Annotated in this window: 215 protein-coding genes and 2 pseudogenes (2 of these 217 only partly in view); 115 read left to right on the top strand and 102 right to left on the bottom strand. The window is 60.6% G+C overall.

The features are described from left to right. The 4 genes from ACSQ26_RS05560 to ACSQ26_RS05545 form a co-directional block, all read left to right on the top strand. A protein-coding gene (locus tag ACSQ26_RS05560; protein WP_436007079.1) for a DUF3419 family protein crosses the window boundary here: on the top strand, positions 1 to 278 show its 3' end. Its footprint begins 970 nt before the window's first position; only the last 278 of its 1,248 coding nucleotides appear in the window; the start codon falls outside the window, past its left edge; its stop codon occupies positions 276 to 278. Then, entirely contained in the window at positions 275 to 934 is a 660-nt protein-coding gene (locus ACSQ26_RS05555; RefSeq protein ID WP_436007076.1) for a class I SAM-dependent methyltransferase, read from the top strand. Before ACSQ26_RS05560 ends, ACSQ26_RS05555 begins: the two co-directional genes overlap by 4 nt. A 174-nt stretch (positions 935 to 1,108) precedes the next feature. Further along, positions 1,109 to 1,894, top strand: a complete 786-nt coding sequence (locus ACSQ26_RS05550) for a glycoside hydrolase family 25 protein (protein ID WP_436007074.1) — start codon at positions 1,109 to 1,111, stop codon at positions 1,892 to 1,894. A gap of 115 nt (positions 1,895 to 2,009) precedes the next feature. Then, the gene (locus tag ACSQ26_RS05545) at positions 2,010 to 3,218 is read left to right on the top strand and encodes a lytic murein transglycosylase (protein ID WP_436007072.1); all 1,209 of its coding nucleotides are present in this window, start codon (positions 2,010 to 2,012) and stop codon (positions 3,216 to 3,218) included. Between the two features lie 496 nt (positions 3,219 to 3,714). On the opposite strand, the gene metF is transcribed toward ACSQ26_RS05545, so the two are convergent. Next, complete coding sequence (gene metF, locus ACSQ26_RS05540; protein WP_436007071.1) at positions 3,715 to 4,614, bottom strand: methylenetetrahydrofolate reductase [NAD(P)H]; 900 nt, start codon at positions 4,612 to 4,614, stop codon at positions 3,715 to 3,717. 1 nt (position 4,615) lies between these two features. After that, the gene (locus ACSQ26_RS05535; RefSeq protein WP_436007069.1) at positions 4,616 to 5,629 is read right to left on the bottom strand and encodes an ArsR/SmtB family transcription factor; all 1,014 of its coding nucleotides are present in this window, start codon (positions 5,627 to 5,629) and stop codon (positions 4,616 to 4,618) included. A gap of 244 nt (positions 5,630 to 5,873) precedes the next feature. On the opposite strand from ACSQ26_RS05535, the gene ACSQ26_RS05530 reads away from it, so the two are divergent. Next, a complete protein-coding gene (locus ACSQ26_RS05530) occupies positions 5,874 to 6,110 on the top strand; it encodes a hypothetical protein (RefSeq protein ID WP_436007067.1) in 237 nt (78 codons plus the stop codon). 241 nt (positions 6,111 to 6,351) lie between these two features. Here ACSQ26_RS05530 and ettA read toward each other — a convergent pair whose 3' ends face one another. Further along, positions 6,352 to 8,004, bottom strand: a complete 1,653-nt coding sequence (gene ettA / locus ACSQ26_RS05525) for an energy-dependent translational throttle protein EttA (protein ID WP_436007065.1) — start codon at positions 8,002 to 8,004, stop codon at positions 6,352 to 6,354. A gap of 110 nt (positions 8,005 to 8,114) precedes the next feature. After that, the gene (locus ACSQ26_RS05520) at positions 8,115 to 8,801 is read right to left on the bottom strand and encodes a ribonuclease T2 family protein (RefSeq protein ID WP_436007063.1); all 687 of its coding nucleotides are present in this window, start codon (positions 8,799 to 8,801) and stop codon (positions 8,115 to 8,117) included. Positions 8,802 to 9,104: 303 nt separating this feature from the next. Here ACSQ26_RS05520 and ACSQ26_RS05515 point away from each other — a divergent pair, with 303 nt between their 5' ends. From ACSQ26_RS05515 to ACSQ26_RS05500, 4 genes are all read left to right on the top strand, one after another. Continuing rightward, on the top strand, positions 9,105 to 10,037 hold the full coding sequence (locus ACSQ26_RS05515; protein WP_436007061.1) for an alpha/beta fold hydrolase: 933 nt from the start codon (positions 9,105 to 9,107) through the stop codon (positions 10,035 to 10,037). A 17-nt stretch (positions 10,038 to 10,054) separates the two neighbouring features. Further along, positions 10,055 to 10,987, top strand: a complete 933-nt coding sequence (locus ACSQ26_RS05510) for a DMT family transporter (protein ID WP_436007059.1) — start codon at positions 10,055 to 10,057, stop codon at positions 10,985 to 10,987. Positions 10,988 to 11,105: 118 nt separating this feature from the next. After that, positions 11,106 to 11,891, top strand: a complete 786-nt coding sequence (locus ACSQ26_RS05505; protein ID WP_436007057.1) for a TerC family protein — start codon at positions 11,106 to 11,108, stop codon at positions 11,889 to 11,891. 57 nt (positions 11,892 to 11,948) lie between these two features. Continuing rightward, a complete protein-coding gene (locus tag ACSQ26_RS05500) occupies positions 11,949 to 13,619 on the top strand; it encodes a thiamine pyrophosphate-binding protein (RefSeq protein ID WP_436007055.1) in 1,671 nt (556 codons plus the stop codon). A 57-nt stretch (positions 13,620 to 13,676) separates the two neighbouring features. Here the strand turns inward: ACSQ26_RS05500 and ACSQ26_RS05495 are convergent, their stop codons facing one another. From ACSQ26_RS05495 to ACSQ26_RS05480, 4 genes and pseudogenes are all read right to left on the bottom strand, one after another. Next, positions 13,677 to 14,573 carry a calcium-binding protein gene (locus ACSQ26_RS05495; protein ID WP_436007053.1) on the bottom strand — a complete coding sequence of 299 codons (897 nt, stop codon included), beginning with the start codon at positions 14,571 to 14,573 and terminating at the stop codon, positions 13,677 to 13,679. 232 nt (positions 14,574 to 14,805) lie between these two features. Further along, positions 14,806 to 16,662 (bottom strand): annotated as a pseudogene (locus tag ACSQ26_RS05490) (methyl-accepting chemotaxis protein); the annotation flags it as partial. Between the two features lie 170 nt (positions 16,663 to 16,832). After that, on the bottom strand, positions 16,833 to 17,165 hold the full coding sequence (locus tag ACSQ26_RS05485) for a TIGR01244 family sulfur transferase (protein ID WP_436007051.1): 333 nt from the start codon (positions 17,163 to 17,165) through the stop codon (positions 16,833 to 16,835). 59 nt (positions 17,166 to 17,224) lie between these two features. Next, complete coding sequence (locus ACSQ26_RS05480) at positions 17,225 to 18,061, bottom strand: DUF4432 family protein (RefSeq protein WP_436007049.1); 837 nt, start codon at positions 18,059 to 18,061, stop codon at positions 17,225 to 17,227. A gap of 195 nt (positions 18,062 to 18,256) precedes the next feature. Here ACSQ26_RS05480 and ACSQ26_RS05475 point away from each other — a divergent pair, with 195 nt between their 5' ends. The 5 genes from ACSQ26_RS05475 to ACSQ26_RS05455 all read left to right on the top strand — a co-directional run bounded on the left by ACSQ26_RS05475 (position 18,257) and on the right by ACSQ26_RS05455 (position 25,381). Continuing rightward, positions 18,257 to 19,708, top strand: a complete 1,452-nt coding sequence (locus ACSQ26_RS05475) for a L,D-transpeptidase (RefSeq protein WP_436007047.1) — start codon at positions 18,257 to 18,259, stop codon at positions 19,706 to 19,708. Between the two features lie 308 nt (positions 19,709 to 20,016). Further along, the gene (locus ACSQ26_RS05470; protein ID WP_436007045.1) at positions 20,017 to 21,396 is read left to right on the top strand and encodes an aminotransferase class I/II-fold pyridoxal phosphate-dependent enzyme; all 1,380 of its coding nucleotides are present in this window, start codon (positions 20,017 to 20,019) and stop codon (positions 21,394 to 21,396) included. 109 nt (positions 21,397 to 21,505) lie between these two features. Next, complete coding sequence (locus tag ACSQ26_RS05465) at positions 21,506 to 22,798, top strand: NAD(P)/FAD-dependent oxidoreductase (protein WP_436007043.1); 1,293 nt, start codon at positions 21,506 to 21,508, stop codon at positions 22,796 to 22,798. Positions 22,799 to 23,220: 422 nt separating this feature from the next. Beyond that, on the top strand, positions 23,221 to 23,640 hold the full coding sequence (locus tag ACSQ26_RS05460) for a TadE/TadG family type IV pilus assembly protein (protein WP_436007041.1): 420 nt from the start codon (positions 23,221 to 23,223) through the stop codon (positions 23,638 to 23,640). 1 nt (position 23,641) lies between these two features. Then, positions 23,642 to 25,381: a pilus assembly protein TadG-related protein gene (locus tag ACSQ26_RS05455; protein ID WP_436007039.1), complete on the top strand. Its 1,740-nt coding sequence runs from the start codon at positions 23,642 to 23,644 to the stop codon at positions 25,379 to 25,381. Positions 25,382 to 25,448: 67 nt separating this feature from the next. Here ACSQ26_RS05455 and ACSQ26_RS05450 read toward each other — a convergent pair whose 3' ends face one another. From ACSQ26_RS05450 to ACSQ26_RS05420, 7 genes are all read right to left on the bottom strand, one after another. Further along, a complete protein-coding gene (locus tag ACSQ26_RS05450; RefSeq protein ID WP_436007037.1) occupies positions 25,449 to 26,594 on the bottom strand; it encodes an iron-containing alcohol dehydrogenase in 1,146 nt (381 codons plus the stop codon). Next, complete coding sequence (locus ACSQ26_RS05445) at positions 26,594 to 27,976, bottom strand: aldehyde dehydrogenase family protein (RefSeq protein ID WP_436007035.1); 1,383 nt, start codon at positions 27,974 to 27,976, stop codon at positions 26,594 to 26,596. The genes ACSQ26_RS05450 and ACSQ26_RS05445 overlap by 1 nt, the downstream gene beginning before the upstream one ends. Positions 27,977 to 27,994: 18 nt before the next feature. Then, a complete protein-coding gene (locus ACSQ26_RS05440) occupies positions 27,995 to 28,411 on the bottom strand; it encodes a type II toxin-antitoxin system VapC family toxin (protein ID WP_436007033.1) in 417 nt (138 codons plus the stop codon). Beyond that, the gene (locus ACSQ26_RS05435) at positions 28,404 to 28,808 is read right to left on the bottom strand and encodes a DUF7662 domain-containing protein (protein WP_436007031.1); all 405 of its coding nucleotides are present in this window, start codon (positions 28,806 to 28,808) and stop codon (positions 28,404 to 28,406) included. Before ACSQ26_RS05435 ends, ACSQ26_RS05440 begins: the two co-directional genes overlap by 8 nt. A 90-nt stretch (positions 28,809 to 28,898) precedes the next feature. Beyond that, positions 28,899 to 30,266, bottom strand: a complete 1,368-nt coding sequence (locus ACSQ26_RS05430) for a glutamine synthetase family protein (RefSeq protein ID WP_436007029.1) — start codon at positions 30,264 to 30,266, stop codon at positions 28,899 to 28,901. 105 nt (positions 30,267 to 30,371) lie between these two features. After that, positions 30,372 to 31,925: an amino acid permease gene (locus tag ACSQ26_RS05425; protein WP_436007027.1), complete on the bottom strand. Its 1,554-nt coding sequence runs from the start codon at positions 31,923 to 31,925 to the stop codon at positions 30,372 to 30,374. 93 nt (positions 31,926 to 32,018) lie between these two features. Next, positions 32,019 to 32,792, bottom strand: coding sequence for an N-formylglutamate amidohydrolase (locus ACSQ26_RS05420; protein ID WP_436007025.1), 774 nt, complete (start codon positions 32,790 to 32,792; stop codon positions 32,019 to 32,021). A 173-nt stretch (positions 32,793 to 32,965) separates the two neighbouring features. On the opposite strand from ACSQ26_RS05420, the gene ACSQ26_RS05415 reads away from it, so the two are divergent. The 5 genes from ACSQ26_RS05415 to ACSQ26_RS05395 all read left to right on the top strand — a co-directional run bounded on the left by ACSQ26_RS05415 (position 32,966) and on the right by ACSQ26_RS05395 (position 37,891). Beyond that, the gene (locus ACSQ26_RS05415; protein ID WP_436007023.1) at positions 32,966 to 33,841 is read left to right on the top strand and encodes a MurR/RpiR family transcriptional regulator; all 876 of its coding nucleotides are present in this window, start codon (positions 32,966 to 32,968) and stop codon (positions 33,839 to 33,841) included. Positions 33,842 to 34,030: 189 nt separating this feature from the next. Then, entirely contained in the window at positions 34,031 to 35,086 is a 1,056-nt protein-coding gene (locus ACSQ26_RS05410) for an ABC transporter substrate-binding protein (RefSeq protein ID WP_436015109.1), read from the top strand. A 75-nt stretch (positions 35,087 to 35,161) separates the two neighbouring features. After that, positions 35,162 to 36,034, top strand: coding sequence for an ABC transporter permease (locus ACSQ26_RS05405; RefSeq protein ID WP_436007021.1), 873 nt, complete (start codon positions 35,162 to 35,164; stop codon positions 36,032 to 36,034). Then, positions 36,031 to 36,819 carry an ABC transporter permease gene (locus tag ACSQ26_RS05400; protein WP_436007019.1) on the top strand — a complete coding sequence of 263 codons (789 nt, stop codon included), beginning with the start codon at positions 36,031 to 36,033 and terminating at the stop codon, positions 36,817 to 36,819. The genes ACSQ26_RS05405 and ACSQ26_RS05400 overlap by 4 nt, the downstream gene beginning before the upstream one ends. Positions 36,820 to 36,826: 7 nt before the next feature. Continuing rightward, positions 36,827 to 37,891 (top strand): ABC transporter ATP-binding protein, encoded by a 1,065-nt coding sequence (locus ACSQ26_RS05395; protein WP_436007017.1) that lies wholly within the window; start codon positions 36,827 to 36,829, stop codon positions 37,889 to 37,891. 11 nt (positions 37,892 to 37,902) lie between these two features. On the opposite strand, the gene ACSQ26_RS05390 is transcribed toward ACSQ26_RS05395, so the two are convergent. The 3 genes from ACSQ26_RS05390 to epmA form a co-directional block, all read right to left on the bottom strand. Further along, positions 37,903 to 38,082, bottom strand: coding sequence for a hypothetical protein (locus ACSQ26_RS05390; protein WP_436007015.1), 180 nt, complete (start codon positions 38,080 to 38,082; stop codon positions 37,903 to 37,905). A gap of 187 nt (positions 38,083 to 38,269) precedes the next feature. After that, on the bottom strand, positions 38,270 to 39,310 hold the full coding sequence (locus ACSQ26_RS05385; RefSeq protein ID WP_436007013.1) for a lysine-2,3-aminomutase-like protein: 1,041 nt from the start codon (positions 39,308 to 39,310) through the stop codon (positions 38,270 to 38,272). Continuing rightward, positions 39,307 to 40,386: an EF-P lysine aminoacylase EpmA gene (gene epmA / locus ACSQ26_RS05380; RefSeq protein ID WP_436007011.1), complete on the bottom strand. Its 1,080-nt coding sequence runs from the start codon at positions 40,384 to 40,386 to the stop codon at positions 39,307 to 39,309. Before epmA ends, ACSQ26_RS05385 begins: the two co-directional genes overlap by 4 nt. Positions 40,387 to 40,512: 126 nt before the next feature. On the opposite strand from epmA, the gene efp reads away from it, so the two are divergent. The 4 genes from efp to ACSQ26_RS05360 all read left to right on the top strand — a co-directional run bounded on the left by efp (position 40,513) and on the right by ACSQ26_RS05360 (position 44,055). Then, complete coding sequence (gene efp, locus ACSQ26_RS05375) at positions 40,513 to 41,082, top strand: elongation factor P (protein WP_436007009.1); 570 nt, start codon at positions 40,513 to 40,515, stop codon at positions 41,080 to 41,082. Between the two features lie 209 nt (positions 41,083 to 41,291). Further along, positions 41,292 to 42,302, top strand: a complete 1,011-nt coding sequence (gene tauA / locus ACSQ26_RS05370; protein WP_436007007.1) for a taurine ABC transporter substrate-binding protein — start codon at positions 41,292 to 41,294, stop codon at positions 42,300 to 42,302. 122 nt (positions 42,303 to 42,424) lie between these two features. Beyond that, a complete protein-coding gene (locus tag ACSQ26_RS05365; RefSeq protein WP_436007005.1) occupies positions 42,425 to 43,222 on the top strand; it encodes a taurine ABC transporter ATP-binding protein in 798 nt (265 codons plus the stop codon). Next, positions 43,219 to 44,055, top strand: a complete 837-nt coding sequence (locus ACSQ26_RS05360; RefSeq protein ID WP_436007003.1) for an ABC transporter permease subunit — start codon at positions 43,219 to 43,221, stop codon at positions 44,053 to 44,055. The genes ACSQ26_RS05365 and ACSQ26_RS05360 overlap by 4 nt, the downstream gene beginning before the upstream one ends. Positions 44,056 to 44,061: 6 nt before the next feature. Here the strand turns inward: ACSQ26_RS05360 and ACSQ26_RS05355 are convergent, their stop codons facing one another. From ACSQ26_RS05355 to ACSQ26_RS05330, 6 genes are all read right to left on the bottom strand, one after another. Next, positions 44,062 to 44,898 carry a branched-chain amino acid aminotransferase gene (locus ACSQ26_RS05355; protein WP_436015107.1) on the bottom strand — a complete coding sequence of 279 codons (837 nt, stop codon included), beginning with the start codon at positions 44,896 to 44,898 and terminating at the stop codon, positions 44,062 to 44,064. Between the two features lie 64 nt (positions 44,899 to 44,962). Continuing rightward, positions 44,963 to 45,943, bottom strand: coding sequence for a zinc-dependent alcohol dehydrogenase (locus ACSQ26_RS05350; protein ID WP_436007001.1), 981 nt, complete (start codon positions 45,941 to 45,943; stop codon positions 44,963 to 44,965). Then, on the bottom strand, positions 45,940 to 47,265 hold the full coding sequence (hisD, locus tag ACSQ26_RS05345) for a histidinol dehydrogenase (RefSeq protein WP_436006999.1): 1,326 nt from the start codon (positions 47,263 to 47,265) through the stop codon (positions 45,940 to 45,942). Before hisD ends, ACSQ26_RS05350 begins: the two co-directional genes overlap by 4 nt. A gap of 16 nt (positions 47,266 to 47,281) precedes the next feature. Next, entirely contained in the window at positions 47,282 to 48,049 is a 768-nt protein-coding gene (locus tag ACSQ26_RS05340) for an SDR family NAD(P)-dependent oxidoreductase (protein ID WP_436006997.1), read from the bottom strand. Positions 48,050 to 48,163: 114 nt separating this feature from the next. Beyond that, complete coding sequence (gene hutC / locus ACSQ26_RS05335; protein WP_436006995.1) at positions 48,164 to 48,907, bottom strand: histidine utilization repressor; 744 nt, start codon at positions 48,905 to 48,907, stop codon at positions 48,164 to 48,166. 56 nt (positions 48,908 to 48,963) lie between these two features. Next, positions 48,964 to 50,313 (bottom strand): formimidoylglutamate deiminase, encoded by a 1,350-nt coding sequence (locus tag ACSQ26_RS05330; protein WP_436006993.1) that lies wholly within the window; start codon positions 50,311 to 50,313, stop codon positions 48,964 to 48,966. Positions 50,314 to 50,386: 73 nt separating this feature from the next. Between ACSQ26_RS05330 and hutI the strand changes: the two genes are divergently transcribed. From hutI to ACSQ26_RS05305, 5 genes are all read left to right on the top strand, one after another. Continuing rightward, positions 50,387 to 51,607, top strand: coding sequence for an imidazolonepropionase (gene hutI / locus ACSQ26_RS05325; protein ID WP_436006991.1), 1,221 nt, complete (start codon positions 50,387 to 50,389; stop codon positions 51,605 to 51,607). A gap of 21 nt (positions 51,608 to 51,628) precedes the next feature. Next, a complete protein-coding gene (hutH, locus tag ACSQ26_RS05320; RefSeq protein ID WP_436006989.1) occupies positions 51,629 to 53,164 on the top strand; it encodes a histidine ammonia-lyase in 1,536 nt (511 codons plus the stop codon). A gap of 29 nt (positions 53,165 to 53,193) precedes the next feature. Then, on the top strand, positions 53,194 to 54,867 hold the full coding sequence (gene hutU / locus ACSQ26_RS05315) for a urocanate hydratase (RefSeq protein WP_436006987.1): 1,674 nt from the start codon (positions 53,194 to 53,196) through the stop codon (positions 54,865 to 54,867). 2 nt (positions 54,868 to 54,869) lie between these two features. Next, complete coding sequence (locus tag ACSQ26_RS05310; RefSeq protein WP_436006985.1) at positions 54,870 to 55,436, top strand: HutD/Ves family protein; 567 nt, start codon at positions 54,870 to 54,872, stop codon at positions 55,434 to 55,436. A gap of 132 nt (positions 55,437 to 55,568) precedes the next feature. After that, positions 55,569 to 56,285 carry an AAA family ATPase gene (locus ACSQ26_RS05305; RefSeq protein WP_436006983.1) on the top strand — a complete coding sequence of 239 codons (717 nt, stop codon included), beginning with the start codon at positions 55,569 to 55,571 and terminating at the stop codon, positions 56,283 to 56,285. Positions 56,286 to 56,288: 3 nt separating this feature from the next. Here the strand turns inward: ACSQ26_RS05305 and ACSQ26_RS05300 are convergent, their stop codons facing one another. Further along, entirely contained in the window at positions 56,289 to 58,028 is a 1,740-nt protein-coding gene (locus tag ACSQ26_RS05300) for a chemotaxis protein (RefSeq protein ID WP_436006981.1), read from the bottom strand. A 356-nt stretch (positions 58,029 to 58,384) separates the two neighbouring features. Between ACSQ26_RS05300 and ACSQ26_RS05295 the strand changes: the two genes are divergently transcribed. From ACSQ26_RS05295 to ACSQ26_RS05255, 9 genes are all read left to right on the top strand, one after another. Beyond that, entirely contained in the window at positions 58,385 to 58,684 is a 300-nt protein-coding gene (locus ACSQ26_RS05295) for an STAS domain-containing protein (RefSeq protein WP_436006979.1), read from the top strand. A gap of 2 nt (positions 58,685 to 58,686) precedes the next feature. Then, entirely contained in the window at positions 58,687 to 59,055 is a 369-nt protein-coding gene (locus ACSQ26_RS05290) for a response regulator (protein ID WP_436006977.1), read from the top strand. Continuing rightward, complete coding sequence (locus ACSQ26_RS05285) at positions 59,052 to 61,049, top strand: chemotaxis protein CheA (protein WP_436006975.1); 1,998 nt, start codon at positions 59,052 to 59,054, stop codon at positions 61,047 to 61,049. The genes ACSQ26_RS05290 and ACSQ26_RS05285 overlap by 4 nt, the downstream gene beginning before the upstream one ends. Beyond that, entirely contained in the window at positions 61,046 to 61,561 is a 516-nt protein-coding gene (locus tag ACSQ26_RS05280) for a chemotaxis protein CheW (protein ID WP_436006973.1), read from the top strand. The genes ACSQ26_RS05285 and ACSQ26_RS05280 overlap by 4 nt, the downstream gene beginning before the upstream one ends. 14 nt (positions 61,562 to 61,575) lie before the next feature. Next, a complete protein-coding gene (locus ACSQ26_RS05275; protein ID WP_436006971.1) occupies positions 61,576 to 63,267 on the top strand; it encodes a methyl-accepting chemotaxis protein in 1,692 nt (563 codons plus the stop codon). Between the two features lie 233 nt (positions 63,268 to 63,500). Further along, positions 63,501 to 65,309: a methyl-accepting chemotaxis protein gene (locus ACSQ26_RS05270; RefSeq protein WP_436006969.1), complete on the top strand. Its 1,809-nt coding sequence runs from the start codon at positions 63,501 to 63,503 to the stop codon at positions 65,307 to 65,309. After that, the gene (locus ACSQ26_RS05265) at positions 65,309 to 65,785 is read left to right on the top strand and encodes a chemotaxis protein CheW (protein WP_436006967.1); all 477 of its coding nucleotides are present in this window, start codon (positions 65,309 to 65,311) and stop codon (positions 65,783 to 65,785) included. The genes ACSQ26_RS05270 and ACSQ26_RS05265 overlap by 1 nt, the downstream gene beginning before the upstream one ends. 21 nt (positions 65,786 to 65,806) lie before the next feature. Continuing rightward, a complete protein-coding gene (locus ACSQ26_RS05260; protein ID WP_436006965.1) occupies positions 65,807 to 66,664 on the top strand; it encodes a CheR family methyltransferase in 858 nt (285 codons plus the stop codon). 8 nt (positions 66,665 to 66,672) lie between these two features. Continuing rightward, complete coding sequence (locus ACSQ26_RS05255) at positions 66,673 to 67,773, top strand: protein-glutamate methylesterase/protein-glutamine glutaminase (protein ID WP_436006963.1); 1,101 nt, start codon at positions 66,673 to 66,675, stop codon at positions 67,771 to 67,773. Between the two features lie 359 nt (positions 67,774 to 68,132). Here ACSQ26_RS05255 and msrA read toward each other — a convergent pair whose 3' ends face one another. Both msrA and msrB read right to left on the bottom strand, forming a co-directional pair. Further along, entirely contained in the window at positions 68,133 to 68,837 is a 705-nt protein-coding gene (gene msrA, locus ACSQ26_RS05250) for a peptide-methionine (S)-S-oxide reductase MsrA (RefSeq protein ID WP_436015105.1), read from the bottom strand. A gap of 32 nt (positions 68,838 to 68,869) precedes the next feature. Then, on the bottom strand, positions 68,870 to 69,370 hold the full coding sequence (gene msrB, locus ACSQ26_RS05245; protein ID WP_436006961.1) for a peptide-methionine (R)-S-oxide reductase MsrB: 501 nt from the start codon (positions 69,368 to 69,370) through the stop codon (positions 68,870 to 68,872). Positions 69,371 to 69,538: 168 nt separating this feature from the next. On the opposite strand from msrB, the gene ACSQ26_RS05240 reads away from it, so the two are divergent. After that, positions 69,539 to 70,201 carry a sulfite oxidase-like oxidoreductase gene (locus tag ACSQ26_RS05240; protein WP_436006959.1) on the top strand — a complete coding sequence of 221 codons (663 nt, stop codon included), beginning with the start codon at positions 69,539 to 69,541 and terminating at the stop codon, positions 70,199 to 70,201. A gap of 1 nt (position 70,202) precedes the next feature. Further along, positions 70,203 to 70,772 carry a histidine phosphatase family protein gene (locus ACSQ26_RS05235; RefSeq protein ID WP_436006957.1) on the top strand — a complete coding sequence of 190 codons (570 nt, stop codon included), beginning with the start codon at positions 70,203 to 70,205 and terminating at the stop codon, positions 70,770 to 70,772. Here ACSQ26_RS05235 and ACSQ26_RS05230 read toward each other — a convergent pair. From ACSQ26_RS05230 to ACSQ26_RS05175, 12 genes are all read right to left on the bottom strand, one after another. Then, positions 70,746 to 71,312 carry a gluconokinase gene (locus ACSQ26_RS05230; protein ID WP_436006955.1) on the bottom strand — a complete coding sequence of 189 codons (567 nt, stop codon included), beginning with the start codon at positions 71,310 to 71,312 and terminating at the stop codon, positions 70,746 to 70,748. The two genes, ACSQ26_RS05235 and ACSQ26_RS05230, sit on opposite strands and share 27 nt — an antisense overlap. Positions 71,313 to 71,317: 5 nt before the next feature. Then, on the bottom strand, positions 71,318 to 72,310 hold the full coding sequence (locus ACSQ26_RS05225) for an ABC transporter permease (protein WP_436006953.1): 993 nt from the start codon (positions 72,308 to 72,310) through the stop codon (positions 71,318 to 71,320). Beyond that, positions 72,307 to 73,287 (bottom strand): ABC transporter permease, encoded by a 981-nt coding sequence (locus tag ACSQ26_RS05220; protein ID WP_436006951.1) that lies wholly within the window; start codon positions 73,285 to 73,287, stop codon positions 72,307 to 72,309. Before ACSQ26_RS05220 ends, ACSQ26_RS05225 begins: the two co-directional genes overlap by 4 nt. Next, positions 73,284 to 74,837, bottom strand: coding sequence for a sugar ABC transporter ATP-binding protein (locus tag ACSQ26_RS05215; protein ID WP_436006949.1), 1,554 nt, complete (start codon positions 74,835 to 74,837; stop codon positions 73,284 to 73,286). Before ACSQ26_RS05215 ends, ACSQ26_RS05220 begins: the two co-directional genes overlap by 4 nt. Positions 74,838 to 74,915: 78 nt before the next feature. Beyond that, complete coding sequence (locus ACSQ26_RS05210) at positions 74,916 to 76,040, bottom strand: sugar ABC transporter substrate-binding protein (RefSeq protein ID WP_436006947.1); 1,125 nt, start codon at positions 76,038 to 76,040, stop codon at positions 74,916 to 74,918. A 226-nt stretch (positions 76,041 to 76,266) separates the two neighbouring features. After that, positions 76,267 to 77,328, bottom strand: coding sequence for a LacI family DNA-binding transcriptional regulator (locus ACSQ26_RS05205; protein ID WP_436006945.1), 1,062 nt, complete (start codon positions 77,326 to 77,328; stop codon positions 76,267 to 76,269). Positions 77,329 to 77,456: 128 nt separating this feature from the next. Further along, a complete protein-coding gene (locus ACSQ26_RS05200; protein WP_436006943.1) occupies positions 77,457 to 78,032 on the bottom strand; it encodes a DUF1349 domain-containing protein in 576 nt (191 codons plus the stop codon). Between the two features lie 27 nt (positions 78,033 to 78,059). Then, a complete protein-coding gene (locus tag ACSQ26_RS05195; protein ID WP_436006941.1) occupies positions 78,060 to 78,830 on the bottom strand; it encodes an enoyl-CoA hydratase in 771 nt (256 codons plus the stop codon). Further along, positions 78,827 to 79,705 carry a 3-hydroxyisobutyrate dehydrogenase gene (gene mmsB, locus ACSQ26_RS05190; RefSeq protein WP_436006939.1) on the bottom strand — a complete coding sequence of 293 codons (879 nt, stop codon included), beginning with the start codon at positions 79,703 to 79,705 and terminating at the stop codon, positions 78,827 to 78,829. Before mmsB ends, ACSQ26_RS05195 begins: the two co-directional genes overlap by 4 nt. Positions 79,706 to 79,717: 12 nt before the next feature. Beyond that, the gene (locus ACSQ26_RS05185; RefSeq protein ID WP_436006937.1) at positions 79,718 to 80,755 is read right to left on the bottom strand and encodes an enoyl-CoA hydratase/isomerase family protein; all 1,038 of its coding nucleotides are present in this window, start codon (positions 80,753 to 80,755) and stop codon (positions 79,718 to 79,720) included. 7 nt (positions 80,756 to 80,762) lie between these two features. Beyond that, on the bottom strand, positions 80,763 to 81,902 hold the full coding sequence (locus tag ACSQ26_RS05180) for an acyl-CoA dehydrogenase family protein (protein ID WP_436006935.1): 1,140 nt from the start codon (positions 81,900 to 81,902) through the stop codon (positions 80,763 to 80,765). 60 nt (positions 81,903 to 81,962) lie between these two features. Next, entirely contained in the window at positions 81,963 to 83,594 is a 1,632-nt protein-coding gene (locus tag ACSQ26_RS05175; RefSeq protein WP_436015103.1) for a GMC family oxidoreductase, read from the bottom strand. A gap of 103 nt (positions 83,595 to 83,697) precedes the next feature. Between ACSQ26_RS05175 and ACSQ26_RS05170 the strand changes: the two genes are divergently transcribed. Beyond that, positions 83,698 to 84,600 carry a LysR family transcriptional regulator gene (locus ACSQ26_RS05170; RefSeq protein WP_436006933.1) on the top strand — a complete coding sequence of 301 codons (903 nt, stop codon included), beginning with the start codon at positions 83,698 to 83,700 and terminating at the stop codon, positions 84,598 to 84,600. Positions 84,601 to 84,606: 6 nt separating this feature from the next. Here ACSQ26_RS05170 and ACSQ26_RS05165 read toward each other — a convergent pair whose 3' ends face one another. From ACSQ26_RS05165 to ACSQ26_RS05155, 3 genes are all read right to left on the bottom strand, one after another. Next, positions 84,607 to 85,125, bottom strand: a complete 519-nt coding sequence (locus ACSQ26_RS05165; RefSeq protein WP_436006931.1) for a GNAT family N-acetyltransferase — start codon at positions 85,123 to 85,125, stop codon at positions 84,607 to 84,609. Between the two features lie 84 nt (positions 85,126 to 85,209). Beyond that, entirely contained in the window at positions 85,210 to 86,799 is a 1,590-nt protein-coding gene (locus ACSQ26_RS05160; RefSeq protein ID WP_436006929.1) for an ABC transporter substrate-binding protein, read from the bottom strand. Then, complete coding sequence (locus ACSQ26_RS05155) at positions 86,796 to 87,455, bottom strand: helix-turn-helix domain-containing protein (RefSeq protein ID WP_436006927.1); 660 nt, start codon at positions 87,453 to 87,455, stop codon at positions 86,796 to 86,798. The genes ACSQ26_RS05160 and ACSQ26_RS05155 overlap by 4 nt, the downstream gene beginning before the upstream one ends. Before the next feature lie 172 nt (positions 87,456 to 87,627). Between ACSQ26_RS05155 and ACSQ26_RS05150 the strand changes: the two genes are divergently transcribed. The 5 genes from ACSQ26_RS05150 to ACSQ26_RS05130 are packed head-to-tail and all read left to right on the top strand — an operon-like array spanning position 87,628 to position 91,704. Continuing rightward, on the top strand, positions 87,628 to 88,689 hold the full coding sequence (locus tag ACSQ26_RS05150) for an ABC transporter permease (protein ID WP_436015101.1): 1,062 nt from the start codon (positions 87,628 to 87,630) through the stop codon (positions 88,687 to 88,689). A gap of 9 nt (positions 88,690 to 88,698) precedes the next feature. Continuing rightward, complete coding sequence (locus tag ACSQ26_RS05145; protein WP_436006925.1) at positions 88,699 to 89,610, top strand: ABC transporter permease; 912 nt, start codon at positions 88,699 to 88,701, stop codon at positions 89,608 to 89,610. Further along, positions 89,607 to 90,443 (top strand): ABC transporter ATP-binding protein, encoded by an 837-nt coding sequence (locus ACSQ26_RS05140; RefSeq protein ID WP_436006923.1) that lies wholly within the window; start codon positions 89,607 to 89,609, stop codon positions 90,441 to 90,443. Before ACSQ26_RS05145 ends, ACSQ26_RS05140 begins: the two co-directional genes overlap by 4 nt. Next, entirely contained in the window at positions 90,440 to 91,174 is a 735-nt protein-coding gene (locus ACSQ26_RS05135) for an ABC transporter ATP-binding protein (protein ID WP_436006921.1), read from the top strand. The genes ACSQ26_RS05140 and ACSQ26_RS05135 overlap by 4 nt, the downstream gene beginning before the upstream one ends. A gap of 29 nt (positions 91,175 to 91,203) precedes the next feature. Continuing rightward, positions 91,204 to 91,704 carry a GAF domain-containing protein gene (locus ACSQ26_RS05130; RefSeq protein WP_436006919.1) on the top strand — a complete coding sequence of 167 codons (501 nt, stop codon included), beginning with the start codon at positions 91,204 to 91,206 and terminating at the stop codon, positions 91,702 to 91,704. A 4-nt stretch (positions 91,705 to 91,708) separates the two neighbouring features. On the opposite strand, the gene ACSQ26_RS05125 is transcribed toward ACSQ26_RS05130, so the two are convergent. Beyond that, entirely contained in the window at positions 91,709 to 93,361 is a 1,653-nt protein-coding gene (locus ACSQ26_RS05125; protein ID WP_436006917.1) for an adenylate/guanylate cyclase domain-containing protein, read from the bottom strand. Between the two features lie 378 nt (positions 93,362 to 93,739). Between ACSQ26_RS05125 and ACSQ26_RS05120 the strand changes: the two genes are divergently transcribed. After that, positions 93,740 to 94,600 carry an FkbM family methyltransferase gene (locus tag ACSQ26_RS05120; protein WP_436006915.1) on the top strand — a complete coding sequence of 287 codons (861 nt, stop codon included), beginning with the start codon at positions 93,740 to 93,742 and terminating at the stop codon, positions 94,598 to 94,600. Positions 94,601 to 94,668: 68 nt separating this feature from the next. Next, entirely contained in the window at positions 94,669 to 95,850 is a 1,182-nt protein-coding gene (locus tag ACSQ26_RS05115) for a DUF3095 domain-containing protein (RefSeq protein WP_436006913.1), read from the top strand. Here the strand turns inward: ACSQ26_RS05115 and ACSQ26_RS05110 are convergent. Beyond that, the gene (locus tag ACSQ26_RS05110) at positions 95,840 to 97,189 is read right to left on the bottom strand and encodes a nucleotide sugar dehydrogenase (RefSeq protein ID WP_436006911.1); all 1,350 of its coding nucleotides are present in this window, start codon (positions 97,187 to 97,189) and stop codon (positions 95,840 to 95,842) included. The genes ACSQ26_RS05115 and ACSQ26_RS05110 overlap by 11 nt on opposite strands. A gap of 243 nt (positions 97,190 to 97,432) precedes the next feature. Here ACSQ26_RS05110 and ACSQ26_RS05105 point away from each other — a divergent pair, with 243 nt between their 5' ends. From ACSQ26_RS05105 to ACSQ26_RS05065, 9 genes are all read left to right on the top strand, one after another. Continuing rightward, entirely contained in the window at positions 97,433 to 98,779 is a 1,347-nt protein-coding gene (locus ACSQ26_RS05105; RefSeq protein ID WP_436006909.1) for an adenylate/guanylate cyclase domain-containing protein, read from the top strand. Beyond that, positions 98,776 to 99,741, top strand: coding sequence for a polysaccharide lyase (locus tag ACSQ26_RS05100; protein ID WP_436006907.1), 966 nt, complete (start codon positions 98,776 to 98,778; stop codon positions 99,739 to 99,741). The genes ACSQ26_RS05105 and ACSQ26_RS05100 overlap by 4 nt, the downstream gene beginning before the upstream one ends. Before the next feature lie 162 nt (positions 99,742 to 99,903). Further along, positions 99,904 to 101,796, top strand: coding sequence for an ABC transporter ATP-binding protein (locus tag ACSQ26_RS05095; RefSeq protein ID WP_436006905.1), 1,893 nt, complete (start codon positions 99,904 to 99,906; stop codon positions 101,794 to 101,796). Continuing rightward, positions 101,793 to 103,706 carry an ABC transporter substrate-binding protein gene (locus ACSQ26_RS05090; protein WP_436006903.1) on the top strand — a complete coding sequence of 638 codons (1,914 nt, stop codon included), beginning with the start codon at positions 101,793 to 101,795 and terminating at the stop codon, positions 103,704 to 103,706. Before ACSQ26_RS05095 ends, ACSQ26_RS05090 begins: the two co-directional genes overlap by 4 nt. Positions 103,707 to 103,708: 2 nt before the next feature. Beyond that, on the top strand, positions 103,709 to 104,707 hold the full coding sequence (locus tag ACSQ26_RS05085; protein ID WP_436006901.1) for an ABC transporter permease: 999 nt from the start codon (positions 103,709 to 103,711) through the stop codon (positions 104,705 to 104,707). Further along, a complete protein-coding gene (locus ACSQ26_RS05080; protein ID WP_436006899.1) occupies positions 104,704 to 105,885 on the top strand; it encodes an ABC transporter permease in 1,182 nt (393 codons plus the stop codon). The genes ACSQ26_RS05085 and ACSQ26_RS05080 overlap by 4 nt, the downstream gene beginning before the upstream one ends. Before the next feature lie 58 nt (positions 105,886 to 105,943). After that, entirely contained in the window at positions 105,944 to 107,155 is a 1,212-nt protein-coding gene (locus ACSQ26_RS05075) for a glycosyltransferase family protein (RefSeq protein ID WP_436006897.1), read from the top strand. 6 nt (positions 107,156 to 107,161) lie between these two features. Continuing rightward, complete coding sequence (locus ACSQ26_RS05070) at positions 107,162 to 108,409, top strand: glycosyltransferase family 4 protein (RefSeq protein WP_436006895.1); 1,248 nt, start codon at positions 107,162 to 107,164, stop codon at positions 108,407 to 108,409. Beyond that, the gene (locus ACSQ26_RS05065) at positions 108,406 to 109,554 is read left to right on the top strand and encodes a glycosyltransferase family protein (RefSeq protein ID WP_436006893.1); all 1,149 of its coding nucleotides are present in this window, start codon (positions 108,406 to 108,408) and stop codon (positions 109,552 to 109,554) included. Before ACSQ26_RS05070 ends, ACSQ26_RS05065 begins: the two co-directional genes overlap by 4 nt. Here the strand turns inward: ACSQ26_RS05065 and ACSQ26_RS05060 are convergent. Further along, positions 109,551 to 110,204, bottom strand: coding sequence for a class I SAM-dependent methyltransferase (locus ACSQ26_RS05060; protein WP_436006891.1), 654 nt, complete (start codon positions 110,202 to 110,204; stop codon positions 109,551 to 109,553). The genes ACSQ26_RS05065 and ACSQ26_RS05060 overlap by 4 nt on opposite strands. A 62-nt stretch (positions 110,205 to 110,266) precedes the next feature. On the opposite strand from ACSQ26_RS05060, the gene ACSQ26_RS05055 reads away from it, so the two are divergent. The 3 genes from ACSQ26_RS05055 to ACSQ26_RS05045 are packed head-to-tail and all read left to right on the top strand — an operon-like array spanning position 110,267 to position 114,095. After that, complete coding sequence (locus tag ACSQ26_RS05055; RefSeq protein ID WP_436006889.1) at positions 110,267 to 110,854, top strand: hypothetical protein; 588 nt, start codon at positions 110,267 to 110,269, stop codon at positions 110,852 to 110,854. Positions 110,855 to 110,863: 9 nt separating this feature from the next. Continuing rightward, entirely contained in the window at positions 110,864 to 113,578 is a 2,715-nt protein-coding gene (locus ACSQ26_RS05050) for an ABC transporter transmembrane domain-containing protein (protein WP_436006887.1), read from the top strand. Positions 113,579 to 113,633: 55 nt separating this feature from the next. After that, positions 113,634 to 114,095: a cyclic nucleotide-binding domain-containing protein gene (locus ACSQ26_RS05045; protein ID WP_436006885.1), complete on the top strand. Its 462-nt coding sequence runs from the start codon at positions 113,634 to 113,636 to the stop codon at positions 114,093 to 114,095. Between the two features lie 7 nt (positions 114,096 to 114,102). Here the strand turns inward: ACSQ26_RS05045 and ACSQ26_RS05040 are convergent, their stop codons facing one another. Beyond that, positions 114,103 to 115,770 (bottom strand): metallophosphoesterase family protein, encoded by a 1,668-nt coding sequence (locus ACSQ26_RS05040; RefSeq protein ID WP_436006883.1) that lies wholly within the window; start codon positions 115,768 to 115,770, stop codon positions 114,103 to 114,105. Between the two features lie 238 nt (positions 115,771 to 116,008). Here ACSQ26_RS05040 and ACSQ26_RS05035 point away from each other — a divergent pair, with 238 nt between their 5' ends. Next, positions 116,009 to 116,824, top strand: coding sequence for an MBL fold metallo-hydrolase (locus ACSQ26_RS05035; protein ID WP_436006881.1), 816 nt, complete (start codon positions 116,009 to 116,011; stop codon positions 116,822 to 116,824). Here ACSQ26_RS05035 and ACSQ26_RS05030 read toward each other — a convergent pair. From ACSQ26_RS05030 to ACSQ26_RS05020, 3 genes are read right to left on the bottom strand one after another with little or no spacing between them, the layout of a single operon-like run. Then, positions 116,821 to 117,567 carry a polysaccharide deacetylase family protein gene (locus tag ACSQ26_RS05030; protein ID WP_436006879.1) on the bottom strand — a complete coding sequence of 249 codons (747 nt, stop codon included), beginning with the start codon at positions 117,565 to 117,567 and terminating at the stop codon, positions 116,821 to 116,823. The genes ACSQ26_RS05035 and ACSQ26_RS05030 overlap by 4 nt on opposite strands. Next, on the bottom strand, positions 117,564 to 118,658 hold the full coding sequence (locus ACSQ26_RS05025) for a glycosyltransferase family 4 protein (protein WP_436006877.1): 1,095 nt from the start codon (positions 118,656 to 118,658) through the stop codon (positions 117,564 to 117,566). The genes ACSQ26_RS05030 and ACSQ26_RS05025 overlap by 4 nt, the downstream gene beginning before the upstream one ends. Beyond that, on the bottom strand, positions 118,655 to 120,727 hold the full coding sequence (locus tag ACSQ26_RS05020; RefSeq protein WP_436006875.1) for an ATP-binding protein: 2,073 nt from the start codon (positions 120,725 to 120,727) through the stop codon (positions 118,655 to 118,657). Before ACSQ26_RS05020 ends, ACSQ26_RS05025 begins: the two co-directional genes overlap by 4 nt. A 237-nt stretch (positions 120,728 to 120,964) precedes the next feature. On the opposite strand from ACSQ26_RS05020, the gene ACSQ26_RS05015 reads away from it, so the two are divergent. From ACSQ26_RS05015 to ACSQ26_RS04975, 9 genes are all read left to right on the top strand, one after another. Further along, a complete protein-coding gene (locus ACSQ26_RS05015; RefSeq protein ID WP_436006873.1) occupies positions 120,965 to 121,183 on the top strand; it encodes a hypothetical protein in 219 nt (72 codons plus the stop codon). Between the two features lie 71 nt (positions 121,184 to 121,254). Next, a complete protein-coding gene (locus ACSQ26_RS05010; protein WP_436006871.1) occupies positions 121,255 to 122,799 on the top strand; it encodes a glycosyltransferase family 39 protein in 1,545 nt (514 codons plus the stop codon). Positions 122,800 to 122,841: 42 nt separating this feature from the next. After that, on the top strand, positions 122,842 to 124,065 hold the full coding sequence (locus tag ACSQ26_RS05005) for a glycosyltransferase (protein WP_436006869.1): 1,224 nt from the start codon (positions 122,842 to 122,844) through the stop codon (positions 124,063 to 124,065). Positions 124,066 to 124,348: 283 nt separating this feature from the next. Continuing rightward, positions 124,349 to 125,296 carry a hypothetical protein gene (locus ACSQ26_RS05000; protein ID WP_436006867.1) on the top strand — a complete coding sequence of 316 codons (948 nt, stop codon included), beginning with the start codon at positions 124,349 to 124,351 and terminating at the stop codon, positions 125,294 to 125,296. Next, complete coding sequence (locus ACSQ26_RS04995; protein WP_436006865.1) at positions 125,293 to 126,354, top strand: hypothetical protein; 1,062 nt, start codon at positions 125,293 to 125,295, stop codon at positions 126,352 to 126,354. The genes ACSQ26_RS05000 and ACSQ26_RS04995 overlap by 4 nt, the downstream gene beginning before the upstream one ends. A 1-nt stretch (position 126,355) precedes the next feature. Further along, positions 126,356 to 128,227, top strand: coding sequence for an HAD-IA family hydrolase (locus ACSQ26_RS04990; protein ID WP_436006863.1), 1,872 nt, complete (start codon positions 126,356 to 126,358; stop codon positions 128,225 to 128,227). A gap of 70 nt (positions 128,228 to 128,297) precedes the next feature. Then, on the top strand, positions 128,298 to 129,167 hold the full coding sequence (locus ACSQ26_RS04985; protein ID WP_436006861.1) for a class I SAM-dependent methyltransferase: 870 nt from the start codon (positions 128,298 to 128,300) through the stop codon (positions 129,165 to 129,167). Between the two features lie 530 nt (positions 129,168 to 129,697). Then, the gene (locus tag ACSQ26_RS04980) at positions 129,698 to 131,017 is read left to right on the top strand and encodes a tyrosine-type recombinase/integrase (protein ID WP_436006859.1); all 1,320 of its coding nucleotides are present in this window, start codon (positions 129,698 to 129,700) and stop codon (positions 131,015 to 131,017) included. A gap of 387 nt (positions 131,018 to 131,404) precedes the next feature. Continuing rightward, entirely contained in the window at positions 131,405 to 131,989 is a 585-nt protein-coding gene (locus tag ACSQ26_RS04975; protein WP_436006857.1) for a hypothetical protein, read from the top strand. A 69-nt stretch (positions 131,990 to 132,058) separates the two neighbouring features. Here the strand turns inward: ACSQ26_RS04975 and ACSQ26_RS04970 are convergent, their stop codons facing one another. Then, positions 132,059 to 132,283 carry a helix-turn-helix transcriptional regulator gene (locus ACSQ26_RS04970; RefSeq protein WP_436006855.1) on the bottom strand — a complete coding sequence of 75 codons (225 nt, stop codon included), beginning with the start codon at positions 132,281 to 132,283 and terminating at the stop codon, positions 132,059 to 132,061. Positions 132,284 to 132,572: 289 nt separating this feature from the next. Further along, the gene (locus ACSQ26_RS04965; RefSeq protein WP_436006853.1) at positions 132,573 to 132,863 is read right to left on the bottom strand and encodes a helix-turn-helix domain-containing protein; all 291 of its coding nucleotides are present in this window, start codon (positions 132,861 to 132,863) and stop codon (positions 132,573 to 132,575) included. 242 nt (positions 132,864 to 133,105) lie between these two features. Here ACSQ26_RS04965 and ACSQ26_RS04960 point away from each other — a divergent pair, with 242 nt between their 5' ends. The 5 genes from ACSQ26_RS04960 to ACSQ26_RS04940 all read left to right on the top strand — a co-directional run bounded on the left by ACSQ26_RS04960 (position 133,106) and on the right by ACSQ26_RS04940 (position 138,595). Then, the gene (locus ACSQ26_RS04960) at positions 133,106 to 133,684 is read left to right on the top strand and encodes a DUF6634 family protein (RefSeq protein ID WP_436006851.1); all 579 of its coding nucleotides are present in this window, start codon (positions 133,106 to 133,108) and stop codon (positions 133,682 to 133,684) included. A 103-nt stretch (positions 133,685 to 133,787) separates the two neighbouring features. Next, entirely contained in the window at positions 133,788 to 135,617 is a 1,830-nt protein-coding gene (locus ACSQ26_RS04955) for an AAA family ATPase (RefSeq protein WP_436006849.1), read from the top strand. Beyond that, positions 135,614 to 136,384 (top strand): metallophosphoesterase, encoded by a 771-nt coding sequence (locus ACSQ26_RS04950; protein WP_436006847.1) that lies wholly within the window; start codon positions 135,614 to 135,616, stop codon positions 136,382 to 136,384. The genes ACSQ26_RS04955 and ACSQ26_RS04950 overlap by 4 nt, the downstream gene beginning before the upstream one ends. Then, the gene (locus ACSQ26_RS04945; protein WP_436006845.1) at positions 136,381 to 137,442 is read left to right on the top strand and encodes a GSU2403 family nucleotidyltransferase fold protein; all 1,062 of its coding nucleotides are present in this window, start codon (positions 136,381 to 136,383) and stop codon (positions 137,440 to 137,442) included. The genes ACSQ26_RS04950 and ACSQ26_RS04945 overlap by 4 nt, the downstream gene beginning before the upstream one ends. A 169-nt stretch (positions 137,443 to 137,611) precedes the next feature. After that, the gene (locus ACSQ26_RS04940) at positions 137,612 to 138,595 is read left to right on the top strand and encodes a phosphotransferase enzyme family protein (RefSeq protein WP_436006843.1); all 984 of its coding nucleotides are present in this window, start codon (positions 137,612 to 137,614) and stop codon (positions 138,593 to 138,595) included. Between the two features lie 171 nt (positions 138,596 to 138,766). On the opposite strand, the gene ACSQ26_RS04935 is transcribed toward ACSQ26_RS04940, so the two are convergent. The 13 genes from ACSQ26_RS04935 to ACSQ26_RS04875 form a co-directional block, all read right to left on the bottom strand. After that, positions 138,767 to 139,888, bottom strand: a complete 1,122-nt coding sequence (locus ACSQ26_RS04935) for a metallophosphoesterase (protein ID WP_436006841.1) — start codon at positions 139,886 to 139,888, stop codon at positions 138,767 to 138,769. 100 nt (positions 139,889 to 139,988) lie between these two features. Then, positions 139,989 to 140,846, bottom strand: a complete 858-nt coding sequence (locus ACSQ26_RS04930; protein WP_436006839.1) for an SDR family NAD(P)-dependent oxidoreductase — start codon at positions 140,844 to 140,846, stop codon at positions 139,989 to 139,991. Positions 140,847 to 140,920: 74 nt separating this feature from the next. After that, the gene (locus ACSQ26_RS04925) at positions 140,921 to 141,346 is read right to left on the bottom strand and encodes an Rrf2 family transcriptional regulator (protein WP_436006836.1); all 426 of its coding nucleotides are present in this window, start codon (positions 141,344 to 141,346) and stop codon (positions 140,921 to 140,923) included. 306 nt (positions 141,347 to 141,652) lie between these two features. Next, entirely contained in the window at positions 141,653 to 142,855 is a 1,203-nt protein-coding gene (gene pcaF, locus ACSQ26_RS04920) for a 3-oxoadipyl-CoA thiolase (RefSeq protein WP_436006834.1), read from the bottom strand. Beyond that, positions 142,848 to 143,657, bottom strand: a complete 810-nt coding sequence (locus ACSQ26_RS04915) for a CoA-transferase subunit beta (RefSeq protein WP_436006832.1) — start codon at positions 143,655 to 143,657, stop codon at positions 142,848 to 142,850. The genes pcaF and ACSQ26_RS04915 overlap by 8 nt, the downstream gene beginning before the upstream one ends. After that, positions 143,654 to 144,511, bottom strand: a complete 858-nt coding sequence (locus tag ACSQ26_RS04910) for a CoA transferase subunit A (protein WP_436006830.1) — start codon at positions 144,509 to 144,511, stop codon at positions 143,654 to 143,656. The genes ACSQ26_RS04915 and ACSQ26_RS04910 overlap by 4 nt, the downstream gene beginning before the upstream one ends. Positions 144,512 to 144,571: 60 nt before the next feature. Continuing rightward, a complete protein-coding gene (locus ACSQ26_RS04905) occupies positions 144,572 to 145,621 on the bottom strand; it encodes an ABC transporter ATP-binding protein (RefSeq protein ID WP_436006828.1) in 1,050 nt (349 codons plus the stop codon). Between the two features lie 5 nt (positions 145,622 to 145,626). Then, positions 145,627 to 146,652, bottom strand: a complete 1,026-nt coding sequence (locus tag ACSQ26_RS04900) for a carbohydrate ABC transporter permease (protein ID WP_436006826.1) — start codon at positions 146,650 to 146,652, stop codon at positions 145,627 to 145,629. Continuing rightward, on the bottom strand, positions 146,649 to 147,683 hold the full coding sequence (locus ACSQ26_RS04895) for a carbohydrate ABC transporter permease (protein WP_436006824.1): 1,035 nt from the start codon (positions 147,681 to 147,683) through the stop codon (positions 146,649 to 146,651). The genes ACSQ26_RS04900 and ACSQ26_RS04895 overlap by 4 nt, the downstream gene beginning before the upstream one ends. 135 nt (positions 147,684 to 147,818) lie before the next feature. Beyond that, positions 147,819 to 149,291, bottom strand: a complete 1,473-nt coding sequence (locus tag ACSQ26_RS04890) for an ABC transporter substrate-binding protein (protein WP_436006823.1) — start codon at positions 149,289 to 149,291, stop codon at positions 147,819 to 147,821. A 134-nt stretch (positions 149,292 to 149,425) separates the two neighbouring features. Continuing rightward, entirely contained in the window at positions 149,426 to 150,499 is a 1,074-nt protein-coding gene (locus ACSQ26_RS04885; RefSeq protein ID WP_436006822.1) for a 2,3-butanediol dehydrogenase, read from the bottom strand. Between the two features lie 231 nt (positions 150,500 to 150,730). Continuing rightward, positions 150,731 to 150,934 (bottom strand): hypothetical protein, encoded by a 204-nt coding sequence (locus ACSQ26_RS04880; RefSeq protein ID WP_436006821.1) that lies wholly within the window; start codon positions 150,932 to 150,934, stop codon positions 150,731 to 150,733. Between the two features lie 114 nt (positions 150,935 to 151,048). Then, a complete protein-coding gene (locus ACSQ26_RS04875; protein ID WP_436006820.1) occupies positions 151,049 to 151,957 on the bottom strand; it encodes a LysR family transcriptional regulator in 909 nt (302 codons plus the stop codon). 137 nt (positions 151,958 to 152,094) lie between these two features. Here ACSQ26_RS04875 and ACSQ26_RS04870 point away from each other — a divergent pair, with 137 nt between their 5' ends. The 15 genes from ACSQ26_RS04870 (at position 152,095) to ACSQ26_RS04800 (ending at position 165,445) form a co-directional block, all read left to right on the top strand. Further along, entirely contained in the window at positions 152,095 to 153,009 is a 915-nt protein-coding gene (locus tag ACSQ26_RS04870; protein ID WP_436006819.1) for a LysR substrate-binding domain-containing protein, read from the top strand. Between the two features lie 591 nt (positions 153,010 to 153,600). After that, positions 153,601 to 153,933 (top strand): Dabb family protein, encoded by a 333-nt coding sequence (locus ACSQ26_RS04865; RefSeq protein ID WP_436006818.1) that lies wholly within the window; start codon positions 153,601 to 153,603, stop codon positions 153,931 to 153,933. A gap of 21 nt (positions 153,934 to 153,954) precedes the next feature. Further along, the gene (locus ACSQ26_RS04860; RefSeq protein ID WP_436006817.1) at positions 153,955 to 155,505 is read left to right on the top strand and encodes a sugar ABC transporter ATP-binding protein; all 1,551 of its coding nucleotides are present in this window, start codon (positions 153,955 to 153,957) and stop codon (positions 155,503 to 155,505) included. Continuing rightward, positions 155,502 to 156,512, top strand: coding sequence for an ABC transporter permease (locus ACSQ26_RS04855; RefSeq protein ID WP_436006816.1), 1,011 nt, complete (start codon positions 155,502 to 155,504; stop codon positions 156,510 to 156,512). The genes ACSQ26_RS04860 and ACSQ26_RS04855 overlap by 4 nt, the downstream gene beginning before the upstream one ends. Further along, positions 156,509 to 157,534 carry an ABC transporter permease gene (locus tag ACSQ26_RS04850; protein WP_436006815.1) on the top strand — a complete coding sequence of 342 codons (1,026 nt, stop codon included), beginning with the start codon at positions 156,509 to 156,511 and terminating at the stop codon, positions 157,532 to 157,534. Before ACSQ26_RS04855 ends, ACSQ26_RS04850 begins: the two co-directional genes overlap by 4 nt. Positions 157,535 to 157,606: 72 nt before the next feature. Beyond that, the gene (locus ACSQ26_RS04845; protein WP_436006814.1) at positions 157,607 to 158,590 is read left to right on the top strand and encodes a sugar ABC transporter substrate-binding protein; all 984 of its coding nucleotides are present in this window, start codon (positions 157,607 to 157,609) and stop codon (positions 158,588 to 158,590) included. 78 nt (positions 158,591 to 158,668) lie between these two features. Beyond that, positions 158,669 to 158,953: a YciI family protein gene (locus ACSQ26_RS04840; RefSeq protein WP_436006813.1), complete on the top strand. Its 285-nt coding sequence runs from the start codon at positions 158,669 to 158,671 to the stop codon at positions 158,951 to 158,953. A gap of 49 nt (positions 158,954 to 159,002) precedes the next feature. After that, the gene (locus ACSQ26_RS04835; protein WP_436006812.1) at positions 159,003 to 160,064 is read left to right on the top strand and encodes a maleylacetate reductase; all 1,062 of its coding nucleotides are present in this window, start codon (positions 159,003 to 159,005) and stop codon (positions 160,062 to 160,064) included. A gap of 32 nt (positions 160,065 to 160,096) precedes the next feature. Continuing rightward, positions 160,097 to 161,020, top strand: coding sequence for an intradiol ring-cleavage dioxygenase (locus ACSQ26_RS04830; RefSeq protein WP_436006811.1), 924 nt, complete (start codon positions 160,097 to 160,099; stop codon positions 161,018 to 161,020). Between the two features lie 2 nt (positions 161,021 to 161,022). Further along, a complete protein-coding gene (locus ACSQ26_RS04825) occupies positions 161,023 to 161,814 on the top strand; it encodes an SDR family NAD(P)-dependent oxidoreductase (protein WP_436006810.1) in 792 nt (263 codons plus the stop codon). A 39-nt stretch (positions 161,815 to 161,853) separates the two neighbouring features. Next, complete coding sequence (locus tag ACSQ26_RS04820) at positions 161,854 to 162,651, top strand: SDR family NAD(P)-dependent oxidoreductase (protein WP_436006809.1); 798 nt, start codon at positions 161,854 to 161,856, stop codon at positions 162,649 to 162,651. Between the two features lie 128 nt (positions 162,652 to 162,779). Continuing rightward, positions 162,780 to 163,664, top strand: a complete 885-nt coding sequence (locus ACSQ26_RS04815) for a sugar phosphate isomerase/epimerase family protein (protein ID WP_436006807.1) — start codon at positions 162,780 to 162,782, stop codon at positions 163,662 to 163,664. Between the two features lie 17 nt (positions 163,665 to 163,681). Next, entirely contained in the window at positions 163,682 to 164,545 is an 864-nt protein-coding gene (locus ACSQ26_RS04810) for a sugar phosphate isomerase/epimerase family protein (RefSeq protein ID WP_436006805.1), read from the top strand. Between the two features lie 10 nt (positions 164,546 to 164,555). Next, positions 164,556 to 164,711: a hypothetical protein gene (locus tag ACSQ26_RS04805; protein ID WP_436006803.1), complete on the top strand. Its 156-nt coding sequence runs from the start codon at positions 164,556 to 164,558 to the stop codon at positions 164,709 to 164,711. Positions 164,712 to 164,722: 11 nt separating this feature from the next. Further along, complete coding sequence (locus tag ACSQ26_RS04800) at positions 164,723 to 165,445, top strand: SDR family NAD(P)-dependent oxidoreductase (protein WP_436006801.1); 723 nt, start codon at positions 164,723 to 164,725, stop codon at positions 165,443 to 165,445. Between the two features lie 582 nt (positions 165,446 to 166,027). Here the strand turns inward: ACSQ26_RS04800 and ACSQ26_RS04795 are convergent. Genes ACSQ26_RS04795 through ACSQ26_RS04770 form a run of 6 tightly spaced genes read right to left on the bottom strand, consistent with a single transcriptional unit; the run spans position 166,028 to position 171,568 of the window. After that, complete coding sequence (locus ACSQ26_RS04795) at positions 166,028 to 166,762, bottom strand: SDR family NAD(P)-dependent oxidoreductase (RefSeq protein ID WP_436006799.1); 735 nt, start codon at positions 166,760 to 166,762, stop codon at positions 166,028 to 166,030. Next, positions 166,759 to 167,493 (bottom strand): SDR family NAD(P)-dependent oxidoreductase, encoded by a 735-nt coding sequence (locus ACSQ26_RS04790; RefSeq protein ID WP_436006797.1) that lies wholly within the window; start codon positions 167,491 to 167,493, stop codon positions 166,759 to 166,761. The genes ACSQ26_RS04795 and ACSQ26_RS04790 overlap by 4 nt, the downstream gene beginning before the upstream one ends. Before the next feature lie 17 nt (positions 167,494 to 167,510). Continuing rightward, entirely contained in the window at positions 167,511 to 168,461 is a 951-nt protein-coding gene (locus ACSQ26_RS04785; protein WP_436006795.1) for a GlxA family transcriptional regulator, read from the bottom strand. A 52-nt stretch (positions 168,462 to 168,513) separates the two neighbouring features. Beyond that, positions 168,514 to 169,500, bottom strand: a complete 987-nt coding sequence (gene proX, locus ACSQ26_RS04780) for a glycine betaine/L-proline ABC transporter substrate-binding protein ProX (protein ID WP_436006793.1) — start codon at positions 169,498 to 169,500, stop codon at positions 168,514 to 168,516. Between the two features lie 38 nt (positions 169,501 to 169,538). Next, positions 169,539 to 170,480: an ABC transporter permease gene (locus ACSQ26_RS04775; RefSeq protein WP_436006791.1), complete on the bottom strand. Its 942-nt coding sequence runs from the start codon at positions 170,478 to 170,480 to the stop codon at positions 169,539 to 169,541. Then, entirely contained in the window at positions 170,480 to 171,568 is a 1,089-nt protein-coding gene (locus ACSQ26_RS04770; RefSeq protein WP_436006789.1) for a quaternary amine ABC transporter ATP-binding protein, read from the bottom strand. The genes ACSQ26_RS04775 and ACSQ26_RS04770 overlap by 1 nt, the downstream gene beginning before the upstream one ends. 132 nt (positions 171,569 to 171,700) lie before the next feature. On the opposite strand from ACSQ26_RS04770, the gene ACSQ26_RS04765 reads away from it, so the two are divergent. The 8 genes from ACSQ26_RS04765 (at position 171,701) to ACSQ26_RS04730 (ending at position 180,851) form a co-directional block, all read left to right on the top strand. Next, positions 171,701 to 172,408, top strand: coding sequence for a GntR family transcriptional regulator (locus tag ACSQ26_RS04765; RefSeq protein WP_436006787.1), 708 nt, complete (start codon positions 171,701 to 171,703; stop codon positions 172,406 to 172,408). 10 nt (positions 172,409 to 172,418) lie between these two features. Further along, complete coding sequence (locus tag ACSQ26_RS04760) at positions 172,419 to 173,324, top strand: dihydrodipicolinate synthase family protein (protein ID WP_436006785.1); 906 nt, start codon at positions 172,419 to 172,421, stop codon at positions 173,322 to 173,324. A 2-nt stretch (positions 173,325 to 173,326) separates the two neighbouring features. Beyond that, entirely contained in the window at positions 173,327 to 174,826 is a 1,500-nt protein-coding gene (locus tag ACSQ26_RS04755) for an aldehyde dehydrogenase (protein ID WP_436006783.1), read from the top strand. Beyond that, positions 174,823 to 176,169: an NAD(P)/FAD-dependent oxidoreductase gene (locus ACSQ26_RS04750; RefSeq protein WP_436006781.1), complete on the top strand. Its 1,347-nt coding sequence runs from the start codon at positions 174,823 to 174,825 to the stop codon at positions 176,167 to 176,169. Before ACSQ26_RS04755 ends, ACSQ26_RS04750 begins: the two co-directional genes overlap by 4 nt. Positions 176,170 to 176,285: 116 nt before the next feature. Then, positions 176,286 to 177,836, top strand: a complete 1,551-nt coding sequence (locus ACSQ26_RS04745) for a trimethylamine methyltransferase family protein (RefSeq protein ID WP_436006779.1) — start codon at positions 176,286 to 176,288, stop codon at positions 177,834 to 177,836. A 62-nt stretch (positions 177,837 to 177,898) separates the two neighbouring features. Continuing rightward, on the top strand, positions 177,899 to 179,008 hold the full coding sequence (locus ACSQ26_RS04740) for a mandelate racemase/muconate lactonizing enzyme family protein (protein ID WP_436006777.1): 1,110 nt from the start codon (positions 177,899 to 177,901) through the stop codon (positions 179,006 to 179,008). 145 nt (positions 179,009 to 179,153) lie between these two features. Beyond that, on the top strand, positions 179,154 to 179,774 hold the full coding sequence (locus ACSQ26_RS04735) for a tyrosine-type recombinase/integrase (protein WP_436006775.1): 621 nt from the start codon (positions 179,154 to 179,156) through the stop codon (positions 179,772 to 179,774). A gap of 324 nt (positions 179,775 to 180,098) precedes the next feature. Beyond that, positions 180,099 to 180,851 carry a hypothetical protein gene (locus ACSQ26_RS04730; protein ID WP_436006773.1) on the top strand — a complete coding sequence of 251 codons (753 nt, stop codon included), beginning with the start codon at positions 180,099 to 180,101 and terminating at the stop codon, positions 180,849 to 180,851. A gap of 451 nt (positions 180,852 to 181,302) precedes the next feature. On the opposite strand, the gene ACSQ26_RS04725 is transcribed toward ACSQ26_RS04730, so the two are convergent. Further along, positions 181,303 to 182,337: an IS110 family transposase gene (locus ACSQ26_RS04725; protein ID WP_436006771.1), complete on the bottom strand. Its 1,035-nt coding sequence runs from the start codon at positions 182,335 to 182,337 to the stop codon at positions 181,303 to 181,305. Between the two features lie 271 nt (positions 182,338 to 182,608). Here ACSQ26_RS04725 and ACSQ26_RS04720 point away from each other — a divergent pair, with 271 nt between their 5' ends. The 7 genes from ACSQ26_RS04720 to ACSQ26_RS04690 all read left to right on the top strand — a co-directional run bounded on the left by ACSQ26_RS04720 (position 182,609) and on the right by ACSQ26_RS04690 (position 190,442). Beyond that, positions 182,609 to 182,983, top strand: coding sequence for a hypothetical protein (locus tag ACSQ26_RS04720; protein ID WP_436006769.1), 375 nt, complete (start codon positions 182,609 to 182,611; stop codon positions 182,981 to 182,983). Positions 182,984 to 183,085: 102 nt separating this feature from the next. After that, the gene (locus tag ACSQ26_RS04715; RefSeq protein WP_436006767.1) at positions 183,086 to 183,487 is read left to right on the top strand and encodes a FixH family protein; all 402 of its coding nucleotides are present in this window, start codon (positions 183,086 to 183,088) and stop codon (positions 183,485 to 183,487) included. Positions 183,488 to 183,491: 4 nt separating this feature from the next. Beyond that, entirely contained in the window at positions 183,492 to 184,901 is a 1,410-nt protein-coding gene (locus ACSQ26_RS04710) for an efflux RND transporter periplasmic adaptor subunit (RefSeq protein ID WP_436006765.1), read from the top strand. After that, on the top strand, positions 184,898 to 188,071 hold the full coding sequence (locus tag ACSQ26_RS04705) for an efflux RND transporter permease subunit (protein WP_436006763.1): 3,174 nt from the start codon (positions 184,898 to 184,900) through the stop codon (positions 188,069 to 188,071). Before ACSQ26_RS04710 ends, ACSQ26_RS04705 begins: the two co-directional genes overlap by 4 nt. Before the next feature lie 2 nt (positions 188,072 to 188,073). Further along, positions 188,074 to 188,535, top strand: a complete 462-nt coding sequence (locus ACSQ26_RS04700; RefSeq protein ID WP_436006761.1) for a DUF411 domain-containing protein — start codon at positions 188,074 to 188,076, stop codon at positions 188,533 to 188,535. Positions 188,536 to 188,651: 116 nt separating this feature from the next. Beyond that, positions 188,652 to 189,443: a formyl transferase gene (locus tag ACSQ26_RS04695; protein WP_436006759.1), complete on the top strand. Its 792-nt coding sequence runs from the start codon at positions 188,652 to 188,654 to the stop codon at positions 189,441 to 189,443. A 633-nt stretch (positions 189,444 to 190,076) separates the two neighbouring features. Then, positions 190,077 to 190,442: a hypothetical protein gene (locus ACSQ26_RS04690; RefSeq protein WP_436006758.1), complete on the top strand. Its 366-nt coding sequence runs from the start codon at positions 190,077 to 190,079 to the stop codon at positions 190,440 to 190,442. A gap of 27 nt (positions 190,443 to 190,469) precedes the next feature. Here ACSQ26_RS04690 and ACSQ26_RS04685 read toward each other — a convergent pair whose 3' ends face one another. The 14 genes from ACSQ26_RS04685 to ACSQ26_RS04620 form a co-directional block, all read right to left on the bottom strand. After that, positions 190,470 to 191,741 carry an adenylate/guanylate cyclase domain-containing protein gene (locus tag ACSQ26_RS04685; RefSeq protein ID WP_436006756.1) on the bottom strand — a complete coding sequence of 424 codons (1,272 nt, stop codon included), beginning with the start codon at positions 191,739 to 191,741 and terminating at the stop codon, positions 190,470 to 190,472. A gap of 13 nt (positions 191,742 to 191,754) precedes the next feature. Continuing rightward, positions 191,755 to 192,072, bottom strand: coding sequence for a hypothetical protein (locus ACSQ26_RS04680; protein WP_436006754.1), 318 nt, complete (start codon positions 192,070 to 192,072; stop codon positions 191,755 to 191,757). Between the two features lie 205 nt (positions 192,073 to 192,277). Beyond that, positions 192,278 to 192,562: a copper-binding protein gene (locus tag ACSQ26_RS04675; protein WP_436006752.1), complete on the bottom strand. Its 285-nt coding sequence runs from the start codon at positions 192,560 to 192,562 to the stop codon at positions 192,278 to 192,280. Between the two features lie 22 nt (positions 192,563 to 192,584). Beyond that, the gene (locus ACSQ26_RS04670; RefSeq protein WP_436006750.1) at positions 192,585 to 193,067 is read right to left on the bottom strand and encodes a cupredoxin domain-containing protein; all 483 of its coding nucleotides are present in this window, start codon (positions 193,065 to 193,067) and stop codon (positions 192,585 to 192,587) included. An 11-nt stretch (positions 193,068 to 193,078) separates the two neighbouring features. Beyond that, positions 193,079 to 194,446 (bottom strand): multicopper oxidase family protein, encoded by a 1,368-nt coding sequence (locus ACSQ26_RS04665; RefSeq protein WP_436006748.1) that lies wholly within the window; start codon positions 194,444 to 194,446, stop codon positions 193,079 to 193,081. Positions 194,447 to 194,461: 15 nt separating this feature from the next. Beyond that, complete coding sequence (locus ACSQ26_RS04660) at positions 194,462 to 195,913, bottom strand: TolC family protein (RefSeq protein ID WP_436006746.1); 1,452 nt, start codon at positions 195,911 to 195,913, stop codon at positions 194,462 to 194,464. Then, positions 195,910 to 196,140: a hypothetical protein gene (locus tag ACSQ26_RS04655; RefSeq protein ID WP_436006744.1), complete on the bottom strand. Its 231-nt coding sequence runs from the start codon at positions 196,138 to 196,140 to the stop codon at positions 195,910 to 195,912. Before ACSQ26_RS04655 ends, ACSQ26_RS04660 begins: the two co-directional genes overlap by 4 nt. 79 nt (positions 196,141 to 196,219) lie before the next feature. Continuing rightward, complete coding sequence (locus tag ACSQ26_RS04650) at positions 196,220 to 196,597, bottom strand: hypothetical protein (protein ID WP_436006742.1); 378 nt, start codon at positions 196,595 to 196,597, stop codon at positions 196,220 to 196,222. A 132-nt stretch (positions 196,598 to 196,729) separates the two neighbouring features. Further along, positions 196,730 to 198,637: a multicopper oxidase domain-containing protein gene (locus ACSQ26_RS04645; protein WP_436006740.1), complete on the bottom strand. Its 1,908-nt coding sequence runs from the start codon at positions 198,635 to 198,637 to the stop codon at positions 196,730 to 196,732. A gap of 119 nt (positions 198,638 to 198,756) precedes the next feature. Beyond that, a complete protein-coding gene (locus tag ACSQ26_RS04640) occupies positions 198,757 to 199,263 on the bottom strand; it encodes a cytochrome b (RefSeq protein WP_436006738.1) in 507 nt (168 codons plus the stop codon). Between the two features lie 118 nt (positions 199,264 to 199,381). After that, positions 199,382 to 200,545 (bottom strand): adenylate/guanylate cyclase domain-containing protein, encoded by a 1,164-nt coding sequence (locus ACSQ26_RS04635; RefSeq protein WP_436006736.1) that lies wholly within the window; start codon positions 200,543 to 200,545, stop codon positions 199,382 to 199,384. A 130-nt stretch (positions 200,546 to 200,675) separates the two neighbouring features. Continuing rightward, positions 200,676 to 201,125: a Cu(I)-responsive transcriptional regulator gene (gene cueR, locus ACSQ26_RS04630; RefSeq protein WP_436006734.1), complete on the bottom strand. Its 450-nt coding sequence runs from the start codon at positions 201,123 to 201,125 to the stop codon at positions 200,676 to 200,678. A 56-nt stretch (positions 201,126 to 201,181) separates the two neighbouring features. Continuing rightward, positions 201,182 to 203,659: a heavy metal translocating P-type ATPase gene (locus tag ACSQ26_RS04625; protein WP_436006732.1), complete on the bottom strand. Its 2,478-nt coding sequence runs from the start codon at positions 203,657 to 203,659 to the stop codon at positions 201,182 to 201,184. A 78-nt stretch (positions 203,660 to 203,737) separates the two neighbouring features. After that, positions 203,738 to 204,289: a Crp/Fnr family transcriptional regulator gene (locus ACSQ26_RS04620; RefSeq protein WP_436006730.1), complete on the bottom strand. Its 552-nt coding sequence runs from the start codon at positions 204,287 to 204,289 to the stop codon at positions 203,738 to 203,740. A 62-nt stretch (positions 204,290 to 204,351) separates the two neighbouring features. Between ACSQ26_RS04620 and ACSQ26_RS04615 the strand changes: the two genes are divergently transcribed. Further along, positions 204,352 to 204,879, top strand: coding sequence for a Spy/CpxP family protein refolding chaperone (locus ACSQ26_RS04615; RefSeq protein ID WP_436006728.1), 528 nt, complete (start codon positions 204,352 to 204,354; stop codon positions 204,877 to 204,879). 33 nt (positions 204,880 to 204,912) lie between these two features. On the opposite strand, the gene ACSQ26_RS04610 is transcribed toward ACSQ26_RS04615, so the two are convergent. The 3 genes from ACSQ26_RS04610 to ACSQ26_RS04600 form a co-directional block, all read right to left on the bottom strand. Further along, the gene (locus tag ACSQ26_RS04610; RefSeq protein WP_436006726.1) at positions 204,913 to 205,116 is read right to left on the bottom strand and encodes a heavy-metal-associated domain-containing protein; all 204 of its coding nucleotides are present in this window, start codon (positions 205,114 to 205,116) and stop codon (positions 204,913 to 204,915) included. A gap of 809 nt (positions 205,117 to 205,925) precedes the next feature. Then, complete coding sequence (locus ACSQ26_RS04605) at positions 205,926 to 206,387, bottom strand: nuclear transport factor 2 family protein (protein WP_436006724.1); 462 nt, start codon at positions 206,385 to 206,387, stop codon at positions 205,926 to 205,928. A gap of 386 nt (positions 206,388 to 206,773) precedes the next feature. After that, positions 206,774 to 206,947, bottom strand: a complete 174-nt coding sequence (locus tag ACSQ26_RS04600) for a hypothetical protein (RefSeq protein ID WP_436006722.1) — start codon at positions 206,945 to 206,947, stop codon at positions 206,774 to 206,776. Positions 206,948 to 207,268: 321 nt separating this feature from the next. Between ACSQ26_RS04600 and ACSQ26_RS04595 the strand changes: the two are divergent. Continuing rightward, a pseudogene (locus ACSQ26_RS04595) lies at positions 207,269 to 207,697 on the top strand (IS6 family transposase); the annotation flags it as partial. Between the two features lie 2 nt (positions 207,698 to 207,699). Here ACSQ26_RS04595 and ACSQ26_RS04590 read toward each other — a convergent pair. Together ACSQ26_RS04590 and ACSQ26_RS04585 are read right to left on the bottom strand one after the other, a co-directional pair. Continuing rightward, complete coding sequence (locus ACSQ26_RS04590; protein WP_436006720.1) at positions 207,700 to 208,560, bottom strand: NmrA family NAD(P)-binding protein; 861 nt, start codon at positions 208,558 to 208,560, stop codon at positions 207,700 to 207,702. A gap of 201 nt (positions 208,561 to 208,761) precedes the next feature. Then, the gene (locus ACSQ26_RS04585; protein WP_436015099.1) at positions 208,762 to 208,956 is read right to left on the bottom strand and encodes a winged helix-turn-helix transcriptional regulator; all 195 of its coding nucleotides are present in this window, start codon (positions 208,954 to 208,956) and stop codon (positions 208,762 to 208,764) included. Between the two features lie 269 nt (positions 208,957 to 209,225). Here ACSQ26_RS04585 and ACSQ26_RS04580 point away from each other — a divergent pair, with 269 nt between their 5' ends. Then, the gene (locus tag ACSQ26_RS04580; RefSeq protein WP_436006718.1) at positions 209,226 to 209,531 is read left to right on the top strand and encodes a putative quinol monooxygenase; all 306 of its coding nucleotides are present in this window, start codon (positions 209,226 to 209,228) and stop codon (positions 209,529 to 209,531) included. Between the two features lie 313 nt (positions 209,532 to 209,844). On the opposite strand, the gene ACSQ26_RS04575 is transcribed toward ACSQ26_RS04580, so the two are convergent. Beyond that, the gene (locus ACSQ26_RS04575; protein WP_436006717.1) at positions 209,845 to 210,741 is read right to left on the bottom strand and encodes a LysR family transcriptional regulator; all 897 of its coding nucleotides are present in this window, start codon (positions 210,739 to 210,741) and stop codon (positions 209,845 to 209,847) included. Positions 210,742 to 210,847: 106 nt separating this feature from the next. On the opposite strand from ACSQ26_RS04575, the gene ACSQ26_RS04570 reads away from it, so the two are divergent. The 4 genes from ACSQ26_RS04570 (at position 210,848) to ACSQ26_RS04555 (ending at position 214,031) form a co-directional block, all read left to right on the top strand. Beyond that, positions 210,848 to 211,534 (top strand): DsbA family protein, encoded by a 687-nt coding sequence (locus tag ACSQ26_RS04570; RefSeq protein ID WP_436006715.1) that lies wholly within the window; start codon positions 210,848 to 210,850, stop codon positions 211,532 to 211,534. 33 nt (positions 211,535 to 211,567) lie between these two features. Then, entirely contained in the window at positions 211,568 to 212,464 is an 897-nt protein-coding gene (locus tag ACSQ26_RS04565) for an MBL fold metallo-hydrolase (RefSeq protein WP_436006713.1), read from the top strand. A 5-nt stretch (positions 212,465 to 212,469) separates the two neighbouring features. After that, positions 212,470 to 212,865 (top strand): nuclear transport factor 2 family protein, encoded by a 396-nt coding sequence (locus tag ACSQ26_RS04560; RefSeq protein ID WP_436006711.1) that lies wholly within the window; start codon positions 212,470 to 212,472, stop codon positions 212,863 to 212,865. 446 nt (positions 212,866 to 213,311) lie between these two features. Then, positions 213,312 to 214,031, top strand: coding sequence for a GntR family transcriptional regulator (locus ACSQ26_RS04555; RefSeq protein ID WP_436006709.1), 720 nt, complete (start codon positions 213,312 to 213,314; stop codon positions 214,029 to 214,031). Positions 214,032 to 214,088: 57 nt separating this feature from the next. On the opposite strand, the gene ACSQ26_RS04550 is transcribed toward ACSQ26_RS04555, so the two are convergent. Genes ACSQ26_RS04550 through ACSQ26_RS04540 form a run of 3 tightly spaced genes read right to left on the bottom strand, consistent with a single transcriptional unit; the run spans position 214,089 to position 216,787 of the window. Then, complete coding sequence (locus ACSQ26_RS04550; RefSeq protein WP_436006707.1) at positions 214,089 to 215,252, bottom strand: NAD(P)/FAD-dependent oxidoreductase; 1,164 nt, start codon at positions 215,250 to 215,252, stop codon at positions 214,089 to 214,091. Continuing rightward, the gene (locus tag ACSQ26_RS04545) at positions 215,249 to 215,575 is read right to left on the bottom strand and encodes a 2Fe-2S iron-sulfur cluster-binding protein (protein WP_436006705.1); all 327 of its coding nucleotides are present in this window, start codon (positions 215,573 to 215,575) and stop codon (positions 215,249 to 215,251) included. Before ACSQ26_RS04545 ends, ACSQ26_RS04550 begins: the two co-directional genes overlap by 4 nt. Positions 215,576 to 215,578: 3 nt before the next feature. Further along, the gene (locus ACSQ26_RS04540; protein ID WP_436006703.1) at positions 215,579 to 216,787 is read right to left on the bottom strand and encodes a cytochrome P450; all 1,209 of its coding nucleotides are present in this window, start codon (positions 216,785 to 216,787) and stop codon (positions 215,579 to 215,581) included. 109 nt (positions 216,788 to 216,896) lie between these two features. On the opposite strand from ACSQ26_RS04540, the gene ACSQ26_RS04535 reads away from it, so the two are divergent. Next, a complete protein-coding gene (locus ACSQ26_RS04535; protein ID WP_436006701.1) occupies positions 216,897 to 217,862 on the top strand; it encodes a LysR family transcriptional regulator in 966 nt (321 codons plus the stop codon). Here ACSQ26_RS04535 and ACSQ26_RS04530 read toward each other — a convergent pair. From ACSQ26_RS04530 to ACSQ26_RS04495, 8 genes are all read right to left on the bottom strand, one after another. After that, complete coding sequence (locus ACSQ26_RS04530) at positions 217,832 to 219,436, bottom strand: bifunctional 3-(3-hydroxy-phenyl)propionate/3-hydroxycinnamic acid hydroxylase (protein ID WP_436006699.1); 1,605 nt, start codon at positions 219,434 to 219,436, stop codon at positions 217,832 to 217,834. The genes ACSQ26_RS04535 and ACSQ26_RS04530 overlap by 31 nt on opposite strands. A gap of 62 nt (positions 219,437 to 219,498) precedes the next feature. Beyond that, a complete protein-coding gene (locus ACSQ26_RS04525) occupies positions 219,499 to 220,206 on the bottom strand; it encodes an ABC transporter ATP-binding protein (RefSeq protein WP_436006697.1) in 708 nt (235 codons plus the stop codon). Beyond that, positions 220,199 to 220,930 (bottom strand): ABC transporter ATP-binding protein, encoded by a 732-nt coding sequence (locus ACSQ26_RS04520; RefSeq protein ID WP_436006695.1) that lies wholly within the window; start codon positions 220,928 to 220,930, stop codon positions 220,199 to 220,201. Before ACSQ26_RS04520 ends, ACSQ26_RS04525 begins: the two co-directional genes overlap by 8 nt. Then, positions 220,914 to 221,879: a branched-chain amino acid ABC transporter permease gene (locus ACSQ26_RS04515; RefSeq protein WP_436006693.1), complete on the bottom strand. Its 966-nt coding sequence runs from the start codon at positions 221,877 to 221,879 to the stop codon at positions 220,914 to 220,916. The genes ACSQ26_RS04520 and ACSQ26_RS04515 overlap by 17 nt, the downstream gene beginning before the upstream one ends. 8 nt (positions 221,880 to 221,887) lie before the next feature. Further along, positions 221,888 to 222,745: a branched-chain amino acid ABC transporter permease gene (locus ACSQ26_RS04510; RefSeq protein WP_436006691.1), complete on the bottom strand. Its 858-nt coding sequence runs from the start codon at positions 222,743 to 222,745 to the stop codon at positions 221,888 to 221,890. Positions 222,746 to 222,760: 15 nt separating this feature from the next. Further along, on the bottom strand, positions 222,761 to 223,969 hold the full coding sequence (locus ACSQ26_RS04505; protein WP_436006689.1) for an amino acid ABC transporter substrate-binding protein: 1,209 nt from the start codon (positions 223,967 to 223,969) through the stop codon (positions 222,761 to 222,763). Positions 223,970 to 224,072: 103 nt separating this feature from the next. Next, positions 224,073 to 224,606, bottom strand: a complete 534-nt coding sequence (locus ACSQ26_RS04500) for a cupin domain-containing protein (RefSeq protein WP_436006687.1) — start codon at positions 224,604 to 224,606, stop codon at positions 224,073 to 224,075. 61 nt (positions 224,607 to 224,667) lie between these two features. After that, positions 224,668 to 225,783 carry an alcohol dehydrogenase catalytic domain-containing protein gene (locus ACSQ26_RS04495; protein WP_436006685.1) on the bottom strand — a complete coding sequence of 372 codons (1,116 nt, stop codon included), beginning with the start codon at positions 225,781 to 225,783 and terminating at the stop codon, positions 224,668 to 224,670. 386 nt (positions 225,784 to 226,169) lie between these two features. Here ACSQ26_RS04495 and ACSQ26_RS04490 point away from each other — a divergent pair, with 386 nt between their 5' ends. The 3 genes from ACSQ26_RS04490 to ACSQ26_RS04480 form a co-directional block, all read left to right on the top strand. Then, positions 226,170 to 227,006, top strand: coding sequence for a fumarylacetoacetate hydrolase family protein (locus ACSQ26_RS04490; protein WP_436006683.1), 837 nt, complete (start codon positions 226,170 to 226,172; stop codon positions 227,004 to 227,006). A gap of 100 nt (positions 227,007 to 227,106) precedes the next feature. Continuing rightward, the gene (locus ACSQ26_RS04485) at positions 227,107 to 228,012 is read left to right on the top strand and encodes a VOC family protein (protein ID WP_436006681.1); all 906 of its coding nucleotides are present in this window, start codon (positions 227,107 to 227,109) and stop codon (positions 228,010 to 228,012) included. Between the two features lie 20 nt (positions 228,013 to 228,032). Beyond that, on the top strand, positions 228,033 to 228,177 hold the start of the coding sequence (locus ACSQ26_RS04480) for an alpha/beta hydrolase (protein WP_436006679.1). The gene runs 743 nt beyond the window's last position; 145 of the gene's 888 nt are visible here — the first part of the coding sequence; the start codon lies at positions 228,033 to 228,035; its stop codon lies beyond the right edge, outside the window.

The following is a 228,177-nucleotide window of genomic DNA, read 5'->3' as shown; positions in this document are numbered from 1 at the left end:
AGGCGGACCAGTCGATGGACCGTTACGTGCTGCTCGACGCCCAGGATTGGATGACCGACGACCAACTGAACAATCTCTGGCGCGAGATCACCCGGACGGCGCGCACAGGCGCACGCGTGATCTTCCGCACCGCCGCCGAAAAAAGCATCATCGCGGGCCGGCTCGCACCCGACATCGAGGGGCGCTGGACCTATCTGCGCGATCGCTCGGTCGAACTCAACCGGATGGACCGCTCGGCGATCTATGGCGGCTTCCACATCTATGAGCTCGCGCCATGAATGACGCCTCGCTTCTGGACGGCAACGGGCATTCACGGCTGATGGACCGGGTCTACCGTCGTCAGCGGCATTTCTACGATGTCACCCGAAAATACTATCTTCTCGGCCGCGACCGGCTGATCCTCGGGCTCGACCTCTCGAACGGCCAGAGCCTGCTCGAAGTCGGCTGCGGCACGGGCCGCAATCTGGCGGTCGCCGCAAATCATTATCCCGACGCGCGGCTTTTCGGTCTCGACATATCCGCCGAAATGCTCGCAACGGCGCGCAAGAATCTCTCCGGCCAACCGACCGAACCGGTATTGAAACGTCTCGATGCCACGAACTTCTCACCCGCCGATCTGGGCGTGCAGGGCTTCGACTGCATCATGATTTCCTATGCGCTGTCGATGATCCCGGAATGGGAAAAAACGGTGGCCGCATCGCTCACGGCACTCAACCCCGGCGGCTCGCTCCACATCGCCGATTTCGGCCAGCAGGAGCGCCTGCCGCGATGGTTCGGCGGGTTGCTGCGTGGCTGGCTGAAGCAATTCCACGTCACGCCGCGCGCCGATTTCGAATCGGTATTGCGCGCGGCAATCGAGGGTGGTCCCTACTCGCTCACCTTCATCCAGCACGCTCGCGGCTATGCCTGGTTGGCGATAATCCGGCGCAATTGATCGAAAATTGCCATCCGGGAGCGTCACGCAAGGCTTCTGTGCCAAATTCCGCTTGAAACTAACCCATTTTTTACGATGATATGGAACAACGGAGGTTCAGGCTTCCGAAAACAGGCATTGCGACAGGTGCGCGGGCTCAGGAGGCAATGTTTGTTGCGTATCCCAGGGGGAACAATGCGGTTCATCGCACTGGCTGTCCTGCCTCTGCTTTTGGCGTTGGCATCATGCTCGACCACGGAATATGACCTGGTCGAGACCTCATCCATTTCCCCCAAATTCAAAGACGGCGATCCCCAAGATTTCGGCAAGGTCACACCGCAGCATCATCCGATCCATGGCGTCGACGTTTCGAAATGGAATGGCGACATCGACTGGGTGGCAGCGCGCGATTCCGGCGTTTCCTTCGTCTTCATCAAGGCGACCGAGGGCAAGGACCGCGTCGACAACAAGTTCGGCGACAACTGGCGCGGCGCCAAGGCGGCCAGAATGCCCTATGCACCCTATCACTTCTATTATTTCTGCTCGACGGCCGACCAACAGGCCGACTGGTTCATCCAGAACGTGCCGAAGAGCGCGGTCTATCTGCCTCCCGTCCTGGACGTCGAGTGGAACGGCACGTCCAAGACCTGCAAATATCGTCCGTCGAAGGTCACGGCCGTCTACGAACTCAAGAAGTTCATGGACCGCCTCGAGGCGTATTACGGCAAGCGGCCGATCATCTATACATCGGTGGATTTCCACCGCGATATCCTGGTCGGCGAGTTCAACGATTACCATTTCTGGCTCCGCGCGGTGGCGGAGCATCCCTCGAAAGTCTATGATCGTGACCGCTGGGCCTTCTGGCAATACACATCGACCGGCAACATTCCCGGGATCAAGGGCGACACGGATATCAACGTCTTTGCCGGCTCGCGCAAGAATTGGCAGAACTGGTTGAAGTCCTCATCTGCGGGTAGCTGAGCGCGCATGAATATGTGCGCCCAAACCCTGACATAAGGCGCAACGAAGACTTGCATCTGCCGCAATCTTCTGGAAAAGCTTGCTCGCCCGTAAAGCCAATTCCGGAAGGTCTTCCATGCTGCGATCGACAGCCGCTACCGCCCTGTTCGCCCTTGCTCTTCTTGCCTCCCCCGCAGCTCATGCCCGGACCCAGCCCCCGGCTGAAAAACCCGCCTGCGGAGGCGATCTCGGTGCGTTTCTGGAAGGCGTCAAGGCCGAGGCCATGGCGCTAGGCGTTCCGGCATCCGCCGCCGACGAGGCGCTTGCCGGCGCCCGGATCGACAAGAAGGTTCTCAGCCGCGATCGCGGCCAGGGCGTGTTCCGCCAGACCTTCCTCGAATTCTCCAAGCGCACCGTCAGTCAGGCGCGGCTCGACATCGGCCGGCAGAAAATCAAGGAATATGCGGATACCTTCGCCAGGGCGGAAGCCGAATATGGCGTGCCCGCACCCGTGATCACCGCCTTCTGGGCCATGGAAACCGATTTCGGCGCCGTGCAGGGCGATTTCAGCACCCGCGACGCACTTGTTTCGCTGGCGCATGATTGTCGCCGGCCGGAATTGTTCCGCCCGCAGCTGATCGCACTCATCGAAATGGTGCAGCATGGCGACCTCAATCCCCAGGCCAGCGTGGGCGCTTGGGCCGGCGAGATCGGTCAGGTGCAGATGCAGCCGAAGGACATCATCAAGTTCGGCACCGATGGCAATGGCGACGGGCACGTGAACCTGAAGGACAGCGAAGAGGACGTGATCCTCACCGCCGCCCGCTTCATCCAGAACCTCGGCTTCAATCGCGGCGAACCATGGATCCAGGAAGTGACGATACCCGACGGCTTGCCCTACGAGAAAACCGGCTTGGGCGGCCCCCTCACCGCAGCGGAATGGTTTGCCCTCGGCGTGGCCCCACGCGACGGCAATACCAGCTTCGGCCATCTCAAGGCATCGCTCACACTGCCGCAGGGCCGCAAGGGTCCGGCCTTCCTCACATATCCGAATTTCGGCATCTACCTCGAATGGAACCAGTCGTTCATCTACACGACATCGGCTGCCTATTTCGCTACCCGGCTCGCCGGCGCTGCGCCCTACGACAAGGGCAATCCCGAGGCTGGGCTTTCCCCCGATGAAATGAAGGTGCTGCAGGAAAAGCTGCAGGCGCTGGGTCATGATGTCGGCAAGATCGACGGCATCCTGGGTGGCGGGACACGCGTCGCGATCCAGAAGGAACAGCAGCGGCTCGGCCTGCCGGCCGACGGCTGGGCGACGCAAGCGCTACTCGGCGCGCTCTGAGTCGTGAATTTGGATTTCGCATGCGGCCGCGACTAACTGACGGCAGGCGCGTCGCCAGAATCAAGAAATTGCGCCCGGGTTCAAAAACTTGATCTATGTCAGGTCGACTGCCGTTAAGTGAGGCGGCAAAACATTAACCACGGAGCCCTCGTGGTAAAAAAACATCTATCGGGCAAAAGCGCAAAAAATTCATGCCATTGGGCTGTCGCCTGTCATCATTTTTCCACAATCGCGCTGCGGCGCAGCATAGAAACCGCTTTTCATTGGTTAAGAAATGTCCCTAATATCCCTCGTCAACACTGAACGAGGAGGCCATCATGGGGCTTACAAATTCCTTCAATGCCGTGTTGGTGGGCGCAGCCTTCGCCTTTGTGGCGCTGATGTTATTCATCTGATGGCTGCATGATCCGGAGCGTTCAGCGTCCGGAAACGAATTCAAGAAAAGGGCGTCGGCCACTCCCGGCGCCCTTTTTGTTTGTCTCCACTAATATTCTCTTCAAGCCGCCTGGCTAGCTACCCGTGCCGAATTGCGGGAAAAGCCAGAAAGCTCCAACACGGACGAGACCAGCGGCGAGCGGTTCATCGTGTAGAAGTGGAACTCATTGATCCCCATGGCCTTAAGGCCCTCGACCTGGCGGGCGGCGAGCTCGGCGGCGCGCTTTGCCCTTTCCTCGGGCTGCTCTTCGAACGCCGCAAGGGCGTCGTCGACGAAGCCCGGCACAGTCGCACCACAAAGCCTTGCGAAGCGCTTGACCTGCGCCAGATTCTGGATCGGCAGGATGCCCGGCACGACAGGAATGGTGATGCCGGCGGCGCCCACACGATCGAGATAGCGCGCAAAATCGTCATTATCGAAGAAGAACTGCGTCAGCGCCCTCGTTGCGCCGTTATCGGCCTTCTGCTTGAGCATGTCGATATCGGCAGCATTATCCCGGCTTTCGGGATGTTTTTCAGGATAGGCCGAAACCGAAATCTCCAGACCGCCCAGCGCGCTGAGACCAGCGGTCAACTCGGCGCCATTGGCATAGCCGCCGGGAAACGGCGTATAGGCCGTGCCGATGCCGCCATGCGGATCGCCGCGTAGCGCCACGAAATGGCGGACACCGGCGGCACGGAACTCCGCCACCGTCGCATGCACCTCTTCCCGCGTCGCCCCGACGCAGGTCAGGTGCGACGCCGCGGCCAGCCCCGCCTCGTTGATCATCCGCGACACGGCGTCGAGCGTGGTATCACGGGTGCTGCCCCCTGCCCCATAGGTCACCGACACGAAATCCGGATTCCAGATCTTCAATTCCTCCACGGCCTTCCAAAGTTGGACTTCCATCTCGTCGCTCTTGGGCGGGAAGAACTCGAACGAGAGCCGGGGACGGTTTGCCTTGGTGTCTTGTCCCTGCATCTCAGACTCTCCTGCTGGCAATTTTCGGCGCCGGCTGCTCGTCGGCCATCTCGATACGGCGATCACGCGCCAGCCAGATTGTCACTGTCAGTGCCTCCGCTCCGCTTTCCGGTTCGAGGTCCCGCGTCTTGACGACCTCGAGCCCGGCCTGTTCGAGCCAGTCGGCCATCATCTGATGTGAAAACCCAAGGCGCGCATGCAAGTGCTCACCGCGCAGTGAATCGATGCCGTGTGGGGCGAAATCGACAATCACCAGCCTGCCGCCCGGCCGGACCATGCGGGCTGCTTCCGATATGGCGAGGTGCGGATCCTCGAGGTAATGCAGCACCTGGTGGATGGTGACGAGGTCATAGCCGCCGTTTTCCAGCGGCAGGTTGAAAATGTCACCCTGCCGGATCGAAGCCTTGGAAATGCCGGATTTCTCCAGATTGGCGCGCGCCACGGCCAGCATTTCACGGCTGGCATCGATACCCATGCCGTGGCGGTAGATGCCCTCGAAAAGCTGCAGCAGGCGCCCGGTGCCGGTGCCGAGATCGAGGAGCGAATCCACCGGTTGGTCGCCGACCATGTCGCGCAGCGCCGTCTCGACCTTTTCCTCGCTGATATGCAGCTTGCGGATATTGTCCCAGCCCACCGCGTTGCGGCTGAAATAGGCCATCGCCTTTTCGGCGCGCGCAGCGCGAACCTGGGCGAGGCGGCCCTGATCGCGGGTGATGACCGCGTCGGCATGCGACGCTTCCTCGACGAGCTTACGCGCAAGACCGGCAGCTTCGCCCTCGCGCCTCAGGCGGAACCAGGCCCAGGCACCCTCCTGATAGCGCTCGATGAGACCGGCTTCCGAGAGAAGCTTGAGATGGCGGGAAATGCGCGGCTGCGACTGGCTCAGAATTTCCGTGAGGTCGCTGACGGTCAGGTCGCCGGAGGAGAGAAGCACGAGGAGCCGCATCCGGGTCGGCTCGGCCGATGCCTTGAGGATATCGACCAGTTTGTTCAACGAGAAACCCGGCTTTACCATTACGTCTCATCCAATCAAGATATAAAGATATCTTTATATGACGAAGGGTGAAGACGCAAGCGGAAAATAGATTGCCGCTTTCAGTACAGGAGTAAAGGGCGCGGAAGTCCTGTTCCCGTGGAAACAGCGGCGTCGGCGGGGATGTGGGAAAACATCATCAACGGATGAGAGACATCATCCACAAAGAAACGAAGAAGACTGCACCCAGCACTTCAACCCAACAGAACCCACAAGGACAACCATCATGAAAAAGTTCATCATCGGCGGCCTCGCCGCCCTCGTCGCCACCGTCTCGCTCGCTGCCACCGCTGAAGCCGGCTGGCGTCATCGTCATCACGGCTGGCACAACCGCCATCATTGGGGCGTGGTCGTCGTATCCCCGCGCTACCACGACTATGACGACTACTGCTTCGTCAAGAAGATCAAGCGCTACGACGATTGGGGCAATGTCTACATCAAGAAGGTCCGCATCTGCGATTGATCTGATGACCTGATCCGATGACATCAGGTGCCTGAGGTTCTCCTCCCGCCCAGGCACCGAACACGGGCCGCCCGACCCCTGCAACACGGCGCTCCAAAGTCAGACGATCAAAGACAACTGATCCCCTCCCTGCGCCAAGCCCGGTGTCCTCCAGCACCGGGTTTGTCGTTCTTGGTGCAAAAAAAGCGCCCGCCGGTCCAGACCAGCGGGCGCCTGCATGCAAAGGGTGCGAGCGATGTCGTCAGCGCGTCAGGCGCCTGTGCGCCACACGCTTCTGGCTGTTGAGCGATCCGTTTTCCTCGCGGCGCGCCTTGTCATTCTCATAGTCCTCGAAATTGCCCTCGAACCATTCGACATGGCCATCGCCCTCGAAGGCGAGCATATGGGTGGCGAGACGGTCGAGGAACATGCGATCGTGGCTGATGATGACGGCGCAACCGGCGTAGTTCTCGAGTGCATCCTCCAGCGCCCCCAGCGTCTCGGTATCGAGGTCGTTGGTCGGTTCGTCGAGCAGCAGGACATTGCCGCCCGACTTCAGCATCTTGGCGAGATGGACGCGGTTGCGCTGACCGCCCGACAGCGTTCCCACCTTCTGCTGCTGGTCCGCGCCCTTGAAATTGAAGGCGCCACAATAGGCGCGCGAGTTCATTTCGAACTTGCCGAGCTTGACGATGTCGGTGCCGCCGGAAATCTCTTCCCAGACATTCTTGTCGGCGGCCAGCGCATCGCGGCTCTGATCGACATAGGAGAGCTTCACCGTGTCGCCGATGCGGATGCTGCCCGAATCGGGAGTTTCCTGGCCGGTAATCATGCGAAACAGCGTCGATTTGCCGGCGCCGTTCGGTCCGATGACGCCGACAATGCCGCCAGGCGGCAGCTTGAAGCTCAGGTCATCGATCAAGGTCGTACCATCATATCCCTTGCTGATGCCCTCGATTTCGATAACCACGCCGCCGAGCCGTTCCGCGATCGGAATGACGATCTGCGCGTCACTAGGACGACGACCGGCCGCTGCCTCCACCAACTCGTCATACGCCTTGATACGCGCCTTGGACTTCGTCTGGCGGGCCTTGGGGCTGGACTTGATCCAGTCCTTTTCGCGTGAAACCGCCTTCTCGCGCGAGGCCTCTTCGCGGCCTTCCTGTGCCAGGCGTTTGGCCTTCTTCTCAAGATAGGCCGTGTAGTTGCCCTCATAGGGAATGCCGCGGCCACGGTCGAGTTCAAGGATCCAGCCGGTAACATTGTCAAGGAAGTAGCGATCGTGGGTGATCATCACGACCGAACCCTGATAGTCGCGCAGATGCTTTTCCAGCCAGACGATGGTCTCGGCGTCGAGATGGTTGGTCGGTTCGTCGAGCAGCAACAGGTCGGGCTTGGACAGCAGCAGCTTGCAGAGTGCGACGCGGCGCTTTTCACCACCCGATAGGCTGGTCACCTCGCTATCGGCAGGCGGGCATCCGAGTGCCGCCATGGCCATCTCGACCTGTGAATCCAGATCCCAGAGATTCTGGCTGTCGATGACATCTTGGAGTTTGGCGCCCTCGTCGGCGGTCTCGTCGGAATAGTTCATCATCAATTCGTTGTAGCGCTCGAGGATGGCGGTCTTGTCGGCCACGCCTTCCATGACGTTTTCGCGAACAGTCTTGGTTCCATCGAGCTGCGGCTCCTGCGGCAGATAGCCGAGCGTCGCGCCTTCCGACAGCCAGGCCTCACCCTGCCACTCCTTGTCGAGACCGGCCATGATCTTGAGCACGGTCGACTTACCGGCGCCGTTCGGGCCGAGGATACCGATCTTGGCATCCGGGTAGAAGGAGAGGTTGACATTCTCCAGAATTTTCTTGGCGCCGTAAGCTTTGGTGAGCTCCGACATGTGATAGATATATTGGCGAGCCATATGCTTGGATTCCTCGAAAGACGGATCTGATGGAGATTTTGTCCGTCTTTATGCGATTAATCCCCGGGGAGCAATCACGTTGAAGGCCCGCGAACGGGCCTTCGCGTAATTTACTGCAGTCCCGCTTCGTCTACCACGCCCTCGGCACAGCCGAACTTGGTCTTGCCGGCAGCAGTGATCAAAGATGCGAGATCATCCGTTCCGTCGCCCAGTTCGCCGAGACCGATGGTCAACCCCGTGATGATCCGGCGATCGCCATCCTTGCGGCACCGCATCTTCACCTTGTCGCCGGCACCCGCGCCGAACGCAGCCTCGAAGGCCGCCTTCACCTTGACTTCATCAAGCGCAGCCCCAAGGTTGTCCTCGAACAACGACTGAACTTCCGACCTATTGAGCGCCGCGAGCAGCTTGAGTGCCTTGCCGTAATATTCGTCCGCCACGTAGCCCGAGCAGGTGCCATGTTTGATCCACTGGTGGCGGTCGAAACCAGAGGCAACGCCTGGCATCGCCTTCGCGAGTTCAAGCTGGACGCCTTCATCAAGGGAAAGCTCCGGCATGTCGAGCCAGTTCTTCTTCTTGTCCTGTTCCTTGACCGCACCATCGACACCACAATAGGTCTTGCGCGATTTCCAAAGGCCGTTGAGCGAAAAAAGCCGCGCGTCCACGCGGTCGGCGGTCTGGCCGGTACACTCAGGGGTTTTGGGGCTCGTTTCGCAGAAGCCCGGCTGCCATGAGACACCGAGGATCAGCTTGGTTTTCGCCCTCTCGGGGTCGCTCGATTTCCGCTCTTTGCTCACTGGCGACACCATTTCCGCCGATTTCGCCGCAAAAGGCAAGGAAAGTATACATAAAATCGTCAAAAACATGCCAAATCTAGTCAAGAATGCGCCATTCCCTGCCCTTGTAAACATCGCAATCTCCTAATGCGAACGTGAACATAACGCGTACATTCTAAATACATATAGGGGATAAATTCAAGCCGGATTCTGCTTGCAACCGAATCTTTCTGCAACCGAAGTGCAACCTATTGACGAAGCTTGCTTTTTTCGATGCCTGCATTCAGATAGCGAGCCAGTATATTCGAAAGGCGTATTCGACGCATGACTTATCAACATGCATTCACGCTGGATAGCCCGACCGGGGCGAAGATCGGTGCGCGCCACGAGCCGGCGCACGGCGCCGCCAGGGCGATCTTCCTGCTCAGCCACGGCCTCGCAGAGCATTCCCTCCGCTATATCGAGTTGGCCGAATTCCTAGCCGCGCGCGGCTACCATGTCTACGGCTTCGACCATCGCGGCCACGGCCTGACCAACGCGCCGGACGCCGAACTGGGGCGGTTTGCCAAACGCGACGGTGAGGCAAAAGTACTCGCCGATCTGAAGACCGTGAGAGAACATGCCGAGGCCCGGCATTCCGATTTGCCGGTCATTCTCTTCGGCCATTCGATGGGTGGCGTGATTGCAGCGCGGGCCGCCGAGGTTGAGCCGCAGGCGTATCGGGGCCTCTGTGTCTGGAATTCCCAGCTCAATCCGGGGCTTGCCGGGCAAGCGGGCCTGCTGCTCGTCAAAGCCGAGCAGTTCTTCAAGGGGTCGGATGTGCCGAGCTTCTTCGGCCAGCGGCTGGTGCTCGATCCATGGGCGAAGGCGATCGCTGGCGCACAGACTGAGTTCGATTGGCTGAGCCATGACGAACGGGAAGTGGACAAATATATCGCCGATCCACTCTGCGGCTTTGCCTGTTCGGTCTCACTTTGGATCGATCTTCTCGATATGTCGATCAGCGCCGGCCGGGATCGGAATCTCGCGCGGCTGCCGAAAACGCTCGCGATAAATCTGGTCGGAGGCGGCGAGGATCCGGCCACTGAAAACGGTCGTGCGATGGAATGGCTGTCGGCGCGGTTGAAGCGCTCTGGCATCACAAATGTTCATTTGACCATCTATCCCGGCATGCGGCACGAGACGCTGAACGAACATGGCCGCGACGATGCGATGAAGGCGCTCGCGGACTGGGCGGATGGTGTGGTGGCGGCATAGAGTGTGATGGAATGACCATGGATACGGCGCCCCGCGCCTGGCACGACTGGCTGACGGGATCGGGCATCGCGCTGATGGTCGCCTCCGTTCTCATCGCGCCGATGATCGACATCTTTTCCAAGCTGGCGACCGCGACGGCACCGGTGGCGGAGATCACCGCGGGCCGTTTCGTCGTCCAGGCGGCACTGATGCTGCCCTTTGCACTCGCGCGTGGCCGGTTGTTCAGCCGGTCACTGAAGCATGCGATGTTTCATGTCCTGCGCGGCGTGATCCTCACCATCGGCATGATCGCTTTCGTGCTGGCGCTCAAGAGCATGCCGGTGGCAGATGCGATCGCGATCTTCTTTGTCGAGCCAGCCATCCTCACCCTGATGAGCGGCATTTTCTTGGCGGAGCACATCGGCTGGCAGAAGGTCGCCGCCTGCGCGGCAGGCTTTGCCGGATCGCTGCTGGTCATCCAGCCGAGCTTTGCCGAATTCGGCCTCATCTCGCTGCTCCCCGTCATCACCGCCATCACGGTTGCCACGTTCATCCTCCTCACGCGCATGCTGTCGCAAGTGGAAGATCCATGGTCGATGCAGTTCCAGTCGAGTTTCTGGGCGCTCTGCACCTGCATCGTCATTCTTGTGCTGGGCGAAGGCAGCGGGTCCGACATCTTCGATCCTGTCGTGCCGAATCTCACGACGACGATCTATATCGCCGGCGTCGGCGTGGCAGCCACGGTTTCCGGCATTCTCGGCGCCTATGCCTATCGCGCCGCGCCGGCCTCGGTCCTGGCGCCGCTGCAATATCTGGAAATCGTCTCCGCCGCGACCGCCGCCTATCTGGTTTTCGGAGATTTCCCGGATGCGCTGAAGTGGCTCGGCATCTTCATCATCATCGGTTCGGGCGTGTTCATCATCTTCAGGGGTGTGGACAAGACGCCGCCTGGCCCGGAAACAGCGATCTGAGCCGGAATTCCGACATGGCCGCTTGCGCGCCGACGGGCTGAAACGCTATCAGCGAGAAGACAAGTCGGGCGAGCGAGCGCTCAGCCCTTAGAATCCGCCAGAACCAGACGGAGACACCATGTTCGAAAGTCTTTTCACAGTCGATGCGCTCGTTACCTTCCTCATATTGACCGCGCTCGAAACCGTGCTCGGTTTCGACAATCTGCTCTATATCTCGATCGAAGCGAAAAAGGTCGATCCGGCGCGGGAAGCCTGGGTCCGCCGCACCGGCATCGTGCTGGCGATCGGGTTGCGTGTCGTGCTGCTCTTCGTCGTGCTGCAACTGATCTCGCTGTTCCAGGCGCCTTTCCTCGCATTCCATCATGACTGGTTCAACATTTCGATGAGCGGCCACGCGCTGATCGTGCTGCTCGGCGGCGTGTTCCTGATCTATACGGCGATCAAGGAAATCTTCCACATGATCGGCAGCCATGATCTCGAACATGGCGCGAATGCCGCGCCCCGGCGCACCGTCGCGACCGCGATCATCTGGATCCTGATCATGAACATCGTCTTCTCTTTCGATACGGTGCTGTCAGCCGTCGCGCTGACCAAGAACTTCATCGTCATGACGGCAGCGATCCTGGTGTCGGGCGTGCTGATGGTGGTGATGGCCGATACGGTCGCCAACTTCCTCAAGAAGAACCGCATGTATGAGGTTCTCGGCCTCTTCGTGCTGCTGCTGGTCGGCTATATGCTGATGTCGGAAGGCGGCCATCTCGCCCACCTCACCTTCTTCGGCTTCCCAGTCGAGCCGATGGCCAAGTCCACTTTCTACTTCGTGCTGTTCACGCTGGTGATCGTCGAAGTCATCCAGAGCCGCTATCAGAAGAAGATTCTTCAGGAAAACGACAAGCAGCTTTGACGCTGCGACAACGAAAGGGTGCGCGGGTAAGCGCGCCTCAAGAAAAGAAGACGGGATATGACAGACACGAATCTAAGAACCGGCGGTCAGTTGATCGTCGAGGCGCTTGCTGCAAACGGCGTCAAACGCGTTTCCTGTGTGCCGGGCGAGAGCTTCCTCGCCGTGCTCGACGCGCTGCATGACAGCGATATCGAAGTGATGGTCTGCCGCCAGGAAGGCGGCGCGGCGATGATGGCGGATTGCTGGGGCAGGCTCACCGGCGAGCCCGGCATCTGTTTCGTCACCCGAGGTCCTGGCGCGACAAATGCCAGCGCCGGTCTTCACATCGCCCGACAGGATTCGGTGCCGATGATCCTGTTCATCGGCCAGGTGCAGCGCGATGCGCGGGAGCGCGAAGCGTTCCAGGAGGTCGAATATCGCCGTGCCTTCACCGAATTCGCCAAATGGGTCGTGGATGTCGACGACGCGGCCCGCCTCCCCGAGATCATGAGCCGCGCTTTCGCCGTCGCCACATCCGGCCGGCCGGGTCCGGTCGTCATCGCGCTGCCGGAGGACATGCTGCGAGACCAAGTTCCGGCACCCGCCGCCCGGCCCTACATGCCGGTCGCGACCCATCCGGGTCCGTCGCAGATCGCCGAGCTCGGCGCTCTGCTGGAAAAGGCGAAAAAGCCGCTGGTCATTCTCGGCGGCACCCGCTGGACGGAACAATCCGTGGCGGATTTCACCGCCTTCGCCGAGCGCTGGAAGCTGCCCGTCACCTGCTCCTTCCGTCGCCAGATGCTGTTCGACCACCTGCACCCGAATTATGCTGGCGATGTCGGCATCGGCATCAACCCGGCGCTGGCGAAGGAAGTGACGGACGCCGACCTTCTGATCCTTCTCGGTGCCCGCCTCGGCGAAATGCCGTCTTCGGGCTACACGCTGCTCGACATTCCCTATCCCAGCCAGACGCTGGTGCATGTCCATGCCGATGCCTCCGAACTCGGCCGCGTCTACCGTCCGGACCTGGCGATCAATGCGGATTCGACGAGCCTGGTGGCCGCACTCGCGGACCTCAGCCCCAAAGCAGAACCCGCCTGGGCCGGTCGCGCCGAAGCCTTGCACAAGGCCTATATCGACTGGTCGACCCCGCCGTCGTCGGGACCCGGCAATGTCCATATGGGCCCAATCATGGAATGGCTCGAGGCCAACCTGCCCGACACCGCGATCATGACCAACGGCGCCGGCAACTACGCCACCTGGCTGCACCGCTTCCACCGCTTCCGCAAGTTCGCGACCCAGGCGGCACCGACATCGGGTTCGATGGGCTACGGCCTGCCGGCGGCCGTGGCGGCCAAAGCGCTGCACCCCGATCGCGAGGTCGTCTGCTTTGCCGGCGACGGCTGCTTCATGATGCACGGCCAGGAATTCGCCACCGCCGTGCGTTATAACCTGCCGATCATCACGCTGGTGATCAACAACGGCATCTACGGCACGATCCGCATGCACCAGGAGCGCGACTATCCCGGCCGGGTCAGCGGCACAGGACTCACAAATCCTGATTTCGCCGAATATGCCCGTGCCTTCGGTGGCCATGGCGAGACGGTCGAAAAGACAGAGGATTTCGCCGAAGCCTATCTGCGCGCCCGCGCCAGCGGCAAACCATCGATCATCGAGATCACGCTTGACCCTGAAGCGATCACGCCGACACGGACACTGACCCAGATCCGGGAAGCCGCGCAAAAGTAACGGCAAAGGCGATGGATGCTGTTTGAGCATCCATCGCCGCTGTCGTTAGCGGGTTGTTCAGAGCTGGAAATCACTTTCCTGCAAGCTGGTCATCGTCTCGTCGTTGAACCTGACCATGATGTCGAGGTCAGCAGCCCCGCCATCGGTGTTCATGAACACGCGTTGAAAGCCGTTGTTGACCGAGCCGAGCCAGAGCGTTCCGGCCTGCTGGCTCGGACCATCGACGAAATCGAAGTTCTGGTTGCCGCTCTGGGTTGACTTGGCATCAACCGGCGTCAGCACGATCAGGTCGCCCTCCGTCCGGCTGAAATCGGCGATCAGGTCGGCGTGGCCGAAGACGAAATCGTTGACGTGGTCGAAGACGAAGGTGTCGGCGCCGCTGTTGCCATACATCTTGTCGGACCGGCCGCCGCCATGGATTTCGTCATTGCCGGAGCCGCCATAGAGGTAGTCGCCACCCTGTTGGCTGGTGGGGCTGCCATCATGATCGCCAAACAGTTTGTCGTTGCCGACACCACCGAAGATGATGTCGAGGCCAGCGCTGCCGAATAGATCGTCGTTGCCGCTGCCGCCCGAGATCTCGTCGGTACCGAAGCCACCCTCGATCGTATCGTTGCCCGAACCGCCCGAAAGCTTGTCGTTGCCGTCGAAGCCGATCAGATTGTCGCTGCCGGACCCACCGGTGACAGTATCATCGCCGCGGCCAGCGAAAACGAAGTCGTCGCCCGAACCGGTGAATATCCTGTCATTTCCAGTGCCGAACAGTTGAATCGTGTCGTCACCACCCTGCGCATTGATGCGAAGCGAAGTACTGGTGTTCTGGGCGAGGTTGTTGGATGAAGATCCAAGATTAGAGTAGCCTGTTCGCGCCACGTCCTGAAGCAACTCCGATTGAAACTCGCGAAAAAGCTCGAGATTTGGCGCCTGTATGATTTCCAAGTTGATGCTGCGCATTGCCGTATCCTCTGGTTTGATTGGACTCTAGGCGTTATGCCTAAGATGAATTCACCAGAAATAGGACGGGACGGCTGTTCCCGTGGATACAGGCCGCAAAAAACTTGCGAATAAATCGCGCGGCTCATCCGTTCTCGCCGCTTCAAATGAAACGCCCGCGGTTTCCCGCGGGCGCTTGCCTGAAAATCCTGCCGGATCACGCGGCGCGGCGAACCGCCGTGCCGTTGTGAACCTCGCCCAGTTCGAAGCGGGCGATGAGGTCGACCAATCGGTCGGCTTCGGTTGCGAGCTTCAACGTCGCGGCCGAGGTCTCCTCGACCATCGCCGCGTTCTGCTGCGTGACCTGGTCGATCTGGTTGACCGCCTGGTTGATCTCGTTGAGGCTGATTGCCTGTTCCTTCGCGGAATCCGCGATCGAATGGATGTGGCTGTTGATGGTGAAGACGCGGGTTTCGATATCCGAAAGCGCCGAGCCCGTCGCCTGAACCAGTTTCACGCCGGCCTGCACCTCAACGCCTGATTTGGTGATCAACGCCTTGATGTCCTTCGCGGCATTGGCCGAGCGCTGCGCGAGTTCGCGGACTTCCTGGGCGACAACCGCAAAGCCCTTCCCCGCGTCGCCTGCGCGGGCCGCTTCGACGCCGGCGTTGAGCGCCAGGAGATTGGTCTGGAAGGCGATCTCGTCGATGACGTTGATGATCTGGCTGATTTCCTGCGAAGCCTGTTCGATCCGTCCCATCGCGGAGATCGCATCGCCCACCACCTTGCCGGCCTGGCTGGCATTGTCCTTGGCATCCGTCACCATCTTGGCGGCTTCCTGCGCCTTCTGCGTGGCATTGCGCACCACGCCGGTGATTTCCTGCAGTGCGGCCGAAGTCTCTTCGAGTGCCGCTGCCTGCTGTTCAGTGCGGCGCGACAGGTCGTTGGTCGAGTTGCCGAGTTCGTTGATATTGCCGTTGATCGAGTCCGAGGTGTTGAGCACTTCCTTGATCGTGAGCTTCAGGCTGTCCATCGTACCGTTCACATTGACCTGAAGTTCGGCAAAGGCACCCTGATAGTTGCCTTCCATCGAACGTGTCAGCTTGCTCTCGGCGAGGTGCGCCATGACGGCACGCATCTCGTTGATGCCGGCATCGACGCTGGCGAGCAGCTGGTCGACATTGTTGGCGAAGCGATTGAGATTGGCATCGCCGAAATCCCTCGATATGCGCTTGGAGAAATCTCCGCCCGCTGCCGCCCCGACGACAACGGCCATGCGTGCCTGAAGATCGTCGCTGCGCGCGCGGCCCTCGGCTTCCTTTTCGTTCAACTGCTGCACGGCGAGACCGTTTTCCTTGAACACGCCGACCGCCTCGGCCATCTGGCCGATCTCATCCTTGCGTCCCATGAAGGGCACGTCGATATCGAACCTGCCCTCGGCGACATTGCGGATCGTCTCGGTGATACGCAGGATCGGCCGAGACAGATGCGACCGCGCGATATAGACGCCAAACCCGGCGCCGGCAGCCAGACCGAAGGCTGTCATCGCGGTGACGAGCAGGAAGATCGACTGCTTGAAGGCGGCGAGATCAGTCTCGACTGCGGTCAGCTGCGCCTGGTCCTCCGCGACCACTGCGTCGATCTCCTTCTGGAAAGCCTTGCGGTTGGCGCGGTTCGCATCGTTATTGCCCTGTTCGCTGGCGGCGGCGGGGTTCACTTCGGTGCCAAGACGCGCCGTCTCGGTGCGGAACGTCTTGAATTCGGCGGAACGGGCGAGAAGGTTGTCGAAGCTCGCCTTCTGTTCGCTTGCCACGAGCGGCGTCCAGGCCGCGAGCACCTTGTCCATTTCGCCCAGATTCTCAACCAGGCCGCCTGCGAATTTCTTCGCGCCTTCAACGTTCTTCGCGCCGTAGATGCCACGCGATTCCATCACGACAGCGGTGACATAGCGGTTCAGGCGCTCGCCGAGATAGGCGCGGTCGGCGGCCAGTTTGTATTCGGTGAGGCGCGCGCTGTACTCGCTGACCGCGTAGAGCGCGGTCGCCCCGATAAAGAGCGCCGAGAGGCACATAATGCCGACCAGGCTGTAGATTTTACCGCTAATTTTCAAGGGGATGCACTCCGGTGGGGTCAGATGCCGGAACAGGCATCAGCTTCCCCCAAGGATAGGCAACCAGGGTTAACGAAAACCTGCTTAGAAACCCCTAATATTTATAAATTTTGCGGGAAAATCGGTTGATTTACGGAGATTTCGCTCTTCAAACGAGCAATTCTGAAAAATCAGCGGAGATGCAGCGTCTGCTGATAGATAATCGTCGAACGATTGCCGGACCGGCAATAACCCAGCATCGGCTTGGGCATTTCGTCCAGCGCATCGACCATGGCATGCACGGCGTCGGGCGTGGGCGGCCCGCTGACGGGAATATGGCGGGTCTCCAGCCCGAGAGATGTGGCCTTTGCAGCGATCTCCGCGAAATCAGGCTGGCCGGGATCTTCGTCATCGGGCCGATGGCAGACAACCGACTTGAAGCCCATCTCCTTGATCCTGTCGAGATCCTCGAGCGCAATCTGCGCGGTGACGGCGTATTCGTCGTTGATAGGCCGGATGTCCATGGCAAAATCCATATTGTCGAGAAGAATAATCTACTAAATACGCACGCGCCCGCCGTCAATCACTGGAACGCGAAACTGAGCCGGTATGTCATGAACTCACCGGGCGCCAGCGTCGGCATGAGGCCTTCGCTTTCCAGTTCGGCCCGCGTCTTCCACGGATGCGAGACCGGCTCGATGCCGAGAACATGAGCAGGCGAGGCCTGGTTGCGCCACATCTGGAGATAGGGGATCGTGTCGGTAGCGAAACGCACATTGAGATATTTGCCGCCGATGGCCTCGATCGGCCCCAGCACGAGGCGGGCGAACTCGTCCCCGGCCTCCGCTTCCGCGGGAACGCAAAACACGTGCATGTCCTCGTCGCCGAACATCCAGCCGATCTCGCCATTCTCGAACATGCTGCCCTTGAGCTTGGTGTCGTCGTCGAAAAGATGGGCGCCGATATTCATGTGATACATCAGCATGGGCGGAAACGGCTGGCTGCCGATATTGGTGAGCCGGTCGACCAGCATGACCTCACCCGTCGCGCCATCCATCCGCCATGTGCGCAGGATTTCGGCTTCGCCCCCTTGCGCCATGCGAACCGTCACCCGCGCGATGATCTCCTCGCTCTTTTCGACGATATTGTGTGCGATGACCTCGGCCTTGGTCGCCGCCATCGAGCCATGCAGGGGATATTTCCGGCCGCCCGAGCCTGCGATCGGTTCGGGATGGCGGATATGGTCGGGTCCGCAGGTAAACAGGAAGCCGCCGACGGCATGCAGGATGCGGGGATCCCCGTCATCGGGCACGGCCCTGCCCGGCGACAGCTCGATTCCATCGATCCGGCAGGAGCCGATGTCCAATGCCGATCCCAGATCGAGCTGCAATTCGGGGCCGGCGCCCACGTGAAATCTCATTTTTGCCCCCGTTTACGGATTCGGAATGGGAACATAACGCAGAAGAATCTGTTCGTCTCTCGACTGCGTGGCAAAATTCTTGGCCTGACCGATTTTTTACCGGTTGTTCACCATGGGTTTAGAAATTCCACAATAGAGTCAAAATTGACGTGCTTGGCTCACCCCAAGAAACCAACCCTGTTCCGATTGCGTCCGATGATGAAAAAGAAACTGCTGATCACCTCCCTGCTTGCGGCCACGCTGATGGCCACGGCAGCCTATGGCCAGGATTATTCGGGTGACGACCCCAACAACACCGTGCTGGTGACGCCGGAAGGCGACCTGCTGGAATATGTGCCCGATGCCGCCGACGTCATCGTCAAACGCAACGGCAAGGGCCAGAAGGTCCTCATCGACCACTATGGGAACATCGTCGCCACGGAAATCCCGGCCGGCCGCTACATCAATCGCCTGGAGCGCCGCGCTGACAATTTCGGCAGCGGAGACGCGCCGCGCTACAACGACACGCTTCCCGGGTTCGAAGACTACGGCACCAATGATGCACGTTCGACGCAGGAATCGATGAACGATCCGGACTTCTTCCCGCAGCGTCCGGGGGATGATGACGGCGCTGGCAACATCACGGGCGCGGTTCCCGAGGACGAACTCCAGAAGCAGCAACCGTTCGACGACCAGGCGCTTCCGAGCGACGGCATCCAGAACGACAATATGAACCAGCAGGATCTCGCGGCGATCGATCCCAACCAAGACATCATCGAGGAAAAGCCTCAGATCGAGCCGGACATCACACTGACCGGCAAAAAGTCCAAGTTCGAGATCACGGCGCTGCAGGTGTTCCTCGATCGCGAAGGCGCCTCACCGGGCGTCATCGACGGCAAGATGGGATCGAATGTCTCCAAGGCGATCCGTTCATATGAGAAGATCACCGGCGAGACGCTCGACCCGAACGACAGCGAAGACATCCTGACCCGGCTCGGCTTCAACGGCGGGCTGCCGGTCATGACCTACGAGATCACCTCGGCCGATGCCGCCGGCCCCTATGTCGCGTCGATCCCCGAGGATTATGCGAACAAGGCCGCCCTGCCCTCCATGGCCTTTACCTCGGTCACCGAAGCGCTGGCCGAGAAGTTCCACATGGACGAGGCCTATCTCAAGGAACTCAATCCCGGCGTCGATTTCACCATGCCGGGCACGCAGATCAAGGTCATCAACCCGGGCACCAACCGGAGTGGCGCCGTCGCCCGCATCGTGGCCGACAAGGCGCGCAAACAGCTCTTCGCCTATGACGAAGCGGGACAGTTGATTGCCTCCTACCCCGCCTCGATCGGCTCGAACGACACGCCTTCGCCGTCGGGAATCCACACCGTGGCCCGGGTCGCCTTCGACCCGAACTATACTTACAATCCCAAGATCAATTTCCAGCAGGGCAACAATACAAAAGTCCTGACAATTCCGCCCGGACCGAACGGTCCGGTGGGCACTGTTTGGATCGCGCTGGACAAACCAACCTATGGTATACATGGGACACCCGATCCATCGCGCATCGGTCGTTCACAGAGTCATGGTTGCGTACGCCTGACCAATTGGGACGCAAGAGAACTCGCCAAGATGGTGAAGTCGGGTGTGACCGTCGAATTTATCGACTAAACCCTACCGTTAATTGTCTCACTGAGCAAAATATATCGCAACCAATGCAACTTGCGGGAATCATTGAAAAGTTTCCGCAAAGCGCGTTTCCGTGCGTGCATCGTCGTTAACCAGTTGTTAAGGTTAATTCTAAGCTAACGCGTGTTTCACCGCGACACATTGATTCAATTGGTTGACTAAAATTTATCCTTTGTTAATCTTTTTAAACGCTTAGGGCCGTTTGTTCAGAAACGAAGAAAATAGGGGATCTTCGGAATTCGCAAATAGGCTTCAAGCGGATCATGCAATTCATGCGGCGGATAAAATTCATGGCAATGTTTGAAGACATACCCGACCAGTTAAGGACTAGTCTTCCTGCGGTTGAAAAACATACCTATCCTGTCAATCTACTTGAACGCTGGGAGCAGGCGGGTGTTTGGTGGCAGGAACGCGTGCAACATAAGATCGATCCCTACCAGAAATACTCAACAACACGCGTCGGAAATTTTATCGAGGGCGCCCACCGGGACGGAACACCCTTTCAGGGTCACAACTTCGCAAGCCAGGATTATCTCTCGCTTGCATCCCATCCTGATCTCATTAAGGCCGCGATCAAGGCGATCGAGACCTACGGCCTTCACAGTGCAGGTTCGGCGGCCCTGATGGGCAACACTGCCCTCTCGGTGGAGCTCGAACAGCGGCTCCAGAAGTTCCTCGGCTATGACGACGTCGTGGTCTTCCCGATCGGCTGGGCGGCCGGCTACGGCGCCGTCAAGACGCTGGTGAAGCCGCAGGATCATGTCGTCATCGACATTCTGGCACATGCCTGCCTGCAGGAAGCGGCGCGCGACGCGACTGAGAACGTGCATGTCCATTCACATATGAATGTGAAGGCAGTCGAGAGCCGTCTGGCTCGCATCCGGCGCGAGGATGAGACCTGCGGCATCCTCGTCGTCACAGAGACGCTCTTCTCGATGGATAGCGACGTCCCCGATCTCGCTGCCCTGCAGGCGATCTGCACCCAATACAATGCCACGCTCCTCGTCGACTGCGCCCATGACCTCGGCTCATCAGGCCCGACAGGCCGCGGCAAGCTCGAAGACTTCGATCTCGTCGGCAAGGTCGACGTCCTTGTCGGTGCCTTCTCGAAGAGCTTCGCCTCGATGGGCGGCTTCGTCGCCACCAACAACAAGGGCTTCCGCTTCGGCCTGCGTGGTCAGTGCGGCCCCTCCACCTTCACCAATGCTATGTCGCCGATCCAGGCTGCGACGATCCTGGCCGCGCTCGATATCGTCGAGGGTGAGGAAGGCAAACAGCGTCGCGACAAGCTCATGGCGAATTCACTGCGCCTTCGGGCAGGCCTTGAAGAGGCCGGCTTCGAAGTTCTCGGCAAGCCGAGTGCCGTGGTGCCCATGCTGATCGGCGATGTTCTGCTGGCACGGCTGATGACGCGCTATGCGGTGGATTTCGGTGGCATCGTCAACCTCGTCGAACATCCGGCGGTGGCGCGCAACGCCTGCCGTTGGCGCCTGCAGGTCATGGCGGACCATACCGAAGAACAGATCGACGCCATGGTGGTCATCGCCGAAAAGGCACGTGAAATGGCCGAAATGCATGTCGAATGGCTTTCCGCCAACGACAATCTGGGCGTCGACCGTACGGCCGTTCCCGATGTGGCCACCGGCAAGCTCGCCGCAGCAGCGGAATAGGGTCTGAGAATATCTGCTGACTTTGGCCGGAAACAGGTGCCACCCTGTTTCCGGCCTTATTTCTGCATGCTACACGAGCCAATCGAAGCATCCAAGACTGTGCAGGCCCATGTGGAACGACGACACGAACAAGAATCTCTGGAACCATTCCGCCGCGCCTGCCCCTGAAACATCCGCACTTTCGAGCGACATAAGCTGCGACACGGCGATCATCGGAGGCGGCTTCACCGGCCTATCCGCGGCACTGCATCTCGCCGAGGCCGGCGTCGATGCCGTCGTGCTCGAAGCCAAGGCGATCGGCTTCGGCGGTTCGGGCCGCAATGTCGGCCTCGTCAATGCCGGCATGTGGATGCGGCCGGACGATATCATCGCGGCAGTCGGCGAGACCACGGGCGAAAGGCTGGTCAAGGACCTTGGCGATGGCCCGGCCTATGTTTTCGAACTCATCGGCAAGCACGGCATCGATTGCGAAGCGATCCACACTGGCACCCTGCACCTTGCGGTCGGCAGGGAAGGGGTGAAGGAAATCGAAACGCGCGCCGCCCAGTGGCAGCGCCGGGGTGCTCCCGTTGAAGCGCTGTCCGCAGACATCGCCGGAAAGCTGACGGGAGCGAGCGGCTTTGCCGGAGCACTTCTCGACCGTCGCGCCGGCACGGTGCAGCCGCTCGGCTATGCCCGGGGACTGGCGAGGGCCGCAATGAGCGCCGGCGCTAAACTATTCACCGACACGCCTGTCGTCAGCGCCACCCGTGACGGCGGGACGATCGTGCTCAAGACCGCGCGCGGCCAGGTGCGCGCGAAGAAGCTCATCATTGCCAGCAACGCCTATTCCGGCGTCGTACCCTCGATGAACTGGAGCGATCACGGCCAGGAACTGGTGCCGATGTATTATTTCCAGTTCGCCACCAACCCCCTGCCCCCAGAGATCATCGGCCGTATAATGCCTGAGGGCCACGGCTGCTGGGACACCGGCCTCGTCATGACCTCGTTCCGCACCGACAAATCTGGACGGCTGATCTTCGGCTCGATCGGATCGTTGGACGCGTTCGGCAAGGCCACGCATCGCGCGTTCGCACGGCGTGCGGTGAACGCGCTTTACCCCTTCATCGGCGATTTTGAGTTCGAATACTGGTGGGACGGCCAGATCGGCATGACGCGCAACAACCTGCCCTCTTTCCACCAGCCCGAGAAGAACGTTTGGTCGATCGCGGGTTACAACGGCCGCGGCATATCCCCCGGCACGGTTTTCGGACGCGCTCTTGCCGCCGTGTCGATGGGCAATGAAAGCGCCATGATGCTGCCGGTCACACCGGTAGTGGGCGATGCTCTGCGCGGCGCCAAGTCGGCGTTCTACAATATTGGATCAGTGGCGAAGCATTTCATTGACCACAGGCTGAATTAGATATTTTCCCCGGTAGTAGAGCGGCGTTACCGGGGACGGTCCCTTGCACGCCAGATACTCCGCACCCGATTCCATCTCCGGGATCATCGACTCCAGGGATTGATGATCGGCGATCGTCCGGCTGATCGCTGCCGGCTTCGGCATCATCCTCGCGTGACGCGACCACTCCACTCACCATCGCAGGCAGGCAAAACGCCTGCGGACAACCAATCCGGCTGTGGCCCGCCTATATTTTCCACTATGGATCATACAACCATATAACGAGGCTCGATTACTAACAGAACGACTGATTATTTCTTCGCACGACCATTTTCATACATGCCGCATACCATACGTGCGTGTATATAAATACTACACGCAACCTTTTATTAAGTGTTCATATTCTAAAATGCCAACAGCTAATGTTTAGACAGGAGCAGAAAGTGGCCTTCAGGAAACTATTTCGTGAAAAAGGAGGCGCTTCCGCAATCGAGTTTGCAATCGTAGCGCCTGTTTTTATTCTCATTGTTCTCACTCTGGTTGCTTTCGGCATTTATCTGTCTGTCGCCAGTTCCATCCAGCAGATCGCGGCGGATGCCGCGCGCACCGCCATTGCCGGGTTGAATGCCTCCGAACGCAACGTGTTGGCACGCAACTTCATCGCGCAATCTACGCTGACATACTACCTTATCGATCCAACCAAACTCGTGGTTTCCGTAACCGACGATCAGCTCAACGAACAGCAATTCACGGTCAGGCTGGAATATGATGCCAGCGACTTGCCGATCTGGAGTCTCTACTCGTTCGCGCTGCCGGACAAGACGATCAAGCGCTTCACAACCATCCGTATCGGAGGGATTTGACATGTTTCGCAGACTTCGATCAATCACGGCTCTTGGACCGGACCGCGCGGGCAACATCGGCATCATGGCCGCCGCATCCACGGCCATCGTCATCGGCGCAATGGCGCTGGGCGTTGATTATGGACATTTGACCCTCGAACGCAGGTCGCTGCAGGACACATCGGATCTCGCGGCCATCGTGGCCGCGTCCAATATCGATCAGGCGGAACCCGCCGTGTTGTCGTTCTTCAAGCTCAACGGCAAGCGGCTAGCCATCAAGCGCGACGGAAAGCTGATTACATCGGACGGTGAGTTTCCCGCGACCGCCCTTGCCGGCATGGAAGACATCGACGGCTATTCGGTACTCACCAAGGGGCGCTATACCGCCGACCTGTCGGTCGCGGTGGAAAACCGCTTTGTTGCCGGCGCCATGCCCTACGACGCGGTATCGGTGACCACGACATCCGCCGGCGAGCTCTTCTTCGCCAAGGCAATCTCAACGGAACCCCAGATCGCTGTGAAGAGTTTGGCCTCACAACAGCGTACCGCTGCCTTTTCGGTGGGTTCCCGGCTCGCGAGCTTGAACGGCGGCATCCTCAATCAGGTGCTCGGTGCGCTGCTCGGGACGAACGTCACGCTGAGCGTCATGGATTACAACGCGTTGCTCGACGCCGATGTGGAACTCTTTTCCTTCACGCAAGCGCTGGCAACGGAATTGAAGCTTACCGGCGTGACATATGAGGAACTCCTGCAATCCGACATAAGCCTCGGGAGCTACCTCTCGGCACTGGCAAGCGCCGGTGGCGGCTCGCCGTCAGCTTCCGCGATCCTTTCCGGCCTTTCGCGCACGCTAGGCACGACGCAAGCCAATATTCCGCTGGAGAAGATCCTGAGCCTCGAGCCCTATAACGCATTGACCGTCGGCAAGGCGACGGGCCTGACAGCGAAGGCCTCTGCCTTCGATCTCCTCAATGCGGCTGCCGCGGTCGCCAACGGCGGCAAACAGATATCGCTCGACCTCGGGGCAACCGTACCGGGCCTCGCCTCGGTCAAGCTCGATCTGGCAATTGGCGAACCACCGGTCGGCACGCCTTTCCTTGCGGTAGGCGAGAAGGGCACGATCGTCCGGACCGCGCAGACACGGGTCAAGATCACGGCATCGGTATCGGGTCTGTCGGCGCTTGCCGGCACCAAGATTTCCGTGCCGATCTACATCGAAGTCGCCAATGCCGAGGCCGCCCTTTCGGACATTATATGCCAGGGTGGCGATCCATCGAACGCCACCGTCAAGGTCAAGGCGGTGCCCGGAGTAGCGGAAATCGCGATCGGCGATGTCGATATGGCGGCGTTCAATCATTTCGCCAGCCCTCCCCGCGTGACCAAGGCCACGATCGTCGATACCGCGCTCCTCAAGGTCGCCGCCCTGGGTCACACCTATGCCAGCAACATCAGCCCGGACACGCTCGCTTTCAGCCCTCAGGACATCCGCGATGGCAAGATACAATCGGTCTCGACGCGCGACACGCTGACGACGTTGACGACCACCCTTCTCGGCAATCTCGAAGTCGAAATCAAGGTCTTGATACTCACCCTCGGCACACCGAAGGCGGTGCAGATGGCGCTCGCCGACACGCTCGCCACACTCACGACGCCGCTTGATGCAGTGCTCTACAACACCTTGCTGACACTCGGCATCCGCATCGGGGAAGCCGACGTCAGGGTGACCGGCGTGACCTGCCGACGTCCTGTCCTGGTGCAGTGACGTTCATCGAGGAAAGATCGTGGTGAGGAGCCGGTACGAATCCCGGCTCCCTCTTTTCAATGCTTGATCAGATGCATTCGTGGTAAAGTTTCTTCGCCGCCTCCAGCGTCAATTCCACCGGGTTGGAACCCGCCGTGGGATCGATGATCGCCATCTCCGACATCTCGTCGATACGATCGGTTCCGACGCCGAGACCAGACAGCTTATCAGGCACGCCGAGCTCCTCGCGAAGCTTCTGAACGTAATCATAGAAGCCATTGAAACCGCCTGATATGCCGAGATAGGCGGCGATAAGCGCGATCTTGTCCTCAATAGCAGGGCGATTGAAGCGCAGAACAGGCGGCATCACCACCGCATTGGTCATGCCGTGATGGGTATGGTAGATCGCGCCGACGGGGTGGCTGAGCGAATGGATCGCCCCGAGCCCCTTCTGGAACGCGACCGCGCCCATGGCGGCGGCCGACATCATGTGCGTGCGGGCTTCGATATCCGCGCCATCCTTGTAGGCGCGCGGCAGATATTCCTTCACCAGCCGCATGCCTTCGAGCGCGATGCCCTGGCTCATCGGATGATAGAAGGGCGCGCAATACGCTTCCAGGCAATGCGCGAACGCGTCCATGCCGGTGCCGGCGGTGATCACCTTCGGCATGCCGACGGTCAATTCCGGATCGCAGATCGTCACACCGGGCAGAAATTTTGGATGGAAGATGATCTTCTTGGTATGCGTCGCGGAATTGGTGATGACCGAGGCGCGGCCCACTTCCGAACCCGTGCCGGCCGTCGTCGGCACCGCAACGATCGGGGCGATGCCCTCGACCGAGGCGCGCGTCCACCAGTCGCCGATATCCTCGAAATCCCAGACCGGACGGGTCTGGCCGACCATGAAGGCGACGCACTTGCCGAGATCCAGCCCCGAGCCGCCGCCGAAAGCCACGACACCGTCATGTCCGCCATCCCTGAACGCCTTTACGCCGGCCTCGAGATTCGTGTCGTTCGGGTTCGGATCGACATCGGCGAATATCGCGCGGCCAAGACCACCGGCTTCGAGGATATCTAGCGCGTTCTGCGTGATCGGCATCGGCGCCAGGCCGCGATCGGTGATCAGCAGCGGCTTCTTCATGCCGAGCGACTTGCAATGGTCGGCCAGTTCCTTAATCCGCCCTGCCCCCATCTTGATGAGGGTCGGATAGCTCCAGTTTGCGGTGATCGACATCAGAATTGCTTTCTCAGGTGATAGGATTTCGGGCGGGTCAGGTTGTGGAAGCCGAGGACCGACAGCGAGCCACCGCGGCCGGTTTCCTTGACCCCGGTCCAGCACAGTGCCGGATCGAGATAATCGGCACGGTTCATGAAGATCGTGCCGCTCTCGAGATCATCGCCGATGCGGGCAGCGCGCTCAGCGTCCTGGGTCCAGAGCGAGGCAGTAAGGCCGTATTTGCAATCGTTCATCAGTTCGAGTGCTTCCGCGTCGTTCCTGACTTTCATGATGCCGACCGCCGGGCCGAAGGTCTCCTCGTTCATGATGGACATAGAATGATCGACATCGACCAGGATCTGCGGCGCGATATAGGCACCGCCATCGTCCTGCGGAAAGAGCTTTGGATCGACCAGTGCCTTCGCGCCACGCGACACCGCCTCATCGACTTGGGCACGCACCGTCGCGGCAAAACGCTTGTTGGCCATCGGCCCGAGCGAGGTCTCCGGATCGAGCGGATTGCCCAGCTTGTAGTTGGAGACCCAGGCGACTGACTTCTCGACGAAGGCATCGTAGAGGTTCTCGTTGACATAGATGCGTTCGATGCCGCAGCAGCACTGGCCGGAATTGTAGGTGGCTCCATCCATCAGCGTATCGACGGCGGCATCGAGATCGGCATCCTGCATCACATAACCCGGATCCTTGCCGCCGAGTTCGAGGCCGACGCCGGTGAAGGTGCCGGCCGCGGCACGCTCGATGGAGCGGCCACCTTCGACCGAACCCGTGAAGTTAATGAAATTGAACTGGCCATCGGCGATCAGCTGCGAGGTCGTGCCGTGATCGAGGAAGATGTTCATGAACACATCTTCCGGCACACCAGCCTCGTTGAAGGCACGGACCATGCGCTCGCCGACCAGGATCGTCTGGCTCGCATGCTTGAGGACCACCGTGTTGCCCGCCATCAGTGCCGGCGCCACCGTGTTGATCGCCGTCATATAGGGGTAGTTCCAAGGCGCGATGACGAAGACGACGCCATGCGGCTCGCGGGAAATGTAGCGCTCGAACTTGTCGCTCTTTTCGACCACCATTGGCGCAAGTGCGTCATGCGCGATCGAGGCAACGTAATTGGAGCGCTCGTTGAAACCCTTGAATTCGCCGCCATATTTCACCGGCCGGCCCATCTGCCAGGCGAGTTCCTTGACGATATCCTCGGCCATTTCGTTGACGCGCGCCACACCCTTCAGCACAAGCGATACCCGCTCTTCGAGCGGCCTTCTGGCCCAGGCCTTCTGCGCCTTGCGCACGCGTGCGATCGCCGCCTTGGCATCGTCGAAGCTCATGGCCGGACGTTCGGCGTAAACCGAGCCGTCGACCGGGGATATGCATTGGATCATTGTCATTTTCTCTTCGGTCTCCCTTCAACAGGCCAGGGTTCTCACATGGCCCACCGCGCCATAGGCAAGGATCGCCCGGTCGCGGGTTATGATTGTCAGATCGTGTTCACGTGCAGTGGCGATGATGATGCGATCGGTTGGGTCATTGTGGATCGGTGATGGCAAATAAGAGGATGCGATCAATATCTCTGGAGTCGCAGCCTCTACCGAAACGCGTCCAATCGTGACGAAGTCCTCGAACCAAGTCGGGGCCGTCTTGGTCGTTGGCAGTCTTCCCCGTGCGACAAGCATTCCTATCTCCCATGCCGACATTGCGGAAACAGCGATAATGCCGCCGGACTTCCGAACCCTAACCAGTTCCCTTCTTGCCTCGACTGCGATCGGTTCATCATGAGCCATCCAGATCATGGCGCATGTGTCAAGAAGCAGCCGATCAGTCATTCTCGTAAACCTTACCCCATTCAGGATCGGCAGGCGCAGTAAGGTCCAGATCGGCCGGGATAGTCATCGTTCCTTTCATGCATCCGAAAATGGGATCACGAAGTTCATTATCTCCATCTCCTTCGCTTCCCTGTAAATCCGTCGCCGCTGGTGCACGCTCAACACGACGAAACACCAGCTTCTCGGCTGCAATATCCACAGACTCGGTCTCGTATCCGGCATCCAGCCATTGCTGTGTCATCACGTTATTTGTTGGATTGTTGCTCCACCATGCACGATGCTCCTTTGACGGAGGCAGAGGACGACCAACTATCCGCTCAATCTCTCGAAAGCTCATCGGCAGATAAGCACGACTCTGCTGACTCAGAAACTTTCCCAATGGTTCATACTTGCTCATTGACAGTCCTCCTGTTTCATCGATAGTCACAATGAAACACAAAAAACCACTTTCGTCAAACGAGCATATAGTGTGTGTTTGTAAGTGTAATTACGCCCTCTCGAACCCCCGCGCAACCTCCCAATCCGTAACGCGGCGATCGTATTCCTCCTGCTCCCAGCGGGCGGCGCGAACGTAGTGATCCACCACGTCATCCCCAAATGCGGCGCGCAGCAGCTTGGACTTGTCGAGTTCGGCGGTCGCATCACGCAAGGTTTTCGGGATTTCGCGCACTTTCTTGGCGCCGTAGGCGTCACCCTCGAACGGCTCTTCGAGCTTCATTTTCTTCTCGATGCCGTCGATGCCGGCCGCAAGCAGCGCCGCAAACGCAAGGTAAGGATTGAGGTCGGAGCCGCCTACGCGGCATTCGATGCGGATGCCTTTGGTCTCCTCGCCGCAGAGGCGATAGCCGGCGGTGCGGTTGTCCTTCGACCAGATCGCCTTGGTCGGGGCAAAGGTGCCAGCTACGAAGCGCTTGTAGGAATTGATGTAGGGCGCCAGAAAATAGGTGATCTCGCCGGCATGGGCGAGCAGGCCCGCCACATAATGCTCCATCAGTTCCGACATACCGTAGCGGCCCTTTTTGTCGAAGAACAGCGGCTTGCCGTCGAGCGACCACAGCGACTGGTGGATATGCGACGAGGAACCCGCGGCGGTGTAGCTCCACTTGGCGAGGAATGTGATGGCCTTGCCCTTGGACCAGGCGATCTCCTTGCAGCCGTTCTTGATGATCGAATGCCGGTCAGCCATGGTCACGGCCTCGGCATAGCGGACATTGATTTCTTCCTGGCCGGCCGAAGCCTCGCCCTTGGAATTCTCGACCGGAATGCCGGCACCCTGCAGGCCGTTGCGGATCGCCCGCATCACATCCTCTTCCTTGGTGGTCTGGAAGATGTGGTAATCCTCGTTGTAGCCCGAGACCAGTTGCAGGTCGCGATAGCCGCTCAGTCGCGCGTCGTCATAGGTCTGGTCGAACAGGAAGAATTCAAGCTCCGAGGCCATGAAGGCCTTCATGCCCATCGCTTCGAGCCGCTTGACCTGCTTCTTGAGAATGGCGCGCGGCGAATGCGGCACCTCTTCGTGCGTGTGATGGTCAAGCACATCGCAGAGCACCAGCGCTGTGCCTTCGAGCCAGGGAATGCGTCGAAGCGTCGCCATGTCGGGCTTCATCGTATAGTCGCCATAGCCCTTTTCCCAGCTCGTCGACTTGTAGCCGGAAACGGTTTCCATCTCCATGTCGGTCGCGAGCAGATAGTTACAGCTATGGGTTTCCTCATGCGCGCTGTCGATGAAGTACTGCGCATGAAAACGCTTGCCCATCAGGCGGCCCTGCATATCGACGAGTACCGCGAGCACCGTGTCGATCGTGCCTGCTGACACGTCCTTTTTCAACTGTTCGAATGTGTAGTTGGCGCTCATGACAAACCGTCCCTGTGCATGCAACGGACCGGCAGGTCCGCAGCGCTGAATATATCTTGAGGAGGCTCCCCGGCCGACGGCCGGGGAGTGAAGCTACCAGGCCCGTCAGGCTGCGCTAAGCGCGGTTTCGGCGGCTTTGATCTCGGCCTGGCGCGCCTTGACCGCGTCTTCGGTGAGCGGCGGACCGGTGAAGCGGTTGCGCTCGAAGGCGAACCAGACAATCACCAGGACCGCGATCAGAGCGGCAAGGAAGAAGCCGACAAGCTGGTATGGCGGTTGAAAGCCGACGAACGCAAGGATCGCGGCGCCGATGATTGCGAGAACCGCAATCGGCTTGGACCAGATGCCGAGATCGAACGGGCCCTTCTTCGTCCAAGTCTTGCCTTCAGCGAGCAGGCCCGCCGCAATTGGCATCATGTAGGAGACGTAGAGGAATACCGCGCAGCCGGATGCCAGAATGATATAAGCGTTGGCGTCGCTGCCGGCCAGCAGCCCAAGCAGGAAGCAAAGCGCCGCGCCGGTGAAGATCGCCGGGCCTGGCGTACGGTACTTCGGATTAATCTTCCTAAGCACACCTGATACGCCGGGAATGCCGCCGTCGCGAGCAAATGCGAAGATCATGCGCGACAGCGAGGTCATACCGGCAAGTGCGCAAAGGAAGTTTGCGACGACAATACCGACCGAGATTACACTCTTGAGCCACTGCGGCATGCCGCTGGCTTCAAGCGTATAGTAGAAGACCGACCATCCCTTGGCGGCGCCCTCGTCGACGCTCGGCATGGCGAGCAGGATGACGGCCACGAGAACCCAACCGAAAACGCCGGACCAGAATACCGCGTTGATCATACCTTTCGGCACAGCGCGCTGGGCGTCACGTGTTTCTTCAGATGTGTGCGCCGAGGCGTCGAAGCCGGTAATAGTGTAGCAAACATGCAGGAGGCCTAGCACAAAGGCGAACATGAGGCTGCTCGTTGCGGGCCACGTGTTGGCGCCGGCTTCGCCAGTGTAGTTCTTGAATGTTACCAGTCGCGAGAAGTCCAATTCCACAGGCGAGCCAAGCAGCAGGCCAAGGATGATCGCGATCGTCACGGCGAAGATAAGATAGCCGGAGAAATCGGTCAGCAATGTCGTCACCTTGATGCCGACATAATTCATGATCGCCTGGGCCAGAGTGATCACGGCAACCCAGATGATCAGGTCGGTGCCGGTGAAACCGGCCGCGTCCATGCCGAACATGCCGACTAGGATCAAGTCCTTGAGCAGCAGGTAGACGCCATAATTGACTGAGGCAACGACGAAGAGCAGACCGAAGACGTTGATCCAGGCCGTGCCCCAGCCCCAACCTTTGCCGCCCAGAATCGACGACCAGTGGTAAAGTCCCCCGGCGGTCGGATACGCCGAGGCGATCTGCCCCATCGCGGCGGCCACGACCAGCGCGAAGACCGAGCCCACGATCCAGCCAATACCGATTGAAGCGCCGCCCGCCGCGCCAAGCGCGACCGTATAAGCGCCTATGCCACCGGCCAGAATGCAGATGATCGAGAATGAAATGGCAAAATTCGAAAACCCGCTCATGCGGCGGGCGAGTTCCTGGGCATAGCCCATGGAGTGCAGGACCTGCATATCCTGCTTGCTTTGTTCATCGGAGTGATCAGTCATCTTGTAACCCCTGTTCCCCTGCTGGCCGCACCATTGCAACCGGCAACCATGCTATGCTCGGGCGGTCTTGGCGCCGCCTCGTTGGAGTCTTTTTCAGGCGGGAACAGTCAGGCTTTCGCTGATCAGTCCCGCCAGAAAACCGGCCATGACCCCTTGGCCGGTCTCATCCTTTATGAGGTCGTTCCTGACCTCAATCATGACATTCATCAAGCCGTTTGCAAGCCCGTGCTCCTTGAGCGTGTGGGTCACGCCGTCCTCGGGGCCATAGGGCTGATTGCGGCCCATGACGAATTCCTGGCGCTCCCCGGCCAACGCCAGCATCTGGTCGGCGAGGCGTGTGTCGCGATCATGAAGGATACCCACTTCCACGCGCCGGCTCACACCCTTGTAGACCGGCGTAAAGGAATGGATGGTGACGATCACGGTGTCGCGACCCGCATCGGTGCGCGCCTTGATTGTCTTGGCAAGCATCTGCTGGAAAGGCCGATATATCTCGTCCACCCGCGCCTGCCGCTCGGCGGACGACATGCCGCGATTGCCGGGAATCTCGAAGATCTCGCTGACCTCGGGCATGGCATCCGCAGCCTCCGGCGGCCGGTTGCAGTCATAGGCGAGACGGGAAAAATTCTGGAAGATCAGCGTCGCGTCGAGCAGGCTGGCCATCCGCCGTGCCACAGCAAGCGCCCCCGGATCCCAGGCGATATGGGCATCGAGCGCTTCGGTGGAAAGACCAAGCGTGCCAAGTGCCGCCGGCAGCGTCCGCGATGCATGCTCGCATACGAGCAATACCGAGGAACGCCCCTTCGCGTTCTCGACGGTCACTGGCCCTCCATCGGCCGGCGACAACAATTGGAATTGTTCTGACATCGCCCCATGCCTTATGCTTTTCTGTAAAGAATTCTCCAGAATCTAAAAACTGTCAACGGGGATGCCGGAAAATTTGATCCAAAAAAGCTGTTGACAGTACCAGATGTTTTAATTTCTTATTCAATCCAGCATCCGGCGAAGACTGGAGCGGGGAATAGAAGGTGTCGCCAGGGGTGTCGCACGTCATAAAGACCGTTTCGGACATGATCACCGCGGGCTATGAGTCCATGACGCGGGCCGAGAAGCAATTGGCCAACAGCCTGCTCGACAGCTATCCCGTCTCCGGCCTGGGCTCGATCACGACGGTGGCGGAAGCTGCCAGCGTCTCAACGCCCACCGTGGTCCGTATGGTGCAGAAGCTCGGCTTCAAGGGTTTCACGGAATTTCAGGGCCGCCTCCACCAGGAACTCGAAGCGACGATTTCGAACCCGATCACCAAGCATGAGCGGATGGCGCCGAACGCGCCGGGCGCCCATATCCTCAACCGCTTCGCCGACGCGGTCACCAACAACATGCGCCAGTCGCTCGGCGCGATCGATCCGGCCGAGTTCGATGCAACGGCCAAGCTGATCGGCGACCGCAAGCGCAACGTGTATCTGACCGGGGGCCGTATCACCGGCGCGCTTGCCGAGTATTTCTTCACCCATTTGCAGGTCATCCGCTCTGGCGTCACCCGCATGTCCACCAGCCCTTCGAGCTGGCCGCATTATGTGCTCGACATGAACAAGGGCGACGTGCTGATCCTGTTCGATATCCGCCGCTACGAGCGGGAGCTCGAGGCGCTGGCACGAACAGCGGCCGATAACGGCGTCGAGATCATCCTTTTCACCGACACCTGGGGCTCGCCGATCGGGAAATATGCCCGGCACAGCTTCCGCCTCAGCATCGAGGTGCCGTCGGCCTGGGATAGTTCCGTCGTCACCCTTCTTCTCGTCGAAGCGCTGATTGAGGGCGTGCAGAGCGCCCATTGGGACAAGACCCGCGAGCGCATGTCGATGCTGGAAAACCTCTTCGAATCCACCCCGCTTTTCCGCAGGCCGGGTTCGTAGGCAATAAACAGAGGGAAGGTCTGCCCTTAGTTTAGAAAAGTATAAAAGACCGAATATCAGCTGGCATGAAAGTGTCACACAGGCGTCATCAAACAAAACTAACTCCATCGCCAAGCTGAAACCCAACAGAGGAGAAACTCAGTGATCAACAAGCTCTATTCTATCGTGGCCCTGTCTTGCTCGGCCCTGATGGCGACCACCGCCATCGCCAGCGCCCAGAGCATGGACGACCTCGTCAAGGCGGCACAGGCCGAAGGCGAACTCACGGTCATCGCGCTGCCGCACTCCTGGTGCAATTACGGCGAGGTCGTCGAGACCTTCAAGACGAAGTACGGCATCAAGGTCAACGAACTGAACCCGGATGCGGGCTCGGGCGATGAAATCGAAGCCATCAAGGCCAACAAGGACAACAAAGGCCCGCAGGCACCTGACGTCATCGACGTCGGCCTTTCCTTTGGCCCGTCCGCTAAGGACGAAAAGCTGATCCAGCCCTACAAGGTCGCGACCTGGGATACGATCCCTGACTCGGCCAAGGATGCCGACGGCTACTGGTACGGCGACTATTACGGCGTCATGGCCTTTCTCGTGAACAAGGACCTGGTCAAGGAAAGCCCGAAGGATTGGGCCGACTTGCTGAAGCCGGAATATGCCAACATGGTGTCGCTCGCCGGCGATCCGCGCTCGGCCAACCAGGCCGTCTCGGCCGTCTTCGCAGCTGGCCTCTCGGCCGCTGGCGGCGATGTCGCCAAGGCTGCCGACGAAGGTCTCAACTTCTTCAAGGAGCTGAACGCCAAGGGCAATTTCGTCCCCGTCGTCGGCAAGTCCGCCCCGTTCGCGCAGGGCACGACCCCGATCATCGCTGCCTGGGACTATAACGGCCTGAGCTGGGGCAACGACCTCAAGGGCAACCCGCCCTACGAAGTCATCGTTCCGGCATCCGGCGTTGTCGCCGGTGTCTACGTGCAGGCGATCTCGGCTTACGCTCCGCATCCCAGTGCAGCCAAGCTCTGGATGGAACACCTCTATTCGGACGAAGGCCAGTTGCTGTGGCTGAAGGGCTATTGCCACCCGATCCGCTTCAACGATCTCGCCAAGAGCGGCAAGATTCCGCAGGATCTGCTCGACAAGCTGCCGCCGCCCGAGGGCTATGCGAAGGCCATCTTCCCGACTCTCGAAGAACAGGGCGCCTACAAGAAGGCGATCACTGAAAAGTGGGACAGCGTCGTCGGCGCCAACGTGAAGTAATCGAACTGCGACGCCTCCCCGGCCATGCCGGGGAGGCACTTATTTTGTAGATTCCCCTATCCCGGTAGTAGGTGCATGGCGCAGCCGCAAAGCTTGGTGAACCGCCGAATGGTGATGGATTGGCTCGGTATCGTGCCATTCATGCTGTTTGCGGTGCTTTTTCTGATCCTTCCGACGCTTTACCTCGTCACCGGCGCCTTCTTCAATCCAGCCGGTGAGTTCACATTCCAGAACTTCCGCGATCTGTTCCAGCCGACGATTATGGCGGCCTATTGGATCTCCATCAAGGTCAGCACGGCGTCAGCCATTGGCGGGCTGCTGATCGGATTTTTTCTCGCCTGGGCGATCACCCAGGGCGGACTGCCTGGCTGGATTCGCTCCTTCGTGCTGACATTTTCCGGCGTCGCATCGAATTTCGCGGGCGTTCCTCTGGCGTTCGCTTTCCTAGCCACGCTCGGCCGCACCGGTCTGCTGACGTTCATCCTGACGACCTATTTCGGCTTCAATATCTATAGCCACGGCTTCAACCTGCTCTCGTTCCTCGGGCTGACGCTGACCTATATGTACTTCCAGATTCCGCTGATGGTGCTGATCATCACGCCGGCGCTGGATGGCCTCAAGAAAGAATGGCGAGAAGCCGCCTCTATCCTCGGCGCAACCTCGTTCCAGTATTGGACCATGGTCGCCTTCCCGATCCTCTGGCCAAGCCTGTTGGGAACGTTCCTGCTGCTCTTCGCCAACGCCTTCGGTGCCATCGCCACGGCTTATGCGCTGACCGGATCGTCGCTCAACATCGTGCCGATCGTGCTTTACGCACAGATCCGCGGCGACGTGCTGCACAATGCCAATCTCGGCTACGCCATCGCGCTCGGCATGGTCATCATCACCGGCGTGTCGAATTTCCTCTATATCTGGCTGCGCATGCGTGCCGAACGGTGGCAGAAATGAACGGCAAGAAGATCCTCGCCTGGTTTGCCTTCGCCATCGGCGCAACGTATTTCATAATTCCACTCATCGGCACCTTCGTCTTTTCAATGCGTATGCGTCGAGGAGAACTTTCCTTCGATGCTTATCGTTCGGTCTTTGAAGACATCCAGTTTCGTGAGACATTCAGCTACTCGATCCTCATGGCGGTTCTCACGATCATCGTTGGGATGTTGCTGGTTGTTCCTACAGCCTACTGGGTCCGGCTCCGGCTGCCACAAATGCGCCCGGTGGTGGAGTTCATTACGCTTCTGCCCCTGGTGATCCCGGCTATCGTCATCGTCTTCGGCTATCTCAGACTCTACAATTCCTCGTCCTTCCTGCCCTTCACCGGCAGCGCGCGAGGCACCGACATGCTGCTCGTCTTCTCCTTCATGACCCTATCGCTGCCGTATATGTATCGTTCGGTCGATACATCAATGCGGGCGATCGACGTGCGGGTGCTGACCGAAGCCGCCGAGAGTCTCGGTGCGAAGTGGACGACGATCATGGCCCGATGCATTTTCCCGAATGTGATGAGCGGCGTACTCTCCGGTGCTTTCATCACCTTCGCAATCGTTATCGGCGAATTCACCATGCCATCGCTTCTCAACAGACCGGCATTTGGACCTTATTTGCAGTTGATTGGCGCCAACAAGGCTTACGAGCCTTCTGCTCTGGCCGTCATAGCATTCGCGATGACCTGGGCCTCGATGGGCCTGATCAATCTCGTTTCCCGTTTCCAGAAAGTCGCCCGCGCGCGGACCTGAGGTATCAATGTCGTTTCTCGAGCTCAATAATATCAACAAGACCTATGCCGGCAGCATGCAAGTCGTAAAAGACTTCAACATGCATATCGAGAAAGGCGAATTCATCTCCTTTCTCGGCCCGTCCGGTTGCGGCAAGACGACGACACTGCGTATGGTCGCGGGCTTCGAAAGTCCGACATCCGGCTCCATCAGGATCGATGGCGTCGAGCAGAACAATCTCAAGACCAACCAACGCAATATCGGCATGGTGTTCCAGGCCTATGCACTGTTCCCGAACATGACGGCTGCGCAGAACGTCGCCTTCGGATTGAGGGTCAAGAATAAAAGCAAGGGGGAGACCACGAGGACCGTGGGCGAAATGCTCAAGCTCGTCGGCTTGGACCACCTCGCCGACCGCTATCCGTTCCAGCTCTCGGGCGGCCAGCAGCAGCGCGTGGCGCTCGCTCGCGCGCTCGCCATCAAGCCGCAGGTGCTGCTGCTCGACGAGCCACTCTCGGCGCTCGACGCCAAGATCCGCGTGTCGCTGCGCGAAGAAATCCGCGACATCCAGCGCAAGCTCGGCATTACCACGATCTTCGTCACGCACGACCAGGAAGAGGCGCTGTCGATCTCCGACCGTATCGTCGTCATGCATCAGGGTCGCGCCGACCAGATCGGCACGCCGTTCGAGATCTATAACCGGCCGACGACCAAGTTCGTCGCCAATTTCGTCGGGACGCTTTCGACAATCGAAGCCAAGGTTGCCGATCCCGCTGCCAACACGGTCAGCATCGGCAACAGCATCATCACCCTGCCCGAGCCGATCGGCACCGCCAAGGCTGGCGACACGATCACGCTTGCACTCCGTCCGGAAGCGCTCGCCCTCAATGGCGCGGAAGGCCGTGATTATTCGTTGAGCGGCAAGGTCGAGGCGGTCAGCTTCCTGGGCTCGGTCATCCGCACAAGACTGAATGTCGACGGCCAGCCGCTGTCCTTCGATATTTTCAACAACCCATCGGTCAAGCCACCGGTTGCGGGCGATGTGATCGAGGCGCGGTTCTCGCCGGCGGATCTGCTGGTGATCCGGGACTGAGCGCCGTCAGGTCAATTTTTCTTGGTGACGAGAAAGGGCAGATAGCTCTGCGGCAAGAAGGCGATGCCCGCCGGTGAACCGAAGCGGCCGGCGGCAATGTGCAGGCAGAACGCGATGTCCCAGGTTTTCGAGGTCGAGATCTTGGCTGGTTCCTGCGGTTTGATCACGTCATCTGCGGTGGTCGCTGCCATGTCGAGTTTCCCCTTCTCAAGACTGTGCATCGTAACCAGAGCAATTTTCATGCCATGGCCGACCACATTGATCGCAAAGGAAAATTCTGGACAGATCGAGGTTCGATTTCTCATCTACAGCCCTGGCCGGCTATAATTTGTGCAGCGCGCTGCCGGGCTTCAAATCCATGCACGGCATTTCAGATCGTCACTCGTCTGAATAGGCGTGCATCCGGCCGAGCCGGTCCTCGATGGCATAGCAGCCGTCGGCGGCTTCGCTGACCGGGCTCTCCGTTAACGGCACCTTGCCGTGGCCGCCCGGAATGTCGAGCATGTAATGCGGCATGCAGAGGCCGGAGACTTTCGATCGCAGCGCCGAGACGATAGTCCTACCCTCTTCGATCGACAGGCGGAAATGACTGGTGCCGGGCGCCAGGTCGGGATGATGCAGATAGTAAGGTTTGACACGCATCTCGACGAAGCCGCGCATCAGCGCCGCCAGCACATCAGCATCGTCATTCACGCCGCGCAGCAGTACCGACTGGCTGACCATCACGACGCCGCTTGCGATGAGCCGATCGACCGCCGCGCGCGCGTCATCTGTCAGTTCGCGCGGATGATTGGCATGGAGAGCGACATAAACCGTCTTTCCTGACGAGCGGAGCGCTTCAAGCAACGCGCCGGTAATGCGCTCCGGATCGGTCACCGGCACTCGGCTGTGGAATCGGACGACTTTCACATGCTCGATCGTTCCAAGCGCCGCCATCAATTCCCCGAGCCGCCGGGGCGACAGGATCAGCGGATCACCGCCGGTGACAATGACCTCCCAGATCTCAGTGTGACCGGCAATATAGGCAACGGCGCGTGACAACTCCTCGCTGCCCATCGTCCCCTCGCCCGCCGGCCCCACCATTTCGCGCCGGAAGCAGAAGCGGCAGTAGACCGGGCAGACATGCACCGCCTTGAGCAACACGCGATCCGCATAGCGGTGAACGACGCCCGGCACCGGGCTATGCGGGCCATCACCGATCGGATCGTCCCGCTCCTCGGGCAGCCGGATTAGCTCGGCCGCGCTGGGAAGATATTGCCGGGCGATCGGGTCATCCGGATTGCCGGCGTCGATCAGCGCTGCGATGGTCGGCGTGATGGAAATCGCGTAGCGGGAAGCGACCTCGGCAAAAGCATCGACCGAAGTTTCATCGATCAATCCGGCATCCCCGAGATGGCGTGGCGTGGTAAGAGCCGTCATCGCCCGTTCCACTTCACCGGCGCCCACATCACCTGCTCGATCCGCGATGCGCCCGACGCCAGCATCACCAGCCGGTCGAAACCGAGGGCAGCACCGCTCGCCTGAGGCATGATTTCGAGTGCCGCAAGGAAATCCTCGTCCAGCGGATAGCGCTCGCCGTATATGCGCGCCTTCTCGTCCATCTCGATCTCGAAGCGGCGGCGCTGCTCCTTCGCGTCGGTAAGTTCACCGAAGGCATTGGCGAGTTCCACGCCGCAGGCATAGAGCTCGAAACGCTCGGCGACCTTGGAGGATCGCGGCGTCTTCCGCGCAAGTGCCGCTTCCGAGATCGGGTATTCATAGAGGATGGTCGCGCGACCGATGCCGAGCCTAGGCTCGATCTTCTCGACCAGAACGCGGGAGAAAATGTCGGACCAGCCATCATCCGGCGCAATCCTGATGCCAGCCTTCCCGGCCTGGCCGCCAAGCTTCTGCGCGTCGGTCTCGCCCTTGCGGTTGATCGTCGCGAGCAAATCCATGCCGGCAAAACGGCTGAAAGCCTCCGCCACGGTCAATCGTTCCGGCTCGACGAAGGGATCGCATTCGAGCCCGCGATAGGAGAATTTCGAGATCCGGCCGGCTTCGGCGGCACAGGCGATGATCTCGCGGCAGTCGCGCATCAGGGCGTCGTAATTCTCGCCCGTCCGGTACCATTCCAGCATGGTGAATTCGGGCTGGTGGGTCGGCGAACCCTCGCGATTGCGGTAGACATGGGCGAAGGTGAAGATGCGCCGCTCGCCCGCCGCCAGCAGCTTCTTGCAGGCGAATTCCGGCGATGTATGCAGATAGAGCATCTCCTTGACGCCGTCAGACCCGATCATCTCGGTGGCGAAGGCGTGGAGATGCGCCTCGTTTCCGGGCGACACCTGCAAGGCCGGCGTATCGACCTCCATGAAGTCGTCGGCTGAGAAAAACGCACGCAGCGCCGCCTGCACTCTGTTGCGGGCGAGCAGGAAGGGCCGACGATCGGCATGGACATGCGGCCGCCACCATTCGGAGGGCGCAGTCGTCTCGGTCAAAGATGAAATGTTTCTCATCAATCAGGTCGATTCCGGCTGGCAATTTGCAGGGTTTCAGGTTAGTAGCGCGCCACAAATCCAATCCTGTGCGCCCGTGGACTGCCGTCCTTTAAAGCGCGATCCAACAAGATACAAGGAAGTCTTATGGCAAAGGTCATCGCTTCTCAGCTGCGCAAGGGCAACGTCCTCGATATCGATGGCAAGCTCTACGTGGTCCTGACGGCGCAGAATTTTCACCCCGGCAAGGGCACGCCGGTGACGCAGATCGACATGCGCCGCATCTCCGACGGCAACAAGGTTTCCGAACGCTGGAAGACCACCGAACAGGTCGAGCGCGCCGTCGTCGAGGATCTCAATTTCCAGTATCTCTATGAAGATGGCGAAGGCTTCCACTTCATGAACCCTGAGAATTACGACCAGGTCGCGGTACATCCCGATGTCGTCGGCTCCGACAAGGCCTATCTCGAAGAGGGCATGACGGTCGTTCTGTCGATCCATGAAGGCATCGCGATTGCCTTGCAGCTGCCGCGGTACGCGACGCTCGAAGTCGTCGAGACCGAACCCGTCGTCAAGGGCCAGACCGCCTCGTCCTCCTACAAGCCAGCCATCCTGTCGAACGGCGTCCGCTCGGGCGTACCGCCCCATATCGATGTCGGTACCAGGATCGTGGTGCTGACCGAAGACGGTTCATACGTCGAGCGCGCCAAGAGCTAAGCTCGGTTCATCTCTCAGTTCTTCGAACGGCTCGCGGTGAACGCGGGCCGTTTTTCGTTGTGCTTGCCTCTGAATCACCAACAAACAGAACACCACTCTCAAAATTCACGCAAACAGCGCAAATTTATTTCTGACTATAATCTATAATTTTTATGTATATTATGCTCATTGATTGCCGATAACGGAAATCGAAGAGAGGGAGAAACATCATGTCCATTACCCGCCGCAGCCTGATCGCGTTCGCATCCGCGACCGCTGCCCTCCTGTCGGTCGCGGGCTTTCAAGCCCATGCAGCCGACGTGACCGTCAACATCGCCTACCAGCCGATCGTCGAACCGTCGCGCGTGCCGCAGGCCGATGGCGCCTACGAGAAGGCGTTCGATGCCCAGGTCAACTGGCAGAAGTTTGATAGCGGCGCCGATGTCATCGCGGCACTCGCCTCCGGCTCGGTCGATATCGGCTATGTCGGGTCGTCCCCGCTCGCCGCAGGTGCCAGCCGCGAACTGCAATTCGAGACCGTCTTCGTCGTCGGCCTGATCAGCGAGGCCGAAGCGCTCGCGGTCAAAGGCATCGCAAAGCCCGAGGAACTGGTCGGCAAGAAGATCGCGACGCCTTTCGTTTCCACGGCGCATTACAGCCTGCTGACAGCACTCAAGCATTGGAACATCGATCCGAAGTCGGTCGAGATCCTGAATCTCCGGCCACCGGAAATTGCAGCCGCCTGGGAACGCGGTGACCTCGATGGCGCCTATGTCTGGGATCCGGTCCTGAGCCAGATCAAGAAATCCGCTACCGTTCTCGCCGACTCCAAGAATGTCGCCGATTGGGGTGGCCCGACATTCGACGCCTGGATCGTCTCCAAGAAATTCGCCAGCGAGCACCCCGATCTCGTGGCAAAGTTCGTGAAGGTCACCGGCGACGCCTATGCCAGCTATCGCGCCAAGCCCGAGGCCTGGGATGCCGCATCGCCCGAAGCACAGAAGATCGCCAAGCTGACCGGCGCCAAGGTGGAAGAAGTACCGGCCCTCCTCAAGGGCTATTACTTCCCGACGCTCGAGGAGCAGGCATCCGCTGACTTCCTCGGCGGCAAGACGATTGACGCCGTCACCAAGACATCCGCCTTCTTGCTCGAACAGGGCAAGATCCCGGCCGTCCTGAGCGATTACTCGCCCTACATATCCGCCAAGTGGGCCGAACAGGCTCTCAAGGTCAGCCAGTAACCCTGCCAGCCCTGCGTACCGGACCGCCAGAAAACTCCTGACCCCTGGCGGTTCTCGCAGGAAACTCATCCGGTGCAGGTTTGGACACCTGCGCCGGACTTTTCCAATCAAAGGAAGCGGCGATGAGCCACCTGACAATCAAGGATGTTTCGCTCGCCTATCCCCAGGCCAAGGGCGAAGGCCGCCCGGCGGACATTCTTCAAAACATCAACCTGTCCTTCGACGACAACCAGTTTATCGTGGTGATCGGACGCTCGGGCTCCGGCAAGACCAGCCTGCTCAACCTCGTCGCCGGCTTCCTGCAGCCATCGCGCGGCGGCATCTCCGTCGATAGCAAACCTGTCGCCGGCCCCGGCAGCGACCGCGCCGTCGTCTTTCAGGACGATGCGCTTTATCCGTGGCTCAACGCGCGCGAAAATATCGGCTTTCCGCTCAAGCTCCGCAATGTCCCGAAAGCCGTGCGGGACGCCCGCGCCGAGGAACTGCTCGATCTTGTCGGCCTCTCGGGTTCGGGAGGAAGGAAAATCTGGGAACTCTCCGGCGGCATGCGCCAGCGCGTTGGCATTGCCCGGGCGCTTGCTTCGAACCCGAAATTCCTGCTGATGGACGAACCTCTCGGCGCGCTCGACGCGCTGACCCGAAGCCGCATGCAGGGCCTGCTGCTCAAGGTCTGGCAGGCGAGCCGAACCGGCGTCCTGCTGATTACCCACAGCATCGACGAGGCGCTATTCCTGGCGACCCGGATCATCGTGCTTGCGCCCACGCCGGGCCGCATCGTAGCGGATATCTCGGCCGATTTCGGCCGACGGCATCTCTGGGGCGAGGACGCCAAGGAAATCCGCGCCGGAGACGCGTTCAAGGCTGCCCACGAAAAGCTGCTGGGCCTCATCCACGAGGAAGACGAGGAATTGGCAGCATGACACTGGTGACCGAACTGGAACAGGACGCGCGTGCCACGAAGGAGACCGAGCGCCCCGCTCGCCGGCCTCTAGATCCGACGCTTATCGTGTCAGCCATCACGATCCTGGCGATATTGGTGCTCTGGACCCTCGCATCGAACGCCGGACTTGTCTCGAAGGTATTCCTGCCCTCGCCTCTCACCGTTCTCAAATCGGCCGGCAACCTCATCACATCAGGCTTCGTCGACAGCACGCTGGCCCAGCACACACTAGCAAGCCTCGGCCGCATTTTCGGTGCGCTGGCAGCAGCGATCGTAATCGGCGTACCGGCTGGGCTGGCGATCGCCACAAGCCGCATCGGCAAAGGTATCCTCGACCCGATCGTCGAGTTCCTGCGTCCGCTGCCGCCGCTCGCCTACCTGCCGCTGATCATCATCTGGCTCGGCATCGGCGAGGCCTCGAAGGTCACGGTCATCGCGCTCGCCATGCTGCCGCCGATCATCATCTCCACGGCCTCAGGCGTCAAATCGGCCTCGAAGGATCACATCAATGCCGCGCGTTCCTTCGGCGCCACGCGGCTCCAGCTTCTGCGCCACGTCATCTTGCCCGGCGCCGTGCCGTCGATCTTGACCGGCATCAGGATCGCGCTCGGCGCGGGATGGTCGACACTCGTTGCTGCCGAGCTAATCGCCGCCTCCCGTGGTCTCGGTTTCATGATCCAGTCGGCGGCACAGTTCCTGGTGACCGATATCGTGATCGCGGGCATCTTCGTGATCGCGATCATCGCCTTCCTGTTCGAGCTTGTGGCTCGACTGGTGGAGCGCCTGCTGGTGCCTTGGGCGGCGCATCGCTGAGACCATTCAGCTATGCGCCCAGTCCCAATAGAGCGAACGGGCCTTCCGAGCGATCGGGCCGAACTGGAAATTCCGGTCGTCGAAGGCGATGACGGGCATGACCTTGTTCATGTTGCCGGTGGAGAAGATCTCGTCGGCCTCGCGGAAATCCTGCACCGAAAGCGTCGTCTCGTGAATGGTCACGCTGGCATGGCGCAGCAGGCCCATGACCCGCTGGCGGGTAATGCCGTTGAGGAACGTGCCGTTCGGCACCGGCGTGAACACCTCGCCGCCACGCGCCATGAAGACATTCGCGGTCGCGAGTTCCGCGACATTGCCCAGCATGTCGGTGACCAGTGCGTTCTGGAAGCCCTTGGACTTCGCCTCGCGCAGCATACGGGCATTGTTGGGATAGAGGCAGGCGGCTTTCGCATTAACAGGCATGACCTCCATCGTCGGCCGCCGGAAGCTGGTCGTGGTGATGGTCGAGCCCTTGGGCTCGGACATCGGGATGGCTTCCAGGCAAAGCGCGAACTCCGTCGATTCCGGCAATGGCAGGATCAGGCTGCCCTCGCCTTCCTCCGCCCAATACATCGGGCGAATGTAGACAGCGGTACCCGGCGAGAATTTCTTCAGCCCCTCGACCGCAAGTGTCTCGATCTCGCCGCCCGAAAGCATCGGCGCGAGACCCAACGCACGCGCGGAATCATTGGCCCGTGCGGCATGCCGGTCGAGGTCGGGCGTCACGCCCTCGAACAGCCGCGCACCGTCGAAGATCACCGATCCGAGCCAGGTGCCATGCGAAGCAGCACCGAGAATCTTCACGTTGCCTTCGTGCCATTCGCCCTTGAAAAAGGTCCACATCTCTCTCGCCACGGCATCCTCCCATCATTTCGAGTTAAGACAATTGGCCGTTTCGCATGACGGGTCAAGCCATCCGTATGATGGTTTTCAATCCTTTTGCATCGCCCACGATGAGCCGCTGATAGGCATGCGGAATACCGTCGATGGTGATCTCCCGGTCGATGAAGCGGGCAAGCTCCGACGCCAGTCCGGGCAGCATCGCCACCGCTTCCGGCAGTTCATCGCGATAGGCGTGACAGCCGATCAACGAGAGTTCGCGCTCGACGAGGATATTCGGATCAAGCGCGATCTCGCCATGCGAAATGCCAGCAATCGCGAGCGAGCCGCCGCCATCGACGCGGTCGATCAATTGCCGGATGACATGAATATTGCCAGTCGCATCGAGCGCATAGCGTATGTCGGCATCCTTGATGTCGACGACCTGCGCGCCCGTCACCTCGGCAACGAGCGACGCCCGGTCAGCATTGCGATCCGCGACGAGCACCTCGACGCCCATCTTCGACAGGACCAGCGCGGCAAGCCCACCGATCGGCCCGCAGCCGGCGACCAGCACAGCCTCGCCACTCGGAACCGCGAGCCGATTGACAGCATGCAGCGCCACGGCGAGCGGCTCGGCCATCGCGGCAATCGCCGGATCGAGCGAAGGCGCGTGCTTCACCAGCAGCCTTTCCGGCAAACATGTGAACTCGGCAAAACCTCCATCGCAGACTTCACCGACAAAGCCGAGCGACTTGCAGACATTGGTCCGACCGGCCATGCAAGCCGAACATTCGCCGCACCAGAACCGTGAATCGGCGACGACAGTATCGCCCGGCGATAACGCGCCGACGCCCTCGCCGCATTCCAGCACGACACAAGCAAATTCATGTCCGGCGACCGACGGGCTGCGCGAGATCCATTGGCCGGTGCGGAAATTGTGGATATCCGAGCCGCAAATCCCGGCCGCGGTTACCCGCAGCTTGACCCAGCCGGGCAATGGCGTGCCCGGTGCCTCGATTTCCTCGGCGCGTATATCGCCCGCCGCATAGAGCCGCGCGGCCCTCATTTGCCGGCCAGATACTGGTCGCGCACGCTGGATACCGCCTGCTCATGCGACGAGAAGCCCTCGTAGCGGGCGAGCGTTCGGGCGTGCTTCGCAAATTCGGGATAGGCCGAGGCCGTGACATAGCCGATCGACGAGCGCTTGATGAAATCATGCACCGAGAGCGGCCCCCAACTGCGGGCGTTGCGGCTGGTCGGCAGCACACAATTGGGGCCGAGGCCGAAATTGCCGATCGACACCGGCGTATGCGGCCCCATCAGCACTTCGGCCGCCTCGGTGATCCGGCCGAGATAGGAAAATGGATCGGTGGAGAGAATTTCCAGATGCTCCGGCGCATAATCGTTGACGAAGTCGATGCTCTCGTCCGCACTGGATGTCAGGATAATGCCGCCATACCTGCCGGTCAGCACGGCCTTGGAGAATTCTACCCGCTGCTCGGTCATCCGGCCCCAATGTTCGGGCAGCGCCGCGAGCGCCTCTGCCACCACGCGGCGGCTGTGCGTCACCAGATAGGCCGACGAATCCGGCCCATGCTCGGCCTCGATCAGCAGGTCCAGCGCCGCGAGGCCGCCATGCACCGTGTCATCGGCAAAGATCAGCGCTTCGGATGGCCCCGCAGGCAAGCCCGGATCGATGATGCCTGACAGCAACCGCTTGGCGGCAACCACCCACGGACTGCCGGGGCCGACGATCTTGATCGCCGGCTTCACGGTCTCCGTGCCATAGGCGACCGCGGCCACGGCCTGTGCCCCACCGCATTTGTAAACCGTGCCGACACCGGCAAGCCGCGCCGCCACCAGCGTCGCTGCATCCACCGATCCATCCGGCGTCGGCGGCGTCACTATGGCGATATCGGGCACGCCGGCGACCACTGCAGGCACGGCCGTCATCATGGTCACCGAGGGAAACGCACCCTTGCCGCGCGGGACATAGAGCGCCACTGATTTGATCGGCGTATAGCGGTCGCCGGCAAAGGCGCCGGGCCGCATCTCCTTCAGCCACATCGCCTCCGGCTTCTGCTCCTCGTGAAAATGCCGGATGTTGGTGATGCCGAATTCGATCGCCTCGATCACGTCCCTGTCGACCATCCCGAACGCCGCATCGAACTCGGCTTCCGTGACCTTCAGCGCGCCGGGCTTCACATCGGACTTGTCGAACTCGCGCGCAAAACGGATCAGCGCCGCATCGCCCTCGGTCTTCACCGCATCGATGATCGGCTGTGCCCTCTCGAGGAAGGACGACAGGTCGGCCTCGGACCGATGGATCAAAGCCGCCTTGCCCGCCGCGTCGAGCTTCGAATAATCGTGGAAGGACACTTCGGACATAAGGCAGCCTTTTCATTCAGATGGAAGCGAGGAAGCCGCCATCGACGGGGATCGAAACGCCGGTAACATAGAGCGAGGCATCGCTGGCGAGGAACACGGCCGCGCCGCCGAGATCATCCATCGTACCAAAACGTTTCTGCGGAATTTTGGCCAGCATGGCCTGTTGCCAGTCCTCGTTCTCATAGAACACATCAGTCATCGCGGTGCGGAAATAGCCGGGCGCGATTGCGTTGACTCGGATACCCTCGCCCGCCCATTCCGCCGCCAGCGCGCGCGTCATGCCCAGCACACCGGATTTCGATGAACCATAGGGTACCGCCGTCGGGATACCTACATAGGACGTCAGCGAGCAGAGATTGATGATCGAGCCGCCGCTGCCGCCCGCGATCATTGCCTTCGCCGCCGCCTGCGCGACGAAGAAAGCGCCCTTGAGATTGGTGTCGACGATCCGGTCCCACAGCGCCTCGTCGACCTTGATCGACGGGCGGACTTCCTCGTAGCCGGCATTGTTGATGAGGATGTCGAGCCCGCTCATCTGCGCCGCGGTCTGTGAGATGATGCCGTTTATGGCCCCGGTCTTGGTCACATCGAGAGCGACAGGCAAAGCGTTGCGACCCAGCGCTTCGATCTTGCCCGCCGTCTCCTTGAGATCATCCGTCTTGCGCGCCGCGATCGCCACATCGGCACCAGCCTCGGCGAGTGCCACCGCGATCGCCTGGCCGATGCCACGGCTCGCGCCGGTGACCAGCGCTACTTTTCCCGTCAGGTCGAATCTGGAAGTCATTGCCGCCGCCCGCTCATCTCACGAAGGCACAATCAAACAGTCCGCGCTGTGACTGTCCAGTTCGAATTGCCGCGCAGCAGTTCGGCAATTCCGATGTTTTGATTAGCTCTGCGCCTAACTCTGAGATGGAGCGAAATTCGCCACGAGTTCGTAGGCCTGACCTGGATAGGTAAGCTTGACCAGTGTCACATAGGCGCCGTTCATGCGCGTGCGCCGCTCGATCTGCAGGCAGGCGGTGCCTTCGGCGACATGAAGCACCTCGGCGATCTTGGCATCGGCGCCAATCGCGAGAATCCTGTGCTCGGCCGCACTCCACGGCACCTTGTCGAGCAGCCACGGCCCCGGCGCATTCCTGTCGAAACTCTCCTTGGCGGCCTCCGGCACGGCCGAAAGATTGATCAGGCGCTCCTCGAAGGTGAAGGGCGTCTTCCCCGAGAAATGCCGGCATTGCAGCGCCAGCACCAGCGAGCCGGCCTTGAGATCGAGCCTTTCACGCTCCTCGCCTGTGGCGCGGCGCTGATCGCGGCGAAGCAGCTCGTAGTCATAGGCGAGGCCGAGCGACTGGACCTCCGCCTTGATGTCGCGGATCTCGAGCACGGCGGATTGCGCATGCGGCTGGGTGACAAAGCTGCCGGATTTCTTGCGCCGCTCGATCAGCCCGCTCTTGGCAAGCTGCGAGAGCGCCTTGTTCACCGTCATCCGCGAGCAATCGTAAACCGTCGCCAATTCCATTTCGAAAGGGATGCGATAGCCGGGCGGCCATTCGCCCGACAGGATCCGCCCCTCGATATCGCTGAGGATCCGCTGGTGTAGCGAAGGCGTGGAATCATTGCGGGCAAGTGCTGATACGGGCGTCATGTCCCGATGTTCAGTGTCTCAGGACATAAGTCAAGAGACACCGGTTTTCTCCTACTTCAATGTTGCGAAAGCAGTGCCTTCATCACGCCGCCGAAGCGCTCGCCTATGCGCTCGCGCGCGGGGTGCCTGCCCTCGCTTACCAGCTTGCGCCCGTGCACCCAGACGCCATCGACCGACATGCCTTCGCCGAATATCCAGTTGTCGAGCACCTGGTCGGCCTTGTAGCCGGCATCGAAGACAGGTTTGAGGCTGACGAAATCCGCCGGCTTGCCGGCGGTGATGCCCGACTCGTGCGAGAGCGCCTTTGCGCCGCCCGTAGCGGCTTCGTCGAACAGGGTTCGTCCCGTCGAACGGCCATGGGTGGCGATGACGTTGCGGGCGCGATGCAGCGGGCGCTGCGAATATTCCAGCTGCCGCAATTCGTCGCTGACGCCGATCTGCACATTGGAATCCGAACCCACGGATATCGCCCCGCCATGTTCGAGGAACAGCGGCGCCTGGAAGAAACCATCGCCGAGATTGGCTTCCGTGATCGGGCAGAGACCTGCGACCACGCCGCGCTTGGCCATGCCGATCGTTTCCGCGTCCGTCATGTGGGTGGCGTGAATGAAACACCAGCGCGAATCGGCATCCGAATTGGCGAGCAGATATTCCACCGGCCGCTGGCCGGAGAAGGCAATCGAATCCTCCACCTCCTTCACCTGCTCAGCGATATGGATGTGGATTGGCCCGTCGAAATCCAACCTCTGGAGTTCCCTGATCTCTTCGATCGTCGCAGCCCGAAGGCTGTGCGGCGCGATACCAACCTTTGATTGATTCAAAGTCTGAACAGCCTTCCGAGCGCCTTCAAGCAGACGGCCGAAACTGTCGATATCGTTGATAAATCGGCGCTGGCCTTCGCCCGGCGCCTGCCCACCGAACTGCGAATGCGCATAGAATACCGGGAGCAGTGTCAGGCCGATGCCAGTAGCGTGGGCCGCTGCCGCAATGCGAGCGGAATGCTCAGCAATATCAGCATAATGCCCGCCATTCTTGTCATGATGCAGGTAGTGAAATTCGCCGACGCGCGTGAAGCCGGCTTCCAGCATCTCGACATAAAGCTGGCTGGCGACCGCCTCGATCTGGTCAGGGCTGAAGCTCAGCGCGAAGCGATACATCAGATCGCGCCAGCTCCAGAAATTATCGCTCCCCGGCCCCGGCATTTCGGTGAGCCCGGCCATGGCGCGCTGGAAGGCGTGGCTATGGACATTGGCCATGCCCGGGACGATGATGGCGTGGCGCTCATCGCCAGCCCCAGCCGTGGAATTTGGTTCGACGCTGGCGATGCGGCCGGCGTCCACGACGATCCGCACATTCTCCGCCCAGCCGTCTGGTGTCAGCACCTGCTCGCCAAAAATCGCCATCATGCTCCCCGAAATTACTTGCATCTGATTTTATTATGTCTATACATATTCCTCAGGAATGGGAAGGGAAATTTCAATGGCGGCGCAACAATCGAGCACGATAAAGGTCTGGCGCAATGCGCGGCTTGCGACGCTCGATGCCTCGCGTCCCGGCCTCGGCGAGATCGAACATGGCGCCGTTGCAGCAGAGGATGGCAGGATTGTCTTTGCCGGTCCAGAGCGTGAGATGCCCGGCCTGGCGAATGCCGAAATCGTGGATTGCGAAGGCCGCTGGATCACGCCGGGTCTCATCGATTGCCATACCCATCTCGTCCATGCGGGCAACCGCGCACATGAATTCGAATTGCGCCTCAATGGGGCGACCTATGAAGAAGTCGCCCGCGCCGGCGGCGGCATCGTCTCCTCCGTCAAGGCCCTGCGCAAGGCAACCGAGGCTGATCTCGTCCGCGAGACGCTACCGCGCCTCGACGCGCTGATCGCCGAGGGCGTCACCACGGTCGAGGTGAAATCCGGCTACGGCCTCGACCTCGAAAACGAGATGAAATCGCTGAAGGCTGCCCGCGCACTGGGCGACGCACGTCCCGTCACCATCCGCACGACCTTCCTCGGCGCACACGCACTGCCGCCGGAAGCCAATGGCGACAAGACCGCCTACATCGCCAAGGTCGTCGATGAAATTCTGCCCGCCGTGCACGCGGCCGGACTGGCCGATGCGGTGGATGGCTTCTGCGAAGGCATCGCCTTCTCGCCCGCCGAAATCGCCCTCGTCTTCGACGCCGCAACCAAGCTCGGCCTGCCGGTCAAGCTGCACGCCGACCAGCTTTCGGATCTCGATGGCGCGGCACTTGCGGCAAGCTATGGCGCCCTCTCCGCCGATCATCTCGAATATACCAGCGACGCCAGTGCTGCAGCCATGGCCACATCCGGCACAACAGCGGTCATCCTGCCTGGCGCCTACTACTTCATCCGCGAGACCAAGAAGCCACCGATCGACGCCTTCCGCAAGCATGGCACCGCGATGGCCATCGCCACCGACAACAATCCCGGCACCTCGCCGCTGACCTCACTACTGCTGACCATGAACATGGCCGCCACCTTCTTCCACATGACCGTCGAGGAATGCATCACAGGCATCACGCGTAATGCCGCCAAGGCGCTCGGGCTTCAAGATCAGACCGGCACATTGACCGTTGGCAAGTGGGCCGACCTCGCCATCTGGGACATCGATCGTCCGGCAGAACTCGTCTACCGCATGGGTTTCAACCCGCTGTGGAAGCGTGTCTGGCACGGCCAGTAAGAACGACAGGGAAACATAGAGATGACCATTACCCTCCACCCCGGCTCCGTCACGCTGGCCGAGCTCCAGGCGATCTACTGGAACGGCGAGAACGTAAAGCTGGACCCGAGCTTCGATGCCGCGATCAGGAAATCCGCTGCCCGCATCGCCGAGATCGCTAGCGGCACCGAGCCGGTCTATGGCGTCAATACCGGCTTCGGCAAACTCGCCTCGATCAAGATCGCCGCCGAGGATACGGCCACTCTGCAGCGCAATCTCATCCTGTCGCATTGCTGCGGCCTGGGCGATCCGCTCGCCTCCGAGATTGTCCGTCTGATCATGGCACTGAAGCTGATCTCGCTCGGCCGTGGCGCATCGGGCGTCCGCATCGAACTGGTGCGGCTGATCGAAGGTATGCTGGAAGAAGGGGTCGTGCCGATGATCCCGGAAAAGGGTTCCGTCGGCGCATCCGGCGATCTCGCACCGCTGGCCCATATGGCCGCCGTAATGATCGGCGAAGGCGAAGCCTTCCTGGACGGCGCGCGCATGCCCGGCAAGGAAGCTCTCGCCAAGGCCGGGCTGACGCCGGTTGAGCTCTCGGCCAAGGAAGGCCTGGCACTGATCAACGGCACCCAGGTTTCGACGGCCCTCGCCCTGGCGGGCCTCTTCCGCGCCCACCGCGCCTCGCAATCGGCACTGATCACCGGAGCGCTTTCGACCGATGCCGCGATGGGTTCGTCCGCGCCGTTCCACCCTGACATTCACGCCTTGCGCGGCCATAAGGGCCAGATCGATTCCGCCTCCGCCCTTCGCGCCCTGCTCGAAGGCTCTGTGATCCGCGAAAGCCACATCACCGGTGACGAGCGCGTACAGGATCCCTATTGCATCCGCTGCCAGCCGCAAGTCGATGGCGCCTGCCTCGATATCCTGCGCCAGGCCGCCCGCACGCTTGAGATCGAAGCCAATGCCGTCACCGACAATCCGCTGGTGCTGGCTGACAACTCCGTCGTTTCAGGCGGCAATTTCCACGCAGAACCCGTAGCCTTTGCCGCCGACCAGATCGCGCTCGCCGTTTGCGAGATCGGCGCCATCGCCCAGCGCCGCATCGCGCTGCTGGTCGATCCCGCGCTTTCCTACGGCCTGCCGGCCTTCCTCGCCAAGAAGCCGGGCCTGAATTCCGGCCTGATGATCGCCGAAGTCACCTCCGCCGCATTGATGAGCGAGAACAAGCAGATGTCGCATCCGGCATCCGTCGATTCCACGCCGACCTCGGCCAACCAGGAAGACCACGTCTCCATGGCCTGCCACGGCGCGCGCCGCCTGCTGCAGATGACCACGAACCTCTTCGGCATTATCGGCATCGAAGCGCTGACCGCCGGCCAGGGCATCGATTTCCGCGCGCCGCTGATCACCAGCCCGGAACTGATCAAGGCGGTATCGGCGCTCCGCAAGGTCGTCGATACGCTCGAGGTCGACCGCTACATGGCCAATGATCTGGCCGCCGCCGCCGAGCTCATCGCATCCAATGCGCTCAATGAATCCGTTTCGCCGGGCATCCTGCCCGCACTCGCCGATTAATCCAGATTTCGTCCTACGGGAGTCCGACCATGAACAATCCCCGCCACAACATCCGCGACGTCCGCGCGCCGCGCGGCAACACGCTCAACGCCAAGAGCTGGATGACCGAAGCGCCGCTCCGGATGCTGATGAACAACCTCGATGCCGAGGTTGCCGAGAACCCGCATGAGCTGGTCGTCTATGGCGGCATCGGCCGCGCCGCCCGCACCTGGGAGGATTTCGACCGTATCGTCGCCTCGCTGAAGGACCTCGAGGAAAACGAGACGCTGCTGGTGCAATCCGGCAAGCCGGTCGGCATCTTCCGCACCCACAAGGACGCGCCGCGCGTACTGATCGCCAATTCCAACCTCGTGCCGCATTGGGCGACCTGGGATCATTTCAACGAACTCGACAAGAAAGGCCTGGCCATGTACGGCCAGATGACGGCGGGTTCATGGATCTACATCGGCACCCAGGGCATCGTGCAGGGCACCTACGAGACCTTTGTTGAGGCCGGCCGCCAGCATTACAACGGCAATCTCACCGGCAAATGGATCCTCACCGGCGGCCTCGGCGGCATGGGTGGCGCCCAGCCGCTTGCCGCCGTCATGGCGGGCGCCTGCTGCCTGGCGATCGAGTGCAATCCGGATTCGATCGATTTCCGCCTGCGCACCCGCTACGTCGACGAGAAGGCCGAGACGCTCGACGAAGCGCTCGCCATGATCGACAAATGGACCAAGGCCGGCGAAGCAAAATCCGTCGGCCTGCTCGGCAATGCCGCCGAGATCCTGCCTGAAATGGTCAGGCGCGGCATCCGCCCCGACATGGTCACCGACCAGACGTCGGCGCATGATCCGATCAACGGCTACCTGCCCGCCGGCTGGACAATGGGTGAATGGAAGGCCAAGCGTGAAAGTGATCCCAAGGCAGTGGAAAAAGCAGCCCGCGCGTCGATGAAGGTGCATGTACAGGCGATGCTGGATTTCTGGAACGCCGGCGTGCCGACGCTCGATTACGGCAACAATATCCGCCAGGTCGCCAAGGACGAAGGGCTGGAAAATGCCTTCGATTTCCCCGGCTTCGTGCCGGCCTATATCCGCCCGCTGTTCTGCCGTGGCGTCGGCCCCTTCCGCTGGGCCGCCCTGTCGGGCAATCCCGAGGACATCTACAAGACCGACGCGAAAGTGAAGGAACTGACACCTGGCAATACCCATCTGCACAACTGGCTCGACATGGCGCGCGAGCGCATTTCCTTCCAGGGCCTGCCGGCGCGCATTTGCTGGGTCGGTCTCGGCGACCGCGAACGGCTCGGCCTCGCGTTCAACGAGATGGTCAGGAACGGCGAACTTTCCGCCCCGATCGTCATCGGCCGCGACCACCTCGATTCCGGCTCCGTCGCCTCGCCGAACCGCGAGACCGAAGCGATGAAGGATGGCTCGGATGCCGTCTCGGATTGGCCATTGCTCAATGCCTTGCTCAACACCGCCTCGGGTGCGACCTGGGTGTCGCTGCACCACGGCGGCGGCGTCGGCATGGGCTTCTCCCAGCATTCCGGCATGGTGATCTGCGTAGACGGCACCGACGATGCCGCCGAGCGCATCGGCCGCGTGCTGTGGAACGACCCGGCGACTGGCGTCATGCGTCATGCCGATGCGGGCTATGAGATCGCCATCGACTGTGCCAAAGAAAAAGGCCTGCGCCTGCCCGGCATTCTCGGCAACTAAAGATGCGAATCCTAAGGGCAAGCGATTACAAGGTCATGCCGTGGAAGAACGGCGGCGGCGAGACGACGGAAATCGCCGTCTCGCCCGATGGCGCCGGATTGGCGGATTTCGACTGGCGCGTCTCGATGGCCAAGGTCGCAGGTGATGGACCGTTCTCGGCCTTCCCCGGCATTGATCGCACCCTGGCCATCCTCGAAGGCGCGGGCATCGTGCTCTCGGTCACGGGCGCCAAGCCGAAGCGATTGACGCTTGAGACTACGCCGCACGCCTTCCCGGCGGACGCCGCAACCTCAGCGACGCTGATCGGCGGCGCCGTCCTCGACTTCAATGCGATGAGCCGGCGGGGAAAGATCGACCATGGTGTCGAAAGACTGGCGAACGAAAAGGATTCCCCAACGGGCTCGACGCGCCTGCTCCTTTGCAGCCGGGGCATCCTTGATATCACGGTTGAGGGGAAGACGGAGCGCCTTGATAAGCTTGATACCGCCCTGCTGGACGAGACCGAAAATGCCTTGCTAACGCCCGGCCCGGATTCCCAGTTCTATCTGGTGGAATTCCGCCCTGCCTGAGCGCGTATCTCGACACCGACACAATATTCCAGTATCGGCGATTTACCCTTCATTAACCATGTCTGACAACTATGGGCCGCATGAACCCAATGCGTCGCGAACCGTTTTGCCGCGACGACCAGTGAGGCGACCATGCCGGTTATCACATTTGCCAATACCAAGGGCGGCGCCGGAAAGACGACGGCGGTGCTGCTGCTTTCGACCGAACTGGCGCGCCTAGGCTACAGGGTCACCATCCTGGACAGCGACCCGCAGCGCTGGATCACGCGCTGGTACGAGACGTCGGATGCGCCCGATAATCTCAAGGTCATTCCCTATATCAACGCCTCCAACATCCAGACACATCTGCGCGACAACAAGCCGGATACGGACTATTTCATCGTCGATCTTCCCGGCGCGTCCTCACCTCTGATGGCCGTCGCGATCGGTCTCTCCGATCATATCCTCGTTCCGATCCAGGGCTGCGCGATGGATGCCAAGGGCGGCGCCCAGGTGCTCGAATTGCTCCGCTATCTCGAAGACAAGGGCGGCATCCGCATCGACCACTCGGTCGTCCTGTCCCGCGTCAACTCGATGGTGACCACCCGCGCGCTGTCTGCCGTCAAGGCGCTGCTTGCCGAGCGGCGCGTCCGCGTGCTCGACACCCCGATTATCGAGCGTTCGGCCTATCGCGATATTTTCGATTACGGCGGCTCGCTCTACGGCATGGATCCGGAGCGCGTCAGCAATCTCGACAAGGCCAAGGAAAACGCCGAGATGTTCGCGCAGGAAGTGCTTCGGCTGGTGCCGATGCGCAAGGCGGCCAATGCAGCAGCATCGGCGGGTGGCGCGGTTCGATCCGCGGCCTGATCACTAGAACAAGGCGTCCTCGAAGAGATCCTCGTCCGACGTCGCAGCCGACGTGGTCGGCGTCGCTGCGACAGCGCCAGCAGCAGCCGGCAGGAAGCCGGAGTGAATCTCGCGCTCCTGCGCCATCGTGTAGAGCTTGAGGATGCGAGCGCCGAGGCCGGCGACGCTATCGGCGAGATCGGATATGTCGATCATATGCGGGCTCGCTATGCCGGCGGAATGGGAGACGCAATCCTCGATCACATCACCGAGCTCGCTTTCGAAATCGAGCGTCGAGATAGCCGCGCTGACCTTGGTGAACACCTCCTGGCCTTCCCGAGCCAGTTCCTCGATGCCCGCATCCATGCGGCCGCTTACGCCGCGAATGGCGGACAGCGCCTCGCTCAGCGGGCCGGCAATGTCGCCGGAACCCGAACCACGATCGGATGAGAAAGCACCGGCGGCGGCTTCCAGCCGCTGCAATTCGTTCATCACCGCATCGGCGGGCACTTCGAGCTTGCCCGCATAGATGCGCAATTCTGCGCTCACCACGTTGACCGAACGGCCCTCGTCACCCAGTTTCGAGCAGCGCAGATTGGAATTGAGCGCCATGTAATGAATGTCGGTCTTGATCGTGCGGATGACCTCAATGCCGCGCAGCAGGCTTTGCGCGGTCTCCGACGTCGATTGCGCGACCGCATCCGCCTGACTGCTTGTCTCCTGAACGCCCGAGACCAGCCCGACTGCGGCGGTGACGCCGGTTTCGAGCGCTTTGAGCACGTTTTCGCCGCCACCATTCTGCCTGTCGGTCATGCCGTCGCGAAGACGCAGGATCTCCCTTGTGTCATCGATAAAGCGCGTCATGTTGGTATGGATGTTGCGGCATTCCCGCTGGAAATCCGTGGCAGTCTCTTCCATCTGCGCTGCAGCGAGCTGCCTGATCACCTCGCCGATCCGAACTCTGTCAGATTCCGTCAGCGATGCGCCCTCGCCCGCGACGAATTCATCGAACAGCTGGAATATCGACTGGATATGCTCGATGCGCTGGCGGGTTATGTCGCCGATCTGCAGCGCGGAGAGGACGGAGGTGATCTTGCCCTGCACACCGCGGGCGAGCTGCTTCACCTGATTTGCCATCTCAGCGAGCCTGCCGTGATGCCCGGAAATCCTGGCTGCGTTGCCGCTCAGGTCGGCGACAGTGCGGGGCACGACGTCCGAATATTCCTGCAGGATCTTTCTTGAGAATTCCTGAGCCTTCTCGAGCTGCCCGTGCATGTCGTGCACCTGCTTGGCAAACCGGTTGACCTCGCTCTCGCCGGATTGGATGCGCTCGCGGATTTCATCGGCAAACCCTACGAAATCATCGAGCCCCGCGGCGGTAATCTTCACGCTGATGGCAAAGGTGCGGAGATAGCGCATGATCTCGCGCATCTCGCTGATGCTTCCCTGCATCGCGCGGCAAACGGAAGCAAGTTCGACGAAACCCTTCTGGCGGCCATCCTCGAAAGCGGGCAGCGTTCCGAGTTCCTTCGCTGTCGCCTCAATGCCGCCCATCGTCTCGCTGGTCGTGTTCTCGTCGAGCGAGCCGGTCAGCCGGTCAAGCGATCCGATCAGGCGGTTGAGGATCTCCATGATCGAGATCAAGACGGCGCCGCCATCGAGAAACTTCTTCTCGATCTGCCCATGCGCGGAGGTCAGTTTCGCCTCCAGGCCAGCCCTGACGGCCATATAATCGATCTCAATCCGCTGGGCATTCATCAACATGGGTTGTCCTACGCAAATACATGAAGGCGCTGGAGTATTTGAATAGCAGCAAGATACGAATGTCCGGTAAACCTGGGTTGTAACGGGACATCGGTCTCCTAGCCGGCATATCGTGAAAGAGGCTTAAGGGAGATATAATACGAAAATCACGGACATTGGCCAAAGTTACTGAATTTGCAGCAAAATCAACGATCTCTAGAATTCCAAAAAGTATGACTATGAATTGTCATCGATAGTTTCTCATACAACTTCCACTACATTTCTCGCCCTGTTGCGTTCACACATTGTTAGCCATTAAATGTGAATCCTAGTCAGAATAGCAAGGGGCGCCTAACAACTATTGGAGCAGTATTATCGTGACCTTTTCATTTCCAGAAACGGTCAACATAAGAACTATTGGCGATTTGAAAGAAGAAATAACCGCCAATATTTCCGGTGTCGATCCGATTGAACTTGATCTCGGCAAATGTAGCGACATCGACTTGTCGGCGTTGCAACTCGTCGAGTCCATCCGGATCTATGCAGCGAGCGCCGGCAAGCAAATCAAGCTTTCCAGTCCGGCCAATGCAACGGTGGCATCCACCCTGACCCGCGCCGGCTTTACCGAACGAATGTCTCCAGAAGACCGCCTCTTCTGGCTCCACAAAGAGGATTGATCATGAGCGCGCGCATTCTCACCGTCGACGATTCCGCGAGCATCCGACTGACCACGAATGTGGCTTTGTCGAACGCCGGCTATAGCGTCACCGAAGCCATCAATGGCGCCGAGGGCATCCAGAAGGCGACATCAGGCAGCTATGACCTGATCGTCACCGATCTCAACATGCCCGTCATGGATGGCCTGACGATGATCCGTGAACTGCGCAAGATCCCCAGCCAGATGGGCATCCCGATCATCTTCCTGACCACCGAATCCGATGGCAGCATCAAGGAACAGGCCAAGGCCGCCGGCGCCACCGGCTGGCTGACCAAGCCGTTCGATCCGGATAATCTCGTCAAGATCGTACGCAAGGTGCTCGGCAAATGAGTTTTCCCGATCCGGTTGCCGTATTCAGGACCGAAGCGGCCGAACTTCTGGAACAGATCGAGGCGGGACTGCTCGACCTGACCCATGATCTCGGCGACAAGGAGCAGGTCGATGCTGTTTTCCGCAGCCTTCATACGCTCAAGGGATCGGGGGCGATGTTCGGCTTCGAAGCGCTCGCGGCCTTCACCCATCATTGCGAAACAGCCTTCGACAGGGTGCGCAAGGGCGATGTTCCGGCAACCCGCGAACTGATCGATGCGGTTCTCGAAGCCAAGGACCACATGCGCACGCTCGTGCAATCACCATCCGGCGACCATGAAGCGACGGGCGAAGCGCTACTCGCCGGCCTCCGCCACGCGGTCGAAGCCGCCGGCAATCCGGATTTCAAGCCGGCTCCTGCCGCTCCGGCTCTCACGCACTACAAGATTCGCTTCTCGCTGCCCGTCAATGCGATGTCGAACGGCACCAACCCACTGCCGCTGCTCGACGAGTTGCGCGACCTTGGTGAATGCGTGATCGCCGCCGATCGCTCGAAAATTCCCTCAGTGGATGCGCTCGTCGCAACAGACCTTCATATCGCCTGGGATGTCGAACTCACCACCGCGCAGCCGAAAGCGGCGATCGAGGACGTGTTCATCTTCGTGATGGACGACATGCAGCTCGATATCCAGGTCGTCGGCGCGGCCGATGTTCAGCCCGAGGCGCCCGCTGGAACCATACCGGCCGAGCCGGCCGCAAGTCCTGTCGCCGCGCCGGCGCGCAGGCCGGTTGCCGCGCCCTCCCTGGTGCCTGCGATCGCCGAAGCAAAACCCAACAAGGCGGCGGAAAACGTCCGTGTTCCCGCCGAACGGCTGGACGAACTGATGGACCGCGTCGGCGAGCTTGTTATCGCCCAGTCGCGGCTCAACCAGTTGTCGAGCCGCAGCGTTGATCTGGGCCTGCGCGCCGTCTCCGAGGACATTGAACGTCTCTCCGGCGAATTGCGCGACACGATGATGGTGCTGCGCATGGTGCCCGTCGCGACCCTTTTCAGCCGTTTCCGCCGCTTGGTCCACGATCTCGCCCATGAGACGGGCAAGGTGATCGAACTGGTCACCGAGGGAGAATCCACCGAGGTCGACAAAACAGTCATCGAACGCCTCGCCGATCCGCTGGTCCACCTCGTGCGCAATTCCTGCGACCATGGGCTGGAAACGCCGGACGATCGCCGCGCCGCCGGCAAGACGGACAGTGGTCGCGTGACGCTTTCCGCCCGCCAGGCGAGCGGCGAAGTCATCATCACCATCAAGGACGATGGTCGCGGCATCGACCGCGACCGCGTGCGGGCCAAGGCGGAGCAGTCCGGCATCATCGTGCCGAACGCCCAACTCTCGGACCAGGAAGTGCTGCAACTGATCTTCCAGCCCGGCTTCTCCACCGCAACCCAGGTCACAAACCTGTCGGGCCGTGGCGTCGGCATGGATGTCGTCAAGCGCACGATCGAAGCGCTGCGCGGCTCGATCAACATCACCAGCAATCCGGGCGAAGGTTCCGAAATTTCTCTGATGATACCCCTGACGCTCGCCATTATCGACGGCCTGCTCGTACGCGTCGGCTCCGGCCGCTACGTCATTCCGCTGACTGCGGTCGAGGAATGCCTGGAACTCTCCGTCGAAGACGACATGCGCTCGCGCGGCCGCAGCTTCATCTCGCTGCGCGACAGCCTGGTGCCGTTCATCCGGCTGCGGGATCTCTTCAACACCGGCACCAAGCCCGATCCGTTCCAGAAGGTCGTGGTGATCTCCACCGGTTCCGAACGTGTGGGCCTCGTGGTCGACCAGATCATCGGCGACCACCAGACCGTGATCAAGTCCATGTCCAAGCTGCATCACGACGTCGCGACCTTCTCGGGCGCGACCATTCTCGGCGACGGCAGCGTGGCCCTCATTCTCGACGTCGCCCATCTGGTGGCGGCCGGACAACAACAGGAGGCGCATCTGCGCAAGGCCGGATGACCCAAGCACTCCGCAAACTGCCCAACGAGTTCTGGAACGAGGACGGCGAACTCGAAGTCCTGACATTCGACATCGCCGGTGAAACCTTCGCCATCGAAGCCGTCATGGTCCAGGAAATTCTCGACCTGCTTCCCGAAACGCCAGTGCCGGGCGCCCGACCCTTTGTCGGCAGCGTGCTGAATTTCCGTGGCCGGGTCATCCCGCTCGCCGACATCAAGCTCGCCTTCGGCATGGAAGCGACCACGACTACGATCGATAGCCGCATCATCGTCATCGCGCTCGAACTCGGCAATGAAACCGTGCTGATCGGCGTGCGCACCGACAAGGTGAATGAAGTCACCACGCTTGCACGCACCGCCAGCGAGCCGCCGCCCAGCGTCGGCATGAAGTGGCGGCCGGATTTCATCAACTGCCTCGTCAGGCGGGGAAGCGATTTCATTATCGTCCCTAACCTGCTGGCGATTTTTTCATCGAAGCACGAAGGCAGCACAAGCGCCTCGAGCACGTACTGAACTAGGGGACCGACATGCGATTCACGATCAAGCTCAAGCTCACGCTCGCCTTCGGCTTTCTCATCGTGCTGCTCGTCGGCATGGCGTATTATGGTGTCAACAGCCTTGGCAACATGAACAACATGATGAGCGATCTCATCGATGGTCCCGCCCATCGGCTCGAACTCGCCCAGAAGATCAGCATTGCCCAGCTCCAGGCTATCCGCCAGCAGAAGAATTTGCTCGCGGCCAACACGCCGACGGAAGTCGCAGCGGCGCGTGAAAAGGGCGACGAGGCGCGCACGGTGCTCGCGACCAACCTGGAAAAGGCCCTGACGCTGGCCACCGAGCAAGGTAGACCGCGCTGGATCAAGGTCGGCGAGCTTGCGCAGAAATTCAATGCCGCCGATGACCGCATCCGCGAACTCGCCGCTGCCGGCAATGCTGAAGGGGCCGAGCGCGTTTCGGTGACTGAGGCCCGCGCCGTAGCCAACGAACTCGGCGAAGTGACCGATGAATTGATCACGCTTTCCAAGAAATTCATGGAAGAAGCCGACGCTGCTACCGACGCCCACTACGAATCAACCCGCAACACCATGATCGGCGCCGCAGCAGCCGCACTGCTGATTGCCGCCGGCACCGCCGCATGGATCGCGCTGTCGATCAGCCGCGGTCTTGGCCGGGCAAACCAGGTCGTCCAGGATGTCGCCAACGGCGACCTCACCAAGTTCGCGGCCGTCGCCGGCCGCGACGAGATCGCCGAGCTCCTGGGCAATGTCAACGTCATGATCGAGCGCCTGCGTGGCGTCGTCGGCGATGCCCTGTCCGCTTCGAACAATGTCTCGTCCGGCAGCCAGGAACTTTCGGCCAGTTCCGAACAGGTCAGCCACGGCGCCACCGAACAGGCCGCCGCTGCCGAAGAGGCTTCCGCCTCGATGGAACAGATGGCCGCCAACATCAAGCAGAATGCCGATAATGCCGCACAGACCGAGAAGATCGCCCGCCAGTCCGCCAAGGATGCCGAACTTAGCGGCGACGCTGTCAACCGCGCCGTCACCGCCATGCGCACGATCGCCGAGAAAATCTCCATCGTCCAGGAAATCGCCCGCCAGACCGACCTGCTCGCACTGAACGCGGCGGTGGAAGCTGCCCGCGCCGGCGAGCACGGCAAGGGTTTCGCGGTCGTCGCGTCTGAAGTGCGCAAGCTCGCCGAACGCAGCCAGTCGGCAGCCGGTGAGATCGGCGCCATGTCTTCGGACACGGTCAAGGCGGCGCAGGACGCCGGCGAAATGCTAGCGCGCCTGGTACCGGACATCCGCAAGACCGCCGAACTGGTCTCGGAAATCACCGCCGCCTGCCGTGAACAGGATATCGGTGCGGCCCAGATCAACGAAGCCATCCAGCAGCTCGACAAGGTGACCCAGCAGAACGCCGGCGCATCCGAGGAAATGGCATCCACTTCGGAAGAGCTTGCGGCGCAGGCCGAGGAATTGCAGACCTCGATCGCCTTCTTCCGGGTTGACGACAACGTCTCCCGTGCCGCGATCAAATCCAAAGCCCGCCCGGCGGCGGCAAAACGCCCTGCAGCAACCGCATTCCGCAAGACGACGACGGCGCGCCCGGAGAACACGGTTTCGGCCCAGCAGGCACGGGTCAAGGGCTTTGCCCTCGACCTCAGCCAGGGCGGTCCGGACACCGACGATCGCGACTTCCGCGAGAGCGCGTGACAATCAGAGGCCGGGCGCCAGCACGACCTCAGGCACACATATTGGCTTTGCCGCGATGCGGTCGGGCAACGGGAAGTGAATGACCCTCGCTTCTATCGACTGAGCATTCCAGGACGAACCGACTGGCCGAAACGGCTGGAACGGGTTCGCCACCAATCAAATCGCGCGACAGCGCGTCGGTCGCAAGCAAGCGGCAAGCGCTTGCCAGTACATCAAGTCGGGGGTCTATCTTCATGCGTTTCACGATCAAGCTCAAGCTGGCCATGGTCTTCACCGCCATCATTCTTCTGGCGGGCGGCATGTCAACGCTCGCCATCTTCAATCTCTCGTCACTCAACAGCGCGATTACGGAGATGGTCGAACATCCTGTCACCGACATGAACAACGTTACGGCTCTGTCGAACCAGTTCAACGGCACCGTTCGTGCCGAGAAGAACGCGATCCTGAACACCAATCCGGCCGAGATCGGGGAGTTTGTCAAATCCCTGGAAGAGCGTCAGATCAAGGTGAAGGAATATATCGAGATCATATCGAAGTCGTCCGACGCCGAGGTTCGGCAAAAGATCGCCGAGTTCAAGGATATCTACGACGTCTACGTACCGCTTCAGAAGCGGATGGCCGAACTGGCGACGATCAATACGACCGAGTCGAACACGCAGGCTGCCGCCATTTCCATGGGCACCGGACGCGATGCAATGAACAAGGCCCTCAAGATCCTTGACCAGATCACCGAGGTCGGCGTCGGCAACGTCAAGGAAACCGATGCTGCCACCAACGAGCAATACGCCAATTCCCGTATGATGCTCATTTCCGCGACACTTGCGCTCGCGCTTTTCTCCCTGGCGGCAGCAGTATGGATCTCGCTCTACATTTCCAAGGCACTGCGCAAGGCAGGCTCGCTCGCCGACGCCGTCGCCATCGGCGACCTCGATCAGGAGATCGACCATAAGGCAAACGACGAGATCAAGGATCTCGTCGCCTCCATGCAGACGATGACCGGCAACCTCCGCAACACGGCGCGCCTCGCCGACCTGATCGCCAATGGCGACCTGACCGTGTCGCCGAAGCCTCTCTCGAACAAGGATACGTTGGGCATCGCGCTCGAGAGCATGGTCGAGCGCCTGCGCGGCGTGGTGAGCGACGCACTCTCCGCCTCCGACAACGTCTCGTCGGGCAGCCAGGAACTCTCGGCCAGCTCCGAGCAGGTTTCCCACGGCGCGACCGAACAGGCCGCTGCAGCTGAAGAGGCTTCCGCCGCCATGGAACAGATGGCAGCCAACATCAAGCAGAACGCCGATAACGCCGCCCAGACCGAGAAGATCGCCCGTCAATCCGCCAAGGACGCGGAAGTTTCCGGCGAGGCCGTCAATCGCGCCGTCGTGGCCATGCGCACGATCGCCCAGAAGATCTCGATCGTCCAGGAAATCGCCCGCCAGACCGACCTGCTCGCATTGAACGCTGCGGTGGAGGCCGCCCGCGCCGGCGAGCATGGCAAGGGTTTCGCCGTCGTCGCGTCTGAAGTGCGCAAGCTCGCCGAGCGCAGCCAGTCCGCCGCCGCGGAGATTGGGTCGATGTCGTCGGAGACCGTGCAAGCTGCACAGGATGCCGGCGAGATGCTCTCGAAGCTGGTGCCGGATATCCGCAAGACCGCCGAACTGGTCTCCGAGATCACCGCTGCCTGCCGCGAACAGGATATCGGGGCCGCCCAGATCAACGAGGCCATCCAGCAGCTCGACAAGGTGACGCAGCAGAACTCGTCCGCATCAGAGGAAATGGCATCGACCTCGGAAGAGCTCGCGGCTCAGTCCGAAGAACTGCAGACCTCGATCGCCTTCTTCAAGGTCGATACGGCAAACACCGCATCGAAGGCCAGAAACCCTGCCCATGCCAAGGCCAAGGTTCAGCCGCGCGCGGCTCCGACAGCACCAGCACGCCGGGAACACACCGTCGCCCACCAGCAGGCCCGCGCGAGCGGCTTCGCACTTGATCTCAGCCATGGCGGACCGGATGAAGGCGACGCCAATTTCCGGGAGAGCGCATAATGGTATCGAAAGAGAGCGAGTCCCAATACGTGACCTTTGCGCTCGGCGAAGAGGTCTTCGCCGTCGAGGTGGAGATCGTCAGGGAAATCCTCGACTATGAGGACGCCTTCAAGATCCCCAATGGTCCCGATTATCTGCTCGGCCTGCGCGACGTGCGCGGGCACGGGGTACCGACGATCGACCTCAGGCTCAAGCTCGGCCTCTCGCGCACCGTGCCGACGCCGCATACCAGAGTGCTTGTGCTGGATATTCCGCTGTCCGACCGGCTCCTGACGCTGGGCATGGTCGCCGACCGGGTCTTCGAGGTCGTGCCGTTCCGGCGCGACCAGATCGAGAAGGCGCCCGATATCGGCACCCGCTGGCGATCCGACTATATCCACGGCGTTGTGCGCCGAGACACCGGCTTCGTCGTCATCATCGACCTCGCGAGCCTGCTTTCCGCCTCTGACACCGCCATGTTCTCCTCCGCCGCCTGATCCCAGCAACGGAATCCGACAATGCAATCCGTACAGCGTTCATTGCCGTCCATTCAGGATGGCATCAGTCCCCGCGATTTCGACCGCCTGGCCAAATTCATCTACAGCTACAGCGGCATCAAGATGCCGCCAACCAAGGTGACGATGCTCGAGGGGCGCCTGCGCAAACGCCTCCGCGTCACCGGCCATTCGAACTTCGACGACTACTGCAATTTCCTCTTCAAGGCGGACGGCCTCGAGGCCGAGACCATTCACCTGATCGATGCGGTCACCACCAACAAGACGGATTTCTTCCGCGAGCCCAACCACTTCCAGTACATGGTGGACAAGGTCCTGCCGGAACTCGTCAGTCAACGGCATCGCGAAATCCGGACATGGAGTTCCGCCTGCTCGATCGGCGCCGAACCCTACACGATCGCCATGGTGCTCGACGCCTACTTCCAGGAAATGGCGCCGGATACCCGGTACCAGATCCTCGCCACCGATCTCTCCACCGACGTGCTCCGAACCGCACACAAGGGCATCTATACGCCTGAAATGGTCGCTCCGGTCCCGCCGGTCCTGCGCCAGCGCTATGTGATGCAGGCACGGGAAAAGAACCGCAACGAGGTCCGCATCCACCCCCGCCTGCGCACGCGGGTGGGCTTCGGACGTCTCAACCTGATGGACGAGAAATATCCGGTGGGCGAGGCCATGCACATGATCTTCTGCCGCAATGTGATGATCTATTTCGACAAGCAGACCCAGGCCGGTGTGCTTTCGCGCCTGTGCGACTGCCTGCGCCCGGGCGGCTACCTCTTCATCGGCCATTCCGAAACGATTGCCGGCTTCGACCTTCCGCTCGTGACCGTCGCCAACACCGTTTTCCAGCGCGTCTGAGGCCGCCAATGACCAAGAAGATCCGGGCCATGATCATCGATGACTCGGCGAGCGTGCGCCAGACGCTGCGGGCCGTGCTCGAGCAGGACCCCGATATCGAGGTGATCGCGGTCGCAACCGATCCCTTCATGGCGGCGCGCAAGATCATGGAAGAAGTGCCCGACGTCATCACGCTCGATGTCGAGATGCCGCAGATGGACGGCATCACCTTCCTGCGCAAGCTGATGAGCCAGCATCCGGTCCCGGTTGTCATGTGCTCGTCGCTGACCGAGGCCGGGTCGGAAACGCTGATGCAGGCGCTCGAGGCCGGTGCCGTCGATGTCATCCTGAAGCCCAAGATCGGAGCAGCCGACCATCTCGCCGAGGCCGGCGACCATATCCGCCACGTGGTGAAAGCTGCGGCACGCGCCCGGATGGGCAATCTCGGGCGCAACCGTCCGGTGTCGCCCCAGAGCAGACTGATGAACCCGGTTGAGAAGCTTACCGCCGATGCCGTGCTCCCTCCCCCGAGCGGCCGGGCGATGGCGAAGACGACAGAAATGGTGGTCTGCGTCGGCGCCTCGACCGGCGGCACCGAAGCGCTGCGCGAAATGCTGGAAGCGCTACCGGCCAATGCGCCCGGCATGGTCATCGTCCAGCATATGCCGGAAAAGTTCACCGCAGCCTTCGCCAAGCGTCTCAACAGCCTGTGCGAGGTCGAGGTCAAGGAAGCAGCCGATGGCGATCCCGTGCTACGCGGCCACGTGCTGATCGCGCCGGGCGGCGACAAGCATACGATGCTGGAGCGCCAGGGCGCGCGCTACCACGTCTCGGTGCGCCCCGGCCCGCTCGTGTCCCGTCACCGGCCGTCCGTCGATGTGCTCTTCCGCTCGGCGGCGCGGTCAGCCGGTTCCAATGCCATGGGCGTGATCATGACCGGCATGGGCGACGATGGCGCACGCGGCATGGCCGAGATGTTGAAAGCGGGCGCCTTCAACGTTGCCCAGGATGAGGCGACATCGGTCGTCTTCGGCATGCCCAAGGAAGCCATCGCCCATGGCGGCGTGTCGAAAGTGGTGTCGCTCGAACAGATCGCACGCGAGATCATGCTGGCGCAGGCCAGATTTTAGAGTAGCGTCCCGTCGGTGGAAGCCTTCGCCTTTTTCGCCTTGGGCGCGGCCTTGGCTGTGGGCTTTTCAGCTACGGGAGCAGCGTCCGTCGCAGTGGTCTCGGCTTTAGCCTTGGCGGGCTTTGCTTCCGGCGTCTCTGACTTCGGCCCAAATCTTATCACGGCACTCTCACAACTGATCAAAATGGCTCCGCCGCACCGGCATCATGCCGGCCGGCAGCCATGACTCGTCATCTATCACGAAAGGCATGTGGGCGGGGCAATATTCTTGCCGCCAATCCGATGGGGCAAGCTGGCAATCTTGTGATCCGCGACTACTTCACTCATCGTCGTTCTCAAGGCGCGATTGGCCAAGCCGCCCTAACCGGACACTTTCACCAACACCGGGTCCTTGCGATAGATGTCAGGGAAGATCGTCTTCAGGTTTTCGATCTTCGGGAGGTCGTTGTAGACGATGTAGGGATAATCCGGGTTCAGCGTCAGGAAATTCTGGTGATAGCCTTCGGCGGCATAGAACGTCTCCTCCGGCTCGATCGTGGTGGCGATCTTCTTGCTAAAGACCTTGGCCGCATCCAACTGATCGATATAGGCTTTGGCAATCTTCGCCTGCTCCGCGCCGATCGGAAACACCGTCGAGCGGTATTGCGTGCCACGGTCCGGACCCTGCCGGTTGAGCTGCGTCGGATCGTGTGCGACCGAGAAATAGACCTGCAGCAGCTTGCCGTAGCTCACCTTCCTCGGATCGAACGTCACTTTCACCGCCTCGGCATGGCCGGTCTGGCCGCCGCCGACCACTTCGTAGATCGCGGTCTTTTCCTCGCCGCCGGCATAACCGGAGGTCGCATCGAGCACGCCCTCGACATGCTGGAACACGCCCTGCACGCCCCAGAAACAACCGCCTGCGAAGATCGCGGTCTCAGTTGCCGCGGTGGATTTCTCATCCAGTGCCGGTGGCGGAATGGCGATCCCCTCCTTCGCTGAAGCAAATGGCGAATAGAGGATGGCACCGGCAGCCACCAGCATCGCGCAGGCGATGCCACGGCTGAACCATTTTGAAGACTTCATCATTGTCTTGTCCTTTCGACTGTCGCCGACCGTCAAGCGGTCGCGGCGACGAATTTCAATGCGACACCATTCATGCAGTAGCGCAGACCCGTGGGCTGCGGACCATCCTCGAAGAGATGGCCGAGATGGCCGTCGCATCGGGCGCATTCGCTGGCGGTGCGGACCATGCCGAAGCTCTCGTCCTTCTTGTCCTTCACCGCGCCGTCAAGCGCCTGCCAGAAGCTCGGCCAACCGGTTCCGCTGTCGAACTTGGTCTTGGAGGAGAACAGCGGCAGGTCGCAACCCGCGCAGGTGAATGTGCCGGTGCGGTGCTCCTCGAGCAGTGGGCTGGTGAACGGCCGCTCGGTCGCCTCGTGGCGCAGCACCTGGTATTGTTCCTCGCTGAGCAGCTTGCGCCACTCGTCGTCGGTATGCGTGACCTTCTGGATGCTGGCGGCAAATGCCCGGTCGAGCAATGCCAGCGGCCCGCCAGCCAGCATGGCTGCCGCCGACGCGAGCACGGTCGATTTCAGGAAACTCCTGCGTGAAAACATATCCAAATCCTCCCTGGCTTTAACGAGCGTCTACTCACCAGTACGTAGCGTTTAATCCCATTGTTTCACATCAGCTGTAAAATCACTTGCTCTTGATGGCGCCGCGAGAACGTCTTGACACCGGAGGGGTGCGGATGTCCTATCGCCGCGATGCGAAGGAGATGCCGCATGAGCGAAGAGCAGACACAAGCCGACAGCAAGCTCACCACATCGAAACGCCGCTGGGCCGCCGAGGGCAAGTTCCTGACCGGAAAGATCTCGCGCCCGGAGACCGAACGTCTCCCGCCCGGCCAGCACCTCGTCAAGAATTGGCCCGTCCTCGATCTCGGCCAGCAGCCGCACGTGCCGCTCGACAGCTGGCGGCTCGATGTGCGCGGGCTGGTCGAAAATCAGACGACCTGGAGCTGGAAGACGTTCCAGCGGCTGGAACAGAGCAAGAAGGTGAGCGACATCCACTGCGTCACCACCTGGTCGCGCTATGACAACGAGTGGCAGGGCGTCGCCACGCGCGACCTGCTGGACCTGGTGATGCCGAAGCCCGAGGCGCATTTCGTATTGCTCACCAGCTACGACGGCTACACGACCAATGTACCCCTTGTGGATTTCGCCGCCGAGGACGCGATCCTCGCCACGCATTGGGAAGGCCAGCCGATCACACGCGAGCACGGTGGCCCCATGCGGCTGGTCATACCGCATCTCTATTTCTGGAAGAGCGCCAAATGGCTCAACCGGATCGAGTTCATCGCCAGCGATCAGGCCGGCTTCTGGGAGCGCAACGGCTATAGCATGTATGGCGATCCCTGGATCGAACAGCGTTATTCGGACGATTGATTTGACCACGCGCCTGACATTGATCTGCCACGGCCGGACCACGGCCAGGCCATCCGCCTTCCCGGCTGACGAGCCACTTGCCCCGGACGAAATCCTCAAGATCAAGGAGCTCGTGCCGCTGCTCGGCAAGCCGGACCGGGTGCTGAGTTCGCCGGCCCATGCGGCATGGCAGACGGCCGAATTGATCTCGGAAAACTTCCTGGTCGATCGCGCGCTTGCCGATATCAATTACGGCAGATGGAGCGGTGCGCGCATATCGGATGTGCAGGCGAGCGAACCCGAAAGCCTCGCCGAATGGATGGACAACCCGGATTTCGTGCCCCATGGCGGTGAATCGCATGCCGACCTGCTCGCGCGTATAGGCGCATGGCTAGAACCCCGCCTCGGCGAGCGCGGTCATACGGTTGCGGTCACCCACCCCAATGTCGCGCGCGCCGCCATCATCGCTGTGCTCGGTGCCCCACCGCAAGCTTTCCGAAGTATCGACGTCGAGCATCTCTCGATTGCCGATCTGCGCAGCGATGGCCGCCGCTGGGCGTTGAGGTCATTGGGTCGGCTGGGATTGCCGTGACGCGAGAAAGGCTCTTGCCGCCTGGACAATCTCAGCAATCGGCTTTTCGGCGCTGATCGAAAGCGCGTTCTCATCCGCGCCCGGCAGTTCGAGCGCTTCGAACTGGCTATCGACCAGGCTCGCCGGCATGAAATGGCCGCGTCTCCTGGCGACCCGTTTACGGGCCGTCTCGGGACTGATCGCGAGATAGATGAATGCGACGCCTGGCTCGCTCGCCCTCAGCTTGTCCCGATAGATGCGCTTCAGGGCCGAGCAAGCCGCCACTGCGCCCTCTCCTCCTTCGATGGCAGCATGGACTTGTTCTCCGACTGCTTGGAGCCAGCCTTCCCGCAAGGCATCGGTCAAGGGCTCGCTTCGCGCCATGCGGGCTACATTCTCGGGAGGATGGAGCTTGTCACCCTCGATGTAACGGACGTTGAGAGCCTTGGCCAAGGCTGTTCCCACGGCACTCTTGCCGCAGCCGGTCACACCCATCACCACGACCGCAGTTGCCGTCCACGCGCTGTCTTTTTGCTGCGCTCGATCACCGCCGACTTTCATGGCATTCACCGGGTCGCCGGGCTGCGGCCGTAAAGCAGCAGCATGGCGACGATCACCACGCCATAAATGATCTGGCGCCCCGCTTCCGGCATCTGCATGACCGAGAGGATCGATTGCAGGAGCGTGATCAGGATCACGCCGGCGATGGTTCCGAGATAGGAGCCCTTGCCGCCGAGGATCGAGGTGCCGCCCAGCACCACCGCCGCGATCGACGGCAGCAGGTAGGCATCACCCATCGACTGCGCCGCCTTGGATGCATAGCCCGCGACGAGTACGCCTGAGAAGGCCGACAGCGCGCCCGATATGACGAAGGCCGTCATCACGATCCACCTGGTATTGACGCCAGAGAGATAGGCGGCGCGTTCGCTGTTGCCGATGCCGTAGACCGACCGGCCGAAGGCGGTTCGGGCAAACAGGAAAACCATCAGCGCGCTGACAGCCGCCCAGACCAAGATCGCATTCGGCACGCCTGGTATGATGAAGCCGGTGGCAAGCCAGCGCACGGCGGGCGGTGCGGAATCCTGCGGCGAGAATCCGCCGGTGTAGAGCACCATGAGCCCCTGCGCCACGACATTGGTGGCCAGCGTGATGATCATCGACGGGATGCGCAGATAGGCCACGCCGAACCCGTTGATCAGCCCGAACAAGGCGCCGCAGAACACGCCGAACGGGATCGCCAGCACATGGCCGGTCGTGCCGTATCCGGCCATGGCGCAGGCCATCATCGCGCCCATGGTCATCACCCACGGCACGGAAAGATCGATATGACCGAGCAGGATCACCAGCATCATACCAGCGGCGGTGATGCCGAGGAACGACGCCACCTTCAACTGCTGCACCAAGTAATCCGGCGACAGGAAATTGCTGGAATAGATACTGCCGACGATCAGTAGCAGGATGATACAGCCGAAGGCGGTCGCCACGGCCGGATCGACCTTGCGCAGAAAGGCAGGCAGACGTGCACGTTGGGCCGTCGGGTTGTCGGAAATCTCGCTCATTGAAACCATTCCAGGCGATTGCGGACGCGAAACAGCGCGATCGCGCCGATGCTGACTGCAAGAAGAAGGACGACACCCTGCAGCAACGGCTGCCAGAGCGGATCGACATCGAAGACGAACAACATGTCGCCCGTGGTACGCGCCGCGAAGGCGCCGAAGATCGCGCCGATCGCACTGCCGCGCCCGCCGAACAGCGATATGCCACCGAGCACCACGGCCGCGATCGACCACAGTGTATAGCCGCTGCCGCTCTGGTATGCGGCGTCCCCGGTATAGGTGAAGAAGGTGAGGAACAGCCCGCCCATGCCGGCGAAGAGCCCACCAAGGCAATAGGCCGCGAACTTGCCGCGCTTGATCGGCACGCCGGACATGAAGGCCGCCGGTTCCGATGAACCGGCTGCATAGGCAGCCCGGCCGAGCACCGATTTTCGGAACGGTATCCAGACGATAAGCACGACGGCGAACAGTAGGACAAGGCTCGCCGGGATGACACCGAACAGACGCCCTGTCAACGCATCGGCAAGCGCCTCGTTGACGCCGCCCCCCGGGAAAGGCCGGAGGGTCAGGGCGACGCCGAAATAAATCGCGCCGGTCGAGATCGTCGCCACGATCGGCTGCAAGCGGCCATAGATGACCAGCAATCCGTTGATCGCCCCGCAGGCCGTGCCCGCGAGCAGGGTGCCGACCACGCCGAGCGTGGTCATGCCGATCGAGCCGACGACGATGTAGGAGGCGATGCAATTGGTAAGAATGAAGATCATGCCGACCGAGAGATCGATGCCCGCCGTCAGTACCACCAGTGCCTGCGCCATGGCGACGAAGGCCAGCAACACGCCCTTGTTGGCCGCCGTCTGGGCGACATTCGCGGTCAGGCCCACGGGATGATTGAGGATATAGACCGCAAACATCGCGATGAAGATCGCCAGACCCATCAGCGTGCCGCGCTGTTCGTTCAGCCAGTAACGCCACTCGCTCATTCGGCAACCTCCAATACCTGGGGCTTGTCGACATTGAGAGCGCTGGCAATCAACGCGCGCTCGGTCAGGCCGCCACCTTCGAGTTGGCTGACCACCTTGCCGTCATAAAGCACCAGCACCCTGTCGCAGCAGCCGATCAGCTCATCGTAGTCGGTGGAATAGAAGATGATCGCGGCACCCGCATCGGCCAGCCGGCGCAGCAGCTGGTAGATCTCCTGCTTGGTGCCGACATCGATGCCGCGTGTCGGATCGTTGAGCAGGATGATCCGGGGATGGCGCATCAGCCATTTGGCGATCACGACCTTCTGCTGGTTGCCTCCCGAGAGCGAGCCGACCGTGATGTCGATACCGGCGGTCTTGATCGCCAACAGCTTGACCATCTCGTCGATCTTCTGCTCTTCCCTGGTCCGGTCGATAACTCCGCCATTGGAGAGATGATCGAGGCTGGCGAAGGAGAGATTCTCGCGCACGGTCATCGGCAGCATCAACCCTTCGGTCTTGCGATCCTCGGGTATCAGCGCCATCCCGATATTTGGCGAACGCGCAATCGAAGGACTGTTGAGCGACACAGGCTTGCCGTCGATCAACACCGAACCGGTCGTGCCGCGCAAGACGCCGAATAATGCCAGCAGCAGTTCGCGCTGGCCCTGTCCATCCAGCCCCCCGAGACCTATGACCTCGCCCTTGCCGGCAGCAAACGAAATATCCTTCAGCCGGTCGGTCCAGCCGAGGTTGCGGCACTCCAGCACCGGCTGTGCATCTGTGGCGGTGCGCATCGGCTTGGGCGGAAAGACGCTGTGATATTCGCGGCCGATCATCATCTCGACCACTTCATTGTCTGTTTTCGTGCCAGCCTTGTAGCTCCCGACCTTCTGGCCGTTGCGGAACACGGTGCATTCGTCGGCGAGTTCCGCGATCTCGTGCATGCGGTGCGAGATATAGAGAATGGCAAGGCCTTCCGACCGCAACCGCTTGAGCACCGCAAAAACCTTGGTCACATCACTCGCCGTCAGCGCCGAGGTCGCTTCGTCGAGGATCAGGATACGCGGCTTGCCGACCAGCGCCTTGGCGATCTCGACCATCTGGCGGCGGGAAAGCGGCAGGTCGCGCACCATAGCGCGCGGATGGATATCCTCCGCACCTGCGCGTGCCAGCGCCTCGAGCGTGATCGCGCGCTGCGCCTTCTTGTCGATCATGCCGAATTTCAATGGCGGATTGGCGATGGTAATATTATCGGCGACGCTGAGATCGGGAATGAGCGACAATTCCTGGAACACACAGGCAATGCCATGCAATCCCGCATCCGCCGGCGAACGGAACGACACCGTGTTGCCGTCCATCAGCATCGTGCCCTCGTCGGGCGCTACGACGCCTGTCATCACCTTGATAAGCGTTGATTTGCCTGCGCCGTTCTCGCCGAGAATGGCGTGAACCCGACCCGCATGGACCGCAAGATCGGCATTCTCCAGCGCCCGAACGCCGCCATAACGCTTGGAAACCCCGTTCACGCGGAAGAATGGCTCCACCGCCTTGTCGTCTTGCAATGTCATCAAAAACCCCGGCTGCCTGCGGAATGCACGCCGCGAGGGCTCGCGGCATGCACTGTTTCGTTGGACCCCTGAGGCGGTCTAGAGGTCTTCCTTCGTCTGGCCCATGATTTCCTGGGCCGAGAAGTTGATGCCGCAGGTCGGGAAGGAATTGCCGACGAAGAAGTTATCGGACTGGTCAGGATAGAAATCCGTGCCTTCCTTGAAGTTCGGATCCTCGACGATCGCCAGCGGCAGCTTCACCGACTGCGGCACGACCTGGCCTTCGAGAGCCGCAATCGCGGTCTTGATGGCAACCGCCACCTGCGCCGGGCCGGTACCGGCTGACGAGCATTTCAGGCCGTCGGCGGCATGCTTGGCGCAGAACTTCCTGAAACCGTTCTCCGTCTCGCCGCCGAAAGGCACGAACTTGTGTCCGGCATCGATCATCGCCTGCACTACGCCGGTGTCGCCACCCTGCGCGGTGATGCCGTCGAACGACTTGTGGACCGCGATAGCATCAGCCGTCGCCTTCTGGGCTGTCGGGTCGTCCCACTTGCCGAGCACTTCCACCACTTCCCACTTCTTGCCCGATGCATCGAGCGTTTCATGGATGCCGTTATGGCGGTCGGTATCGACGGATGTGCCGGGCACGCCGCGCACTTCGAGGATCTTGCCGCCGTTTGGCACGTGGCTGACCAGCCAGTTTGCCCAGAGAATGCCGAGGCCCTTCTGGTCGACATTGACGTTGATCGCATCCTGCGTGTCGAGAATGTTGTCGAACGCCACGAGGACGACGCCGGCTTCCTTGGCGCGCTTGATCACCGGGCCGAAGGCTGTCGGGTTCTGCGCGTTGACGACAATCGCGTCATAGCCGGAATCGATGAAGTTGTTGATCGCCGAGATCTGCGCCGGGACGTCCTCGCCGGTCGAAACGACCTTGAATTCCTTGAGCTTTGCAGCGACGTCAGGCTGCGCGGCATAGGCCTTGGCCGTCTGGATCATCTGGATGCGCCAGGTATTGGCGATATAGCCGTTGGCGAGCGCGATGCGATACGGACCGTCCTTCTTCGGGAACTTGAAGAATTTGGTATCCGCCGACCAAGGCGCGAAACACTCCGGCTCGGCTGCGGGGCCGCTGACGATTTCGGGGTCCGCGGATGCGACAGAGCACATGAGCGCGAGTGTACCAGCAGCCAGAATGCCGCTGACGATAGATCTGAACATTGAATTCCTCCCAATGGTTTCCATGGCAGGACGGGCGGGACGAGCAGGCATCCGCACGGGCAGGACTTGCGCATCGATGTCACGCAAGTATCCGCCAAACGGTTTTGCCATGCGATCCGCCAAGTCCATGACACCTAGAAGGCTCCTCCCGACAGGCGTCATTTAGAGATGGTAGCGCTACCAAAGACGCTTGTAAAGCGTCATGTCCCGCAGCTGAAAATGTTTTTTATGCGGGCAAACGTGCAGTGCTGTCGCGTGTCATGAGCTGGAAACCGAGATCGATGACGCGTTCCCGCACGGTGTCGCCATTGATCTCGGCGAGCGCCATGGCAATCGCCTGCTTGCCGATCTCGTAGCGCGGCGTGCGGATGGAGGTTATCGGCGGCCAAGCTGCCGCCATCATCTCGTGATCGTTGAAACCGGCGATGCTGACGCGGCCTGGAACATCGATGCCGGCGCGATGACAAGCGAACAACACGCCCAACGCCAGGTCATCATTGTTACAGACGATGGCATCAAGTTCAGGCATCCGTTCCAATGCATCACTGAAGAGCTTCGATCCCATCGTGACACTCGAGGGTAAGGTCGTGGTGGTCACCAGCCGTTCGTCGAACAATCCGGCTTCGCGCATCGCCTCGGAATAACCAGCCAGGCGCCGGCCCGAACGGGGATCCATGCGCGCGCCAATAAAGCCGATATGCCGGCAGCCCTGATCGAGCAGATGCCTGGTCACGACCTTGCCACCATCGAAATGCGAAAACCCGATCATCATGTCGATCGGGTCCGGCCCCGTTTCCATGATCTGCACCACGGGGCAGCCAGCGGTTTCGAGGAGCTTGCGGGACTCGTCCGACTGGTCGATGCCGGAGACGATCAGCGCCGAGGGATGCTGGCTGAGGAATACCCGCAGCAGGCGCTCCTCCTCGCGCACCGAATAGTGCGTATTGCCGAACTGGATCTGCATCGAGGAATCGCCGAGCCCGTCATGGATGCCGCGCAGCACGTCGGAGAACACGTTGTTGGTCACCGACGGGATGAGCACGCCGATCACGTCGGCACGGACCGACGCCAGCGCCCGGGCATTGGGGTTGAGCACATAGCCGAGATTCTTGACCGCAGCATCGATCCGCTCGCGGAGTTCAGGCGACACGCGCGAGGGTTCACGCAGCGCGCGTGACACAGTGATCGGGCCGACGCCAGCGAGGTCGGCGACATCCGAAAGCGTCGGACGCCCGCTGCCGCGACGCGATCTCGGCTTGGTTTTTGTCCCGTCCGGTCCTGAAGTCATCGTATTCCTGTCCGCAGCCACACACGACAATGCGAGCCGGCCCCTTTTGCGGATACATATCCCCCGACCCTTCCCGGCGTCAATCTGCGATAAATCGCTCGCTCATGGCCAGTGACGCGTCGCCGCTGTCAGCCGTCATGCAGCTTGCGCGCGATCGGCGGCCCCACCGAGATGTCCTCGAATCGAGCCGAGAAGCCTTTTCGTTCCGGCGAACAAGCCGTCACCCCGACAATCGCATCATCGGCCGGAAACGGGCAAAGCCGCGCCATTTGCCAGCGGCCATCACCGAGGTGAAACTGAACCCGAACGGCATCGGCATGCCGCGTAAGCCGCACGAAAACCGCCGTCTCCGTCGAGGCGGAGTGGAGCGGTATGACCGACCAGTCGGACACGCCCCGCGTGACCACGACGCTGAAATGCATGAGGCCGTCGGTGAACTCGATGCCGGTCTTGATCCAATGCGTCTCGTCGATCCTCAGCATCATTCCGGCCTGATCGTAGAGCGCCTGATAGTCACCCCGGATCGTGACCGTGGCCGAGAAATCGCCCGACACCGGTGTCAGCCAGGCATGCCCGCTGTCGCGGATGAAGCCGTAGAAGGTCTCGCGCCAGAAATCGGTCTTGTCGCCTGTCACGAGGGAAAGTGACCCGGCATCGCCTTGCCAGAACGGGGGCTCGTTAAGCCATTGAAAAGTATCCGTCATATCACTTCCCCACTCGCGCCTGCGATGCTATCGACCCTTGAAATTCGGCGGCCGCTTTTCGACGAAAGCGGCCATGCCTTCCTTCTGGTCCTCGGTGGCGAACAAGGCGTGGAATACGCGGCGTTCAAACAGCAGGCCTTCGCGCAATGACACTTCATCGGCCCTGTCGACGGCTTCGCGCGCCGCAACCGTCGAAGCCTTGCCGTAGGAGGAGATCGTTTTGGCAGCTTTCATGGATTCTTCGATCAGCTTGTCGTTTTCGAAGACGCGGGCGACAAGGCCGCTGCGTTCGGCTTCCTCGGCATCCATCATCCGGCCGGTGAGGATCATGTCCATAGCCTTGGCGCGGCCGATGAGCCGCGTCAAACGCTGCGAGCCGCCCATGCCGGGAATGACGCCGAGCTTGATTTCGGGCTGACCGAACTTCGCGGATTTCGAGGCGTAGATGATATCGCACATCATCGCCAGTTCGCAGCCGCCGCCGAGGGCAAAGCCGGAAACGGCGGCGATCTTCGGCGTGCGCAGGCTGTAGAACTTTTCCCAGCCCGCGAAGAAATCCTCATGGAACATGTCCATATAGGGCTTGTCAGCCATCTCCTTGATATCGGCACCGGCGGCGAATGCCTTCTCGGTGCCGGTCAGCACGAAGCAGCCGACGGTGGGATCGCGATCGAGCGGCTTCAGCGTCTCGGCCAATTCGTTCATCACCCTGGAACTCAGCGCATTCAGCACTTCCGGCCGGTTCATCTGGACCAGCACGACGCCGCCGTCGCGGGTGATAACAAGGGGTTCGCTCATGGCTGGTCTCCACGCTTCATTTCGCTCAGTCGCGGCAGCACGGCCGAGAAATCCTTGCCGCGCCCGCCATGCTCGACGAACGCTTGATAGAACGCCGTGGCGGCCGCGCCAAGGGGCGTGGCGGCATTGGTCGCATCGGCCGCAGCCTGGCTGAGCATCAGGTCCTTCAACATCAGTTCGGCCGCAAAGCCGGGCTTGTAGTCATTGTCGGCGGGGCTTTTCGGGCCGACGCCCGGCGCCGGGCAGTAATTGTTGAGCGACCAGCAGAAGCCCGACGACGTCGAGACGACATCGAACATCTTCTGCCGGTCGAGCCCGAGCTTGTCGGCCAGTGAAAAAGCCTCGCAGACGCCGATCATCGAAATGCCGAGGATCATGTTGTTGCAGATTTTCGCCGACTGACCGGCTCCCGCCGTCCCGCAATGCACGGCCTTCTGTCCCATGATCTCGAACAGTGGCGCAGCGCGCTGGAAAGCGTCGTCTTCACCGCCGGCCATGAACGTTAGCGTGCCTGCGGCGGCACCCGTTACGCCGCCCGAGACAGGCGCATCGACGCTTGCCAGACCATTGGCCTTCGCCTTGGCATGGGCATATTGCGCGCTTTCGACATCCACCGTCGAGCAATCCACGAACAGCGCGTCCTTGGTGCCATAGGCGACGATCTCGTCATAGACATCGCGCAGGATCTTGCCGTTCGGCAGCATGGTGATGACGACATCCTGCCCGGATGCTGCCTCCTTCGCCGAGGCGACGCTCGTCACCCCCTCCGCCGTGGTGCCGGCGACATCATAACCCGTGATTTCGTGGCCCGCCCTGGCGAGGTTGGCGGCCATCGGCCCGCCCATATTGCCCAGTCCGAAAAAGCCGATCTTCATTTCAATAGCTCCTCAATTCAAGAAATCCGGGTCGCCGCCTTCGGCCTCGCTTCTCATCAGAGCGATAATTTCAGCGGGAACGGCGTCGATGTCCTTGTACCGCCAGGTCGGATTTCGATCCTTGTCGATGACGATGGCCCGGATGCCCTCGACGAAATCGCCGTGTTCGAGGACACGGGAGACGAAACGGTATTCATTCCTCAGCGCGCGCTCCAATGAGCTGGCATCGCGCACCGCCGACAGGATCATGATCGCCGAGAGCGGCGAGCCTTTTTCGATCGCACCGAGTGCCTTCAGCGCCCATTCCGAGCCATCGATCCGCAACGCATCCATGATGTCGGGCACCGACGCGCCAGCGAAGAGCCGATCGACAATCTGTTGATCCCTGGCGAGCGCCGATGGCGGCGGCGCCTCCTCGAACCGGGCGAGAGCCGACACATCGCCTTCTGCGACCAGCGCGGCCTTGGCATCCTCAAGGCGCGCGCGATGCACGTAAACATCGGCGAAACCGGCATAGATCGCATCCTCGCCCTTCATCCGCGCGCCGGTCAGACCGAGATATTCGCCCATATGGCCGGGTGCCCGCGTCAGCAGGTAGCTGCCGCCGACATCGGTGATCAGGCCGATTGCGCATTCGGGCATGGCGACCATGGAATTGTCCGTGACGATGCGGTGCGAGCCATGACCCGAAACACCGACGCCACCACCCATGACGATGCCATCCATCACAGCGACATAGGGCTTGGGATACCGATCGATATAGGCGTTGAGGCGATATTCGCCGCGCCAGAAGCTATTGGCGGACGCGATCTCGCCTGATTTGGCTGCGTTGTAGATCGACGCGAGATCGCCACCCGCACTGAACGCCTTCTCGCCCTCCGCATCGACGAGCACGAGCGCGATATCCGGGTCCATTTCCCAGCGTTTCAACGCCGCGTACATGCCGTCCACGATCGCCTGGTTGACGGCATTCAGCGCCTTCGGCCGGGTCAGCGTGATGCGCCCGACACGGCCCTCGACCCGGATGGAGATATCTTCGCTGGAATTCATGCCGGCCTCAATTCGCAAACATCTGGCGAGCCACGATCACGCGCATGATCTCGTTGGTGCCTTCGAGGATCTGATGGACGCGCAGATCGCGGACGATCTTCTCGATGCCATAATCGGCGAGATAACCGTATCCGCCATGCAGTTGCAGCGCGCTATTGGCGACATCGAAGGCGACATCGGTCACGAAGCGCTTGGCCATGGCGCAGAATTTCGTAGCATCCGGCGTCTTGTTGTCGAGCTTCCACGCCGCCTGATGCAGGAAGATTCGAGCCGCCTGCAGTTCGGTCTCCATGTCGGCGACCTTGAACTGCAGTGCCTGGAAATCGGCGAGCCTGCCGCCGAACGCCTTGCGTTCCTTCATGTAGGCAATCGTCTTGTCGAGGGCCGATTGAGCGCCGCCCAGCGCACAGGCCGCGATATTGAGCCGCCCGCCATCGAGACCGGCCATCGCATACTTGAACCCCTGCCCCTCCTCGCCGACGAGATTATCGAGCGGCACGCCGCAATGGTCGAACTGCACCTGCGTGGTAGGCTGCGCCTTCCAGCCCATCTTCTTCTCGAAGGCGCCGAAACTCAGTCCCTCGCTCGGGCTCGGCACCACCACGGTCGAGATGCCCTTTGGGCCATCGACGCCGGTGCGGCACATCACGACATAGAGATCGGAATAATTGCCGCCCGAGATGAAGGCCTTGGAGCCGTTCAGCACATAACTGTCGTTTGTCTTGGTCGCTTTGGTGCGAAGTGCGGCGGCATCCGAGCCCGAACCCGGCTCGGTCAGGCAATAGGAGGCGATGGTCTTCATCGTACACATATCAGGCAGCAGCCGTGCCTTGATTTCCCTAGAACCATAGCGGTCGATCATCCAGGCGCACATATTGTGGATCGAGACGAAAGCCGCCACCGCCGGGCAGGCCATGGAGAGCGCCTCGAAGATCAGCGCCGCATCGAGCCGCTTGAGGCCGGAACCGCCAACCTCTTCCGAGACATAGATACCGCCAAGGCCGAGCGCGCCGATATCCTCGAGCAATTGGCGCGGGATCGTGCCGTCCTCTTCCCACTGCGCGGCGAACGGCGCGATGCGCTCCTGCCCGAAGGCGAAGGCCATGTCCCAGATCGCCTGCTGTTCCTCGGAACGTTCAAAATCCATGCTTCTCTCCCGGCTGCCTGACGCCTGCCCGATCCCGCTGTCCTCGGCTGGCAATCTCTTTCACGAATGCGGTCCTTTGGCGTCCTCGAGGATCATTGCCGCCCCCTTCATCGCAATCATCGATGTCGGCGTATTGGTGTTGCCCGAAGTGATCGTCGGCATGATGGAGGCATCAACCACGCGCAGGCCGGAGAGACCATGCACCCGAAGCCGCTCATCCACAACGGCAAAGGGGCCGCTGGCGAGCCCCATCTTGGCGGTACCCACGGGATGGAAGATCGTGGTGCCGATATCGCCTGCCGCCTTGGCCAGCGCCGCGTCATCGTCGCCAACAGCAAGCCCCGGCAGATATTCCTCCGGCGAGAAGACCGCCAGCGCCTTCTGCTTCATCAGCCGACGGGTGACACGGATCGCATCGGCGGCAACCTGCCGGTCTTCGTCCGTGGTGAGGTAATGCGGCGCGATCATCGGCGGCGCATCGAGATCCCTGCTCTTCAGCATGACAACGCCGCGCGAGGTGGGCCTCAAATTGCAGGCGCTGACGGTGATCGCCGGGAACCGGTGTAGCGGATCGCCGAACTTGTCGAGCGACAGCGGCTGGACGTGAAACTGGATATTCGGCCGTTCCTGATGCGGATCGGACCGGGTGAATATGCCGAGCTGCGACGGCGCCATGGTCAGCGGCCCACGGCGAAGCAAGGCGTATTCCGCGCCCATCAGCCCGCGTTTGAAGAGATTATGATAGGTCTCGTTCAGGGTCTTCACGCCGCGGACCTTGTAGATTGCCCGCTGCTGCAGATGATCCTGCAGATTGCCACCGACACCCTTAAGTTCATGGACGGTATCGATGCCGAGCGGCGACAGCCAATCCGACGGGCCGACGCCGGAGCGCTGCAATATCTGTGTCGAGCCAATCGAACCAGCCGAGAGAACGACTTCACCTCTCGCCTTTGCCGTCACGGTCTGGCCGCCCTGACGGAAGCGAACGCCGGTCACGCGCCGGCCATCGAAAATCAACTGCTCGACCGTCACACCTGTTTCGAGCCTGAGATTGGGGCGGTTCAGCACCGGCTTGAGGAAGCCTCGCGCCGAGGACCAGCGGCGGCCCATCTTCTGGTTCACATGGAAATAGCCCGAGCCCTCATTGTTGCCGGTATTGAAGTCGGTACTGCGGGGAATGCCCATCTCGGCGGCCGCGTCCTGCACGGCTGAAAGCACTTGCCAGGACAGGCGCGGCGGCTCAACACGCCAGCCGCCACCGATGCCGTGATGCTCGCTCTCGCCAAGGAAATGGTCTTCCATTTTCCGGAACACCGGCAGCACATCACCCCAACCCCAGCCGGTCATGCCGAGCTGCCGCCAATGATCGTAATCGGCCGCCTGCCCGCGCATGGCGATCATCGCATTGATGGACGACGACCCGCCGATGACCTTCCCACGGGGATAGGCCAGCGAACGGCCATTGAGCCCCGCTTCCGGCTCGGTGCGGAACATCCAGTCGGCGCGCGGATTGCCGATCGCGAAGAGATAGCCGACCGGAATGTGGAACCAGATCCAGTTGTCGCGCCCGCCGGCTTCGAGCAGCAGCACGCGGTTTTTCGGATCGGCCGAAAGCTGGTTGGCGACGATGCAGCCCGCCGTGCCGGCGCCGACAACGATATAGTCATAATCGCCCTCGAGCTGCTGAGCCACCTTTTCCTCCATGCGCATGCTTGTCTCCTCGGCGCAATCGTTCTACCAAACGGGCTTACGAGCAACGCCGAAATTTGCACATAGCTTGTGCGGAAAGATAGATATGGACTGGGATGATCTCCGGGTGTTTCTGTCAGTGGCGCGTGCGGGCACCGTTTCCGAGGCGTCGCGGGTGCTGGAGATAGATCATTCCACCGTATCCCGGCGACTCGCCAATCTCGAATCCCGCATCGGCATACGTCTCTTCGATCGTGCCGGCCGGCGCCTCCGGATCAATGCTGCAGGCGAACAACTGATGCGGACCGCCGAGCGGCTGGAATCGGGCCTGTTGTCCGATCTCGCAGTGCTCGAATCGATGCAGGGCTCGCGCGTCGGAACCGTCCGCATCGGCGTTCCAGAGGGGCTCGGCGTAGGCTATCTCGCTGGCCGGATCGGGGCGCTGGCGGCTTCCTTCCCGGAGATCTCGCTGGAACTCGTCGCCCTGCCGCAGAACTATTCGCTGGCTGCGCGCGAGGTGGATATCGCCATCACGCTCGACCGGCCGCAATTCGGCAATATCGCCGTCCGCAAGCTGACCGACTATGTGCTGCAGTTCTTCGGCACATCAGATTATTTCAAGGCCTTCGGCCGGCCGGCCAGCCTGGAGGACATGGCGGGACACGCGCTTTGCGGCTACATATCCCAGCTACTCTTCACGCCACTGCTCGATTACCTTGTTTTCGACGGCGTCCGGCTCAACCCGACGATCCGCAGCACCAGCATCGTCGCCCAGCTTGAAATGGTGAAAAGCGGTTCGGCACTCGGCATGCTGCCGGTGTTTATGTGCGCGGATCAGTCAACCTTGCAGCCTATCCTGAAGGCTCACAGCGTCATCCGCAGCTATTGGCTGACGGTGCATGACGACCTGCGCGGGGTCGAGCGCATAAGGATCATTTCGGAGGCATTGGTTCAGCTTGCGCGGCAGGATCGGGCGCGCTTCGTCCCGGAAATAGGGTCAGCGCCTTGACGGAATTTAGGCGGCCGTCGCGCTAGCGAAAGCCGGATTGATCCGCGCCATCTGTGTACTATGCGTAAACTTGCCGGCGCGGAAATTGTCAAAACGCGCCTCGCCTTCCACGACGAAACCGTGCTTGAGATAGAGGCCCATCGCACGCTGATTTTCGGACGCGACGGTCAGTTCCATCCGCACGATATTCAGCCAGTTGTCCGAAAGCTTCAGCATCTCAGCAACCAACGCACTGCCGACACCGCGTCCCTGGAAATCGGGATGTACTGCAATGCCGAAGCTCGCGACATGCTTGCGGCGATGCGAGGCACTTGTGATGATGCCCAGATGGCCAACGGCCCTGCCCTCGATCTCGCAGACGAGTTCGACGCCGTTCGGATCCTTGGCTTTCCAGAAACTCGTCCAGAACTGGCCGTCCCGGAGCGGAATCTGGCCGGTATTGGCGATCACGGACTCGAACGTGTAAATCGCGGCGATTTCGGCGGCATCGGCCTGCTTGATCGCGCGGACGAGAAGATCACTCAAAACCGGCCTCCCTGACGTCTGAACCTGTACGGGGGATGGGCTGCCCGGGGGTAGATCGGGCAGCCCGTTTCGCCGTGAAGGCTTTTACTTCTTCACGAGGCGATAGTAGACGAAGTCCGACGTCGCGCCATTGACATAGCCCGACACGTTCTTCGCCATGGCGACCTGGGTCGCGGCCTGGAACATGATGACGATCGGCGACTTGGCCTGCACCTTCTTCTGGAGGTCGATATACATCGCGTCACGCTTTGCCGGATCGGCTTCCTTCTTGGCGGCAAGCGTTTCCTTGTTCATCTCTTCAGGCACGGCCCAACCATTGCGCCATGTCGTGGTCGATGCGTATTTGTCGTCCGAATTGTCGGCATTGTAGGCGAATGCGCTGGCGTTGGAATCCGGATCCATAAAATCCGGGCCCCAATAGAGCAGCATGGCTTCATGCGTACGCGCACGATACTTGGTGATCACCTGGCTGCCGGTGCCGGGAATGATCTCGAAGTTGATGCCGGCTTCTGCAAAGCCCGCCTGCAACGACTGCGCCATATCGGTGAACGGCGTGGAGTTGATCACGTCGAGCGTCACCTTGATAGGTGTCTTCACACCGCCATCGGCAAGGATCTTCTTGGCCTTTTCCACGTCATAGGTGAACGGCGTATCGTCGAGCGAGCCTGGGAAGCCCTTCGGCCAGAAGGCCTGGTGGATTTCCATCTGGCCCTTGAGGAACGAGTCCGTCATGCCCTTGTAGTTGACGAGATAGCGCGCGGCTTCCCAGATCGCCGGGTTGGTCAGCGACTCGGTCTTCTGGTTGAAGCTCAGGAAGTGGACGGCCGCCTGCGGATAGGTCTCGACGGTGAAATTGCCCTTGGTGGTGATGCTGGCGATCTGGTCCGGCGTCAGGTTCTTGGCAAGATCGACGTCACCGGATTCGAGCAGCAGCTGCTGGGTTGCCGATTCCGCGACATGGCGGATGATCAGCGACTTCATGGCTGGCGCGCCACCGAAATAATCCGGGTTGGCGGCAAGGTTGAGAATTTCGCCGGGGCGGAAGGCCTTGAGCACGAAGGGACCGGTGCCGGCGGAATTGGCCTTCAGCCAGGCATTGCCCATGTCGCCACTGGCTTCGTTGGCCTGCACGGTGACTGCATCGACGACCGATGCCGGGCGCGATGCCAGCACGTTGAGCACGAAGGCCGAGGAGAAGTCACCGGAATAGGTGGCGACGACGCGGTTGCCGTCGGCGCGGACCATCGAATCGAAATTCTCGGGCGTCCAGCCGAGCTGGGTCAGCACGAATGCGGGCGCCTTGTTGAGCACCACGACGCGCTTCCAGGAATAGACGACGTCTTCGGCGCGAACGGAATTGCCAGATGAGAATTTCGCGCCTTCGCGAAGTTCGAACGTAATGGTCTTGGCTGCATCGTCCACGGTCCACTTGCTGGCAAGGCCCGGCACCATCTTCTTCACGTCGGGCGCATCATATTGCACCAGGCGATCATAGGTCTGCGTCACATATTCGCCGGACGAGAATTCATACGCTTCGGCCGGATCGATCGAGACGATGTCGTCAATATTCGCGGCAACGACAAGCGCATCCGCAGGCGTCGCGGCAAAGGCGGTTGTCGCGGCGGCGGGCACCAGCATGGATGCCGCGACCAGCGCGGCGGTGAGCATTTTCATCGGTCGTTCTCCTCTTTCCCAGGTTTCTTAGGTGTCTTGTTTTTGGTCTTGGTGGTCAAATCCGCCGTGGCCGTCCGGCCGCGGAAGAGTGGAAGCGTGCCGGTCCACAGAACCTTGGCCGGCTTGCCGGAATCATTCCACCAGGCATGCGGGCGATTGCCGCGAAAATGCAGGCTGTCGCCGACATTCATCACGATAACTTCCTCGTCGAGGCGCTGGTTGATCGTGCCTTCCAGCACGTAGAGTATCTCCTCGCCCTCATGGCTGACCGTCTCGGACTTGTAGCCGGGCGGAATGTTGAGGACGAAGGAGGACAGGATGTTGCCGGCGAAATCCGCGGCGATGCGTTCGTAGAGAATCGACGAACCGTCGACCGAGAATTTCTGCCTTTCCTCGGCGCGGGTCAGCGAATCCTCGATGCTTGGCGTCGAGATGAAATAATCCATGCCGACATCGAGGCTGCGGGCAATCTGTGCCAATGTGCCGAGCGACGGCGTCGCCTGGTCGCGCTCGACCTGGCTGAGATAACCCATGGAAATGCCGGCGGCCTCGCAGATTTCCTGCAAGGTCATATGCAACTGCCGGCGGCGCGCACGGATCAGCGCACCCACTTTGGGCTGCGTGAAATCCATTGCTGTTGCGGTTTGATTGGCCATTCCCCGTCCAAAGCCAGTAAAATTTATTTGATACAAGCAAAATTTTTTGTATGTTCGCAAGTGAAATTTTTTGAAAGCCCGGATAAGCCTCCGGAAAAACAATCGGACCTGACGATGACGACACGACGAGATCACGGAAGGGATCGCGGACTTGGCATTTGAACCAGAAGCGATGCCGGCAGCCACGTCAGCAATCAAGCTGCCGCGTGAAAGCGGCCGGACCGGACGTTTCGCGGTGAGCCTCGCTGGCTTCCTGATATCGGTCGCGCTCACCTTCCTCGGATTGCTCGCCATCACTTTCTTCATCGGCCGCGTCGTGCCGATCGATCCCGTGCTTGCCGTCGTGGGCGACCGCGCGCCGCGAGCGGTCTATGAGGCCGCCAAACTGCAACTAGGCCTCGACAAGCCGCTCTATCTCCAGTTCGTCAATTATGTCGTCTCGGTATTGCGGGGCGATTTCGGCATGTCGGTCTCGACAGGCAAGCCGGTGATCGACGACCTCAAGCGCGTCTTCCCCGCCACACTCGAAATGGCGACGATCGGCATCATCATCGGCATGGTGCTCGGCATCCCGATGGGCGTCTATGCCGCCAGCCATCGCGGCACCGCCAGGGATCAGGTCATCCGCGTGATCGGCCTGTTCGGCTATTCCGTCCCGGCATTCTGGCTCGGCCTCGTGGGGCTCGCGGTCTTCTATGCGAGGCTCAAATGGGTGGGCGGACCCGGCCGCGTCGATATCTTCTATGATGGGCTGGTGACGCCCGTGACCGGCATCATGCTGATCGACAGCCTGATCGCGGGCGAGACCGACATTTTCTTCAACGCGATCTCGCATCTCCTGCTGCCGGCGAGCGTGCTGGGCTTCTTCAGCCTCGCCTATATCGCCCGCATGACGCGCTCGTTCATGCTCGACCAGCTGGCGCAGGAATATGTGACAACCGCTCGCGTCAAGGGCGTGCCCGAACGGCTGGTGATCTGGCGTCATGCGTTCAGGCCGATCCTCGTGCCGCTGATCACGGTCTGCGGTCTTTCCTATGCCGGCCTGCTCGAGGGCTCCGTGATGATCGAGACGATCTTCTCCTGGCCCGGCATCGGCAATTACCTAACAGTGGCGCTGCTCAATGCCGACATGTCGGCGGTGCTGGGCGCGACACTGGTCATCGGCGCCGTCTTCATAGCCATCAACAAGATCTCGGATGCGCTCTATCGCATCCTCGACCCACGCGCACGGTAGGAGTTTCGCATGGCTTTTGCCGATGTCCAGAACTGGCTGACCGCCGACAGCCCCGGGTCGCGCATGCAGGCGCGGCTAAGCCGCTTCTACCGCATATCAGGCGCGCTTTCGCGCAACACGCTCGCCATGGTCGGCTTCGTTATCATCCTCGTGCTGATCCTGACCGCGATCTTTGCGCCCTGGATCGCCACGCACGATCCCCTGACGCAGGATCTCACGGCCCGACTGCTGCCGCCATCGGCCACGAACTGGATGGGCACCGACGAACTCGGCCGCGATATCTGGTCGCGCGTGGTTTTCGGCGCGCGGATCACATTGGCTATCGTCATCATCGTCGCAGTGCTGGCCGCGCCCGCCGGGCTGATCATCGGCGCGGTCTCCGGTTATTTCGGGGGCTGGGTCGATCGCATCCTGATGGGCATCACCGACATCTTCCTGTCGATGCCGAAGCTGATCCTGGCGCTGGCATTGGTCGCCGCATTGGGTCCCGGCATCGAAAATGCCATCATCGCCATCGCCATCACCTCCTGGCCGGGCTATGCCCGCATCGCGCGTGCCGAGACGATGACCTTCAAAAATTCGGAATTCATTGCTGCCGTGCGCCTGCAAGGCGCTTCGGCGCTGCGGGTCATCCTCGGCCATGTGCTACCGCTCTGCACCTCTTCGATGATCATCCGCGTCACCCTCGACATGGCCGGCATCATCCTCACTGCTGCGGGCCTCGGCTTCATCGGACTGGGCGCCCAGCCGCCGCTGCCCGAATGGGGCGCGATGATCGCCCGTGGCCGCTCCTTCATTCTCGACCAGTGGTGGGTCGCCACCATGCCGGGCTTCGCCATCATCATCGTCAGCCTCGGCTTCTGCTTCCTGGGCGACGGCTTGCGCGATGTGCTGGACCCGAAAAGCGGAGAAGGTCATTGAGCGCGCCGCTTCTCACCGTCGAAGGCCTGCATGTGACCTTCCCGACGCCCCGCGGACCGATCGATGTCGTGCGCGACATCTCTTTCTCGCTCAGCCGCGAGCGGCTCGGCATTGTCGGCGAAAGCGGATCGGGAAAGTCGATGACCGGCCGCTCGATCCTCAAGCTGATCCGCGCCCCCGGCAAGGTCACCGCGAAGAAACTCGAATTCGACGGCATCGACCTGCTCAAGCAGTCCGAACGCCAGATGCGCGCCATCAGGGGCGCCCGCATCTCCATGGTCATGCAGGATCCGAAATTCTCGCTCAACCCTGTCATGACCGTGAAAGAGCAGATCGCCGAAGCGCTGCGGACGCACCAGAAGCTCGCCGCGCGCGACATCCATGCCCGCGTGCTCTCGATGCTGGAAGCGGTGCGGATTGACGATCCCGAGCGGGTGGCGCGGCTCTATCCACATGAACTCTCCGGCGGCATGGGCCAGCGCGTGATGATCGCCATGATGCTGATCCCCGAACCGGATATCCTGATCGCCGACGAGCCGACCTCGGCGCTCGACGTGTCGGTGCAGGCGCAAGTCCTCGACATCATCGACGAACTGGTGCGCCGCAAGGGCATGGGCCTGATCTTCATCAGCCACGACCTCAACCTCGTCTCCAGCTATTGCGACCGCATCGTGGTGATGAATTCCGGCCGCATCGTGGAGGAATGCAAGGCCGGCGAACTGATGAACGCGACCCATCCCTATACCAGGGCGCTGATCTCCGCCGTCCCCCGTCTCGATGAAACCCGCGAGGAACTTCCCGTCCTCGACCGCAGCGCGTGGGCCGGAACATGAGTGCACTCACCCTCAAGAATCTCGATGTCTTCTACGGCCGCACGCAGATCACGCATGGGGTCAATCTCGATATCCTCGAAGGCGAGAGTTTTGCGCTGGTCGGCGAGAGCGGTTCCGGCAAATCCACCGTGCTGAAGGCGATCGCCGGCCTTGCGCCCGAATGGCAGGGCTCGATCGCCGCCTATGGCGAGCAACGCAGCCATGGCATCGACCGCGCCTTTTCGCGCACCTGCCAGATGGTGTTCCAGGATCCCTACGGCTCGCTGCATCCGCGCAAGACGGTCGATGCGATCCTGTCCGAGCCGCTGTCCATCCATGGCATCGGTAACCAGGATGCCAAGGTCGAGGACGTCCTGACCTCCGTCGGTCTGGACCGCCGCTTCCGTTTCCGCTTTCCCCATCAGCTCTCCGGCGGCCAGCGCCAGCGCGTGGCGATCGCCCGCGCGCTGATCCTCGAACCGAAATTGATGCTGCTCGACGAGCCGACCTCGGCGCTCGATGTCTCGGTGCAGGCCGAAATCCTCAATCTCCTCAAGCGGATCCGCCGCGAGCGCAATCTCACCTACCTCATGGTCACCCACAACCTGCCGGTCGTCTCGTTCCTCTGCGACCGGCTGGCGGTGATGCGGCATGGCCGCATCGTCGAGGTGGCCGATGTCGCCCAACTCAAGCGGGCCGAGCTGGTCGACCCCTATTCCCGCGAACTGATCGATACCGCCGTCACGCACTAATGATGGCCAGCATGAAGGACCAACAAATAATGACCAACGAGGATTTTGCCGCGGCACTGGCTGCGTTCGACGATGCGATCGCCAACGATACGCGCGCCGACGCGCCCTGGATCGCGCTCGAGACGCTCGCGCGAAAAGTGATCGGCGCAAAGCTCTTCACCACCATGACCGTCGATATGAAGAACGAAGTCGCGCGCCGCGCCTATACCTCCGATCCGGTCAGCTACCCCTCGTCCGGCACCAAGCCGATCCGCTACGACAGCTGGTTCGATATCGTCCACAAGGAACGCAAGTCCTTCGTCGCCAATACGATCGAAGACATTGCCAAGGTGTTTCCGGACTACGAGCTGATCGATTCACTCGGCTGCCAGTCCGTCGTCAATATCCCGGTCGTGGTGGGTGGCGAATTGCTCGGCACGGTCAATTGCCTGGATGTCGCGCATCACTACACGCCGGAGCGCGTCGCGGCATCGGAACTGCTGAAGATGCCGGCGCGGTTGGCCTTTCTCGCGGCCGGCCGTTCGGCCTGAGGGTTCAGGCCACCACTGCCACGGAAGGAGTCGCAAGGGCGGCTGAAATATCGGTCGCCTTCAAAACGACCCATGTCTCGAGCTTGGCGGCACGGCCACGGATTTCCAGTTCCTCGACCTCGTGGCCGGGGAACGTCACGCCGGCGAGCTTGACCAGATCGGCAGACACGACCAGTTCGACATTCTTCTGCTTGGCGAGGCCTTCGAGCCGGCTCGCCGTGTTGATCGTGTCGCCGATCGCGGTCAGCGACGTTGCCTTGCCGTGACCCATCCGGCCGACAATGGCGGGTCCGGCATGCAGGCCCATAGCGATCCTCAGCGGCGCATCGAGCTCGGCACTGAAAGAGGCATTGAGTTTCTCGATCCCTTCCGCCAGCTTCACCGCCGCCTGCAGCGCCTGGCGGCAAGCCTGAGCATAGGACGTCTCGATGCCGAAAAGCGCGATGGCACCGTCGCCGATGAACTTGTCGACCATACCGCCCGATGACTCCACCGCCTGATCGACGACCGTAAAATATCGGTTGAGCAGGAACACCACGTCGTAGGGCAGTTTTTTCTCGGACAGCTGGGTGAAGGACCGCAGGTCGCAGAACAGTGCCGCCACCATGCGTTCCTGCCCAGCAACCGCGTTCGGCGCCTGCCGGGCGGCGAGCAACGTTGAGCCGACATCGACGAGCGGCAGCACCGTGAGATCATGGGTCGGCCGCAATTGGCAGGCGAGCCGCACATTGCCACCCGCGCCAATGCTCTTCAGCGTCGCCACCTCCCTCGCCTCAATCGCCGGCTGCCCATCCAGCCCGTCGAGGATTTGCACGCGACACGTCGAGCAGCGCCCGCGCCCGCCGCAGACCGAGACGTGCGGAATGCCCGCCGACCGGCTGGCTTCCAGGATGCTCAAGCCCGGATTGACCGATACGATCCTGCCCCCGGCATAACGGATGCGGATCTTGTTCCGCTGCGGGATGAACTTGACGAGAATCACGCCTGCGATAACCAGCAGGAAGACCGCGTAGAAACTGTAGATGATGCGATAAAGCGTTCGCAGCGGCAGCCCCGCTTCCGTGTTCGGGGTCGGCGCTGCGAGTGCAGAGGCATGCATGCCCGAATAGAAGCCGATGATCGCCAGCACCGGCACAACAACGGCGATCATGTGGAAGATGGGCGCCACGCGCTGGAACCATACCTTTCCGCGCAGCCAGAACCACATGCCGAGACAGCCATGCGCCCAGGCGATCACCAAGGCCGCAGTATAGAACGCCACCGTGCCGTTCGATATCCACATCGACCGGAGGACTTCCGTATAGCCCCTGACATAACCGGTCAGCGAGAATTCAAGCCTGGTGGCAATCACGTGCTCGGCGAGCAGGAAAGGAAGCGCCAGGCCGAACAGGATCTTCAGCGCTTCGCCAACCGGCATGCGCAGATTGCCGCGCCGCCAGAGCGCATCAAGCGCCAGCGCAAAATGGCTGAGCAGCGCGCCATAGAGCAGGATCGTGCCGGGTATGCTGCGCCAGAAAATGTTGAAGCCCGCGCGACCCGCCTCCATCAACTCGATCGAACTGATACCAAGTGCGTGATTGATGAAATGACCAGCGACGAAGAAAGCAAGCACCAGCCCCGATGCGATATGCACCCTGGACTTGGTGATGGTGCTCATGATGGACACTGCGGACGCCCTGCTTTCTCGCGATCGAACCTATTCGATCGGTTGTCCTGTAGCAATATTCCTGCAATTTGCTAAATGCGAACGGTGATTAGAGCCTTTCATTGTTAAATGAAATCAGTTCTGTTGGCTCAAACGGAGTCGGATGGTCGACCGGCCGGCGCGCGTCGTAGCCACGATCTACGGCCAAGCCGGCCGGTCGATCAGCCGGCCCGTTTCAGCCAACCCGAAGGGCCGGGCATCTTTCCGCCAGGCTCAGAGGCGATCGTCTCGGACATACATCTGGGTATGTCCTTCGCCAATCGCCTCTGCCCTGACGAAAACCTGCTCCGGCAGAACTGCTTTCATTTAACAATGAAAGGCTCTAACCGAATGGATAACAGTTTGGCCCGGATGTTCCGCCGATTGCGCGACAGGCTCGCCAGCCGCTTTTTCGACACACGCTACGGCCGCGATCTGCTCATCAAGGCAATTGGCAGCCGAACCCGCTTCATCACGGTGGACAATGGCGATCACCTGATCACCTTCTCCCCCGCCGATTATCTCGGCCGCAGCGTCTTCGTGAAGGGCCATTTCGATCGCGATCATGTCGACCGGCTGATGCGGCATCTGAAAGCGCTGGGCTTGGGTATCGAGGGCAAGACGCTTCTGGAGATCGGCGGCAATATCGGCACCCACACGATCTATTTCGCGCTGACTGGCGCCTTCGGCCGCATCGTCACCGTCGAGCCGGATCCGCGCAATTTTGAGCTTCTCGTTGAGAATATCACCCAGAACGGTTTTGATGAACTCGTTGTGCCAATCAATTGCGCGGCAAGCGACATCGAAGGCCAGATCGACTTCTTCCTGCATCCTGATAATCACGGCAAGAGCAGCCCGAATTCTCGCAGTGCGGCCGACATCAAGATCGCGGTCCCGGCAAGACCTGTGCCGGCAATTCTGGCTGACGCCGGCATTGCGGAAGCGGATGTTGGCCTCGTCTGGATGGATATCGAGGGCTACGAGCCCATCGCCTGCCGGTCCATGACGTCACTTTTCGAGCGCCGGGTCTCGGTGCATTGCGAATTCACGTCGGAATTTTACGGCGCTGAAAAGGCTGCCGAATTCGTCGGCTTCCTTGCCCGCTATTACGAGGATTGCCTTGTCTTCTTCAACGACGACAGCATGGCACGGATGAAAGTCGCCGACATCCCCCTAGATCGCGAACAGTTCGACATCCTTCTCATTCCCTGATGAAAAGAAGCCTTCTGCGCCACGCAACTGTGATCGCATAGCGTCCATGATCATGCTAGATTGCCTGCATGGTGGAGAGCGACAGCAACAGATTTTTCAGCCAGATACCGGTCTTCGAGGAATTCGGAGGCGTAACCGATCTCGGCAATTATCGACCATTGCCCGATGATTGGGCGCTGGTGACCGGCGACATCGTCGATTCCACCGGTGCGATCAAGGCCGGCAGCTACAAGTCGGTCAACATGGCCGGCGCCAGCATCATTTCCGCCGTGCTCAATGCTGTCGGAAGCCAGGATCTCCCCTTCGTCTTTGGTGGTGACGGCGCGACCGTCGCTGTGCCGCCATCCGGCATCGAGAAGGCGCGCGCTGCAATCGCTGCCGTCCGAACCTGGGCCGACGAGGAGCTTGCACTCAGCCTCCGTGGCGCCGTCGTGCCCCTGAAGGATATCCGCGCGGAGGGTCTTGACGTCCTCGTCGCCCGGTTCAAGGCTAGCGAACATGCCTCCTACGCGATGTTCGCGGGTGGCGGGGCAAGCTGGGCCGAGGCGCGCATGAAGGAAGGCAAGTTCAGCGTGCCCGCAGCCCCGGCAACGTTGCGACCGGACCTGAACGGGCTATCGTGCCGCTGGAGCCCGATCCCATCGCGCCATGGCGAGATCGTCTCGATCATCGCGGTTCCCGGCCCGGCGCAGGACGCTGCTGCATTTCGCGATCTGATCAACGGCATCGTCGCCATCGCTGCAAGCGAGGAACGCGGCGGTCACCCGGTTCCCGCCGAGGGCCCGACACCAGGCCTGACCAGCGCGGGCCTGGAACTCGAGGCACGCGTACGCGCGCCCAAAGGCCAGCGGCTGAAAGCCAAGCTGAGGGCGATGATGGAATACGCCCTCGGCAACGGCCTCGCATACTTCAACATGAAACTCGGTGATTTCGACGGACGCCGCTACAAGAGCGACGTCTCCGCCAACAGCGATTTCCGCAAGTTCGACGACGGGCTGAAGATGACCGTCGATGTCGACAAGGCCCGGCTCGCCATGATCGAGCAGCGGCTGGAAGACGCGGCGCGATCGGCGGTCTGCCGCTACGGCATCCACCGTCAGGACGCGGCCCTGATGACTTGCTTCGTGGTCAACCCCATGCAGCGCGATCACATGCATTTCATCGACGGCGCAGCCGGTGGCTACGCGCTTGCGGCAGCCCAACTCAAGGGCAAGGCGCCCGTTCTGGTCAAGGCCGCCGCTACGCCTTGACGATGTTGTCGCCGCTGATCTTGCGGCGGCCGAAGGCATTGCGCGTATCGACCACGATCTGCGCCCACTCGGCGAGCGCGGCGTAATCTATGTCATCGTGGTCGGTGGCGATCAGCACCGCGTCGAAACCTGAAACAATTTCCTGCGTCAACGCCACGGATGGCCGATCCTTGAGGTGGCCGTACTCACGCGTCGAAGGCACTTTCGGCACATGCGGATCGTGATAGCTCGCCCGCCCACCCCGCGCCTCGATCAACTCGATCAGCTTGAGCGACGGGCTTTCACGAATATCAGGCACGTTCTTCTTGTAGGCGAGCCCGATCACCAGCACATGCGAACGGCTGAGTGCCTTGCCGGCGCGGATGTCGAGCGCTTCGGCAAGCCGATCCACCACATGCCTCGGCATGGCGGAGTTGATCTCCCCCGCCAACTCGATGAAGCGTGTCGGTAGCTCATACTCGCGCGATTTCCAGGTCAGGTAGAAGGGATCGATCGGGATGCAGTGCCCACCGAGCCCCGGACCTGGGTAAAAGGGCATATAGCCGAAGGGCTTGGTCTTGGCCGCGTCGATCACTTCCCAGATATCGATGCCCATCGCCTCGTAGACGACCTTGAGTTCGTTGACGAGCGCGATGTTGACCGCGCGGAAGATGTTCTCTGTGAGCTTCACAGCTTCCGCCGTGGCCGTGGTGGAAACCGGCACGACGGTAGTCACCGCCGCGCCATAGAAAGCCTCCATCAGGGCTGCGGCCTCTGCGCCGTCACCGGCGACCACTTTGGGGATCGTCGAGGTCTCGAAATCCTTGTTGCCCGGATCTTCGCGCTCAGGCGAAAAGCCAAGGAAGAAATCGCGGCCGGATTTGAGCCCGGTTTCCTCCAGTATCGGCCGGACCACACCGTCCGTCGTGCCGGGATAAGTCGTCGATTCGAGCACGATCAGTTGGCCTGGACGCAGGGCGGCGGCGATGGCCTCGCTCGTCTTGGTGACAAAGGAGAGGTCCGGATCGCGGTGCTTGGTCAGCGGCGTCGGCACGCAGATGACGATGACATCGCAGGTTCCAAGCTCGGCGAATTCCGTAGTTGCCCGGAACCGGCCCGACGACGTCTGCGCCGAAAGCACCTGATGCGAAACCGCATCGATATAGGACTGCCCCGCTTCGATCATGGTGATCTTGCCGGGGTCGATATCGAAGCCGGTCACCGGAAATCCGCTTCGCGCCACGGTCATCGCCAGCGGCAGCCCGACATAGCCGAGACCGATCACGCCGACGCGCGCCAGACGTCCGGAAATGCTCGCGAGGAGGGTATCGAAAGAAGAATGGGCGTCCGTCAATGTCATGGCTCTCGGCGTGGGATTTGCCGTTCAGTTGCGGCTTCGCCTGCACCATGTCAAGGGTGCCGGCTCCAATGCCGGAGAATTGATTTTTGTAAATCTACGTAAAGTTTAGGCCTCGCAACTGGCTTTGCCTCGGACGCGTACTTATATTGCAGCGCGACGCGATCGATCGGTTGCGCCGGGTGACATGTTCCAGCATCGATGCGCGACGCTTGACGCTGGTTGGCAGAAAGACCAGATAAAACAATGATTATTCCCCGTGCAAATATTTCCGAATCCCTCATCGAGCGTGTATCGCACTGGCTCCAGCAATCGGCCCTCGGCGGCAGCGACCTCGAAGGGTTGGTGCATGGTCTCTGCGAGCGGCTGGCGGCCGCCGGCATCCCCCTGCTCAGGGTACATTTGAGCTTCTCCATGCTCCATCCGCTCTATGACGCGCTGGGCTTCACCTGGATCAAGGGCAAGGGTGTGAGTGTCGAAGGGTTCCGCCCGACGGGCAGCGACGGCGAGAAAGACCGGTTCCTCAGGAGCCCCTATTTCTATCTGCTAAGCAACGGTCTGCCGCATCTGAGACGCCGGATCGATCCGATGACGTCTTCGGAATTCGGCATTTTCGACGATCTCAAGGAAATGGGCGGCACGGATTATCTCGCCTTCGTCGAATCCTTTGGTGAAGATACGACGCGCGGCATGGTCGGCTCATGGACCACCGACGCAGCGGGCGGCTTCGGCGACGAGGTGATCGACGCGCTGCTGCATATCCAGAACGACCTCGCGGTTGCCGCCAAGATGGCCGTGCTCAGCAAGCTCGCCGACAACATGGTCACCACCTATCTCGGCGGCAATGCCGGCCAGCGGGTGCTGTCAGGCCAGGTTCGTCGCGGCGATGGCGAAACTATTCGTGCGGCGCTCGTCATGGGCGACATGCGCCAATCGACCGTGCTCGCCGAGAAGTCTGGCCGACAGGTTTATATCGACACCCTCAACGTCTTCTTCGACGCGATCGCCGCTCCTTTCAACAAGAACGGCGGCGAGATCCTGAGCTTCATGGGCGACGGCTTCCTCGCCGTTTACCCCTGTGACAGGCATCGCGAACCATCCGAGGTCGCTACCCAGGCGGCTATGGCTGCCGTGCGGGAGGCCAATGCCCGCATGGCCGAACTCAATGCCGACCGCAAGCAGAACCGCCTTGGCGAAATCCGCTACGGCATCGGCCTACATGTCGGCAACGTGATGTACGGCAATGTCGGGCTCAAGGACCGCTTGACCTTCTCCGCTTTCGGCGGCGCGGTCAACGAGGTGCAGCGTCTGCAGGGTCTGACCAAGACACTTGGCCAGACGGTGATCGCCAGCCAGGCCTTCGCCACCTATTGCGGCGGCGACTGGGTGACGCTCGGCGAGAAGCGCCTGCGCGGCGTCGAGGAAAAGGTCACGGTGTTGATGCCGAGCGAAAGCAACATGACGATGTCCGGCATCGAGCTTGCAGAAAGTAATGGACACGATGTGCGCTCTGAAGCAGAACATGTGATGCTGCTCTACCGCAACACGCGCCAGCAGAAACCAACACTGCCGGGACCGAATTTCTTGCAATGAAGAAGGCAATCGCGATCGCCATGTTTCTAGCGTCCGTACTTTCAAGCGCCGAGGCGATCGCAGACGATACCAGTGCAAGGCTTTTCGACAGTTTCGACGGCGCCGATTTCTCGGCCGCCGGCGGCCTATATTACAAGAACAATGCCGAGCAGCGCTCCGGCCAGGTCGAGTTCCAGAAGGACGTGACGCTTGACGGCGGCGGAGCGCTGAAGCTCACCGTTCGCCCGGGCTGTGGTATCAATCGCGAAGATTGCTCCGAGCGGGCGGAAATCTGGGAAAAACCGCAGCTGCGCGTGCCCTATGACGAGGCTGTCTGGTATGGCTTCGCGGTAAAATTCGCCGATCCGATCCCTAGGGATGACCACCGTTATCTGATTGCCCAGTGGAAGCGCGAGATCGATCCCGGCGCGCCGGGCGATTTCAGCCCCTTCCTGGCGTTGAGGCTGCGCAAAGGCAAGCTCTTCGCCACGGTCGAAGCCAATCACTTCGCGCCGGTCTCGATCCAGCCGAAAGGCACGACGGCACGATGCGGCGACGGCCAGACGCCGGTCTGGCTTCGTCCCGAAACCAACCAGATGCGCGCGCTGGTGGCGACAGACGGCAATTGGGAAAGCGAAGACGGCGGGCTATTCAATGCCTGCACGGACAAGATCACGATCATCGATCGCGGCAACAAGCTGCCGTCACCGGATTCGGGCTGGATCGATTTTGCCATCATGACCAAGCCCGGCCCCGATGGCACCGGCCATATCGAGATTTTCGCCAACAACAAATGGGTGGTCACGATCAAGGGCTATATCGGCCACAACGACCCGCCCCTGGGCGACAATCAGTATTTCAAATTCGGTCCATACAGGGCCGCGAACTCGACCGAATGGACACTCTATTACGACGATTTCCGCCGCAGCCCTGACTGCGCCGATGTGCTGCGCGACCAGGCTGCCTGCGCTCTGGTCCGCTAGCGGATCCCGTTTCCAACGCTTCTTGTCCCCTCGACCATCACGCCTTGTCGCGGACCGCAGCAAAAAATTGCCGTGGCCGGACAATGGACTCCGCCTCTTTAGTGAGCTAGCATTTTTTCGGGGAACACAGAATTCACGTGAAATGATGGAAGGCCAGCAACCATGGCGTCGGCAACCGACCTCCTGAGGGTCGAGAACCTTAGTATCTCGTTCGCCCTGCTTGGTGGCAAGGTCGATGCCGTGAAGCGGGCGGACTTGCGCGTCCTGCCGGGCAAGGTCACCGCCCTGGTTGGAGAGTCCGGCTCGGGGAAATCCGTTATCAGCCAAGCGGTTATGGGCATTCTGCCGAATACCGCCAGCGCCGGCGGCAAAATCCTGTTCAACGATCCAGCATCGTCCTCCGGAGCTGTGGACCTGTTGACATTGCCGCGTGACGGCCGCGAAATTCGCGCCATTCGCGGCGACAGGATGGGCATGATCTTCCAGGAGCCGATGACCTCGCTGTCACCACTCCACACGATCGGCAACCAGATATCCGAAGTCCTCAAGATTCACACCGAGGACACGAGCGCCCAGCGCCGCGCGGCCACCGAAGAGATGCTCGGGCTCGTCGGTTTCAAGGACCCGAAGCGTGCTTACGACATGTATCCGTTCGAACTCTCGGGCGGCATGCGCCAGCGCGCGATGATCGCGATGGCGCTCATCTGCCGTCCCGCGCTGCTCATCGCCGACGAGCCGACGACCGCGCTTGACGTGACGATCCAGGCGCAAATCCTGCAGCTTCTTCGTGAATTGCAGACCAAGCTCAACATGGCGATGCTGCTGATCACCCATGATCTCGGTGTCGTGGCCAATGTCGCCGACGAGGTCGTCGTCATCTATCACGGCGAGATCATGGAAGCGGGACCGGTCGAGCAGATTTTCCGCAATCCCACACACCCCTATCTCAAAGGGCTGCTGGCAGCCGTGCCGCATTTCGATATGGGACCGGGCGAGCGCCTGAAACCGCTCCGCGAAGTGCCGGTCGATACCAGTCGCCTGATGAACCTGGAAAAGCCGAGAGCCGCGCAAAAGGATGGCGTGCTGCTTTCTGTCCGCGATATCGTCAAGACCTACGGCACGCGCAAGTCCAACTGGTTCGCCAAGGACACGACGCCGCCGCTCCGTGCCGTGGATGGCGTCAGCTTCGATGTGATGCGCGGCGAATGTCTCGGCCTGGTCGGCGAAAGTGGCTGCGGCAAGACGACTTTGAGCAAGATCCTGATGCGCGCGCTGACGCCCGATTCAGGCTCGGTCATTTTCAATGGCGAAGGCAGCCCCATCGACGTCATCAAGGCCGAGGGCAGCGCACTCAAGACGCTACGGGCGGATATCCAGATGGTGTTCCAGGATCCGGTCGCCTCGTTGTCACCTCGCATGACGATCCAGAACATCGTCAGCGAACCGCTTGAGATTCATGATCGCGGCAATGCCCGGACCCGCCAGGACAAGGTTGCCGAACTGCTCGAAGCGGTGGGGCTCAGCCGGCGCCATCTCAACCGCTATCCGCATGGTCTCTCCGGCGGCCAGAGGCAGCGCGTCGGCATCGCGCGTGCGCTTGCGCTCAACCCGGACCTGTTGATCTGCGACGAACCCGTTTCTGCGCTCGATGTCTCAGTCCAAGCTCAGATCCTAAACCTTCTCAAGGACCTGCAGAGCGAACTCGGCCTCACCTACATCTTCATCTCCCACAATCTTGCGGTCGTGGACTACATGGCCGACCGGATCGCAGTGATGTGCGCCGGCCGCATCGTCGAGATCGCCCCACGTCATTCGCTGATGCAGACGCCGATACATCCCTATACCAAGTCGCTTCTTGCAGCGGTGCCCTTCCCCGACCTCGACCGACCACTGGATTTTACGGCTCTCAAGACCAACGGCGCCCGCGACATTCGCAACTGGGGCGCGCAGTTCCGCAACGAAGGCGAACAGGATGCCTTGTCCTTTGCCGATCTCGGCGAAGGACATCTCGTGCTCGCACGGCGAAGCGCCGACGTGAAGGAGTTGCAGCATTGATCAAGCGGCGCACCTTCCTCGGCCTGATGGCATCAAGCTGCCTGCCTGCCCTTGCGCAGGCGCAGGTACCCGACGTCGCACGGGAACCGACTTTCCTCTGGCCGCGCCTCAGGGCGGCGGCCTTACCCGACATCATCGACCGCCTGCCCAAGAAGCCCCGCCTCATCAACATGGCGAAAACCGGTCGCAAGCCGGGCGGCTATGGCGGCGAAATTCGTGTTCTGGTCGGCAGCCAGCGCGATACGCGCCTGATGACGATCAACGGTTACGCACGGCTCGTCGGCTATGATGAAAAGCTGGGGTTGCATGCCGATGTCCTGGAGAGCTTCGAGGTCGTCGAGGACCGGATCTTCACGTTCAAGATCAGGGAAGGCCATCGCTGGTCCGACGGCAGCTATCTGACGTCGGAAGACTTCCGTTATGCCTGGGAGGATGTGATCCTCAACGAGGACCTGCGACGCGGCGGACTGCCGCGCGAACTCCTCGCCCAAGACAAGCCGCCGGTCTTCGAAGTGCTCGACAAATACTCGGTGCGCTACACATGGCCGTCACCGAATCCGGATTTTCTGCCAAAGCTCGCAGCACCGCAGCCGATCGTCGTGGTCATGCCGGCGACTTATCTCAAGCAATTCCACAAGAAGTACCAGGACGAGTTCCGTCTTGCCGCGCTGGTCAAGCAATATCGCGCCAAGCATTGGAAGGAACTCCACACCAAGATGTCGCGCAGCTACCGGCCGGAAAATCCGGAACTGCCGACGCTCGACCCGTGGCGCAACACCACCGCGCCGCCGGCAGAGCAGTTCGTCTTTGAGCGTAATCCCTTCTTCCACCGGATCGACGAGAACGGCCTGCAGCTGCCTTATATCGACCGCGTGCTACTTAACGTCAGTTCCTCGGAAATCATCGCCGCCAAGACCGGCGCCGGCGAGAGCGACCTGCAATTCACCGGCATCGACTTCACGGATTACGCATTCCTGAAGGACTCGGAAAAGCGCTATCCGGTCAAGGTCAGCCTGTGGACCAAGACGCAAGGCGCGCTGATCGCCATGCTGCCGAACCTCAACAGTGCCGACGACGTCTGGCGCAAGTTGTTTCAGGATGTCAGGGTGAGGCGCGCATTGTCGCTGGCGATCGACCGCACCGAGATCAACAAGGCCGTTTTCTATGGCCTGGCGGCTGAAAGCGCCGATACGATCCTGCCCGAAAGCCCGCTCTTCAAGCCCGAATACAAGACCGCCTGGGCAAGCCACGATCCGGACAAGGCCAACGCGCTCCTTGATGAAGCGGGTCTCGACAAGCGCGATGAAGACGGCTTCCGCCTGCTGCCCGACGGCCGGCTGGCGCAGATCATCGTCGAGACGGCCGGCGAGAGCACGCTCGAAACCGACGTGCTGGAACTGGTTACCGATCACTGGAAAAAGATCGGCATCTCGCTGTTCATCAAGACCTCGCAGCGCGACATCTTCCGCAACCGCGCCATGGCCGGCCAGATCATGGTCTCGATGTGGTCGGGTCTCGACAACGGCGTGCCGACGGCTGATATGAATCCCGCCCAACTCGCGCCGACGGCCGACGAGCAACTGCAATGGCCGGTCTGGGGCATGTACTATCTGTCGAACGGGAAGAAGGGCAAGGCGCCCGACATGCCCGAAGCGGTGGAACTGATCGAGCTCTTGGGCAAGTGGAAGCAGGCCACCGATATTGCCGAACGCACGGCCATCTGGTCTAAAATGCTGGACATCTATTCCGAACAGGTTTTCTCGATCGGCATCGTCAACGCGTCACGCCAGCCCATACTCCGCTCGGCGCGCCTCCAGAACGTGCCTGAGGAAGGGCTCTTCGGTTTCGATCCCACCTGCTATCTCGGCGTCTATATGCCGGATAGCTTCTGGCTTGGCGTGGAGAGCTGACGATGCTGCGATACATCCTTTGGCGCATCGCCGTCATGATCCCGACCCTGCTGATCATCTCGGCACTGGTCTTCACCATCATCGAACTGCCGCCCGGCGATTATTTCGAAAGCTACATCGCCGACCTCGCCGCCCAGGGCGAGGACGTCGACATGGCCGAGATTGCGGAACTGCGCGCCGAATACGGTTTCGACAAGCCCCCGGTCATTCGCTACTTTTATTGGGTGGCGGGCATGCTGCAGGGCGATTTCGGCTATTCGTTCGAATTTCAGCTACCGGTGAGCGAAGTGGTGGGCGACCGATTGTGGCTGACCATGCTGGTGTCCTTCTTCACCATTATCTTTACCTGGATCATCGCCTTCCCGATCGGCATCTATTCGGCGACGCATCAATATAGCTGGACGGATTTCGGCCTGACATTCGTGGGCCTGATCGGCATAGCCATACCCAATTTCATGTTCGCGCTGATCCTGATGTATTTCGCCAATATCTGGTTCGGAACCTCGATCGGCCATCTGATGGACCAGAAATATCTCGCCGAGCCGATGAGCTGGGCCAAGGCGAGTTCGATCCTGGAACATATCTGGATACCGGTGGTCATCGTCGGCACCGCCGGTACGGCGAGCATGATCAGGAAGCTGCGCGCCAACCTGCTTGACGAATTGCAGAAGCAATATGTCGTCACGGCCCGCGCCAAAGGCCTTCACCCCTTCAAGACACTGGTCAAATATCCGCTCAGGATGTCGCTGAATTTCTTCATATCGGATATCGGCTCGATCCTGCCGGCGATCATATCGGGTGCTGAAATCACGGCGATCGTGCTCTCGCTCGAAACGACAGGCCCGATGCTGATCAAGGCGTTGCAGAGCCAGGACATGTACCTGGCCGGCTCGTTCCTGATGTTCCTGGCATTCCTGACCGTCATCGGCGTGCTGATATCGGATATTGCGCTGGCCTTCCTCGACCCACGTATCAGGCTGCAGGGCGGGAGCACCAAATGACAGCGACCACGCCACTGCCAAACGCCGGCGAGCCCATGATGCATTACGTGTCGGATGCGCCGTTCGATCCCTATTCCATCGAGGGCATGACGGAAGAGCAGGAGCGCGTCTTCAAGGCGTCGCAACTGAAGCTCATGTGGTGGAAGTTCAAGCGCCACAGGCTGGCGGTCGTCTCCGGGATCTTCCTCCTCCTGCTTTATTTCGTGGTCGCCATCGTTGAATTCCTGGCGCCTTATAACCTTCACACACGCAACGTAGACTTCATCCATGCGCCGCCGCAGGCAATCCATCTCTTCGACAAGGGCGAGTTTATCGGCCCCTTTGTCTATGGCCGGGATATGACTCTAGATATGGACACTCTGAAGCGCGTCTACAGGGACAACCCGGAGAAGGTCGAACCGTTGCGCTTCTTCTGCTCGGGTGATTCCTACAAGTTCTGGGGCATGGTAGATGCCAGTTTCCACGTCGTCTGCCCGGCTAAGGACGGCCAGTTCTTCCTGCTTGGCAGCGACCGGCTGGGGCGCGACGTTTTTTCCCGAATCCTCTACGGCGCCCGGATTTCGCTGACCATCGGCCTGATCGGCATCATCGTCAGCTTCACTCTTGGGATTGTCATTGGCGGGCTCGCGGGTTACCACGGCGGCATATTCGACATGATCGTACAGCGGATCATAGAAGTTCTGCAGTCGATCCCGAGCATACCCCTCTGGATGGCGTTAGCCGCCATCATGCCCGTCACATGGAGCCCCATGCTGATCTATCTCGGCATCACCGCGATCCTCGGACTGCTTGACTGGACGGGCCTGGCCCGTGCGGTCCGCTCCAAGCTGCTCTCGCTGCGCGAAGAGGATTACGTGCTGGCGGCCCAGCTGATGGGCGCCAAATCGAGCCGCATCATCGGCCGCCATCTGGTGCCCGGCTTCATGTCGCACCTGATCGCCACGGCAACGCTCGCCGTTCCCGGCATGATCCTCGGCGAGACGGCGCTCAGCTTCCTCGGCCTCGGATTGCGGGCGCCGATCACCAGCTGGGGTATCCTGCTGACGGAGGCCCGCAGCGTCAGCGTCATCGCCTTCTATCCATGGCTGCTGTTCCCGATCATTCCGGTCATCCTGGTCATCCTGGCCTTCAACTTCCTCGGTGACGGGCTGCGCGACGCCGCCGATCCGTATAAGTGAAAGTGGAGTTCGACATGCTCGCGAAGACTGTGACCGCACGCTTTCCGGAGCACCTGAAATGAGCCGGCGTGTCGAAGACGCCCGTATCCTGATGTACAGCCACGATACGTTCGGCCTCGGCCACCTCAGGCGTTGCCGCACGATCGCGCATGCGCTGGTCGAGGATTATCGCGGGCTTGAGATTCTCATCATTTCCGGCGCCACCATCGCCGGCGCCTTCGACTATCGTGCCCGCGTCGATTTCGTGAAAATCCCGAGCGTTATCAAGCTGCGCAACGGCGAATATGAATCGATGGAGCGCCACAGGGATCTCGACGAGACGCTGAAGATGCGCGAGGCGATCATCCGCCATACCGCCGAGACCTTCCAGCCGGACATCTTCATCGTCGACAAGGAACCGCTCGGCATGAAGGGCGAGGTCGAGTCGACGCTGACCTACCTCAAGACACGCGGCACCACGCTCGTCCTCGGTCTGAGGGAGGTGATGGACGCGCCGCACCTGCTGGACGCGGAGTGGAAGCGCAAGAACGTGATGCCGAAGATCGCGCAGTTCTACGATCATGTCTGGGTCTACGGCCCGCCGGATTTCTATGACCCGCTGATCGGCCTCGAAGTGCCGGACAATGTGCGCGCCAAGATGAACTTCGTCGGCTTCCTGCAGCGCAGCGTGCCAAACGAGGAACGGATCGCGCGGGTTTCGCATGGTGACTATATCCTCGTCACAACAGGCGGCGGCGGCGATGGTGCGGACCTGGTTCGTGACGTGCTCAACGCCTATAAGGAAGACAGGAGCCTTCAGCAAAGGGCGTTGGTGGTTCTCGGTCCTTACATGCCGGCGAGGAAACGTATCAAGCTTTCGCGCAAAGCCTCATCCCTGCCCTATGTCGAGGTCATCGAGTTCGACAATCGCATGGAGGAACTGGTGGCCGGCGCCAAGGCCGTCGTTGCCATGGGCGGCTACAACACCTATTGCGAGATCCTCTCCTTCGACAAGCCGGCGCTGATCGTGCCGCGCGTACAGCCGCGCGAGGAACAGTTGATCAGGGCGATGCGTGCCACCGAACTCGGCCTGATCGATATGCTGAGGCCGGAGGAATCCGAGGATCCCAAGCTGCTGGCAGGAGCACTGCGCAAGCTTTTGGAGCGGAAGCCGCCATCGATCACCGCACACGAGAGCATCCGGCTCGAAGGACTGCCGCATATATCGCAGATCGTCGGCGGACTGTTCGACCGGCGTCATCCGGACCATCTGTCGATCGCCAAGGGATGATGCGGTTTGCCTGAAAAACGCAAGATCGTGATCGTGCTGAAAGGCTATCCGCGCCTTTCGGAAACCTTCATCGCGCAGGAAATCCTTGGGCTCGAACGGGCCGGTTTCGACCTGTCGCTGGTCGCACTCCGCCGACCCACCGACACCAAGCGTCACCCGGTGCATGACGAGATCCAGGCGCCGGTGCTCTACCTGCCGGAATATCTGCACGAAGAACGGGGCCGCGTGCTCAAGGCCGTTCTGAAGACCCTGCCGAAGCCGGGCTTCTGGAAGGCGCTCGGTGCACTTGCACGCGACTTCGCCAAGGACCGCACCCGGAACCGCATCCGCCGCTTCGGCCAGGCCGCGGTGCTGGCTGCCGAATGGCCGGAGGGCGCCGGCTGGCTGCATGCCCATTTCATCCACACACCGGCATCGGCCACCGCCTATGCCAGCATGATGACCGGCATTCCCTGGACTTGCTCGGCTCATGCCAAGGACATCTGGACCTCGCCCGATTGGGAGCTCGCCGGCAAACTCTCCAGCAATCGCTGGACCGTGACCTGCACCAAGACCGGCTACGAACATCTCAAGCAACTCGGCGGCCCGCGCGCCAATGTCCATCTGAGCTATCACGGGCTGGATCTGGCCCGCTTCGGCCATTTCGACGGCGAGCGCCCTGCGCGTGACGGCAGCGATCCCGCAGATCCCGCCCGCATCATCAGTGTCGGCCGTGCCGTGCCGAAGAAGGGCTACGACATCCTGCTCAAAGCGCTGAGCCTGCTCCCCGCTGAACTCCATTGGCGGTTCGAACATATCGGCGACGGCGACATCATCAAGACGTTGAAGGCGCAAGCCACCGAGCTCGGCATCGCCGACAGGCTCGAATGGCGCGGCGCGATGGACCAGAAGGATGTGCTCGCCAGCTATCGCGCGAGCGATCTCTTCGCGCTTGCTTGCCGGATCACGCCAGACGGCGACCGCGACGGCCTGCCGAATGTCATCGTCGAGGCCTGCAGCCAGGGACTGGTCTGCCTGTCCACCGACATTTCAGGTGTGCCCGAACTGCTGACCGATGGCGAAAACGGCCTTCTGGTTCCATCCGAGAGCGCCGAAGCATTGGCCGAAGCGCTGGAGCGCGCGATCCGCGATCCGGCCTTGCGCCATCGTCTGGGTCAGGCCGCCGAGCAAAGGGTGCGGGCGGATTTCGACTTCCATACCAGCATCAGCCAGCTCAAGTCGCTCTTTGAAGCGGAATGGCGGAAGACGCCATGAGCGGCGAACGCAGACCGCGCCGGGTGCTGTTCTACGTCCAGCATCTCCTGGGCATCGGCCATCTGGCGCGCGCGAGCCGCATCGGTCGTGCGATGGCAGAGGCGGGACTTGATGTGACGATGGTCACCGGCGGCACCCCAGTCGAGGGGTTCCCTGGGCCCGAGGTCAAGCATGTCGCGCTACCACCGATCGCATCCGGTGACGCGGGATTTTCCGGTCTCGTCGATACCGACGGCAAGCCCGTCGATGCCGCATTCCAGGCAATGCGCCGCGACCTGCTATTGAAAGCTCTGCGCGACACCAAGCCTGATATCGTGATGATCGAGGCATTTCCCTTTGGACGCCGGCAGGTGCGGTTCGAGCTGATACCGCTCCTGGACGAGATCAAATCCATGCAGAACCGGCCACTCGTCGCCTGCTCACTACGCGACATCCTGCAGGAACGCGCCAAACCCGGACGCGACGAGGAAAGCGTCGATCTGGTGAGCCGCTATTTCGACCTTGTGCTGGTGCACGGCGATCCGGCATTCGTGCGCCTCGAAGAGACATTTCCACTGGCAAGCGGCATCGTGGACAAGATCGTCTATACCGGCCTGGTCAGCGCCCCGCCCCCCACGCCACCTTCCGAGAAGTTCGACGTCGTCGTCTCCGCCGGCGGCGGCGCGGTGGGCAATGGCTTGCTGCAGGCTGCAGTTGGGGCGGCTTCTCGCCTGCCCGAGGAACTGACGTGGTGCGTGATCGCCGGCCCAAACCTGCCGCAGGCGGACTACGATGCCGTCGAAACGATGTTGCCCGCCAACGCCGCGCTAGTCCGTTTCCGCAGGGATTTCGCGAGCCTTCTGACCACAGCGCGCGTCTCGGTCTCGCAGGCCGGCTACAACACCGTCTGCGATATCCTCCGTGCCGGCTGCGGTTCGGTGCTGATCCCGTTTACGGCGGGCGGCGAAACCGAACAGCGCGTCCGCGCCGAACGGCTGGAAAAGCTCGGGCTTGCAGCTGTTGTGGTGGAAGAAACCCTTTCCGTCGAAGGAATGACGGCCGCCATCGGGACGATGCTGGCATCCCGAGACAAAGCACGCCATTCACTGGATCTCGAAGGCGCGAGACGCACAGCGGAAATCCTGGGCGAAATGCCGCTCCGCTAAATCGTGCCGATCAGCATGAAACGGGTGTATTTCTTCATCGGCAGTGAGCCGGAAAACGCCACATCACTCAGCCCGGCCTGATCGACGAAGGCATCGAGCGTCGGCACGCAATTGATATGGGTCGGCTCGCTGAAATAGTCGTTCGATTGCAGCAGCACCCGTGAGCCCTTCGGCAGTAGCGTCAGCCATGCCCTGAGATCGGCAATGTGTTCGCAGCTCGTATTGATGACCAGATCGGCACCGAGTGCGCCATAGGGCAATTGATACATGTCGGCGGTGATCGCCCGAAACCTGTCGGCCCAGGCGGCGTTCAGGGTCTCCGCGACGCTGCCGACGTCGGGGTCAATGTCGTAGCTGTCGACCGCACCGATCTCGAAGCGATCGTCATCGAAAAACATCGCGGCGAGAATGCCGTACCAGCCCCCGAGTATGACAATCCGCCCGTATCGTCCACCCAACGTGTCGAACAGCGAGTCCCTGCCCCAGAGCTTGCACCCGACCTGCTTGTGATTGAAGGCATTGCCGACATCGGCTTCGGGATGCCGGGCAATGACCTTGGACAATCCTTTGAGAAGCGGGCTGCCGGTGTAAGCGGCGACCCCCCGCATCAGGTCGAAAGCGTTTTCATGCCAATCGGTTGTCTCGTTCATGCTGCTTTGGATAGCGTTCGTCATTAGGTTGTTGTAGGCTGGCGGGACAGGGAGTGCAAGCAATGCGGACAGCACTGACGAACGAGAGGGCCAACCTCCTGCCGGGGCAGGATTTGCCGCATCTCGATGGCATCGGTGCGAGCATGCGTCAGGTCATCGCCGCGCATTTTCTCACCGGCTGCGAGCATGTTCTTGAGATCGGCGGGCATGTCAGACCGATCACCGATTACCTGACTCACCACCCGAAGTCGGTCACATCGATCGACCCGAAGACAGGACCCTACGATTCATATCTGCTGAACGGGCACATCTGCAGGGTGCGGCACATCGCGAGCAAGTTTCAGGATGTGGAATATGATCGGCCGCGGCACAGCTACGGCCTCGTTCTCCTCGGCTATTCCTTGACACCGCTTGGGAAAAATAACCCCCTCGGTGACCGGCTCTTCTCGCTGGTGGACAATGCCAAGGTTATCGTGCTTGAATATTCTCCGGCACTTGAGCGGGCAACGTCGCAGGTGCCCGAAATCATCGGCCGCAAGACCGTGAAAATCCGTACCACCCTTGATCTTCGCCTCAACGATCCCGAGATTGTCGATACGCCCTATGCCGATAGGCGCCTCGTTGTTCTCGATCCAGCCGATATAATCTAAGAGTGCTTGATGGAAAATCGTCTTTCCCGCTACATCTGGAAACACACGAGCAAGCAGCAGCTTTATATCCTGCTGGTCGTCGCTATTTCGATGATCCCCTATTTCATGTCGTTCGACCTGCCCAAGCAGATCGTCAACGGTCCCATCCAGGGCAAGGGATTTGAGGGCGGCGGCGCGACCCAGACCTTCATGCAGATCGCGTTCGATCTGCCCTGGATCGGCAATGTCGAACTTTTCTCGGGCTTTGAGCTCGGCCGGTTCGGCATGCTCTATGCCCTGAGCGGCGTTTTCCTGGTTCTCGTCGTCATCAACGGCCTCTTCAAATTCTATATCAACACCTACAAGGGCCGGCTCGGCGAACGGCTGCTCAGGCGCATCCGTTTCGAACTCGTGGATCGGGTGCTGCGCTTTCCGCCCAGCCAGTTCAAGCGTACCAAGGGCGCCGAAGTCGCCAGCATGGTCAAGGACGAGGTCGAGCCGCTAGGCGGCTTCACCGGTGACGCTTTCGTCTCCCCCGCATTGCTAGGCGGGCAGGCTCTGACCGCCCTGTTCTTCATCTTCGTGCAGAATCTCTGGCTCGGCATGATCGCGGCCTTCATGGTCGGCATCCAGGGTTTTATCATCCCCCGCATGCGCCGCAGGCTGCTAGTGCTCGGCCGCGAGCGGCAGTTGACGGCGCGCGAACTCTCGGGCCGCGTCAGCGAGATTTTCGACGGCATAGGCACCATCCGCGGCTACGATACGACCAACTACGAACGCGCCGATATTGCCGCACGCCTGGGGCGGATTTTCAAGATTCGCTACGACCTGTACCAGTGGAAGTTCCTGGTCAAGTTCATCAACAACTTCCTCGCCTCGGTGACACCCTTCCTGTTCTACGTCGTCGGCGGCTATCTGGCGCTCAACGGCCAGCTCGATATCGGCCAGTTGGTCGCCGTCATCACGGCCTACAAGGATCTGCCCGGCCCGCTCAAGGAACTCATCGATTGGGACCAGACGCGGCAGGACGTGCAGGTCAAATATGTCCAGGTCGTCGAGCAGTTCAGCGTCGAGAAGATGATCGACAAGGCGATGCAGGAGGTCGCCTATGACGACGTACCGCCGCGCGAGGAACCGCTCTCTGCCGTCAATCTTTCCCTGGTCGACGACAGTGGCGCGAGACTGCTCTCCGGCGTGTCGATGCAGATCATGCCGGGCGAGACCGTCGCGGTCGTCGGCACGGCGGCGGCGGGCGGCGAAGCGCTGGCCGATGCGTTTGCCCGGCTCATCTGGCCGGAGACCGGCAAGGTCACGTTCGGCAAGGACGATATCATGGCGTTGCCCGACTCGGTGACCGGGCGCCAGCTGACCTACGCGTCCGCGGAAATCTATCTTTTCCAGGGATCGCTCCGGGACAACCTGCTCTACGGCCTGAAGCACGCGCCGCTCAAGCCCGCTCTTTACGAAGGGGCTGCGGAAACCCAAAGGAAGTGGGACCTGCATGAAGCACACCTCGCGGGCAATCCCGATTATGACATCAAGGGCGACTGGATCGACTATAAGGCCGCCGGCGCGGAGGGTCCGGACGATCTGCCGAAATCCGTGCGCGCTGCACTCGATGCCGTGCAGCTTTCGAAGGATGTCCTCGATCTCTCCATGCGTTCGATCGTCAATCCCGCCGATTATCCAGGGCTCGCCGAACGAGTGGTCACGATGCGGCAGGCGCTTCGCGACGAACTCGAGAAGGAAGACCTGAGCAGCCTTGTCGTGCCCTTCGACCCGGAAGCCTACAATCCCGAAGCGACCGTCGGTGAAAACCTGTTGTTCGGCTCCGCCGTCGGCCCGCAGCTGATGGGTCCCGCGATCGGCAAGAATCCTTACTTCCGGTCGGTGGTCGCCAGAACCGGGCTCGACGTGATCCTGTATGACATGGGCATTGAAATCGCCGAGAACGCGGTCGATCTCTTCAGCGACCTGCCGCCGGATCACCCGTTCTTCCAGCAGCTCACCTTCATGACTGCAGATGATATTCCACAATATCAGGTGTTGCTGCAGAGGCTCAAGGGCAAGCGCTTCGAGGAAGTCGTGCCGGAAGATCAGGTCAAGATCATCCGGCTGAGCTTCCTCTACATTGAGCCTCGGCATCGTTTCGGCCTGCTCACCCGTGAGCTCATGGAAAAGATCGTCGAGGTCCGCAAGGCGTTCCATGCCGGCCTTCCCGAGGATCTCAAGGACGCCATCGAGCCCTATGATCCTTCCCGATATACGCCATCCGCCAGCCTGCTGGATAATGTGCTCTTCGGCCGGATCAGCCACAAACACACCGATGGCTCCGAGCGTATCCGCACCATTATTGGCGAACTGCTACAAGCCCGCGGTCTTTATGACGACGCGCTGACCATCGGCATGGAGTACAATGTCGGCGCAGGCGGCCGCCGCCTCACATCGGTCCAGCGGCAAAAGCTCGGCATGGCACGCGCGATCATCCGGCAGTCGACCCACTACGTCTTCAATCGCCCGCTGCCGGGTCTCGATCATCGGGTGCAGTTGCAGATCGTCCGCGATACTCTGGATCTCATCCAGAAGAGAGAACAGAACGCGTCCATTATCTGGGTGCTCAGCGACAATGCGCTGGCAGAACTTTTCGACCGCGTGCTCGTCTTCGACAAGGGCAAGCTTGCCGAGGATGGCCCGCATGCGAAACTTGTTGAAAAAGGCGGTATATTCAGGGAACTTGTGTCATGATAGTCACATTGAGCCCTGAAAGACTGTCAAGACATATGGGAGTTTGGATGTCATCATGATGCTCAAGGACGAAGTACAGACATTGCGGCAGGTGCCGTTGTTTTCCCGGGTCGCGCCGGCGAAGCTCAAGCTCCTCGCCTTCGCCTCGGACCGCGTGAGCTACCGTACCGGCGAAACCCTGTTCCGTCAGGGCGATCCCGGCGACGCTGCCTATGTGATACTCTCCGGAAGAGCCGATATCCTGGCGGACTCCCCGAATGGCCAGATCAAGGTCGCCGAGCTCGACGGCAACGCGATTGTCGGCGAAATCGCCATTCTCTGTGATATCTCCCGGACCGCGACCGTCAAGGCGGCCATGCCGCTCGAAGCGCTACGCATCCGCAAGGATGATTTCCTCAAGCTCCTCGCCGACGATCCCGACGTGATGTTCGAGATCCTGCGCTCGCTCGCCGACAGGCTGACCCGCACGACGACGGAACTGACCGAGGCCCGCGCCCAGGCCAAGACCGCCGGCTGAACCGGACTTAGCGCTCCGTTATTGCGCCGGTCTCGAGATCGATCGCAAAATCACGCGATGGCAGCCCCGACAGGTAGCGATCGTACATGCTGAACAGTAACCGGAACGATTCCACGGGCCCGGGCTGCACGCTTTCCCCGAGGGATCGGTAGCGACTGGCAACCTGTTCATAGGCAGCAAGCCGGACAGCCTCGATCGCTTCGACGCCAAACGCACTGCCCATCCTCGCGCGATAGCAATCACGCAGAAAATCGAGCGCGGTGATGCCATCGAGATTTTCAAGCACAGCATCGCTCCCGGTTCCCGCCTGACCCGCAAGGTCCGCAAGACTCATCGCCCGCATCGATCTCGCGAGTGCCTCCGGCCATTCGCGCTTGAGGTGACGCCGGCTGACGAGATGACCGAGATGCGCATGCAGGAACTGGTTGTAGTTTTCCGCCTCGAGCATCCCGCCGGTTTCCACGCCGGCGCGCATGGCCTGCCGTCGGTATTCCGCCATCAGGTCGGCATCGAGTGCCATCTCACCGATGCTGACACTCTCGACCTCGATCAATCGGTTTCGCACAGTCACGATCTTGAAAGCCGCCGGGAATGCGACCAGCGAAGGGACAGAGACGTTGACGAGAAAGCCGCTCGCGGTCTGCCGGCGCGCGGTGTCGTTGACATGCACATGCCCGCTGAAATGGACCTGGATTCCCGTATCGATCAGCGTATCGCCAACCTCCGCGTCCGGCACGCGCCGCACCATGCCGGTTTCGCCGAGCAGAGCCAGTTCATCGTCCCGCGTACCGTCGAGCGGGTCAAGCGCGGGGTAATGCGAAAAGGCAAGCAGCGTCCTGCCCTGTTCGCGAGCGCGGCGGGAAACGTCCTTCATCCAATCCAGGATGAAAGCCTTGTGGCGCAGCATGCCGTTCCATCCCGCATCGGTGCTGTCGGCGAAGGCGTGTCCATCGCGTGGCTCGTCGAGCGGCGCGAAGACATTGGCATCGATCATCAGCATCCAGACCCCTTCGAAGGGTTCGACGAGATACGAGCCATCTATGAGTTCGCGGATCGCTCCGTCAGCTGAGCGAACCCGATAGCGCCGGGCCGCAGGATCGCTGTCGGTACCGAACGGTGTTTCCCACAGGATCGCACCGGGCACGCCGAAAAACCCGATATCCGGAAGCGCCAGCAACCCCTCGGGATAACCCATGCAGCGCATGCCGGACCAGACGATGACAGAATCGTCGTCCTCACCTTGTCGCCGCTCGGGATCGCTGGTCACAAGGTCGTGGCCGCCGCTGGCATTGGCGAAACCCTTGGCACGGTGGCGCCCATGGTCGGCGAAGATGTCGTGGTTTCCTGGCGTCGCGTAGAACCGCATGCCGTAGCGGGCCGAATATCCGTCGAGCAACTTACGTAGGCCGGCAAGCGTCGTCACCTGCCCATCGTCCGAATAGTCGCCGAGCAGCACGACGTCATGGATGCCGCGCGCGGCGATATCATCGAGTGTGGTCCGCAGCGCCGCGGCGCTCTCGTTGAACACCCGCGTCGATCGGGCGACTTGGGAGAAGGGCCGCATGGCAAGCTTTCGGCCCGCCGCTTGAATACCCATAATGCCATAATCGCCTTCGAGATCGTGGAAATGCGCATCCGCGATGATGGCGATGGGCGGATGGCTCGGAGGCTTCATGCTTTGATTTTCCCGGGTCCGGCAGTCAAACCGGCCGCGCTGCGTTCATCATATTCGAAGACGCCACCGATTCCATACTCGCTTATGTGTCGCACTTTGGCTAACATGGCAAAATTCCGGCGGAAATCGAAAACTAATGTTATGAATTCGATAAATCGGCATACTTGAAGGATTGAGCGCGACAAACCGGGGCAATTTGGGTTTGTCGGGCAGACAGGAGAGCGACGGGGTGTTTCGAGTGCGTTTTTGGGGAGTGCGTGGCAGCCTGCCCGTCTCCGGTCCGGAATTCCACCGCTATGGCGGAAACACATTCTGCGTTGAGATTCAATGCGGTGAACAGCGGCTGCTCTTCGATGCCGGCTCCGGCCTGCTGCCGGCGTCAAAGGCCCTGCTGGCCGAAGGCATCACGAACTATAATTTGTTCTTCTCCCATTGCCATTACGACCACATCATCGGCCTGCCCTATTTCATCCCGATCTACAGCCCGGACGCCGATGTGACGATGTGGTCTGGGCATATGACGAATGGCATGACGACACGCCAGATGGTCAGCGAGTTCATCCAGCCGCCGTGGTTTCCCATCAGGATCGATGCCTGTCGCGCCAATATGAAATTCATGGATTTCAAGATGGGGGACAAGATCGATGCATTGCCCGGCATCGGCATCCGCACTGGAAAGCTCGACCATCCCGGCAATGCCGTTGGCTACCGCATCGAATATCAGGGCCGTACGATCGCCATCATCACGGATACCGAGCATGAACCCGGTGGCAGCCTCGACCCCAACGTCATGGCGCTGATCGAGGGCGTCGATATTTTTCTCTATGACAGCATGTACACAGATGATGAGATGGCGCGACATCGCGGCTTCGGCCATTCGAGCTGGCAGCATGCATTAAAGCTCGCGAAGGCGTCCGGGGCGAAGAAGGTCGGCTTTGTTCATCACTCACCATACCGGACCGATGCGGAACTTGATATGATCGATCGGAGCGCCCGAGCAATCTTCCCCGGCGCATTTGCCGTCCGCGAAGGCGATCAGTTCGACCTCATTTAGCGCGCGGACAGTATCTCGGGAAGCGAAACCCATCGGCAGGCGGGGTGCTGAAGTGTGAAGGCGAGCAGCCTGTCGATGAAGCTCCAGGCCGCTTCGTCATGAACGAGATGATGGGTCAATAATCCCATTGTGCCGCCGGAGACCGACATTTCGCCGAGACGCTTGACGATGTCAGCCAGGATCGCCTCGTCCGCCCGGCCTCCTCTCGTTCCATGCCAATCCATGACATCGGCATGCGTGTTGACGAGCCGGATCGGACCCTGTTTCTCCGGGCCGAACACAGAGAGAGCACGGAAGCCGATGCCTTCGAGTTCCGATATCAGCGATGCGGTGATGCGGTTCCAGGGCGGCACCAGTACGGGGGAGAAGGCTGCTCGATAAAGTGTGCCGAGCTTTTCGAACCCGGCCTTCAATTCCGAGAGCACGTCGCTGGCGGCGCGGTTGGGGCCAAGTTCCTGCTTCTTCTCGCCTTCGCCGGCAAAATTCCTGTGCGACCAGCCGTGAACCGCGACATTGACGGACGGGCAGGCATCGAGGCGCCGGGCCAGAGCCTCTCCAGTGTGCTGCGGTATGACCGCCAGGGTCAGTGGCGCGCCGTGCTTTTTCGCCAGCACCAGCAGTCGTTCAAGCTTGGGCGTCGGCTCAACCGCGTCATCGTCGCGCAGCCAGAACCGGGCCGTTTTCCCAGCCTGTTGCCAGCGATCCAGTTCCGCCCGCAGCTCCGCCCATGGATCATTCGTCATTTCGGCAATCCCGTGAATTCCTTGAGAATGATCGCGAGCCTTGCCGCTGCCCTATCGAGCGATCTCTCTTGCTCGACGAATTGCCGGGCATTCGCAGCAAGCATCGCCCGGCGTCCACCGTCAACAAGAAGCGTCCTGATGGCGTCAGCATAGGCGGCAACGTCACCCGGCGCGGTCAGCAACCCGGTGCGGTCATCAATCACGACCTCGGGCACACCGGCGATTGCCTGCGCCACAACAGGCAGACCGGCCGCCTGCGCTTCGAGATAGGCAAGCCCATAGGCCTCGCCACAACCCGGCCAGACATAGATCCCGGCCCGCGACAGGATCGCGGCGATCTCGCGCTGGTCCCGCTCGCCGTGCCAGACGATGCGGCCCGGCGCAAAGCCGGCGAAGAGCGCCTCAACCTCGGGTCGGCTTGGTCCGTCGCCGACGATCTCAAGTGTCCAGTCGAGATCGCCGATCAACGCAAGCGATGCGGCCAACATGCGGTAGCTGTCCATCTTGTCGCCCGGCCGCATCATGGCGACGGTCACAAGCCGCGTGGGATCAGGTGACGGCGCCAGCGAAAGAAAGGCCGAGGCATCAAGGAAGGGCGGCAGCACCGCCATCCTGGCCCGTGGCACCATCTCCATAAGCCCGATCCGGTCCCGCGCCGTCATGCAGATATTGACCGCCGCCATCGCCACTGCATCAATGACCGGCGCCTGCATTCCACCCCAGCCGGTCCTGTCGCGACGCGCCGAAAGCGAAGCCTCGGCAGTGACATAGGGAATGGAGAATTCGCGGACAAGCGCAGGTCCCAGCAGATCCGGCGCCTTATAATAGGAGTGATATGTGAACCAGAGATCGGGCAGCGCCTCGTGCCGCCAAGCCCTCGCGATCCGGCTGGTCTCCGCCGCCGCCTCTTCCTTCAGCGCCGCCAGCCTCTCCTCGGATGGCTCCTTCGAGAAGCTGCGCAATTCCGACGCGATGTCGACTGTTGCGCCGGCGCGTTCGAGCGCCACGATCAGCAGTCTCGCCATCAGCCTGTCGCCCGACGGAACGGGGTGACGGGGCGACTTCAGCGGCGAATAGAATGCAACCCTCATGTCTGTGCCTGATTGTGTTTTCGCGCCGAGGCCCATGAGGCCGAGAGGACTTCCTGCATGTTTGCCGAGGTGAAGGGCTTCATCAAAACCGGCAATTCGATACGCTGGCCCTGTTCCAGTGCCTCGCTGAATCCGGTCATCAGAACGATGGCGATCTCGGGATTGAGCGCCTTGATATAATCGGCGAGCTCCAGGCCGGACATGCCGGGCATACGGATATCGGTGAGCACGGCGTCGATATCGGCTTCGCCCCGAAGGGCTGCGAGCGCCGCGCGGCCGCTGGGCACGGCAATCACGTCCACCCCCGCATCTTCAAGGGCCATCTTGGCGACCGCAAGCGATGACGGCGTGTCATCGACGACGAGCATCTTGCGGGGCAAATTTGTGTGGCCGAAAACTGGCGCCGGAGCCGATGTTATTCTGGAAGCACTTCGCTGCAAGTAGAGGGTGAAGACAGAGCCGCGCCCTTCGGCGCTTGTCACCGCCACAGCACCGCCGGAGCGCTCCGTGAAGGCATGGACCTGGCTGAGCCCAAGCCCGGATGAGCCGTCCTGCTTGGTCGTGTAGAAGGGTTCGAATATGCGGGCAACGTCGTCGGCGCGCATGCCGCGCCCCTCGTCGGAGACGGTGACGGCAACGCCCGGCCCCTCCAGCCTTTGGTTTTCAGCACGAAGGTCACTCACATTGCGTGCCTTTATCTCTACCAAGCCGCCTTCGGGCATCGCCTCGCGGGCGTTGGTGACCAGGTTGATCAATGCGGTTTCGAGCGCCTGCGGGTCTGCCCTGACCGGCCACAGGTCATTGCCGAATTCGATCCTGACCTCAACGGCACTTTGCGCCGCCTGATCAAGCGTTTCTCTGAGCGTGCCAATACTGTCCTGAAGTCTTGTCGTCCCAGTGCTTTCGTTCGATTTCCGGGAAAACGACAGAAGCCGCTGGGTCAAAGTCCTGCCGCGCGTCACCGCGTCGAACATCCCATCCAGAATGCGTCCAGCCCGCACCTCGTCGTCCCGCCGGCGCTTGAGACTCTCCGCACCCGACTGGAAAACCATGAGGAGATTGTTGAAGTCGTGCGCGACGCCGCCGGTGAGCTTGCCCAGCGCGTCCATCCGCTGCCAGCTCGCAAGCGCCACTTCATTGCGCCGCCGCGCGTCCAATTCACGAAGAAACAGGAACACCGCGAGCGCCGACAAAAGAAGCGTCACGCCGCCCGTTGCCATCAGAACATAAAGACCCTGCGCCGAAATCCGCTGATATTCCGCAAGCGGCATGCCGACGCTGACAGTCCAGTCGCTGCCTTCGACGGGCATGGTGGCGACCCGCACCTCTTCGCCTGAGTGAAGACGGCCAAGCGGCAGGCTGTCCTCGGACGAGGGATGCATCTGCACCAGTTGATCGGCCGGAAGCGTAATGAATTCGGTGCCGGCCGTGGTGGCCACCACCCGTCCCTTGCCATCCCTGATCCAGCCGATCCAGCTTTGCGGCAACCCGTTCGCTCGAAGGATTTCGGTTAGCGCGTGCGGCCGGATAACCGCGGCCAGCCCGTAGACGACCTTATCCTGCCGGATGACAGGCACGCGAATTGGAAAGGCGGGCAGGCGCCGTGGCCCGAGCGTCACATTGCCGATCACGGCCCGCTTCGTCTCGACCAGCCGCTTATGGCTCTCAATATCGACCACGGCTTGCAACGGCCGCACAAGCTTGGACTCCGGTACGGCAAGAACCACCCGGCCTTCGAGGTCGGTGACGCGAAACATCTCCCATTCGGGAACGCGGACTCTTAGCCTGTTGCCCAGTTCGGTGAACTCCTTGGCCTGGACCGGAGGATCAAGCCGCGGCGACTCTGACAGGATCGACAAAAGCTGCACATGCGTTTCCAGTTCGTGCGAAAGCGCTGAGCCAAGCCGTTGGGCGCGTTCGCCGATCACTTCGTTCAGGGCGGTCTTCTGCGATTGGGTGAGGTAGTAGCCGATCACGCCGCAAATCAGCACGATAGGGATCGAGGCGCTCAGAAGCAGCAGGACGGCGGGACGGGCATTTGTCCAGCCATTGCCTTTGAAAACCTGCATTCTGGAGGCCTGTCGCACCTTGATTCGTCACCTGTCCGCTGTACCCTAGCTGTAATCTTGCGGGCGGAATAGGCAACCCGTGTGATGGTGAGGCATGCTCATGATAGGCCGGTCGAGTTTATGATGACGGGAGTGGCTTCCGGCAGATGGTTCATGGCAGGTTCATGAGGACGGCTGTAGAATTCGGCCCTTGTTTCCCTTCGTGGAAGGTAGGCCACACCGTCAACGGAGCCTCAAATGCAAGTCCAGCCGTTTACAGGAATGATGCCGTCGCAGTTTGCGATCGTTCAACTGGTGTTCGACGAAATCATCCGCGCACCCTGGTTTCAAGACACGCAGGAAACGCGCGAGGGTTGCTCGGTCATGGTTCTGCAGCAGTACCGACGAGGCCACTCCGAGCAGGATGACTTGTTGCGAGAGTGCCTCGCCATTGCCAAGCAGCGATACGCCACTTGAGTTGGCAGTCGGCGCTCCGGTGCTGATTTTGAATACCGCCGGAACATTGCTCATATCCAGGCAGTTTGACTGTGGTGGCAAAAGCAGAGCAAGACAGGCTTGATGCGCTGATCGAGCGCTTTTTGTGGGTGATCGTCGCCCTGATCCTGTTCGTCGCGCTGGCCTTCCGCCTGCCGGGGCTTGATAGCAGGTCGCTGTGGATCGATGAGCTCTATAGCGAATGGTTCTCCTCCAGATCCTTCACCGAGCTTTGGCGCGATGTGCCGCTCTATGAGACGCACCCGCCGATCTATTACATATTGCTCAAGCTCTGGACCCTGATCTTCGGCAATTCCGAGCTTGGTCTCAGAAGCCTGTCACTCGTCGCGAGCCTGGCAACGATCCTCCTCGTCGCGGTTTCCGGCCGGTTGGTGAAGGCGGATTGGCTCGGGAACATGGTGAGCCTCCTCGGCGCTGCCCTCCTCGCGGTGAACTACGCCAACATTCGCGAAGCACAGAATGCACGTCCCTATTCGCTGCTGACCCTGCTTTTCATGGTCGCCATCGTCGCGGCGCTGGTGCTCGTTGCACGTGTGCAGCGCGATCCGAAAGCGGCTGGGAAGACGGGCGGATGGATGGCGCCCGGACTGATCCTCGGCCTGACGGTCGGCTGCACCCTCTGGTTCCACAATACCAGCCTGTTCGTCGCCGTGGGCATCTGGTCCGGCCTGGCCCTGTCGCTCATCGTGACGCCGGCCGAATTGCGGCTGAGGAATTTCGCCATCTTCTTTGGCGCCGGAGTGTTGACGCTCCTCGCCTGGGCGCCCTATGCCCCGATCTTCATCCAGCAATCGCGCACGTTCATGGGCCTGGGCTTCTGGCTGGAGCCGAAGACACGGGATCTCTACAGCGCCTGGATGCTGTTTATCGGAGACAGCTGGCCGGCTCTGCTGCTGAGCATAGCACTCCTGGCACTTGGCCTTTTTCGCCTCGCCCGAAGCGGGCCTGCAATCGCCCTACTGGTCGCAGCGATCCTGCTGATCCCGCTTTATGCCGTACTGGCCGTCAGTTTTTCGCTAAAGCCGGTCTACCTACAGCGCCTGTTCGTGTGGATGATCCCCTTGGGGCTGCTGGTGATCGCGCTCGGCATCGTGACGGCGACACGCTGGCAATGGCCAAGGCTGTTGCTCGCACTTATTGTCATCGCGCTCGCTGTGACTCGCTCGGTCGACGAGAACGGCAAGCCGATCGATGACTGGAAGGGGATCGTGGCCGAGATCGCCAGGAATGCCCGACCGGGCGACGTTGTCATCGCCGCTCCGGCCGAGGGCATCATCGCCGTGGACTACTATGCAAGACGCCAACCGAATTTCCCGCCGGTCGTCTGCGTTCCAGGCTGCTATCCCCAACGCAACCTCCCCCGGCCCTATGGCAGCAATTTCGGCGCTCCGAAACTGATCTTGGCCGACGGAGAGATTGTCGAGCAGGCGCTCAAGACGCACGGCCGCGTCTGGCTCGTCCAGGTCTCCGTGACGCTCTACGATCCCAAGAGCATCGTAAGATCAAGGATCGCGGCCGCCAGAACCTTCGTTCGATACCACGGCAATGCGCTGGCCAAGGTGGAACTTTTCGAGTGAATTCTCCGTTATCCGGGCTAGCGGCAATTGGGCGAACCCACGATGCAGACCGACGATGAGATCAGGGCTTCAGACAGTCGCGGCACCGCCGCTGAAGATGTGTTGGACCCCGCTCTGCGGGATACGGAATTCAACCCCTCGCGCCGACAGCCCGAACCACAACCCGGGGCGCTTCGGCGAAAAGCCGCCGAACTGACCGTCGTGGTTCCCACCTATTCCGAACATGACAACGTCACCGAACTGGTCCGGCGGCTGACGAACGTGCTTGCCGGCGTGGATTGGGAAGTCGTCTTCGTCGACGACGACAGCCCTGATGGCACGTACAAGCTCGCGAAATCGATCGGCGCAACCGATCCGCACATCAGGTGCATTCGAAGGGTGGGTCGGCGTGGCCTCTCAGGTGCCTGTATCGAGGGCATCCTCTCTTCCTCCGCCCCCGTCGTCGCAGTCATGGATGCGGACCTCCAGCACGACGAATCGCTGCTGCCACAGATGCTGCAGGAAATCCGCCAGGGCGCCGACCTCGTGATTGCGAGCCGCTACACCGCCGGCGGCTCAGTGGAACAGGGCTTTTCCGGCATACGGCGCTGGGGCAGCGAAATGGCGACGCGCATGGCACAGACCCTGATGGGCACCCAGGTGTCCGACCCGATGTCCGGCTTCTTCATGATCCGCCGCGAAGCGATCGAGGACCATGCAAAGGCGCTGGCCGGCGAAGGCTACAAGCTGCTGATGGATATTCTCTGGACCGCGGGCAAGTCGCTGAAGATCGTCGAGCTTTCCTACCGCTTCCGCGAAAGGCGCAGCGGCGAGAGCAAGCTCGATGCGCTTGTAACCGTCGATTATCTCGGGCTCATGTTCTCGAAACTGTTCGGCGGCGTGCTGCCCGTCCGGTTCCTGATGTTCGGCGCGGTCGGCGTCTCGGGCATCGCCGTGCATCTTCTCGTGCTCAGCTTCGCGCACTCGACCCTGCATCTCAACTTCGCATGGTCGCAATTCTCGGCCGTGATGGTCGCCATGACCTGGAACTTCGTGATCAACAACCAACTGACCTACCGCGACGCCCGCCTGACAGGCTGGCCCTTCGTCGGCGGCCTGTTGATGTTCTACCTGGCCTGTTCCATCGGCTCGGTCGGCAATGTCGGCGTGGCAAGCTGGATTTATTCCTTCCACGCCACCGCCTGGCTCGCCGGCCTCGCCGGCGCCATCATCGGCTCGGTCTTCAACTATGCCATAAGCTCAGCGCTGATATGGAAGCGCAAGTGAATTGATGGTGGAGCCTGGGGGAAGGTCAGCAACAATTTATGAAATAAAAACAATGGTATTTTATTGAATGTTGGAACCAATTCTGGAAACGGGACCCAGCGATTGCTCAACAGACCGCGAGCGTTGTTGGCGGCGCGATCGATGACATTTTCAATATGGGGTTCAAATTGCAATGCATCATCGATGGCTGGAAGGAAAAGGGGTAACGCTTATCAGCGACGAGGCTTGAACGAGCCGAGCAAATGTCATACCCACTCTGCAAATCGAGTGGGAGATTCATGCCGTGCGACTGTTGCTACACCCAGGATGGTCGAAGACCGGGACAAGCGCGCTTCAAACCTATTTCGCGACGTTTTATGACCGCTATCTGAAGGAAGGAGTCCTCTACCCAAAGGCGGGGCGGTTCATAGACAATGCTCATCACGGGCTTGCATTGGCCGCGGCGCCTAGGGCGGGCCTGGACTTTTCCAGTCCTCTCGACCAGGTTTTAAACGAGATCCTCGCGGAGGTAAGCAGCAGCGGCGCCCAGACCGTGGTGATATCGAGCGAGCTTTCGCCAAACTACTTCGAGATTCCGGCCTTTGATCGACTGTTCGACGCGTTTGATGAGATCGGCGTAATCTTCACCCTGCGTCCCCAGAGCGAGATATTGGTCTCACTCTATAAGCAGCTACTTAAGGATGCGAGCCTAGATTTCAATTCCAGCATTCTGGACCTGTTTCTCGAGAACATCCGGTGGCTGGACTTTGAAACCTCCATATCTCAATGGAAGAACGCTGCGGTGCTGCATCGGCCGAAGCTGGACGTGGTCTTGTATTCTGCCGACGCCTTGATCAAGGAATTCGCTTCAGTCGCTCAACTGCCGGTTTTCGAGTTCCAGCAGCGGCCAAACACATCGCCATCCGATCTGGCGACCGCGGCGCTGGCGAAAACCTTCGATTTTCGCAACTCTGTCGAAAGGCTTGGGATAAGAGAGCAATTTGTAGCGCATGTCATGGAGAATGCCAAAGGCGTTGGGATTGAAGGGTTTCCCCTTACTCGTGACGAACGGGCTTTCATAGACAGGGTCTTTGACCGGTCCAACATGAGGATCGCAAGAGAGTATCTCGGTCGCGAAGTGCTATTCGAGGGGACCGCACGCGATCATGACCATGCAATCATGAATGACGCAACGTTTCAGGCCTTCGCGCGCCTCCTCGTTCAGTCGTTCGACGCGGGAGGTCAGCCATGATCCTTCCCGGGTATTCGAAATTCCATTCGCTCGGGTATCGACTGTTCGGCCCGATTATCTCGCCGGCGCTTGACTGGATCGTAACAGAGGCGGAGCAAAACCCAACCGGGCCTCTCTTGTTCATCGGCCGGGAGGGCTACTTCCTCCGGGCTCTCGCCGATCATCTGCGGGCCGAGCGGCAGATAAGGTCCGAGCAGAACTATCTCTATCTGAACGCTTCACGGAGCTTCCTTTTCAAGTTGCTGCTCAACACGGAGCATGTCAATCTCACCCTGGCCCATTGGTATCGCGGGACAGTCGCCAGCTTCTTTTCGGATCGCTATTTTCTCAACAAGTCGGACTCAGACCGGCTGAGCGGCAGCTTCGGCTATGCCAGCATCGAGTTGCCGCGAGATGCTGACCTCGTCATGGGGCTCATCGAGAAGAACGCAAAGATCATCGGCGAGCAGACGGCAAAGAAGCGCGGCGCCTATCTTGCCTACCTCAATGGGCTTGTGGGTGACGGGGAACAGCGCTTTGTCGACGTCGGGTTTTCCGGCACCATACAGAAGTGCATCGGTGCTCTAACGGGGGCGCCTACGATCGGGTATTATTTTTACAAATCCAAGAGCTTCAACCAGCATGCGCCGCCCGGGTCCCATATCGGCAATGGGTATTGGTCTAACGAAGCGGAGTTCGGGAAGCAGGATCCTCTCATCGATTTCTCGATGGTGCTGGAAAGCCTGCTGACGGCACCTTGGGGAACTCTAAGGGATATTAAGCCCTACGGCGCCAGGAGCGAATGCTTCGTCTATGACGATTTCGTGCCCAATCGGGAACAATTCTATGTTCTCGAGGCGATAATCGCCGGCGTCCGTCAACACATCACGGACTTCGTCCGGGCGGGAATGTCGGGAGAGGCGTGGAGCGATCTCGTCGACGTAAGGATGCTCTATGACCTCATCCTTCGTTTTGATGGGTCGGAGGAGATGACTGCGCTTCGCAACCTGTTCGAAATTGATGACTCGATCAGTGGCTTCGGGAAGGTCAAACCATTCGAATTCTTACCGGGGCTTTGACATGAAGGTCGTGAAGGGAGCGCAATCCGAGCGCACAAAGATCATCCGTGGGCTGGTGAAGCACAAGGCTTTTGATCACCAGTTCTATTCGACATCGTACATGAAAGGCGCCGCAGACCGCCAGACCGCCGCTGAGCATTTCGTGGCCCACTCGGCCTTGGATTACCGGACACCGAACCCAAGGTTCGATGCCTGGGCGTATGCCGCGAGCAATCCGGACGTGAGGGAAAGCGGATACCATCCGTTTGTGCATTTCCTCGCCCATGGAGCGAAAGAGGGCAGGAAGGTGGCGCCGCTCTCCGCCCCGAGCTACCAGGACGCCGTGACCATCAGTGAACTCTGCGCCAGCAAACAGCGTGTTCGTAATGTGCGCATCGCCATTATGGTCCACCTGTTCTACGAAGATTATCTACCGCTCCTGGTGAAGCGCCTAGACGCGTTCCCTTATCCGTTCGACCTCTTCATCAGTTGCAGGAGCGATGCTGCCAAAGAGGAGGCATTGGAAGCGCTCGCGACGTCGAAACAGGGACATCTGTCGGTTGAAGTTGTCCCGAACCGGGGTCGCAACATCGCGCCTCTGCTGGTCACGTTTGGACGCCAATTGGCCGACTACGATCTGGTCGGCCACGTGCACACAAAGAAGTCGCTGTACACCGGCAGCGAAAAGCGAGAGTGGAGCAACCACCTGTTTTCCGGCGTGCTGGGAACTCCGGATTACGCCGAGGGTGTGATTAAGGCGTTCCTCTCGGACGAAAAACTGAACATAGTTTCATCTGAGATCTTTTACGATTTGCCTTTTTGGGCGCTCCACGAACTGAGTAATTCGGACAAATTGAGAAGCCTAGCCCAGCGTTTGGAGGTTTCGACCGGGGGAGAGTTCATCGACTATCCCGTTGGGGGGATGTTCTGGACCCGGGGTAGCGTCCTGAAGCGATTGCTGGGCCTCAATCTGGATTTTGAGAGTTTCGACAAGGAAGCCGGGCAAATCGACGGGACGATCCATCACGCGATTGAGCGGCTCCTTGGCCTGGTCGCCGCTGAAAATGGCGGTCGCTTTCTCAAATATTCTCCGCGCCATGGGCTGCTTTATGCCGACAATAACCAGTGGCTCCGGCTCTACGAAAAGCTGAAGAGAAGCGACCTCAACAACGCGATGACTGACGCCGAGGTGTGCTCGTTCGACTTCTTCGATACGCTCATAGCGAGGAATGCGGCTGAGGTTGAGGAGGCCAAGATCCTCATCTCCGAGCGCCTATCGGATCGCTCGTTCGGCGAACATGCCGACTACCGGGCGTATCGCAATGCGTCCGAACTGGCGGCGCGCGAGCGAAAGAACTGGCAAGGGGATGTGGGATTCCTCGAAATAGCGAGAGAAATGACCCGGTTCGATGGGGTTTCTCTTGATGACGCCCTTGAATGGCTTCACGAAGAAGCGCGCGCAGACATATCGATATTCGAGCGACGCGAGGCCTTGGTTCGGCTGTACGACGGTCTCTTGGCCGAAGGGAAGCGTGTGATCATCGTGTCCGACACCTTCTACAATCGGGCCTTTATCAAGGATGTGATGACCGCGCTCAAGATTCAGGGGCCTAGCGAGTTTTACCTTTCGTCTGAGCTCGGGAAGCGCAAGGATCGCGGAGATCTTTGGGCGCACGTCGTGAAGTCTGAAGGCGCCGGCATTTGTCACGTGGGAGACAACGTTGTGAGCGACGTCCAAAATCCAACGAATTTCGGCGTTACGTCCTTCTTCGCAGCTAAGATGTATGACAAGGCGAGATGGATGGGTGTTCTTAAGGGCCGTCCCGACCGGAACAACTGGAAACTCGTAGCGCCAATCGTCCGCTCGCTCGGCGATGAGCCATATTTTTCATGATCGTGCCAAGGTAGCAAAAAAGGATCACGGTGTTAGACCACTCCAGCAATGCAATTTAAGGATGCTATGAATGGTTGCTATGTTTTCGGTTCCTGTTAGCGAGGTCGTGGACGTTCCAAGTCGGGCCGATTGGAATATCTTCAGGTCCAGCCCGTTCATGAGGACGCGCGTCGACGCCGAAAACGGTCTCGTCAAATATCCATTTCCATGCTCGGTCCACGCCTATTGCGGCTGCTGCAACCGATTTCAGCAGATGGAGATCAGCGGAAAACACGGGAGGATAACGCCGGAAGGCTACGTGGCCATCGCGTTCAGCGAAAGCGTTGTCTGCCCCGTCTGCCGCATCAATGCACGCATGCGGTTCGCCTGTGAGCAGTTGCGTGGGTACACGGAAAAGACCGCGAATCCGAAAATCTATCTGACCGAGAAGAAGACGCACCTTTTCCAGTCGTTGCTTGCCAACGGCTTCGACTGTGTGGGGAGCGAGTGGCTCGGGGCGGACAAGGTGCCAGGCGAGACATACGACGGCATCGAGCATCAGGACGTGCATGCGCTGACATTCCCGGATAACACCTTCGATGTCGTAATGTCGCTCGATGTCCTGGAGCATGTGAACACTCCCGGCGAGGCGATATCAGAATTGTTGAGAGTGCTGAAACCGGACGGTTTGGGAATAGTCACTTTTCCGTTTTTCGCTGAGACGGACAAGAGCGTCGTCAGGTCGAGGATCGCTCCGGACGGAACCATTCAGCATGTCAAGCCGGCAGAGTTTCACGGCAATCCCCTGGGCGGGGGCTCGCTCGTATTCACCGAGCTGTCGTGGGACTTCATCGCTGGACTGCAAAACAAGTTCGGCAGCGCCATCAGGTTCGTAAATTATTGGTCGATCCACAGCGCTCAGTTGGGTTTGCATCGCTTCGCGTTGCTGCTGAGTAAATAGGTCACCGCGCGTCGAATACCTCCACAAAGGCTCGCTTCAGCGGGCCTTTTCTTTTCAAGGATCATCATCATGACAAGCAAATGGCTCGGCCTTGGGGCGACCCAGGGATGCCGGCTGCCGCGCTGACTCTCCCGCGCTAAACGAAGGGACAAATCGAAATCAGGTTGAAGTCTCAGCCATGAAATGCGACCTGCGGCGTGCGACAGCAGCGGAACTATGAGCGAGGCGGCGGGCGACGCCAGAAGATCAATCTACGCTAAAGCCTAAGCCGCCCAGCAGAAAACGCCAATGTTGGAACAAAGGCGACTAAAAGCGCGATGGTGGGCCCGGAGGGACTCGAACCCCCAACCAAGCGGTTATGAGGCGGACGGCGCGTCGGTAACATGGTGTTGCATGTTGTATCATTCGGTATCGAACCGTCTGACAGCATTGACCTTTTCCCGTCCACGCGCTTCCATCAGCCTCAATCCCGCTAAGGAGACCGCCGCGGCAGTTTGTTGACCACCCTGTTGCCCACGAAAGGCCGTTCCATGACCCGCCCACGCCCGCTTTCCGAGGAGAAGATAGAGTCGCTGACGCTCGCGCCCAAAGGCCGCCGCTACGAAGTTCCGGACGTGGCCGTCCCGCACCTGTTCGTGCGGGTCGGCGCCCGAAGCAAGAAATACGTCGTTCTGGCCCGGTTCGCCGGCGCGAAAAATCCCACCCGCAAGACCCTCGGCGACTTTCCGAAAATGCCACTCGAGGCCGCCCGCGCCAAAGCGCGGAAATGGAAGGAGGACCTCGACAGGGGTCTAGACCCCAGGGCGCAGGAACTGCTGGCGAAGCGGGAGATCGCGATCGAAAGACGGCGCACCCTCCGGTCGGTCCTGGAAGACTACATCGTCTACATCCCGACGAGGCCCCGCAACCGCCACGCGGCGGCCGATATCGCGACGCTGCAGCACAACGTCCTCTGTTCCGCGCACCGCGCGATACTCGACAAGCCGATCATCAAGGTCACGGACGAAGACCTGGGAAACATCGTCATCGCAGTGCGCGACAGACCCGCGCCCGCCGTGGCGCGCAACGTGCTTTCGTTGCTGCGGGGCTTCTATTCCTGGGCTATGTCCCCGCAACGGCGGAGAGGCTACGGCCTGTCGACAAAAAATCCCCTCGCGGCTGCGACGCCGAAGCATCTTGAGGTGACAGGGAAACACCGCACCGCGATGCTCCGCGGCAACGAGTTGCGCGCGTACTGGCGCGCGGCCGACGACACGCCGTATCCTTACGGCCCGTTCTTTAAAGCGGTCCTGCTGAGCGGCGTGCGACGCGAAGAGATGGTGGGCGCGCGCTGGTCGGAAATCGACTGGGAACGGAGGCTGTGGACCGTACCGGAAGTACGCGTCAAGAGCACCGACGCCGGTGTCTTCATACATCTCGTGCCGCTGGGCAAGCGTTTGCTCGCGCTGTTCAGGAGCATTCGGCAGGCCCAGGAGGAGAAGCACGGCGACTGCATCTTCAGTACGACGAACGGGCAGATGCCCATCAACGGTCTGTCCAATGCGACGGAAATCTTCCGCGAGCGGATGCAGATTAGGCTGTGGGAGATCGATCCCGACGCGACTGTCTCGTCGTGGGTCATACACGACGATCGCCGTATCGTGCGATCGGCGCTGTCGGCGCTCGAAGTTCCCAAACCCGTGGCGGAAGCGATTCTCGCCCATCGTAAGAAAGGCATCGACGCGATCTACAACCAGTACACCTACCTGCCCCAGTCCCGACAAGCGCTCAACCGCTATGCCGAGCGCCTCGCGGCGATCGTCGACGGGTCGGTGGACGACTTCGTGGACGACCCGCTGGAAGAAGACTGAGACGGGGATCGTCGATCGGGCGGAGGAACAGCTATGATCAGCCGGGAAGACCTTTACGAACTCTTATGGAGCAAACCGGCATCGAGAGCCGCCAGTACGCTGGGCGTCTCCGGCAGCTATCTCGTACGTGTCTGCAGGAGCCTGGCCGTCCCGCGACCTCCAAGGGGGTACTGGCAGAAGCTGGAAGTCGGACGGGCGCCGCCGCGCGCCGCTTTGCCTCAAGCCCCTCCGGGGACCCCGCGTTGCTGGCGCAAAGGAGAACCGATCGTGCGGCAGCCGGGCGCTCTCCGCAAAAGCACCACGCGCCCGCCTGCGCCCGCGCCGGCGCCCCCCGTCCTTCGAAAGAGGCGGATCGTCCATCCGCTCGCGAGGGACGCCGAAGAACAATTGAGGCTGGCGGTGGAGCACGCCGGTTATCCCCTGATTCCACGCCGGAAGCTCGTAGCCGATGTCACAGTCTCGTCAGGGGCGCTCACCAGAGCCGTCCGGCTCGCCGACGACCTCTACCGCGGCCTCGAGGCACGTGGCCACCGGGTGACGATCGCCGCCGCGTTCGAGGGATTCATCCGGATACCGACCGATGGCACCGGGCCCGGCGGAGCGGACGGGAGGAAACGAGCCTGGTCGCCCCTCCGTCCGACAGTCGCCTACATCTTCGGCGTGCCCGTTGGTCTAGCGATCACCGAGACGTACGACACGGCCCGAATGCGATACGTCGGGCATGGCCGGTTCATCCGCGAGCGAGACTACCGGGAAAAGGACCATGTCGGACCGACATGGTGGGTTGACAGAAGAGTTCCCACCGGCCGCCTGAGCCTCATCGCTTACAGTCCCGTTCATCGGGTGCCATGGTCATGGCGCTGGACCGAAACAACCGAGCGCCCAATGGGCAAAATGCTCGAGGAAATCCTGTTGAGACTGGAGAGCGGTGCCCTTGATTTCGGCTCAAGGCTCGATAGCGTCGAAACGTGACGCGAAGTTCGGCACGCTGGTTTCGGTACGGTCCCCGTGCGTTTTCTCGTCTTGCTCCTTCCCCCGGTCCTACGGGCGTTCTTCATCCGGTTTTTCGTGCGGCCGTGCGGCCTTGTCAGCCAGCCACCTGTGCACCGCGGGAATCGAGAAGCCGATGCGCCCCCGCCCCTCGGTCAGCTCGACAGGCGGGGGGAAGCGCCCGTCCTCGACCATCCGCCAGATCGTCTGGCGGGACAGCGTGGTAAGCTTGCAAACTTCGCGAACGGTATAGTAGCCTCTCAAGTCGACCGTCATCGCCGTCTCCGTTCCAGTCCTTTTAGCGGATGGATTCCGCACCGGACAGGGATCGTGGCCGGTCGACGGGGCGGCGTCAAACACGTGCACGGCGCACAAAAACAGTATCGAGAATGCTTAGAAGTCTTGGAAAAACGGTTTATGCCGGCTTTTTCTGTCAGGTTTTGGCGGTATTTCCGCCGCTTTGACGCGGAGCTTTTTCGAGTGGGTCCAGACGCATTCGCGGCCCCTGTCGCCCAGGACCAAGATGCACCGTGGCTGCCGGCCGGGAGAAGCCCGCCCCGAAACGTCAGCGTTCATGGCTTGGGGGAGCGCGGTTCTCCCGCAGCGCCCTCTCTTCGTCCTCCACCGTCATGAACCGCACACCCGCGCCTTGGGTCCCCTCGCGAGGGAAAATCCGGACGCCGGCGGCCTCCAACGCCTCCGCGACCTTCTGACGAGACGAATAGTTCCGCGCCTGCTCGTTGCGCTCCATCAGTCCGATTGTGTTACGGGAAACGTTCGCCCTCGCGGCCAGTTCAGAGATGCTCCACCCGAGAAGCGCCCGGGCGGCCCTGATCTGCGATGACAGAGCGTACATTCTCATAGACACGACAAATCAAGCAATGGCGACCCTTGTCAAACTTGTGCATGGTGCACGCTTTTAGATACGGAAGTGATCAGAATTGGTGGACGCCGAGTGTTCTGCCGGCTACGAACGGGAAGTGCAAGCGCGAATGATTCGGGAACCACGAGGCCGGAAGGTCAGCCGTCATTGCCTGCGTTCAAGCACCCGACACGTCATCACCGTTGAGGAGGCGGCTACACGAGCCCAGCAATCCAATGAAGCGACCGCATCCAAGTTTTCGGAACCAGCCGCCGACCTACGTCGCTTGCAGCATCCACGGCTTCCTGAAAGCCTGGTTCCGGAGTGAGTGGTTCCGCACGCCGTCGTGCATCCTTGTTCGAACGTCGTACGACACCCAATGCCAAAAGCCGACCCTTTCGAGTCCTCGGTGCTCGGGTACCTCAGGTGCCGCATTCACGGCCGGGACGAGATCAGTCGCAGCGGGAAAACAATGCCAACAACGTCAACCGGTAAACGCCATGAAATACGATCCAGACCCTGACCACACCGCCGCGCGGCTTCAAAGGCTTTCGGACGACTTCCGGAAATTCCGGACCCCGGAGTATTTCCAGTCGCTTACCCCGGAAACGACCCTTTCGAAATGGGCACTCACCCCAGTCGTCACTTTCGGTCTCCGGGGGGAAGTTGCTGGTCACCCTGAACTGCGAGATGGCCCGATCGAGACATCGCAGCTGTTCTTCATCGATCAGAAGCTCGGCCTCGCGCGGACGCTTTCGCGCTGGTACCGACTTGGGGCGCCTTTGGACATTGGGCCGAACAGGACGAGGCAATGACATGAAACGAGGTCCCATCGAGTTCCGGTCGATCATCGCGGCATACGCATGGTGTGCGCTCCGGCGGTGTTTGCGACCCTTGCATAGGCGGGACGTCGGCTCGATGGCCTGTGTCGTCCTGAATGACCAGTCTCTCACCGGCTATTTCGAGAACGCCGCGAACCTCCTCATGTCCGGGACGACGCGCACTGTGCGTTTCGGAGACGACGAAGCGGTCGCGCAGAAAGTCCGCAAGGGCAAGCCGAACCCGACGGCGATGATGGTGGACCTCGAATTCAGGAAGTCCCTGTTCCTGTTCGAATCCGAAGACGACGTGCCGCGAGTGTTCAGGGCCTCGGCAAATGTATTCGCGACGATTGGCGCCCCGGACAGCCGGTTGATCACCGCGGCCGTGTATCATTTCCGCTCGGTGCGGATCAGTCGCGGCGATGCCGAGTTCCTGACGACCATCCCCTTACATGAGGTCGCCGTCGCCCTGCGCAAGGGAGTGCCAGTCCAGCGGGGAATCGCCAGCCTACGCGCGAACAATCGCGGTGAGAGCGTGACCACTCCGTCTGTGATCGAGCCGACACCTGCGATCCGCAAGCTTGAAAGCCTGCATGGCTACGGCGGCGCGATCGATTGGGGTCTGCAATTCTGCAGGGACATCGCCGATTTCAAGGCCGGCAAAATCGGGTGGGACTCGGTCGATCGTGGCCTGCTGCTGTTCGGGCCGCCTGGCTCCGGCAAGACCCAATTCGCCCGGGAACTTGCGTATGCCGCCGACCTGCCTCTCTTCGTTGCTTCCTACGCCCAATGGCAATCTCAAGGCCATCAGGGCGACATGCTCAAAGCCATGCGCCAGTCGTTCAAGGAGGCAATCGAAAACGCTCCGTCGATCTTGCTCATCGACGGGCTCGACTCCATGATGAGTCGTGAAACGCGACTGTCTGATAATTCCAACTACAATCGCGGGGTTGTGAATGGTTTCCTCGAGTGCCTCGATGGTCTGAATCGACGTGATGGGGTCTTGGTAATAGCAACGACCAACGAGGTCGTAGTCGTCGATCCCGCCATCCTTCGGTCAGGCCGCATCGACACGCACATCGAAATCACTTTGCCGGACGCGGAAGCCCGTTTCGGAATTCTGGAGCGTTATCTCGGCTTCCCTGTCGCTGAGGATCACAAACCGACCATCGAAAGGGCGACCGAACACAATTCCGGGGCAGACCTGGAAGTGCTCGCTCGGAAGGCGCACCGTTTCGCAAGGGCCGTCGGCGTGAACACGTCCATTGATCATCTCATGCATGCGTTGCCCAGCGTCAGGACATTGCCCGTCGAGACATACCGCGCGAACGCTCTTCACGAAGCCGGCCACGCCGTCACAGGTCTCGCGGTGGGTCGTACCATCGTCGATGCGAGGATAAGCGACACGTACTACGAGGGCCGCCAAGTCCAGTCGATGGGCATGGTCCGGTTTGAAACCCTGACGCAACACCGTAGGACTCGCGACGTGATTTTCGGCGAATTGCTGATTGCGCTGGCGGGTATTGCCGCGGAAATCGTCGTCTTAGGCCGTCATGACGAAGGCGCCGCGGGTGCGGTCGGCTCGGACCTCGAGATGGCGACACGCCTCGCGACGACGCTGGAAGCGGTCAATGGGATGGGTGACACCCTCGTATCCGAACCTTATCGGGGTGAATCCGAGCTCCGACGCGTACGGGAGACAAATTCCATCGTCTGGCAGCGTGTCGAAAAGACGCTTCATGTGGCGCTCGATCAAGCGAAGGATTTGATCAAGGAAAATCTGGACCCCGTCCACGCGATAGCCCAGGAGCTGCCGCGGGCCAAGTCTCTTACAGGAGATGAAATCCAGACGCTGCTGTCGGACAAGTCGCTTACGATAGCGATGTTCGAAGTCTCCGCCCGCGACGGTCTACGGAGGTCGGCATGAAGCTCTGGATTTTCTCCGATCTTCACCTTGAGTTCGGCTGGATGGGTCTGGAATTCGAGGTCCCGGAAGCCGACATCTGCATTGTGGCTGGCGACATCGACGTCGGAGGATCGTCTCGCAGCATAGAGTTCCTGGCGGAACACATTCCTCCCGACATGCCTATAGTATTCGTCGCTGGAAACCACGAGTACTATCGGTCGTTCTTGTCCGACGGACTTGTCGCGGGCATTTCGCGCGCAGCCGTCCACCCAAACATTCATTTCCTCGAAAACGGCGCCGTGGACTTCGGCGAGGTCTCGATCGCCGGGGCAACGCTTTGGACGGACTTCGAGCTCATGGGGTCGCGCGACCTGGCAATGCAGGAGTGCAACAGACTGATGAACGACTATCACGCGATCAACTGGTCGAAGCGGCCGTTTTCCAGTTTGAGACCCATGCATACCGTCAGGAAGCACGTGGAGAGCCGGAGGTATCTGGGCGGGTTTCTCGACGCGAATAGGGACCGGAAAACCGTGGTGGTCACACACCACGCCCCGAGCATGAAATCCATCGCTTCCAGATTCTCCGAGAGCATTTATTCTGCTGCATTCGCGTCCGATCTCGAGACGATGATCCTCGATCGAGGGCCGGACTTTTGGATACACGGACACGTCCATCACAAGCTGGACTACTGGATCGGCGAAACCCGGGTCATCTGTAACCCGCGGGGATATTACGGCGACCCCAACTTCGCGGACTTTGAAATTGGCATGGTGATCGAATTATGACCGGCAAACAAGGGTTGCAACCGATAAGTGATGACGAGCGCCTGATATTCGACGAGTTGCTCCGCGACGTCGGGGACGTCGAATTTGAGGCGACATACCCGCTCGACGGAGAGTTCTTCACCGTGTGCGATGGGGGTCGAGAGTATTGGTATCATCGGGGACCCCAAACGAACTTCGCCCTTCCTGGTGGTCGTAGTCGTCCGCGCTACGCAGGACAGTGCCGCGATCCAGAGATCGAGGATCGAATTAATCGGGCAAGGGGTGCAAATGTCGACACGTTCCGCCTGCGCAATGGCGCCGAGACGCTGCGCCAACGGGGGTGGACGAGTCCCACGCATATGGAGGGTCGCGTTCTGAAGGCGCTTTCCGAGGCTGGTGTGTTTCGCCTTCGATCGGTTCTCGTCGGTTCGGTTGCCTATCAGGCTTATAGCGGGCTACTCGGGTTCCGGCTTCCTTGCGCGTCACTCCGCACAGATGACGTAGACATCGCTGTGGACTTCGGTATTTCCAATTCCATCGATGATACTTGTGACGACATTCCGGCAGCTCTGCGAGCTGTCGATCCTTCATTTTCCCCAAAACCTCACCTAAATGACCATACGATGATGGCGTCGTTCAAATCCTCGACCGATTTTCAAGTCGAGTTTCTCGCGACGCATAGGGGGTCGGACGAACATACAGGGCGTTTGTCGCCTCTCCGCTCGCTCGGGCCGCACATGGCCGGTGTTCCGCTGCGATATCTAGATTTCCTTATCAAGCATCCCGTGAGATCAATGGTCCTCTTCGATTCCGGAATTGGCGTGACAGTCCCAGCCCCAGAACGCTTCGCTGTCCATAAACTGATCGTCGCCGCGAGTCGGAGAGCCGGAAATCCCAAGATTTTAAAAGACTTGGCGCAGGCATCTGAGCTGATCAATGCCCATGCTGAAAAAGGGTGGATCGGAAGGCTAGAGTTGGCTTGGGTGGAAGCATGGGCGCGAGGAGGTTCATGGCGAGCCAAACTCGCAAATTCGTTGAAAAAACTGGACAAAACAACGCAGATGCTTCTCCCCCATTGATCCGGTTGATCTGAACGCGGTTCTACATTCAATGCCGAGGATATCCGGGACGGCAACTATGAGCAAACGGCAGTCAATGCGGCTGCCGCAGAACTAGGTATTTTGCTAAGTCGCCAAAATTGGCTACCAAACAAAGACAACCTCCTGAGGCTCCTGCGGGACATCCACTATGCTTGACTTTGATCCACTATATTCGACCTCCCAGATTAGGTCGATCGAACGGTTCATTGATGAGCATTATGCTCTGGGAGCACCGGTTTCTTGCCGACTAATTCAACGCGGTTTGAATGATGTCTATCTTGCCAGCGCGGGCAGCAGCGAGCGTTATGTTTTCCGACTTTCCCACCGACGTGCGCGTGGGCCAGCCGACGTCAAGAGCGAAACGGCATTCCTCACCCATCTGTCAAAGTCAGGAGTTCCGGTCGCCGTGCCCATTGCGACACGCGATGGCACTTTCTTCCTTCAGGGGCAAGCGTCGGAAGGTGCGCGCGACAGTGTGCTCTTCAGGGCGATTGATGGCCGAGAACCGCAAGCGAGCGACGTCGGCGATGCTTGGGCGAATGGAAAGACTCTCGCTCTGCTACACAATGCGGCCGAGACATTTCCTTCTGACGGGGCGATGTATCGGCTCGACCTCGAACACTTGCTGCATCGACCGATCGCGCGAATACGCGATAGCGGAATCGTGGACGAAGCGCAGGTCTTCAGCGATCTTGAAGACATTGCCGAACGGACTGGAAGGGCGATCCAGGCGTTCAGCAACTTGACTTGGATATATTGTCATGGGGACTGCCATGGCTTCAATTCGCGCATCAATGAGGCTGGTGAAGCGGTGTTTTTCGACTTCGATGACGGAGGACCGGGATACCTCGCCTATGATCTTGCGGTTTTCCTGTGGGCAAAAATCTCCTTTGGTCGGAGTTTGACCGCTGTGTGGCATGCCTTCTTGGACGGATATCGGGCGATCCGGCCGATAACTCCGGACGACTTCGAAGCAGCCGTTCGGCTTGTGACAGTTCGCCACTTTTGGCTGATGGGCGAGTACGCAACCCGAGCGCAAGAGTGGGGAAGCAACAGTGTCGGTTGGATTGAACGGGAGGCAGGTTTTCTCAGGGCGTGGGAGACCGAGCAATTTAACGATCGTCTATTCTGAACTCGGCTTTCCGGGTAGGCATGAAATGAAGGATGGCGGTTTCGGCCAAAACGCGCCGAGACGTGAGGTCTCTGACGCGCCACAAGCGGTCGTCATCTTTGAGATCAAGAGTGGCCGCCTTTGGGGTCGGGAGAGGACCGTCTGTTTCAGGCCACACATTATGTTTGCAAATCACTTCGTTTTCGCGCGGAGGGTAATTCTGGTCAGTTCCGATGGCGCACCGAGCCTTAACGCGAACCCAGGCCATATCGCCGTTCCGTTGTTTACGTACAATGTCATGGCTCCGACTTGGTATCGACCCGAAACAAAGCCTCCATTGGCGCGCGCGATCAAGCGGTCGAGGCCGAAAACCATGCCACCATGTGTGTGCCCCGACAGCTGAAGCGCCACACCAGAGGCGGCCGCTTTTTTGGCCATCATCGGCTGGTGATCGAGCAATAAGATGGGAGTGTTCGCCGGAACTCCCTTGATCGCCGCCGCGAGGTCAGGCGGTGGAGTGCCGTGCCCACGGGCCGACACGTCGGTCAAACCCGCCAGTACGATCTCGGCATTGCCTCTCTTGAGGACGACGTGGCTGTTGGACAGCATCCGCATGCCCAACATCTCGAGGTGGCGCATCCATTCTTGGTAATCGAAGAAATATTCGTGGTTCCCCGGAATTGCGTAGACACCGTCACGCGCCCTCAATCCCGAAAGCGGCGCGACATCGTCTTTGCGGTGAGCCACGTCACCGTCGATGAAGTCCCCGGTGATGACGATCAGCTCCGCATCGAGCGCATTGGTCCTCGCTACGACCTCTTTGGTCCATGCGGCTGGGAACAGACGGCTGATGTGAAGGTCGGTCAGCTGAACCATCCGATAGCCATCAAATTCGGCAGGCAATCCAGCGATGGGAATTTCTATGTCTTTTAGCGGTGGCAATCTCATTGCCTGGCTGACCCCGTAGGCTGAAAGGCCAACAGCCAAAGCTCCGATCGCATATCGCAGGCCTGTCGGAGCAGATGCGAAGCCTCCCTTGAACGGGATGATCGCGAGTGAGGCCACATCCAGTGCGATCTGAAACACCGCGAGCAACACGATCGCGCCGAAGAGGACATTGAAAGCAATGACCAAAGGGCGCGAAAACTCCGGATCGAAGACCGACCCTGAAGAGAGGCGACTAACCAGATGAAATTGCGAGGCTACCAACAGAAGCATCGCCAGGGATGCCTTCGCCGACCAGTTCCATGGCAGTGGTTGGATGAAGCGAATGACTACGACCAGCCAGGGAATTCCGAAAATGAGGTGGAACATCAGATGCTTTCATTTGGCTGTGCTGTAGCCACACCTTATAAGGCACTGTCAGCCCTATGGGCTGACAGGCCACGCGTTTCATCGCAATGCTCACGCCCGATCAGCGTGGGCGATACTGCTGCATAAGCTTGCCAAATTTCCGCAGACCCATCGCGTCGGCAATGGACGGCGATATGGCGTTCGCGATCGTAAGCATTTTGAGCGTCCCGCCGCCCATGACGTGGACTTGACGACGTTTGCGGATGGTGGCGAGAATCTCGCGCGCGACCTGGTCGGGTTCGCAGAGGTCGACGCCCAGCTTGCTCCACATGTCGAAGAAAGGCGACTCGGCCTCGGTGTTGGAGGGAACGGGCCCGAAGAAGGAAAGCATTACGTTGGTCCCGGCAAGCTCGCGGTTGGCGCTTTGCACATAGCTCGCCAGCGCGCCGCGGCTCGCGGCATAGGAGCTCATAAATGGCAGCGCCACCCGGCCGTCCATGGCACCGCCGACGTGGACAACCACTGCGTTACCGGCTTGCTTGCGCAGTCCAGGCAGGAAGGCCCGGGTCACGAACATGGGCCCCTTGACGTTGATCGCGAACAGATCGTCGATGTCGGCCAAAGTGTATTCCTCAATAGCTTTGCGCGGCGAGATGCCCGCAAGGTTCACCACCGCATCGACCCGGCCGAGGTGCTCGAAGGCCGCTGCCGCCAGCTTCTCCATGCTCGCCGGATCAGTGACGTCCGCGCGCTGGTAAATCGCCGAACCGTCGTTGCGGCCGGTCAGCTTAGCGGCGTCGTTCTCGCTCCGGGCCGCGAGCACCAACCGGAAGCCCTCGGCCGCCAGGAGCCTGGCCAGCGCGTGACCAAGTCCTCCGGTCACTCCGATGAGAACGGCGGTGGGCGCATCCTTACCCAGCTTTGTAGCGGCTGGCCCGTTTCCGGTAGCCACAGGAGACTTCTCGTTCAGTTGCGTCATTTTCGTGTTCCTTTTGATTGGTATTGGTTACTATGAAAGTATCTATTATGGGCAAAAAAATCAGGGCAAAAAGGCTAACTGGCCCTGGCTCTGATTTTGGACACCACATCCGCCAACGTCGTCTGTCTCAGATGCCCATGGACGGCCTCCTCAGTGCCAACCAGCACGTCGCTCATGACTTCCTTGATGTTCGAACTCACGATACACTCCTTGCTCACGGGATAAGTATGGATGGCAAAAGCATCTGGAGGGTTGACCGCCGAGTAGATGTCTAAGAGCGAAATCCTATTGGGGCTTCTTGCCAGGCCATAACCACCCGACTTACCAACAGTGGTCTTAGCCAGCTTCGCCTTCGAGAGTTTAACGAGGACTCTTTTAACGAAAACCGGGTTCGCATTCACGCTGCGCGCGAGAACTTCCGACGCGAAAACTCCGTCGTGATGTGCGATTGCCGCCATCACGTGGACGGCAATCGAAAATTGAGTGTTTACTGAAGCCATTTGCAGATACTATATTAGTATCCATATAAACGCAAGAGCCGCGCGACGGCAAGGCACAGGAAGGCGAGGAGAGAGCTGGCAGTGCGCGCACGACCACTGCATTGGTCGAATTCTTTCGCAAGCTTCCGCAAAACGTTGCGATATTCAAAGGTCTGGTCATCTTTCAGTCCTTGTTGGCTGGGTAATCGGCGAATTCGCGCTGCCGTTGGGAAAAAGGTACATGCGCCAGCAACGGCAGCGCGCCGGTGTGGTCACGCGCCGGGCCGGGTCCGCCCCTTCGGCCCTGCGCCGGTCGGTAGCTCGCCGTCACACTCGTTCGAGAGCGACCGCGATGCCCTGACCGACACCCACACACATGGTCGACAGCGAATACCGACCGCCGTTCACCGCCAATTCAAGCGCCGCGGTCCCCGTGATCCGTACGCCAGACATTCCGAGGGGATGACCCAGCGCGATCGCGCCACCGTTCCGGTTCACCCGTTCGTCCTCATCAGCGATGCCTAGCTGCCGCAAAGACGCGAGGCCTTGGCTCGCAAAGGCCTCGTTGAGCTCGATGACGTCAAGGTCCTCTTGCTTGAGGCCGAGCATCGCCAGGAGCTTCTTCGAAGCGGGTGCTGGACCGATACCCATAATCCTAGGAGGGACTCCCGCCGTCGCCCCGCCGAGGATGCGTGCTATCGGCGTCAAGCCATGTTTGGTGGCCGCTTTCTCGGAAGCAATGATCAAGGCCGCCGCGCCGTCATTGACACCCGAAGCATTGCCGGCGGTCACGGTGCCGTCCGCGCGGACGATCGGCTTCAGCTTCGCCAGGGTTTCCATCGACGTTGCGCGCGGCGGCTCGTCGCGATCGACGACGATGGCATCGCCTTTTCGCTGTGGGATTGTGACGGGGGTGATTTCCCGGCCAAGCCGACCATTGGCCTGGGCGGCGGAAGCCTTTGCCTGCGACCGGACCGCGAAGGCGTCTTGGTCTTCGCGGTTGACCTGATAGTCGTCGGCGACGTTCTCGGCCGTTTCGGGCATGGAGTCGACACCGTACTGTTTCTTCATAAGCGGGTTGACGAAGCGCCACCCGACCGTGGTGTCATGGATTTCCGCTTGCCGGGAAAAGGCGATGTCGGCCTTAGGCATCACGAACGGCGCTCGGCTCATGCTCTCGACGCCGCCGGCTATCGCCAACTCGATCTCGCCAGTTTTGATCGCGCGGGCTGCGGTGATGACAGCGTCCATCCCGGAGCCGCAAAGTCGGTTCATGGTGGTCCCTGGAACGGTGTGCGGAAGACCCGCGAGTAGGAGCGACATCCGTGCGACGTCGCGGTTGTCCTCCCCGGCCTGGTTAGCGGAGCCATAGATGACCTCGTCGACCGCCGCCCAGTCCAGCGCTGGATGGCATGCCATCAGCGCCTTCAATGGCACCGCACCAAGGTCGTCAGCGCGCACCGCGGAGAGCGCGCCACCAAACCTTCCAATCGGCGTACGCACATAGGCGCAGATAAATGCTTCAGCCATCCTTCGAGCTCCTTGATGCAGCGGTGCTGGACTCGCCCTTGTGGGCAGCGTCGGTTCTGGCTTTAAGATCGCGCAGGGTCTTCAGCTCCAGTTCGCTTGGAGCCGGCGTGACATCCAGGTCCTCCGCGAACTTGACCCTCCAGCCGCAAGTCTCCTGCACCTTCTCTCTCGTCACACCGGGATGAAGCGACATGACGGTGAACTCCTTGGTCACCGGGTCGGGCCTCCAGATCGCTAAGTCTGTAATCAGCAGCGTGCGTCCTTTGGTCGCGATACCGAGGCGTGCGCGATGATCGCCACCTTCGCCGTGTCCGAAAGAGGTGACGAAGTCGATTTTCTCGACCATGCCGCGGGTCGACTGCGCCATGGTGATGTAGATTTCACCGCACGAGCTCGCGATCTCTGGAGCTCCGCCGCCGCCGGGCAATCTCGTCTTCGGCTTTTCGTAGCTGCCGATGACAGTGGTGTTGATGTTTCCGAATTTGTCGAGCTGCGCTGCGCCCAGGAAACCGATCGTGATGCGACCGCCTTGGAGCCAATAGCGAAACATTTCTGGCACGGAGACCGTCGTCACCGACGTCTCGCAAAGCTCGCCGTCGCCGATGGATAGCGGAAGTACGGTCGGTGCTGTGCCGATCGTCCCGGATTCATAGATGAGCGTGATGTCGGGAGCGTGGGTGAGACGGGCTACATTGCATGCCGCGGAAGGCGCTCCGATCCCGACAAAGCAGACGTCGGAATTGGACAGCGCCCGGGCGGCTGTGATGGTCATGATTTCGTTGGGAGTGAATGGCTGGCTCATTTTGCGGCCCTCAAATGTGCGACGCGTCGTTCGAAGTCTTCGGGTGCCGCCGACAAGACTTCGTCCTTGATCCAGTTCTCGAACAGGGTCCGGTCAGACGATATCTTGTCCCACTCGAGATAAGCGGCGTTGTCGCGCGCATAGTAGCCTTGCGCGTAGGAAGGATGGGCTCCGCCCGGCACCACTGCGATGTTGGTAATCGTCCAGGAGGGAATGATGCAGGCGTTTACGGATACGCCCTCGAAATCTTCGACAACTTCCTCGACTGTGACGACGGCCCGTTTAGCCGCGAGAACAGCCTCCTTCTGAATGCCGATAATACCCTCGACGAGAACGTCACCCTTCTTGTTGGCTTTCTGAGCATGGATGAATGTGACATTCGGTCGAACGGCAGGAACAGCCGCCAGCGTCTCTCCGGTAAACGGGCAGACGACGGACTTGATGTTCGAATTAACCCTGGTGAGTTCCGCTCCGAGATATCCACGGAAGATGGCGCAGGGTAACCCGGCCGCGCCTGCCTCGTAAGCGTTCGCCATGGCGGCGTGGCTATGTTCCTCAATCTCGATCCGATGCGGGTAGTCGTTCTCGACCGCATCGCGGAACCTGCGCAACAGACCGACTCCGGGATTGCCGGCGTAGGAGAAAATCACCTTCTTGACCATGCCATGGCCGATCATCTGGTCATAGATGCCGTCCGGCGTCATGCGTATCAGCGTCAGGTCCTTGAAACCCTGGCGGATGGCCTCATGGGCGGCGGCATGGGGTATAAGGTGGGTAAAACCTTCGAACGCGACGGCGTCGCCATTGTGGAGATTGTTTGCAACTGCCTCCTGCAGAGAGCATATTTTCGGCACTTCAGAGTCCTCGTCTACTCGATCCGCTCGGGACCGCGGATTTTCTTGTCGGCATCGCCTTCACCTGACACGCGAGCCAGTGGCGTCATCGAAGACGAAGAGGCGGTCTCGGCTCAAGGCGACCCCGACGACGTCGTTGGATTTGCCCGCGAAGTCTTTCGAGGCCTTGATCGTCAACATGTCGGAGCCAAGATTGACGGTGACCAACGTGTGGTCGCCGATGAGCTCGATCGTGTAGATGCTGGCCTTGAGGTCCGCGGCGTCTGGCGAGACGATTGCGCAGTCCTCGGGGCGGACACCGAGCACGACCTTGGAAAGGTTGCCGGATACGGGTGTCGCGACTTCAACCCCGGCCGTCTTGAAGGTCGATCTGTCCAGTGATCCGTGGATCACGTTCATGGGTGGAGAACCAATGAACCGGGCGACGAAGAGGTTCGCCGGGTCGTTGTAGATGTTGGCAGGCGTGTCCAGCTGTTGAAGCCGCCCACCTTCCAGGAGGGCCACTCGATGGGCCAGGGTCATCGCTTCGATTTGATCATGAGTTACGTAGATCGTCGTAATACCGAGCTCCTGCTGCATGTGCTTGAGTTCGGCCCGCATGTGACCACGGAGTTTCGCGTCCAGGTTCGACAACGGCTCGTCCATGAGGAAGACCTTGGGTCGCCGCACCATTGCCCGCGCGAGCGCCACGCGCTGTCTCTGGCCTCCTGACAACTGCCGCGGAAATCGGTCGAGGTATGGCAGGAGCTCGACCTGCCCGGCTACGTCCTTTACCTGCGTCGCGATGTCTTCGCGCGGCGTCCCTCTCACCTTGAGCGGGTAGCCGATGTTTTCGGCCACCGTCTTGTGCGGGTAGAGCGCGTAGGATTGGAAAACCATTGCCACGTCGCGGTTCTTGGGCAGGACGTTCGTGACGTCGCGGCTGCCGATCGTGATCGTGCCCGAGCTTGTCGTCTCAAGACCCGCGATCATTCTGAGCGCCGTCGACTTCCCCGAGCCAGACGCCCCCAGAAGAACGAGGAACTCGCCTTCCTTCACGTCGAGGTCCAGCTCGTGAAGCACCTTCACCGCGCCGAAATTCTTGGCGACTTTGTCTAGTTTTACCGTCATGTCAGTTAGCCTTTGACCGCACCGAGCAGCATGCCCTTTGCAATGAAACGTTGGAGAAAGAGGGTCATGAGCATGACAGGCAGCACCATGATGATGATGAGGACGCACATGTACCACCACTGCGGACCACGGGTGGCGTTCTGCGCCGACACCAAGAGGGTGATAGTCTGCGAATGGGCGCTCGAGAGGAAAAGCGCGAGCAAGTACTCGTTCCAAGCGAAGATGAACATCAGGAGCGCCGTCGCGACCAGGCCAGGCTTAGCGAGCGGCAGAATGATCTCGAAGAAGATTCGAAACTTCGTTGCTCCATCCAACTCGGCCGATTCCTCGAGGTCCTTCGGGATCGTGACGAAGAAGTCGTACATGAGCCAAACTACGATCGGCAGATTCACCGTCGTGTAGGTGATGATCAGCGCAAAGTGCGTGTCGAGAAGACCTATCTGCTGGAACATCACATAGATCGGAAGCGCTGCGATGACGGGCGGCATGATCCGCTGCGATATCATCCAGAAGAGGATGTCCGAGTTGCCAAGATGAGGCGACGGCACCCTTCGAAAAGCGCGGGCCGCCAGGAAGGCCAACGCGATGCCCGCCGCGACCGAAATCTGCCAGCTAACGCCGAGTGCGAGGACCAGGACAATGACGCAGACCAGCGACACGATGAATATGCCGATGGTCAGGAGCCTAGGGCGGAATGTGAAGCGCGCGAGCGAATAGGCGGCAAGCGAACCAACGATCATGACCAGCACGGTGGCCAACACCGACACGATCACCGAGTTCAAATAGGGCCGGAGCGTGTCATTTCCCAGGTCGACGAAGATGTAGTGCCAGGCGTGCATCGAGGGTTGGAAGTCGACGAAGGGAATGTAAGCGGGTCCGGCGGTGACTTGTATCGGCAGTTTGAAGCTTGTGATCACCACCCAGTAAAGCGGGAAGAGTACAATGACCGTCCAAATCGCGAGGAGCGAATAGACGATTATCTTCATACCGGGCGACATTTCGCCAAGACGGCGGGGTTCGAAAATACTCATCTGCTTGTCCTCCTCGCTGGACTGACGACGAAGTTGAAGAACGACACGCAAATGACGGTCGATACGAACAAGAGGACGTACGCCACGGCCGATGAGGCCCCGAGGTCAAGCGAGCGCCACTGAATGAATGAGTGCAGAGTGAGGGACTCGGACGCGATGCCCGGTCCGCCGTTCGTCAGGATATTGGGGAGGTCGATGATCTTGAAGGCTTCGATGACGCGGATCAGAACGACCGTCGCCGCCACAGGCGCGACCGAAGGCCACGTGATGTCGCGGAATATCTGGAGACCGGAAGCACCGTCGATGGAAGCTGCTTCCAACTCATCCTTAGGCTGGCTCTCGAAGGCAGCGAGCATGACCAGGAAAATGAAGGGAATCCACTGCCAGCTATCGCCGACGATGACGACCATTCGGGCTGACCACGGATTTGACGACCAGGAAAACTGACCGAGGCCAAGCGCCTGCCAGATCGGCGAAATCGGTCCAACGTTCATGTCGACCATCATGCGGAACGTGTAGGCGATGCCTACAGGAGTCACCATCAGCGGAATGAAGAAGACAAGCCTAAAGAAGCTCCGCGCGGTGATGTTCTGCGAGCACAGCCAGGCGAGACCAGTTCCGATGACGAACTGAATCAAGACGCCGAGCGTCACATAGAAGATGGTGGTCGAGAGCGAACCCATCTGACCGCCGGTGCCGATCGTAGATACGATGAGCCAGGCTAGGAAAAGGACGAGGCCAAACGAGATCGCGCGCCCTACGATTCCCAGAACCGTGATCGGACTGTCCTTGGCATATCTGTAGACCCCAAGGCCGACCAGTGCCGCCACGGCCAGCAGGATTATCCACCCGATGACCGGAATGGCCGCAAACGTGCCGAGGAGATGGAACTGCTCCGAACCGACGAACAATTTCTTGAAGTTGAGCCAGCCGACGAAGCGGAATTGGTATCCGCCGCCGATGAGCTTGAAACGGCTTACCGCCATCCATGCGGAAACCAGCAGTGGGAAAATGGAGAAGCCCAGGATCAAAAGGACGGCGGGCAGAACGAAGACGACGGGCGTCCGGCTGTCCAACCAATCCGATGCCGTGTGGCTTTTGTAATTCGACACGTTGAACCCCTGTAAGGAAAGCCCCCGCCATTAAGCTGGCGGGGGCGACAATGATCACTCAGCTCCGAGTGTCGCCTTGTAGGCTGACAATTGCTCTTCGCGGCCGAGCTCGTCGGTGATCTCGTTCCAGCCGTTTTCGATCGTGGTCATGGTCGCGGGGATATCGATTTCGCCGGCCAGATAGCGGGCGATCGCCGTGTCGAGAACGACCTGGAAGTATTTCTGGTTGCTCGGAATGCGCAGATCGAGACCCATGTTCGGCGAGTTCAGCGAATCTTCGATGGCGGTGAGATAGTTCTTAGCCGCCTCGGCCGAGAAGCCGCCCTTGACCCAGAGGTCGGTGGAGACGAACTGCGAGAGCCGATACGGATTGAAACCGGACTTGCCGATCGTGACGTCCACATTCGATTGCGCGGGCTGGCTCATGTAGCTGAAGAAGGCGTAGGCCGCGTCCTTCACCTTTTGGTCCGCCTTGGCGTTGACGGAGGCCGAGTGTCCGCCGTAAGCCGCGAATGGGGTGTGATTGACCCCATCCACTGCATAGGGGCAAATATCGGCGTTGCAGTCGACGAGCTTTCCCGTTTCGCGATCGAGTACCTTCTTCGAACCCGGCAGGATCGCAGCGCCGACCTTGTCAATGACCTTGGATTTTTCGGCGTCGATCGCGAGAGCACCGATATCGCCCCAGTCGAGCGAGAGTGCGCACTGGCCGGAAATGAACATGTTTCGGGTGTCGCCGACGTCCATGTTGAGTTCGTCCGGCGGGCCATACTGAGTTGTTTCCTTGAAGATTCGCAGGGCTTCTGCGAACGCCTCGTTGTTCACGAGAGGTTTGAAGTCCTTGAGATCGAAGAAAATGCCCTGTGACGTACCCTTCGATTGCAGCAACGAAGCCGCGACGTCGTTGATGAACCAGAAGCTCTGTGCGCCGCGCTTCTTGGAGATGCACGAACCGTAGTCCGGTTTGCCGTCGCCATTCAGGTCTTTGCCGTTCGCCGCCTTGGCGAATGCCAGATAGTCATCCCAGGTCTTGGGAGCTTCGAGGCCGAGGTCCTTCGCAACGTCCGTCCGGTAGTACATCATATGGAAGTCGCCATCGAGAACGAGGGCGACGCGCTTGCCATCAAGCATCTGGTCGGACTGGTCGAAGAATGGCGCGATGTCGTCGAGCTGCAGCGCGGTGTCTTTTGAGATGCGCTCGTCCAAATCCTCAAGTAGGCCGGAGAAGTCGACTAGCCAGGAGGAAGGGTAGACGGCGGCGTCGATCGAGTTCGTGCCAGCCGTCCAGTCCGTTAGCATCTTCTGATAGAGCTCCGAGAACGGCACGGTGACCACGTTGATATGCGCGCCCGTGAGCTTTTCGAAGTCGGGCGCGCGGCGCTGCAGCGGCTCGGCGATCTGCGGCCCGGTGAATGTAATGACGTTCACGGTAACGCCGTCGAACTCCCCGGCACGGGCGGCTGATCCCAGACCCCATCCCAGGACGGTGGCGGCGAGCGCCCCCGTCAGATATTTCTTGATTGACATTTCTTCCTCCGATTTTGGGGAGCACTCCCAGCTCCCGGTTGAAAACTTTCGAAACTCAGGGCAGCCGACATCCACGCGAGGATTCCCTCTCGCGGAATTTCGATCTTTCCTTTGAACAGAAGTGCGTTGACCGCTCAGGCGGACTGCATCGACACCAGTATCTTCATTTTGCTCCCGTTCGGGTTCAGGAGTTCCCGGAAGCCCTTGTCGACGACGTCATCCATGGCGATTTCGTCATCGACGATCTTCTCAGCTGGATAGAGGCCGGTCCTCATCATCTCGAAAATTCGCGGCCAGATGGTCAGCGGGTAATTCAGCGATCCCCGCAGAGCGATGTCCCGCATCGTCAGGTCGAACGGGCTGATCTCGGCGGGGCCGCCCATTAATCCGACCTGGACGACGGTGCCCTGAGCGCGGACGGCCTGAAGGCAAGTCTGCAGGGCGCGGGGATGGCCCGCGCACTCAATCGCGGCGTCGACCCCGACGCCCTCCTCGGTCCCGTCCTTGATCGTGGACATGAAGTCGGAGGAACCGGGATCGAGTACCGTCACGTCGCTCGAGAGAGCGGCTATGCGTGCCCGACGGTTGGCGTTAGGCTCGCTGACAAAAATGCGAGTCACGCCAGCGGCGCGAGCTGCAAACACTACGAGTGCGCCGATCGGGCCTGCACCCGTAATCAAAAGCGTTCCGCCCGGCGTCAATCCGGATCGGTCGACAGCATGTACGGCAACCGCCGCGGGTTCGACCAGCGCTCCCTGTTGGTCCGTCACGTCGTCCGGCATGAGAACGGCGTTGTATTCCTGAACGATCGCTCGTTTCGCCATTCCGCCCCATGGCCAGCTCAGACCGACGACGGATGCGTTCGGTCCCAAGAACGATAGATTGCGGCTCCCGAAATAGTCTAAGCGTGGGCCGATCTGCGGCTGGATGGACACGCGGTCGCCGGGCTTGAGCGTTTCCACTCCCTCACCGACCGCGACGACGCGCCCCGCAAACTCGTGGCCCAGGATTTGTGGGAGGATGGCCCCGCTGTAAGTGTTTGGTTTTTTCGGCGTGAAGATCGGACCGGATTCATATTCGTGAAGATCGGTGCCGCAGATGCCACAAAAGGAGGGCTCAACCATAACCTGGCCATGTCGGAGTGGCCCTGGCTCGGGAGCGTCCTCGATGCGAACGTCATGTTTGCCGTAGTAGCGGATTGCTTTCAACGCGAACTCCTCTCCATCCTCCTGGCTTGGGGCGGCGTACAGTTGCGCGCCAAGCACCGGTCAACCCGCGAAACACTCTGAGCCGGAAACTTTACGGCGGTGGTCGGCAAGCAAGCTTGAGAGCTCCGCAATCCGGCCTCCATTCCGGTGGCTTTGGATAATACTGATGCTAATTCCGCAAGTAAGAGCCGAAATCGGAAAACACTTTCCCGATGCGCGCAAGAATTCCGCCTAAGTCAACTTCTGACCAATCTGGCGAAACTCTGCCATCAAGCGCTCCGAGGACCCGGCCAATTCTCGAGCCAGTTTATCCAGGTCCGTATTCAAAATGCGCCCGTCACGTTTCACGAACTGGCCCGCGACCATGACGGCTTCCACGTTGCCGCCGTTGGCGTTCATGACCACCGTATTCGCGGGGTCGAGCAACGGGATCATGTTGAGGTCAGTAGCTCTGAGCATTGTGAGATCAAAGTCGCCCAGATTGGCGTTGAAGGAGCAGCTACACCAGTCCAACGTCGCGCGATGCCAAGGCATTGCCCCGACGCTTGCTCAGTCAAGGGCTCCTTGTCGCCCTTTCTCCGCCAGGAAATCCACGACGGTTCGAACACGCGGCAGCAGATGGCGCGTAACCGGCCAGACGGCATAGACGGACACTGGAACGTCTGCGACTTGCTCCAGAACCGACGTCAAGGTTCCTTTCTCCAAATGCGCCCTCACGAGCGAACGCGGCATTTGACAGAGTCCCAAACCAGCCAACGCCGCCTGCACGATCGCCTCTCCGTCGCCGAATTGGTGCCTAACAGGGGGCAAATATCGAACCGCAGCGCCGTCTGAACCCTTGATCCGCCAACTTGCTGAATTGCCCCCGAAACCGCAGATGCAATCGTGGTGGTGAAGATCGGCGACGCTTTGAGGCGTTCCGCGTGCTGTCAAGTATGAGGGCGACGCTACCACGACGGCCGGCTGTTCTGTGAGTTTCTTGGATATCAGCCCGGTGCAGTCGCGAGTTTCGCCAAACCGGATTGTGAGGTCGACACCCTCTTCGACGGGATCGACGATCTTGTCGGTGAACGAGAGCGACAATGTCAGACTCGAATAGGCTCTTGAAAAGTCCAGCAGCAAAGGCATGAGAATCTGCCGTCCGAACGCTGCCGGAGCGTCGATCCGCAATCGCCCTGAAATCACCTGGCTTTTCGAGAGCAGCGTTGTCTCCGCCGCAGTTATTTCGCCAAGCGCGTGTCGCACGTTCGCGAAATAGGCTTCACCATCGGGAGTTAGACTCAATCGCCGAGTGCTCCGGTGCAGCAGTTTGATACCCAAGCGCTCTTCAAGCTTCGTGACGCTTTTGCCGACCGCAGACTTAGTGATGCCCAACTTGGCGGCCGCCGCCGTGAAGCTGAGCGCTTCTGCGGAGTGCACAAATGCGATGACTCCATTCAGCTGGTCGATCTGGGTCATTGTAAACTATCGCTCCACACACTGGAGAAATTGAAGCTCTTCTGTTCCACTAGGGTTACATTAAGCTGTGGCGTACGCGCAAGCAAAGTTTGAACATCGGCAATAGTCTTCGCGCTCAACGCAAGAATGTCCGGGCCATGGATCGTCTCACAGAGATCGAAGTATTCATACAAATCGCGGATCACGGCAGTATCACCAAAGCCGCCGACGCGATGGACATGTCCGTCTCGGCCACGAGCAGAAACTTGCAATCTCTCGAGGACCGTCTAAATGCCCGGCTGGTACAGCGCACAACTCGGCATTTAAGCCTCACGAGCGAGGGCGAGATGTTCTACCACCGTGGAAAGGAACTCATCGCGGGAATGCTCGACGCCGAAGCTAGTGTCAACGAGGGCGCGATGAGCCCGAGCGGGCTCCTACGCATCAGCGCCTCCCTCTCGTTTTGCCTTCTGCATCTCAGTCCTCTTATCCCGTCATTTACGCAGCGCTATCCGAACGTGAGGGTCGAGGTCGTGGTTTCCAATCGCTACTATGACCTGATTGAAAACGGCGTCGATCTGGCGATCCGCACTCGCCGAGTAGAGGCGGACTCTTCGATCACCATTCGCCGCCTCGCCGAGACCCGGCGGCTCCTTGCGGCTTCTCCCGAATACCTAGCGAGACGTGGCACGCCAAGTAATCCCGCCGAGCTCGCGGAGCACGATTTGCTCCTCTACACGCTTGCCGACAATTGGAATCACCTGACCTTCAGAAGGAATGGCGAGGCGATCTCGGTTCCGGTGACGGGCCTCCTGAACTCGAACGACGGCCAGATTATTCGCAAGGCCGCGTTGGATGGTCTCGGAATCTTGGCGCAACCGACCTACATCATCAATGACGATCTGGAGTCTGGTCGGTTGGTGCGGGTGATGGATGACTGGGATTTGCCACGCCTGACGATGAACATAGCATATCCGACGCGACATCACCTTCCGGCCAAGACGCGCTTGTTCATCGACTACCTCGTCAAAGAATTCAAGGACAGAAACTACGAAGCCAAGTGGACCGAGTAAGTCGGGACAAGAGTCAAAAATTTGGTAGGCGGGGATTGCGCTTGCCTATCCAGGGGCCTCAGCGCCGGGGCAACCTTCGTTGCGAGGAGCTCAATTCCGCGCATAACATCCCCAAAAGGCTGCGCTCCAATGTCGATCTGTCCGACGAAGAGCGAGCATCCCGTTGCCGAATGACGTGTGGCACCTGTTAGGGCTTCAGGAATCGACAGGCTAGGCGATCGGTCGCGCCCTTGAGCCCGCGCATCCCTGGACTTCATAACGCGGAGTTAAAGGCAATTCCGACGCCTTAATCAGTAATCCAAGCACGCCAAAACCGGGTCGAGCGCCGGTTTGTTTTTGCTCGAAGTGGGAAAGTGTTTCCCTACGCGGGGTCTTTTTCCCGAAGTTCAGGAAGTTAAGTTTTGACCCACGGCGGAGGAAACTGCCGTTGGGAGGATTTCATGAGCTTCAATTTGGTTTGTCGGGTCAGCCACGTACCGCCTGCCCAAGCAGGCGTCGAACGCCCTTACAGACGGGAAACGTGATTTTCCCAAGACCTCAACCGAGCCGGCCCTCCGGCGGTCCGAAACTCAAAAATCAAGAAGTAGATCGATGATCAAACATATCGTCATGTGGGACGTCCGTGGAGAAAGCGTCGAGGAAAAACAGGCTGCTGCCCTCGACCTCAAATCCAAGTTCGAGAGTCTACTGGGGGAAATCCCCGGTCTGGTGTTCCTCGAGGTCGGCATCGATTTCTCGCGCGTCGATTATGCCTGCGATGTCGTGCTTTATTCCGAGTTCAAGGACGAAGCTTCCCTGGAGGGGTACGCCACGCATCCCGCGCATCTGCGAGTCCGGGACTCCCTGAAGGACATCCGGATTGCCAGACACCAGGTCGACTACTCCCCCCGGAAAAGCGCCGGCGCGCATTTAAGCGCCGACTGAGGACTGAAGGCGGAGGAACCGATGACCAAAATTATCCCACAGCGCCAAGACCCCACGCTCGCGCCGGTCCTGAACGTGCGAGGCCTCCGCAAGACCTACGGCGGTGTCGTCGCTCTGAAAAATGTCGATTTCGACCTGATGCCGGGCGAAATTCACGGGCTTTGCGGGGAAAACGGCGCTGGGAAATCCACGTTGGTCAAAATCCTGGGAGGCCTTGTCGCCCCGACGGAGGGAGAGATCACAGTCGATGGCGTCGCCCTCAAGGCGGGTCGGAGAACTGATCCCCGGCTGATCTCCATCGTCCACCAGGAGCTGTCGATCGTTCCGGACCTGTCGGTGCTCGACAACGTTCTTATGGGCGACCAGTCCATCGGCGAGTTCCTCTTCCGTCGCCGCTACCGCGCCGCCATTCGTCGTCAACTTGACGACATCGGGCTCTCCCACGTCGATCTCGATCAGCCCGCTCGCGAGCTTGGCCTCGCTGAGCAGCAACTGATCGAGATCGCACGGGGGGTGTCGCGGGGAGCCCGCATCCTCATCCTCGACGAACCGACCGCGACTTTGTCCGATAACGAGATACACCGCGTATTCACGGCCGTCAGATGGCTGCGGGACCAGGGCTCGACGATCGTCTTCATCAGCCACAGGCTTCCAGAGGTCTTCGAGTTCACCGACCGGATCACCGTGTTCCGCAACGGTGAGCGTATCGTAACCAAGGCGACTGCCGCTTTCACGACGGACGAATTAGTGCAGTCCATGATCGGGCGCGAAGTCGCCAGCAGACATGCCCTCGCAGAGAGCCCTGCGGCCTCCTCGGGCGAGGTCCGGCTCGCCACCAAGGCCTTCTCGGTCGCGGGTCGGTTCGATCCCATCGATCTGGCTCTCGAGAAGGGTGAGGTCCTGGCAGTCGTCGGTCAATTGGGCTCCGGCGCTGACGCAGTCATCGAGGCGATAGCCGGACTCCGGAAAATATATCTGGGAAAGATTGAAGTGGATGGCCGGCTCGTCGAAGTCCGCTCGGTGGCCGACGCGATGAACGCCCGCATTGCCTACGTCTCAGAGGATCGGGCGGGCAAGGGTGTGTTCCTCGACGCTCCAATAGAAATCAACATCACGTCCTCAATCCTAGACCGTGTGACGAAGCTCGGCTTCATCAGGACCGGACTGGCAAAGGCGAAGGCAAGGGAACTTGCGGGGCGATTCCAGATCGACATCAGGCGGCTTCCCCATGAAGTCTCCACCTTGAGCGGCGGCAACCAACAGAAGGTTTCCCTGGCCAAGGCAGTTGCTCTCGAACCGAAAATACTCGTGCTGAACGAGCCCACTCGCGGCGTGGACATCGGGGCGCGCACCGAAATCTACAGGCAGCTCCGGGAGCTAGCGTCCTCGGGAATGTCGATCCTCTTCTTCACCACCGACATCGAAGAAGTCCACGAACTGGCCGACAGGGTGATCACGGTTTTCCGCGGAGCCATTGTGTCCGACCGGGCGACCGCCGGGGCGAGCATCGACGACGTGCTCACCGACATCCTCCATGGCCCTCGGGCTGAAGCGAACGAAGAAGCGGCATGACCACGATGACGACCCCGCTCTCCAATCCATCCAATGTAAGCAACACCCGCCCAGCGGCGGAATGGCTTCAAGCGCCGTTCCGGGCCGACCGGGTCCAGGCGACCACAGTGAAGCTGGTGACGCTCGCTCTTCTTCTTTGGGGTTGGGCGACCATTCCCAACTTCCTCTCGATGACGAACGTCAACGCCATGATGTTCTCAGTCGCCGCAGTTGGCGTCGCCGCCATCGGCATGGCCTTCGTCACAATGAGCGGCAATCTGTTCATGCTGTCGATGGGTGCCATCGCGGCGGTGTCCACCGTGATCTTTGCGTCGGTTCTCCATTTGGGTATGTTCCCGACGCTCTTGATCGTAGTTTTGGTCGGCGCTGGCATCGGCCTTATCCAGGGTGTCGCCGTCGGCGTGACGGGCGCGAACCCGATCATCGCGACCATTGCGATGTCCTCGATCATCATGGGCGTCGGCGCTTATTTTTCCGGCGGCCTGACGATCGTTGGCCAGGGCGACGCGTCCTGGCTCGGCATCGGCCGGTTCGTTGGCGTCCTGCCCAACCAGATGATGTTCTTCATCGTCCTCGCGGTGGCGGCCGAGGTCGTCGTGGAGCGCACCCGCTTTGGCAGGGAGCTCCGCCTCATCGGAATGAACAGGGACGCCGCGTCCATCGCGGGGCTGCGGATCGCGAGGACGCTGCTGATCGCTTTCCTGGTGGCGTCTGTCGCCGCGTCGCTTTCGGGTTCGATGTTCGCTTCGCAGGCGGCCCAAGGAAATCTCAAGCTCGGCGCAGGCCTGGATTTCGACGCCATCGCCGCGGTTTTGGTCGGGGGGGTGTCGATCAAGGGTGGCCGGGGCAAAATCCTGGACGCCGCATGGGGCGCAGTCTTCCTTTCAGTCGTCAGCAACATCCTGTTGGTGAAGGGGCTGCCGTTCGAAGTTCAACTCGCGGTGAAGGGCCTGGTCGTGATCGCGGCCGTGATCTTCGGCGCGCTCGTCGGAGGAAAATCCCGATGACCATCGTCACAAACTCCCGGGATCGGATTCTGCGCCGCTTCGGCGGTCTCCCACTGATCGGACGCGCGCTCCTCATGATCGTCATCATGCTCGCGTTCGCCATCACGACGCCAAACTTCACAAGCCCGCAGAATCTCTACGCTCTGCTCCAGTCTTTCGCGCTCCTCGGTCTCGTGACCTTGGGTCTGTCGCTCACCATGATCGCCGGAGAGTTCGACCTGAGCGTCGGTTCGATGGTGGCGGTGGGCGGCCTTATCACCCTGAAGACGGGAGAATCGAGTGTTCTGGTAGGCGTCGGCTGCGCTGTCGCGTTCGGCGCGTTGGTCGGCCTGATCAACTCCGTGATCTTCACATGGCTCCGCATTTCGTCCCTTGTCGTCACAGTGGGGACGATGATGGCGCTGGCCGGGATGGCGTTTTGGATCGCCGACGGACGCGTCGTCAGCACCGACAACTTCGACTCGGGCGCGTTTCTCGACGATCCCTTCCTGGCAATGATGTCGGTTCGCAGCGCCATCACGTTCCTGGCCTTCCTTCTCGCCTTCGCCATCATGCGCTACACCCGCGTCGGACGCGACATCATCGCGACCGGAAGCAAGCGCCACGTCGCGACCGCCAGCGGCGCTCGCCTTGGCGTCTCCCTTGTCGTCGTGTTCTGCCTTTCCGGCGTCTGCGCCGCACTGGCCGGATCGCTTCTGTCATTGAGCCTCGCGACCGCTTCCGCCCAGATGGGCGCGAACATCACGCTCCAGGCGGCCTCTGCGGCGATCATCGGCGGCGTCGCCTTAGCAGGTGGCATCGGGGGACCAATCGGCGTGATGGTTGGGGTCTTCATACTCTGCGTCCTGAACAACGGCCTAAGCCTGCTCGGGTCCAACGCGTCCGGCATCCTGTTCACCAACGGCCTGGTCCTTCTGACGGTGGTCCTCCTGGATGGACGGCTGGCACGGGAATTGGCCGTCACATACCGGGCAGCTCGGGCGCGGCGTCACCAACATTCATCGATCGGTCCTGCGGCATGACCGCCCGACCTGAGGGAAACCGCTCCATCACCAGCGGCTAACAGGTGAAACTACCCTATGGGAGGAATGCACATGAAAAAGCTGATGTCAAAACTGTTCGCCGCGACCGTGTTGGCGACGATGGCCGCGCCGCTCCTTGGAGCCGTCGATGCGAACGCCGCCGCGAAAGGTTCCAAGATCATTCTTCTGACGGTCTCGCAAGAGTGCTCTTACTGCTCGCTTCACCAGACCGCGTTCAAGGAGGAGGCCAAGAAGCTCGGTATCGAGGTGGAAGTGAAGATCAACAACTTCGACGCCGCCGAACAGGCCTCGCAAGTCGACCAGGCGATCGGCCAGAAGCCGGACGCGATCGTCCTCTGGCCCGCTGACGCGAGTGCCATCGTGCCCTCGCTCCGCAAGATCAAGAACGCGGGCATTCCGCTTGTCGTGACCAACTCCCTGCCGGACCAGAAGTATTCGGAATATTGGAACGTGTTCACGGGCCCGAACGATATCGGCAACGGCGAGTCCGCTGGCAAAGCCATGATCCAGGGCTTCAAGGACAAGGGTTACGGCAGCAGCGACGAGGTGTTCGTCGTCTTCGGCGTTCCGGGCACCCCTCCGCAGATTCAGCGTCTCGACGGCTTCACCAAGGTCCTCGAAGGCGACGCGACGGGGATCAAGATCGCCAGCGCGCAGCCGGGCAACTGGGACCAGACCAAGGCGACCGAGGCCGCCGCGGCGCTCTTCACCCAGTATGGCGACAAGATCAAGGGCGTCTACGCCCAGGCCGACAACATGCTCGCGGGCGTTATCGTCGCCGCCCAGCGTGCTGGCATGGACCCGGCCAAGCTCGTGCTCGTCGGCTCCAATTGCAGCATCGAAGGCATCACCGCCATCGAGAACGGCACGCAGTACGCAAGCGTGCTCCAGTCGCCAGTCGACGACGGCGTCTACGCCGCCCAGGCCGTCGCCGACGTACTTGATGGCAAGACGGTCGAAAGCACCCGCTTCCTGCCGCATGAGATCATTACGAAGGACAACGTGAAGGATTGCTACCCGGCCAACGGGAAGTAATCGAAGCAACTCGGTGGCGGAATTCGAGCCGCCACCACTCCCTTCGAGGGAGAGCGACGACGATGAAAGGAAAAGTCCATGCTATTTGCGGTTCATTGCCTCGACCATGATGATGGCCTGCCGCGGCGACTGGCGAACTACGACGCCCACAAGGCCTACCTCTCCGCAGGCGCGGTAAAGACCGTCATCTCCGGGCCGCTTGTCGCCGACGACGGCGAGACCATGATCGGCTCGCTCTTCGTCTTCGAGGCCGACCAGATCGACGACGTGATCGCGTTCAACAACGACGACCCGTTCGCCCATGCCAACGTCTGGCGGCAGGTGGACATCAACCCGTTCCTGAAGCGTGTCGACAATCGCTAGGAACGCAGGGGGTCCGGTCCGATCGAGGCCCGGAATTCGAGGAACCGACATGCACCATTTTGTCTACAATGGCCAGCCGGCCAGAGTGATTTTCGGGTCGGGAACGCTGGCCCAGCTTCCTGCGGAAGTCGATCGTCTCGGGGTGAAGCGGGTCTTAGTGCTGGCGACACCGCCGCAGGCCGAGGATGCGGAGAAGCTTTCCGCGATGCTTGGCGCGCGTTCGGTCGGGGTCTATTCCCGCGCGACCATGCACACGCCGGTCGACGTGACCGAGGACGCGATGAGGGTCGTGGCCGAGAAGAAGGTCGACGGCCTGATCGCGGTCGGCGGTGGATCGACCACTGGGCTGGCCAAGGCGATCGCGCTGCGGACCGACCTGCCTCAGATCGTCGCCCCGACCACATACGCGGGATCGGAAATGACGCCGATCCTGGGCGAGACCAAGGACGGGCAGAAGGTCACGCAGAGCAGCCCGAAGATTCTTCCTGAGGTCGTCATCTATGACGTGGACCTCACGCTCACGCTCCCCGTCGGCATGTCTGGCACCAGCGGCATGAACGCCATCGCCCATGCGGTCGAGGCGCTCTACGCCAAGGAACGGAACCCCGTTGTCTCCCTGATGGCGCTGGAGGCGATCCGGGCCCTGGCGCGCTCGCTGCCGCTGATACATGACGATCCGTCCGATCGCTCCGCGCGCAGCGACGCTCTCTACGGCGCGTGGCTCTGCGGCATCTGCCTGGGTTCGGTCGGCATGGCCCTTCATCACAAGCTCTGCCACACGCTGGGCGGCTCGTTCGATTTGCCACATGCGGAGACCCACACGGTAGTCCTGCCGCACGCGCTCGCCTACAACGCGCCCGCTATCCCCGAAGTGATCGAAAAGCTTCGGGACGTGCTTGGTCATCAGGACCCGGCCACGGCGCTTTTCGAACTCGCCGGACGGATCGGAGCACCGAGGTCCCTGCGAGAGATCGGGATGCCGGAACACGGTGTCGAAGTGGCGACCGAACGCGCCCTGGCCAACCCGTACTGGAACCCCCAACCATTGGAGCGCGACGGCATCCGCGCGCTGATCGCCCGCGCCTATGCGGGCGACGCTCCGGCCATTTGATGCCGAGCAATTCGAGCCGAGGAGGATAGAGAATGTCTGAGATGAGCAAAGCCGAAGGCTCGAAGCCAAAATATCCGTATTTCGCGGAGGAGACCTCGGTCGACGTCGTGAACGCAAGAATGGGGCCGGACGTCGATCCGCGCCTTCGCGAGGTAATGTCCGTCCTGGTAAAGCACCTCCACGCCGCGATCAAGGAAATCGAGCCCTCGCACGAGGAATGGCTTCAGGGCATCAAATTCCTCACCGAGGTCGGGCAGATGTGTTCGGATTGGCGTCAGGAGTTCATCCTGCTCTCCGACACTCTTGGCGTCTCGATGTTGGTCGATTCCATCAACCACCGTCGCCCCAGCGGTGCGACGGAGAACACGATCCTCGGACCGTTCTATGTACCAGCTGCTCCGCGCTACGCCAACGGGACCAACATTTGCCTGGACGGAAAGGGAGAGCCGATGGTCGTGCGCGGACATGTCCTCGACACAGATGGCAAGCCGATCGCCGGCGCGCTCGTCGACGTCTGGCAGACCAACGACGACGGGTTCTATGACGTGCAGCAGAAGGACGTTCAGCCCGACTGGAATCTTCGCGGCGTCTTCACCACAGAAAGCGACGGCTCTTACTGGTACCGGGCGGTCAAACCCCGTTACTACCCAATCCCAGACGATGGTCCGGTGGGTAAACTACTGGGTCACCTTGGCAGACATCCCAACCGAGCCGCGCATATCCACTTCATCGTGACCGCCCCCGGCTATGACCCGGTCATCACCCACATCTTCACCCCCGACTGCCAATACCTGGCCGAGGACTCGGTTTTCGGCGTGAAGGACTCGCTGATAGCGGACTTCGAGAAGGTGACCGATCCCGCACGGGCGTACGAACTCGGCTTTGAAGGCTCGTTCTGGTCGGTCGACTGGAACTTCGTGCTCGCCGCCAAAAATGACGCCGCCAAGGAGAAATGACGATGCCGCAACTCACCTTCGAGCTTCCCGACACCGTCGTGGTGACAGGGGCATCGTCCGGCCTCGGCCATGAACTTTGCAGCCTTCTCGTCGAGGCGGGTGTGGCCACGGTCGGCGTCGATATCGCAGCCGCTCAGGACGACCTGGCCGCGCTCGCGGGGTATCACCATGTTGCTGGGGATGTCGCTGGAGAGACGACCTGGGAGAAGGTCGTCGCCGATCTGAGGTCTTCTGGCGCGAAGCGCATCGGCCTTGTGACATCTGCAGCCATCCTAGACGTCGGCACGATCTTGGACGCCACACCTGCGATCATCTCCCGGGCGCTTAACGTAAACGTCGTGGGCACTGCCCTGGCGATCAAATCCCTACTGCCGCTGATGATCGAGGCCCATGATGGCGCGATCGTGGCTGTGGCCAGTGTCAACGCCACTTTGGCGGAACAGCAACTTGGCATCTACAACGCCACGAAAGCAGCGGTGCGACAGTTGGCCCGGACGGTCGCGGTAGACCATTCGCGCAGCGGCGTCCGTGTCAACGTCCTCAGCCCGGGTCCGATGATGGCAGGTCTTTTCAAACGCCACCTCGAATCCGCCACCGATAGCGACAAGTTCCTGGCAACCCGATCGGCACGCCAGCCCGGCGGCCGCATCCTGGAGGCACGCGAAGTCGCCCAGGCCGCGATGTTCCTGTTGTCGAGTGGCTCGACGGCGGTCCTTGGCGCTGACCTCGTCGCCGATGGGGGACTGACCACGAGCTTTGATTTCCGAACTGGGGAGGAAGGCGCTTCGATCTGACGCACCCGCGATATTGAAACGTTCCTATGGGAGAGAGAAATGGAAACTGGACTCAAGGGTAAAATTGTCTTCATCACGGGTGCCGCCAACGGCATCGGTCGTGCGACAGCGGTGGCGTTCGCACGGGAAGGCGCAACGTTGGGCCTCGTAGACATCGACGAGAAGGCCATGGCCGAGGTCAAGGTCGAAGTCGCCGCGGTGGGCGGAACGGCCCATACTGCAAGGGCAGACCTGTCCACCGGAGCCGGAGTATCGGGGGGCCTGGACGAATTGCTCAAGGCGACGGGCGGTGCCGTCGACGTGCTCGTGAACAATGTCGGCTCGGGCGCGATCCGCACCTTTGACCAGCTCACCGACGAGGAATGGGAAAAGACCTTCTCCCTCAATTTCATGAGCTACGTTCGCGCGACCCGGAAGCTGCTTCCGATCCTCCGCGAGCGCAAAGGGGTCATCGTCAACAACGCTTCCGATCTCGCCCGTCAGCCCGAACCCGTGCCGATCGACTACTCGGCGTCGAAGGCCGCCGTGCTCGCCCTGACCAAGGGCCTCGCGCGCGCCGAGGGCAAGGCAGTGCGGGTCAACGCTGTCGCGCCGGGACCAATCTGGACTCCGTTCTGGACCAAGCCGGGCGGCTTCGCCGAGACGATGGGCGCGTTCCACAAGATGGAGCCGCAGGCGGCTGTCGAGCACGAGATGAAGCTGCGGCAGCTTCCCCTCGAACGTCTCGGCACGCCCGAAGAGGTCGCCAACGTGGTGGTCTTCCTAGCGTCCGACCTCGCCAGCTTCGTCACGTCTTCGGTTTGGGGCGTGGACGGCGGCAGCATCCGCTCTATCTAAACCCACTCATTGTATAACTCTAGGCTACAATGTTGATCTCTGCGGCGTAATTTATCGCGCCAGAGCTTCAGTGTAGAAAAGGTCATCTAAAACGAAGGCGGCGCGATGTCGTCAGGAGATTAATGGAAATGACTGGGAAAAACGGCATCGAGTTGCTGGCGGCGTTCTTCACACTCGGAGGCGACGTCTATCCGTTCGGTCCGACCGAAATCAGCCCGATCCCCTTCAAGGAGCGCGTCGAGGCGGCCGCCAAGGTTGGCTACAAGGGCATGGGCCTTATCCACGCCGATGTCCAAGCCACGGCCGCCCAGATCGGCCTCAAGGAAATGAAGCGGATCGTCAATGACAACGACATCAAATACCTCGAGTACGAGTTTCTCTCCGGCTGGTATTTGGACGGTGAGCGCCGGGAGAAGTCGGACGTCATGCGGACGGAGATGCTCGAGGTGGCCCAGGGTCTCGGCGTCCGCAATCTCAAGATAGCGCCCGGCCTCGGAAGCGATCTATACGCTCCGACCGAAGCGGAAATGACGCCCGACGTCGACCGCATGCGCGACGCGTTCGCCGGAGTCTGCAGTGACGCCGCCGAGTACGGCGTCAGGGTCGTCATGGAGATCATGCCGTTCTCCAACGTCCGGACGCTGGAAGTGGCGCGCGCGATCGTAGAAGGTGCCGACCAGCCCAACGGCGGCTTGCTCATCGACATCTGGCACATGGCCAGGGGCGGCATTCCCTACAAGGACATCGAGGAGATTCCGTCCAGGTTCATCGGCTCGATCGAGCTGGACGACGCCGACGCCGATGTGAAGGGCCTCCTGTGGGAAGACACCATCTATCATCGCCGCCTGCCGGGCGAAGGCGTGCTCAAGCCGAAGGAATTCATCAAGGCCGTCCAGAACGCCGGCTACGAAGGTCCCTGGGGTGTCGAGATCATCAGCGAGACCTATCGCAAACTTCCGCTCGCCGAACAGGCGAAGCGCTCGTTCGAAACCACCATGGCCCAGTTCAAGTGACGTCCGAGGAAAGCACGATGAAATACTCCACCGAAAAGCGGATGCTGTGGCTGTCCCAGGTCCGCAGCGTGCCCTATCGGAAGCGCGTCGAACTCGCCGCCAAGAACGGCTTCGGCTGGCTCAGTACCTCGCCGATGGACTACAAAAACTCGCGCGCGGGCGGGCTGTCGGATCAGGACATCCGTTCGATAGCCGCCGACAACGGCGTCAAGCTGAGCTACCTTGACCCTCTCACGAGCTGGGTTCCCGATGGCCTTACTCCCGGCGAAGACCCCGACATCAAGCCCTATCTCGATACGACGCCAGACGAGTTCTTCCGGATCGCCGAGGCCCTGCAGGTCGACCGCATCCACCTGATCGGAAGCTTTCCGGAGGGTCGTTACACCCTCGACGAGCTGACCGGCCACTACGCGGTGATGTGCGACCGCGCTGCGGAGAACGGTCTAAAGTGCCTGATCGAAGCCATGCCGCTGTGGGGTCTGAAGACCGTGGACGAGGTCTGGACGATCGTCAGAGACGCGGGACGGAAGAACAGCGGCATCATCTTCGACACTTGGCACTATGTCCGCGGCGGCCGCAACGATGCGCTCCTCAAAGAAATTCCGGTCGGAACCTTCGACACCGTTCAGATCGCCGATGGTCCCCTTGTTTGCCCGCCGAGTCGTTCGATGAAGCGCGACTGCCTCTCCTATCGGGTGCCGATCGGTCAGGGAGAAATCCCGAACCTCGAAATCCTGAAAATTCTCAAAGACGCCGGGCATATCGAAAACGTCGGTCCCGAAATCTTCTCCGACGAGCTCGACAAGCTCGAGGGCGACGAAATCATGTCGCGACTAATGCCGGGCTTCGAAGCCCTTCTCGAAGAACTCGACAAGGCATGAACCAAAAACCGTGACTGACCATGTGAGGCTGGACGCTGCAGCCACCGAAGAATTCGAGGAACTCACCAAGATGGGAAACGACCATCCGAAGATGCTCATCCGGATGGCCGATGTTTACCTCGACGACCAGACCTGGCGCTCCGGCGCTCAAAGGACACATCACTGAGGAGGAAGAACATGAGTAGGCTTCAAGGTAAGGTAGCGATCGTCACAGGAGCGGCACAGGGCATCGGTCGCGCCGTCGCCGAACTGTTCGCCACGGAGGGCGCGCAGGTAATCGCCGGAGACGTCAAGCAGCAGCCAGTGGCCCTCGCCGGCATTGTGAACCAAGACCTGGATGTCTCCGACGAAGCCAATTGGAAGGCCGTGATCGACTTCACGCTCCATGCCCATGGACGGATCGACATCCTCGTGAACAACGCCGGCATCGTCTTCAATTACGGGCAGGTACTCGACACCAGCCTTGCCGATTGGAACAAGGTGATCGGCGTCAATCTGACCGGATCGTTCCTGGGAATGCAGGCGGTGCTTCCGGCGATGCGCAAGGCCCGCTCGGGATCGATCATCAATTTCTCCTCGATCTGGGGGAACGTCGGCGTGCCGGGTGCCGCCGCCTACAACGCTGCCAAGGGCGGCGTCCGCAACATGACCAAGAACGCCGCTGTGTCTTATGCATCCGACAATGTCCGCGTGAACTCCGTGCATCCCGGTCTCATCCGTACCCCATTGGTCACAGCCCAGTCTGAGGAGATGAACAACGGCATCATCGCGAATACGCCGATGGGCCGTATGGGCACCCCGGAGGAAGTCGCGCAATGCTGCCTCTTCCTGGCGAGCGATGACTCTTCGTTCGTCACGGGAAGCGAGCTGGTCGTCGACGGCGGCTATCTCGCGCAGTAATCACCGAACCCAAGGATACCAAATGGACGGGATGAAGAGCCAGCCCTATCGAAACGACGATCGAGCACGGCGGACGCTGTAAGACCTATCTCATCGTCCCCAAGCAGTAGATGCGGGCGTTGAGCGAGGGCTCGTATCTCGAACACTCGAATCCGTCTCCGAGTTCGACATCGCGGCTGGCACCCTCTGGAGCCCCAACGGCACAACACCCATGAGTACAATTGCATACTCACGAGAAAGGGAAAGCGCATGCCTCAAGACCGCAGTGGGCCAACTCGAGCCATGGCCTTAGGTCTCTGAAGCGCCAAAAGCAGTCATCGTCACGGAATTGCTTGGGGCTGGAAGCACCTGGTTCGTATCTGCTCAATCAGAGTCGACTTGTCCGACTGACAGACTCGGCGGTAAAGCCGAGAGGTGCCCACTTTGGCGTCGTTCCGACGCGGCGCTCGCCCAAGGCATCGGTCAGCTCGTTTTTGGGAATGGCTGTCGGTTGCATCGCAGGAGCTGGTCACGCGTAGTCTTTGACGGCCAACGCGCCACGTCGGCCAGGTTTAAGAGGCCGATGGAAAACCCAAGCTGCCACTAAGGCAGACTGAGCTTCGCCATCCGGCCACCATCAACGGTCCACACCTGTCCCGTGACGAACGACGACTCCGCTGATGCCAACCACGCAACAAGGCTTGCCACCTCCTCGGGCTTGCCTGTTCGCCCGACAGGGTGGATTTTCCCGATGTTTTTTCGAAAGGCGTCGGGATCGGGCATGCTCTCGATAAACTCGACGTTCAAGTCCGTGTCGATCCAGCCAGGCGCGACGGCGTTGCAACGGACACCCTCGGCGCTGTGATCGATCGCGATGGCCCGGGTCAAGCCGTGTACGCCCGCCTTGGACGCACAATAGGCGGCATGTTTCGGATTGGAGCCCAAACCTTCGATCGATCCGATGTTGACGATCGTCCCACCCGCGGCACGGAGGTGCGGGAGCGCCGCCTTGATCAGCATGAAGGGCGTCGTGAGGTTGACAGCGATCGTCCGCTCCCAATCGGCGAGGCTCATGTCCTCGGCGAGCGCCTCTTGCATGACCCCTGCATTGTTGACCAGTACGTCGAGCTGTCCAGCCGAAGCGATCACCGAATTGATCGCGTTTCCGGCGTCGGCGGGGACAGTGAAGTCCACCGCGATAGACTCGAACTCGTTGTCATCGCCACGCTGCGCGGTGAAAACGCGGGCACCTTCGTCACGAAGTCTCCGCGCGATGGCTTGTCCGATGCCGCTCCGTCCGCCCGTCACCAGAGCAACTTTTCCTACAAACCTGTTCATCCGACTGGCTTTCCACCATTAACTTCGACCAGCGATCCGCACATGTAGCGCGCTGCATCAGATGCGAGGAAGACCACGACTTCGGCGATGTCCTCGGGTTCCGCAATCCGACCCAGCGGGACGGTCTTGCCGAGTTCGGCGACAGCCGTGTCCGGATCGAAACCGCGCTTTGCGAAACCTGTGCGCAGCATCGGCGTATTGACCTCGTTCGGGCAGACCGCATTCACCCGGATGTTCTGATGAGCATGGTCCATGCCCATGCATTGGGTCAACGAGGCGATGGCGGCCTTCGTCATGCAATAGACGGCATGGTTGGGGCCCGGCCGCACGCCCCAGCACGAGGACACGTTGACGATCGCGCCGCCGCCGCGGTCGGCCATGATGGGGATTGCCGCCCGGCAGACCCTGAAAGGCGCTTGGACGTTGACGCCGATCGACAGGTCCCAGTCGGCATCGGTCGTTGCGGTCACCGAGCCACGCGTGATGACGCCCGCATTGTTGATGACGATATCGAGGCCGCCGAGGGCTTCGAATGCCGCTTGCGGCAGGCCGTCCGCATAAGCGGCCTCAAGCAGATTTCCTTGTATGTGAGCCTCGGCGTCGATGCCCGCGACATCGCGGTCGGCGACGGCGACACGTGCACCCGCCGCGCGCAGTTGCTTGACGATCGCCGCGCCGATTCCACCCGCCGCGCCCGTTACGAGCGCCGTCTTTCCTCGGAAATAGGTCATTTCTTCCTTCTTGGGGTTCAATTGAGTATCGACCGTTGGCTTCCGGGTGTGTTGCCGAAATGGTCGCGATAGACTTTCGAAAAATGCGACGTGGACACAAAGCCACACGCCATTGCGATGTCGGTGAGAGCCTGGTCCGATTGAACGATCAGGTTTCTCGCCCGATGCAGACGGAGCTCCATGATGTACCGTTTAGGCGTCGTGTTGAGATACCGTTCGAACATGCGTTCCAACTGCCGTGCCGAGATGCCCAGCCTGCGCGCCAGCTCGGCACTGCTCAATGGAGATTCGATATGTTCCTCCATGAGACGGATCGCTTCGCCAACACGGCTGTTTCGCAGACCATACCTGGATCGGATCGAGACCTTTTGTGTAGCGCTACCGTCCCGTACTGCGTTGTAGACCATCTGGTCAGCCACGGCCGCGGCGAGATCGCGCCCATGGTCTCGCGCGATCATGTGGAGCATGAGATCGGCAACGGCCGCGCCGCCGGACGCGGTCACGAATTTCTCGTCCGCGACGAAGACGGACTTGATGAGATTGACCGATGGAAACCGCTCGGCGAAGATATCGTGATACTCCCAATGCACGGCCGCCCGACGATCGTCCAGGAAACCAGCCTCGGCGAGCACATACGCACCGGAGCAGATAGCTCCGATCTGGGTTCCATGTGCCCTCTCGCCGCGGAGGTAGCAAAGAAGCTCCGGCGTCGCATGGTTCTGCACGTTTATCCCAGAAACGATCATGAGCCTGTCGGCTCGACCCAACGGTGCGAGACCATGATCGACGAGCGTGACCGCTCCGTTCGAGCATTTGGCGGCGCGTCCATCGACCGACGCAAGCCGCCAGCGATAGAGATCGCGGTCGGCCATCAGATTGGCTATGCGGAGCGATTCCACCGCGTTGGAGAAGGCCAGATGGGTGAAGTCTTCGACGAGTAGAAAGACAAAGTTGGTGGTTTGGCTCATGACCGTCATCCTATGCGGGGCGCTCGATGCGGAGCGCCCCGGCGGTTGACGATTACTTGGCGGCGGCGCGGGCGGCGGCAAGCCAGCTGTCATAGAGGTCCTGGTGGGCCTTGATCCAGTCATCGACATGGCGGTCGATGTCGGCCGAGGTCTTCTCACCATCAGTGATCAGCTTGTTCTCGATCGAGATGTCGTTGATGTCGAGCTTGGCAACTTCGAACAGCTTTTTGGCGGCTGGATTGGCGGCGAGGAAGTCGTTGCGGGCGACGACGCCGATATTGTCGACGGCAAAGCCCAGGTTCTTGCCGTTGAATTCGGTATTCGCCTTGGCGTTGTCAGGTAGCGAGGTGTAAGGCACGCTCAACCATTCGACATCTCTGCCGGGGACGAGGACGCCGGAGACCCAATAGGGTGTCCAGGTGTAGTAGAGGATCGGCTTGCCAGTCTTGAAGCGGGCGATTTGGTCGGCAATCATGGCCTGATATGCGCCCTGATTGTGAGTGACCATGTCGCGGAGCTTGTATTCATCGAGTTCATGCTCGATCACGCGCTCGCAGCCCCAGCCCGGAATGCAGCCCGCAAGATCGGCCTTGCCGTCGCCATCGGAGTCGAACGAGGCCGCCACTTTCGGGTCCTTGAGCTGGCTCAGGTCGTGGACGCCGGAGTCATAGGTCTTCTTGTCGATCAGGTAGCCCTGAAGCGCGCCGGCGATATAGTTGCCGACACGGCTCATCACCTTCTCGCCACCAGCCTCCTCAAAGAACGGTTTGTGCAGGGTCTCCCAGCTGACAGCCGTGAAATCGGCGTCGCCCGAACCGATCGCGACGTGGATTGTCTGGTATTCCGCTTCATTCGGCGTCGCGATTGTGTAGCCGAGGTCTTGGAGCGCGCGGAACAGAATCCGGTGCTGGAAGAATTCCTCGATCTGCGTCGGCATCATTGGACGTACGGTGACGCCTTCGCCCGGCTTGTCATTGGCCAGGACAGGCTGTGCCATGAGTGCCAGCGCCATTGCCCCTGCAGTGAATAGTTTTCTCATTGTCTTACTCCCAGTTGAAGTTCATTCCCGAGAACGACCTAGTTCTTTCGGTCGATCAGTTGCGCGACCAGGCCGATCGGGCCTGTCCGCCACCAATTTCTGTGCCCTCGCTCACGGCCGGAGCGGCCGAGGCCTTGGGTAATGCGGTCTAGGACGATGGCCAGCATTACTATGCCGAGGCCGCCGACGATCGCCTTGCCTGCATCAAGACGGCCCATCGCGCGCAAGACCTCGTTGCCGAGGCCGCGCACCGAGATCATCGATGCGATGACCACCATTGAGAGGCTGAGCATGATTGTCTGGTTGAGCCCGGCGAAGATCGTCGGCGTCGCCATGGGCAGCTCGACCTTGAACATGATCTGAGAGGGCGTAGCGCCGAACGCGCGCGCGGCCTCTACGACGCTCTGGTTCACAGATCGGATGCCAAGCGATGTCAGGCGGATCAGCGGTGCCAACGCGAAGATAATGGTGACGATGACGCCCGCGACGTTGCCGATGCCGATCAGCATGACAACGGGGACGAGATAGACGAAGGCCGGAATCGTCTGCATTGTGTCCAGGATAGGACGCAGGACGGCTTCAAACCGGTCGCTCTTCCCGGCCAAGATGCCAAGGGGCAACCCGATCACGACGGCAAGGACTACCGAAGCCACGACGATCGCCAAAGTCGTCATGGCGAGCGGCCACGCGTCGGGCGACAGCAAGCCGAGGACCGTGAGGGCAACGGCGACATAGATCGCCGTCCGGCGACCCGCAGCTTGCCAGGCAATGAGCACGACGATGAAAATCATGACCAACGGCGGCACGGCGATAAAAGCACGCTCGATGCCCTGGATCAGACCGTCGAAAAAGAACTTGAATGGCTGAATCGCTTCACGATGTTCGATCGCCCATTGCTTGATGCCGTCGGAGTGCTCGGCGATGCCGAGGTCGATGCTTGAGAATGGGTCAAGCCAGTTGAATCCCTGTCCATCGGCCATCAATGAGCCCCCCGCTTGTCGGATCGTCTTTCACCGTTTCCTTGAATTCCCCGCAACAAGGCGTCCTTGGTGACGACGCCGATGTCCTGTTCGCCGTCTCTGACCAGGATCGGATGATTGGTGCCGATCGATAGGTCGACAAGGGTGTTCAGTTTGTCCTCGGGACGAGCAACTGGCCAAAGTGCGACATCCTGACTAGGATTGCTCTGGCGATACTGCTCCAAGCTCTGCATGACCTTCGCCGCGGTAACGAGGTCGAGTTTCGAAATGCCGCCCACGAAGTCGGCGACATAGTCGTCCACAGGGTTGGTGACGATCTCTTCCGGCGTTCCGATCTGAACCAGAACGCCATCCTTCATGATGGCGATGCGGTCGCCGATGCGGATCGCCTCGTCCAGATCGTGGGTTATGAAGAGCGTTGTCTTGTGGAGTTCGGCCGAGAGCTGCATGAACGTTCCTTGCAACTGGTGGCGGATGAGGGGATCGAGGGCAGAAAACGGCTCGTCCATGAGAAGGATCGATGGGTTGGCGGCGATGGCGCGCGCCAGGCCGACACGCTGTTGCATGCCACCGGAGAGTTCGTCAGGATATTTCAGGTCCCAGCCAGTCAGCTCGACGGATTCGATGGCTTCCCTTGCCACCTTGTGGCGCTTCTCCTCCGGGACACCGCGAACTTCGAGCGCGAACCCGACATTGTCGCGAACATTGCGATGCGGCATCAGCGCCATGCTCTGGAAGACCATGCCGATCTTCTCGGCTCGGAGCTGCCGCAGCTCCCTGGCACCCATGGCGTTGACGTTCCGGCCCTCGATATAGACCGCACCGTCTGTCGGCTCGATGAGGCGGTTGATGTGGCGAATCAGTGTGCTTTTGCCCGAGCCAGACAGGCCCATGATGCAGAAGATTTCGCCGCGGCGGACGCTAAAGCTAGCGTCGCGGACGCCAACAACGCAATCAAGCTTGTCGCGAACATCCGTCTTGGAGAGCTGCCCGCTCTTGACGGCCTTGATGGCTTCTTTCGCCCGCGCGCCGAAAACCTTCCAGATTCCCTCGCATCGGATGACGGCTTCCTGAGACTCACCACCCATTCGCCAGTTCCCCATCGTTAAGTAGCTTTTCGTCTTACAACATAAATTTTCATTGTAGACAACATGTATTATGATCGGCTACAAAGAATCTAGTAAAGGGCACAGGAACGAAACCCTGTGGAGGAAACCCCGATGAATCGCGAACCCAAGCGCAACAAGTTGAACTGCCTCGAAGACCTTCGCCGCCGCATCCTCACGGAGGCGCTGGAGCCCGGCAGCTATCTCGACGAGACGGAAATTGCCGAAGCCTACGGCCTCTCACGCCCGCCCATCCGCGAGCTTCTTCGCCAGCTCGCTGGCGAAGGTTATGTGATCCTGCACGAGAATCGCGGTGCGCAAGTCGCGCCGATGACGCACAAGACCCTGCGCAACTTTTTCATCGCCGCGCCGATGATCTATGCCGCGATCGGTCGGCTCGCCGCGCAGAACGCCACCAACGCGCAGATCATGCGCCTCAAGGACACGCAGCTGCTTTTTCGTGCCGCGATCCGGGAAAAGAACACCGAGCAGCGCGCGCTTACGAATGAGCGCTTTCACTCCATCATGGGCGAGATGGCCGACAACGAATTCCTGATGCCAAGTCTTCGACGTCTTTTGATCGACCACACCCGCATCGGCATGACGTTCTACAGCCCGCGCAACCCCGGGCTGGCGGACCAGCGGGTCACCGCGGTCGAGCAACACGATCAGTTCATCGAGCTGATCGAAGCGGGCGACACCGAAGCGTGTGCCGACCTCGCCGTCGCGCATTGGGAGCTGTCACGCGCCCAAATCGAAAGTTTCGTGACACCCGCAAGCGTCTTCGCACCGCTGGGGCGTGTGCCTGACAGCATAGCCTAAGGAGAATGAAATGAAGTTCGAGGGCATATATACGCCTGTCATCACGCCCTACCGGGATGACGGCTCTATTGATCGCGATGCTTTTGCAAAGATGGTCGAATACCTGATTGCGTCCGGCGTCCAAGGCATCATCAATGGCGGATCGACAGGCGAGTATTATGCCCAGTCCATGGAGGAAAGAGTCGAGCTCGCGACGCTCGCCAAGGAGATCATCGGTGATCGTGTTTCCCTCATCATTGGTACAGGGGCCATCCGGCTGCCCGACTCCGTCGCCATGGCAGAGACGGCCGCGAAAATCGGCGCATCGGCCATTCTTGTTGGATCGCCGCCATATTCCGTTCCGACGGAACGTGAGAATGCGCTGAACGCGCTGGCGATCGACCGCGCCGCAGACCTGCCGATCATGCTCTACAATTATCCCGGCCGCATGGGCATCAACATGGGCGAGGAGTTTCTCGACCGTGTCGGCCGCAGCCGGAACTTCTGCGCCATCAAGGAGAGCTCGGGCGACATCAACCGCGTCCACCTGCTAGCCCGCGACTACCCCCACATCCAGATGTCGTGCGGCATGGACGACCAGGCACTGGAATTCTTTGCCTGGGGCGCGCGCAGCTGGGTCTGCGGCGGTTCCAACTTCCTACCCAAGGAGCACATCGCGCTCTACAAGGCCTGCGCCGTAGAGGGCAACTTCACCAAGGGCCGACGGATCATGTCGGCGTTGATGCCTTTGATGCGAGTCCTCGAACAGGGCGGCAAATTCATCCAATGCATCAAGTACGGGTGCGAAATGGGAGGCCTCTACGCTGGGCCTCCGCGGCCTCCTTTGAAGGCCCTGAATAAGGACGACATGCGCCAGCTTGAGCAGGTGGTGCGTGTCCTCAAACGCACGATCGCCGAAATTGAAGCGGAGGCATGACAATGGCCACTCTACTGACCCACGACGAGTACAAGGCCATTGCCGCCAAGCTCGAATTCCCCACCCAGGCGTTCATCGACGGCAGTTTCCGTCCAGCCATGTCGGGAAAGACATTCGAAACGACCAATCCCGCCACCGGAAAAGTGCTCGCGAAGGTCGCCGCGTGCGGAGCGGAAGACGTCAATTTCGCCGTCGAGAAAGCGCGTGACGCCTTCGAGGACGGTCGCTGGTCGCGTCTGCATCCAGGCGAACGCAAGGAGGTCTTGCTTCGCCTCGCCAAGCTCATCAAGCGCAACGCGCGCGAGCTGGCCGTGCTCGAAAGCCTTGACAGCGGCAAGACCATCTATGACTGCGAAAACGTCGATGTCCCGGAAACCGTTCACTGCATCAAGTGGCATGCGGAACTGATAGACAAAATCTACGACCAGGTTTCCCCGGCCTCCGACAACCACATCGCCGTGATCGTCCGGGAACCGGTCGGCGTCGTCGGCCTCGTGTTGCCGTGGAATTTCCCGCTCCTGATGCTCGCCTGGAAGATCGGCCCCGCTCTGGCTGCGGGGAACTCCGTCATCGTCAAGCCGGCCAAGGAAACCACGCTGACGGCTCTGCGTGTCGCTGAACTCGCCATGGAAGCCGGAGTGCCCGCTGGCGTGTTCAACGTCCTCCCCGGCGGTGGGGCTGATGTCGGTGAGCCGCTTGGTCTGCACATGGACGTCGATATGGTGTCCTTCACGGGCTCGACCGACACGGGTCGTCGCTTCCCGAAATATTCGGCCGACTCCAATCTCAAGGAAATCACCCTTGAGATGGGCGGCAAGAACCCGGCCGTCGTCCTTAACGACGCCGAGAACCTCGATCGTGTCGCGGCCCATATCGTCAACGGTGCCTTCTGGAACATGGGCGAGAACTGCTCCGCGTCGTCACGCCTTATCGTCCAGCGCGGCATCAAGGACGCGTTGATCAAGCGTATCGTGGCCCATGCCCGCGAGTGGCCGATGGGTGATCCCCTCGATCCGGTCAACCGCGTCGGCGCGCTCGTTTCCAAAGCGCATTTTGAGAAGGTGTCTTCCTATCTCGAAAAGGGCCAGAAGGTCCTGCTTGGCGGCAAAGCCAAAAACGGCTTCGTTGAGCCGACGATCATCGATGTCGCCGACCGTGACGCCAAGATCGTGCGCGAGGAGGTCTTTGGCCCGGTTCTCGTCGTCCTAACGGTCGAGAGCTTCGAGGAAGCCATCGCACTCGCCAATGCCACCGAGTACGGTTTGGCGGCTTCGATCTACACGGCCAACGCCAAGCGGGCGATCCGCGGCGCGCGCGCCATCCGGGCGGGGACGGTCACAGTCAACTCGTTCGGTGAAGGCGATATCTCGACGCCCTTCGGCGGCTACAAGTCCTCGGGCTTCGGCGGCCGCGACAACGGTATCCACGCCCACGACCAGTACACCCAGATCAAGACGATCTGGCTCGATCTCACCGACGATGCAGACGAGGCAGTCGCGTGACAATTCACAAGGCCGAGAGGCTGCCGATCCAAAGAGGACCAGCTGCCTGGAACGCGATCCTTTCGCGCCAGGCAGGGTCTGCCTCCATTGAAGGCGACATCACCGTTGATGTCGCCATTGTCGGCGGTGGATTTGCAGGCCTCTCGGCCGCGCGGCGCTTGCGCCAGCTCGATCCTACGATCCGCGTCGCCGTGCTTGAAGCGAGCGGTTTGGCGGAAGGCGCTTCCGGACGCAATTCCGGCTTCATGATCGACCTGCCGCATGACTTGCAATCCGACGACTACGCCGGGAAAGGTGTCGCCGCCGACAGGGCGATGACCCAACTGAATCGCTCGGCCATCTCCTTCGCAAAAGACGCGGTCGACGACTACGCCATCAACCCGGCCTATTTCGATCCCGCTGGGAAGATCAATGGCGCGGCGACCGAGACCGGCCGCAAACTCAACATCAGTTATGCCGAACACCTCACCGAGCTCGGCGAGGCTAACGAAATGCTCGACGCGAAAGCGATGCACGATGTTACGGGTAGTCGTTACTACACGGCTGGTCTCTATACGCCCGGAACAGTGATGCTGCAGCCTGCCGGATATATCCGCGGTCTTGGGGCTGGGCTTCGCCGTGACGGTGTTTGGGTACTTGAGGACACGCCCGTCACCGCGGTCAAGAGAGCGGGATCGGCCTGGGAGCTTTCGACGGCGAAGGGCAAGGTAACCGCCGCGAAGGTCATCATGGCGAACAATGGCCACCTCGAAAGCTTTGGCTTTGCGCGCCGCCGGCTGATGCACGTATTCCTTTATGCGTCGATGACAGTGGAGCTCGACAAGACGACGCTTTCGAAGCTTGGTGGGCAACCGCGGTGGGGGGTCACCCCGTCCGATCCAATGGGCACGACCATGCGCCGGATCGACAATGCGCAGGGTGGTAATCGAATCGTCACGCGTACCTGCGCCAGCTTCATTCCCGACATGATCCCCTCGAACGCGGGAGTCGCCCGGGCTGCCAAGGTCCATCGCCGCAAGTTCGCCGACCGCTTTCCCACCATCTCCGACGTGCCCATGGAATATAGCTGGGCAGGTCATCTCTGCATGAGCTGGAATGGTGTCGCGGTGATGCGCGAGCTGGAGCCAGGCCTTTTTTCGGCCTGCGTGGACAACGGTCTGGGCACTGTGCGGAGCACCCTAACTGGCATCGGGGCCGCCGACCTTGTCATGAATCGGCCGTCGGAGATTTCGGCGCACTTCCTCACCGAGGCTGAGCCTTCCAAGATCGTTCCTTCGCCCTTCGCGAAGATCGGCGCGAACCTTTACTTCCGCTGGAAAGAGTGGTTGGCGCGAAAAGAGTGATTGCGTGTTCACGACCTGTTTTGACGTCGCTTTTCGACGTGGACAGTTCGGAAAATCGACTGCCGGACTTCGAGGATCGCCGCACAACTCTACTTCATTTTTTTGGAGACAAGCCGATGAGCGAACTAGCAGTCCGAACTCGCGCCGGGGGCCGCGATGCCCGCCGCACGCTCCGCAACGCGCCCGACTTCGCCATGCTCCCGGCGCTCCACCGCAGACTCCCCGTCACCGAGCTCATGGATGAAGAGCACGTCGTGAAGATCGACGACGCGTCTATGTCCATCCTTGAAGAGGTTGGCGTCGTTTTCCGTGACCCCATTGCCCTGCAGCAATGGAAGGAAGCTGGTGCCGACGTTCGGGGCGATCGTGTCCACCTGGACCGTGCCTTGGTGCGGCAACTGATCTCAACCATACCGTCCGGCTGGACGTATGCCGCCCGAAACCCGGAGAGGAGCCTACCCTTCGGAGGCAAGAACTCGATCTTTGTGCCGATGACCGGAGCTCCATTTATCCGCGACCTGGAAGACAAGCGCCGCTGGCCGACGATCGCCGACCTCAACACGTTCCACAAGCTGGCCCACATGTCTCCGGCGCTGCATTCGACCGCGCATCACATCGTCGAGCCGATGGACATGGTGGTGAGCCACCGCCACCTGGCGATCACCTATTCGTCGATGAAATATTCCGATAAGACCTTCATGGGCATGACGACGTCGGGCAAGAACGCCGAAGACGTCATGGACATGTGCGAAATCCTGTTCGGCAAGGAGATGATGGAAACGACGCCTGTGGTCACTGGCAACTGTAACGGCAACTCGCCGCTGGTGTGGGACGAGACCATGCTGTCGGCGATGCGCGCCTTCTGTGTCCGCAACCAGCCCGTCCTTTGCTCGCCGTTTGTGCTTGGGGGAGCCAACACCCCGGCTTCGGTCGCCCCAGCGGTGGCGCAGCTGAACGCCGAAGCTCTGTCGGCGCTCGCCTATACCCAGGTCATCCGCAAGGGTTGCCCCGCGATCTACGGCCACTATCTCTCGACGGTCTCCATGAAATCAGGTGCGCCGATGGCGGGCACGCCGGAAATCTCGCTGATGAACTTCATGATCGGCCAAATGGCGCGGTACTACAATGTTCCTTGGCGGACATCAAACCTGCTCGGCGGCGCAAAGACCTTTGACGCTCAGGCTGGATACGAAAGCGCCATGACCATGAACGCCGTGTTGCACGCTGGCGCGAACTATATCTGGCATTCCGCCGGCTGGAACGAAGCGGGCATGCACTGCTCGATCGCCAAGTTCGTCGTCGACGCCGAGATGTGCGCCATGGGCTACCGCATGGCCGAAGGCGTCCGTTGGGACGATTTCGACGAGGCAATGGCGGCCGTCCGCGATGTCGGCCCCGGAGGACATTATCTCGGCCACCCCCATACCCAGGCGAACTTCCAGCGAGCCTTCTTCATGCCGAAGATGTTCAACAACGACTCTATCGAGCAATGGCAGGCCGAGGGTAGCGTCGAGATCACCGAGCGCGCACTCCAGCATGCGAAACGTCTGCTAGACGATTACGTCGAACCGAAACTGGACGAAGGCATCGACGAGGCACTGCGCGACTACATGGAGCGCCGCAAACGGGAAATCCCGGCCGTCGATGAGCTCAACACCGAACACTGATTCACGATGTTCCCCTGACTTGGCCGTCTTCTCCTGGGCGGCCTCTTTTTTTGAGAAACTCCATGAGGATCAAAGAGATTCACGTCTACAGCCACAACATGCCCGTGAAGAACGGTCCGTACCGAATCGCGAGCAGCACGGTCCATGCGCTCGACACGACGTTGGTGAAGATCGTCGCCGATAACGGACTGTTCGGTTGGGGGGAGACTTGCCCCGTCGGCCCGACCTATCAGCCGCAGCATGCGAAGGGGGCCGTCGCGGCGATACAGGAGATGGCGCAGGGTCTCATCGGAACCAGTCCGCTTCATCTGCTTCAGCTCCGTAGGAACATGGACAGTCTCTTGAACGGACATCGCTACGCCAAGGCCGCGATAGACATCGCCGCCTACGATCTGTTGGGCAAGCGCACTGGCATGCGCGTTGCCGACCTGCTCGGCGGCGCAGTCACCGAGCGCGTTCCGTCCTACTACGCCTCCGGTATCGGCGAACCTGAAGAGATCGCTCGCATCGCCGAGGAACGCGCCAACGAAGGCTATCCCCGCATGCAGATCAAGGTGGGTGGAGGTCGCCCCATCGAGGTAGACATCGCCGTTGCCCGCAAGGTCTGGGAGCGTGTCGGCACCCGCATGCGCCTTGCTGTCGACGGCAACCGCTCTCTGACCATGCGTGACACGCTTCGGCTGAGCAGGGAATGCCTGGACATCCCCTTCATCCTGGAACAGCCGTGCAACACGATCGAAGAGATCAAGGCGATCCGAAGCCAGCTTCATCATGCCGTCTACCTGGATGAGAACGGCGAAGACCTCAACACAGTCCTGCGCGCGGTTGGAGATGGCGTTTGCGACGGGTTTGGAATGAAGGTGACCCGCATCGGCGGCCTCCATGCGATGGCGACATTCCGCGACATCTGCGAAACGAGGTCCATGCCGCATACCTGCGACGACGCCTGGGGTGGGGATATCATCCATGCAGCGTGCACCCACATCGGCGCGACCGTGCAGCCTCGACTGCTGGAAGGCGTCTGGCTCGCCCAGCCCTATGTCGAGGGCAACTACGATCCGGAGAACGGCGTCAACATTGAAGGCGGCCATATCAAGCTGCCGACGGGCCCCGGTCTTGGCGTCATTCCCGACGAGAGTCTTTTTGGTCCGCCAACTTCTTCATACGGTTGAGGCAGTCGCCATCGAAAGGATTGACCCGGTGCCCTTTTCATGAGTGGCGTGGGTATGGCCGCTTAGGGCCACGAACCGCCGACTGTGATATCGTTCCGACGCTCGTGGGGAGCGACGTGGTGGGAGGCGCGGCGGAGGAACCGTTATGGAGTCCGATGTCTTGCGTACCCGCCGTCCGTGGAACAAGGGTATTCTCGTAGGTCAGAAGCGACCGCTGCAGCCCAAGAACGTCTGGTCAATCCGAGTGCGCCTTGAGATGAGTGGCGCGACACGGGAGCTGGCCCTCTTCAATTTGGCCATCGATAGCAAGCTCCGTGCTTGTGACCTCGTGAGACTTCGCGTCGACGACCTGTGGTCTGGGAGTTCTATTAGAGATCGCGCGACGATCATTCAGAAGAAGACGAAGCGCCCGGTCCAGTTTGAAGTGACGGAGCAGACGAAAATTGCGCTCGCGGCATGGCTGCCGTCGGTCAAGCGAACCGGAGGGAGTTATTTGTTCCCCGGCAGACGTCCTCAGTCAACCCATCTCTCCACACGACAGTATGCCCGCATCGTTCATCGTTGGGTCCGCAGCATTGGCCTCGAAGCGAGCGCCTATGGTACGCATTCGATGCGCCGGACGAAAGCCGCCTTGATCTACAAGAAGACGGGCAACCTGCGCGCTGCGCAAATCCTACTTGGCCACAGCAAGCTGGAGAGCACAGTCCGATATCTTGGCATCGAAATCGACGACGCACTGCGGATCGCGGAGCAGATCGAACTCTGACAGCGACGACCATCGACGAAAGCCGGTGGTCGTCAACGCGCCAATTGCGGTCATCGGATGTCGCTATACGTTTTTGGGTCTGACGAGTACGCTCACCGCTATCGTCGACGGCCACAAGCAGAGCCAGATCGATGATCTGCTGCCCTGGAGTTTAAGCAGGCAAGATTTATAGAAACCTACTCAAGTTTATCAATGCACTAACCAAGATTGTAAATGTGCGGCCAAACGGCAAGCTCGATAAATGACTGTCATGGAGCAAGCCTTTATACTGGTCCCACTAAAACCAATGCAGTGACCAGCTTGAATAACTGCTATCGAGGTCGAGTGGGCTCTTCAATCGAAACATTTATTGCCGGAATCAGGGCAAAACCGCGCACAGCGCTAGCATTGGTCACGGTAATCGGTGCCGGTCTGACCTTCTGGCATCTCCCTCCCAACACGTTGAATCCGTTCTGCACGTACCGGGCGCAGTACCGTTTGGATGCCGCACTTCAGGTCGGGGATGAACTTCTGACCTCGTCTGTTGTGCGACAGTCTTCGCAGTCACGGCAATGGATTTACGTCATGAACTCGGGTGGATGCGGGCAGCGCTACGGCACAGCGCTGGCCTTCCGAGCGAAGGACGACCGTGTTTTCCTGATCCACGCCGATATTTGCCGAAGCGCAGAAAAATTTCCGGAGAATCCAGTAGATGTAATCGAACATTGCTCTCAGAACTGGCCATATAGACCTATCGGTTTCATTGTCGATAGCGCCAGCAAGCCAACAACTTGGAAACCCTTCAATTTCTTGATTGGCGACCAGGACGCAAAGCTAATCTCTATGAAAGCGACCCCAACGTGGCACGATCCTTCCGATGATCTGGAAAAGTCCGCGCCAAACATTCTGAAGTCGGTCTTCGAGACGGACAACGTGAACGGCTGGTCGAATAGTCCTGAAAGAATACTTAGCTTCGAGCGACGCCACGGCAACACAGAATTTAATGTGCGAATTTTGCAAACTCGTCCCTCGGGTATCGACGATGGTGGTGAGCGTGCTCGTCAGGTCAGCCACCGTGCTATCGTCCCTCAGCCATAGGATCAAATGATAGGTCACGGCAAATGAGACGACGTGGAGACGAAACACCGGTTACGCAGATCGCCCGCGGACACCCAAGGTCCGGCAGGAAGCCGGGAACGGCGGCGGGGTTGGGGATGGCCATTGACGATAAGCGTGGGCTGCTGCATTGGGCCAGCAGGAGCCAAGACCTCAAGTCTCTGATGCGCCATGTGTGGACGGCTCCGGGTTGGCAAGAGGTTTTTTGACTTTTTGCACACTGCTGGTCGGAGCTGCCATGTGTCCGGCCTTTCGACGCGGCACAGAGAGGCCGCTGGCCATAATGCTCTCCGCGGATCGGGTCCCGGTCAAAAGCCCGCGCTCGAAGCGCCTGGCGCATAGTGGGTTGTCCGTCTCCTTGGGCCGACTGGCGTAGGTGCGTTATAAGTCTCCTGCTCTTTACCAACGACGTTCACGACACATGCGTCGTGTATCAGGTTCCGGCTGCGACCGGCATTACTCGGTAGGGTTCGTTACGGCTCATCATCGCCCATGCAACCCGCGCCATCTTGTTGGCGAGCGCGACCGCTGCGACTTTCACCGAGCGACGCTCCATGAGGCCGACAAGCCAGGGATGGCGGGTTTGACCTGATAGCTTGGCCTGCTTGATAACCGCCAACGCGCCGACGACCAATAATTGCCGAAGATATCGGTTTCCGGCCTTGCTGATGCCTCCGAGCTTTTCTTTGCCACCGCTCGAGTTTTGCTTGGGTACCAACCCGATCCAGGCACTGAGATCGCGGCCCGAGCGAAAGGCCGTCGGATCGGGTATGCTGGCTGCCAACGCTGTTGCCACCAGCGGACCAACGCCTGGAATTCCTTCAAGCCTGCGGCTGAGATCATTGACACGGTGCCATTTCAAAATTCGACGATCCATTTCCAGAATGCGTTGCTTCAACAAATCGATTTGATCAGCCAATGCTGCGAGACATAGGCATGCCTCTGCCGGAATATCATCTCTTTCACCCTTCCGGATGAGATTGAGAAGCGCCTGCAACCCGTTGCGCCCGATGCCCGCGACAATGCCAAATTCGGCAAGATGGGCGCGGACAGCATTGATCGTCATTGTGCGCTGGCGAATGAACAACATACGAGTACGATGAAGCATCAGGATCGACTGCTGATCCACTGTCTTGATCGGGACAAAGCGCATGTTGGGTCGCGTCACGGCTTCGCATATGGCTTCGGCATCAGCCGCATCGTTCTTGTTGCGCTTCACGTAAGGCTTCACATAACGTGGCGGCATCAGCCGGACTTCGTGTCCGAGTTTTACCAGCTCCCGCCCCCAATGATGGGCAGTCGCACAGGCTTCGATGCCAATCAGACACGGTTTAAGTCCTGCAAAGAACTGAACAACGTACCGGCGCTTCAGTTGTCGGCGAACGACGATCGCACCGGTTGCGGAAACGGCGTGCACCTGGAACACCGACTTAGCAATGTCGAGTCCAATCGTGGTAATCTCTTCCATGGATGGCTCCTCCCATGCGGTTCCTAACAACACCGCAAATATCGCACATCGCGACGCCGGCGGAGGAGCCGTCCACAGCATCAATTGCGGTCATCCCTTCACGACCCACGTCATACAATGACCGGCCGTGATGAGCCTCCTGGAACCGAGAATCAGGCCTAAAGTCAAGCGAGCAATCCCGGCGATCCTATTTGCCGAACCGCGATTCAATGCTTGCAAATTTCCGTGAGGCCCTTCCCAACGTCCCCGCCCCATGGCAATCATGGGGTCGATGAAACACCTATCCACCCTCGTGCGCCTTCTGTCGCTGTTCGCTCTTCTCGGGTTGCTGATCGCGCCCGTGAGTACGGTGGCGGCCGAGTATGCGATGGCGGACATTTCGGTGAAGGCCTCCTTGCAAATGGAGGAGATGGCCGGAATGGCGCGCGACATGCCTTGTTGCCCGGACGAGCAACCCGTCAAGCCCAACTGCGACAAGAGCTGCCCCTTTGTCATCATCTGCTCCACCTCGGCACCGCTCGCGCTACTGAAAGCCGATTGGACGTCTGCGTCGCCCTCATGGATCGACCATGTCTACGGCGCGCGGAATTTCGGCCGCCTCGTTTCGCTTGCCGCCGAACCGCCCGCGCGGCCTCCCAAAGCCTGATTTCACATCATCTCAACGAACGCTGCCCGTGGCCTCCGCCTTGGGTGCGCAATCGATATCTACACGGTCGGACTCCGTCCGCCAGCATGAAGATGTGAAACCATGAAATCCATTCCCTCGACCGCGGGGATCGCCCTCGCCACCCTTCTCCTCTCCGCAACCGCCCTCCCGGTCTTCGCCGGAGCCGCCGACTACGAGTTCCAGCCCGTCAAGACCGAGCTGCCGACCGGGCCGGAATCCGAGTTTGCCGTGAAGATCATCGACAAGCGCTCGGGCAAGCCCGTCCCGGACGCGGTGATCTTCTCGACGCGCCTCGACATGGCTCCAGACGGGATGGAGATGATGAGGTCGACCCTCGACCCGTTGCCGTCCTCGGAACCCGGCGTCTACAGGTTCAAGCTCAATCTCAACATGGCGGGGGGCTGGCGCTTTCTGATAGCCGCCAAAATCCAGGGCGAGGAAGAGACGGCCAAGGGCGAGATCATCCTCAAGGCGACCGAGTGATCCGATGATCAGGACGCTGTTGATCATCCTCTCGCTCGCCGCCGCGAGCGGCGGAGGATACATCGCGGGTTCAGGCGAACTGCCATTCGACTCTGCTGTCGTCGCCTCGTGGCTGCCCTCCGAATGGTCGGAGGCGGCGGAGAAGCCGGAGGGCACGGGTCCGATCGTCTACTACAGACACCCGGACCGCAAACCTGAGTATTCGGGAACGCCCAAGAAGACCGCGGACGGGCGCGACTTCGCGCCTGTCCGCGCAAGCGAGGACATCGGCTTCGAAGACCTCGGCAAGCCCAAGCAAAAGGCCGTCGCCGGTGCCTCTCTCGGCGACCGTAAGGTCCTCTATTACCGGAACCCGATGGGCCTACCCGACACGTCGCCCATGCCCAAGAAGGATTCCATGGGGATGGACTACATCCCGGTGTTCGAAGGCGAGGTCGACGACAGCGGCACCGTGAGGGTGTCGCCGGGCAAGTTGCAACGGACGGGTGTCCGATCAGTCAATGCCACTCTCTCTTCGATCGTCCGCCGGCTGCGCGTTCCAGGAACTGTGACCCTCGACGAGCGCCGCGTCCGCATGGTCGCGATGCGCACCGACGCCTTCGTGGAGTCGGTCGCGAACGTGACCACAGGCGACAGGGTCCTGGAGGGCCAGCCGCTCTTCCAGTTCTTCTCGAAGGACATCGCCGCGGCGGCCGCCGAGCTGGTCACGCAGCAAGAGACATCGGCCAAGGGCGGCGCTCTCAAGCTCCGCAACTTCGGCCTCTCCGACGACGTGATCGAAGGCATCCGGCGCAGCCGGAAGGTACCGGACAGGCTCGACTTCGACGCGCCCGTCTCCGGCGTGGTCCTCGAGAGGCTCGCGATGCCGGGCATGATGGCCGAGACGGGCCAGACACTGTTCCGGATCGCCGACACCTCCAGAATCTGGGTCCTGGCGGAGGTGCCGGAGAGCCAGCTCGACGCCATCGCCAACGGCGCAAAGGCGACCGTCACTGTCCGCAGCCTGCCGGGCAGGACGTTCGCCGGAACGGTGGCGGTGGTCTACCCGGAAATCCGAACGGAGACCAGGACCGCCAAGGTGCGCGTCGAACTCGACAACAAGGACGGCGCGCTGCTCGCCAACATGTTCGCCGACGTCGCCATCGAAGGCGGCAAGGCCCAGCCCGTCGTCACGGTGCCAGACACAGCCGTCATCGACACGGGCGAGCGGCAGGTGGTGTTCCTCGACCTTGGCGACGGGCGGTTCGAACCGAGGAACGTGAAGACGGGTCTGCGCGGCGACGGCCGCGTGGAGATCGCGGAGGGCGTGAAGGCGGGAGACCGCGTCGTGGTCGCCGCCAACTTCCTCCTCGACGCTGAGAGCAACCTGACATCGGCCATCAACGCCATGACGGCTGAGGAGGCCAAGCCATGATCGCCAACCTCATCTCCTGGTCGGCGCGCAACCTGCTCCTCGTCATCGTCGCCGCGGCGCTGGCCGTCGCCGCCGGGCTCTATTCCCTTCGAAGCCTCCCCCTCGACGCGATTCCCGACCTTTCCGACGTCCAGGTGATCGTTTTCACGAACTATCCCGGCCAGGCCCCGCAGGTCGTCGAAGACCAGGTCACCTACCCCCTGACCACGTCGATGTTGACAGTGCCCAACTCCAAAGTCGTCCGGGGGTTCTCCTTCTTCGGCGTCTCCTTCGTCTACGTGATATTCGAGGACGGAACCGATCCCTACTGGGCGCGCAGCCGGGTGCTCGAATATCTCAACGCGGCGGCGAGCAGGCTGCCGCAGGGCGTGACGCCGACACTCGGGCCGGACGCGACGGGCGTCGGCTGGGTCTACCAATACGCCGTCGTCGCCAAGGAGCTGTCGCTCGCGGAGCTCAGATCGCTCCAGGATTGGGTCGTGCGCTTCGCCGTCTCGAAGACGGAGGGCGTCGCCGAAGTCGCGAGCGTGGGCGGTTTCGTGAAGCAGTATTCCGTCGTCGTCGATCCAGTCCGCCTCAAGGCGCAAGGCGTCTCGCTCACGGACATCGCCGACGCGGTCCGTTCGAGCAACCGCGACGTCGGCGGCCGCACCGTCGAACTCTCGGAATTCGAGTTCATGGTGCGTGGCCGAGGCTACCTCAAGGGCGTCGAGGACATCGAGAGCATCGGCCTCAGGAGCCAGGACGGCGTTCCGCTCCGGCTGTCGGACGTGGCTAAGGTGGAGGTCGTCGGCGACGAACGCCGGGGCATCGCCGAACTGAACGGCGACGGCGAGGTGGCGGGCGGCATCGTACTCCAGCGCTTCGGAGAAAACGCGCTGACGGTCATCGAGAATGCCAAGAAGAATCTCGTGATCGCCGAAAAGAGCCTGCCCGGCGACGCGAAGATCGTCCCGGTCTATGACCGCTCTCGGCTCATCGAAGCCGCGATCGAAACCCTCAAGTCGACGCTCGTCGAGGAGTCGATCGTCGTCGCGCTGGTCACGGTGGTCTTCCTGTTGCATGTCCGCAGCGCGCTCGTCGCGGTCATCATGTTGCCTGTCGGCATCCTGATCGCCTTCATGGCGATGCGGCTGCTCGGCCTCGGCTCCAACATCATGAGCCTCGGCGGCATCGCCATCGCCATCGGCGCGATGATCGACGCGGCGATCGTCATGATCGAGAACGCCCACAAACATCTCGAACGCGCGCCGCCCGACAAGCCGAGGACCGAGGTGCTGGTGGAAGCGGCCTCCGAGGTCGGCCCGGCCCTCTTCTTCAGCCTGCTCATCATCACCGTGTCGTTCCTGCCCATCTTCACGCTGGAATCCCAGGAGGGGCGGCTGTTCGGGCCACTCGCCTTCACGAAGACCTTCGCAATGGCCGCCGCCGCGCTGCTTTCGGTGACGCTCGTCCCAGCGCTGATGGTGATCTTCGTCCGTGGCCGGATCGTCCCCGAACATCGGAACCCTGTGAACCGCATCCTCATCTGGCTCTACCATCCGATCATCTCCGGGGTGCTCAAGGCCAAGACGCTCACAATCCTTCTGGCGCTAGTCATCCTTGCCGCCACCGCCTGGCCCGCGCGTCAGATCGGCAGCGAGTTCATGCCGGCCCTGAACGAGGGCACGCTGATGTACATGCCAACGACGCTGCCCGGCCTGTCCGTCACCAAGGCGGCCGAGCTTCTGCAGATGCAGGACCGCATCATCAAGTCGTTCCCCGAAGTTGAGACCGTCTTCGGCAAGGCCGGCCGCGCGCTGACGGCGACCGATCCTGCGCCGACCGAGATGTTCGAAACCATCATCACCCTCAAGCCGAAGGAACAGTGGCGGCCCGGCGTCACCGCCGACAGCCTCAAGCAGGAGATGGACGCGGCGCTCCAGTTCCCCGGCGTATCCAATGCCTGGACCATGCCGATCCGGGCACGCATCGACATGCTCTCGACGGGTATCCGCACTCCTGTCGGAGTCAAGGTGTTCGGTACTGATCTCAAGGAGATGGAAAAGATCGCCCGCGAGATCGAGACGACCCTCACGTCGGTGCCGGGCACCTCGTCGGCCTATGCCGAGCGCGTCATCGGCGGATACTACCTCGACATCGTGCCCGACCGTGTCGCGCTTGCCAGATACGGCCTGAGCCTCGACTCCGTCCAGGACGTCATCGCGATGGCGTTGGGCTCCGAGAGTATCACCTCTACGGTCGAAGGGCGTCAACGGTACAGCGTTGCTGTCCGCTATCCACGCGCCTACCGCAGCGACCCGAGTTCGATTGCCGAGAATGTCCACGTCTCGCTCCCCGGAGGCGGCACGGTTCCGCTCGGCGAGGTCGCCAGGATCGACCTCACCCGCGGCGCTACGTCGATCCGGACCGAGAACGGACAGCTGGCGGTTTACGTCTTCGTCGACATCGCCGGCCGCGATCTCGGCGGCTACGTTGCCGATGCGCAGCGGGCCGTCGCTGAGCGGGTGTCTATGCCGCCGGGCTACTCCGTCGCCTGGAGCGGCCAGTTCGAATATCTCGAGCGGGCCAAGGCGCGGCTGGCGATGGTCGTGCCGCTGACGCTCGCGCTCATCTTCCTGTTGCTCTACCTCAACTTCGGCAGGCTGACGGAGACGCTGATTGTGATGCTGTCATTGCCCTTCGCGCTGGTCGGCGGCATCTGGCTGATGTGGTGGCTCGGGTTCAACGCCTCGGTCGCGGTCGCCGTCGGCTTCATTGCGTTGGCGGGGGTGGCGGCCGAGACGGGCGTGATCATGCTGATCTATCTCGACCAGGCGCTCCGGGCGCAGAGGGAGACCTGCGAGCGCGAGGATCGCCAGTTCGGTCGAGCCGATCTGAACCGCGCGATCATGGTCGGCGCGGTCGAGCGCGTGCGGCCAAAGATGATGACCGTCGTCGCCATCATGGCGGGTCTCCTTCCCATCCTCTGGAGCACGGGCGCGGGATCGGAGATCATGCAGAGGATCGCCGTGCCGATGATCGGCGGCATGGTCTCGTCGACCCTGCTCACCCTGATCGTCATCCCTGCCGTCTACGGTCTCGTCAAAGGCCACGGCCTCGGGAAAATCGGAAACCATCAACCAACCGCGCCGGAAATCGTTTCGGTGCAAGCACTGAAAGGAGCATGAACATGAAGCGTAGAGAGTTCATCGCGGCATTGGCCGCCACCGCCGCGCTTCCCGCCACTTCCGCATTCGCGGCAGCCGACGCCCATGTCTTAGCGGTCTACAAGGACCCCGATTGCGGCTGCTGCTCGCTCTGGGCAGACGCGTACAGACATGCGGGGTATCGGGTCGAGATCATCGATGAGCGCGACCTCATTTCCCTCAAGCAGAAGCTCGGCGTGCCGCTCGATATCCAGGGCTGCCACACGGCCGTCTACCGCGGCCAGTTCCTCGAAGGCCATGTGCCGATCGAGGCCGCCCGCATGCTGGAAAACAGGAACGACCTCGCCGGACTGGTCGTGCCCGGCATGCCCGCCGGATCGCTCGGCATGGGCGACGACCCGTCGGCGTCATACGATGTGATCGCAGTCGGCAAGGATGGCAAGACCGCTGTATTCCTCGAGATCAGGCCCAAGGCATCACCATAATAAAAGGCTTCGTTGACGAAACATTGACTTTGCGGTCGATCTGCGGGCCACATTGAGCCCCATCGTCATGAAACATCCGCACACGACTTCGCCATGCAATGAGGAGACCATCGTAGATGACGGCAGACATCTCGCAAGTCGGAGGCCCAAGGCGCGTATGCGTCGTCACGGCCGGAGGACAAGCGCCTGCGATCATGATCAATGCCTTGGGAGCGGCATTCGGTGCGATCGATGTGGTCATGGAACGTCCGGAACCAGCGTGGTCTTTCCTCAAGCGCCGGGCCAGGAACGTCGGATGGACGAACTTGGCAGGACAATACCTGACGATAAAGCTCATTGTCCAGATGAAGCGGCTTTCGCGACGATCGGTCCGGCAGATCATTCGCGAAGAGGGCCTCCAGGTCGAGATCGGCGCGCAGCACCGGATACATAACGTCGAATCCGTCAACTCCCCCGATTTCATCGAAAAGATCGATGCTCTGGGGCCGGAGGTTGTTTTCCTTTGTGGATGCAGGATCGTTAAGCCGGACATTTTGGCACGTGTCCGGGTTCCCATACTCAACTGCCACGCGGGGATAACGCCGCAATACCGCGGCATGAACGGCGGTTATTGGGCGCTTGCCAATGGAGACGTCGCCAATTTCGGGACAACTGTCCACTTTGTTGATGTTGGCGTGGACACAGGAGCGGTTATCGCACAGATTCGCAGCACGCCCGGCAAAGGAGACACGATCTGGACCTATCCTCTCCGACAGGCCGCGATGTCGCGGACGATGTGCGTCATGAGTATCCAGGCTGCACTCGAAGGCAGCGCCGAGCCGATCGAAACTATCAGCCCATCCGTTCAACGCTATCATCCGGAAATCTGGAAGTACCTTTGGGTCGGAATCACCAAGGGCGTCTGGTAGTCAGAACGAAACCGGGGGCGCACACCCTTGTGCCTCAGACCCGCGCTGAACCGAAAGCGTCTTGTTACTGAGGGATGCTACATCGAGGAGAAGTCTTTTTGTTTTGCTCCAGCAGCTTAATCTCAAGCCAAAATACAGTGCGTCCGACTTTCGTCAAAACGTGATCTGCATCCCCAGTCCGGTCATCGAGCTTTTCAGTGCAAGTTGGAGGCGAAGACGCATAAGTTGCCTTGGTATCACGTGAGGAACAGGACGTTATCACCACCATAGCGAGCCCTGCGCAGACATGTTTCCGTAGTAACATTGCGACCTCCATTGGATCAAAGCGTTTCTATCGACCACGACGTTTTCCGGGACGCAGTTTTGATCTTGTGATTTGAGGCCGCCTTGTGAATTGCGTTCGTTCGCATTTGCAGGCGCGCCATGCTCGTTTTGGCCATACGGAGACCCACTCTCTCCGGATTGGTATTCCGGCGACCTTCCATGTCATCTTTCGAGGCCACGAGAACCTCCTCCTGCGTAGTCCATCTTCCAAGAATGCCGGAAGGTGCGACATGCACCTCCCACGGCGTGATTTGGTTTCAAAGGCGTTCGAGTTCTGGTATGATTTACCACCATACAAGGGAGGCTTCGATGATCACGATCAAGCTCCTGACGGTTACGGCGCTGACACTCGGTGGAGTAACGGCCGCGCACTGCCAGCCGCCTGCATTTTACTCCGCGCGACTCTCCGACGACCAGACCGTCGCCTTGTTTCTCGAGCGTACGATCGCCGCCGCGCAGGCAGGCTTCGATTACGATGTCATGATCGGGGTCGGAAGCGTAAGGCCCGCCGGGAGCGATCAATATGTCGACCCGTCCGCGCACCCTGCCGCAGTGCGGTGCCACGAGCCCGCGCTCGTGATGGTGGCGGGGCGCGAGTACGCCATCGACATGCTCGATCCTTCCGACTGGAAGACCGCCCTCTGGAATACGGTCTGCCACGCTCCAATATCTTGATTTTGGGCGGCAACAGGCGTTCATCCTTCACTCCGCGGCCACGATGCGTTGATTATCGACCGCCTGGGGGAGATAGGCTACGTCGAGAGAAAGCGAGCGACCGGGAATTTCGACGCGGGCTACATGTTTCCAAGGAACGTCCGGCGGCGTCGACGACAATCTTGTAAAGACGTCGGAGGAAACCACGAGAGACGCCTCAAAAGTCTTGGCCACGGTTTGAAGTCTTTGGGCGACGTTGACGGCGTCGCCGACCACCGTGAATTCGCTGTGGCCGCCGGCGTCCAGGATTCCGCCCATGACCGTTCCGACGTGCAGGCCGATCCCGGCCTTGAGCGCGGGGAGCCCCTTCGCGTCGCTGGTCCGCTTCCAGCCCGCCAATGCGTCGACAAGATCGAGCGCGCAGGCTAGCGCCTTCTCAGCGTCATCGGGACCTGGAGCGACATGCCCGAATACTGCCATCACGCCGTCGCCGATGAACTTGTCCACGGTTCCCCCGTGCCGCGTGATGATGGCGGAGGTGATCGCCCTATAGCGGGAAAGCACGTATGTGAGTTCCTTGGACGTCGCGGACTCGGCGAATGACGTGAACCCGCGGAGGTCAACGAACATGATCGCCGCGCGCCGCCGTTCCATCCGCAGTGCCGGACTGGCGTCCTCTATCTGGGAAACGACGTGCGGAGAGAGGAACCGGGCCAGGTTGTTGCGTCGGCGCGCCGACGTCTGCGCATGTTCACGTGTATGTCCGTGGTCACGAGCGACCACATAGACGGCGAACGCCGTGAACGCGAAGCTGGCCGCGAGTCCGAGGTCGCGATTGAGAAAGGCTCCGATCACGGCACGGGGTTCCGTACCTTCATGGCGGATCGCCATCGCCGCCAAAAATCCGATCCACGACACGATCACGATCGACGAGAAGACGAGAACGAGTTTGCGATCCGAGGAAAGGCCAACATGGTTGAGCAGAATGAACGCCACCACGAGCCCTGTCGTGGTGAGGTTATGGGTGTGATCGACGGGGGCCTGGAGCAACTGCGCATAAAGCACGAGGGCGACCGCCAACGCGTCGAGCGCGACGAACCCGGTTCGCATCCAGCGAGAGGCCACTCCGAACAGGACCGTCAGCGCGGAAGCCGCGCTGACGGCGAGATAGGCGACGATCACGGCGGTCTGAATGGACGCGCCGTGATCCGCCCCGAGCACGAGGTTGCCGATCAGGATCGCGAGCGCGACGAAGCGGAGCAGTTCGACCCGTAGCCCTCCAGCCGGCCGTTGCCCTGCCTCATCAGCGATATCCGTCACCGCACGCCTCCCGTCACTTCACGTAATAGACCGTGGTGCCGGACATCGTGCTCCTGGAACCGATGACGCTCTTGATGGAGACGTGATGGGATCGCAACTCATCGACGACTGTGGAGTCGGCGGCGATCTGGACATGCAATTGCCGAAGGTATTCGTCGCTGGCCCTCCTCACGATCTCTGAGCGCTCGCCGAACTTGAGGCTCGAGATGTAGCGTATTTTGAACCCTTCCGGGGGATGGTACGCTCCATTGCCCGAAAGATCGTTGGCTAGTAGGGGCGTAGCGACCATGGCAATGGCCATGCTTACAACGGTTATGACAGTCTTGTTCATGATGAGGTTCCTTTCTTAATGCGATCAGTGCCAGCTGAGGATGCCCGGAAGATATGATGTCTTCCGGGCAACAAGCGCGCAGGGGGGCCAACGGATTTCGCCGCCAGTTGGTCGGCTTCTCCCAAAGCCGCCGCTCACACGGCCCCGCGCTCTCCTCCTCCCGGTTCGACTGGAACCCGGGAAGCTTCTGACGCTCTGATGTAAGTTACTTGACTTCGGTGACGGTGATCTTGCCCTTGACGCGGTCGGCGACGAACTCGATGTCCGCGCCTTCCTTGAGCTTGGCCGCGTCGACGCCCTTGCCGATGCGGAACACCATGGTCATAGCTGGCATTTCAAGGTTCTTGAGTTCCTCGTGGATGATGGTGACCTTCCCGGCCTTCTCATCGAGCTTCTTGATCTTGCCTTTGGTGAACTCGGCCGCGAACGAGGTTCCGGCCAGGGCCAGCATGAGGGTGGTGGCGACCGCCATTTTGATAATCTTGCGCATTTCAATGCTCCTTGCTTCGGGGTTATTTCTTGGCAGTGACGCTGACGTCGCCGCGCATGCCGGCTTCGTAATGGCCGGGGATCAGGCAGGCGAAGGTGAGTGTTCCGGATTTCGTGAACTTCCAGATGATCTCGCCCGTCTTGCCAGGCGCGAGGCGCACCGAATTCGGGTCGTCGTGCTCCATCTCGGGGAACTTCTCCATGACCTTCTTGTGCTCCATGATCTCGTCCTGGGTATCGAGGACAAACTCGTGGTCGGTCTCGCCGCCGTTTCGGATCGCGAAGCGGACGGTCTGGCCCTCCTTCACCTGGACGGAAGCGGGCATGTAGAGCATCTTGCCGTCTTCCGTTTCCTTCATCGTGACCTGGATGGTCTGGGTGACCTTGGACTTCTTGCCCGGCTCCCCGGCCAGCGACACCTTGTCGTGACCGCCTTCGTGGGTGCCGGAGGCCAGAGCCGTCGTTGCGAGAGCGGCGAGCGCCATTGCCATGAGATACTTCTTCATCGTGTTTCCTTTCACTGATGGTTTTCGTGAGATTGCTTGACGGTGTCCTTGGGAGTCACCTGGGTCTTGGCGTCTGTCGCCTTGGAATGGTCGGGAAGCGAGCCCGTCCATTCCCAGGCCTGCGTTCCGGGCGGGTTCTCGTACCAGCCCGGATCGCTGTAATCGTCCGCGGAGATTCCCTCCCGGACCTTCACGACCGAGAACATGCCGCCCATCTCGATGGGGCCGTGCGGTCCCCAGCCGGTCATCATCGGAACGGTGTTCTCGGGGATTTCCATCTCCATCTCGCCCATGTCGGCCATGCCCTTGGTACCCATCGGCATGTATTCGGGCTGGAGCTTCCTGATCTTCTCGGCGACCTTGGATTTGTCGACGCCAATGAAGGTCGGCACGTCGTGGCCCATCGCGTTCATCGTATGATGCGACTTGTGGCAGTGGATCGCCCAGTCGCCGAGATACTTGGCATCGAACTCGTAAGCCCGCATCGCGCCGACCGGGATGTCGATGGAGACTTCCGGCCAGCGAGCCTCGGGCCGAACCCAGCCGCCATCCGTGCAGGTGACCTCGAAGTCGTAGCCGTGCATGTGGATCGGATGGTTGGTCATGGTGAGGTTGCCGACGCGGACCCGGACCTTGTCGTTCTTCGAAACCACGAGTGGATCGATGCCCGGAAACACCCGGCTGTTCCAGGTCCAGAGATTGAAGTCCGTCATCTCCATCACCCTCGGCACATAGGTGCCGGGATCGATATCGAAAGCGCTGAGCAGGAAGGCGAAGTCCCGGTCCACCGGCATGAACTTCGGGTCCTTGGGATGGATGATGAAAAGGCCCATCATGCCCATCGCCATCTGCACCATCTCGTCGGAATGCGGGTGGTACATGAAGGTGCCCGACTTCACGAGATCGAACTCGTAGACGAAGGTCTTACCGACCGGGATATGCGGCTGGCTAACGCCGCCCACCCCGTCCATGCCCGACGGCACGAGCATGCCATGCCAGTGGACGGTGGTGTGCTCCGGCAGCTTGTTGGTGACGAAGATGCGAACCCGGTCGCCTTCGACTGCCTCTATGGTTGGGCCGGGGGACTGGCCGTTATAGCCCCAGAGGTTCGCCGTCATGCCCTCCGCCATCTCACGCTGAACAGGCTCGGCGACGAGGTGGAACTCCTTGACGCCGTTGTTCATACGGAAGGGCAGCGTCCAGCCATTGAGCGTCACGATGGGTTGATAGTCGGGCCCCGATTTCGGGTGTAGCGGACCTTGTGTGGAGGCCTTGTCCATGATGGCAGCTTCCGGAAGGCCCATATTGGTCGTGGCAGCCCAGGCGGAACTGGAAACCAGTGCCGCGCCCGCGCCCAGGATTTGTCTTCTGCTAAACATTGTTAGGTTCCTTTCTCAGTGCCCGCCGCCTTCGTTCGAAGGTGCGGACGACGTGGCCTCGGCAGGGGCGGAACCCGCGCCGCCGCCATAGACGGCCGCCGTCAGGTTCGCCGCCGCGAGCCAGAAGTCGCGCTCGGCGTTGATGGAGAGCTGTTGGGCGTTCACTTTCTCGCGGCTGTCCGTCAGAAGCTCGAACGTGTTGGTGATCATGCCGTTGTAGGTGAGCAGCGACTGCTGCTCGATCGTGTTCCTCAGCGGCACAAGACTGTTGCGGTAGTGGCGGGCGATGTCGTAGCTCGATCGATAGGCCTCATAGGCCGATCGTGATTCCGAGCGGACGTTGACCGCCTTCTCGGCGAGCTGGTTGGCCGCCCGCATATAGGCGAGTTCCGCCTTGCGCATCCGCGCCTTGCCGCTGTCGAAGATCGGAATGACGAATTCCAACTCCTTGGAGTAGCCGGTATCCTTCTTGACCTTGCCATCTTCTTTCTCACGTTCGGTTTCGAACCCGGAAATGATTTCGAGATCGGTCACGAAGCGCGTCGCTTCCGTCAAACCGTAGGATTTGGCGTTCGCCTCGAGTTCGAGCTTCGCGACCTGAAGATCGACACGGTGGGCAAGCGCCTGGGCCTCAACGATCTCGTTGGCGATCAGCTTTTTGGGGAGCGAAGGCAGGCGGTTCGGGAGCTTGTAGGCGACATCGTCACCCCAAAGACCCATCAACCGTGTGAGTTCCTCCTTGGCGAGCCTTTCCGCCAACCGCGCCTGCGCCGCCTGGCCAGCGAGTTCGGCGTTGAAGGCGTGCTCGCGTGCCTGCGAGCCCTTGGTCATTGAACCCGCTTTGCCCAACTCAAATGCTAACTGCGACGCCGCGTCGGCGGCGATCTGCGCTTGACCAAGCTGGACCACGCCTTCGCGGGCGGCGACCGCGTTGACCCAGGCCCGCCTCGTATTGGCGGCCAGTTCCAGCGTCTTGAGTGCGGCGTTTAGCTGCGCCTGCTCGAAGCGAACCTTGGCCACCTTGATCGTCTTCTCGCGGGTGGCGAGAGCCAGAACGTTGACCGCGAGCGTGCCTTCGATCGCTCGATAGGCTTCGAGGCCGGGCGTGCCGATGCCCGTCAGGCCGACCGCCATGGTCGGGTTGACGAGGAGCGTCGACTGCCAGACGTCGGTTCCGGCGTCGCCGAGGTCGGCGTAGGCGGCCTGAAGCCCCTTGTTGTTGAGCAGCGCGATTTGCACCGCTGTTTCCGCGTCCACCGCCTTGGACTGAGCGAGCAGCGTCTTGACGCGCGCCTCCACGCGTTCGGCCTCGGCCCGGCTCTGTATCCACACGGTTTCCTTGGACAAGACCGCGCTCTTACCCTGGGCCGAAGAGAACCCGGCATCCGTGGCGGTGAATTCGTTCGACGCGCAGCCGGCCAGAAGAAGTGCTGCGCCGAGTGCCCCTGATATCGCAAGTCCCTTCATGATGCGTCGCTCCCTTCGGAAGCGGCGTCGTCATTCAGCTTGCGCCACGGCCTGGGATCGACGGGGTCGCGGTGCTGGTAGCCCGCGATCGGGTTATGGTGGTGCGTGGAGAAGACTTCGGCGCTTGGGTCCGAAGGGTCTCTGGAGGCCGTGACCTTCGATGGATAGGTGGACGCGCATCCGCCGAGGATCAACGGCAGGATGGCCACCGACAACAGGTGTCTCATTGTGGAATCCGAGCATGGGTCTGAACAGGGCGAATTCGGAAGACGAATTACGCCCGGCGAGCCGCACAGCGGCGTTCGTTCATGCGCGGATACTGGGGGGACGGTGCAGGGATTGCAGTTGGCCGAAGACGAAGCCGTCGTTCAGGAAGTGGCGGACGGTGGCACGACTCGGCAGGCTGAACTCGGGCGCGTCGGCCATGATGGCGAGGCTGATGCAGAAGTCGGTGCAGCAATTCTGCTGGTCCTGCTTCTGATCTTTCTTCGCGAAATCCTCGGAAACCCCGTGATCATGGTGATCGGCAGATGCATCCATCGAGGCATGTTCGGCTTGAGCCACATCCATCGTCATTGCGACGGCCTGCACCTCTTCACCGTGCATCGCGAAGGTGGCATTGGGCAACGTATAAAGCGCCAGCGATGCCACGATCGCCAGCCGCAAAAGAACCAGCATTTTCAAGAATGCGATTCGAACCACGTTTCCCATTTCCTCTGGATAGCACACCGAGTTAGCCTGTCAATTGAGACCGAATGTTGGCGGCCGGCCCGAAGCGTCTGTTTCCATCCACGGTTAATACGCTGCCCAGCCTGCTCATGCCCTGACGTCGATCACGAGCATCAGGCCGCCGCCGCCCTTCTCCTCGACGTTGTTGTTCGTCGTATGGTGAGGGATGTGGCAGTGAACGAGCCACTTGCCCGGCCTCTCCGCCTTCCAGACCACGTCATAGCGCTGGCCGGGGCCGACGTTGACCGTGTCCGCTTTGTACCGCGCCGAGGGCTGCAGCGTCTCGCCGTCGACAGCCACCACTTCGAACGGGCCACCATGGATGTGCATCGGGTGGATGGCCATCGTGTGCGAACCGATGAAGCGCACCTTGATGGTTTGACCGACCTTCATGGGAATCGTCTCGGTCGCCGGGTAGGATTTGCCGTTGATGGTGAAGTAGTTCGGCATGGCCCCTTCCATCGGCATGGCCGGGAAGGTCAGCCATTGCCGCTTGAGCCACTCCTGGAGCTGGATCGAGTATTCGAGGTCGGCACTGACCTCGGTCGTGGGGTCCTTGGGATCGATGATGAGGGCACCGTAGAGACCTAGCGCCTGCTGGCGATCGACATGGTCGTGGGTGTGATAGAAATAGGTCCCATGCTGGCCGACCGTGTATTCGTAGATGAAGGTCTGGCCCGGCTCGATCGGCTCCTGCGTGATGTGGGCCGGGCCGTCCATTTCGTTCGGCAGGATCAGGCCGTGCCAATGCACGGTGGTGCTTTCCGGCAGGTTGTTGGTGACATTGATGCGGACGCGGTCGCCCTCGGTGACACGCAGCGTGGGACCCGGGACCTGGTTGTTGAAGGCATAGGCCTCGACCGTCTGCCCGGCGAGGATCGGCCATCGGATGACCGAGGCAGTTAGGTCGAACACCTTCACGCCGTTCTCGACCCGTGGCGCGAGAACCTGACCGCCCTTTGCGTCCGCCGGAGCCTGAAACGCGACGTCGCGCGGATCGACGGCGGCCATGTCGCGCATCGCGTCGCCGGGCGTGTCGAAACCCATGATCATTCCGGGGGCCATGATCTTGCAGCCGACCTCATGGGCGCTCAGTCCCATGTTCACCTGCGTAAACGGATAGGCGAAGCCGGCAAGAAGCAGAACCGTGGTGAACCCCGCCATCGAGGCGACCTGCGTCCTCGTCGGCGCGCGTGCCGGACCGAGCTTCGCCGCCATCGAGGCGTGGTCATGTTTCGCTTGCGATGCGCCGTGGCCGTGCCCCTCGTGACCTTGGGAGGCCTGCATGCCGTGATGGGCATGCGTATCGTATCCGGACGACTTTTCTTCGTCCCGTTCAGTCATGAGACCGTGCTTCATGCCCTTGGCGACCAGCCAGACGTTGAAAGGATAGGCGAGCACGAAGCCTGTGCCGATACCGAGCGCCATCACGGCCCAGAACAGCATTTCGCCCGGCCACATCGCCCGCATGTCGCGGCCCATCATCAAGAGCGACATCACCGGGATCATGCCCGCCATCATGGCGTTCATGCTGATGAACTCCGGCATGAAGGACGAGCGGACGTTCTCCCAGTACGTGCCACCCATCATATTCCGCATGAACAGCGCCTGGAAGATGAAGAGCCCCACGGCGAAACCCGTGACATACTCGACGATGATGTCGAGCCACATCGGCAAGCCAAGCACCGCCGTGATCACGGCGGCGATGATGATGCCCGTCGCGTCGCCCGCGACGCAGTGGATCGTGCTGCCGATGCCCTGCTTCGAGAGTGGTTTGATAAACTCCTCATGGGTGTCTGGGCGCGGCTCCTTGTCGGCCAGCACGTAAAGCAGCAGGCCGACCGGACCGAGGTAGAGCGTCACCAGGATGAAGCCCCACTTCATCACCGCCGGCTCGGGATTGTTCCGGTACTGGTCGACGGCGACATAGACCGTGCTTAGGGCGGCGAGGACGAACCATGCGGCAAGCAGGTAGTCGATCGGTTGAATGAACATCTCGGCTCCTCCGCGTCAGGGCGATTCGCGCCGACGCGTCGATGCGGCGGCTCTGGAGGCGGGAAACCTAGACCTTGCCAGCGTGGCAAGGTCAACACCACGCATCCGATTTTATCCGGTCAGCGCGGCGGCAACGCTTCCTCGTTTCCGCTCCTCGCGGGCAGCATCCTGTCCAGGACGTCATCCCTTTTCACTAGCGCGTGCCAAAAGGCGGCGGCAACGTGCAGTACGACCATGCAGAGGATGATCCAGGCTCCCGCGACATGCAACGGGGCGACACCGAACCACAAATAGCTCGCGACGAAGCCAAGCGAAGCCTGACCAATTATCGCCGCGTAGAACGCCCAGTGCAGAGCACGTGCCGCGAGGCCCATCATGCACCTTTGCGGAACCGCCTTCGGACGTCGGAGTCGTACGATCAACCTCAGACCCATCAGCGTGCCTATCGCCATCCCACAGTAGTTGTGGACCTTGTGCTGCACGATGTCCCAGAACGCGGGATCGACGCCCATGTGAACCGCGTGGTGGGTGCGCTCGATGCTTCCGCCCGTGAGGTACTGGATCGGGATCATCAGGACGATGACCCAATGGAGCGCGATCTGGAGCTTGGTATAGACATCCGGCATGCTGACCTATGTAGCTTTGGAACCTAGCGGTCCAGCTTCGGTGGCAGGAGTTAAGAAATAGCGAGCGAGCTGTCGGAAAATCGAGCAAGCCCGCTTCTCGGCCGTCGCGAGCGACGTCTCAAACATAGGCGATGTCCAGAGGCAGCCTTCTTCCCGGTATGGCCACCGACTTGGCGTCACGCCAGGGCGCAGCCGCGCCGGCCGTCTTCGCAGCGGACTTGAGGTCTTCGGAGACTACGAGGGTCGCGCCGACGGACTTCGACACGGCCTGAAGTCGCTGCGCGACGTTCACGACATCGCCGAGCACCGTGTGCTCGCTGTGGCATCCCGCCTTCAGGACGCCAGCCATGGCGGTTCCCGCGTGCAGACCTATCCCCGCCTTCAAGGCCGGGCGGCCCGCGGAGGCTTCGCGTGCGCGCCAATCGTCGAGCGCCGCGACCAATTCGAGCGCGCAAGCGAGCGCCCGATCGGCGTCGTCCTCGCGAGGAGCGGGATGTCCGAACACCGCCATCACCCCGTCGCCAAGGTATTTGTCCACCGCGCCGCCGTGCCGTACGACGACCTCTGAGACGATGTCCCTGAATTCGGCCAGCATGTGTCGCAACTCGTCCGACGAAGCGGACTCGGCGAAGCTGGTGACCCCCCTGAGATCGACGAACATGACCGCGATGTTCCGACGCTCGAGCCGCAGGTCGTCGCCGTCGGCGAGCTGGTCGACCACAGTCGGCGAGAAGAAGCGCGCGAGGTTGCTCCCCCGTCTCCGCGCGGCCGCGGCCTCGTCGGCTCTTTGGACGTTGTCCCGCACAATCGCGTAGACGGCGAGCGCCGTGACGCCGAAGCTCACAGCCAGCCCGAGTTCGCGCTGCACGTCCGCATCCAGAAGCGCTTCCGAGATTCCGAGTCCGGAGTCGGCCGTGGCGACCGCGATGATGGAGACCCAACCTGCGAAGACCAGGCCGGAAAACCACCCGACCAGTTTCTCGTCGAACGAGAGGGCTGCGTTGATGAGGAGGATGAACGTGACGACCAGCCCGGGCGGAGTCAGGGCATTCTCGTGGTCGAGCGGCCCCTGCCCGACGTGCATGTAGAGCATGTGAAGGATGGCCACGGCGTCCAGGAGCACGAACAGGGGTCGCCGCCAACCCGCGGCCGGAAGCCTGATCGTGAGGAACAGCGACAACAGCGTCACCGCCAGATAGCCGCCGATGAGGGCCGTGTGGACGGGGCTTCTTTCGTAGGTCCCGAGAACGAAATTGCCTGCTAGAACCGCGACGGCGGCCATACGCAGAAGCTCGCTTCTGACGGCACCCATGCGAGCCGCGGGGCGCGACTGAAACAATTCGGGAGGATGATGGGGCGTTGAATGGGCGGACATGGATTCCCTGCCTACGTGATGATGGAGCTGAGATACCTTAGAGCGCCGCGACTCCGAACTTGCGTCCTTCCTTGGCGGGTGTGGCGTCGACTTTGCCTTTCCCCTCGGCGAAGCCCTCGATGATCGGACAGTCGGGTCTATGATCGCCATGGCAGTTGTTGACGAGGTGCTTGAGGGTGCTGGTCATCTCGGCGATTGCCGCGGCCTTCCGCTCGAGTTCGGCGACTTGCTCCAGTGCTATCGCCTTGACGTCGGCGCTGGCCCGCGAGCGGTCGCGCCAAAGGGCGAGCAAGGTCTTCATCTGCTCGACCGAGAAACCGAGGTCCCGCGCCCGGCGCACGAAGCGCAGCGTATGGATGTCGTTATCGGTATAGGTCCGGTAGCTCGAACCGGTTCGGTGGGCGGGCTTGATGAGCCCGATCTGCTCGTAGTACCGGATCATCTTCGACGAGACCCCGCTCGCCTTGCTTGCTTCTCCGATGTTCATCTTCGTCTCCTTGGATGTGGCGGCCCGCGCCGATCTGTGGCGCGGGCGTGAGAATTTCAAACGGTCCTGAAGGTCCGCAATCTGAGCGCGTTCGCAAGGACGAAGACGCTCGACATGCCCATCGCCGCTGCCGCCAGGACGGGCGACAGCAAGGTGCCGTTCAAGGGATAGAGCACGCCCGCGGCCACGGGGATCAGGACCACGTTGTAGGCGAACGCCCAGAACAGGTTCTGCTTTATGTTGCGGATCGTCGCGTGGCTGAGCGCGATGGCGCGCGGCACCCCGGTCAACTCCCCGGACATCAGGACGACATCGGCGCTCTCGATCGCGATGTCGGTTCCGGTTCCGACGGCGAGACCCACATCCGCTTCGGTCAGCGCCGGCGCGTCGTTGATGCCGTCGCCGATGAAGGCGACCTTCCTGCCGCCTTCGCGGAGCCGCTTGACGGCGTCGACCTTGCCGTCAGGCAGCACCTCGGCGACGACCTCGTCGATGCCGAGCTGTGCTGCGACAGCGCTGGCGGTGTGGCCGTTGTCGCCCGTGATCATCGCCACCTTCAAGCCGAGGGCATGGAGGGCTTTGATCGCCTCGGGAGTCGATTCCTTGATCGGGTCCGCGACCGCAATCACTGCGGCGAGCCTGCCGTCGACGGCCGCGTAGAGAGGCGAGCGTCCGAGACGCCCCAGTTCTTCGGCGCGAGCCGCGAAGCCGGAGACGTCGATGCCCGCCGCAGTCATCGCCCGGTCGGCACCAACTAAGACTTTGTGGCCTCCAACGGTTCCGCTGACGCCGAAGCCCGGCTCGGCCTCGAACCCGGTGACGGTCGCCGTACCGATGTCCTGGTCCTTGGCCCCTGCGACGATGGCTTCGGCGATCGGGTGCTCTGAATGAGCTTCGACACTCGCGACCAGGCGCAGGACCTCGGTCTTGTCGAAACCCTCGGCGACGTCGAAGTCGGTCAGCTCGGGCCTGCCCTTGGTCAGGGTCCCCGTCTTATCCAGTGCCACGACGTCTACTTCACGCAGGCTCTGCAGCGCCTCGCCCTTGCGGAACAGGATGCCGAACTCGGCGGCGCGCCCAGTGCCGACCATGATCGAAGTCGGGGTGGCGAGACCCATGGCGCATGGGCAGGCGATGATCAGAACCGCGACGGCGTTGACGAGCGCATAGGTCAGCGCGTGGTCCGGACCGAACGTCAGCCATGCGACGAAGGTAACGGCAGCAGCCGCCATGACAGCGGGGAGGAACCATCCCGTCACCTTGTCGACCAGCGCCTGAATCGGCAGCTTAGACCCCTGCGCCGCCTCGACCATGCGGATGATCTGGGCGAGCAGCGTGTCGCCGCCGATCTTGGTCGCCCGGAAGGTGAACGATCCCGTCTTGTTGATCGTACCGCCCACCACTTCTGAACCGACCGCCTTCTTCACCGGAACGGGTTCGCCCGTGATCATGGACTCGTCGACATAGGATTCACCATCGAGAACCGTGCCGTCGACGGGGACCTTCTCGCCCGGCCGAATGCGGACGATGTCGTTGCGGCGGACGTTCGCCACGGGGACCTCGACGAACCCTCCGTCACGCTCGACGTAGGCCGTCTTGGGCTGCAATCCGACCAGGTGCTTGATCGCCTGGCTGGTCTTGCCCTTCGCGCGCGCCTCGAGGAAGCGCCCGAGCAGGATCAGCGTCACGATGACGGCCGCCGCCTCGTAATAGACGTTCTCTGTGCCTTCCGGCAGCAGGTCGGGGAAGAAGGTCGTGATGACCGAATATCCCCACGCGGCCGTCGTGCCCAGAACCACCAGCGAATTCATATCAGGCGTCCAGCGCAGGAGGTTCGGCACGCCTTTCTGGAAGAAGCGCAGGCCCGGTCCGAAGAGGACGAGCGAGGCGAGCGCGAACTGGAGGTAGCGGTTCTCCTCCATGCCGATATGCTCCATCACCCAGACATCGATGGCGGGAACGAAGTGCGATCCCATCTCCAACACGAACAATGGCAGCGTGAACACGGCGGCGAACGCCAACGCAAGGCCGAGCTTCTTCAACTCCTCGGCCTTGCGGTCAGGTTCGGCCGTCGCCCCCGCCTCGTCGCGCGGATGGATGACCTCGTATCCGCCCTTGCGGACCGCGTCTTCGAGCGCGGCGACGTCGCCGCCGGTGAAACGAACGGTGGCCTTCTCGGTCGCGAGGTTGACGGAGGCGTCCAGCACGCCAGGGACGGCGGCAAGCGCCTTCTCGACACGGCGAACACAGGATGCGCAGGTCATGCCTTCGATCCGAAGTTCGCGGGTCTCGATCCTCGGCTCGTAGCCCGCTTTCGTAATCGCCTTGAGCACCGCGTCGGCAGCCGCCGGGTCGCTGAAGCTGACCGTGGCCCGCTCCGTGGCGAGGTTCACGTTGGCGGCCTGGACCCCGGGAGCGGCGGCGATCGCCTTCTCGACCCGGCGAACGCAAGAGGCGCAGGTCATGCCGTCGATGCCGAACTCAGCCCAGGAGGTGTCGAAGTCTCGTTCTTCAGTTTTCTTGAGTGCAGTCATGGGAGGTCCCTTTCACTAACTGCACATGTAGATAATCCTTCCAACAATGGTAAGGTCAAGCGGCACGTCGAAGATTTTTCAGGTCCTCTGTCGAGGGTTCGACGCCCGCCTCCCGCGAGCCGAGATTTCCCGGTAGAGCGCCTCCGGCGACACGCCCATCTCCTCGGCAGCGTCCTTCCACGATCCCTTCTTCGGCATGCCGACTTCATTCCAGACGAGCCAGAAGTCGAGCCGCTCGGACACAGTCCGGAGTGACATGAGTTCGGCCCTGCGTCTGGCGACTTGAAGCTGGTTCGACATGCTTGCGGCCCAGGCGCGGCAGAAACCGATGTCGGTATCGAGGAGCCGACGGATGTCCGGGACGGCGAAGGCTTCGGTTACTGCTTCCGTCAAAGCGATGGCGTCGCAGTGGTAGTGTGCGGAGACTACGGACGCTTCGGCTAGGATGTCGCCTCGGGAAGCCCGCTGGAGGACGACCGGATGCCCGTCTTCCTGATGACGCAGGAGCCTGATGGTTCCGCTTCTAACGACGTAAAGTCGCTCGACCGGGTCGCCGCGGTGGAAAACGACGGCACCCGGCGCGAAGACCCGCACCGCGCGAGGAAGGTTGGTGAACAGTTTAGACGACATGACAGCTATCATGTCACAGGGCTGCCATGGCGTTCAATATGCGGTTGAAACGGAGACCTTCGATGCCAAAGCCCTTAATTCTGATCATGGCCGCCATCCTCTCGAGCGATCCGGCGCTGGCCGGGGAAAGCCATCATGAGCATATCCACTCCCCGCCTTACGCCGGGGAGCAGACGCGCGAGATCAAGGCGCTTTCAAAGGAGGATATCGACGAGTTGCTGCGCGGCGGGGGTTGGGGACTTGCCAAGTCCGCTGAATTGAATGGGATGCCTGGACCGACCCATGTCCTGGACATGGCGGCCGAGCTGGACCTGTCCGCCGAGCAGATCGAGCGGACGCGAAAGATGCGCAATGCCATGCGGCGCGAAGCGAAGCAGATCGGCGAACGGGTCGTCGTGAAGGAGGCGGAGCTTGAATCAAGGTTCCGGGTTGGCGACATCGTGGAGGCGGAACTCATGGCTCGGGTTTCGGAGATCGAGGCCCTGAGGGCGAAGCTCAGGACCGCGCACTTGTTGGCGCATATCGAGATGGCCCGCGTCCTGTCGGCCGACCAGATCGAACGCTATGCGGTTCTCCGCGGATACAGGTAAGCGGGCCGGGAACGGCCCGCCCTCAACCCGCAATCACGCGGCCTTGTAGGTCGCCGGGTAGCCTGCTTCGTCAAGCGCCGCGCCGATGATGCCGGGATCGGCTTTGGTCTCTACGGTCGCCTTACGCTTGCTCAGGTCGATATTGGCGACAGCCGTCGGGTCGATCGACTTGATCGCTTGGGTGACTGTGCCTACGCAATGACCGCAGCTCATGTCGGGGATGTCGAATTCGTACACGGTCAAATCTCCTGTCGTTGGGACATGAGAAGATATGGTGTTTCCAACGCTGGTAAGGTCAAGAGTTGATCTGAAATCCCGACAGGTTCCCGACGGCGATGGCAGCTTTGGGCCATTATGCGTCAACACCTCAACTCTCTGATGGGCAGGGGCGGCCAATTCGGCAACCCGTCGATGAATGGTCTATATGCAACGTCACCGCCCTACCCCACCCGATTTCCCGGGCAATTCGAGACCTGCAATCGTGCCCCAGTTGCTCGCAACAGGGGAATGCCAATTTATGCACTCCCCCACGTAATGATATTGCGCGGACAGGCGGCTCTGTGATTGCACTTTTGCCGCCATTTGTCTCGCCGTCTAACTTGAAGCGCTCATCTTCTGGCACGTTCATCTAATCTCGACAGGCGCTGCGGTACGGCGAACAGCCTCTTTTCGGAACCCCTGGGGACAATGCCAGTTATCGTGACATGGAGATTGTCATGGCCACTTCTGATATCCGAAACGAGATCACCGAAGACTACCTAGTCAGAAAATACTGTGTTACTCACCACCAGGCCAGAAGGCTTTTGAGACAGTACGGCCGCGACAAGGTCGAGATTGACATCTTGCTCGGAGCCAAAGGAAGAACTCACAGACATCGCCGTCAGGATGTCCGACGGACCGCTTCAGAGGTGGCGTTCGGTTAGGTCTTGACCTCATCGCTTCCCGTCGCCGGATTCACCAACAATTACCGTGACAACGCACGTGGCGTCGATGTCAGGACGCGGGGCGAGGTGGGCCAGAACTTGCACTCTGGCCCAACGCAGCGCTTACTTCAGGTCGCCGGAAAAGGAGTTGCCGCTGGCAGTCGTTGCAGGCACGGCCTGCATCACATCCCAGTGCTCTGCAATCATGCCGTCTTGGACGCGGAAGATGTCGATAACCGCCATGTCGCCCTGGCCAAAATTTGACGTCGAATAAAGCCAGACCAAGTCTCCATCAGCTGCGGTCCTTAGAAACGTCAACGTGGTTTTCGGGCCTTTCTCAATGCCGATGTCAGTCAGGAATTTTTTCAATCCTGCGCGGCTAGTTGGAGCCATCGGGTTGTGCTGGATGTAATCCTCGCGGAAGTATTTCTCGAGCGCCGTCATGTCATGGTCGCCAAATAGTGTCTGATAGGCAGTGGTGACGAGTTGCAGGTTTGCGGCCTCTGTCGCTTCGTCGGCCAAGGCGGGCAGGGTCGATAATGCGGTGGCAACAGCTACGGCGCTTGCGAAAAGTCTGAGTTTCATTTGGTTTCTCCGGTTAGTTGTGAAGGTGTTTGTAGGCTTGCGTGGGTAAAAGGTGCGCCCTGACAGCCGCCTCGGCACGGGACAGTTTAGTGACTAGATTCTTATCGCCGAATATCCCGCTGGATGTGATCAGACGCCGGCCCTGCCCATCGTCCACCACCAAGCCCGGGACACCGTCCGCGCCAAAGCGGCGCATCAAGGTTTAGGCCGACTCCACCTGCGCACGATTGGTTTCAAGCAATTCTGGTCCGGCGGCCTGCAACAGGCTGGCGGGCCTCAATCAGCGACGGTTCTTGAAGCACTTGCACCAGTGTAGCGGTAGCGGTTATGTCGCGGCCTTGGATGTAACGGGCGCTTTGAATTGCCCGCAACGCATCAATCTCACGCTAGGGTGCGGTTTCGGCAACCGCAGTCAGGGCTAGCGTCGCTGCGCCGGAATTCAGCCGTGCCGTGCGGTCTGCCAAAACCTTGTTGCGGTAATCCTCGGTGAAAGTTTGACCGGTCAGTTTGGCAATGCGCTGGTCATTTGCCCAGGTGTAGGCTGCAAAATTGTCGTCCATCGTAGCGCATCGTGGTTGGCAAACAGGCCCGTCGGCATCAACTCAACAGTCAGGTCTGGCTGGTCGGATAGTGTTTTGATGGCCGTTGAGGCACCGTAGCACCAACCGCAATGAGGATCGAACAGATAGGTGATGCATGTGGTTCCTTTCATGGCGCATTCCATGTGAGTTCGCTACGCAGAATTGGTTGATCACACAAGACATACGATTTAGACAGTGTGTATGGTATTGACTTACAATAGGTGCGCCTGTGGGGCATCGTCAACTTAACGGAATGTGGAATTTGATGTGCGATGGCGGGCGGATGACAGACCGTGATCCCTGTATCGCTGCCGTCGCTTTCCCGCTGGAATCATTGCTCACGCCGTTTGGCTCTATTTCCGGTTTCCTCTCAGCCTTCGGATGGTCGAGGACTTGCTGGCGGCTCGGGGAATCATTGTCTCTCCCCAGGCGGTCCGGCTTTGGGCGGAAAAGTTCGGCCGGCATTTCGCCAAAGACATCCGTCGTCGCTCATCCGCCCAGCTTGGAGACACGTGGCACCTCGATGAGGCCGTCATTTCGATTCGAGGCGAGAAGCACTCTGGCTGTGGCGCGCCGTTGACCAGGACGGATTTGTTCTGGAGGTGCTGGTGCAAAGTCGCCGAAATGCCAAAGGCGGCCAATCGCCTGATGCGCAAGCTTTTGAAGAGCCAGGGGCGAGCGCCGCGGGTGATGATCACCGATAAACTTCGATCCTACGACGCTGCAAAGCTTTAGGAGAAGTCGCGAACCAGCTCGCCTATGTAGGTCTGGAGCGAAATCGATCCTCGAATTGAATTCTCAGGATATTCCGGACCATCGGCAGTGAGAGCCGTCATCCTTGCATATGAGCGAGCCGCAGCGTCGGAGAAGCCCAAACAGCGATATGCGTCATCCCAGTTTTCGCGCGGGATCACATTGACGCGAACAGCTCGGCCGAGGGCAGCGGCGAAGGCTGCGGCGACATCGTTGGGGGAATACCGTTTTGGCCCCTCGACAGGGCGTGTGCCGGCCTGTTCGATCGGCTCCTGCAGGAGCCGGGCTGCCACCCGTCCCAAATCCTCCGGTGCGACCATCGGGAGCGTGAGGTCAGCAGGAAGCATGGTCGATAGCACCCCATCCTTCATGACAGGTCCCACCATCGTATCCCAGTTGCTGTAGTAGTATGCTGCACGGATGACACTGGCAGGAATCGGCTGGTTCGTCAGGCCCACTTCGAGTTCGTAAAGGACGTTGAGATCGCCGAGTTCCTCGCCCGGCTGCGCGCCCATGGTGGATTCCGCCACCACCTTCTCCAGCCCGGACCCTTCGATCGCCGCGAGCAGGCAGCGCACGGTCTCACGCTCCTCCCGATCCGTATCCCTCGACACGTCAGCGTTCGGGTTCAGTAGGAAGGCTCGCTTTCCATGGCGGAATACCTCACGCAGCGACGTCACGTCGTGGACGTCGGCGAGGGCGACCTCCGCGCCCCGCCGTCGCCATGCATCGGCCTTCTCAGAGTTTCGCGTGACGACGGTGACGGCTTCGCCTTCGTCGAGCAATGTCTGCGCCACGGCGGAGCCGACGTGGCCCGTCCCGCCAACAACGATGTACATCGCTAATGTCTCCTGCAACGGTGTGGCGGATAACCCTTCGCCCTTTTCAAAGGTTCCGTTTCCATCGCAGACGCAGTTCGCCGAGGCAGGCACTTCTTCGCTTGGATCAGCGAAAACCGGGGCTGTGGAAAGGCCCGGACAGAAAATGAGCAGCAAATGTTGTGGCAATTTCGACGGACTTCCCTCAAAGCGTCTGTGAACTCATGTCGATCTTGCCCTATGCAGAACGCCCCAATTACCCACGGCATTCAAAACTGGGACCAACGTTCGACCATAATCGGTGTATTGATATTCGACGAATTCGACTGACCCTTCCTTGAAGGGCGTACGCGATATCAGGCCGTCGCGCTGCAAGGCACGGAGGTTCTCATGCAGCACCTTCTCGGAGATTCCCACGGCACGACTTAGTTCGCCGAATGTGGCCGCTCCGTTTCGTAGATGCCATAAATGCGCGGTTTCCATTTGCCCCCGATCGCATGAATCGTGTCCATGACAGGGCAGTCGTGCAGCTTGTCAAATTCCATCGATGTTTCCTCATTACGGTCCTCCGTAGCACAGCCAAGGTATGGAGACGTGATCTGGTGGCACACCCCTTACGTCGAGGTAAGCCATTGCAGTGACTAGAGAATTGTTCATGATTATGGTGTTTCAACTGGGGAACTTCAATGACAGTCGAATACATTCGTTACCAGATGAAAGAACATACGCCTGACGAGCTGATCGAGGCATATAGCGCTGCGACGGAGCATCTGCGCGCCGCGCCACAATGTTTGGGATATGATCTTACCCGCTGTGTGGAAGAACCGCTCAGCTTAATCTTGCGAATCCATTGGACATCAACGGAGGATCATCTGGAAGGCTTTCGCAAAGGGCCCCACTTCCCGCCATTCTTGGCCCTCATTCGCCCCTTCATCAGTGAGATCACCGAAATGCGCCATTACGAGCATGTCAATGTCCAGTGGCAGCGATAACGACGGCAGCGACTTCACCGCGCCAATCCGCGAGTAACAGCCAAAACGAAATCAACTCGATGCGGCGCTTGATCCCTTAGGTCGACGGCATACCGAGGTCTTATCACTTCCCGCAGCCTGCGGCGGTCAATCTCTTGATCGAGGGGGCACCCGTTCCGGCATGTAAGTTGCATTCCTGAAGTCGATCTCGGCGGCGGCAGAGGTGATCGATCAACCGCAACGTGCCTGAGCGGGACACCGCTCCGCAGCCTTGCCCGAGTTCACAACAACATCCGACGTCAATTTCCGGTCGTTGACACGACATTCGATAACGTCACACCTTCAAAGCCGCGATCAGCATGTCGACAAACACGGACACTTTGGGCGGACGAAATCGCGCCGCAGGGTAGACTGTGTAAACGCCGCCGGATGGCAGTTGCCATTCAGGCAGGACGGGGATGAGGTCCCCGGCCAATAGGCCAGAGGTCGCGAGAAAATCTGGAAGGACCGATAGACCTGCGCCTTGCCGGACCGCCTCCATGACCGCTGGCGTGGTATTGATCGAGATGTCCGCGTTAAAGCGGACGCTCCTGACGTCTCCATCGCTCCGAGTGAATGTCCATGTAAGCGGCTCTCTCAAAGCGTTGTTGGCTACGAAGGGCAGAGGCGTGCAGTCAAACGGTTCGCTCAGTGCCGCTATCTCCTCGGCGAAGGATTGCGATCCCACCAGGAGTTGGCGGAACGAGCCGATCCGTCGTGCCTGCATGCTGGAATCAGCCAGCCAGCCGACGCGAATGGCAAGGTCCATGTTATCGGCAACCAGATCAACCATCTTGTCGCTGAGGTTCAGCTCCACCTTGCAATCGTTATAGCGTCGGCTGAAGGCGGCGACCAAGGGTACGACGACCGAGGTGCCGTAGTCGTAGGGGGCGGTGATCCTCAGAAGGCCCTTGGGTTCCGTCCTGCCTTGCGCCAACTCTCCCAGGGCATCCTCCGCCTCGCGCAGGATCGAGACGCACCGGGCGTGAAACAACCGCCCGGCTTCGGTTGCCTGCACCCGCCGTGTCGTGCGCATCAGCAAGGTGGTGCCGACCTCTTGCTCAAGCTTCGCGACCTGCTGGCTGACAACCGCCTTGGTGATGCCCAAGTATTCCGCAGCTTTGGTGAACGATCCCGCGTCGACGACGGCCACGAAATAGGCCAGCCGATTGAGATTGGTCGCTTCCTGCATGGTACCCTCCGATTTTATTGTCAGTCTCTAGCATACATTCTGTCATTTTTATCGGTCTTCTCGTTCCAATCGGCTCATGTCATCTATGGCTCAAGAAGGAGCCGACATGACTGGCAAGACCCACATCATCTATCTCTTCGATCCCCTTTGCGGCTGGTGCTATGGCGCATCTCCGCTGCTCGCGCAGCTCGCCGCCGCACCTGATCTGGCAATCACGCTCGCCCCGACCGGTCTGTTTTCCGATTCCGGCGCTAGGGCGATGGACGAACAGTTCGCCGCCTTCGCCTGGTCAAACGACCAGCGCATTGGGAGCCTGACGGGGCAGCGGTTTACCGATGCCTACCGGAGCCAGGTTCTGGCAAAAGGCGGCATGCTGGATTCTGGTCCCGCCACACTGGCACTGACTGCCGTTGCCCTGACCGCCGGGCAACACGAACTCGATGCGCTCCGGTTCTTCCAGGAGGCGCGCTATGTTTCGGGCCGCGATGTGACGGATATTTCCGAACTGCAGAGCGTGCTGGGCAGTGTCGGACTTGGATCGGCAGCCTCTCGCCTCGCTTCTCCAGATGCCGAACTGCTGGCCGCCAACCGAGAGCGCGTGGCCTCGGCGCGCGCCCTGATGCGGGAGTTCGCAGTCAATGGCGTACCGGGATTGATCGCGGACGACGGCGCGCGCCGGACTTTGCTCAAGGCGCAGGACCTGTTCGGCGGCGGCGATCTCCTCGCCAGGCTGTCCAACGCAAGCGCTTCATCCGCGGGCTTCGTTCGCAATAGCCATCCGATCAAAGCATAACCCGATGATAAACCAAGACAGGGCACCAGGACCATGTTCACCAGGAGAACCATCATGAAAACCACCCTCGCCGCTGGCGCGACTGCCGTATTTGCACCCGCAGGCCTCGGCCACGCAGCAGGCAGCCTCACTTGGAAGCATTTCCCTGCAGGGCAGAATGGCTTCTTCCGCGCGCCCGTGCTGGTTTCCGGCGCGAACGAAGCCGTGCTGATTGATGGCGGCTTCACGCTGCCCGATGGCAAGGCGCTTGCCGACGCTATCAAGGCCACGGACAAAAAGCTGACCACGATTTACATCAGCCAGTCCGATCCGGACTATTACTTCGGCCTCGGCCCGATCAAGGCAGCTTTCCCCGATGCCAAGGTGATCGCCGCATCGGCGACGGTCGATGCGATCAAGGCGAGCGTCGAAAAGAAACTGGCCGTCTGGGGCCCGCAGCTCAAGGAAAACGGTCCCCAGACCCTGGCTGACATCGTCATGCCGGAAGCCTTTGACGGAAAGACGTTGACGGTTGATGGCGAGACCATCGAGATTGTCGATGCGGAAGGCCTGGCCAATCGTCGCTATCTCTTCGTTCCTTCGCTGAATGCCGTGTTCGGCGGCGTGATGATCTTCAACGGCGTCCACGTCTGGACAGCAGACACCAAAAGCGCGGAACTGCGCGCCGCCTGGGTTGCCAATCTCGAAAAGCTCGCCGCGCGCATGCCGGCTGTCGTTGTCGCCGGACACATGACACCCGACGCCAAGACCGACCTTTCGGGTGTGGAACATACTATCGCCTACCTGAAGGCCTTCGAGGAAGAACTGGCCAAGGCCAAGGACTCTGCAGCTCTGAAGGCCGCCATGGAGACACGTTTCCCCGGCCTCGGCATGGGCGTCGCGCTCGATATCGGCTCGAAGGTCGCCACTGGCGAAATGAAGTGGGGCTGATCGCCATGGGCGCTAATCTCGAAATCATCCGGGCCACCTATGAGGGCTCGTCGGAAGACAACGGCCGCAATCTGCTTGCGGCCCTGGCACCCGATGCGACGTGGACGGAAGCCGAAGGCTTCCCCTATGCTGGTACCTATGTGGGACCCAAATCGATCGTCGCCGGCGTGTTTCACCGGCTTGGTACCGAGTGGATCGGCTATCGCGCCGACGTTCACACCTACATGGAGGATGGTGACCGTGTTGCTGCCTTCGGCGTCTATTCCGGCACCTACAAGGCGACCGGAAAGTCGATGACGGCAAGCTTCGCTCACCTGTACGAAGTTCGGGACGGCAAGATTGCCAGCATGGTCCAATATGTCGATAGCCATATGGTCATGAAGGCGCTGAATACCGACTGACCATCTCTGTCGCTCCCGTGGAATCCTGGCAGTACCGTTACTGATTTGGACTTCAGGCTTCCACCCCGCGTCAACGACGTCTCGTACGTTGGGGCCAACAGGAGCCAAGACCTCATGGCTCCGATGCGTCAATAGCTGCCATGGCGTTGTAACCTGCTTCAGAGCTCGATGGCATCGTCGATCCAGCCTTGAGGGACCGAGCCGTAACCGTGACCAAGACTGATCGAACGCTGGAGTTGGCCGGAGGGTCGGCAATCTACCAAACGAATGAATACAAGGACTGCGTCGCGAACAACCTCTTCGCCTCCATTTGACCTGGACGGACAATATTACGTCAAAACGGAATAATTTCGTAATTCTGCTGTTTTGCTGTCATAAGCCGTGATAAGGGTGGTCGCACGTTCGAGGTGGCCACACGTTGCCGACAGTACGAGGTTGGAGGACCCATGATTGACTCGATAAAGCCCAGAGGCGAGACGCGCGCAGGAGACGTCCTTCAGCGGCTTCGCGAGGATATTTTGGGCTGCGCGCTCCAGCCCGGAGAGAGGCTACGATTCGAAGCATTGAGAGACCGCTACGAAGTGAGCTTTTCGACTCTTCGTGAGGCGCTCTCCAGGCTTGCGGCCGAACAGTTGGTCGTAGCTGAAGGGCAGCGAGGGTTCGTCGTCGCGCCTGTTTCGATCGCCGACCTCCAAGACCTCACCAACGCACGCGTGCTTCTTGAGCGCGAGGTTCTGCGACACTCGATTGACAAGGGAGACGATGCCTGGGAGGCCGGAATTCTCGCCAGTTATCACCGCATGGACCGCCTCCAGACTCGCTTGGGAGATCAATACTATCTTGACCCCACGTGGAGTGGGCTGCATGAAGACTTCCATTATGCCCTCGTCAGCGCCTGCGGTTCGCCGGTCCTCCTTGGAATCCGGCAGAAGCTCTTCGAGCGCGCCCATCGCTACCGGCGGATGTCCTCCCAATTCCGGACTCAATGGCGTCCGAAGGATGTTGAGCACAAGGCAATCATGGACGCCGCGTTGGACCGCCTGCCCGAGGCGCTCGATCTGATCGAGGCCCACATACGCGAGACGACAGCCAATGTCGTCGAATTCGCCGGTCACTTGTTCGAAGACCATGTGCCCGCCAAACGCCGAGCCAGCGCGAAAGAATGACGGATCGCGCCACTCAAGACTCCGGTCGCACAGGACGCCGACTGCGATGGCGTTCGTTCAGCCCTTGGCTTCGAGTTCACGCCGGGCGGACATGAAGCCCCGCGCATCGTTAACGCAATCGACCGAGACAAGTTCGTCGCGCTGGAAATAGTGGACCGTGAGATTGCCCAGCGCGCCGGAATTCGATGTTTCCACGCGATCGAATCCCCGGTTCAACCCAGCGATCTGAAGCTTCGACCCATACTGATCCGACCAGAACCATGGCCGGGGTTGATACGGCCGCCGTGCTCCAAGAATATTGAGCGCCACATGTTCTGCCTGGTCGATTGCATGCGGCACCGACTCGATGCGGAGCGTCTCGCCCCGGTATTCGAAGCAGGCACAATCACCTGCCGCCCAAACACATGGGTCGGAGGTCTGGCCGAGGGGGTTGACCGCGATTCCGTTGACTGTCGTCAATCCCGCCTCTTCGGCAATCTCGGTGTTCGGACGCACACCAACGCCCACGACAACGGCGTCGACGAGAAGTTCCGTGCCATCGGTCAGTTCGGCCGCCACCGCGCCGCCTGTGTTCAATAGGCTCACCAAGCCAGCGCCTTCGAACAACCGCACACCGTGGGATCGATGCAGCGTCCGGAAAAACGCCGCAGTCGGCTCCGCCGCTACACGGTTTAATATGCGTGGAGCCGCCTCCACCAGTGCGACATCGGCACCCGATTGCCGCGCGGCCGCAGCCACCTCAAGTCCCACGTAGCCGCCCCCTATGACAAGCAGCCGAGTGGACCCGCGAAGAATCGGACGCAGGTGATCGGCATCTTCCTTTGTGCGCAGATGGAAGACGTTGTCGATGCCGTCCGTCATCCGCGCCGGAAGCCGCGCGGGACGCGCGCCTGTGGCGAGGATCAGTTGATCGTAAGGCAGGCCGCGCGTATCCGTGCGGGCGATTTTCGCGGCCCGGTCGATGGCAACCACCCGTTCGCCAGTCAGGACTTCAATATTGTTGTTGAGATAGAAGACCTCGTCGCGCAGCAACAGACGCTCCGGCTCAATCTTGCCCAGCAAATATGCCTTGCTCAGTGGCGGCCGCTGATAGGGCATCGTCGACTCCATACCCACAAGCGTGACAGCCCCGGCAAAGCCCTCCTTGCGCAGTTTCGCCGCGGCGGCGAAGCCTGCCTGCCCCGCTCCGACGATGACGATCCGCCTGTCCATGAGCGTCATGTCGCGGCCGGCACCCGGACGGTCGCGCCGTCGAGGCGAGCGTCCACCATAATCTGACAGCTCAGGCGGCTGCCAGGTTCGCGCGGGGCGGCCGTGAAGTCGAGCATGTCGTTCTCGTGGTCGGAAACTGGATCGAGCGCGCCAGCGGGGTCTTCGATTATGACGTGGCAGGTCGCGCAAGCTGCCGAGCCGTTGCACTCGGCGATGATGCCGGGGATGGAGTTTTTCAGTGCCACCTCCATGAGGTTCATGGTTTCAGCGGCCGCGCAGCTGCGCCTCCTCCCGTCCGGGAGGATGAAGTCGATACTTGGCATTTTCTTCATTCCTCAAATATCCCAGGCTACCGGGAGCGTGGTGGGGCCGCGGAAGACCCAGCCACGGATTTGCACCGCATCGCGGTCATTCAAGCGAAGGTTCGGCAGCCGCTCAAACAGCTTGGGGACCACAAGTCTGCCGACCATGTGGCGAGCCACCCATGTCCCCGCGCAGAAATGCGAGCCTGCACCGAAAGCAAGATGAGACTTCTTTTCGCGGAACACATCGAAACGGTCCGGGTCGTCGAAGCGGGCCGCATCGCGGTTCGCGGCGCTCACGCAGAGACCGATCTGTTGCCCTTCCCTCAGTTGGACACCGGAAAAGACGGTGTCCTTGGCCACCCGTCGCGGATACATCCCGATAGGAGAAATCCACCTCACCGCCTCTTCGAACGCCGCGGGCCACAGATTGGGGTCCGACTTAACCCGTTCGAGCTGGTCCGGATTTTCCAGAAGGCCCAGCACCATGGTCAGGATGGAGTCGCGAGGTTCGTTTACCCCACCTCCGATCGCGACCTTTATGTTCGCGTACATCTGCGCCTTGTCATGCGGCTGCTCGGCGTGGATCATCGACGAGAGGACCGAGCTATTCGGGTTTTTCTCGTGATACGGCAAAACACGGTCAATCGCCTCCTCCACCTCGCCCGCGGCCTCCATGGCAAGTCGCGAGATTTCAGGATCGTTGGAGTAGTTGCCAGCGCCGTCGATCAGGGCCTGCGACCAACGGGCCATGTCCTTCCACCCGACGCCTTGAAAGCCAAGCACTTCGACGAGCGCCCGTCCCGCCATGGGTTCGGCGAGCGCCGTGAACAGGTCTGCCTCTCCGTTCCCCTCGAAATCGCGCATGATTTCTTCAAACAAAGCTTCGAAGCGAGGTCCCCAGCAGGACTTGACCACGCCCGGCCGCAGCGCTGGATCGACGGCCTTGCGCTCGACAGCGTGGGCCGCGCCGTCCTTTCTCATCATCGTATGCCCCATCACTTTGTTGACCAGGGATTGGGGATTTTCGGAAGAGAAGGTATCAGGGTCCCGCTCGATCGCCATGATGTCTTCGAAACGGGTGGCGATGAGGATGTTGGCTGCGTCGAGCCGAACGATCGGAGCGATCTCGCGCGCACGTCGGAACGCAGGGTATGGGTCGGTAAGCAGGTCGCCGAAGGATACATCGGAAATCACACGAATTGCGTCGATGTCGTGATCTTGAACGAGTTCTGCTCCCATTCTGCCCTCCCAAGCGCTGTATAGTTCTCTTTCTTTAGCAACTGACTTACCTTGCGCCAATTAGATGGATACGATGTAGGTCATCGAATAGTTAGATGGGGGTTTCGTCGTGCTGAACGAAGAGTTGGCTCAGGTTGACTTGAGATCGCTGGAGGTCCTCGTGACGGTCTCCGATACTGGATCGTTCTCGAAAACGTCACTTGCGATGGAAGTCAGCCAATCGACGATCAGCTATACGGTCGATCGGCTCCGCCGTGCGTTTTCCGACCCGCTTTTCGTGCGCCAGGGAAACCAACTCACCGAAACTGAGAAATGCCGCGATCTGGTTTCGAGCGCCCGCGAAATCGTGAACCGCATGCGCGCTATGGCGATCCCTGAGGAATTCGATCCAACAACGGCAGAAGGAAGAGTCATTGTTTCGTGCAATCATCACGAACGGTTTCTCCTCATGCCGAGATACCTCCACGCCCTGCGAGCGTCTGCGCCACATGTCGCATTGGTTCTCCTTGAATCCGCTGTCAACGGAAAGCAGCAGCTGAGGGAAAATGCAGCCGACCTCGTCCTCGGCCCGGTGAAGATTCTTGGTGACGGATACTTCCGGCGACGCATGTTCACGGACCACTACGCGTGCCTGATGGACAGATCGAACCCGTTGTCCGAGGGCGAACTGACACTGGAGAGATACGCCGTAGCGTCTCACGTCACGGTGACCCACAATGGACAATGGCAGGCGCTCTATCTCGACGCCCTTCGTGTCAACGGCATCGAACTGCGGCCGCACCTGATCGTCCCAAGCCACGACAGTTTGGAGCTCATGCTTGAAGACACCGATCTCGTGGCGACGATCCCCCACCGTTTGGCGAGCGTGTACGCCGACTGCCTCGCCGTCCGGCCATTTCCAATCCATATCCCAATTGAAATCGACATGTACTGGACCGAAAGGACCCATCGGTCGGGGCTACACAAGTGGGCGCGACAGCTGCTTGTCGAGGTGGCCAGGGACCTCGCCGGAAGTGACGATACAGGTTCCTTGATCCGAGCCGATCATCCGGCCCGTCTGGCTCCGGCCCCATGAAAGCTGGAGTGGCCACTCCATTCCGCAAGCTGATCGAGGAGGAACGTCAACTCGTCGGCTCCCGACGCACATCCAAAGGCGACGCGATCAGGACGGACGAGTACCGATCGAGCGTCACGCTCCAATAGCCAGTCTTCAAGTACGTGATCCTCCTCCTCATAGCCATACTGGCCACCGAACTCGAAGAGCGTCACGCCGAGCTGCTTTGCCCGGTCACGTAGCGAAGCGTTCACCTCCATCTGCCTGAAGAGAAGCGCGAAATCGTGCCCCAGCAGGTCATCCAACAGGACGAGCCTGCCATCAACCAAGACACGGGGCTGCGGGCACGCTTCTCCGGCTCCCTTCGCGGGCTGACCGTTCGCAAGACGCCCGATCATGCCGTCCGAGATCGGGGGAAAGAGGCTCTGCCTTACGACGGTGCCCTTCCCTTCAGCGACGAGAGCCATCATCGCCGTGTTCCTCGTGCGCGCGCGCTCCTCGTCGATTTCGCATATCACTTCGCCCAATCCTTTGGTGATCGAGATGACTTTGTGGACCAACGGCCTGCGCTCGTCTTCGTAGGTGTCGAGAAGCTTCGAGGGTCCGCCTTTCAGCGCACGGGCGATCTTCCAGCCAAGATTTGAAGCATCCTTGATGCCCTGAACCATTCCCTGCGCGAGAAACGGCGGCGTCATGTGGCATGCGTCGCCCGCAAGAAACACGTTTCCGGACCGCCACGACTCTGCGACCAACGCATGGAATCGGTAGGTGGCGGAGCGCCAGATTTCGGCTTGCCCGGGCTTGAGCCAAGGCGACAACAATTCCCAGATTCGTTCTGGGTGATTGACCTCTTCCGCAGTCTCGCCGGGGAGCAGCATGAACTCCCATCTGCGCAAATTTCCGGGCAGCACCACGAAGGTATGAGGTCTTGCCGGATTGCAGAATTGCACGTTCGTTTGCGGAAGATCGACATCTTCCTCGCCCAGGACCACGTCGATCACCAGCCAGGGCTGGTCGAAGACAAGGTCTTCGAACCCTATGTCGAGCGTCCTCCGGATGAAGCTGTTGCCGCCATCGCAACCGACGACGTAAGTCGCGCTCACCGAAGTGGTCTCCCCAGTGCTCATCTCGCGAAGCGACAGGCGCGGTTCATCAGGCTCGTCGAGCGCGGCGACCTCAACACCGGTCAATATGGTGACCGTGGGCAAGCTGCTCGCTTTCTCTCGCAGGATTCGCTCCAGTGGAGGCTGCACAAAGGTCAGGTAGGCCGGCCATCCCTGCCGATGAGGAGCGGATGGCGAGATGAATTTCCGGAGCAAGGTGCCGTCAGCGGCGCGGTACTCAGAGTCTTTGTACTCGCCGACCACGTTAACGAGTTCGTCAGCGACACCGATACCCTGGAAGACCCTCATCACCTCGTGATCCATCCCGATCGCGCGCGGCAGAGCAAAGACGTCATCGCGCGCGTCGATTCCCAAGACGGAAACGCCCATGCCGCCGAGCAGATTGCAGAGGGTGATGCCGACCGGACCTAATCCGACGACCACCACCTGGAAATCACCATCTGCGAGCTGCTTGAAATCAATTTTCTTCATGCTCTCATTCCACTATCTGGTCATCGGCATATCGCATGTCTCGACGTCTCTGAACTCTCCACTCAGTGGCCGAGGAAGGCCTTTCTGACACCGGGATCATCCATAAGCGTGTTCGCTGCCCCCTCTCCGACGATGCGACCCGCCTCCAAAAGATAACCACGGCTCGCGATCGACAGACTGGCGCGCACGTTCTGTTCGACCACCAGCATTGACATGCCGCTGTCACGGACGCGCTTCAACGCCTGGAAGAGTTCGCCGACGACGATGGGGGCAAGACCGAGACTGGGCTCGTCGAGCAAAAGGAGGTCCGGCTTCGACATCAGCGCGCGCGCGACCGCCACCATCTGTTGTTCACCGCCTGACATGGTACCGACACGCTGACGCTGGCGCTCGGCCAAACGGGGGAAGAGAGCCAGCACCTCCTTGCGCCGTCCCTCCGCGCCCTCACGCGCGCGCCTCGGATTCGCACCGAGCCTCAGGTTTTCGTCGACCGTCATTTCCGTGAACACGCCTCGTCCCTCCGGGACGTGCGCGATGCCGATTTCCACGACCTTCTGGGGTGCAATCCCGCCAATGTGTCGGTCGAGGAAGAGGACGTCTCCTTCACTTGCGATCGGCACCATGGATGTCAGCCCGCGCAGCAGAGTACTTTTCCCGGCTCCGTTGGCTCCGAGGATAACCACGCATTCGCCGTGGCCAACTTTGATCGACACGTCATTGAGCGCGAGGTGCTTGCCGTAGCGGACCGAAAGGTTCCTCGCGTCAAGCATAGTCGAAATCTCCCAGATAAGCAGCGACCACCTGTGGGTCAGTCAGCACCTCCGAAGTCAAGCCGTCGGCGATCTTGACGCCAGCGCTCATCACAACGCACCGAGGGCAAATTTCCCGAACCGCCTCCATGATATGTTCGACAAGGATGATCGTCATGCCCTGCTCCTTCAATGAACATATGAGATCGATACCCGTTCGCAACTCGGTCGGGTTCAGCCCGGCGAGCCATTCATCCAGAAGCAGGATGTCGGGTTTGGCGGCGATCGCCCGCGCCAGTTCAAGCCGTTTCTGGTCGATATAGTTGAAGCTGCCGACCTCGACGTCGCCCCTTCCCGGCAAGCCGACCAGCGCAAGCGCTGCCTCGGCACGGTGACGCGCGGGTGCACCCCACTGAGGATCGCGTCCGAACGCCAGCGACAGGACTATGTTGTCTCTCGCGTTCAATGATGGCGCCAGCCGAACTAGCTGGAAGGTGCGGGCAATCCCAAGACGAGCCCTCCGGTGCGCGGCCAATTTCTGGATGGGTTCTCCGCGCAGTCGCACCTCTCCGCCAGTCGGCGTCAGCGCTCCCGAGATCAGATTCATTACCGTGGTCTTGCCGGAGCCATTCGGTCCGAGCAACCCGAGAACCTCACCCTTTGAGACGGCAAGGTCGACATTGTTGACTGCGACTAGCCCACCAAACTCCTTGCGGAGCCCCCGAAGCTCAAGCGAGACGTTCATTGGACACCTCCCTGGCCACGGTCACGGATTTCTTTCCATGTCCGAAATGCTTCCAAAGCTGCTCGAGTCGAGCGAGCACGCCCTCGGGGAACAGGAAGACGATCCCGATAAACAACAGGCCCAGGATGATCGAATAATGGTCGGGGAACCTCCCGGACAGCCATTCGAACAAGAAGAACAGCGGGACGGCCCCGCAGGCTGGTCCCCAAAGTCGGGACGCGCCGCCCAGAAGGGCCATGATCAGTGTGAGGAACGATATGGTCGGGTTGAAGACGATGCTCGGCTCGACATAGGTCCACCGCGGCGCTTGGACGGCACCGACGAGCGTGATGAGCACCGAACTGACGGAGAAGAGGATCAACTTGACCCTGGTGACGTCCACCCCGGCGTGTCGGGCCACGACCTCGTCGTCTCCGATCGCCCGGACCGCCAATCCAAGCCGCCCGCGATCGATCCACCAACGTACACCCAGCGCTACAACCGCAATGGCGACGAGGAGATAGAAGATTTGGTACGGTTCGATCTCAATGAATATGTATCGCCCCAAGGTGCCCGTGATGTTCACTTCGTACCAGGTGAGCAACTGACGCACCATTTCTGCCAACCCGAACGTGAAGATCACGAAATAGATGCCGGCGAGCCGCAACGTCGCGAAGCCGACGACAATCGAGGCCACAAGCCCCACGAGGGCCGCTATGATCAAAATCGCGAAGAACGGCAGGAAATCGGCAAGGACCGCGACTGTGTACGCCCCTGTCCCGAAAAAGGCGACGGTGGCCAGCGAAACGTATCGCGTAGGGCCAGAGAACAAAGCCCAGCTGGAGCACAACGCGACGTAGCTCATGACGCCGATGGCAAGCCCCATGCCGTAGTCGTCGACCAACATCGGAACGAAAGCGAGCGCCGCCAGAATGAGCAGGAGAGCGATGGGGGAGACAAGGTTTTTCATGGCGGCTCTCAACTGAACAGTCCGTTTGGCCGCCACAGCAGCACGACCAGGAAGATCGCGTAAGTCGCCGCGAGCGTCAGGCCGGGATCAACGGCGGCAGACACTCCGGCCTCCACAAGTCCCAGAATGAATCCCGCGGCCATCGCGCCCGCTAGATTGCCCACCCCGCCCATAATGACGACCACGAGCGCCTTCATCGTCAGGAAGACGCCGTCGGTCGGAGTGAACGGTTGATACATCGAAAGGACCACGCCTCCCGCGGCCGCGAGCGCGCCGCCGACCGCGAACGCGGAGCGTGCCTGGCGCTCATTGTCGATGCCAACGAGGGGTGCGAAGCCCGGCCGCGTCGCCACCGCCCTCATCGCCATGCCCCATCGAGTCTTCTGGATCGCCAAGTAGAGGCCACCGCCGATCGCCACCGCAAGAAGCGCGCCGACGAGACGTCCTGTGGCGATCTTCGTGCCCAGGATGTCCACGGGGGCTTCGAGCCAATTGTAGCCCGTGAAACCGCTGCCGAACGAAGAAAGGTAGATGCCCTGGAGAAGAAACATCAGACCGAAGGTGACAAGAATGGAATCGACCTCCAGCCTGCCCGTTCCCCGCGACCGTCTCTCAAGCGGCCGCATGATGACGGCGTAGCAGACATAAGAGGCGAGATAGCCCAAGGGGACGACGAGCAGGAACGCCAAGAATGGGTTCAGCCCGGCGGCCGACACGGCCAGGTATGTCAGGAAAGAACCGCCGATCACGAATTCGCCATAGGCGAGGTTCATGATGCGAGCGACTCCATACTGAATGGTCAGACCCAGCGCCATCAGCGCGAATGTGCCACCTAGCACCAGTCCAACGACGAGGGTCGTGACCATCAAAGCGTCCTTCGGTTACGCCCAGGCGGGCTTGGGAATTACGGCCTTCACCGCTCCTGGGCGATCTGCCGGACCCACGCCGACGAACTTCCCGCCCTGCCATTGGCCCAGCAGCCAGAGGTTCGTCATGCGATTGTCCTTGAGCTGGACGTCGCCGATGATGGTCTCGAAGCTGCCTGTCGCGATCTCTTCCGTCACGGCCTCCCGATCCAAACCCCGTCGCTCGATCGCCTGCTGCAGTATCTGGAGGCTGGTATAGATGACCGAACTCGCCCAGTAGTCCGGCGGAGTGCCGAGAAGCTTCTTGTGGCGTTCGACATAGGCCTGCATCTCGGGACGCGAGTTGTCGATCCCGCCGAGGCTCATCACGCCTTCGACTTTGCCCTCGTTGATGTCGGAGTAGATCGGGAAACTGGTGCCGACCCCGGTATAAAAGACTTTTGGATTGAACGAGTTCAGGCGAGCCTGCTTAGCGATCGCGAAGCTGTCCGGCGGATAGGAAAGCGCCATGAACACATCAGCGCCCGACGCCGCGACCTCGTTCAGCAGCCCGGCAAAGTCCTGGGTGCCGATCGGATACGACTTGTCCATTACGATTTCGAGCCCGGCTTCCGGCAGTTTCAGGCGAGCCTCCTTGACCAACTCGATACCGAAGCCGTCGGCGACGGAGATGATCGCCACCTTCTTGTTCGTGGTGTCGCCGGCCGCGGTCACCGCCGTCGCCAGGGACGATGCGTAATCGCTCGCGGCACCGAGGAACCAGAAGCTCCGTTTCCACTTCGAATGAACATCGATCTCGTCCGGAATGAGCGAAGTCCCGATGAGCTGCGGATAACCGAAACGGTCCATGAGCGGAGCGACCGCGAGATTGAATGCGGTTCCCCAAGGCGGAAGTATGAAGTCGACCTTGTCCTGGCGCGCCAAACGTTCGATGCCGCGAACGACTTCCTCAGTAGTGGAGCGGTCGTCGTAGGCGACGACCTCGATCGGCAGGCGGCTGCCGTCCGGGAGCTTCAAACCTCCGGCCGCGGCGACGTCGGCCGCCCAGAGCTCGTAGTTCGGAATGGTGGTCGAACCTGCGCCGGGCGCGTTCACGCCCGTCTTGGAAACGATGTAGCCGATCTTGACGGACTTTCGATCATCGGCGGCGCGGGCTCCTAACCCTGTCGCCAAGACGGCTGCTGATCCAAGTCCGGCAAGTACTCTGCGTCTAGTCACTCTCATGATGGAATTCCTCCCCTTGGGTTTTGAGCTGAATGCGGACATGCCTCTGCCGTTCGCGGTGGCCGTGTTGGCCAACCGCGTCGTGTTATGGAGTCTTCCGCCCTCAGTGAGCGCCGAGCAGGACCACGGCGATGGTGGCGGGCTTGTCGTTCGGATTGCGCCAAGCGTGCCGGGCACCATGCTGAACGAAGGTGTCACCCGCTTTGAGGTCCACAATCACGCCGTCGTCGAGTTCAAGGCTGATCCGGCCGTCAAGCACGACGCCATAGTCCAGCGTCGGTGTCTTGTGCATGCCGGGATTCTCCATTTCGAACGTCTCGGCGATCCCCGGCGCGGCTTTCGCATGCTCGGGGCCCGCCAGTTCGGGCTTGAAGTCTGGCGACATGAAGACCGCGTCCGGCGGGAAGGTGATCAACATGAAGGTCGACCCCCCTGGCGGCTGCAGCAATGTCCCATCTGAAGCCATCGGGTCGGTGCCATTGTGTGGCATGGAGGGCACCTTGGACGTGGTCCAGATGGGAGCCGATACGAAGCCTGGCGTGTATTGCATCGCCATCTCGCGCGGCGACGCCCCATCGCTGATGACCACGGCTTTTCCGGCGGAATTCTCGCCGAGGACGATACGTCTGACTGTCATGAAAACCTCCCGCATGACTTTGAGTTCGCAAAGGCTGGCCGAGCGACGGCTGGACCTATCTTCAAGGATGTATCACGTAGTTGGAGAAGCCCCCGTGACGCTGGGCAATACCGGAGATCGCCCTGTTGACATCGGACAACGGATAACCTTGGGTCTCCAAAATGGAGAAGTCCGCCACACCGGTGGCAACCATGTCGGCCATCTCCTGCCCCTCCTGGGCGGTGAACCAAGCCGAACCATATAGCCGTTGGTTATGATCCATAAGCCAATGAACATCTAGCGCGACAGGACCGGCCACTGCACCGCAGTCTACTCCGATGCCACCGCGGCGCAGGCCGCGAAGCCCCTGCAGGAAAGTCTCATGTTTTGCGCCGGGGCCGAGGCAGTCGATAAATGCATCCACCCCTTCGCCGTCTGTGTGGGCTAAAGCGAAGTCTGTCACACTTCCATCGTCAATTGAGAACACCTCGATGCGATTTGGGGCCAACGCCTTGATTTCTTCGAGAAGCTTCTTGTCGCGGCCAGTGCCGAGAATTTTGCTTACGCCCATGGCCAGACCAAAGACCGCCCCGCCGATGCCGAGCGTGCCGCTGATGCCGTTCACGAGGATGGTGTCACCAGGCCCCGCCTTGACTTTCTTGAGCGCTGAATAAGCAGTTCCCATGTAGCCCAGCCGTGCGGCTTGATCGAATGTCATGTTCTCGGGAATGGTCACCACGGCGGAAGCCGGGGCGACCATGTATTCGCTGAGTCCACCAATCGGGTAGTCGTCGAAGGTCTGCAGCGCCTCGGTGCTGAAGCCAAAGTAGCCCTGGAATGCGTAGTGGCGGCAGGAAATCTGGTCGCCGTGTCGGCAATGTCGGCACGTTCCGCAGCTTCTCCCGGGATTTACGTACACACGGTCACCGGCCTTTAGGCTCCGGACCCCCTTGCCCACAGCGGCGATCTCACCAGCGGGGTCCAGGCCGAACACTGCCGGAAGCGGCGGCAGCGGCATGTGCGGAAACCAGGTCGTCCAGTTGGCGAGAATGTTGCCCAGGTTTGGAACTATGCCGCACGACTTGACCCTCACCAGCACGTCCATATCGCCCGGCGTCGGTGTTGGCAGCGTCTCGATCTTCAACTCGCCACCGACCGTGTGCATACGCGCCGCCGTCATCGTCTTAGGAATACTCATGATGATCCTCCGCTTGTTTCCAGCCCGACTTTGTGGGCCGGGTCCTCCTGGCTGACAGAGCTACTCTCGTATTTTCGAAATTTCAAGTGTTTTCGTAAAAATCATTCATCCTCTGAGTACAAAGTTACAAAATTCGCCTGTCCTGAGTCATTGAACAAGGTGGAAACCTCGGCGTCTCTTGCGGCTCTTTTCGAGTCTGGGCTGGTCTTGACGCGCGCCAAAGGGTTCAATGGAGGCGGTCGGCTCTGATGGCAAGTCCCTCCGTTAAGCGATACGCGGGCACATACCGCGGGTTTTGCAGGGGAACATCGATATCTCTGCCTCTGACCGCTTGCGGTAATGTTTGCGATAATATACGGATTTTCGAAATTATTAGGAGGAGCGAAATGCGCTATGTCAGCTTCAGTCGTCAAGGATCGAGTCGATATGGCTGCATGGTCGATGACGAATCTATCTGCGACCTCGGTCGCCTGACGGGACTGCCCGACCTCAAAACCCACATCTCCGCCCACTGGAACGCGCTGGACAACTTGCCTGGGCTGCAGGCGGACTTCCGACTTGAAGAGGTGGACCTGCTCCCGGTGATTCCCAATGCCGACAAGATTATCTGCGTCGCAGTCAACTATCGTGAGACAGACGCGCGCGGCGAAAACGAGCCGGCCTATCCGGTGGTGTTCACACGCTTCGCGAATGCGCAGACCGGACATGGGACGCCGATCCTGAAGCCTGACGTCTCTGAGAAATTCGACTATGAAGGCGAACTCGCGGTCATCATAGGGCAACCGGGACACAAGATTGCCGAATCCGAGGCGCTCGATCATGTCGCCGGATACAGCTGCTTCAACGACGGCAGCGCACGCGACTGGCAAAAGCATTCCACGCAGTTCACTCCGGGTAAGAACTTCTTGCGATCCGCTGGATTCGGCCCTTGGATGGTGTCCTCGGACGAGCTAACGGACCCTTTCGAGTTGGAATTGACCACCCGGGTGAACGGCGAGCTGAGGCAATCCGCTAACACGAGACGGATGATGTTCCCGGTTCCTTGGCTCATCAGCTACCTCAGCCAGTTCACCCGCCTCGAGCCGGGCGACGTGATCGTGACGGGTACCCCAAAAGGATTCGGCTCGAGCATGCATCCGCCGCGTTTTCTCGCAGTAGGAGATGTGGTCGAGGTCGAAATCACTCGCGTGGGAACACTACTCAACACAGTGGGCGTCGCGTAATATTTTCGACATTTACGGTATTTTCGAAATTATGTTTGCGTTCGAGCGATCGATCGTCTATCTAGGCTCAAACGGTAAGCAGGTAGGTTCGGAGGAAGAAATGACGCACATCGTTCACGCGGTTGGCCACATGAAGGTCAACGTCATCGATCCGGAGGCGGTGGTTCGTGATGCGACGGACATCTTGGGCCTTGGCGTGACCCATAGGTCCGGCGGCGAGACTTGGCTAAGTTCGAACGGACGCGCTGCGGAGCTTGTGCTGGTGCATTCAAACGAGAATTCGGCGCATACGATCGGCTTGGAGGCACTGACCGCGGACCTCGTTGAAGAGGCGGCGTCTCTCGTGGAGGCGTCGGGCTGCACCATACTCTCGAGAAACCCGAGCTTGGACTGCATGGCCGCGGGTGTCACCTTCTCGACACCGGAGGGACTTCGCTTCGAGATTCATTCGCCGATCCGCCATAAGACCTACGGTCGCCGATACGATACGCTCGGCGTCGGCCCCAATCGGATCGACCATATCAACCTCATCACGCCGAACCCTGCCGCCACCCGCAAGCAGCTCGAGCAGATCGCCGGCATGCGCCTGTCGGAGCGACTGGTCAACGACAGTCTGAGCTGGATGTATGGCGGCAACAGGCAGCACCATCTGCTTGGACTGGTGGAGGGGACGGGTCCGGGCCTGCATCACGTCTCGTTCGAATTCCTGGAGTTCAACCAGTATCTGCGGCTTGGCGACATTCTCGACAGGCACGGGAAACAGATGATGTGGGGACCGGGCCGCCATAGGCCGGGCGACAACACATACGCCTACTATACCGACGCCAGCGGCATGATGATCGAATGCTCGGGCGTCATGGCGCATATCGCAGACGACGCGGACTTCGTGGCGAACGTCATCACCAATCTGGAGCGCCCCGGGAACGTCCGCGACATGAACGTCTGGGGCACTCCCGCGCCCCTCGAATGGCGCGAGTACTTCCACCCATTCGCCAAAATCGCCTGATCCAGACCGAGGAAGCCGCAATGCAGGAAAAACTCGAATTTATGTCCGACGGCTTGAGGCTGTCAGCCGTGTTGCATGTCCCCGATGGCCGCAAACCCGGCGAGAGGCTGCCCGCCTTCATCGTGTGCCATGGTTTCGTTGGCTCGAAAGACGAGAGTCACGCGC

Origin of the sequence: Rhizobium sp. LjRoot254, from assembly GCF_964254105.1 — a bacterium.
In the GTDB taxonomy this organism is placed as follows: Bacteria; Pseudomonadota; Alphaproteobacteria; order Rhizobiales; family Rhizobiaceae; genus Rhizobium_E.
The sequence above is the reverse complement of the archived record's forward strand: the minus strand, read 5'-3'. Positions and strand labels throughout refer to the sequence as shown.

Bases quoted from the DNA above. Each gene is read 5' to 3' on its own strand.
- ACSQ26_RS05555 (WP_436007076.1), top strand. From the start codon at position 275: ATGAATGACGCCTCGCTTCTGGACGGCAACGGGCATTCACGGCTGATG.
- ACSQ26_RS05550 (WP_436007074.1), top strand. From the start codon at position 1,109: ATGCGGTTCATCGCACTGGCTGTCCTGCCTCTGCTTTTGGCGTTGGCA.
- ACSQ26_RS05545 (WP_436007072.1), top strand. From the start codon at position 2,010: ATGCTGCGATCGACAGCCGCTACCGCCCTGTTCGCCCTTGCTCTTCTT.
- metF (WP_436007071.1), bottom strand. From the start codon at position 4,614: ATGCAGGGACAAGACACCAAGGCAAACCGTCCCCGGCTCTCGTTCGAG.
- ACSQ26_RS05535 (WP_436007069.1), bottom strand. From the start codon at position 5,629: ATGGTAAAGCCGGGTTTCTCGTTGAACAAACTGGTCGATATCCTCAAG.
- ACSQ26_RS05530 (WP_436007067.1), top strand. From the start codon at position 5,874: ATGAAAAAGTTCATCATCGGCGGCCTCGCCGCCCTCGTCGCCACCGTC.
- ettA (WP_436007065.1), bottom strand. From the start codon at position 8,004: ATGGCTCGCCAATATATCTATCACATGTCGGAGCTCACCAAAGCTTAC.
- ACSQ26_RS05515 (WP_436007061.1), top strand. From the start codon at position 9,105: ATGACTTATCAACATGCATTCACGCTGGATAGCCCGACCGGGGCGAAG.
- ACSQ26_RS05510 (WP_436007059.1), top strand. From the start codon at position 10,055: ATGGATACGGCGCCCCGCGCCTGGCACGACTGGCTGACGGGATCGGGC.
- ACSQ26_RS05505 (WP_436007057.1), top strand. From the start codon at position 11,106: ATGTTCGAAAGTCTTTTCACAGTCGATGCGCTCGTTACCTTCCTCATA.
- ACSQ26_RS05500 (WP_436007055.1), top strand. From the start codon at position 11,949: ATGACAGACACGAATCTAAGAACCGGCGGTCAGTTGATCGTCGAGGCG.
- ACSQ26_RS05495 (WP_436007053.1), bottom strand. From the start codon at position 14,573: ATGCGCAGCATCAACTTGGAAATCATACAGGCGCCAAATCTCGAGCTT.
- ACSQ26_RS05485 (WP_436007051.1), bottom strand. From the start codon at position 17,165: ATGGACATCCGGCCTATCAACGACGAATACGCCGTCACCGCGCAGATT.
- ACSQ26_RS05480 (WP_436007049.1), bottom strand. From the start codon at position 18,061: ATGAGATTTCACGTGGGCGCCGGCCCCGAATTGCAGCTCGATCTGGGA.
- ACSQ26_RS05475 (WP_436007047.1), top strand. From the start codon at position 18,257: ATGATGAAAAAGAAACTGCTGATCACCTCCCTGCTTGCGGCCACGCTG.
- ACSQ26_RS05470 (WP_436007045.1), top strand. From the start codon at position 20,017: ATGGCAATGTTTGAAGACATACCCGACCAGTTAAGGACTAGTCTTCCT.
- ACSQ26_RS05465 (WP_436007043.1), top strand. From the start codon at position 21,506: ATGTGGAACGACGACACGAACAAGAATCTCTGGAACCATTCCGCCGCG.
- ACSQ26_RS05455 (WP_436007039.1), top strand. From the start codon at position 23,642: ATGTTTCGCAGACTTCGATCAATCACGGCTCTTGGACCGGACCGCGCG.
- ACSQ26_RS05450 (WP_436007037.1), bottom strand. From the start codon at position 26,594: ATGTCGATCACCGCAAACTGGAGCTATCCGACCCTCATCAAGATGGGG.
- ACSQ26_RS05445 (WP_436007035.1), bottom strand. From the start codon at position 27,976: ATGACAATGATCCAATGCATATCCCCGGTCGACGGCTCGGTTTACGCC.
- ACSQ26_RS05440 (WP_436007033.1), bottom strand. From the start codon at position 28,411: ATGACTGATCGGCTGCTTCTTGACACATGCGCCATGATCTGGATGGCT.
- ACSQ26_RS05435 (WP_436007031.1), bottom strand. From the start codon at position 28,808: ATGAGCAAGTATGAACCATTGGGAAAGTTTCTGAGTCAGCAGAGTCGT.
- ACSQ26_RS05430 (WP_436007029.1), bottom strand. From the start codon at position 30,266: ATGAGCGCCAACTACACATTCGAACAGTTGAAAAAGGACGTGTCAGCA.
- ACSQ26_RS05425 (WP_436007027.1), bottom strand. From the start codon at position 31,925: ATGACTGATCACTCCGATGAACAAAGCAAGCAGGATATGCAGGTCCTG.
- ACSQ26_RS05420 (WP_436007025.1), bottom strand. From the start codon at position 32,792: ATGTCAGAACAATTCCAATTGTTGTCGCCGGCCGATGGAGGGCCAGTG.
- ACSQ26_RS05410 (WP_436015109.1), top strand. From the start codon at position 34,031: ATGGCGACCACCGCCATCGCCAGCGCCCAGAGCATGGACGACCTCGTC.
- ACSQ26_RS05405 (WP_436007021.1), top strand. From the start codon at position 35,162: ATGGCGCAGCCGCAAAGCTTGGTGAACCGCCGAATGGTGATGGATTGG.
- ACSQ26_RS05400 (WP_436007019.1), top strand. From the start codon at position 36,031: ATGAACGGCAAGAAGATCCTCGCCTGGTTTGCCTTCGCCATCGGCGCA.
- ACSQ26_RS05395 (WP_436007017.1), top strand. From the start codon at position 36,827: ATGTCGTTTCTCGAGCTCAATAATATCAACAAGACCTATGCCGGCAGC.
- ACSQ26_RS05390 (WP_436007015.1), bottom strand. From the start codon at position 38,082: ATGGCAGCGACCACCGCAGATGACGTGATCAAACCGCAGGAACCAGCC.
- ACSQ26_RS05385 (WP_436007013.1), bottom strand. From the start codon at position 39,310: ATGACGGCTCTTACCACGCCACGCCATCTCGGGGATGCCGGATTGATC.
- epmA (WP_436007011.1), bottom strand. From the start codon at position 40,386: ATGAGAAACATTTCATCTTTGACCGAGACGACTGCGCCCTCCGAATGG.
- efp (WP_436007009.1), top strand. From the start codon at position 40,513: ATGGCAAAGGTCATCGCTTCTCAGCTGCGCAAGGGCAACGTCCTCGAT.
- tauA (WP_436007007.1), top strand. From the start codon at position 41,292: ATGTCCATTACCCGCCGCAGCCTGATCGCGTTCGCATCCGCGACCGCT.
- ACSQ26_RS05365 (WP_436007005.1), top strand. From the start codon at position 42,425: ATGAGCCACCTGACAATCAAGGATGTTTCGCTCGCCTATCCCCAGGCC.
- ACSQ26_RS05360 (WP_436007003.1), top strand. From the start codon at position 43,219: ATGACACTGGTGACCGAACTGGAACAGGACGCGCGTGCCACGAAGGAG.
- ACSQ26_RS05355 (WP_436015107.1), bottom strand. From the start codon at position 44,898: ATGTGGACCTTTTTCAAGGGCGAATGGCACGAAGGCAACGTGAAGATT.
- ACSQ26_RS05350 (WP_436007001.1), bottom strand. From the start codon at position 45,943: ATGAGGGCCGCGCGGCTCTATGCGGCGGGCGATATACGCGCCGAGGAA.
- hisD (WP_436006999.1), bottom strand. From the start codon at position 47,265: ATGTCCGAAGTGTCCTTCCACGATTATTCGAAGCTCGACGCGGCGGGC.
- ACSQ26_RS05340 (WP_436006997.1), bottom strand. From the start codon at position 48,049: ATGACTTCCAGATTCGACCTGACGGGAAAAGTAGCGCTGGTCACCGGC.
- hutC (WP_436006995.1), bottom strand. From the start codon at position 48,907: ATGACGCCCGTATCAGCACTTGCCCGCAATGATTCCACGCCTTCGCTA.
- ACSQ26_RS05330 (WP_436006993.1), bottom strand. From the start codon at position 50,313: ATGATGGCGATTTTTGGCGAGCAGGTGCTGACACCAGACGGCTGGGCG.
- hutI (WP_436006991.1), top strand. From the start codon at position 50,387: ATGGCGGCGCAACAATCGAGCACGATAAAGGTCTGGCGCAATGCGCGG.
- hutH (WP_436006989.1), top strand. From the start codon at position 51,629: ATGACCATTACCCTCCACCCCGGCTCCGTCACGCTGGCCGAGCTCCAG.
- hutU (WP_436006987.1), top strand. From the start codon at position 53,194: ATGAACAATCCCCGCCACAACATCCGCGACGTCCGCGCGCCGCGCGGC.
- ACSQ26_RS05310 (WP_436006985.1), top strand. From the start codon at position 54,870: ATGCGAATCCTAAGGGCAAGCGATTACAAGGTCATGCCGTGGAAGAAC.
- ACSQ26_RS05305 (WP_436006983.1), top strand. From the start codon at position 55,569: ATGCCGGTTATCACATTTGCCAATACCAAGGGCGGCGCCGGAAAGACG.
- ACSQ26_RS05300 (WP_436006981.1), bottom strand. From the start codon at position 58,028: ATGTTGATGAATGCCCAGCGGATTGAGATCGATTATATGGCCGTCAGG.
- ACSQ26_RS05290 (WP_436006977.1), top strand. From the start codon at position 58,687: ATGAGCGCGCGCATTCTCACCGTCGACGATTCCGCGAGCATCCGACTG.
- ACSQ26_RS05285 (WP_436006975.1), top strand. From the start codon at position 59,052: ATGAGTTTTCCCGATCCGGTTGCCGTATTCAGGACCGAAGCGGCCGAA.
- ACSQ26_RS05280 (WP_436006973.1), top strand. From the start codon at position 61,046: ATGACCCAAGCACTCCGCAAACTGCCCAACGAGTTCTGGAACGAGGAC.
- ACSQ26_RS05275 (WP_436006971.1), top strand. From the start codon at position 61,576: ATGCGATTCACGATCAAGCTCAAGCTCACGCTCGCCTTCGGCTTTCTC.
- ACSQ26_RS05270 (WP_436006969.1), top strand. From the start codon at position 63,501: ATGCGTTTCACGATCAAGCTCAAGCTGGCCATGGTCTTCACCGCCATC.
- ACSQ26_RS05265 (WP_436006967.1), top strand. From the start codon at position 65,309: ATGGTATCGAAAGAGAGCGAGTCCCAATACGTGACCTTTGCGCTCGGC.
- ACSQ26_RS05260 (WP_436006965.1), top strand. From the start codon at position 65,807: ATGCAATCCGTACAGCGTTCATTGCCGTCCATTCAGGATGGCATCAGT.
- ACSQ26_RS05255 (WP_436006963.1), top strand. From the start codon at position 66,673: ATGACCAAGAAGATCCGGGCCATGATCATCGATGACTCGGCGAGCGTG.
- msrA (WP_436015105.1), bottom strand. From the start codon at position 68,837: ATGAAGTCTTCAAAATGGTTCAGCCGTGGCATCGCCTGCGCGATGCTG.
- msrB (WP_436006961.1), bottom strand. From the start codon at position 69,370: ATGTTTTCACGCAGGAGTTTCCTGAAATCGACCGTGCTCGCGTCGGCG.
- ACSQ26_RS05240 (WP_436006959.1), top strand. From the start codon at position 69,539: ATGAGCGAAGAGCAGACACAAGCCGACAGCAAGCTCACCACATCGAAA.
- ACSQ26_RS05230 (WP_436006955.1), bottom strand. From the start codon at position 71,312: ATGAAAGTCGGCGGTGATCGAGCGCAGCAAAAAGACAGCGCGTGGACG.
- ACSQ26_RS05225 (WP_436006953.1), bottom strand. From the start codon at position 72,310: ATGAGCGAGATTTCCGACAACCCGACGGCCCAACGTGCACGTCTGCCT.
- ACSQ26_RS05220 (WP_436006951.1), bottom strand. From the start codon at position 73,287: ATGAGCGAGTGGCGTTACTGGCTGAACGAACAGCGCGGCACGCTGATG.
- ACSQ26_RS05215 (WP_436006949.1), bottom strand. From the start codon at position 74,837: ATGACATTGCAAGACGACAAGGCGGTGGAGCCATTCTTCCGCGTGAAC.
- ACSQ26_RS05210 (WP_436006947.1), bottom strand. From the start codon at position 76,040: ATGTTCAGATCTATCGTCAGCGGCATTCTGGCTGCTGGTACACTCGCG.
- ACSQ26_RS05205 (WP_436006945.1), bottom strand. From the start codon at position 77,328: ATGACTTCAGGACCGGACGGGACAAAAACCAAGCCGAGATCGCGTCGC.
- ACSQ26_RS05200 (WP_436006943.1), bottom strand. From the start codon at position 78,032: ATGACGGATACTTTTCAATGGCTTAACGAGCCCCCGTTCTGGCAAGGC.
- ACSQ26_RS05195 (WP_436006941.1), bottom strand. From the start codon at position 78,830: ATGAGCGAACCCCTTGTTATCACCCGCGACGGCGGCGTCGTGCTGGTC.
- mmsB (WP_436006939.1), bottom strand. From the start codon at position 79,705: ATGAAGATCGGCTTTTTCGGACTGGGCAATATGGGCGGGCCGATGGCC.
- ACSQ26_RS05185 (WP_436006937.1), bottom strand. From the start codon at position 80,755: ATGAATTCCAGCGAAGATATCTCCATCCGGGTCGAGGGCCGTGTCGGG.
- ACSQ26_RS05180 (WP_436006935.1), bottom strand. From the start codon at position 81,902: ATGGATTTTGAACGTTCCGAGGAACAGCAGGCGATCTGGGACATGGCC.
- ACSQ26_RS05170 (WP_436006933.1), top strand. From the start codon at position 83,698: ATGGACTGGGATGATCTCCGGGTGTTTCTGTCAGTGGCGCGTGCGGGC.
- ACSQ26_RS05160 (WP_436006929.1), bottom strand. From the start codon at position 86,799: ATGAAAATGCTCACCGCCGCGCTGGTCGCGGCATCCATGCTGGTGCCC.
- ACSQ26_RS05155 (WP_436006927.1), bottom strand. From the start codon at position 87,455: ATGGCCAATCAAACCGCAACAGCAATGGATTTCACGCAGCCCAAAGTG.
- ACSQ26_RS05150 (WP_436015101.1), top strand. From the start codon at position 87,628: ATGCCGGCAGCCACGTCAGCAATCAAGCTGCCGCGTGAAAGCGGCCGG.
- ACSQ26_RS05145 (WP_436006925.1), top strand. From the start codon at position 88,699: ATGGCTTTTGCCGATGTCCAGAACTGGCTGACCGCCGACAGCCCCGGG.
- ACSQ26_RS05135 (WP_436006921.1), top strand. From the start codon at position 90,440: ATGAGTGCACTCACCCTCAAGAATCTCGATGTCTTCTACGGCCGCACG.
- ACSQ26_RS05130 (WP_436006919.1), top strand. From the start codon at position 91,204: ATGACCAACGAGGATTTTGCCGCGGCACTGGCTGCGTTCGACGATGCG.
- ACSQ26_RS05125 (WP_436006917.1), bottom strand. From the start codon at position 93,361: ATGAGCACCATCACCAAGTCCAGGGTGCATATCGCATCGGGGCTGGTG.
- ACSQ26_RS05120 (WP_436006915.1), top strand. From the start codon at position 93,740: ATGGATAACAGTTTGGCCCGGATGTTCCGCCGATTGCGCGACAGGCTC.
- ACSQ26_RS05115 (WP_436006913.1), top strand. From the start codon at position 94,669: ATGGTGGAGAGCGACAGCAACAGATTTTTCAGCCAGATACCGGTCTTC.
- ACSQ26_RS05110 (WP_436006911.1), bottom strand. From the start codon at position 97,189: ATGACATTGACGGACGCCCATTCTTCTTTCGATACCCTCCTCGCGAGC.
- ACSQ26_RS05105 (WP_436006909.1), top strand. From the start codon at position 97,433: ATGATTATTCCCCGTGCAAATATTTCCGAATCCCTCATCGAGCGTGTA.
- ACSQ26_RS05100 (WP_436006907.1), top strand. From the start codon at position 98,776: ATGAAGAAGGCAATCGCGATCGCCATGTTTCTAGCGTCCGTACTTTCA.
- ACSQ26_RS05095 (WP_436006905.1), top strand. From the start codon at position 99,904: ATGGCGTCGGCAACCGACCTCCTGAGGGTCGAGAACCTTAGTATCTCG.
- ACSQ26_RS05085 (WP_436006901.1), top strand. From the start codon at position 103,709: ATGCTGCGATACATCCTTTGGCGCATCGCCGTCATGATCCCGACCCTG.
- ACSQ26_RS05080 (WP_436006899.1), top strand. From the start codon at position 104,704: ATGACAGCGACCACGCCACTGCCAAACGCCGGCGAGCCCATGATGCAT.
- ACSQ26_RS05075 (WP_436006897.1), top strand. From the start codon at position 105,944: ATGAGCCGGCGTGTCGAAGACGCCCGTATCCTGATGTACAGCCACGAT.
- ACSQ26_RS05065 (WP_436006893.1), top strand. From the start codon at position 108,406: ATGAGCGGCGAACGCAGACCGCGCCGGGTGCTGTTCTACGTCCAGCAT.
- ACSQ26_RS05060 (WP_436006891.1), bottom strand. From the start codon at position 110,204: ATGAACGAGACAACCGATTGGCATGAAAACGCTTTCGACCTGATGCGG.
- ACSQ26_RS05055 (WP_436006889.1), top strand. From the start codon at position 110,267: ATGCGGACAGCACTGACGAACGAGAGGGCCAACCTCCTGCCGGGGCAG.
- ACSQ26_RS05050 (WP_436006887.1), top strand. From the start codon at position 110,864: ATGGAAAATCGTCTTTCCCGCTACATCTGGAAACACACGAGCAAGCAG.
- ACSQ26_RS05045 (WP_436006885.1), top strand. From the start codon at position 113,634: ATGATGCTCAAGGACGAAGTACAGACATTGCGGCAGGTGCCGTTGTTT.
- ACSQ26_RS05040 (WP_436006883.1), bottom strand. From the start codon at position 115,770: ATGAAGCCTCCGAGCCATCCGCCCATCGCCATCATCGCGGATGCGCAT.
- ACSQ26_RS05030 (WP_436006879.1), bottom strand. From the start codon at position 117,567: ATGACGAATGATCCATGGGCGGAGCTGCGGGCGGAACTGGATCGCTGG.
- ACSQ26_RS05025 (WP_436006877.1), bottom strand. From the start codon at position 118,658: ATGAGGGTTGCATTCTATTCGCCGCTGAAGTCGCCCCGTCACCCCGTT.
- ACSQ26_RS05020 (WP_436006875.1), bottom strand. From the start codon at position 120,727: ATGCAGGTTTTCAAAGGCAATGGCTGGACAAATGCCCGTCCCGCCGTC.
- ACSQ26_RS05015 (WP_436006873.1), top strand. From the start codon at position 120,965: ATGCAAGTCCAGCCGTTTACAGGAATGATGCCGTCGCAGTTTGCGATC.
- ACSQ26_RS05005 (WP_436006869.1), top strand. From the start codon at position 122,842: ATGCAGACCGACGATGAGATCAGGGCTTCAGACAGTCGCGGCACCGCC.
- ACSQ26_RS04995 (WP_436006865.1), top strand. From the start codon at position 125,293: ATGATCCTTCCCGGGTATTCGAAATTCCATTCGCTCGGGTATCGACTG.
- ACSQ26_RS04990 (WP_436006863.1), top strand. From the start codon at position 126,356: ATGAAGGTCGTGAAGGGAGCGCAATCCGAGCGCACAAAGATCATCCGT.
- ACSQ26_RS04985 (WP_436006861.1), top strand. From the start codon at position 128,298: ATGGTTGCTATGTTTTCGGTTCCTGTTAGCGAGGTCGTGGACGTTCCA.
- ACSQ26_RS04980 (WP_436006859.1), top strand. From the start codon at position 129,698: ATGACCCGCCCACGCCCGCTTTCCGAGGAGAAGATAGAGTCGCTGACG.
- ACSQ26_RS04970 (WP_436006855.1), bottom strand. From the start codon at position 132,283: ATGACGGTCGACTTGAGAGGCTACTATACCGTTCGCGAAGTTTGCAAG.
- ACSQ26_RS04965 (WP_436006853.1), bottom strand. From the start codon at position 132,863: ATGTACGCTCTGTCATCGCAGATCAGGGCCGCCCGGGCGCTTCTCGGG.
- ACSQ26_RS04960 (WP_436006851.1), top strand. From the start codon at position 133,106: ATGAAGCGACCGCATCCAAGTTTTCGGAACCAGCCGCCGACCTACGTC.
- ACSQ26_RS04955 (WP_436006849.1), top strand. From the start codon at position 133,788: ATGGCCTGTGTCGTCCTGAATGACCAGTCTCTCACCGGCTATTTCGAG.
- ACSQ26_RS04950 (WP_436006847.1), top strand. From the start codon at position 135,614: ATGAAGCTCTGGATTTTCTCCGATCTTCACCTTGAGTTCGGCTGGATG.
- ACSQ26_RS04945 (WP_436006845.1), top strand. From the start codon at position 136,381: ATGACCGGCAAACAAGGGTTGCAACCGATAAGTGATGACGAGCGCCTG.
- ACSQ26_RS04940 (WP_436006843.1), top strand. From the start codon at position 137,612: ATGCTTGACTTTGATCCACTATATTCGACCTCCCAGATTAGGTCGATC.
- ACSQ26_RS04935 (WP_436006841.1), bottom strand. From the start codon at position 139,888: ATGTTCCACCTCATTTTCGGAATTCCCTGGCTGGTCGTAGTCATTCGC.
- ACSQ26_RS04930 (WP_436006839.1), bottom strand. From the start codon at position 140,846: ATGACGCAACTGAACGAGAAGTCTCCTGTGGCTACCGGAAACGGGCCA.
- ACSQ26_RS04925 (WP_436006836.1), bottom strand. From the start codon at position 141,346: ATGGCTTCAGTAAACACTCAATTTTCGATTGCCGTCCACGTGATGGCG.
- pcaF (WP_436006834.1), bottom strand. From the start codon at position 142,855: ATGGCTGAAGCATTTATCTGCGCCTATGTGCGTACGCCGATTGGAAGG.
- ACSQ26_RS04915 (WP_436006832.1), bottom strand. From the start codon at position 143,657: ATGAGCCAGCCATTCACTCCCAACGAAATCATGACCATCACAGCCGCC.
- ACSQ26_RS04905 (WP_436006828.1), bottom strand. From the start codon at position 145,621: ATGACGGTAAAACTAGACAAAGTCGCCAAGAATTTCGGCGCGGTGAAG.
- ACSQ26_RS04900 (WP_436006826.1), bottom strand. From the start codon at position 146,652: ATGAGTATTTTCGAACCCCGCCGTCTTGGCGAAATGTCGCCCGGTATG.
- ACSQ26_RS04890 (WP_436006823.1), bottom strand. From the start codon at position 149,291: ATGTCAATCAAGAAATATCTGACGGGGGCGCTCGCCGCCACCGTCCTG.
- ACSQ26_RS04880 (WP_436006821.1), bottom strand. From the start codon at position 150,934: ATGATCCCGTTGCTCGACCCCGCGAATACGGTGGTCATGAACGCCAAC.
- ACSQ26_RS04875 (WP_436006820.1), bottom strand. From the start codon at position 151,957: ATGACCCAGATCGACCAGCTGAATGGAGTCATCGCATTTGTGCACTCC.
- ACSQ26_RS04870 (WP_436006819.1), top strand. From the start codon at position 152,095: ATGGATCGTCTCACAGAGATCGAAGTATTCATACAAATCGCGGATCAC.
- ACSQ26_RS04865 (WP_436006818.1), top strand. From the start codon at position 153,601: ATGATCAAACATATCGTCATGTGGGACGTCCGTGGAGAAAGCGTCGAG.
- ACSQ26_RS04860 (WP_436006817.1), top strand. From the start codon at position 153,955: ATGACCAAAATTATCCCACAGCGCCAAGACCCCACGCTCGCGCCGGTC.
- ACSQ26_RS04855 (WP_436006816.1), top strand. From the start codon at position 155,502: ATGACCACGATGACGACCCCGCTCTCCAATCCATCCAATGTAAGCAAC.
- ACSQ26_RS04850 (WP_436006815.1), top strand. From the start codon at position 156,509: ATGACCATCGTCACAAACTCCCGGGATCGGATTCTGCGCCGCTTCGGC.
- ACSQ26_RS04845 (WP_436006814.1), top strand. From the start codon at position 157,607: ATGAAAAAGCTGATGTCAAAACTGTTCGCCGCGACCGTGTTGGCGACG.
- ACSQ26_RS04840 (WP_436006813.1), top strand. From the start codon at position 158,669: ATGCTATTTGCGGTTCATTGCCTCGACCATGATGATGGCCTGCCGCGG.
- ACSQ26_RS04835 (WP_436006812.1), top strand. From the start codon at position 159,003: ATGCACCATTTTGTCTACAATGGCCAGCCGGCCAGAGTGATTTTCGGG.
- ACSQ26_RS04830 (WP_436006811.1), top strand. From the start codon at position 160,097: ATGTCTGAGATGAGCAAAGCCGAAGGCTCGAAGCCAAAATATCCGTAT.
- ACSQ26_RS04825 (WP_436006810.1), top strand. From the start codon at position 161,023: ATGCCGCAACTCACCTTCGAGCTTCCCGACACCGTCGTGGTGACAGGG.
- ACSQ26_RS04820 (WP_436006809.1), top strand. From the start codon at position 161,854: ATGGAAACTGGACTCAAGGGTAAAATTGTCTTCATCACGGGTGCCGCC.
- ACSQ26_RS04815 (WP_436006807.1), top strand. From the start codon at position 162,780: ATGACTGGGAAAAACGGCATCGAGTTGCTGGCGGCGTTCTTCACACTC.
- ACSQ26_RS04810 (WP_436006805.1), top strand. From the start codon at position 163,682: ATGAAATACTCCACCGAAAAGCGGATGCTGTGGCTGTCCCAGGTCCGC.
- ACSQ26_RS04800 (WP_436006801.1), top strand. From the start codon at position 164,723: ATGAGTAGGCTTCAAGGTAAGGTAGCGATCGTCACAGGAGCGGCACAG.
- ACSQ26_RS04795 (WP_436006799.1), bottom strand. From the start codon at position 166,762: ATGAACAGGTTTGTAGGAAAAGTTGCTCTGGTGACGGGCGGACGGAGC.
- ACSQ26_RS04790 (WP_436006797.1), bottom strand. From the start codon at position 167,493: ATGACCTATTTCCGAGGAAAGACGGCGCTCGTAACGGGCGCGGCGGGT.
- ACSQ26_RS04785 (WP_436006795.1), bottom strand. From the start codon at position 168,461: ATGAGCCAAACCACCAACTTTGTCTTTCTACTCGTCGAAGACTTCACC.
- proX (WP_436006793.1), bottom strand. From the start codon at position 169,500: ATGAGAAAACTATTCACTGCAGGGGCAATGGCGCTGGCACTCATGGCA.
- ACSQ26_RS04775 (WP_436006791.1), bottom strand. From the start codon at position 170,480: ATGGCCGATGGACAGGGATTCAACTGGCTTGACCCATTCTCAAGCATC.
- ACSQ26_RS04770 (WP_436006789.1), bottom strand. From the start codon at position 171,568: ATGGGTGGTGAGTCTCAGGAAGCCGTCATCCGATGCGAGGGAATCTGG.
- ACSQ26_RS04765 (WP_436006787.1), top strand. From the start codon at position 171,701: ATGAATCGCGAACCCAAGCGCAACAAGTTGAACTGCCTCGAAGACCTT.
- ACSQ26_RS04760 (WP_436006785.1), top strand. From the start codon at position 172,419: ATGAAGTTCGAGGGCATATATACGCCTGTCATCACGCCCTACCGGGAT.
- ACSQ26_RS04755 (WP_436006783.1), top strand. From the start codon at position 173,327: ATGGCCACTCTACTGACCCACGACGAGTACAAGGCCATTGCCGCCAAG.
- ACSQ26_RS04745 (WP_436006779.1), top strand. From the start codon at position 176,286: ATGAGCGAACTAGCAGTCCGAACTCGCGCCGGGGGCCGCGATGCCCGC.
- ACSQ26_RS04740 (WP_436006777.1), top strand. From the start codon at position 177,899: ATGAGGATCAAAGAGATTCACGTCTACAGCCACAACATGCCCGTGAAG.
- ACSQ26_RS04735 (WP_436006775.1), top strand. From the start codon at position 179,154: ATGGAGTCCGATGTCTTGCGTACCCGCCGTCCGTGGAACAAGGGTATT.
- ACSQ26_RS04725 (WP_436006771.1), bottom strand. From the start codon at position 182,337: ATGGAAGAGATTACCACGATTGGACTCGACATTGCTAAGTCGGTGTTC.
- ACSQ26_RS04720 (WP_436006769.1), top strand. From the start codon at position 182,609: ATGAAACACCTATCCACCCTCGTGCGCCTTCTGTCGCTGTTCGCTCTT.
- ACSQ26_RS04715 (WP_436006767.1), top strand. From the start codon at position 183,086: ATGAAATCCATTCCCTCGACCGCGGGGATCGCCCTCGCCACCCTTCTC.
- ACSQ26_RS04710 (WP_436006765.1), top strand. From the start codon at position 183,492: ATGATCAGGACGCTGTTGATCATCCTCTCGCTCGCCGCCGCGAGCGGC.
- ACSQ26_RS04705 (WP_436006763.1), top strand. From the start codon at position 184,898: ATGATCGCCAACCTCATCTCCTGGTCGGCGCGCAACCTGCTCCTCGTC.
- ACSQ26_RS04700 (WP_436006761.1), top strand. From the start codon at position 188,074: ATGAAGCGTAGAGAGTTCATCGCGGCATTGGCCGCCACCGCCGCGCTT.
- ACSQ26_RS04695 (WP_436006759.1), top strand. From the start codon at position 188,652: ATGACGGCAGACATCTCGCAAGTCGGAGGCCCAAGGCGCGTATGCGTC.
- ACSQ26_RS04690 (WP_436006758.1), top strand. From the start codon at position 190,077: ATGATCACGATCAAGCTCCTGACGGTTACGGCGCTGACACTCGGTGGA.
- ACSQ26_RS04680 (WP_436006754.1), bottom strand. From the start codon at position 192,072: ATGAACAAGACTGTCATAACCGTTGTAAGCATGGCCATTGCCATGGTC.
- ACSQ26_RS04675 (WP_436006752.1), bottom strand. From the start codon at position 192,562: ATGCGCAAGATTATCAAAATGGCGGTCGCCACCACCCTCATGCTGGCC.
- ACSQ26_RS04670 (WP_436006750.1), bottom strand. From the start codon at position 193,067: ATGAAGAAGTATCTCATGGCAATGGCGCTCGCCGCTCTCGCAACGACG.
- ACSQ26_RS04665 (WP_436006748.1), bottom strand. From the start codon at position 194,446: ATGTTTAGCAGAAGACAAATCCTGGGCGCGGGCGCGGCACTGGTTTCC.
- ACSQ26_RS04660 (WP_436006746.1), bottom strand. From the start codon at position 195,913: ATGAAGGGACTTGCGATATCAGGGGCACTCGGCGCAGCACTTCTTCTG.
- ACSQ26_RS04655 (WP_436006744.1), bottom strand. From the start codon at position 196,140: ATGAGACACCTGTTGTCGGTGGCCATCCTGCCGTTGATCCTCGGCGGA.
- ACSQ26_RS04645 (WP_436006740.1), bottom strand. From the start codon at position 198,637: ATGTTCATTCAACCGATCGACTACCTGCTTGCCGCATGGTTCGTCCTC.
- ACSQ26_RS04640 (WP_436006738.1), bottom strand. From the start codon at position 199,263: ATGCCGGATGTCTATACCAAGCTCCAGATCGCGCTCCATTGGGTCATC.
- ACSQ26_RS04635 (WP_436006736.1), bottom strand. From the start codon at position 200,545: ATGGCCGCCGTCGCGGTTCTAGCAGGCAATTTCGTTCTCGGGACCTAC.
- cueR (WP_436006734.1), bottom strand. From the start codon at position 201,125: ATGAACATCGGAGAAGCAAGCAAGGCGAGCGGGGTCTCGTCGAAGATG.
- ACSQ26_RS04625 (WP_436006732.1), bottom strand. From the start codon at position 203,659: ATGACTGCACTCAAGAAAACTGAAGAACGAGACTTCGACACCTCCTGG.
- ACSQ26_RS04620 (WP_436006730.1), bottom strand. From the start codon at position 204,289: ATGTCGTCTAAACTGTTCACCAACCTTCCTCGCGCGGTGCGGGTCTTC.
- ACSQ26_RS04615 (WP_436006728.1), top strand. From the start codon at position 204,352: ATGCCAAAGCCCTTAATTCTGATCATGGCCGCCATCCTCTCGAGCGAT.
- ACSQ26_RS04605 (WP_436006724.1), bottom strand. From the start codon at position 206,387: ATGAAACTCAGACTTTTCGCAAGCGCCGTAGCTGTTGCCACCGCATTA.
- ACSQ26_RS04600 (WP_436006722.1), bottom strand. From the start codon at position 206,947: ATGGACGACAATTTTGCAGCCTACACCTGGGCAAATGACCAGCGCATT.
- ACSQ26_RS04590 (WP_436006720.1), bottom strand. From the start codon at position 208,560: ATGTACATCGTTGTTGGCGGGACGGGCCACGTCGGCTCCGCCGTGGCG.
- ACSQ26_RS04580 (WP_436006718.1), top strand. From the start codon at position 209,226: ATGACAGTCGAATACATTCGTTACCAGATGAAAGAACATACGCCTGAC.
- ACSQ26_RS04575 (WP_436006717.1), bottom strand. From the start codon at position 210,741: ATGCAGGAAGCGACCAATCTCAATCGGCTGGCCTATTTCGTGGCCGTC.
- ACSQ26_RS04570 (WP_436006715.1), top strand. From the start codon at position 210,848: ATGACTGGCAAGACCCACATCATCTATCTCTTCGATCCCCTTTGCGGC.
- ACSQ26_RS04565 (WP_436006713.1), top strand. From the start codon at position 211,568: ATGTTCACCAGGAGAACCATCATGAAAACCACCCTCGCCGCTGGCGCG.
- ACSQ26_RS04560 (WP_436006711.1), top strand. From the start codon at position 212,470: ATGGGCGCTAATCTCGAAATCATCCGGGCCACCTATGAGGGCTCGTCG.
- ACSQ26_RS04555 (WP_436006709.1), top strand. From the start codon at position 213,312: ATGATTGACTCGATAAAGCCCAGAGGCGAGACGCGCGCAGGAGACGTC.
- ACSQ26_RS04550 (WP_436006707.1), bottom strand. From the start codon at position 215,252: ATGACGCTCATGGACAGGCGGATCGTCATCGTCGGAGCGGGGCAGGCA.
- ACSQ26_RS04545 (WP_436006705.1), bottom strand. From the start codon at position 215,575: ATGAAGAAAATGCCAAGTATCGACTTCATCCTCCCGGACGGGAGGAGG.
- ACSQ26_RS04540 (WP_436006703.1), bottom strand. From the start codon at position 216,787: ATGGGAGCAGAACTCGTTCAAGATCACGACATCGACGCAATTCGTGTG.
- ACSQ26_RS04530 (WP_436006699.1), bottom strand. From the start codon at position 219,436: ATGAAGAAAATTGATTTCAAGCAGCTCGCAGATGGTGATTTCCAGGTG.
- ACSQ26_RS04525 (WP_436006697.1), bottom strand. From the start codon at position 220,206: ATGCTTGACGCGAGGAACCTTTCGGTCCGCTACGGCAAGCACCTCGCG.
- ACSQ26_RS04520 (WP_436006695.1), bottom strand. From the start codon at position 220,930: ATGAACGTCTCGCTTGAGCTTCGGGGGCTCCGCAAGGAGTTTGGTGGG.
- ACSQ26_RS04515 (WP_436006693.1), bottom strand. From the start codon at position 221,879: ATGAAAAACCTTGTCTCCCCCATCGCTCTCCTGCTCATTCTGGCGGCG.
- ACSQ26_RS04510 (WP_436006691.1), bottom strand. From the start codon at position 222,745: ATGGTCACGACCCTCGTCGTTGGACTGGTGCTAGGTGGCACATTCGCG.
- ACSQ26_RS04505 (WP_436006689.1), bottom strand. From the start codon at position 223,969: ATGAGAGTGACTAGACGCAGAGTACTTGCCGGACTTGGATCAGCAGCC.
- ACSQ26_RS04500 (WP_436006687.1), bottom strand. From the start codon at position 224,606: ATGACAGTCAGACGTATCGTCCTCGGCGAGAATTCCGCCGGAAAAGCC.
- ACSQ26_RS04495 (WP_436006685.1), bottom strand. From the start codon at position 225,783: ATGAGTATTCCTAAGACGATGACGGCGGCGCGTATGCACACGGTCGGT.
- ACSQ26_RS04490 (WP_436006683.1), top strand. From the start codon at position 226,170: ATGCGCTATGTCAGCTTCAGTCGTCAAGGATCGAGTCGATATGGCTGC.
- ACSQ26_RS04485 (WP_436006681.1), top strand. From the start codon at position 227,107: ATGACGCACATCGTTCACGCGGTTGGCCACATGAAGGTCAACGTCATC.